At 60.2% G+C, this 227,699-nt stretch carries 215 protein-coding genes and 6 tRNA genes (2 of these 221 running past the window's edge); 106 read left to right on the forward strand and 115 right to left on the reverse strand.

Translation table 11 applies throughout. From position 1 onward, the window contains the following. The 6 genes in view from ACR0KX_RS07705 to iscR are tightly spaced (at most 49 nt apart) and all read right to left on the reverse strand, a layout consistent with a single transcriptional unit that may run on beyond the window. Positions 1–1,018, reverse strand: partial view of a SufB/SufD family protein gene (locus ACR0KX_RS07705; RefSeq protein ID WP_170621817.1) — the 5' portion only. 263 nt of this gene lie to the left of the window's left edge; the window shows 1,018 of its 1,281 coding nt (coding positions 1–1,018); the start codon lies at positions 1,016–1,018; its stop codon lies off the left edge, out of view. Continuing rightward, positions 1,018–1,773, reverse strand: a complete 756-nt coding sequence (gene sufC, locus ACR0KX_RS07710) for a Fe-S cluster assembly ATPase SufC (protein ID WP_170518681.1) — start codon at positions 1,771–1,773, stop codon at positions 1,018–1,020. The genes ACR0KX_RS07705 and sufC overlap by 1 nt, the downstream gene beginning before the upstream one ends. 49 nt (positions 1,774–1,822) lie before the next feature. Next, entirely contained in the window at positions 1,823–2,026 is a 204-nt protein-coding gene (locus ACR0KX_RS07715) for a hypothetical protein (protein ID WP_170450615.1), read from the reverse strand. Further along, positions 2,026–3,546 (reverse strand): Fe-S cluster assembly protein SufB, encoded by a 1,521-nt coding sequence (gene sufB / locus ACR0KX_RS07720; protein ID WP_170518684.1) that lies wholly within the window; start codon positions 3,544–3,546, stop codon positions 2,026–2,028. The genes ACR0KX_RS07715 and sufB overlap by 1 nt, the downstream gene beginning before the upstream one ends. Before the next feature lie 18 nt (positions 3,547–3,564). Continuing rightward, entirely contained in the window at positions 3,565–4,608 is a 1,044-nt protein-coding gene (locus ACR0KX_RS07725; protein WP_170621818.1) for a cysteine desulfurase family protein, read from the reverse strand. 45 nt (positions 4,609–4,653) lie between these two features. Further along, positions 4,654–5,112, reverse strand: a complete 459-nt coding sequence (gene iscR, locus ACR0KX_RS07730; RefSeq protein ID WP_170450610.1) for a Fe-S cluster assembly transcriptional regulator IscR — start codon at positions 5,110–5,112, stop codon at positions 4,654–4,656. Positions 5,113–5,289: 177 nt separating this feature from the next. Here iscR and ACR0KX_RS07735 point away from each other — a divergent pair, with 177 nt between their 5' ends. The 7 genes from ACR0KX_RS07735 to ACR0KX_RS07765 all read left to right on the forward strand — a co-directional run bounded on the left by ACR0KX_RS07735 (position 5,290) and on the right by ACR0KX_RS07765 (position 11,161). Next, the gene (locus tag ACR0KX_RS07735; protein WP_170450609.1) at positions 5,290–5,943 is read left to right on the forward strand and encodes an alpha/beta hydrolase; all 654 of its coding nucleotides are present in this window, start codon (positions 5,290–5,292) and stop codon (positions 5,941–5,943) included. Continuing rightward, a complete protein-coding gene (locus ACR0KX_RS07740) occupies positions 5,943–6,188 on the forward strand; it encodes a hypothetical protein (protein ID WP_170450608.1) in 246 nt (81 codons plus the stop codon). Before ACR0KX_RS07735 ends, ACR0KX_RS07740 begins: the two co-directional genes overlap by 1 nt. Continuing rightward, positions 6,185–7,348 carry an HD domain-containing protein gene (locus ACR0KX_RS07745; RefSeq protein WP_170621819.1) on the forward strand — a complete coding sequence of 388 codons (1,164 nt, stop codon included), beginning with the start codon at positions 6,185–6,187 and terminating at the stop codon, positions 7,346–7,348. The genes ACR0KX_RS07740 and ACR0KX_RS07745 overlap by 4 nt, the downstream gene beginning before the upstream one ends. Before the next feature lie 190 nt (positions 7,349–7,538). After that, positions 7,539–7,712, forward strand: a complete 174-nt coding sequence (locus tag ACR0KX_RS07750; RefSeq protein WP_480708212.1) for a hypothetical protein — start codon at positions 7,539–7,541, stop codon at positions 7,710–7,712. Between the two features lie 16 nt (positions 7,713–7,728). Further along, positions 7,729–8,064 (forward strand): SMR family transporter, encoded by a 336-nt coding sequence (locus ACR0KX_RS07755; RefSeq protein ID WP_170621820.1) that lies wholly within the window; start codon positions 7,729–7,731, stop codon positions 8,062–8,064. 76 nt (positions 8,065–8,140) lie between these two features. Continuing rightward, the gene (gene typA / locus ACR0KX_RS07760; protein ID WP_170621821.1) at positions 8,141–9,958 is read left to right on the forward strand and encodes a translational GTPase TypA; all 1,818 of its coding nucleotides are present in this window, start codon (positions 8,141–8,143) and stop codon (positions 9,956–9,958) included. Positions 9,959–10,420: 462 nt separating this feature from the next. Then, a complete protein-coding gene (locus ACR0KX_RS07765) occupies positions 10,421–11,161 on the forward strand; it encodes a hypothetical protein (protein WP_170621822.1) in 741 nt (246 codons plus the stop codon). Between the two features lie 77 nt (positions 11,162–11,238). Here ACR0KX_RS07765 and ACR0KX_RS07770 read toward each other — a convergent pair whose 3' ends face one another. The 4 genes from ACR0KX_RS07770 to recA form a co-directional block, all read right to left on the reverse strand. After that, positions 11,239–11,862 (reverse strand): transglutaminase-like cysteine peptidase, encoded by a 624-nt coding sequence (locus tag ACR0KX_RS07770; protein ID WP_170621823.1) that lies wholly within the window; start codon positions 11,860–11,862, stop codon positions 11,239–11,241. Between the two features lie 372 nt (positions 11,863–12,234). Then, positions 12,235–12,522, reverse strand: coding sequence for a DUF1330 domain-containing protein (locus ACR0KX_RS07775; RefSeq protein WP_170450596.1), 288 nt, complete (start codon positions 12,520–12,522; stop codon positions 12,235–12,237). Between the two features lies 1 nt (position 12,523). Beyond that, positions 12,524–15,196 (reverse strand): alanine--tRNA ligase, encoded by a 2,673-nt coding sequence (gene alaS / locus ACR0KX_RS07780; protein WP_170621824.1) that lies wholly within the window; start codon positions 15,194–15,196, stop codon positions 12,524–12,526. A gap of 177 nt (positions 15,197–15,373) precedes the next feature. Continuing rightward, positions 15,374–16,441, reverse strand: a complete 1,068-nt coding sequence (recA, locus tag ACR0KX_RS07785; protein ID WP_170621825.1) for a recombinase RecA — start codon at positions 16,439–16,441, stop codon at positions 15,374–15,376. A 192-nt stretch (positions 16,442–16,633) separates the two neighbouring features. On the opposite strand from recA, the gene ACR0KX_RS07790 reads away from it, so the two are divergent. Then, positions 16,634–17,227: a sulfotransferase family 2 domain-containing protein gene (locus tag ACR0KX_RS07790; protein WP_170621826.1), complete on the forward strand. Its 594-nt coding sequence runs from the start codon at positions 16,634–16,636 to the stop codon at positions 17,225–17,227. A gap of 88 nt (positions 17,228–17,315) precedes the next feature. Here ACR0KX_RS07790 and ACR0KX_RS07795 read toward each other — a convergent pair whose 3' ends face one another. The 3 genes from ACR0KX_RS07795 to guaB all read right to left on the reverse strand — a co-directional run bounded on the left by ACR0KX_RS07795 (position 17,316) and on the right by guaB (position 22,407). Next, the gene (locus ACR0KX_RS07795) at positions 17,316–19,607 is read right to left on the reverse strand and encodes an ATP-binding protein (protein WP_170621827.1); all 2,292 of its coding nucleotides are present in this window, start codon (positions 19,605–19,607) and stop codon (positions 17,316–17,318) included. 111 nt (positions 19,608–19,718) lie between these two features. Continuing rightward, positions 19,719–20,876, reverse strand: a complete 1,158-nt coding sequence (locus ACR0KX_RS07800; RefSeq protein WP_170621828.1) for an RsmB/NOP family class I SAM-dependent RNA methyltransferase — start codon at positions 20,874–20,876, stop codon at positions 19,719–19,721. An 82-nt stretch (positions 20,877–20,958) separates the two neighbouring features. Next, a complete protein-coding gene (gene guaB / locus ACR0KX_RS07805) occupies positions 20,959–22,407 on the reverse strand; it encodes an IMP dehydrogenase (RefSeq protein WP_170450584.1) in 1,449 nt (482 codons plus the stop codon). A gap of 215 nt (positions 22,408–22,622) precedes the next feature. Here guaB and ACR0KX_RS07810 point away from each other — a divergent pair, with 215 nt between their 5' ends. Beyond that, on the forward strand, positions 22,623–24,671 hold the full coding sequence (locus tag ACR0KX_RS07810) for an ASKHA domain-containing protein (protein WP_170621829.1): 2,049 nt from the start codon (positions 22,623–22,625) through the stop codon (positions 24,669–24,671). Between the two features lie 103 nt (positions 24,672–24,774). Here ACR0KX_RS07810 and ACR0KX_RS07815 read toward each other — a convergent pair. From ACR0KX_RS07815 to ACR0KX_RS07825, 3 genes are all read right to left on the reverse strand, one after another. Continuing rightward, a tRNA-Gly gene (locus tag ACR0KX_RS07815) sits at positions 24,775–24,848 on the reverse strand. Positions 24,849–24,918: 70 nt separating this feature from the next. Next, positions 24,919–25,746: a polyphosphate kinase 2 family protein gene (locus ACR0KX_RS07820; RefSeq protein ID WP_480581089.1), complete on the reverse strand. Its 828-nt coding sequence runs from the start codon at positions 25,744–25,746 to the stop codon at positions 24,919–24,921. Between the two features lie 132 nt (positions 25,747–25,878). Then, the gene (locus ACR0KX_RS07825; RefSeq protein WP_170621831.1) at positions 25,879–26,256 is read right to left on the reverse strand and encodes a VOC family protein; all 378 of its coding nucleotides are present in this window, start codon (positions 26,254–26,256) and stop codon (positions 25,879–25,881) included. Positions 26,257–26,350: 94 nt separating this feature from the next. Between ACR0KX_RS07825 and ACR0KX_RS07830 the strand changes: the two genes are divergently transcribed. Further along, entirely contained in the window at positions 26,351–26,833 is a 483-nt protein-coding gene (locus tag ACR0KX_RS07830; protein ID WP_480708215.1) for a winged helix-turn-helix transcriptional regulator, read from the forward strand. A 49-nt stretch (positions 26,834–26,882) separates the two neighbouring features. Here the strand turns inward: ACR0KX_RS07830 and ACR0KX_RS07835 are convergent, their stop codons facing one another. From ACR0KX_RS07835 to ACR0KX_RS07850, 4 genes are all read right to left on the reverse strand, one after another. Next, positions 26,883–27,944, reverse strand: coding sequence for a methyltetrahydrofolate cobalamin methyltransferase (locus ACR0KX_RS07835; RefSeq protein ID WP_170450574.1), 1,062 nt, complete (start codon positions 27,942–27,944; stop codon positions 26,883–26,885). Between the two features lie 9 nt (positions 27,945–27,953). Further along, on the reverse strand, positions 27,954–28,880 hold the full coding sequence (locus ACR0KX_RS07840) for a methylenetetrahydrofolate reductase (RefSeq protein ID WP_170450572.1): 927 nt from the start codon (positions 28,878–28,880) through the stop codon (positions 27,954–27,956). A gap of 26 nt (positions 28,881–28,906) precedes the next feature. Continuing rightward, entirely contained in the window at positions 28,907–29,203 is a 297-nt protein-coding gene (locus ACR0KX_RS07845) for a virulence factor (protein WP_170373668.1), read from the reverse strand. A 246-nt stretch (positions 29,204–29,449) separates the two neighbouring features. After that, complete coding sequence (locus tag ACR0KX_RS07850; RefSeq protein ID WP_170621832.1) at positions 29,450–31,336, reverse strand: PhoX family protein; 1,887 nt, start codon at positions 31,334–31,336, stop codon at positions 29,450–29,452. Positions 31,337–31,517: 181 nt separating this feature from the next. Between ACR0KX_RS07850 and ACR0KX_RS07855 the strand changes: the two genes are divergently transcribed. Together ACR0KX_RS07855 and ACR0KX_RS07860 are read left to right on the forward strand one after the other, a co-directional pair. Further along, positions 31,518–32,630, forward strand: a complete 1,113-nt coding sequence (locus ACR0KX_RS07855; protein WP_170518736.1) for a Ppx/GppA phosphatase family protein — start codon at positions 31,518–31,520, stop codon at positions 32,628–32,630. After that, complete coding sequence (locus ACR0KX_RS07860) at positions 32,630–33,346, forward strand: RlmE family RNA methyltransferase (protein WP_170450566.1); 717 nt, start codon at positions 32,630–32,632, stop codon at positions 33,344–33,346. Before ACR0KX_RS07855 ends, ACR0KX_RS07860 begins: the two co-directional genes overlap by 1 nt. A gap of 2 nt (positions 33,347–33,348) precedes the next feature. Here ACR0KX_RS07860 and ACR0KX_RS07865 read toward each other — a convergent pair whose 3' ends face one another. The 3 genes from ACR0KX_RS07865 to ACR0KX_RS07875 all read right to left on the reverse strand — a co-directional run bounded on the left by ACR0KX_RS07865 (position 33,349) and on the right by ACR0KX_RS07875 (position 36,398). Then, positions 33,349–33,537, reverse strand: coding sequence for a hypothetical protein (locus tag ACR0KX_RS07865; RefSeq protein WP_170621833.1), 189 nt, complete (start codon positions 33,535–33,537; stop codon positions 33,349–33,351). A 102-nt stretch (positions 33,538–33,639) separates the two neighbouring features. Beyond that, complete coding sequence (locus ACR0KX_RS07870) at positions 33,640–35,541, reverse strand: cytochrome c3 family protein (protein ID WP_480708217.1); 1,902 nt, start codon at positions 35,539–35,541, stop codon at positions 33,640–33,642. After that, positions 35,538–36,398: a YihY/virulence factor BrkB family protein gene (locus ACR0KX_RS07875; protein ID WP_170518742.1), complete on the reverse strand. Its 861-nt coding sequence runs from the start codon at positions 36,396–36,398 to the stop codon at positions 35,538–35,540. The genes ACR0KX_RS07870 and ACR0KX_RS07875 overlap by 4 nt, the downstream gene beginning before the upstream one ends. A gap of 162 nt (positions 36,399–36,560) precedes the next feature. Between ACR0KX_RS07875 and ACR0KX_RS07880 the strand changes: the two genes are divergently transcribed. Then, positions 36,561–37,631: an AI-2E family transporter gene (locus tag ACR0KX_RS07880; protein ID WP_480708219.1), complete on the forward strand. Its 1,071-nt coding sequence runs from the start codon at positions 36,561–36,563 to the stop codon at positions 37,629–37,631. 2 nt (positions 37,632–37,633) lie between these two features. On the opposite strand, the gene ACR0KX_RS07885 is transcribed toward ACR0KX_RS07880, so the two are convergent. Then, positions 37,634–38,284, reverse strand: coding sequence for a Crp/Fnr family transcriptional regulator (locus ACR0KX_RS07885; RefSeq protein ID WP_480708221.1), 651 nt, complete (start codon positions 38,282–38,284; stop codon positions 37,634–37,636). A gap of 224 nt (positions 38,285–38,508) precedes the next feature. Here ACR0KX_RS07885 and ACR0KX_RS07890 point away from each other — a divergent pair, with 224 nt between their 5' ends. The 3 genes from ACR0KX_RS07890 (at position 38,509) to cls (ending at position 42,597) form a co-directional block, all read left to right on the forward strand. After that, a complete protein-coding gene (locus ACR0KX_RS07890) occupies positions 38,509–40,119 on the forward strand; it encodes an arylsulfatase (RefSeq protein ID WP_170450554.1) in 1,611 nt (536 codons plus the stop codon). Positions 40,120–40,185: 66 nt separating this feature from the next. Further along, positions 40,186–41,160 (forward strand): HAD family hydrolase, encoded by a 975-nt coding sequence (locus ACR0KX_RS07895; RefSeq protein WP_480708224.1) that lies wholly within the window; start codon positions 40,186–40,188, stop codon positions 41,158–41,160. A 24-nt stretch (positions 41,161–41,184) separates the two neighbouring features. Continuing rightward, positions 41,185–42,597 carry a cardiolipin synthase gene (gene cls, locus ACR0KX_RS07900; RefSeq protein ID WP_170621837.1) on the forward strand — a complete coding sequence of 471 codons (1,413 nt, stop codon included), beginning with the start codon at positions 41,185–41,187 and terminating at the stop codon, positions 42,595–42,597. Here the strand turns inward: cls and ACR0KX_RS07905 are convergent. Next, positions 42,594–43,028, reverse strand: a complete 435-nt coding sequence (locus ACR0KX_RS07905; protein WP_170621838.1) for a potassium channel family protein — start codon at positions 43,026–43,028, stop codon at positions 42,594–42,596. The two genes, cls and ACR0KX_RS07905, sit on opposite strands and share 4 nt — an antisense overlap. Before the next feature lie 176 nt (positions 43,029–43,204). Between ACR0KX_RS07905 and ACR0KX_RS07910 the strand changes: the two genes are divergently transcribed. The 3 genes from ACR0KX_RS07910 to ACR0KX_RS07920 are packed head-to-tail and all read left to right on the forward strand — an operon-like array spanning position 43,205 to position 47,293. Then, positions 43,205–43,852 (forward strand): ABC transporter ATP-binding protein, encoded by a 648-nt coding sequence (locus ACR0KX_RS07910; protein ID WP_170621839.1) that lies wholly within the window; start codon positions 43,205–43,207, stop codon positions 43,850–43,852. Next, complete coding sequence (locus tag ACR0KX_RS07915) at positions 43,849–46,263, forward strand: ABC transporter permease (RefSeq protein ID WP_170621840.1); 2,415 nt, start codon at positions 43,849–43,851, stop codon at positions 46,261–46,263. Before ACR0KX_RS07910 ends, ACR0KX_RS07915 begins: the two co-directional genes overlap by 4 nt. Then, the gene (locus ACR0KX_RS07920; RefSeq protein WP_170621841.1) at positions 46,253–47,293 is read left to right on the forward strand and encodes a lipocalin-like domain-containing protein; all 1,041 of its coding nucleotides are present in this window, start codon (positions 46,253–46,255) and stop codon (positions 47,291–47,293) included. Before ACR0KX_RS07915 ends, ACR0KX_RS07920 begins: the two co-directional genes overlap by 11 nt. A 105-nt stretch (positions 47,294–47,398) precedes the next feature. On the opposite strand, the gene ACR0KX_RS07925 is transcribed toward ACR0KX_RS07920, so the two are convergent. The 5 genes from ACR0KX_RS07925 to ACR0KX_RS07945 form a co-directional block, all read right to left on the reverse strand. After that, on the reverse strand, positions 47,399–47,830 hold the full coding sequence (locus tag ACR0KX_RS07925; protein WP_170450539.1) for a universal stress protein: 432 nt from the start codon (positions 47,828–47,830) through the stop codon (positions 47,399–47,401). Beyond that, positions 47,827–50,439 (reverse strand): TRAP transporter permease, encoded by a 2,613-nt coding sequence (locus ACR0KX_RS07930; protein WP_170621842.1) that lies wholly within the window; start codon positions 50,437–50,439, stop codon positions 47,827–47,829. Before ACR0KX_RS07930 ends, ACR0KX_RS07925 begins: the two co-directional genes overlap by 4 nt. Positions 50,440–50,541: 102 nt before the next feature. After that, entirely contained in the window at positions 50,542–51,510 is a 969-nt protein-coding gene (locus ACR0KX_RS07935; protein ID WP_170450535.1) for a TAXI family TRAP transporter solute-binding subunit, read from the reverse strand. A 257-nt stretch (positions 51,511–51,767) separates the two neighbouring features. Then, positions 51,768–52,925 carry an acyltransferase family protein gene (locus tag ACR0KX_RS07940; RefSeq protein WP_170621843.1) on the reverse strand — a complete coding sequence of 386 codons (1,158 nt, stop codon included), beginning with the start codon at positions 52,923–52,925 and terminating at the stop codon, positions 51,768–51,770. Between the two features lie 321 nt (positions 52,926–53,246). Then, a tRNA-Leu gene (locus tag ACR0KX_RS07945) sits at positions 53,247–53,332 on the reverse strand. Positions 53,333–53,477: 145 nt separating this feature from the next. Here ACR0KX_RS07945 and ACR0KX_RS07950 point away from each other — a divergent pair. Then, positions 53,478–54,056 (forward strand): YqaA family protein, encoded by a 579-nt coding sequence (locus ACR0KX_RS07950; protein ID WP_170621844.1) that lies wholly within the window; start codon positions 53,478–53,480, stop codon positions 54,054–54,056. Further along, positions 54,053–54,520, forward strand: a complete 468-nt coding sequence (locus ACR0KX_RS07955) for a disulfide bond formation protein B (protein WP_170621845.1) — start codon at positions 54,053–54,055, stop codon at positions 54,518–54,520. Before ACR0KX_RS07950 ends, ACR0KX_RS07955 begins: the two co-directional genes overlap by 4 nt. On the opposite strand, the gene ACR0KX_RS07960 is transcribed toward ACR0KX_RS07955, so the two are convergent. After that, positions 54,517–55,104, reverse strand: a complete 588-nt coding sequence (locus ACR0KX_RS07960) for an HNH endonuclease (RefSeq protein WP_170450414.1) — start codon at positions 55,102–55,104, stop codon at positions 54,517–54,519. The two genes, ACR0KX_RS07955 and ACR0KX_RS07960, sit on opposite strands and share 4 nt — an antisense overlap. Before the next feature lie 213 nt (positions 55,105–55,317). On the opposite strand from ACR0KX_RS07960, the gene ACR0KX_RS07965 reads away from it, so the two are divergent. Continuing rightward, complete coding sequence (locus ACR0KX_RS07965; RefSeq protein ID WP_170621846.1) at positions 55,318–55,923, forward strand: rRNA large subunit pseudouridine synthase E; 606 nt, start codon at positions 55,318–55,320, stop codon at positions 55,921–55,923. A 32-nt stretch (positions 55,924–55,955) separates the two neighbouring features. Continuing rightward, the gene (locus ACR0KX_RS07970; protein WP_170621847.1) at positions 55,956–56,381 is read left to right on the forward strand and encodes a VOC family protein; all 426 of its coding nucleotides are present in this window, start codon (positions 55,956–55,958) and stop codon (positions 56,379–56,381) included. Between the two features lie 6 nt (positions 56,382–56,387). Here the strand turns inward: ACR0KX_RS07970 and ACR0KX_RS07975 are convergent, their stop codons facing one another. From ACR0KX_RS07975 to ACR0KX_RS07990, 4 genes are read right to left on the reverse strand one after another with little or no spacing between them, the layout of a single operon-like run. Further along, a complete protein-coding gene (locus ACR0KX_RS07975; protein WP_480708227.1) occupies positions 56,388–56,690 on the reverse strand; it encodes a putative quinol monooxygenase in 303 nt (100 codons plus the stop codon). Then, the gene (locus ACR0KX_RS07980; RefSeq protein ID WP_170518780.1) at positions 56,690–57,187 is read right to left on the reverse strand and encodes a GNAT family N-acetyltransferase; all 498 of its coding nucleotides are present in this window, start codon (positions 57,185–57,187) and stop codon (positions 56,690–56,692) included. Before ACR0KX_RS07980 ends, ACR0KX_RS07975 begins: the two co-directional genes overlap by 1 nt. A 2-nt stretch (positions 57,188–57,189) precedes the next feature. Next, positions 57,190–57,855: an alpha/beta fold hydrolase gene (locus tag ACR0KX_RS07985; RefSeq protein WP_170621848.1), complete on the reverse strand. Its 666-nt coding sequence runs from the start codon at positions 57,853–57,855 to the stop codon at positions 57,190–57,192. Continuing rightward, on the reverse strand, positions 57,852–58,484 hold the full coding sequence (locus tag ACR0KX_RS07990) for a DNA-3-methyladenine glycosylase 2 family protein (RefSeq protein WP_170621849.1): 633 nt from the start codon (positions 58,482–58,484) through the stop codon (positions 57,852–57,854). The genes ACR0KX_RS07985 and ACR0KX_RS07990 overlap by 4 nt, the downstream gene beginning before the upstream one ends. A 97-nt stretch (positions 58,485–58,581) precedes the next feature. Here ACR0KX_RS07990 and ACR0KX_RS07995 point away from each other — a divergent pair, with 97 nt between their 5' ends. After that, complete coding sequence (locus ACR0KX_RS07995) at positions 58,582–59,808, forward strand: MFS transporter (protein WP_480708229.1); 1,227 nt, start codon at positions 58,582–58,584, stop codon at positions 59,806–59,808. On the opposite strand, the gene ACR0KX_RS08000 is transcribed toward ACR0KX_RS07995, so the two are convergent. From ACR0KX_RS08000 to cysS, 3 genes are all read right to left on the reverse strand, one after another. Beyond that, on the reverse strand, positions 59,809–60,591 hold the full coding sequence (locus ACR0KX_RS08000) for a squalene/phytoene synthase family protein (protein ID WP_170621850.1): 783 nt from the start codon (positions 60,589–60,591) through the stop codon (positions 59,809–59,811). Further along, on the reverse strand, positions 60,588–62,222 hold the full coding sequence (gene cimA / locus ACR0KX_RS08005) for a citramalate synthase (protein WP_170621851.1): 1,635 nt from the start codon (positions 62,220–62,222) through the stop codon (positions 60,588–60,590). The genes ACR0KX_RS08000 and cimA overlap by 4 nt, the downstream gene beginning before the upstream one ends. A 90-nt stretch (positions 62,223–62,312) precedes the next feature. Further along, entirely contained in the window at positions 62,313–63,710 is a 1,398-nt protein-coding gene (gene cysS / locus ACR0KX_RS08010; protein ID WP_170621852.1) for a cysteine--tRNA ligase, read from the reverse strand. A 207-nt stretch (positions 63,711–63,917) separates the two neighbouring features. Between cysS and ACR0KX_RS08015 the strand changes: the two genes are divergently transcribed. Both ACR0KX_RS08015 and ACR0KX_RS08020 read left to right on the forward strand, forming a co-directional pair. Then, a complete protein-coding gene (locus ACR0KX_RS08015) occupies positions 63,918–64,262 on the forward strand; it encodes an MmcQ/YjbR family DNA-binding protein (RefSeq protein WP_170450396.1) in 345 nt (114 codons plus the stop codon). A gap of 56 nt (positions 64,263–64,318) precedes the next feature. After that, positions 64,319–65,506, forward strand: a complete 1,188-nt coding sequence (locus ACR0KX_RS08020) for a pyridoxal phosphate-dependent aminotransferase (RefSeq protein WP_170621853.1) — start codon at positions 64,319–64,321, stop codon at positions 65,504–65,506. Positions 65,507–65,511: 5 nt separating this feature from the next. Here ACR0KX_RS08020 and ACR0KX_RS08025 read toward each other — a convergent pair whose 3' ends face one another. After that, a complete protein-coding gene (locus ACR0KX_RS08025; RefSeq protein WP_480581036.1) occupies positions 65,512–66,039 on the reverse strand; it encodes an outer membrane protein in 528 nt (175 codons plus the stop codon). Positions 66,040–66,442: 403 nt separating this feature from the next. On the opposite strand from ACR0KX_RS08025, the gene ACR0KX_RS08030 reads away from it, so the two are divergent. Beyond that, positions 66,443–67,987 (forward strand): trimethylamine methyltransferase family protein, encoded by a 1,545-nt coding sequence (locus ACR0KX_RS08030; RefSeq protein WP_480581034.1) that lies wholly within the window; start codon positions 66,443–66,445, stop codon positions 67,985–67,987. Between the two features lie 54 nt (positions 67,988–68,041). On the opposite strand, the gene ACR0KX_RS08035 is transcribed toward ACR0KX_RS08030, so the two are convergent. Together ACR0KX_RS08035 and ACR0KX_RS08040 are read right to left on the reverse strand one after the other, a co-directional pair. Continuing rightward, positions 68,042–68,284 carry an EF-hand domain-containing protein gene (locus ACR0KX_RS08035; RefSeq protein ID WP_170450391.1) on the reverse strand — a complete coding sequence of 81 codons (243 nt, stop codon included), beginning with the start codon at positions 68,282–68,284 and terminating at the stop codon, positions 68,042–68,044. A gap of 541 nt (positions 68,285–68,825) precedes the next feature. Continuing rightward, on the reverse strand, positions 68,826–72,446 hold the full coding sequence (locus tag ACR0KX_RS08040) for a vitamin B12-dependent ribonucleotide reductase (RefSeq protein ID WP_170621855.1): 3,621 nt from the start codon (positions 72,444–72,446) through the stop codon (positions 68,826–68,828). A gap of 531 nt (positions 72,447–72,977) precedes the next feature. Between ACR0KX_RS08040 and ACR0KX_RS08045 the strand changes: the two genes are divergently transcribed. Then, positions 72,978–73,412 carry a hypothetical protein gene (locus ACR0KX_RS08045; protein WP_170450388.1) on the forward strand — a complete coding sequence of 145 codons (435 nt, stop codon included), beginning with the start codon at positions 72,978–72,980 and terminating at the stop codon, positions 73,410–73,412. 11 nt (positions 73,413–73,423) lie between these two features. Here ACR0KX_RS08045 and ACR0KX_RS08050 read toward each other — a convergent pair. The 4 genes from ACR0KX_RS08050 to pdxH form a co-directional block, all read right to left on the reverse strand. Continuing rightward, positions 73,424–73,500, reverse strand: a tRNA-Pro gene (locus ACR0KX_RS08050). A gap of 43 nt (positions 73,501–73,543) precedes the next feature. Beyond that, entirely contained in the window at positions 73,544–74,011 is a 468-nt protein-coding gene (locus ACR0KX_RS08055) for a DUF192 domain-containing protein (RefSeq protein ID WP_480708233.1), read from the reverse strand. 7 nt (positions 74,012–74,018) lie between these two features. Continuing rightward, positions 74,019–74,525, reverse strand: coding sequence for a cold-shock protein (locus ACR0KX_RS08060; protein WP_480626273.1), 507 nt, complete (start codon positions 74,523–74,525; stop codon positions 74,019–74,021). A 142-nt stretch (positions 74,526–74,667) separates the two neighbouring features. Continuing rightward, positions 74,668–75,273 carry a pyridoxamine 5'-phosphate oxidase gene (gene pdxH / locus ACR0KX_RS08065; protein WP_170450383.1) on the reverse strand — a complete coding sequence of 202 codons (606 nt, stop codon included), beginning with the start codon at positions 75,271–75,273 and terminating at the stop codon, positions 74,668–74,670. 135 nt (positions 75,274–75,408) lie between these two features. Here pdxH and fabI point away from each other — a divergent pair, with 135 nt between their 5' ends. The 5 genes from fabI to trpE all read left to right on the forward strand — a co-directional run bounded on the left by fabI (position 75,409) and on the right by trpE (position 81,412). Continuing rightward, positions 75,409–76,215, forward strand: coding sequence for an enoyl-ACP reductase FabI (fabI, locus tag ACR0KX_RS08070; protein WP_170450381.1), 807 nt, complete (start codon positions 75,409–75,411; stop codon positions 76,213–76,215). 4 nt (positions 76,216–76,219) lie between these two features. After that, positions 76,220–76,729 (forward strand): xanthine phosphoribosyltransferase, encoded by a 510-nt coding sequence (gene gpt / locus ACR0KX_RS08075; protein WP_170450379.1) that lies wholly within the window; start codon positions 76,220–76,222, stop codon positions 76,727–76,729. A 64-nt stretch (positions 76,730–76,793) separates the two neighbouring features. Then, a complete protein-coding gene (locus tag ACR0KX_RS08080; RefSeq protein WP_170621856.1) occupies positions 76,794–77,969 on the forward strand; it encodes an aminotransferase in 1,176 nt (391 codons plus the stop codon). Positions 77,970–78,050: 81 nt separating this feature from the next. Continuing rightward, positions 78,051–79,892 carry a peptidyl-prolyl cis-trans isomerase gene (locus tag ACR0KX_RS08085; RefSeq protein ID WP_170621857.1) on the forward strand — a complete coding sequence of 614 codons (1,842 nt, stop codon included), beginning with the start codon at positions 78,051–78,053 and terminating at the stop codon, positions 79,890–79,892. Between the two features lie 11 nt (positions 79,893–79,903). Further along, on the forward strand, positions 79,904–81,412 hold the full coding sequence (gene trpE, locus ACR0KX_RS08090) for an anthranilate synthase component I (RefSeq protein ID WP_170450373.1): 1,509 nt from the start codon (positions 79,904–79,906) through the stop codon (positions 81,410–81,412). Between the two features lie 42 nt (positions 81,413–81,454). Here trpE and ACR0KX_RS08095 read toward each other — a convergent pair whose 3' ends face one another. Then, on the reverse strand, positions 81,455–82,924 hold the full coding sequence (locus tag ACR0KX_RS08095; protein ID WP_480626050.1) for a divergent polysaccharide deacetylase family protein: 1,470 nt from the start codon (positions 82,922–82,924) through the stop codon (positions 81,455–81,457). 160 nt (positions 82,925–83,084) lie between these two features. On the opposite strand from ACR0KX_RS08095, the gene ACR0KX_RS08100 reads away from it, so the two are divergent. The 6 genes from ACR0KX_RS08100 (at position 83,085) to lexA (ending at position 87,910) form a co-directional block, all read left to right on the forward strand. After that, positions 83,085–83,666: an aminodeoxychorismate/anthranilate synthase component II gene (locus ACR0KX_RS08100; protein WP_170450369.1), complete on the forward strand. Its 582-nt coding sequence runs from the start codon at positions 83,085–83,087 to the stop codon at positions 83,664–83,666. Further along, positions 83,663–84,682 (forward strand): anthranilate phosphoribosyltransferase, encoded by a 1,020-nt coding sequence (trpD, locus tag ACR0KX_RS08105; protein WP_170621858.1) that lies wholly within the window; start codon positions 83,663–83,665, stop codon positions 84,680–84,682. Before ACR0KX_RS08100 ends, trpD begins: the two co-directional genes overlap by 4 nt. Beyond that, positions 84,679–85,491 carry an indole-3-glycerol phosphate synthase TrpC gene (trpC, locus tag ACR0KX_RS08110; RefSeq protein ID WP_480708236.1) on the forward strand — a complete coding sequence of 271 codons (813 nt, stop codon included), beginning with the start codon at positions 84,679–84,681 and terminating at the stop codon, positions 85,489–85,491. The genes trpD and trpC overlap by 4 nt, the downstream gene beginning before the upstream one ends. Next, positions 85,491–85,964: a cyclic pyranopterin monophosphate synthase MoaC gene (gene moaC, locus ACR0KX_RS08115; RefSeq protein WP_170450363.1), complete on the forward strand. Its 474-nt coding sequence runs from the start codon at positions 85,491–85,493 to the stop codon at positions 85,962–85,964. The genes trpC and moaC overlap by 1 nt, the downstream gene beginning before the upstream one ends. Further along, on the forward strand, positions 85,961–87,133 hold the full coding sequence (locus tag ACR0KX_RS08120) for a molybdopterin molybdotransferase MoeA (RefSeq protein WP_170621860.1): 1,173 nt from the start codon (positions 85,961–85,963) through the stop codon (positions 87,131–87,133). The genes moaC and ACR0KX_RS08120 overlap by 4 nt, the downstream gene beginning before the upstream one ends. Positions 87,134–87,211: 78 nt before the next feature. After that, positions 87,212–87,910, forward strand: a complete 699-nt coding sequence (lexA, locus tag ACR0KX_RS08125) for a transcriptional repressor LexA (RefSeq protein WP_170450359.1) — start codon at positions 87,212–87,214, stop codon at positions 87,908–87,910. An 8-nt stretch (positions 87,911–87,918) separates the two neighbouring features. Here lexA and ACR0KX_RS08130 read toward each other — a convergent pair whose 3' ends face one another. After that, complete coding sequence (locus tag ACR0KX_RS08130) at positions 87,919–89,955, reverse strand: ComEC/Rec2 family competence protein (protein ID WP_170621861.1); 2,037 nt, start codon at positions 89,953–89,955, stop codon at positions 87,919–87,921. A gap of 78 nt (positions 89,956–90,033) precedes the next feature. On the opposite strand from ACR0KX_RS08130, the gene gltX reads away from it, so the two are divergent. Further along, the gene (gltX, locus tag ACR0KX_RS08135) at positions 90,034–91,434 is read left to right on the forward strand and encodes a glutamate--tRNA ligase (RefSeq protein WP_170450354.1); all 1,401 of its coding nucleotides are present in this window, start codon (positions 90,034–90,036) and stop codon (positions 91,432–91,434) included. Positions 91,435–91,556: 122 nt separating this feature from the next. Next, positions 91,557–92,852, forward strand: coding sequence for a citrate synthase (gene gltA, locus ACR0KX_RS08140; protein ID WP_170450352.1), 1,296 nt, complete (start codon positions 91,557–91,559; stop codon positions 92,850–92,852). 281 nt (positions 92,853–93,133) lie between these two features. On the opposite strand, the gene ACR0KX_RS08145 is transcribed toward gltA, so the two are convergent. After that, positions 93,134–94,201 (reverse strand): PA0069 family radical SAM protein, encoded by a 1,068-nt coding sequence (locus ACR0KX_RS08145; protein WP_170621862.1) that lies wholly within the window; start codon positions 94,199–94,201, stop codon positions 93,134–93,136. A 289-nt stretch (positions 94,202–94,490) separates the two neighbouring features. Between ACR0KX_RS08145 and ACR0KX_RS08150 the strand changes: the two genes are divergently transcribed. Together ACR0KX_RS08150 and ACR0KX_RS08155 are read left to right on the forward strand one after the other, a co-directional pair. Beyond that, entirely contained in the window at positions 94,491–95,189 is a 699-nt protein-coding gene (locus ACR0KX_RS08150; protein ID WP_170450348.1) for a cobalamin B12-binding domain-containing protein, read from the forward strand. Between the two features lie 180 nt (positions 95,190–95,369). Continuing rightward, positions 95,370–96,029: a DUF1638 domain-containing protein gene (locus tag ACR0KX_RS08155; RefSeq protein ID WP_170450346.1), complete on the forward strand. Its 660-nt coding sequence runs from the start codon at positions 95,370–95,372 to the stop codon at positions 96,027–96,029. A gap of 2 nt (positions 96,030–96,031) precedes the next feature. On the opposite strand, the gene ACR0KX_RS08160 is transcribed toward ACR0KX_RS08155, so the two are convergent. Beyond that, on the reverse strand, positions 96,032–96,442 hold the full coding sequence (locus ACR0KX_RS08160; RefSeq protein WP_170450343.1) for a SufE family protein: 411 nt from the start codon (positions 96,440–96,442) through the stop codon (positions 96,032–96,034). 140 nt (positions 96,443–96,582) lie between these two features. On the opposite strand from ACR0KX_RS08160, the gene ACR0KX_RS08165 reads away from it, so the two are divergent. Beyond that, positions 96,583–97,110, forward strand: coding sequence for a hypothetical protein (locus tag ACR0KX_RS08165; RefSeq protein WP_170450341.1), 528 nt, complete (start codon positions 96,583–96,585; stop codon positions 97,108–97,110). Between the two features lie 6 nt (positions 97,111–97,116). On the opposite strand, the gene rnd is transcribed toward ACR0KX_RS08165, so the two are convergent. The 3 genes from rnd to purM all read right to left on the reverse strand — a co-directional run bounded on the left by rnd (position 97,117) and on the right by purM (position 100,028). Then, positions 97,117–98,274, reverse strand: coding sequence for a ribonuclease D (rnd, locus tag ACR0KX_RS08170; RefSeq protein WP_170450339.1), 1,158 nt, complete (start codon positions 98,272–98,274; stop codon positions 97,117–97,119). A gap of 114 nt (positions 98,275–98,388) precedes the next feature. Further along, positions 98,389–98,985, reverse strand: coding sequence for a phosphoribosylglycinamide formyltransferase (gene purN / locus ACR0KX_RS08175; RefSeq protein ID WP_170450337.1), 597 nt, complete (start codon positions 98,983–98,985; stop codon positions 98,389–98,391). Continuing rightward, positions 98,982–100,028 (reverse strand): phosphoribosylformylglycinamidine cyclo-ligase, encoded by a 1,047-nt coding sequence (gene purM / locus ACR0KX_RS08180; protein ID WP_170450335.1) that lies wholly within the window; start codon positions 100,026–100,028, stop codon positions 98,982–98,984. The genes purN and purM overlap by 4 nt, the downstream gene beginning before the upstream one ends. Before the next feature lie 106 nt (positions 100,029–100,134). Here purM and ACR0KX_RS08185 point away from each other — a divergent pair. Then, positions 100,135–100,211 (forward strand) — tRNA-Ile (locus ACR0KX_RS08185). 92 nt (positions 100,212–100,303) lie between these two features. Here ACR0KX_RS08185 and ACR0KX_RS08190 read toward each other — a convergent pair. After that, the gene (locus ACR0KX_RS08190; RefSeq protein ID WP_170621863.1) at positions 100,304–101,623 is read right to left on the reverse strand and encodes an ATP-binding protein; all 1,320 of its coding nucleotides are present in this window, start codon (positions 101,621–101,623) and stop codon (positions 100,304–100,306) included. Positions 101,624–101,667: 44 nt separating this feature from the next. Between ACR0KX_RS08190 and ACR0KX_RS08195 the strand changes: the two genes are divergently transcribed. The 3 genes from ACR0KX_RS08195 (at position 101,668) to ACR0KX_RS08205 (ending at position 102,941) form a co-directional block, all read left to right on the forward strand. Beyond that, positions 101,668–102,582 carry an MBL fold metallo-hydrolase gene (locus ACR0KX_RS08195; RefSeq protein ID WP_170621864.1) on the forward strand — a complete coding sequence of 305 codons (915 nt, stop codon included), beginning with the start codon at positions 101,668–101,670 and terminating at the stop codon, positions 102,580–102,582. A gap of 75 nt (positions 102,583–102,657) precedes the next feature. Beyond that, a tRNA-Asn gene (locus tag ACR0KX_RS08200) sits at positions 102,658–102,732 on the forward strand. 134 nt (positions 102,733–102,866) lie between these two features. Continuing rightward, positions 102,867–102,941 (forward strand) — tRNA-Asn (locus ACR0KX_RS08205). Between the two features lie 21 nt (positions 102,942–102,962). Here ACR0KX_RS08205 and ACR0KX_RS08210 read toward each other — a convergent pair. The 4 genes from ACR0KX_RS08210 to zwf all read right to left on the reverse strand — a co-directional run bounded on the left by ACR0KX_RS08210 (position 102,963) and on the right by zwf (position 108,493). After that, the gene (locus ACR0KX_RS08210; protein ID WP_170450329.1) at positions 102,963–104,582 is read right to left on the reverse strand and encodes a long-chain-fatty-acid--CoA ligase; all 1,620 of its coding nucleotides are present in this window, start codon (positions 104,580–104,582) and stop codon (positions 102,963–102,965) included. Between the two features lie 178 nt (positions 104,583–104,760). Further along, positions 104,761–106,365: a glucose-6-phosphate isomerase gene (gene pgi, locus ACR0KX_RS08215; protein WP_170621865.1), complete on the reverse strand. Its 1,605-nt coding sequence runs from the start codon at positions 106,363–106,365 to the stop codon at positions 104,761–104,763. A 5-nt stretch (positions 106,366–106,370) separates the two neighbouring features. After that, entirely contained in the window at positions 106,371–107,042 is a 672-nt protein-coding gene (pgl, locus tag ACR0KX_RS08220; protein WP_170450325.1) for a 6-phosphogluconolactonase, read from the reverse strand. Next, positions 107,039–108,493, reverse strand: a complete 1,455-nt coding sequence (gene zwf, locus ACR0KX_RS08225; protein ID WP_170450323.1) for a glucose-6-phosphate dehydrogenase — start codon at positions 108,491–108,493, stop codon at positions 107,039–107,041. The genes pgl and zwf overlap by 4 nt, the downstream gene beginning before the upstream one ends. A gap of 173 nt (positions 108,494–108,666) precedes the next feature. Here zwf and ACR0KX_RS08230 point away from each other — a divergent pair, with 173 nt between their 5' ends. Then, positions 108,667–109,620, forward strand: a complete 954-nt coding sequence (locus ACR0KX_RS08230; protein WP_170450321.1) for a radical SAM family protein — start codon at positions 108,667–108,669, stop codon at positions 109,618–109,620. A 156-nt stretch (positions 109,621–109,776) separates the two neighbouring features. Beyond that, positions 109,777–111,258 (forward strand): caspase family protein, encoded by a 1,482-nt coding sequence (locus tag ACR0KX_RS08235; protein ID WP_480708241.1) that lies wholly within the window; start codon positions 109,777–109,779, stop codon positions 111,256–111,258. 4 nt (positions 111,259–111,262) lie between these two features. Here ACR0KX_RS08235 and ACR0KX_RS08240 read toward each other — a convergent pair whose 3' ends face one another. Continuing rightward, positions 111,263–111,532, reverse strand: a complete 270-nt coding sequence (locus ACR0KX_RS08240) for an usg protein (protein ID WP_170450317.1) — start codon at positions 111,530–111,532, stop codon at positions 111,263–111,265. A 223-nt stretch (positions 111,533–111,755) separates the two neighbouring features. Here ACR0KX_RS08240 and gyrA point away from each other — a divergent pair, with 223 nt between their 5' ends. Both gyrA and trhA read left to right on the forward strand, forming a co-directional pair. Then, on the forward strand, positions 111,756–114,449 hold the full coding sequence (gyrA, locus tag ACR0KX_RS08245; protein ID WP_480708396.1) for a DNA gyrase subunit A: 2,694 nt from the start codon (positions 111,756–111,758) through the stop codon (positions 114,447–114,449). A gap of 133 nt (positions 114,450–114,582) precedes the next feature. Next, entirely contained in the window at positions 114,583–115,245 is a 663-nt protein-coding gene (gene trhA, locus ACR0KX_RS08250; protein WP_170450312.1) for a PAQR family membrane homeostasis protein TrhA, read from the forward strand. Here the strand turns inward: trhA and ACR0KX_RS08255 are convergent. The 4 genes from ACR0KX_RS08255 to ACR0KX_RS08270 all read right to left on the reverse strand — a co-directional run bounded on the left by ACR0KX_RS08255 (position 115,242) and on the right by ACR0KX_RS08270 (position 120,028). Continuing rightward, positions 115,242–116,435, reverse strand: a complete 1,194-nt coding sequence (locus ACR0KX_RS08255; RefSeq protein WP_480708243.1) for a DsbA family protein — start codon at positions 116,433–116,435, stop codon at positions 115,242–115,244. The genes trhA and ACR0KX_RS08255 overlap by 4 nt on opposite strands. Before the next feature lie 166 nt (positions 116,436–116,601). Further along, the gene (locus ACR0KX_RS08260) at positions 116,602–118,071 is read right to left on the reverse strand and encodes a carboxypeptidase M32 (protein WP_170450308.1); all 1,470 of its coding nucleotides are present in this window, start codon (positions 118,069–118,071) and stop codon (positions 116,602–116,604) included. Positions 118,072–118,076: 5 nt separating this feature from the next. Then, on the reverse strand, positions 118,077–119,222 hold the full coding sequence (ctaA, locus tag ACR0KX_RS08265; protein ID WP_170621868.1) for a heme A synthase: 1,146 nt from the start codon (positions 119,220–119,222) through the stop codon (positions 118,077–118,079). Positions 119,223–119,284: 62 nt separating this feature from the next. Beyond that, on the reverse strand, positions 119,285–120,028 hold the full coding sequence (locus ACR0KX_RS08270) for an RNA methyltransferase (RefSeq protein WP_170621869.1): 744 nt from the start codon (positions 120,026–120,028) through the stop codon (positions 119,285–119,287). A gap of 162 nt (positions 120,029–120,190) precedes the next feature. On the opposite strand from ACR0KX_RS08270, the gene ACR0KX_RS08275 reads away from it, so the two are divergent. Then, positions 120,191–120,814, forward strand: a complete 624-nt coding sequence (locus tag ACR0KX_RS08275; protein WP_170621870.1) for a thiamine phosphate synthase — start codon at positions 120,191–120,193, stop codon at positions 120,812–120,814. Here ACR0KX_RS08275 and ACR0KX_RS08280 read toward each other — a convergent pair. Next, the gene (locus tag ACR0KX_RS08280; RefSeq protein ID WP_170621871.1) at positions 120,807–121,910 is read right to left on the reverse strand and encodes a HupE/UreJ family protein; all 1,104 of its coding nucleotides are present in this window, start codon (positions 121,908–121,910) and stop codon (positions 120,807–120,809) included. The two genes, ACR0KX_RS08275 and ACR0KX_RS08280, sit on opposite strands and share 8 nt — an antisense overlap. Positions 121,911–122,073: 163 nt before the next feature. On the opposite strand from ACR0KX_RS08280, the gene ACR0KX_RS08285 reads away from it, so the two are divergent. The 3 genes from ACR0KX_RS08285 (at position 122,074) to ACR0KX_RS08295 (ending at position 124,617) form a co-directional block, all read left to right on the forward strand. Next, complete coding sequence (locus ACR0KX_RS08285; RefSeq protein WP_170621872.1) at positions 122,074–122,967, forward strand: PfkB family carbohydrate kinase; 894 nt, start codon at positions 122,074–122,076, stop codon at positions 122,965–122,967. Next, positions 122,964–123,875: a pseudouridine-5'-phosphate glycosidase gene (locus ACR0KX_RS08290; protein ID WP_480708246.1), complete on the forward strand. Its 912-nt coding sequence runs from the start codon at positions 122,964–122,966 to the stop codon at positions 123,873–123,875. The genes ACR0KX_RS08285 and ACR0KX_RS08290 overlap by 4 nt, the downstream gene beginning before the upstream one ends. Before the next feature lie 64 nt (positions 123,876–123,939). Next, entirely contained in the window at positions 123,940–124,617 is a 678-nt protein-coding gene (locus ACR0KX_RS08295; protein ID WP_170450295.1) for a DUF502 domain-containing protein, read from the forward strand. Here ACR0KX_RS08295 and ACR0KX_RS08300 read toward each other — a convergent pair whose 3' ends face one another. The 3 genes from ACR0KX_RS08300 to ACR0KX_RS08310 all read right to left on the reverse strand — a co-directional run bounded on the left by ACR0KX_RS08300 (position 124,618) and on the right by ACR0KX_RS08310 (position 126,836). Next, on the reverse strand, positions 124,618–125,643 hold the full coding sequence (locus ACR0KX_RS08300; RefSeq protein ID WP_480708248.1) for a patatin-like phospholipase family protein: 1,026 nt from the start codon (positions 125,641–125,643) through the stop codon (positions 124,618–124,620). Between the two features lie 64 nt (positions 125,644–125,707). Beyond that, positions 125,708–126,481 (reverse strand): 3-hydroxybutyrate dehydrogenase, encoded by a 774-nt coding sequence (locus ACR0KX_RS08305; RefSeq protein ID WP_170621875.1) that lies wholly within the window; start codon positions 126,479–126,481, stop codon positions 125,708–125,710. A 136-nt stretch (positions 126,482–126,617) separates the two neighbouring features. Then, positions 126,618–126,836: a hypothetical protein gene (locus tag ACR0KX_RS08310; RefSeq protein ID WP_170628320.1), complete on the reverse strand. Its 219-nt coding sequence runs from the start codon at positions 126,834–126,836 to the stop codon at positions 126,618–126,620. On the opposite strand from ACR0KX_RS08310, the gene ACR0KX_RS08315 reads away from it, so the two are divergent. After that, positions 126,781–128,595 (forward strand): extracellular solute-binding protein, encoded by a 1,815-nt coding sequence (locus ACR0KX_RS08315; protein WP_480708250.1) that lies wholly within the window; start codon positions 126,781–126,783, stop codon positions 128,593–128,595. The two genes, ACR0KX_RS08310 and ACR0KX_RS08315, sit on opposite strands and share 56 nt — an antisense overlap. 527 nt (positions 128,596–129,122) lie before the next feature. After that, positions 129,123–129,362, forward strand: a complete 240-nt coding sequence (locus ACR0KX_RS08320; protein WP_170450287.1) for an SPASM domain-containing protein — start codon at positions 129,123–129,125, stop codon at positions 129,360–129,362. On the opposite strand, the gene ACR0KX_RS08325 is transcribed toward ACR0KX_RS08320, so the two are convergent. Next, positions 129,351–129,974: an XRE family transcriptional regulator gene (locus ACR0KX_RS08325; protein ID WP_170450285.1), complete on the reverse strand. Its 624-nt coding sequence runs from the start codon at positions 129,972–129,974 to the stop codon at positions 129,351–129,353. The two genes, ACR0KX_RS08320 and ACR0KX_RS08325, sit on opposite strands and share 12 nt — an antisense overlap. A gap of 64 nt (positions 129,975–130,038) precedes the next feature. On the opposite strand from ACR0KX_RS08325, the gene ACR0KX_RS08330 reads away from it, so the two are divergent. From ACR0KX_RS08330 to ACR0KX_RS08350, 5 genes are all read left to right on the forward strand, one after another. Further along, the gene (locus ACR0KX_RS08330; RefSeq protein ID WP_480708252.1) at positions 130,039–131,556 is read left to right on the forward strand and encodes a class I adenylate-forming enzyme family protein; all 1,518 of its coding nucleotides are present in this window, start codon (positions 130,039–130,041) and stop codon (positions 131,554–131,556) included. After that, the gene (locus ACR0KX_RS08335; RefSeq protein WP_480708254.1) at positions 131,553–132,212 is read left to right on the forward strand and encodes a DsbA family oxidoreductase; all 660 of its coding nucleotides are present in this window, start codon (positions 131,553–131,555) and stop codon (positions 132,210–132,212) included. Before ACR0KX_RS08330 ends, ACR0KX_RS08335 begins: the two co-directional genes overlap by 4 nt. A gap of 75 nt (positions 132,213–132,287) precedes the next feature. After that, the gene (locus ACR0KX_RS08340) at positions 132,288–133,496 is read left to right on the forward strand and encodes a multidrug effflux MFS transporter (RefSeq protein WP_480708256.1); all 1,209 of its coding nucleotides are present in this window, start codon (positions 132,288–132,290) and stop codon (positions 133,494–133,496) included. Positions 133,497–133,557: 61 nt separating this feature from the next. Further along, positions 133,558–135,222 (forward strand): hypothetical protein, encoded by a 1,665-nt coding sequence (locus ACR0KX_RS08345; protein WP_170621879.1) that lies wholly within the window; start codon positions 133,558–133,560, stop codon positions 135,220–135,222. After that, positions 135,219–135,896, forward strand: a complete 678-nt coding sequence (locus ACR0KX_RS08350; protein WP_170450274.1) for an SH3 domain-containing protein — start codon at positions 135,219–135,221, stop codon at positions 135,894–135,896. Before ACR0KX_RS08345 ends, ACR0KX_RS08350 begins: the two co-directional genes overlap by 4 nt. Here ACR0KX_RS08350 and mfd read toward each other — a convergent pair. Together mfd and ACR0KX_RS08360 are read right to left on the reverse strand one after the other, a co-directional pair. Next, complete coding sequence (gene mfd, locus ACR0KX_RS08355; RefSeq protein WP_170621880.1) at positions 135,893–139,348, reverse strand: transcription-repair coupling factor; 3,456 nt, start codon at positions 139,346–139,348, stop codon at positions 135,893–135,895. The two genes, ACR0KX_RS08350 and mfd, sit on opposite strands and share 4 nt — an antisense overlap. Positions 139,349–139,369: 21 nt before the next feature. Then, positions 139,370–139,894 (reverse strand): component of SufBCD complex, encoded by a 525-nt coding sequence (locus ACR0KX_RS08360; protein WP_170621881.1) that lies wholly within the window; start codon positions 139,892–139,894, stop codon positions 139,370–139,372. Between the two features lie 119 nt (positions 139,895–140,013). On the opposite strand from ACR0KX_RS08360, the gene hemB reads away from it, so the two are divergent. The 4 genes from hemB to ACR0KX_RS08380 all read left to right on the forward strand — a co-directional run bounded on the left by hemB (position 140,014) and on the right by ACR0KX_RS08380 (position 144,859). After that, a complete protein-coding gene (hemB, locus tag ACR0KX_RS08365) occupies positions 140,014–141,012 on the forward strand; it encodes a porphobilinogen synthase (protein ID WP_170621882.1) in 999 nt (332 codons plus the stop codon). Positions 141,013–141,155: 143 nt separating this feature from the next. Then, positions 141,156–141,728 carry a YSC84-related protein gene (locus ACR0KX_RS08370; protein WP_170450268.1) on the forward strand — a complete coding sequence of 191 codons (573 nt, stop codon included), beginning with the start codon at positions 141,156–141,158 and terminating at the stop codon, positions 141,726–141,728. 165 nt (positions 141,729–141,893) lie between these two features. After that, positions 141,894–144,356, forward strand: a complete 2,463-nt coding sequence (locus ACR0KX_RS08375; RefSeq protein WP_170621883.1) for a penicillin acylase family protein — start codon at positions 141,894–141,896, stop codon at positions 144,354–144,356. A gap of 107 nt (positions 144,357–144,463) precedes the next feature. After that, positions 144,464–144,859: a nuclear transport factor 2 family protein gene (locus ACR0KX_RS08380; RefSeq protein ID WP_170621884.1), complete on the forward strand. Its 396-nt coding sequence runs from the start codon at positions 144,464–144,466 to the stop codon at positions 144,857–144,859. 1 nt (position 144,860) lies between these two features. On the opposite strand, the gene ACR0KX_RS08385 is transcribed toward ACR0KX_RS08380, so the two are convergent. The 5 genes from ACR0KX_RS08385 to trkA all read right to left on the reverse strand — a co-directional run bounded on the left by ACR0KX_RS08385 (position 144,861) and on the right by trkA (position 149,745). Then, entirely contained in the window at positions 144,861–145,169 is a 309-nt protein-coding gene (locus tag ACR0KX_RS08385; protein WP_170621885.1) for a putative quinol monooxygenase, read from the reverse strand. Between the two features lie 20 nt (positions 145,170–145,189). Further along, positions 145,190–146,461 carry a GTPase HflX gene (hflX, locus tag ACR0KX_RS08390; protein ID WP_170621886.1) on the reverse strand — a complete coding sequence of 424 codons (1,272 nt, stop codon included), beginning with the start codon at positions 146,459–146,461 and terminating at the stop codon, positions 145,190–145,192. Continuing rightward, positions 146,461–146,700, reverse strand: a complete 240-nt coding sequence (hfq, locus tag ACR0KX_RS08395; RefSeq protein ID WP_010440340.1) for an RNA chaperone Hfq — start codon at positions 146,698–146,700, stop codon at positions 146,461–146,463. The genes hflX and hfq overlap by 1 nt, the downstream gene beginning before the upstream one ends. A gap of 130 nt (positions 146,701–146,830) precedes the next feature. Continuing rightward, on the reverse strand, positions 146,831–148,369 hold the full coding sequence (locus ACR0KX_RS08400; protein WP_170450261.1) for a TrkH family potassium uptake protein: 1,539 nt from the start codon (positions 148,367–148,369) through the stop codon (positions 146,831–146,833). Continuing rightward, on the reverse strand, positions 148,369–149,745 hold the full coding sequence (trkA, locus tag ACR0KX_RS08405; protein ID WP_170518960.1) for a Trk system potassium transporter TrkA: 1,377 nt from the start codon (positions 149,743–149,745) through the stop codon (positions 148,369–148,371). The genes ACR0KX_RS08400 and trkA overlap by 1 nt, the downstream gene beginning before the upstream one ends. Positions 149,746–149,841: 96 nt before the next feature. On the opposite strand from trkA, the gene ACR0KX_RS08410 reads away from it, so the two are divergent. Further along, on the forward strand, positions 149,842–150,321 hold the full coding sequence (locus ACR0KX_RS08410) for a hypothetical protein (protein ID WP_170450257.1): 480 nt from the start codon (positions 149,842–149,844) through the stop codon (positions 150,319–150,321). On the opposite strand, the gene ACR0KX_RS08415 is transcribed toward ACR0KX_RS08410, so the two are convergent. The 7 genes from ACR0KX_RS08415 to dusB all read right to left on the reverse strand — a co-directional run bounded on the left by ACR0KX_RS08415 (position 150,313) and on the right by dusB (position 159,353). Then, positions 150,313–151,473, reverse strand: coding sequence for an MFS transporter (locus ACR0KX_RS08415; RefSeq protein ID WP_170621887.1), 1,161 nt, complete (start codon positions 151,471–151,473; stop codon positions 150,313–150,315). The genes ACR0KX_RS08410 and ACR0KX_RS08415 overlap by 9 nt on opposite strands. A 53-nt stretch (positions 151,474–151,526) precedes the next feature. Beyond that, positions 151,527–152,105 (reverse strand): helix-turn-helix domain-containing protein, encoded by a 579-nt coding sequence (locus tag ACR0KX_RS08420; protein ID WP_170450253.1) that lies wholly within the window; start codon positions 152,103–152,105, stop codon positions 151,527–151,529. A 24-nt stretch (positions 152,106–152,129) separates the two neighbouring features. Continuing rightward, entirely contained in the window at positions 152,130–153,539 is a 1,410-nt protein-coding gene (gene ntrX, locus ACR0KX_RS08425; protein WP_170450251.1) for a nitrogen assimilation response regulator NtrX, read from the reverse strand. Beyond that, positions 153,536–155,800, reverse strand: a complete 2,265-nt coding sequence (locus tag ACR0KX_RS08430) for a sensor histidine kinase NtrY-like (RefSeq protein WP_480708260.1) — start codon at positions 155,798–155,800, stop codon at positions 153,536–153,538. The genes ntrX and ACR0KX_RS08430 overlap by 4 nt, the downstream gene beginning before the upstream one ends. Before the next feature lie 123 nt (positions 155,801–155,923). Continuing rightward, positions 155,924–157,291 carry a response regulator gene (locus ACR0KX_RS08435; RefSeq protein WP_480708262.1) on the reverse strand — a complete coding sequence of 456 codons (1,368 nt, stop codon included), beginning with the start codon at positions 157,289–157,291 and terminating at the stop codon, positions 155,924–155,926. Then, the gene (locus tag ACR0KX_RS08440) at positions 157,291–158,373 is read right to left on the reverse strand and encodes an ATP-binding protein (RefSeq protein ID WP_170621889.1); all 1,083 of its coding nucleotides are present in this window, start codon (positions 158,371–158,373) and stop codon (positions 157,291–157,293) included. The genes ACR0KX_RS08435 and ACR0KX_RS08440 overlap by 1 nt, the downstream gene beginning before the upstream one ends. Continuing rightward, a complete protein-coding gene (gene dusB / locus ACR0KX_RS08445) occupies positions 158,370–159,353 on the reverse strand; it encodes a tRNA dihydrouridine synthase DusB (protein ID WP_480708264.1) in 984 nt (327 codons plus the stop codon). Before dusB ends, ACR0KX_RS08440 begins: the two co-directional genes overlap by 4 nt. A gap of 185 nt (positions 159,354–159,538) precedes the next feature. Between dusB and ACR0KX_RS08450 the strand changes: the two genes are divergently transcribed. The 18 genes from ACR0KX_RS08450 (at position 159,539) to ACR0KX_RS08535 (ending at position 177,010) form a co-directional block, all read left to right on the forward strand. Further along, positions 159,539–160,669 (forward strand): bifunctional 2-C-methyl-D-erythritol 4-phosphate cytidylyltransferase/2-C-methyl-D-erythritol 2,4-cyclodiphosphate synthase, encoded by a 1,131-nt coding sequence (locus tag ACR0KX_RS08450; RefSeq protein ID WP_170621891.1) that lies wholly within the window; start codon positions 159,539–159,541, stop codon positions 160,667–160,669. Continuing rightward, positions 160,666–161,163 (forward strand): phosphatidylglycerophosphatase A family protein, encoded by a 498-nt coding sequence (locus tag ACR0KX_RS08455; RefSeq protein ID WP_170518984.1) that lies wholly within the window; start codon positions 160,666–160,668, stop codon positions 161,161–161,163. Before ACR0KX_RS08450 ends, ACR0KX_RS08455 begins: the two co-directional genes overlap by 4 nt. Next, complete coding sequence (locus ACR0KX_RS08460) at positions 161,160–161,627, forward strand: CinA family protein (RefSeq protein ID WP_480708266.1); 468 nt, start codon at positions 161,160–161,162, stop codon at positions 161,625–161,627. Before ACR0KX_RS08455 ends, ACR0KX_RS08460 begins: the two co-directional genes overlap by 4 nt. 207 nt (positions 161,628–161,834) lie before the next feature. Further along, positions 161,835–163,016 carry an ammonium transporter gene (locus tag ACR0KX_RS08465; RefSeq protein ID WP_480708268.1) on the forward strand — a complete coding sequence of 394 codons (1,182 nt, stop codon included), beginning with the start codon at positions 161,835–161,837 and terminating at the stop codon, positions 163,014–163,016. 138 nt (positions 163,017–163,154) lie between these two features. Beyond that, positions 163,155–163,835 (forward strand): orotate phosphoribosyltransferase, encoded by a 681-nt coding sequence (locus tag ACR0KX_RS08470; RefSeq protein ID WP_170621892.1) that lies wholly within the window; start codon positions 163,155–163,157, stop codon positions 163,833–163,835. A gap of 225 nt (positions 163,836–164,060) precedes the next feature. Further along, positions 164,061–165,551, forward strand: coding sequence for a replicative DNA helicase (locus ACR0KX_RS08475; RefSeq protein WP_170621893.1), 1,491 nt, complete (start codon positions 164,061–164,063; stop codon positions 165,549–165,551). Positions 165,552–165,668: 117 nt separating this feature from the next. After that, positions 165,669–166,739: a Hint domain-containing protein gene (locus ACR0KX_RS08480; protein ID WP_480708271.1), complete on the forward strand. Its 1,071-nt coding sequence runs from the start codon at positions 165,669–165,671 to the stop codon at positions 166,737–166,739. 225 nt (positions 166,740–166,964) lie between these two features. Next, positions 166,965–167,999, forward strand: coding sequence for an alanine racemase (alr, locus tag ACR0KX_RS08485; protein ID WP_170621895.1), 1,035 nt, complete (start codon positions 166,965–166,967; stop codon positions 167,997–167,999). Next, entirely contained in the window at positions 167,996–168,778 is a 783-nt protein-coding gene (locus ACR0KX_RS08490) for an MlaE family ABC transporter permease (protein ID WP_170621896.1), read from the forward strand. Before alr ends, ACR0KX_RS08490 begins: the two co-directional genes overlap by 4 nt. After that, positions 168,775–169,521, forward strand: a complete 747-nt coding sequence (locus tag ACR0KX_RS08495) for an ABC transporter ATP-binding protein (protein WP_480708274.1) — start codon at positions 168,775–168,777, stop codon at positions 169,519–169,521. The genes ACR0KX_RS08490 and ACR0KX_RS08495 overlap by 4 nt, the downstream gene beginning before the upstream one ends. A 12-nt stretch (positions 169,522–169,533) precedes the next feature. Then, positions 169,534–170,163 carry a hypothetical protein gene (locus ACR0KX_RS08500; RefSeq protein ID WP_480708276.1) on the forward strand — a complete coding sequence of 210 codons (630 nt, stop codon included), beginning with the start codon at positions 169,534–169,536 and terminating at the stop codon, positions 170,161–170,163. Next, positions 170,160–170,612, forward strand: coding sequence for a paraquat-inducible protein A (locus ACR0KX_RS08505; RefSeq protein WP_480708278.1), 453 nt, complete (start codon positions 170,160–170,162; stop codon positions 170,610–170,612). Before ACR0KX_RS08500 ends, ACR0KX_RS08505 begins: the two co-directional genes overlap by 4 nt. Positions 170,613–170,763: 151 nt before the next feature. Further along, positions 170,764–171,543 (forward strand): kinetochore Spc7 family protein, encoded by a 780-nt coding sequence (locus tag ACR0KX_RS08510; protein WP_480708280.1) that lies wholly within the window; start codon positions 170,764–170,766, stop codon positions 171,541–171,543. 120 nt (positions 171,544–171,663) lie between these two features. After that, positions 171,664–173,028 carry a DNA repair protein RadA gene (radA, locus tag ACR0KX_RS08515; protein ID WP_170519011.1) on the forward strand — a complete coding sequence of 455 codons (1,365 nt, stop codon included), beginning with the start codon at positions 171,664–171,666 and terminating at the stop codon, positions 173,026–173,028. A 40-nt stretch (positions 173,029–173,068) separates the two neighbouring features. Then, positions 173,069–173,659 (forward strand): CvpA family protein, encoded by a 591-nt coding sequence (locus ACR0KX_RS08520; protein WP_170519014.1) that lies wholly within the window; start codon positions 173,069–173,071, stop codon positions 173,657–173,659. A 637-nt stretch (positions 173,660–174,296) separates the two neighbouring features. Then, entirely contained in the window at positions 174,297–175,820 is a 1,524-nt protein-coding gene (purF, locus tag ACR0KX_RS08525; protein WP_170621900.1) for an amidophosphoribosyltransferase, read from the forward strand. Between the two features lie 254 nt (positions 175,821–176,074). Beyond that, entirely contained in the window at positions 176,075–176,323 is a 249-nt protein-coding gene (locus tag ACR0KX_RS08530) for a hypothetical protein (RefSeq protein ID WP_170519017.1), read from the forward strand. A 42-nt stretch (positions 176,324–176,365) separates the two neighbouring features. Continuing rightward, positions 176,366–177,010 carry an SDR family NAD(P)-dependent oxidoreductase gene (locus ACR0KX_RS08535; protein ID WP_170621901.1) on the forward strand — a complete coding sequence of 215 codons (645 nt, stop codon included), beginning with the start codon at positions 176,366–176,368 and terminating at the stop codon, positions 177,008–177,010. A 62-nt stretch (positions 177,011–177,072) separates the two neighbouring features. Here the strand turns inward: ACR0KX_RS08535 and ACR0KX_RS08540 are convergent, their stop codons facing one another. The 4 genes from ACR0KX_RS08540 to ACR0KX_RS08555 form a co-directional block, all read right to left on the reverse strand. Beyond that, complete coding sequence (locus tag ACR0KX_RS08540) at positions 177,073–177,915, reverse strand: ATP-binding protein (RefSeq protein ID WP_170621902.1); 843 nt, start codon at positions 177,913–177,915, stop codon at positions 177,073–177,075. A 117-nt stretch (positions 177,916–178,032) separates the two neighbouring features. After that, the gene (tatC, locus tag ACR0KX_RS08545) at positions 178,033–178,908 is read right to left on the reverse strand and encodes a twin-arginine translocase subunit TatC (RefSeq protein WP_170519024.1); all 876 of its coding nucleotides are present in this window, start codon (positions 178,906–178,908) and stop codon (positions 178,033–178,035) included. A gap of 2 nt (positions 178,909–178,910) precedes the next feature. Next, complete coding sequence (gene tatB / locus ACR0KX_RS08550; RefSeq protein WP_170621903.1) at positions 178,911–179,363, reverse strand: Sec-independent protein translocase protein TatB; 453 nt, start codon at positions 179,361–179,363, stop codon at positions 178,911–178,913. Between the two features lie 6 nt (positions 179,364–179,369). Further along, entirely contained in the window at positions 179,370–179,585 is a 216-nt protein-coding gene (locus tag ACR0KX_RS08555) for a twin-arginine translocase TatA/TatE family subunit (RefSeq protein ID WP_170450201.1), read from the reverse strand. Between the two features lie 218 nt (positions 179,586–179,803). Between ACR0KX_RS08555 and ACR0KX_RS08560 the strand changes: the two genes are divergently transcribed. Together ACR0KX_RS08560 and ACR0KX_RS08565 are read left to right on the forward strand one after the other, a co-directional pair. After that, entirely contained in the window at positions 179,804–180,109 is a 306-nt protein-coding gene (locus tag ACR0KX_RS08560) for a hypothetical protein (RefSeq protein ID WP_170450198.1), read from the forward strand. Positions 180,110–180,130: 21 nt separating this feature from the next. Beyond that, positions 180,131–180,802 carry a helix-turn-helix transcriptional regulator gene (locus tag ACR0KX_RS08565; protein WP_170621904.1) on the forward strand — a complete coding sequence of 224 codons (672 nt, stop codon included), beginning with the start codon at positions 180,131–180,133 and terminating at the stop codon, positions 180,800–180,802. A 64-nt stretch (positions 180,803–180,866) separates the two neighbouring features. Here the strand turns inward: ACR0KX_RS08565 and ACR0KX_RS08570 are convergent, their stop codons facing one another. The 8 genes from ACR0KX_RS08570 to ACR0KX_RS08605 form a co-directional block, all read right to left on the reverse strand. Next, complete coding sequence (locus ACR0KX_RS08570; RefSeq protein ID WP_170621905.1) at positions 180,867–182,045, reverse strand: peptidoglycan DD-metalloendopeptidase family protein; 1,179 nt, start codon at positions 182,043–182,045, stop codon at positions 180,867–180,869. Positions 182,046–182,108: 63 nt separating this feature from the next. Next, positions 182,109–182,759 (reverse strand): protein-L-isoaspartate(D-aspartate) O-methyltransferase, encoded by a 651-nt coding sequence (locus tag ACR0KX_RS08575; protein ID WP_170621906.1) that lies wholly within the window; start codon positions 182,757–182,759, stop codon positions 182,109–182,111. Continuing rightward, complete coding sequence (gene surE, locus ACR0KX_RS08580; protein ID WP_170450190.1) at positions 182,756–183,538, reverse strand: 5'/3'-nucleotidase SurE; 783 nt, start codon at positions 183,536–183,538, stop codon at positions 182,756–182,758. Before surE ends, ACR0KX_RS08575 begins: the two co-directional genes overlap by 4 nt. 112 nt (positions 183,539–183,650) lie before the next feature. Continuing rightward, the gene (locus tag ACR0KX_RS08585) at positions 183,651–184,694 is read right to left on the reverse strand and encodes an ABC transporter ATP-binding protein (protein ID WP_480708397.1); all 1,044 of its coding nucleotides are present in this window, start codon (positions 184,692–184,694) and stop codon (positions 183,651–183,653) included. A 122-nt stretch (positions 184,695–184,816) separates the two neighbouring features. After that, positions 184,817–185,866, reverse strand: coding sequence for a methyltransferase domain-containing protein (locus tag ACR0KX_RS08590; protein WP_170450187.1), 1,050 nt, complete (start codon positions 185,864–185,866; stop codon positions 184,817–184,819). 99 nt (positions 185,867–185,965) lie between these two features. Further along, entirely contained in the window at positions 185,966–187,078 is a 1,113-nt protein-coding gene (locus ACR0KX_RS08595; RefSeq protein WP_170519043.1) for a hypothetical protein, read from the reverse strand. 2 nt (positions 187,079–187,080) lie between these two features. After that, positions 187,081–187,860 (reverse strand): SDR family oxidoreductase, encoded by a 780-nt coding sequence (locus tag ACR0KX_RS08600; RefSeq protein ID WP_170519046.1) that lies wholly within the window; start codon positions 187,858–187,860, stop codon positions 187,081–187,083. Positions 187,861–187,923: 63 nt separating this feature from the next. Next, complete coding sequence (locus ACR0KX_RS08605; RefSeq protein WP_170519048.1) at positions 187,924–188,286, reverse strand: nuclear transport factor 2 family protein; 363 nt, start codon at positions 188,284–188,286, stop codon at positions 187,924–187,926. Between the two features lie 108 nt (positions 188,287–188,394). On the opposite strand from ACR0KX_RS08605, the gene ACR0KX_RS08610 reads away from it, so the two are divergent. Next, complete coding sequence (locus ACR0KX_RS08610) at positions 188,395–189,999, forward strand: peptide chain release factor 3 (protein WP_480708286.1); 1,605 nt, start codon at positions 188,395–188,397, stop codon at positions 189,997–189,999. Positions 190,000–190,005: 6 nt separating this feature from the next. Here ACR0KX_RS08610 and ACR0KX_RS08615 read toward each other — a convergent pair whose 3' ends face one another. Next, positions 190,006–190,776: an amidase gene (locus ACR0KX_RS08615; RefSeq protein ID WP_170621909.1), complete on the reverse strand. Its 771-nt coding sequence runs from the start codon at positions 190,774–190,776 to the stop codon at positions 190,006–190,008. A gap of 99 nt (positions 190,777–190,875) precedes the next feature. Here ACR0KX_RS08615 and ACR0KX_RS08620 point away from each other — a divergent pair, with 99 nt between their 5' ends. Together ACR0KX_RS08620 and ACR0KX_RS08625 are read left to right on the forward strand one after the other, a co-directional pair. Next, the gene (locus ACR0KX_RS08620) at positions 190,876–191,835 is read left to right on the forward strand and encodes a glycosyltransferase family 2 protein (RefSeq protein WP_480708289.1); all 960 of its coding nucleotides are present in this window, start codon (positions 190,876–190,878) and stop codon (positions 191,833–191,835) included. 184 nt (positions 191,836–192,019) lie between these two features. Continuing rightward, positions 192,020–193,378 (forward strand): DEAD/DEAH box helicase, encoded by a 1,359-nt coding sequence (locus ACR0KX_RS08625; RefSeq protein WP_170621910.1) that lies wholly within the window; start codon positions 192,020–192,022, stop codon positions 193,376–193,378. Here the strand turns inward: ACR0KX_RS08625 and ACR0KX_RS08630 are convergent. From ACR0KX_RS08630 to ACR0KX_RS08640, 3 genes are read right to left on the reverse strand one after another with little or no spacing between them, the layout of a single operon-like run. Next, positions 193,375–194,277: an EamA family transporter gene (locus ACR0KX_RS08630; RefSeq protein ID WP_480708291.1), complete on the reverse strand. Its 903-nt coding sequence runs from the start codon at positions 194,275–194,277 to the stop codon at positions 193,375–193,377. The genes ACR0KX_RS08625 and ACR0KX_RS08630 overlap by 4 nt on opposite strands. Before the next feature lie 21 nt (positions 194,278–194,298). Beyond that, entirely contained in the window at positions 194,299–195,201 is a 903-nt protein-coding gene (locus ACR0KX_RS08635) for a fatty acid desaturase (protein ID WP_170621911.1), read from the reverse strand. Further along, on the reverse strand, positions 195,194–195,397 hold the full coding sequence (locus ACR0KX_RS08640; protein ID WP_170621912.1) for a DUF2061 domain-containing protein: 204 nt from the start codon (positions 195,395–195,397) through the stop codon (positions 195,194–195,196). The genes ACR0KX_RS08635 and ACR0KX_RS08640 overlap by 8 nt, the downstream gene beginning before the upstream one ends. Before the next feature lie 108 nt (positions 195,398–195,505). Here ACR0KX_RS08640 and ACR0KX_RS08645 point away from each other — a divergent pair, with 108 nt between their 5' ends. Both ACR0KX_RS08645 and ACR0KX_RS08650 read left to right on the forward strand, forming a co-directional pair. Further along, the gene (locus ACR0KX_RS08645; protein WP_170450166.1) at positions 195,506–196,372 is read left to right on the forward strand and encodes a helix-turn-helix domain-containing protein; all 867 of its coding nucleotides are present in this window, start codon (positions 195,506–195,508) and stop codon (positions 196,370–196,372) included. Between the two features lie 93 nt (positions 196,373–196,465). After that, on the forward strand, positions 196,466–196,648 hold the full coding sequence (locus tag ACR0KX_RS08650; RefSeq protein ID WP_170450164.1) for a hypothetical protein: 183 nt from the start codon (positions 196,466–196,468) through the stop codon (positions 196,646–196,648). Between the two features lie 9 nt (positions 196,649–196,657). Here the strand turns inward: ACR0KX_RS08650 and ACR0KX_RS08655 are convergent, their stop codons facing one another. The 3 genes from ACR0KX_RS08655 to bcoG form a co-directional block, all read right to left on the reverse strand. Then, positions 196,658–197,419, reverse strand: coding sequence for an SDR family oxidoreductase (locus ACR0KX_RS08655; RefSeq protein WP_170621913.1), 762 nt, complete (start codon positions 197,417–197,419; stop codon positions 196,658–196,660). Further along, the gene (locus ACR0KX_RS08660) at positions 197,416–198,897 is read right to left on the reverse strand and encodes a carnitine 3-dehydrogenase (protein ID WP_480708294.1); all 1,482 of its coding nucleotides are present in this window, start codon (positions 198,895–198,897) and stop codon (positions 197,416–197,418) included. Before ACR0KX_RS08660 ends, ACR0KX_RS08655 begins: the two co-directional genes overlap by 4 nt. A 70-nt stretch (positions 198,898–198,967) precedes the next feature. Beyond that, positions 198,968–199,885, reverse strand: coding sequence for a 3-dehydrocarnitine:acetyl-CoA trimethylamine transferase BcoG (gene bcoG, locus ACR0KX_RS08665; protein WP_170450158.1), 918 nt, complete (start codon positions 199,883–199,885; stop codon positions 198,968–198,970). 132 nt (positions 199,886–200,017) lie between these two features. Here bcoG and ACR0KX_RS08670 point away from each other — a divergent pair, with 132 nt between their 5' ends. Next, on the forward strand, positions 200,018–201,004 hold the full coding sequence (locus ACR0KX_RS08670; protein WP_170450156.1) for a GlxA family transcriptional regulator: 987 nt from the start codon (positions 200,018–200,020) through the stop codon (positions 201,002–201,004). A 67-nt stretch (positions 201,005–201,071) separates the two neighbouring features. Here the strand turns inward: ACR0KX_RS08670 and ACR0KX_RS08675 are convergent, their stop codons facing one another. The 3 genes from ACR0KX_RS08675 to ACR0KX_RS08685 are packed head-to-tail and all read right to left on the reverse strand — an operon-like array spanning position 201,072 to position 204,081. Continuing rightward, a complete protein-coding gene (locus tag ACR0KX_RS08675) occupies positions 201,072–202,118 on the reverse strand; it encodes an aldo/keto reductase (protein WP_170450154.1) in 1,047 nt (348 codons plus the stop codon). Positions 202,119–202,152: 34 nt separating this feature from the next. Further along, positions 202,153–202,611 carry a DNA polymerase III subunit chi gene (locus tag ACR0KX_RS08680; RefSeq protein ID WP_170629375.1) on the reverse strand — a complete coding sequence of 153 codons (459 nt, stop codon included), beginning with the start codon at positions 202,609–202,611 and terminating at the stop codon, positions 202,153–202,155. Between the two features lie 3 nt (positions 202,612–202,614). Then, positions 202,615–204,081, reverse strand: a complete 1,467-nt coding sequence (locus ACR0KX_RS08685) for a leucyl aminopeptidase (RefSeq protein ID WP_480708297.1) — start codon at positions 204,079–204,081, stop codon at positions 202,615–202,617. 230 nt (positions 204,082–204,311) lie between these two features. On the opposite strand from ACR0KX_RS08685, the gene lptG reads away from it, so the two are divergent. The 5 genes from lptG to rsmA all read left to right on the forward strand — a co-directional run bounded on the left by lptG (position 204,312) and on the right by rsmA (position 210,710). After that, positions 204,312–205,412, forward strand: coding sequence for an LPS export ABC transporter permease LptG (gene lptG / locus ACR0KX_RS08690; protein ID WP_170453017.1), 1,101 nt, complete (start codon positions 204,312–204,314; stop codon positions 205,410–205,412). Then, entirely contained in the window at positions 205,412–207,577 is a 2,166-nt protein-coding gene (locus tag ACR0KX_RS08695; protein ID WP_170450148.1) for an LPS assembly protein LptD, read from the forward strand. Before lptG ends, ACR0KX_RS08695 begins: the two co-directional genes overlap by 1 nt. Beyond that, complete coding sequence (locus ACR0KX_RS08700; protein ID WP_170621918.1) at positions 207,568–208,821, forward strand: peptidylprolyl isomerase; 1,254 nt, start codon at positions 207,568–207,570, stop codon at positions 208,819–208,821. The genes ACR0KX_RS08695 and ACR0KX_RS08700 overlap by 10 nt, the downstream gene beginning before the upstream one ends. After that, positions 208,818–209,783: a 4-hydroxythreonine-4-phosphate dehydrogenase PdxA gene (gene pdxA / locus ACR0KX_RS08705; RefSeq protein ID WP_170621919.1), complete on the forward strand. Its 966-nt coding sequence runs from the start codon at positions 208,818–208,820 to the stop codon at positions 209,781–209,783. The genes ACR0KX_RS08700 and pdxA overlap by 4 nt, the downstream gene beginning before the upstream one ends. Before the next feature lie 84 nt (positions 209,784–209,867). Beyond that, positions 209,868–210,710 carry a 16S rRNA (adenine(1518)-N(6)/adenine(1519)-N(6))-dimethyltransferase RsmA gene (gene rsmA / locus ACR0KX_RS08710; RefSeq protein WP_170621920.1) on the forward strand — a complete coding sequence of 281 codons (843 nt, stop codon included), beginning with the start codon at positions 209,868–209,870 and terminating at the stop codon, positions 210,708–210,710. Positions 210,711–210,763: 53 nt separating this feature from the next. On the opposite strand, the gene ACR0KX_RS08715 is transcribed toward rsmA, so the two are convergent. The 3 genes from ACR0KX_RS08715 to prfA all read right to left on the reverse strand — a co-directional run bounded on the left by ACR0KX_RS08715 (position 210,764) and on the right by prfA (position 213,487). Next, positions 210,764–211,348, reverse strand: coding sequence for a DUF4167 domain-containing protein (locus ACR0KX_RS08715; protein WP_170621921.1), 585 nt, complete (start codon positions 211,346–211,348; stop codon positions 210,764–210,766). A 241-nt stretch (positions 211,349–211,589) separates the two neighbouring features. Further along, positions 211,590–212,435: a peptide chain release factor N(5)-glutamine methyltransferase gene (prmC, locus tag ACR0KX_RS08720; RefSeq protein WP_480708300.1), complete on the reverse strand. Its 846-nt coding sequence runs from the start codon at positions 212,433–212,435 to the stop codon at positions 211,590–211,592. Beyond that, positions 212,432–213,487, reverse strand: coding sequence for a peptide chain release factor 1 (gene prfA / locus ACR0KX_RS08725; RefSeq protein WP_480708302.1), 1,056 nt, complete (start codon positions 213,485–213,487; stop codon positions 212,432–212,434). The genes prmC and prfA overlap by 4 nt, the downstream gene beginning before the upstream one ends. A gap of 63 nt (positions 213,488–213,550) precedes the next feature. On the opposite strand from prfA, the gene ACR0KX_RS08730 reads away from it, so the two are divergent. Next, entirely contained in the window at positions 213,551–213,838 is a 288-nt protein-coding gene (locus ACR0KX_RS08730; RefSeq protein WP_170450133.1) for a hypothetical protein, read from the forward strand. 15 nt (positions 213,839–213,853) lie between these two features. Here the strand turns inward: ACR0KX_RS08730 and ACR0KX_RS08735 are convergent, their stop codons facing one another. The 4 genes from ACR0KX_RS08735 to ACR0KX_RS08750 all read right to left on the reverse strand — a co-directional run bounded on the left by ACR0KX_RS08735 (position 213,854) and on the right by ACR0KX_RS08750 (position 217,508). After that, positions 213,854–214,252: a DUF1499 domain-containing protein gene (locus ACR0KX_RS08735; protein WP_170621924.1), complete on the reverse strand. Its 399-nt coding sequence runs from the start codon at positions 214,250–214,252 to the stop codon at positions 213,854–213,856. 68 nt (positions 214,253–214,320) lie between these two features. Further along, a complete protein-coding gene (speB, locus tag ACR0KX_RS08740) occupies positions 214,321–215,268 on the reverse strand; it encodes an agmatinase (protein ID WP_170621925.1) in 948 nt (315 codons plus the stop codon). Between the two features lie 89 nt (positions 215,269–215,357). Beyond that, entirely contained in the window at positions 215,358–216,332 is a 975-nt protein-coding gene (gene speB, locus ACR0KX_RS08745; protein WP_170621926.1) for an agmatinase, read from the reverse strand. A gap of 12 nt (positions 216,333–216,344) precedes the next feature. After that, the gene (locus ACR0KX_RS08750; protein ID WP_170621927.1) at positions 216,345–217,508 is read right to left on the reverse strand and encodes a M20 aminoacylase family protein; all 1,164 of its coding nucleotides are present in this window, start codon (positions 217,506–217,508) and stop codon (positions 216,345–216,347) included. A gap of 66 nt (positions 217,509–217,574) precedes the next feature. Here ACR0KX_RS08750 and mazG point away from each other — a divergent pair, with 66 nt between their 5' ends. The 4 genes from mazG to ACR0KX_RS08770 all read left to right on the forward strand — a co-directional run bounded on the left by mazG (position 217,575) and on the right by ACR0KX_RS08770 (position 221,151). Next, on the forward strand, positions 217,575–218,432 hold the full coding sequence (gene mazG, locus ACR0KX_RS08755; RefSeq protein ID WP_170622291.1) for a nucleoside triphosphate pyrophosphohydrolase: 858 nt from the start codon (positions 217,575–217,577) through the stop codon (positions 218,430–218,432). Positions 218,433–218,495: 63 nt separating this feature from the next. Then, the gene (locus tag ACR0KX_RS08760) at positions 218,496–219,437 is read left to right on the forward strand and encodes a nucleoside hydrolase (RefSeq protein ID WP_170621928.1); all 942 of its coding nucleotides are present in this window, start codon (positions 218,496–218,498) and stop codon (positions 219,435–219,437) included. Continuing rightward, positions 219,434–219,883 (forward strand): GNAT family N-acetyltransferase, encoded by a 450-nt coding sequence (locus tag ACR0KX_RS08765; RefSeq protein ID WP_170621929.1) that lies wholly within the window; start codon positions 219,434–219,436, stop codon positions 219,881–219,883. Before ACR0KX_RS08760 ends, ACR0KX_RS08765 begins: the two co-directional genes overlap by 4 nt. Positions 219,884–220,470: 587 nt before the next feature. Then, complete coding sequence (locus ACR0KX_RS08770; protein ID WP_170450119.1) at positions 220,471–221,151, forward strand: hypothetical protein; 681 nt, start codon at positions 220,471–220,473, stop codon at positions 221,149–221,151. A 51-nt stretch (positions 221,152–221,202) separates the two neighbouring features. On the opposite strand, the gene eno is transcribed toward ACR0KX_RS08770, so the two are convergent. The 4 genes from eno to ACR0KX_RS08790 all read right to left on the reverse strand — a co-directional run bounded on the left by eno (position 221,203) and on the right by ACR0KX_RS08790 (position 224,844). Further along, positions 221,203–222,480 carry a phosphopyruvate hydratase gene (gene eno, locus ACR0KX_RS08775; RefSeq protein ID WP_480708305.1) on the reverse strand — a complete coding sequence of 426 codons (1,278 nt, stop codon included), beginning with the start codon at positions 222,478–222,480 and terminating at the stop codon, positions 221,203–221,205. A 124-nt stretch (positions 222,481–222,604) separates the two neighbouring features. Further along, positions 222,605–223,486 carry a DMT family transporter gene (locus ACR0KX_RS08780; RefSeq protein ID WP_480626111.1) on the reverse strand — a complete coding sequence of 294 codons (882 nt, stop codon included), beginning with the start codon at positions 223,484–223,486 and terminating at the stop codon, positions 222,605–222,607. A 137-nt stretch (positions 223,487–223,623) separates the two neighbouring features. After that, entirely contained in the window at positions 223,624–224,037 is a 414-nt protein-coding gene (locus ACR0KX_RS08785) for a Fur family transcriptional regulator (protein ID WP_170450112.1), read from the reverse strand. A gap of 84 nt (positions 224,038–224,121) precedes the next feature. Then, the gene (locus ACR0KX_RS08790; RefSeq protein ID WP_480580848.1) at positions 224,122–224,844 is read right to left on the reverse strand and encodes an endonuclease/exonuclease/phosphatase family protein; all 723 of its coding nucleotides are present in this window, start codon (positions 224,842–224,844) and stop codon (positions 224,122–224,124) included. Positions 224,845–225,032: 188 nt separating this feature from the next. Between ACR0KX_RS08790 and ACR0KX_RS08795 the strand changes: the two genes are divergently transcribed. Next, complete coding sequence (locus tag ACR0KX_RS08795) at positions 225,033–225,950, forward strand: adenylate/guanylate cyclase domain-containing protein (protein WP_170621933.1); 918 nt, start codon at positions 225,033–225,035, stop codon at positions 225,948–225,950. Here the strand turns inward: ACR0KX_RS08795 and ACR0KX_RS08800 are convergent. Continuing rightward, positions 225,926–227,344: a protein adenylyltransferase SelO gene (locus tag ACR0KX_RS08800; protein WP_170621934.1), complete on the reverse strand. Its 1,419-nt coding sequence runs from the start codon at positions 227,342–227,344 to the stop codon at positions 225,926–225,928. The genes ACR0KX_RS08795 and ACR0KX_RS08800 overlap by 25 nt on opposite strands. 85 nt (positions 227,345–227,429) lie before the next feature. Here ACR0KX_RS08800 and ACR0KX_RS08805 point away from each other — a divergent pair, with 85 nt between their 5' ends. Beyond that, positions 227,430–227,699: the 5' portion of a cupin domain-containing protein gene (locus ACR0KX_RS08805; protein WP_170621935.1), read on the forward strand. It continues 150 nt past the right edge of the window; the window shows 270 of its 420 coding nt (coding positions 1–270); the start codon lies at positions 227,430–227,432; its stop codon lies beyond the right edge, outside the window.

A 227,699-nucleotide genomic window follows, 5' to 3' on the forward strand; every position in this document is an offset into this window, starting at 1 on the left:
GCAGCGACTGGCTGATCTGATAACCGTCGGTTTTCTGAGCACCTTCTTTCACAAGGATCTTGCCCTGAAAAACGCCGGTCGCACCGTTGCGCAGCACTTTCTTGAACACCTGACGGCTTTCGCAATTCACCGCGTCATGGGTGATGAAGACGGTGTCATCGTGATGAAAGTCACCATCGCCGACACAGGCCCCCGCCACATGCGCGACGGCGTCATCGCCGGTCAATTCGACAACCTGTTCATTTCGGGTCAGTACACCATTCACGGTCAGGGTGAAGGACTTGTAGACAGACTCGGTGCCCAGACGGGTGAACATATGGGTCGCGGCCCGACGCTCCCAATCCCTGCCCTGCGCGCGGACGTGATGCAGTGTGCCGTTATCGGCAATGTCGATCTCCATGCACTTGTTGAAGCGCGACGCGGCGGGGCCGGTTTCCAGAATGGTCGCCTCGGCACCGCTTTCAACGCGGATTACGTGGTGCAGGATCGCGTCCGATGTCGAGGACTCGTGCCGGTAGATCAGGTTGATCGGCTTGGACGGCTTACCCGTCACATGAATTGCAACCCCGTCCGACGCAAAGGCGGTGTTCAGCGCGGCCAGTGGGCGCTGCACCGGAACCTGTCCGCGGGCTTCCAGAACGCCATACAGGTCTTTGGCCCAATGGATGTCCTTGCAGCAGATGTCCTCCAGACGATCAATGCTCACGCCTTCCTGCGTCAGATCATCCGATTCCTCGGCGCTGAAAACACCGTCGATAAACACGATCTTGAGGCGGTCGAACTCGTGGAACACCAAGGGTTCATCATCCACGAAGACCGCAGCGGGCATGGCCGCAGGCGCGACCAGAGTGTCGGGCCGTGTGTATTTCCAATATTCGTCGCGACGGTTGGGCAGACCCATCTCAAGCACACGGGCCAGCGCATCTTCGCGCGCGGCGCGGGTGCATCCGGCATCCGGCATGGTCAGCGCTGCCAGCCGCGCCTCGGTTGCGGTTTGTTTGACTTCGGGCAAGGCCATCAGTTCACCTCGGCAAGAATGTCGGCATAACCGTTGTTTTCGACCTCAAGCGCCAGTTCCGGGCCACCGGATTTGACGATGCGACCGTTCGCCATGATGTGCACCACATCGGGTTTGATGTGATCCAGCAGGCGCTGATAGTGGGTGATCACAAGGAACCCGCGCCCTTCGTCGCGCAGCGCGTTCACACCTTCGGCCACCAGCTTCATCGCATCCACATCAAGGCCCGAGTCGGTCTCGTCCATGATGCACATCTTGGGTTCCAGCATGGCCATCTGCAGGATCTCGTTGCGCTTTTTCTCACCGCCCGAGAAACCAACGTTCACAGGACGTTTCAGCATGTCCGCGTCGATCTTCAGGGTCTTGGCCTTGGCGCGCACCTCTTTCAGGAAGTCCGCTGCCGACAGTTCCTCTTCCCCGCGTGCCTTTCGCTGAGCGTTTACAGCCGTACGCAGGAAGGTCATGTTGCCGACGCCCGGAATTTCGACCGGGTACTGGAACGCCAGGAACACACCAGCAGCGGCGCGCTCTTCCGGCTCCATCTCCAGCAGGTCTTCACCGTTCAGAGTGGCTGAACCTTCGGTCACTTCGTATCCATCACGGCCCGACAGCACATAGCTGAGCGTGGACTTGCCCGAGCCATTCGGCCCCATGATCGCGTGTACCTTGCCGGCCTCGACCGTCAGGTCCACACCTTTGAGGATCTGCTTGTCTTCTTCTTCAAGCTGTACGTGCAGGTTCTTGATTTCCAGCATGTTTTGTCCTTTTGCATCTCGCAAGGGGCATCGTCGCCCCGATAAATCCCTATCCCAGTACCTTGCGGATCAGCCGTGCAGCAATCCAACCCAGGATTACCCCACCACCAACCGCCCAGACCGGGTTGATGAAAGCCATGTGATTGATGTTCACGTAAGCTACCCCTAGCAGGCCGCCCAAAACCGGTAGCGCATAGCCCAGCCAGGTCAGCACATCATCCTTCTGGATGCCGTTCCGGGGTGACCGCGTCATCAGCCGACAGAGCCTTCCAGTGAAATCGCCACCAGTTGCTGCGCTTCCATGGCAAATTCCATCGGCAGCGCCTGCAACACGTCCTTACAGAACCCGTTCACGACCAGCGCCACGGCCTCTTCCTCGTCCATACCGCGCTGACGGCAGTAGAACAGTTGATCATCATCCACCTTCGACGTCGTCGCCTCATGCTCGACGCGGGACGAGTTGTTCTTGACCTCGATATACGGAACCGTATGCGCGCCGCATTTGTCGCCGATCAGCAAGCTGTCACATTGCGTGTAGTTCCGGCTGTCCTTGGCTTTAGGATGCATCGAGACAAGACCACGGTATGTGTTCTGCGCCTTGCCCGCACTGATGCCCTTGGACACGATGCGCGACTTGGTGTTCTTGCCTAGATGAACCATCTTGGTGCCGGTATCGGCCTGCTGATAATTGTTCGCAATCGCGATCGAATAGAACTCGCCCTGGCTTTCATTGCCGCGCAGGATGCAGGACGGATATTTCCACGTCACAGCCGAGCCGGTTTCGACCTGAGTCCACATCACCTTGGACCGATCACCCCGACAATCGGCGCGTTTGGTTACGAAGTTATAGATGCCGCCCTTGCCGTTCTCGTCCCCGGGGAACCAGTTCTGAACGGTCGAGTATTTCACCTCGGCGTCTTCTTCGACAATGATTTCCACCACAGCTGCGTGCAACTGGGCCGTATCACGCTGTGGCGCCGTACACCCTTCCAGATAAGACACGTACGAGCCCTTGTCGGCGATGATCAGCGTGCGTTCGAACTGACCGGTATTCTCCGCGTTGATGCGGAAATAGGTGCTCAGCTCCATCGGGCAGCGGACACCCGGCGGGATGTAGACGAACGAGCCATCCGAGAACACGGCCGAGTTCAAAGTGGCATAGAAGTTGTCCGACACTGGGACCACGGTGCCCAGATACTTCTTGACCAGCTCAGGATGTTCTTTGATCGCCTCGGAGATCGAACAGAAGATCACTCCGGCCTTTTTCAATTCGGCCTGGAATGTCGTCCCGACCGAAACCGAGTCGAACACTGCGTCCACAGCGACCTTGCGGCCTTCGGCGGGCGCATCTTCGGCACCTTCGACCCCGGCCAGAATCATCTGTTCTTTCAGCGGGATACCCAGCTTTTCGTAAGTCGCCAACAGCTTGGGATCGACGTCATCCAGCGACTTCGGCTTCTCCTCCATCGATTTCGGACGGGCATAGTAATACTGGTTCTGAAAATCGATCGGCGGGTAGTGCACCATGGCCCATTTCGGCTCGTCCATTTTGGTCCAGCGTTCAAAGGCCGACAGACGCCATTCAGTCATCCATTCGGGCTCTTCGTTCTTTTCCGAAATCAACCGCACGATATCCGGATTCACGCCCTTTGGCGCATACTCCATCTCGATATCGGTGTCCCAGCCGTATTTGTAGGTTCCGACCTCGCGTACCGCATCCACGGTTTCCTGGTCGACACCTTCTTTCACCTGGGTCTGGTCCAAAGCGGCCATAACTTACCCTCCGTCAGATCACGCGGCGCGCGCGCGATGCTTTTTCTCTTTCTCAAGCCACGTTTCAGCGAAACGCAGCACATTCTCTTTTGTTGTCAAAGGACCCAGCGAAACGCGGATCGCGCTGCCTGCTGTGACCTCATCAAATCCCATTGCAGTCAACACCGCGCTGGCACGAACCTTGCCGCTGGAGCAGGCAGAGCCCGCGCTGACTGCAAAACCCGACAGGTCCATCTGCATGACCTGCGTCTCGCCCTTCCAGCCGGGGGTCGCGAAACACAGAGTGTTCGGCAGTCGCTTTTGACCTTTCCCGACAAAAATAGGTGATTTAACTCCGGCCTCAAGAGCGTTTTCTAGAATATTTCTAAATTCTTCGACCTGCTCCCAAACACCGTTGGCCAAATCCCGCGCGGCTGCTTCAGCTGCGGCCCCGAACCCCGCAATTCCAATCACATTTTCAGTTCCGGACCGACGCCCCATTTCCTGTCCGCCGCCCTTGATCTGAGCCGCCAGATCAGTGCCGCGTTTCATCACAACCGCGCCAACGCCCTTGGGCCCACCCAGCTTGTGCGCCGAGATCAGCGCCATCTGCACGTCCAGCCAATTGAACGCAACAGGCAATTTGCCAAACGCCTGCGTGGCATCCGTCACGGCCAGACCTGATGGCAAGGACTGCACAATACCGGTTTCGGAATTGGCCAGTTGCAGTGTGGAGCGCGACGGATCTTCCAAGGAAACCAGCCCCGTTGTTGAAACGGGAATATCCTCATCAATCCAAGCTCTTACCGCATCATGTTCAATCGCAGACCCATGCATATCGCGCCCTGCCAGCGTCAAGGCCGCACCCTCGGTCGAGCCTGAAGTGAACACCACATCCGCTCCATCCGCCCCAAAGGCCGATGCGACCTGCGCCCGCGCGCGTTCGATCAGCGCCTTGGCGGCACGCCCTTCTGCATGGACCGAGGACGGGTTCCCGCAGACCTCCATCGCCGCGACCATCGCGTCCCGCGCTTCGGGTCGCAACGGCGTGGTCGCGTTATGATCCAGATAAACGCGATTCATGGATGCATCTTTTTTCGGTTGCCTGTAACGTGAAACACCATCGCCTTACTCATCCACCACAGCGAACAGGCTGGGAACAGCAGGACAAGGCGCCAGATCGTTCTTGATCACATCCGACAGCCGCGTCTGATGCAGGAATACGTAAACATGCGCGCTCAACCCCTCCCACAGACGATTGGTCAGGGATTGCGCGCGACTGCCCGAGGACGCGCCGGATGCACCTGCCCCTTTGGTCATCGCGTCAACGGTTTCGTCAACGGCTGACAGAACCTCGACCACGCGAATGTCCGAGGCCGGGCGCGCCAGTCGATAGCCGCCACCGGGGCCACGGACCGAAGACACAAGCTCGGCCCGGCGCAGTTTGACGAACAATTGCTCAAGATACGGTAATGAGATGTCCTGACGCTCTGAGATCTCGCCCAGCGTCACAAGCTGATCCGAGGGCTGCAGCGCAATGTCAGCCAGCGCAACCATGGCGTAACGACCTTTCGTCGAAAGCTTCATTGACAATCCCTCATGGCAAGATGCGCGCGAAATCATTGACGCCGCCGCCGCCAGTGCGTATCTCCGACGGACAGCGACGGTACGCGCCGCTACATATTAGAACCGTTCTAAGGTGCCCGACGATTATCGTCAAGTATATCCGGGCTCTCGGAAGAAAAAGACAGGACCAAAGCACACATGCCCGAGGTGATTTTTCCCGGACCCGAAGGCCGCCTGGAAGGCCGTTACCACCCGCAAAAGGAAAAAGACGCACCGATCGCCATCGTGTTGCACCCGCACCCACAGTTTGGCGGGACCATGAACAACAAGGTCGTCTACAACCTGCACTATGCGTTCTACAACATGGGTTTCACCGTGTTGCGCTTTAACTTCCGCGGCGTGGGCCGCAGCCAGGGCGAATATGATCAGGGCGTAGGCGAGTTGAGCGATGCGGCCTCGGCTCTGGACTACCTGCAGTCGATGAACAACAACTCGAAACACTGCTGGGTCGCTGGCTTTTCGTTCGGTGCGTGGATCGGGATGCAATTGCTGATGCGCCGGCCCGAAATCACGGGCTTTATCAGCGTGTCGCCCCCGGCGAACATGTATGACTTTTCGTTCCTGGCGCCCTGCCCGTCTTCCGGTCTGATCATCAACGGATCAGCCGACCGCGTTGCCCCTCCGGCGGACACCACATCGCTGGTGAACAAGCTGCATGAACAGAAAGGCATCACCATCACCCATAACGAGGTCGAAGGTGCAGACCATTTCTTCCAGGACCGTCACATGGATACACTGATCACCGATGTCAGCGACTATGTGAAACGCCGCCTGACCGAGACCACGCGCTGATGTCTGACACCATCACCACCCTCGCCGCCAAACTGGCCGAGGATACGATGAAGGTTATGGACGAAACCGGCGACGACCGGTTCTTTGTCGAGGTGGGTGAGGTTCTGGGCGCGGCGTCGCAATCGCTGGAAGAGGCATTTCTGACCGAAATCCGCGTCCGGATGGCGGAACGCAAGGCGCGCACCTTTGTGATCAAGCGTCTCAGCGACCACCGCTCAAAAGTGAAAGCTATCGAAAAGCAATGAGTGATCGTCTGTCGGCCCAAATCGCCTTTCTGAAACAGGCCGACAGGTTGAAAACAGTGGAACGGGCAAACGTCCTGCTGGACCTGTCCCGCTGTGAAAACTCGGCCGAGCATAGCTGGCATCTGGCCCTTTGGGCTTTGGTCATGGAGCCATTGGCCGGACCCGAGGTTTCGATTGACCGGGTGATCCGCATGTTGCTGTTGCATGATCTGGTTGAGATCATCGTGGGCGACCATCCGATCCATCTGCAGACCGACTGGCAGGCCGTCGCCAAGGCTGAACAAGCCGCGGCCTCGGAACTGTTTGGCCTGCTGCCCGCCGATCAGGCGGCGGAGTTTCAAAGCCTCTGGCAGGAGTTCGAGGCCGATCAATCCGCCGACGCCCGTTTTGCAAAAATTCTGGATCGCTCTCAGCCCCTATTTCAGGTGCTCTGCGCGCAGCATCCTCGGGCCGATCATATTAACGTCGTGCAAGATAATCTGGACGGTGGGCGCGCAGCTTACCTGGCGCAGGATTTCCCTTTGGCCTTTGGTCATGCGCGGGCACTGCTGGACGGCGCGGATACGGACTCCAACGCATTTACAACACGCCTGCCCTTCCTGGCCGAGGCTGATCAGTTGAAAACAGTCCTGCGCGCCTCGCGCCTGATGGCGTCCGACCGGTTTGAGAATTCTGCCGAGCATTCCTGGCACATTATGCTCTATGCTTGGGTCTTGGCGGAATATGCCGAGGACGGAGTGTCCGAGGCCCGCGCCCTGCGCATGCTGTTGCTGCACGATATCGTCGAAATCGACGCCGGAGATCACCCGATCCACGGACAAGTGGATCACGCCGCCCAAACCGCCAAAGAGGAGGCGGCAGCAAAACGTCTGTTCGGCCTGCTTCCCGAACCGCAGCAAACGCAATTCGCGGCTCTGTGGCACGAGTTCGAGGCGGCGGAGACGCCGGATGCGCGGTTTGCCAAGGCCGTTGACCGGTTCCAGACCCCGGTGGCCAATCTGGAAACAGGTGGCGGGTCGTGGGTCGATTACAACGTAACCTATGCTCAGCTGGAAACACGGGTACGACCGGCGGTTGAAGGCGGTGCCCCGCAGCTTTGGCAGTGGCTACAGCCGCAACTGTCCGCCTTTTTTCAATCGCACAGCACAGCGGACGCATAGCCATAAATAGGAAAAGGAGCCCAAAGGCCCCTTTTCCCTCTGCTTCGTTCTGATCGGCGCTTAAATTACGCTACCATCCAACTTTTCAACCATATTGGCTGCATCAGTATCGACGGACCCCCCGCCAGCAAGCCACCCAAGCGCTACGATAACAAACGCAGCAAGAATGACGGTTTTTGCAAATAACGTCATGAAACAATACTCAGTAACAAAAAAACCAATACACGGGGGAACTTTACACAAATTCAACTTTACCCATAGTCAGGTATACCTGACCTTCATGTTGTGGGTCAGCGCTGCTTTCCAACTGAATGTGCTTGCCGCAGATCGCAAAGTCGTGGTCAAGCTTGCCTGGGTTTACTGAGACAAAGGTATAGAACATGCCCAAAGCCTACCTGATCCTGCTGCTTGCGGTCTTTGCAGAAACCGTCGGAACAACTGCGTTGCAGGCCAGCCAGCAATTCACGCGGCTTTGGCCGTCGGTTCTGGTCGTTGTCAGCTATGGGTTTGCCTTCTACCTTTTGGGCCTGACCCTGAAATTCATGCCGGTTGGTATCGTCTACGCAATCTGGTCCGGATTGGGGATATTCTTCATCGCAATAATTGGCTTCATTGTCTTTGGACAAAAACTGGACATCTGGGCCGTTCTGGGGCTGACCCTGATCCTGGCCGGAATTCTGATCATTCACCTGTTTTCGAAGACTGCGGGCCATTGAACGCCTGTTAGGGGTGGTAACTTTGCGCGTGCCGCGTTATGCGCGCGGCAACTTCCCGTTCAAAGGCTGACCTCTCATGGACCTGCGCAACATCGCAATCATCGCTCACGTGGACCACGGCAAGACGACCCTGGTGGACGAGCTGCTCAAACAATCCGGCGCGTTCCGGGAAAACCAGGCCGTGGCCGAACGTGCCATGGACAGCAACGATTTGGAACGCGAGCGTGGCATCACCATTCTGGCCAAAGCCACCTCGGTCGAGTGGAAGGGCACGCGCATCAACATCGTTGACACCCCCGGCCACGCGGATTTCGGTGGTGAGGTTGAGCGGATCCTCAGCATGGTGGACGGCGTGGTCCTGCTGGTCGACGCCGCCGAAGGTCCGATGCCGCAAACCAAGTTTGTGACCTCCAAGGCGCTTGCGTTGGGTCTGCGTCCGATCGTGGTGTTGAACAAGGTCGACAAGCCGGATGCCGAGCCCGACCGAGCGCTGGACGAATGCTTTGACCTGTTCGCCAACCTCGGCGCCGATGACGATCAGCTGGATTTCCCGGCCATGTATGCCTCGGGCCGGTCCGGCTGGGCCGATATGGAGCTGGACGGCCCCCGCAAGGACCTGACCGCCCTGTTCGACCTGATCGTGGATCACGTCCCCGCCCCCAAGCAGGCCGAAAAGAAAGACGAACCTTTCCGCATGCTGGCTACCACATTGGGCAGCGACCCGTTCATTGGCCGTATCCTGACCGGGCGCGTTGAAAGCGGCACCCTGAAAGCCGGTGACACCCTCAAGGCGCTCAGCCGCGACGGTACGCTGATTGAAAACTTCCGCGCATCAAAAATTCTGGCCTTCCGCGGTCTGGCGCAGCAGCCCATCGACGTGGCCGAAGCAGGCGACATCGTCACCATCGCCGGGATGAGCAAGGCGACAGTCGCCGACTCGCTGGTCTCGCCGCAAGTGGACGAGGCCCTGCCCGCCCAACCCATCGACCCGCCGACCATTACCGTGACCTTCGGCATCAACGACTCGCCTCTGGCCGGGCGTGACGGCAAAAAGGTGCAGTCCCGCGTCATCCGTGACCGCCTGATGAAAGAGGCCGAATCCAACGTCGCCATCCGCATCACCGACACGCCCGGAGGTGAAGCGTTCGAGGTTGCAGGCCGGGGCGAATTGCAGATGGGCGTTCTGATCGAAAACATGCGCCGTGAAGGGTTCGAACTCAGCATCTCACGCCCGCAGGTTCTGTTCCGCGAAGAAAACGGTCAGCGGCTGGAACCGGTCGAAGAAGTTACCATTGACGTGGATGACGAATACTCAGGCGCTGTGATCGAAAAAATCACCGGCGCGCGCAAAGGTGAGCTGGTCGAAATGCGCCCCGCAGGTGCGGGCAAAACCCGCATTATCGCCCATGTCCCCTCGCGCGGCCTGATCGGTTATCACGGCGAATTCCTGACTGACACGCGCGGCACAGGCGTACTGAACCGGGTGTTCCATGACTGGGCTGCTCACAAAGGCCAGATCCCCGGTCGTCGTGCTGGTGTTCTCATCTCGATGGAAAAAGGTCAGGCCGTCGCTTACGCGCTGTGGAACCTGGAAGAGCGTGGCCGCATGTTTGTTGGCCCTCAGGCAGAAGTGTATCAGGGCATGGTGATCGGCGAGCATTCGCGCGACAACGATCTGGAGGTGAACCCTCTGAAGGGCAAGAAACTGACCAACGTGCGCGCCAGCGGATCTGATGACGCAGTACGCCTGACGCCGCATGTTCAGTTCTCGCTGGAAGAGGCGATTGCCTATATCGACGATGACGAACTGGTCGAGGTAACCCCCAACGCCATTCGTCTGCGCAAGCGCTTTCTGGACCCCCATGAACGCAAGCGCATGGCGAAATCCGCCTAAGTTGTGGCAAATGGTCGATTTCGAAATTGGAAACAATGACACGAGTGTGACATTTTTTCATCCATCCCAAAAATGATGAAAATGGGGAGACCTTCCGTAACGGCAGGTCTAACCCCTGTTTTTCATGGCCGTTCAACTTTTAGTAAAGTTAAAATCAAGTGACTCACCCGTTCCGGCCCTTGTAAATTCGGCCAGAGAAAGGTGTATTCATGACTAAAGTGTGACGTCGTTCATACAACGCACGGTTTCAATAGTGCATAAGATCGACGCAGTAAGTAATGAGTTTCAAGGAGTAGCGCCATGCGCATCAAGTCTCGTTTACTACCCGTTATTTTTGCATCAGCTACACTTCCTTTGCTCGCGGCTGGTCCCGCATTGGCTGATGGGAAATGTACAGTTCGGACCGCCAAACAGTCTGTATCGACGGAAACCCTGTGTGCTTGTACCGTCGTTGAATCCCGTATGCTGCGGTATCTGCAGCGCCGTTCGGATTTCGAAGATATTCTGGCCCGGACGCTTCAGACCTGCCCCGCGTTCGCAGCAGTTCTGACCGACTTCCCGACAGCGTCGATCGGCGCGCCGTCACAGCGTTCCGGCGACGGTCCGGCTGACGAAAACGGCGGTGGGTCCAGTTCTGGCGGAGGATCAAGCTCCGGAGGTGGGTCCAGTTCCGGTGGTGGATCAAGCTCTGGCGGCTCAAGCTCCGGCGGCGTGACGCCTACTGGCGGTTCCAGTGGTGGATCAAGCTCGGGCGGATCAAGTTCCGGTGGCTCCAGCTCCGGCGGATCAAGTTCCGGTGGCTCCAGCTCCGGCGGATCAAGCTCAGGTGGCTCCAGCTCCGGCGGATCGAGCTCGGGCGGCTCCAGCTCCGGTGGGTCCGAAGGTGGCTCCAGCTCTGGTGGTTCAAGCTCGGGTGGCTCCAGTTCCGGTGGTTCTGAAGGTGGCTCCAGCTCGGGCGGATCAAGCTCAGGCGGTTCAAGCTCCGGTGGTTCTGAGGGTGGCTCCAGCTCTGGTGGTTCCAGTTCGGGCGGCTCCAGCTCTGGTGGGTCCGAAGGTGGCTCCAGTTCTGGTGGATCGAGCTCCGGTGGTTCCAGCTCGGGCGGTGGATCTGAAGGCGGCGGAACCGAAGGGGGTGACTCGCCCGAAGGTGGTGGAACCGAAGGCGGCGGCTCGCCTGAAGCCGGTGATCAGGGCACGAACTAAGCTCGGGTTAGAATGCAAAAAAGCCAGCGGTTGTACCTATCGCCGCTGGCTTTTTGCGATGCGTTCTAGGTCTTACGTTAACTGCTACCGTAGACACCAACCCAACGCCGAGGTTGTTTGGGATCCTGCATGCGAAGGAACAGATACTGGGTCGCGGACCAGGGCTTTATTCGATTGGTCAGATTATCCAGAACCAAATCCCCCTGCGCCGAACGGTAGACCAATACAGCATGTGCATTGCGGTGTTTATCGAGGACAGTTGCGATCAGCAGTTTTCTGGGATCGATACCTGCGTTGATCAGATCGCGCTTTTTCAACAAGGCGAAATCCTCGCAATCGCCGCCGCGCGAGGTCGGAAGCGCCCAACGTTCGCGGGTTCTGTACTGCGATTGATCGGTCACTTCGCGAATGGTGGCATTTACGTGGCGATTGATGCGCTGAACAATCTGCATCTCTTGCTGGCTGGTCAGGGACCCGGACCGTTTCGTGGTGCAGGCCCAATCATACTGGCGGCACAACTGACGTGCGCCGGTTGGCGGAGGGGACGCGGACACACTGGTGATGAAAGCCCCTTCCGAGGCCTTGGCAATGGTTGCCCCAAAGAACGTGCCAAAAGTAATGGCAACGACACCCAAAAAGCGCCCCGAACCTGCCGCAGCGCGTCCTAAGATGGACGTGAATTTCCCGCCATTCGATTTCATGCCTGTCCCTCGATCCAAGTCTCTCCGAGCGATTGTCGTCAAACCGGACCATATTCCGTTTTCAGAAACTATCCGTAAACGTGGCCGATTATGCAATCTAGGTCGAAACTGAAGGGGAAAAAGGGCGGAAATTCGTCACTTATTTTGACCATTTCGGGCAAGAAATGGGTTCAGATGGCCACAATTGTGACGGGAAACCTGATCGGACACTCGCCCGAGCAGGCTTAAGTGTATGACATTTATGAAGTAAAACTCACGCTTTTCGCGAGCCTGCTGTTGCCACAATTATGCCATCCGCGCCTTGGCTGATTTTCGCTTACATACGGCCCACTTGCACGCGACGCGCCCAAAACGCACCGCGCCTGGTGATTCTCAGTCGGTGATCTCAACCACCACCAACTCACGTTCGCTGGCATCGCGCGCGTGATCCAGCGCCGTTTGGTAGTCATCCGAATTGTAACAGTCCACCGCCGCTTCGACGGACGGGAACCGGGCGACCACATTCCGTGGCCGCTCTTTCCCTTCTAACTGAACGTAACGGGCGGCGCGGGCGATGAACTCACCGCCATGTTTGGCGATCGCGGGTCCGGCCAGCTCGGCGTATTTTCCATATGATTCGGCGTCGGTCACCGTTACGTGCGAAATCCAGAGTGCGGGCATGTTACGCTCCTAATACCTGTTCGGCGGCCTTGATCGCCGCGTCGGCGTTGGAGGCATCCTTGCCCCCGCCCTGCGCCATATCGGGACGGCCTCCGCCGCCTTTCCCGCCCAGTTCCACAACAGCGGCCTTCACCAGATCCACCGCGGAAACCGTGTCGGTCAGGTCCGACGTCACACCGGCCGCAACGGCGGCCTTGCCACCAGCATCCGCGATCAACAATACCGCGCCCGAGCCAAGACGGGCTTTGTGTTCGTCTATCAGCGCAGGCAGGTCCTTGCCCGATACACCGCTCAGCGCCTGGGCCAGGAACTTGATGCCATTGACCTCGCGCGCCTCGGCCCCGTTGCCCTGCCCCGCGCCGCCAGCCATGGCCAGGTCACGGCGCAGCTGAGCGACCTCGTTTTGAAGCGCCTTGCGTTCGTCCAGCAAGGATTTGACACGGCTGACCACATCATCCGGCTGTGCTTTCAACTCTGTCGCGATCTGGGCCAGACGATGATCCTGCGCCGAAAGATAGCGAAACGCCTCATCCCCGGTCAGCGCTTCGATCCGCCGGACACCGGCGCTGCTGGCGCTGTCGCCCAGAACAACAAAGGTTCCGATGTCGCCGGTTTGGCGCACATGCGTACCGCCGCACAGTTCAATCGACCAGGTCTCACCATCCTGTCCCTTACCGGTCGGCGCCTTGCCCATCGACACAACGCGCACTTCGTCGCCGTATTTCTCACCAAACAGGGCCTGCGCACCCAGCCCCCGCGCGTCATCCGGGGTCATGATCCGGGTCTCGACGGTCGAGTTCTGGCGGATGAAATCATTCACCTCGCGTTCAACCTTTTGGATTTCATCCAGCGTCAGCGCTTTGGAGTGGCTGAAATCGAACCGCAGGCGGTCGGATGCATTCAACGACCCACGCTGCGCCACGTGATCACCCAGTGTTTCGCGCAAGGCCTCGTGCAGCAAATGCGTCGCCGAGTGATTGCCACGGATCGCCGAACGGCGCGCGTGATCAACCTCCAACTCAACCGCGTCGCCCTTGGACAAAGCGCCGTGATCCACGGTTACTTTGTGCGCATAGACCTTCCCGTCTGCGAATTTCTTTGTGTCTTCGACGCGCGAAACATCATCGCGCTCCTCCAGCCGTCGAATTTCACCCGTGTCGCCAACCTGACCGCCGGCCTCGCCGTAAAACGGCGTCTGGTTCACCACGACCCAGCCGCTGTTGCCCTGCTCGATCTTGTCGACCAAAGCGCCATCGACGATCAGCGCGGCAACCTGACCTTCGGCTTTCTCGGTATCGTAACCCAGGAAGTCCGTGGCCCCCGCGCTGTCCAGCACGTCGAACCAAACGGCCTGATCCGCTGCTTCGCCCGAACCCGCCCACGCGGCACGGGCCTTGGCCTTTTGCTCGGCCATGGCGGCGTCGAACCCATCGGTATCGACGGTTCGGCCTTTTTCGCGCAGCGCATCCTGCGTCAGGTCCAGCGGGAACCCATATGTGTCATACAGCTTGAACGCCGCATCGCCGGGCAAAGCCGCACCTTCGGGCAGGCCTGCAACTTCATCATCCAGCAGTTTCAGGCCGCGATCCAATGTCTCTTTGAAACGGGTTTCCTCAAGCAGCAGAGTCTCTTCGATCAGCGGCTGCGCCTGTCCAAGTTCGGAATATTGCGCGCCCATCAATTGCACCAGAGTCGGAACCAGCCGGTGCATAACCGGGTCTTTTGCGCCCAGCAGATGCGCATGGCGCATCGCGCGGCGCATGATCCGGCGCAGCACGTAGCCGCGCCCGTCATTGGATGGGATCACACCATCCGCGATCAGGAACGAGGTCGAGCGCAGGTGATCCGCAATCACCCGGTGGTGCACGTTCTGGTCGCCATAGGGATCAACGCCAGTTGCATCCGCCGACGCCTCGATCAGCGTTTTGAACAGGTCAGTGTCATAGTTGTCATGGCTGCCCTGCAGCAGCGCGCCAATCCGTTCCAGCCCCATACCGGTGTCAATCGACTGCATGTCGAGTTCCACCATCGAGCCGTCCTCGAACTGCTCGTTCTGCATGAAAACGATGTTCCAGATTTCGATGAACCGGTCGCCATCTTCCTCGGCTGATCCCGGTGGCCCGCCCCAGATGTGGTCGCCGTGGTCATAGAAAATCTCGGTGCACGGGCCACAGGGGCCGGTCGGGCCCATTTGCCAGAAATTGTCACTGGTGGCGATGCGGATGATCCGATCCTCAGGCACGCCGACCTTTTTCCAGATCTCGAACGCTTCATCATCGGTGTGATAAACCGTTGTCAACAAACGGTTCTTGTCGATACCGAATTCCTTGGTGATCAGCTCCCACGCGAAAGGAATCGCCTCGGGTTTGAAGTAGTCGCCGAACGAGAAATTCCCTAACATCTCGAAAAACGTATGGTGCCGCGCGGTGTAACCCACATTGTCCAGATCGTTGTGCTTGCCGCCGGCACGCACACATTTCTGCGCCGTGGTGGCGCGCTGGTAGTCGCGGGTTTCAACGCCCGTGAACAGGTTCTTGAACTGCACCATGCCCGAGTTCACGAACATCAGCGTCGGGTCGTTGCGCGGCACCAATGGGCTGGACGCGACCACCTCGTGCCCTTGCTTGGCGAAGTAGTTCAGAAAGGTCGATCGGATATCGTTCAGCGTGGGCATCAGGCTCTCTCAGCGCGAAATCATACTCGTTTGCGCAGGTTTACCGCCGCGTCCGGGGAGTGTCCACAGCATAGCCGTTCCAAACGAAACAAGGCGGCCCCGATGGACCGCCCCGTTCCCAGTATTCTCAGGACCATCGGGGTGCCGGGGGATTTCTGCTGTTCCCGTCAGCGTCCTTTACGCTTCGAGGATGTCGCCATCATCGGCAGCGCCGGGCGGCATGTCGAAATCCAGACCGTGGGCCGCGCGAATCTTATCCTCAATCTCCAGCGCGATGCGGGAATTGTCGCGCAGGTATTGCTTGGCATTCTCGCGCCCCTGCCCGATCCGTTCGTCGCCATAGCTGAACCACGAGCCCGATTTCTCGACCACGCCAGCCTTGACGCCAAGATCCAGCAACTCACCCATCTTGCTGATACCTTCGCCATACATGATGTCGAATTCCACCTGCTTGAACGGCGGTGCCACCTTGTTCTTCACAACCTTCACGCGGGTCTGGTTGCCGACCACCTCGTCGCGGTCCTTGATCGCGCCGATGCGGCGGATGTCCAGACGGACCGAGCTGTAGAACTTCAGCGCATTGCCACCGGTGGTGGTCTCCGGGCTGCCGAACATGACACCGATCTTCATCCGGATCTGGTTGATGAAGATCACCATACAGTTCGAACGACTGATCGAGCCGGTCAGCTTACGCATCGCCTGGCTCATCAGGCGGGCCTGAACGCCCACGTTGCTGTCGCCCATGTCGCCCTCAAGCTCGGATTTCGGCGTCAGCGCCGCCACCGAGTCGACCACGACCATGTTCACAGCCCCCGAACGCACCAGCGTATCGGTAATCTCAAGCGCCTGTTCGCCGGTATCGGGCTGCGAGATCAGCAACTCATCCAGATCGACGCCCAGTTTGCGGGCATATTGCGGGTCCAGCGCATGTTCCGCGTCGACAAAGGCGCAGACACCGCCACGTTTCTGCTGTTCGGCAATACAGTGCAGCGTCAGCGTCGTTTTACCCGAGCTTTCCGGCCCGTAAATCTCGACAATCCGGCCCATCGGCAGACCGCCGATTCCCAGCGCGATGTCCAGACCCAGCGATCCGGTCGAACTTGCGTCGATATCCTGTTTGGCATCCTCGCCCAGCTTCATGATCGAGCCTTTGCCGAACTGCCGTTCGATCTGGGCCAGCGCACTGTCGAGCGCCTTTTGCTTATCCGCGTTTTTCTTGTCGCTCATCGTCAGAAGATCCGCCATTGTCCTGTCGCCTTCCCTTTTGTCACACCCTTTGCCGGGCGGCAATCGCTGCTTTGTTCGCCTCTTGTTCCTTATGGGACCAAAAAGAGAACATTTCAACTAAAACTTACAGAACTTACTTTTGGGCAATTGTGTTAAAGAGTCGTTTACGACACTCTGGCAGCATGGTGAAATACAGTTCGGGGCTGATAAATGCTTGTTTTCTATAAAGAACGCCTTGCGTTTTTATCTGTCCCCAAGACTGGCAGCACGGCTTACCACACCGCGTTGGGTGCGCGGGCCGATCTGGTTGTGACCGGCCCACCCGAGTTGAAACACGCGCCGGTGCGCCGCTTTGATCGGTTTTTTCAGAACATGTATCGAAAGATGTACGACACCGAGATGGTAATCATGGCCGTCGTACGCGAACCGATTGACTGGCTGGGCAGTTGGTACCGCTTTCGCAGCCGCGAGGATCGGATCGGCCATCCCCATTCGACCCGCGATCTGAGCTTTGATGAGTATGTTCGCGCCTATATGCAGAACCCACGCCCCGGGTTTGCGGATGTGGGCAGCCAAAGCCAGTTTTTTCGGACCAGAAACAACGGGGTCGGTGCGACCCATATCTTCAAATACGAACATCAGGACAAGATCCTGAGCTTTTTGCAGGACCGGTTGCAGATGGACATCTCTCTGCCGCGCGAGAATGTATCCCCGCCGGGCGACCTGACCCTGTTAGCCGAGACCGAACGAAAGTTCCGCAGCAAACACGCCGAGGAATTCGCAGCCCATGACGCCGCCCTTTGAAGCAAACCTTAAATCTGAGACGCGAATACCCTTGGGCGCTCGCGGGCCATTCGTGTCGCAGGGTAATTCAGGCTAAAGGTCGCACGCTTTAGGCAAGCTGCTGGTGCACGGCTTCGGTTAGCTGGTTTAGTGAAAACGGCTTGGGCAGGAAGGTCGAGTTGGCGATCTGTGGCCCTGAGTCTCCGAATGCACCTTCGGTGTAGCCCGACACAAAGACCACCCGCGCATCAGGCCGGGATTCTAACGCCTTGCCCACCCAGGTCGGCCCATCCATACCCGGCATGACCACATCGGTGACAAAGACGTCCACGATCAGGTCAGGGTCTTCCAGAAGGCGCAGGGCATCCTCGGCCGATTCCGCCTCGAGCACCGTATAGCCTTTCAGGCGCAAGGCCCGGGTTGCAAAGGCGCGAACCGGCGCTTCGTCTTCCACCAGCAGCACAACCCCTTCGCCCTGACGCGCTGATTGGACGACCGGTGGTGCCTCTTCCACCGCCTTCGGGGCCGAGGCCGAAGTGCAGACCGGCAGAAACACGGTGAAATCGGTTCCCCGCCCCGGCGCGCTGTCGACAAAGATGAAACCGCCGGTCTGCTTGACGATGCCATAGACGGTGGACAGGCCCAGCCCTGTCCCCTCACCCGTTCGTTTGGTCGTATAGAACGGCTCGAACACCTTTTGCAGTTTGTCGGCGGGAATGCCGATGCCGCTGTCGCTGACCTTTACAGTCACGTATTCGCCCGGCGGTACACTCGCACGGTCGCGGCGCAGGGGTTCTGTCAGGGCCAGCACCTCGGTCTCGATCCGAATCTCACCCCCATCCGGCATAGCGTCGCGGGCGTTGACCACAAGGTTCATCAGCACCTGTTCCAATTGGCGTTTATCGGCACGCACGGGTTTCAGCACCGGATCATGGCTGAGGGTCAACTGCACCTTTTCCCCCACAAGCCGGTTCAGCAAATGGATCAGGTCCGAGATCGTGTCGCGCAGGTCCAAAACCTCGGGTCGCAGGGTTTGTTTGCGCGAAAACGCCAGAAGCTGGCTGACCAAGGCTGCGGCGCGGTTGGCGTTCTGGTTGATCTGGACGAGATCGGCATAGTCGGGATCATTGTGGTCATGGCGCAGCAACAGCAAATCGCAATGGCCCGAGATGGCGGTGAGCAAATTGTTGAAATCATGCGCGACGCCACCGGCCAACTGCCCGACGGCCTGCATCTTCTGTCCCTGCACAAACTGGGCCTCAAGGGTCTTAAGCTCGGTCGCGTCGTTCAGAACGGCAATCAGGCAGACCTGCCCGTCATCGATCACCCGCCTCAGCGTCACCTGCACGAAAATCTCTTTGTCATCGCGGGTGAGGCGCAGGAATTCGGACCGCTGCGTGTCTTCTCCAGCCGCGGTCCTTTCCAACCATTCGAGGATCGGATGGCCCAGCCCCTGCATGATGTGGCTAATGTTGGTGTGGTTCAGATGGCTTCCGCCCAGCAGTTTCAGCGCAAGACGGTTGGCTTCCTGAATCGTTCCGTCCGGCAGCAGGCACATGATCGGAACAGGCAGATCGGCAAAGCATGTTCCGACCCCATGGCTTGGTGTCTCGGCCAAAGGCACCAGCGCCAGATTGCGCCCAATACCCGAGCGCGACAGTTGTGTCACGGCGGCAGGCGTCGTGCCGTTTTGTGTTGTGAGTTGCCGAATTCCACCGTCGGACCCAAGGCTATCCGGCAGAAACTGGTCCATTCTTTCGGGCCGAAATCCCAAAAGACGTTCGGCGGCGGCGTTAAGGTCCAGCACCACGCCGTTTCGCCCCTCGGTCAAAACAGGCAGGGACAGATCCGTCCACGGACCGCCGTCATTGAGATGAAACCGCCAGCAAAACAGGCCGTTTCCAAGCCCGAAAACAGAAACCGGGATGGTTGCGTCATGGGTGACAATATCCTCATGCGCGCGCCCCTGAGCCTGCGCCTGCGATTGAAGGCGCAGCAGAATCGCGGCGGGATTGGCAAAGACCGATCGCAAACATCTGGCCAGGCCTGCACCCGGATCGGCTTGAAACCTTTTTTGGGCCTGTGCGTTCGCGATAAGGATGTCGCCATGCGCGTTCGCGATCAGGCATGGACACGAGTCTTGCTGCGCAAAGGCGGCCATGACCGACGCCATCTGTTGCGCCGAGCGATTTGCCAGCATCGTCTTTGCAACGACGCCCAGCACGACGACCAGCAAGGACCCACCCGACGCCCACAAGCCATACATCCAGTCCGAGGATAAAAGACCGGAAATCGGCGCCAAGGTCAGAACAAGCGCTACAACAGCCAAAGAGCCCGCGCGCCACGCGGGCGGTGATTTCTGGTCGGGCGGATCGGGAAAAAACTCGGCAGCGTCGGACATGAACGGTTCGGTCAATTGGGCGTTGGGGTATTTCGACCCCAATTTGGTTAATTCCCGCTTAACGAAAATCGAACAACGGGCTTCTACCCAAGGTTGCTATTCGGTGACGCGCTACCGCGTCAAGTGTGCCGTAAAGAATCCGTCCGTTCCGTGCGCCACTCGCCACGATTTGCGTAGCTGTTCACGCCATTCCGGGTTTGCATTCAGGAACGCGTCAACAACGTCTGCGTTCTCGCTATCCAACATCGAACAGGTCGCGTAAGCCAGTACGCCACCGTCCCGGACCAAAGGCGCAATCGTGACCAGAATATCCGCCTGAATGCGGGTCAGTTCTTGCAATCGCGTCTCGGTGAGCGCCCATTTGCCCGCAGGCGCGCGCCGCCATGAGCCACTGCCTGAACACGGCGCGTCGGCCAGAACGATGTCAAACGGCTGGTGTCGGGCCAACTCGTCTGACGTTACCAACGTCACCTTGGCACCGGCGCGTTCGGCCCGGTTGGGCAGGTCCCGCATCCGCGCGGCATTCACGTCATGCGCAAAGACCTCGACCCCTTGATGCGCGGCCAAGGCCAAAGCCTTCCCGCCACCGCCAGTGCAATAATCCAGAACCCGCTGGCCCGACCGCATGTCCAGCGCCGCGACGACCGCCTGGCTCGCGGCGTCCTGCAGCTCGACCAGACCGTCGAGATAGGCCCGGCTCTGCGCAATCTTGCGCGCGCCTTCGGTTACCTCCAAAGCCGTTGGGCAGATCCCCAGCGGGTGAGCGGTTATGCCGTCGGCCTTCAGGCGTTCCGTGGCAAGGGGCAAGTCGGCCTTCAGAAGGTTTACCCGCAGATGCACCGGAGCCCGGTTTTGCAAAGCCTCAGCCGCCGCTATGGCGTCATCTCCAAGCGAAGCCGAGAACCGAGGCCAGAGCCACTCTGGGATGTCAAAACGTTCCGCATCCGTCGTGACCGCGCGCGCAGTCTCGGAGGATTGAACAGGTGCAGGGGCATGTCGATCGCCAGTGAACAGGGTGTCCACATCGCCATCTTTTGCACGGATTGCCCCGATCATAAGCCCGCGCCCGGTGCATGCGCCGCCAAGCGCGGCAAAGGACCGCTTGCAGCGCAGGGCATCAAATACATGATCCCGAACCGCCGCGCGATCTTTTGACCCGGCAAACCGGCTGCGCCGGGCCCAGCCGGTCAAGGCCTTTTCAACCGGCGCGCCATCCAAAATCTGATCCAGAATTTCAATCGAGGCCTGAATGCGGGCTGCAGGTGTCATTGCCTATTCCGTTTCCTGTTACGCGCGGCGCAAATGCAAAACGGCACCCGCTAAAGGGTGCCGTCTGCATCCAAATACCGGATCACATCACCCTGTAGTTGGGGCTTTCACGCGTGATCTGAACGTCATGCACATGGCTTTCCTTCAAACCGGCCCCGGTGATCTTAACGAAATTGCAGTTCTTGCGCATCTCTTCGACCGTGCCACAGCCGGTATAGCCCATGGCCGCCCGCAGACCACCGACCAATTGGTGAACAACCGCGCTGGCCGAGCCTTTGTAGGGCACCTGCCCCTCGATCCCTTCAGGCACCAGCTTGTCATTGGCGGCGTCCTTCTGGAAATACCGGTCCGCAGACCCACGCGCCATCGCGCCCAGGCTGCCCATGCCACGATAGGATTTGAACGAACGGCCCTGATACAAGATCACCTCGCCCGGGCTTTCGTCTGTCCCTGCGATCATCGAACCAACCATGGCGCAGGACGCACCCGCCGCAATCGCCTTGGCAAAATCGCCCGAGAACTTGATGCCGCCATCGGCAATCACCGGAACGTCCCCGGCGGCAGCCGCACAATCCATGATCGCGGTCAGCTGAGGCACGCCAACACCAGCCACCATCCGGGTGGTACAGATCGATCCCGGCCCAATGCCAACCTTGATCGCATCCGCCCCCGCATCGATCAGCGCCTTGGTCGCATCCGCCGTGGCCACGTTGCCTGCGATGATCTGAACCTCATTCGACAGGGTCTTGGCCCGTTTCACCGCATCCAAAACGCCTTGCGAATGGCCATGGGCGGTGTCGACAACAATGATGTCCACACCCGAATCGACCAGCAACTCGGACCGTTCAAATCCGGCATCGCCAACCGAGGTTGCTGCCGCGACGCGCAGACGTCCAAGGGTGTCTTTACAGGCAGTTGGGTTCAGGACCGCCTGTTCGGTGTCTTTCAGCGTCAACAGTCCGGTCAGCTTGCCTTCACCATCGACAACCAGAAGTTTCTCGATCCGGCGAGCGCGCATCAGGCTTTTGGCCTCTTCCAGATCCGCAGGCTCTTGCAGCATCGCCAGATTGTCCGAGGTCATCATCGCGTGGATCGGCGTGTCGTCCGAGGTCGCAAAGCGCATATCGCGGTTTGTCACGATGCCAACAACACGGCCCTGATCGTCCACCACAGGAAAACCGGTGAAATTATACCGCTGCACCAGCGCCTGCGCGTCAGCCAGCGTCTGATCCGCGCGCAGCGTGACCGGGTTGTAGACGATCCCCGATTCGAACCGCTTGACCCGGCGCACTTCGCGGGCCTGTTCCTCGACCGAGAGGTTCTTGTGGATCACCCCGATGCCACCCGCCTGCGCCATCGCAATCGCCATGCGCGCCTCGGTCACCGTGTCCATGGCCGAGCTGAGCAGCGGGATGTTCATGGTGATCTGCCGCGTCACACGCGTGCTGGTATCCGCCGTTGCAGGCAAGACCGAGGATGCCCCCGGCACCAAGAGAACGTCATCAAAGGTAAGCGCCTCACGAATCTGCATCTGTTCACCCCATGCAAAAGCCCGTTTGGCGGTGACCCTATTGCATGGATCAACCCTAAGGAAAAGCCCCTGACCCCAAGTTGTTGCCAAATGTCGGGGAATGCCGCGCCCAAAACGACGCTGGTTGATCAAAACCTGCCGCTGAATGGCCTTTCCCTTTGCGCATAAACTCATATCTTGCGCCGCATACGCGCGAATACAAAGGCAGGCCATTCATGACCACCGACCCTCTTGTCGTCTTCACCCCATCCGGCAAACGCGGGCACTTTCCCGTCGGCACCCCGATTCTGACCGCAGCGCGCCAGTTGGGCGTCGATCTGGATTCGGTCTGCGGCGGGCGCGGTATCTGTTCGAAATGCCAGATCACGCCAAGCTATGGCGAGTTTCCCAAGCATGGCGTCACCGTATCCGAAGACGCGCTAAGCGAATGGAACGCGGTTGAGCAGCGCTACGACGACAAGCGCGGCTTGAAACCCGGTCGGCGTCTGGGCTGTCAGGCATCTGTTCAGGGCGATGTGGTGATCGACGTCCCGCCCGAAAGCCAGGTACACCGCCAGGTCGTCCGCAAGGCCGCCGCCGCGCGCGCCATCACCATGGACCCGGCGACGCGCCTGTATTTTGTGGTGGTCGAAGAGCCCGACATGCATTCCCCCACCGGCGATCTGGAGCGCTTGGAACGCGCCCTGCGCCAGCAGTGGAACATCGACGCCGTGACCGCCGATCTGTCGCTGATGTCCAAGCTGCAACCGGTTCTACGCAAAGGGAAATGGGAGGTCACGGTCGCCGTCCACAAAGGCCACAAGGACACGGTGGGCCGTATCGTCGAGATCTGGCCCGGCCTGCATGAACACGGCCTCTATGGTCTGGCCATCGACCTCGGCTCGACCACAATCGCCGCGCATCTGACCGATCTGGAAACCGGCGAGGTCAAGGCGTCCTCGGGCCTGATGAACCCGCAAATCCGGTTCGGCGAAGACCTGATGAGCCGTGTGTCCTACGCCATGATGAATCCCGGCGGCGATGCCGAGATGACCAGGGCCGTACGCGAGGCGATCAACGACCTGACCACCTCGATCGCCGAGGAGGCCGGGATTGACGCCGCGCTGATTGTCGAGACGGTGTTTGTCTGCAACCCGGTCATGCACCACCTGCTGCTGGGCCTCGATCCGGTCGAGCTGGGACAGGCCCCCTTTGCGCTGGCGACGTCGGAATCCATGTCCCTGCCCGCGCGAGAGATGGACCTCACCGCGATGAACCCGCGCGCGCAGGTCTACATCCTGCCCTGCATCGCGGGCCATGTGGGCGCGGACTGCGCCGCCGTGGCCCTGTCGGAAGAGCCGGGCAAATCCGAGGATCTGGTGCTGATCGTCGACGTGGGCACCAATGCCGAGATTCTGCTGGGCAACACCAGCCGCGTTTTGGCCTGTTCCTCGCCCACCGGGCCTGCGTTCGAGGGCGCTCAGATCAGTTCCGGCCAGCGCGCCGCACCCGGTGCCATCGAACGGATCGAGATTGATCCTGTCACAAAAGAACCCCGGTTCCGCATCATCGGGTCGGACAAGTGGTCCGACGAGGACGGCTTTGACAAGGACATCGGCACCACCGGCATCACCGGCATCTGCGGGTCCGGCATCATCGAAGCCGTTGCCGAGATGCGCATTGCAGGGCTGCTGGACGAAAGCGGCCTGATCGGGTCGGCCGAGCAGACCGGCACCCCCCGCTGCGTGCCCGAAGGCCGCACCCACGCTTACCTTATCCACGACGCCAGCGCCGAGGGCGGCCCGCGCATCACCGTCACCCAAGGCGACATTCGCGCCATCCAGCTTGCCAAATCCGCGCTCTATGCCGGTGCACGTTTGCTGATGGACGAGATGGAGGTCGACCGCGTGGATCGCGTCGTTCTGGCGGGCGCGTTTGGCGCCCATATCTCGACCAAACACGCAATGGTTCTGGGTATGATCCCGGACGCGCCGCTGGACAAGGTCACAAGCGCGGGCAACGCGGCTGGCACCGGTGCGCGGATTGCGCTCTGCAACATCGGATCGCGCGCCGAGATCGAACGGGTCGTGCGCGAGATCACCAAGATCGAAACCGCCATCGAGCCGAAGTTTCAGGACCATTTCGTCGCCGCCAACGCCATCCCGCACAAAATAGACCCGTTCCCGGAACTCGGTCAGGTCGTCACCCTGCCCGCGCCCAGCTTTAACACGGGCGGCGCAGACGCCGATACAGGCGGTGGCCGCCGTCGCCGACGCCGGGGGTAAACCCAAAAAGACCACGGTCGCGATCTGCTTCGAATTTAAGGTCGCGACTCCGCGCGCAAGTGTACCAGCGAACGGCAGTATTTTGGTCCGATGGGGAAAACTCTGGAGCGGGTAGCGGGAATCGAACCCGCGCGTTCAGCTTGGGAAGCTGACAGGCTACCATTACATCATACCCGCCGCGTGGAAGTGGATAGCACCACCGGGAACCGGGGTTCAAGCGGGATTGTCACCCGGCTCGGCTCAAAACTCACTCGGTCCGCGCGCGCAGGCTTTCGATCAGCGTCTCATCGACATCAAGCGCCTCGCACGCGGCATCCAGGGTTTCGCTGTCCAGATGGCGTGGGTTCAGGTCAACATCCTTCGAAAACGCATCAACAATAACCTGCATCGCTTTGATACGTGCATATTTTTTGTTGTTTGCCGGTATCACGTGCCAGGGCGCGTTCTGGGTCGAGGTGCGGGCCAGCATCTCGTCCACTGCCACCTCTGTCTCGGCCCATTTTTCGCGGTTTCGGAAATCTTCGTAGGTCAGTTTCCAACGTTTCAGCGGATTTGTGAGCCGTTCGGTGAATCGCTCCATCTGCTCATCCTGCGAGATGTGGAAGAACAGCTTGATGATCCGTGTGCCGTCGTCAGTCAGCATCCGTTCAAAGGCGTTGATCTCGTCATAAGCCGCGCGCCAGCGATGTTCCGGCGTCAATTTTTCGATCCGTTCGACCAGAACGCGCCCGTACCAACTGCGATCAAAGGCCGAGATTGCGCCCGAGGGCGGCAGACGCTCCCAGAATCGCAACAGGTAGTGGCGGTTCAGATAGTAATTGCGCGGCGCGCCGATGGGCCAGACCTTGAAGCTGCGCGGATCCAGCGCTTGGCTGATCCGGCGGATCGTGCCGCCCTTACCCGCCGCGTCCCAGCCTTCAAAGACGATCACGCCTTTCAGGCCATGAAACAGAAACGCCTGCTGAACGATAGCCAGCTTGGCCTGCAGATCGATCAACTGGTCGAAATAGTCCTTCTTTCCCAACTTGCTGGTCAGATCCGCGTCCGAGAGTTTCGGGGGGTGATGTTTGGACATAGTGACCACCTTTTTACGAGCCGACGCCGTCGTCACTGTTCCCGGAACAGGTCCATATTGCAAGGAAATGCGCGGCTGTTAGGTGTGGTGGTCACTCAGAGGGTATTCCCGACTTACCTCTGAAACACGTGCTTATCCGGCTGTGGTCAAATCCTGCGCCAACATCAGGGCATTGTTGTCCGGGTCGTAGAATGTTGCGGTGCTGACCATGCCTTCAATGGTTTCGGTTTCGCCATCGAACCGCACTCCGGCCTCTTCCAGCGCAGTTCGGGCCGCTGCAATGTCGGCCACGCCGAATACCGGCACGGTGTTGCCCGGCGCTGGTTCTGCCTGCTCACCCAATCCAAGGGTCACGCCTTGGGTCTTGGTTTGCATTTCGCTCCACCCGGCTTCGTCAATGTGGTGGATCAATTCGAAGCCAAGTTTATCGCCATACCATTCCGCGCTTGCATGACGATCACGAACCGAGATTGCGAGCGTAATCGTGTTGTCCAGAGAAATCAGGGCCATTGCGCTTTCCTTATGTCTGAAATTATATTAACTATACTTTATGGACATAGCGACACTTGTCAAGCTGACCTCAAGGGCGTGGTCGTTGAATATTATGGCTGCGCTGCATTCTGGGGTTCCGGGCCGTCAGGCCCCATTGCTTGCCGCGACCAGTGCAAGCCGGACATCCTTTGCCGCCAGTCTGGATCATCTTGTTCAATTGGGACTGTTGGAAAGAAACCCAGGTCACGGTCATCCCCTGCGACCCGAGTTCAGATTGACCGCAGAGGGCGTGAAGGCCGCTGAAATCGCAAGCAGAATTGTGGCAACCGTTCCTGATGAAAGCGAATTCACCTTGCTAAGGCGCAGTTGGTCAGTTCCGATACTGGCCTTGACGGAAACCCCGCAGCGCTTTTCGACCATGAAAACAACGCTGGCCTCGATCACCGATCGCGCCTTGTCATCCGCGCTGCATCAATTGGAAGAGCGTGAGTGGATCCAGCGGGATATCGATCTATCCGCGCGGCCACTCTTCCCCACCTATTGCGCAGTGAACACCGGGGTTGAAATCAACCGGGCCATCGGGCTTCGGCATTGACGAAGGCCGGGCAAATGCCCGGCCTCTGAATTTTGCGATAGCCTTTGGATCAGGCGCGGCGGCGGCGGCCACCTCCACGGCGTCCGCGGCCTTCGCCCTCGGCGCCGGGCGCTTCGGGCGCTTTGTTGAAACGGATCCACTCGCCGCCATGCGGGTCGTTGTTGGTCAGCAGGTTGGCGGCGCGGATGGCTTCCATTTCCTTACCGGCGCGCGGCAGGGTGGAACCCAGACCGAACATCTGCACGAAGGTCTCATCATCCATGCCTTCGGGCAGGATGATACCAGCGGCAGCGACTGCCTCTTTCTTCTCAGCGATCTTTTTCTGCGTCACCGGCAATGCAACCGGGTTCATGATCGCCGAGGTCATGCCAGCACCCATTGCCATCGGCAGGAAGGCGTTGTTGATACCGTGACGGTTCGGCAGACCGAATGAGATGTTGGACGCACCACAAGTGGTGTTCACACCCAGTTCCTCACGCAGACGACGGACCAGAGCGAACACCTGCTGACCAGCTGTTGCCATTGCGCCGATTGGCATGACCAGCGGGTCAACCACGATGTCATGCGCGGGAATGCCGAAATCGGCTGCACGCTCAACGATCTTTTTGGCGACGTCAAAGCGCACATCAGGGTCTTCCGAGATGCCAGTATCGTCGTTCGAAATCGCCACAACCGGCACGTTGTACTTTTTGACCAGCGGCAGAACCAGTTCCAGACGCTCTTCTTCGCCGGTGACCGAGTTCAGCAGCGGACGGCCCTCAGCCGCCTCAAGACCGGCTTCCAAAGCGCCCGGAACCGACGAGTCGATGCACAGCGGCACATCGACCAGCCCCTGCACCAGTTCGACGATCTTGCGCATCAGTGGCGGTTCGGTCTCGTTCGGGTTGGGGTTCGAGTTGTAGACAACGCCCGCGTTGATATCCAACACGGTCGCGCCAGCAGCGACTTGCGCCAGCGCGTCTTTCTCAACGGTCGAGAAATCGCCCGCTTCCAGTTCGGCCGCCAGTTTCTTGCGGCCTGTGGGGTTGATCCGCTCGCCAATCACGCAGAACGGTTCGTCAAAGCCCAGAACGGCAGTTTTTGTTTTTGATTCTACGACTGTACGGGTCATATCCGTTCCTTAGGAGTTTGCAGGCTTTGCCGAAGCGCCGCCGTTATTGATCGCCCAGTTGGCGTTGGTCTTGATCCCGCCCAGCGGGAAGAAGTGGACGTTGGTGATGTTGAAATCCGGGTTGGCCGCTTTGTGGTTGGCCAGTTCGGTGATCACATCGGTCGGTTCATAAGGCAGCAGCAGCTTGGACACGTCCATGGCGCGTTTCTGCAGAACCTTCAGCGAAGGGCCAACACCGCAAGCGATGGCAAACTTGATCAGCGTCTGCAGCTTGGCCGGACCGGCGATACCGATATGGACCGGGATGTCGATCCCCGCCTCTTTCAGGCTGTCGGCCCATGCGATGATAGGCTTGGCATCAAACGCGAATTGTGTGGCCAGGGCCATTTCGGCGTCGGTGGTTTCGCTGAACTTCTGTTTCCAGCGCAGCGCGTCGTCGACGTTTTTGGTCGAGCCGTCCGGGTCGATGTCCTTGTTGCCCTCGGGGTGGCCGGCAACATGCAGGCGCTTGAAACCCGCCTTGTCGAACAGACCGGATTCCAGCAACTGCATCGAGCTGTCAAAATCACCATGCGGATTGGCAACGCCACCTGCCAGCAGCAGCGCTTGCTCGACGCCCGCTTCGCCCTGATACATGGAGATCCAGTTCTCCAGCGTCGCCGCGTCCTTGATGATACGCGCCGGGAAGTGCGGCATGACCGGATAGCCCTCGGCTGCGATACGCTTGGCGGTCTTGACCATGTCTTCGATGGGCGTGCCCTCGATATGGGCGATGTAGACGCGGGTGCCTTCTGGCAGCAGCGCGCGGAAATCTTCGACCTTTTCGGCGGTGCGGGGCATCACCTCGATCGAATAGCCTTGCAAGAAGGCTTCGACGGTCGGATTCACCGGCCCGTTTTCGACCGCATCACGTTTCTTGAAGTTCAGCAAAGCCATTGCGGCCTCCCATAGCTGTCTCGGGCTCATGCCCAACCGTCATTGGCGATCAGCGCTTTGATGCGGTCCTGATCGTATTCCGTTTCCAGACGCACGGCCTGCGCCTCGGCAATCTCGGACGGGTCGCCCTCAACCGCGAAAGGCTCGGCCTTGCGCCATTCGGCCAGATAGGCATCACTGTCCTTGGCGTTCACCTTCATGGCAGCCCGGTCGATGGCTTGCTCGAACCGTTCTTCCAACTGCCGCTTGGCCCCACGACGGCCCTTGCCGACGATGACCTGAGCGGGAATGTCGCGCCAGTAAACGATGGTGACGTCAGGCATTGCTGTGATTCCTCCTAACCCGATGGGGCGGTTCTAAACTTCAATCTGGGCTCGGGTCAGTCGATTTTCGACACCCAACGCTTTCCAAACGACGTTTTTGCCCAGGGTGGTGTACCGGGCTTTTACACAGTGCCCCTGCAATTGCGCATATCATAATCCTCAATTCACTATGAAACCGCTTCATAAAACCAAAAAGCCCCGGACGGGAAACCGCGTCCGGGGCATGTTTTTAAGGGTCCAGAGGGGTTAACCCACCAGCCCGCCATCTTCGCGAGTCACCGCGATGATCGCCGAACGCGGCACTGCATCGCCCCCTTCCGGCCAGTGGCTGTTGCCGTCCTCGCCCGGGTGCTGGATGCCCACGAACATGGTGCGACGATCCGGAGACCAGCTGAGGCCGGTGATTTCGCATTCGTTCGGACCAACCAGGAAGCGACGGATTTCACCGGTGACCGGGTCACCTGCCAGCATCTGGTTGTTGCCCTGCCCTTCGAAATCGCCTTCGTTGCCATAGTTGCCGTCGGTTTGGATCCACAGCAGGCCGTTGCTGTCGAATTTCAGACCATCGGGCGAGTTAAACATATTGTCGGCGTTGACGTTGTCCGAGCCACCATAGGCATCCTGATGCACATTGGGGTTACCCGCCAGAACATATAGATCCCAAGCAAAGCCCGAGGCAGTGTGATCGCCACCGTCCGGGCGCCACCGCACGATCTGGCCGTAGTTGTTGGCCTCGCGCGGGTTGGGACCGTTGACCGAGGTGTCGTCACCCCCGGCATTCGGTTTGACGCCCCGGTTCTTGTTGTTAGTCAGACAGCAATACACCTCGGCCACGTTCGGGTTGGCAGCAACCCATTCCGGGCGGTCCATGGTGGTCGCGCCAACGGCGGAGCCTGCCTGACGGGTGTGGATGCTGATCTCGGCTTGCGAGGCCAGACCCGTTGTCTCGGGCGTCAGATCCAGCCACTCACCGGTGCCGTCGTCATTGAACTTGGCGACCGACAGGGTGCCGTTTTCCAGCAGGGCGTTGGTGTCCACGCCAGCGGCATAGACGCCGTCCGAGACAAAGCGATACAGGAACTCGCCGCGTTCATCATCGCCCATGTACACGACAACACGACCGTCATTGTTAACGACCGCTTCGGCGTTTTCATGCTTGAACCGACCCAAAGCGGTCAGTTTGCGCGGGGTCGAGTTCGGATCGGTCGGGTCGATCTCAACCACATAACCGGCGCGGTTCGGCTCGTTGGGGTTTTTCGACACATCAAAACGGTCGTCGATCTTGGCCCAGCCATAACCCCAGTCACTGGCCGAGACTCCATAGCGCTTGAGTTCGGCGCTGACCTCGTGGTTTTCGTCTTCTGCCGAGAAGTAGCCGTTGAAGTTCTCTTCGCAGGCCAGGTACGTGCCCCACGGGGTCATACCGTTGCCGCAGTTGTTCCAGGTGCCTTTCGAAGTGGTCCCGGTTGGATCAGCAGCGGTTTTCATCAAATCATGAGCAGCGGCAGGGCCGGTGATCGTCATATCAGTCTGCGGCGTGATGCGGCGGTTATACGGGCTGTCCTTGACGATGCCCCATGTACCGTCGGTGTTGGCGATCTCAACCACGGTCACACCATGGGCCATCATGCCCTTGGCGACGTCGTCGTCCGAGGCTGCTTTGGCATCGGGGTTGTTGCCCCACAGAATGTCGCGGTTGGTGTATTCGTTGTTCACCACCAGCAACACGTGCCCGTCGTGATAGAACACGTCCTGACCATCGGTATTGTCGCCAAAGGCGCGCTCCTGACTGGCAGCCGTCCCACGGGTCGCGTGATCAAACTCGGGCGCATCAGACCACAGCGGGTCACCCCAACGCACCATGACTTCGGCCTTGTAGCCTGGCGGTACAATGACATCGTCTGCGGTGGAAACAGGGATCGCCTCGAACGAGAACCGGTCCGCTGCAGCACGCGCGCCAGAAGGAATAAGCGCGCCGCCAACGGCGGTGAAGCTGCCCATGGCCAGAACGCCGCCCAGGAATCCGCGACGCGACAAGGCGCGTTCGACCACGCGATCAAATTCACATTCTTCGGGGCGTGGGTTTACGACCTCATCGTATTCATCAAAGGACAGGGTGCGTTCGTCTTTCATGGCAATCTCCGTATCTGGCTGAAAGCTGGTAGAGAATCCCGTATCGGGGATCCCGCGCGGGGATCGCATTCCAGTATGAACGCTGTGTGACACTCACGTTAAATTCAAAATTGAAATCACTTGCGCGTCGGCGATCCCCCGCCTAGGGTCAAATTAACTCGAAAATCGGAGGGCGTGACGAATGGCGCCCAAGCGTCCCAAAGGTGCGGGCGCGTTCCCGAAGGCGGTCGAAAGCCCCGCGCCGGCAAGACCCGATCCAGATGCGCTGTATGCCGCGCTGGATCTGGGGACAAATAGCTGCCGCATGTTGATAGCCCAACCCAAGGGTAGCGGGTTCCATGTGGTCGACAGTTTCTCCAAATCCGTGCAGTTGGGCGCGGGTCTGGAACGGACCGGGCGGCTGTCCCGGGCCTCGATGTCGCGCACCGTCCAGGCGCTGCGAATCTGTCAGCAAAAGCTGAAACGCAACAAGGTCAAACGCATGCGTTTGGTCGCGACCGAGGCATGCCGTCGGGCCAAAAACTCGCGCGATTTCATACGGCAGGTCAAACGCGAAACCGGCCTGACGCTTGAGATCATCCAGCCCGAGGAAGAGGCGCGTCTGGCCGTCATTTCCTGCGCGCCGCTGGTTTCGACCAAGACCGAGCAATTACTGGTCGTCGACATAGGCGGAGGCTCGACCGAGTTGGTGTGGATCGACATTTCCTCGGTTCCGCGCCGCGACCGTCCGGCGGCAATCATGCGCCTCCACAATGGGTTCCACACTGCCGACAGCCCGTTTCCCGCCGCCAAGGTGGTGGATTGGATCAGCGTTCCCTTGGGCGTCGCCACGCTGCGCGATCAGTTCAACGATGTCGAAGATGACTCGGCCCGTTTCGCCCTGATGAGTTGGTTTTTCGAAGAAAATCTGGCCGATTTTGCCCCCTACAAGGACGAACAGGCCCGCGCCGGGTTTCAGATCGTCGGCACCAGCGGCACTGTGACCACAGTTGCGGCGTCCCATCTGGGGCTGAAACGTTATGACCGGACCAAGGTGGACGGTCTGCGCATGACCAGCGATCAGATTGACAAAGTCATACGCGGGTATTTAGAACTCGGCCCTCACGGGCGCCGCCGCGACCCCCGGATCGGGGATGACCGGCAGGCCCTGATCATGTCCGGCTCGGCCATTTTGCAGGCGCTGCTTAGATGCTGGCCCACCGACCGCCTTTCCGTGGCGGACCGGGGGCTGCGCGAGGGTCTGCTTTATGCGCAGATGAGTGCGGACGGTGTATTGGAAGACGGACCGTTCTGATGGCGAAGACACCGAGTGGCAAAAACACCTCAGGCCGTGGGCAACGCGACCTGAAGGTCAAGGTGAAGACTGCGCGCGGGCGCAAGCTCAGCTCGACCCGCTGGCTCGAGCGGCAGTTGAATGACCCTTATGTGAAACGTGCGCAGGCCGAAGGCTATCGCGGGCGCGCGGCGTTCAAGATATTGGAACTGGACGAGAAATTCCGCTTTCTCGTGCCCGGCGCACGCGTGGTCGATCTGGGCTGCGCCCCGGGTGGCTGGCTGCAAGTGGCCGTCAAACGGGTGAACGCGCTGGGCGAGAAAAGTGGCAAGCGGATCGGAACGGTTCTGGGCGTCGACCTGCAAGAGGTTGAACCCGTGGCCGGAGCCACAGCGCATGTGCTGGATTTCATGGAAGATGATGCCGATCAAAAGGTCAAAGACTGGCTGGGTGGCAAAGCGGATGTGGTGATGTCGGACATGGCCGCAGCCTCTTCGGGGCATAAACAGACCGACCATTTGCGGATCATGGCACTGTGTGAAACCGCTGCCTACTTTGCGTTCGACGTGCTGGAAGAAGGCGGCACGTTTGTTGCCAAGGTTCTGGCCGGAGGGGCCGAGGGCGATTTGCAGAAACTGTTGAAGCAGAAATTCGACAAGGTTGCCAACGTCAAACCACCCGCATCGCGTTCAGACAGTTCCGAAAAATTCGTGGTGGCAACCGGGTTTCGCGGCTGAAGTTAATCTTCCAGCGAGATCTGGCCGGGCAAACGCTGCTCTCTCAGCGATGCGGTTGCGATGCCTTGCAGCATCAGGCCCTCTCCGTGGTTCAGATCAACCGGCTTTTGCTCGCGCAACTGCGCGATCCGCTGGTCAAGCGAGACCCACTTCCCCCGTGGAATGGTCAGTTTCTTTGAATGCTTCGACATATTGCCACCTTTGACTGCACCTTAGGCCGACACGCTCGACCTAAGGGTTAACGTCAGAATTTGCCGGGAAAATGGCGCGATACGGGCAGGCAGATGCCAATGTTATGGCCCGATTTGTCTGGACAATTCTTGCAGGTTTGGGTCATCCGGTATGCGCCCTAGGCCTTCTTTCACTACCTCACGTGCTGCATCCGCCCCCCGGTTGATCTGCGCCAGTTGCACAAGCATCGGCCAGGCCTCGGCCCGTTGCGGATCAAGCGTGACAACCTCGCGAAACGCCCGTTCGGCGGCAGGTGCATTGCGGAAGGTCAAGGCCATGCCGCCCAGCACCATATGGGTCTCGGGGAAATCCAGACGGTTGGCAATTGCGCCCTGCCATTCGGACATCGCCTGCCCGGCCAGGGCCTGCTGATCCGGTGTCAGGGCTTGGGGCGGAATGTTCAGAAACTCTTTCGCCGCCGATATACGCACATTGCGCAACGGATCAGATAAAAGCGGCTCAAGCCGCTGCACCTGATCGACGAGGGATGCCTGTCGCTGCAAGGCGACCGCATTGGCCCGTATTAGCGGGTCGGCATCCGCCAGCAGCGCAACTGTCGCCTCTGCCACGTCTGCAGAGCCAAACGGTTGCAAAAGATAAGCTGCCGTGGCCCGGACGATGCCCGGCTGTGCGGGGTCGAGAGCAATGGCCAGCAACCCTTCGGGGCTGTCTGCCTGCCCCGCCATCGCCGGGGCAAAGGCCGACCCGAAATGCGGGCCGCGATGCGATGAATTCGGAAACCATTCTTCAATCCGGGCGGTTGCCCATGGCTGATCCCTGTCCACATGGCAATCGGTGCAGGCGTCCTGTCCAAGCCCCAAATCCGGGCGCGGCACGCGGAAACTGTGATCGCGGCGACCATCGACGCCCATATAGACACGTTCGATCATATGACAGGTTTTGCATTGCGCACCCACGCTGTCCTTGGGGTGGTGGTGATGCGCAGGCGTGTCGTATTCCTTGCGCGCCAAAGTCGGAAAATCGGGGTTGCCCGCCGGGGAATGGCATTGCGTGCAAACGCCATTGCCATCGGCCCGCAACTCGGCGCTATGGGGTTCGTGGCAGTTCATACAGCCAACGCCCTGCGCGTACATCTTCGATTGCAGGAACGAGCCGTAGACATAAACCTCGTCCAGTATCTGCCCGTCCGGGTGATAGGTTCCGGGCCGCAACAGGGCCAGATTATAGGCATCGTGATAGGGCGTGCCGGGCAGAGGGTTGCCTTGCTCATGCGCCTCGCGCCGGGAATGGCACCCGGCGCATTGCTGGATTTCCGCCTCGGTCTGGCCCCTGCCCCATGACATCAGAAAGCCAGACTCGCTTAGACCTTCTGCAACCGATTTTCCGCCAACCCAGTCGATATGCGCCGAGCCCGGACCATGGCAGGCCTCGCACCCGACACCGATTTCGACCTGACGGGACTGATAGGTTCGGCTTTGCACGTCATAGTTCTTTTCGAATCCTGTGGCGTGGCATTCGGCGCAGCGTGCGTTCCAGTTCTTATACGGCCCGGTCCAATGCAGCCCGTCATCCGGCGGCAGGTCCTGATCGGGATAGAGGTGGAACCAACGCTTGTTTTCGGTGTCCCAGACCACATCAAAGCTTTGCAATCGTCCGGGTTCGGTTTCGAACAGATATTGCTGCAAAGGCTCGATCCCGACGACGGAATGCACGTCATAGCTGGTCGTTGCGCCATCTTTCTCGGTCACATCCGCATAAGGCGTCGCACCACGATAACCGAAGCGGACCGACATGCCGTCATGTTCGAACACCGTGCCGTCAAAATCCGCGACCAGCGCCCCGTCTTCAATCCCGGCCCAGGCCAATGCGTGATGGGATTGGGCCCAGGCGGCTGTTTCCTCGGTATGACAATCTGCGCATTGCTCGGATCCGACGTAAGATGGGGTCTGAGCGTAGGCGATCCCCGATATCAACACGGGAACCGCGAAGGTAAGCCACTTCATGCGCCCTCATCCTCGCTGCGCAGGTCCATCAGCGCGCCGTTATATTCCGCACCAAGGATCAGGATCGCCGCGCAAAGGTACAGGAAGATCAGCGCCGCCATGGCCCCGGCCAGACCGGCATAGGTGGCGCTGTAGCTGGCGAATTGGGCGATATAGATCGAAAAGGCCCAGCCGCCGCTTCCCAACAGCAGCAGGGTCAGCAACACACCTGGAAGGATCTGCATCACCCGGTGGCGCCGCGTCGGCAGAACAAGATGCGCCAACAGAATGGTCGCCACAGGCACGGCCACGGTAAAGGTCCAGCGTAGCCGGTCCACCGAAAGCCAGGTCGAGACATCCACGTCCGTATGCTTGGACACCAGCGTTGTGTAGACGGGCAGCACGACCTCGACCGCGGCGACGATCAGAATGGCGGCCCCGCCCAGAATGACCAGAACGATACACAGCAGCCGCGTCTTCCAGAAGGGCCAGCTGTCATGATCGTGATAGGCCTGATTCATCGCAGCCCGCACCGCCGCCACCCCGTTCGAAGCAAAATACACCGCCAGCAAACCGCCGATCGTGATCACGCCCGAGCTTGACCCCTGAAGAACCGCCCGCAGTTCGGACACAATCGGACCAGCCACATCCTGTGGCCATGCGCCGAAAATCAGGTCGATCAACTCGTCCGTCACATAGCCTTGCGACAACGTCCCTGCCAGCGCCACGGTGAACAGCACAAACGGAAACAACGCCATCATCATCGACATGGCGACATGGCTGCTCATGACAAAGCCGTTTTTCTCGCTGAACCGCCGAAACGCCAGAAACAGCGCTTTGATCAGACGGCCGGATAGAAGAATCGATGGTTGCGACATTCTGAAACCCTAGCCCGCCCGTCGCCCTGGTAGAACCCGGGAAGTCGCAAATCCCGATATATAAATAACTGACTGCATTGCATAAACTTACCCGGCTGTGCAGGATCAGGACAACCCGACCCGCTTTGCATGCGCCCGCCCTATCATAGTTCAGGTTTGTGAATGACCCTTGATCCAAACAGCCCGAAAGATCGCTATCGCCCCAGCCTGTCCGTGGTACGCGACAGCTGTATCATCGCAGCGCTGGTTGTTTTGGGGCTGTATGCCGGATCCGCGTTTCTGATTCCGTTGACGATGGCCCTGTTGATCAATGTTCTGATCATCGCGCTCAGCGACCGGGTCATTGCAGTGACCCGCGCCCCCGTCTGGCTGGCCAATATTGCCGGGGTAACCGTGGTTTTGGCAGGTTTGTTCATGATCATGTATATTCTGGGCAGTCAGGCGACACAGTTCGCCCGCAGCATCAACACATATGAGACCCAGTTCGATGACGCGGTAAACCGCGTCGCGGGGCTGGTGGGCAGTGATGTCACAACCTTCATTCGGGACAATCTGGTCAGTATCGATATGTCTTATCTGGCGCGGCTGTTGTTGGGCAGCGCGACCTCGCTGCTGAATCAGTTCTTTCTGATCAGCCTCTATGTCGCATTCCTGATGGCCGAACGACTGGCCTTTCGCAAGAAAATCCAACTGGCCGCAGGCAACCCCGACACCGGCAAAGAGTTTTCTGCGATGCTGGACGCAATTTCATTTAGCCTGCAGCGCTATGTCGGGGTTAAAACCCTGATCAGCCTGATCACGGCGGGCATCAGTTACACCGTCTTCCGCATCCTCGGACTGGAGTATGCCGAGACTTGGGCGGTTCTGACCTTTGCGCTGAACTTCATCCCTTCAATAGGGTCGATTATTGCCGTGGTCTTCCCGGCCATGATCGCGCTTGTGCAATTCGTAAGCATCGGCCCGTTTCTGGTGGTGGTTCTGGGCTGCGGCACCATCCAGTTCCTGATCGGCAATTTCGTAGACCCGGCGATGCTGGGCCGGTCGCTGAACATGTCCACGTTTCTGGTCGTTCTGGCCCTGATGTTCTGGACCACCGTCTGGGGCCTTATCGGAGCGTTCCTGAGCGTGCCGTTAACCGTTTGCATCCTGATCGTATTCAGCCACATCCCCGCCTTGCGCCCGGTGGCCATCCTGATGTCGCTGGACGGGCGACTAGGGGATGATCAGCCCTGACCTCAGCTTTGGCAAAGCGCGATCAGAGCCGGGCGGTCCTGTAGCTTGAGGCGCCCATAGCCGCCAGCAATCAGGCCCTGTTTGATCAGCCGTTGCAGCGTCCGGTGCAGCGTCGGCGGGGATACGGCGATCATCGCGGCCAGTTCCTCTTGCGAGACCTGTAGCCAGCCATCGGCGTCTGCGGCAACCTCCTCAAGATGCAGCAACCGCAGGATCAGACGCTTTTCCGTACCCGTTACGCCAAGGTTGGCAATGATCCGCAGCGCTTTTTGCATGTTCTCATGCGACAACACATAGAAATCGCGCAGGTATTCCGGGTTTTGCTGCACCATCCTGTCCAGCATGGCCGACGGAAAAAACAAAGCTTCGGTGTGCTTTGTCGCGACCACCCCAACCAGTCGGTGCGCATTGGCAAACAGCGCCAGATCACCGACCCAGAACCCGCGCCCTTCCTGATGCAGAACGAACTCCTGCCCGTCATCCGCGGGGGTGGTCAGCCTAACACCGCCGTCCAACACGCCATGAATGCCGTCTGCCGGATCACCGTGGTTATACAGCGCTTCTCCGGCCTCATACCTGCGGTGTACGGCGCAGGCCATCAACGCCGTTCGGAACCCGGCAGACCGGGTTTGCAGCCAATTTGAATCTTGCAACGGCTTGAGATCAGGTGTGTTTTTTAACATCGGTATATTTGAAAATCATCATGTGATAAGTTTTGGCCCATGCTGTTGGCCTAATTTGGTGCCAAGCGATTCCTGCGCAAGCTGGGCTTGAACAGGACGTTTACAGCTATCCGCAGAGTAGTCGATCCGGCTCTCGACGTTAAAGCACAAAAAATTCTCTCGGGCGGTTCTGCCCGCAAATTCAGGAGCAAGACATGCGACCTTCTATTCAATTGGTGGAACACTGGCGTACTGGGATACGCCGCGCAGCCGTCGGTGCGCTTTCGGTGCTTTTGGCCCTGCCCGCCTGGGCGCAGGATCAAAAGCCAAACATTCTGGTCATCTGGGGTGACGATATCGGTCAATCCAATATCTCGGCCTATACGATGGGCCTGATGGGGTATCGCACACCCAATATCGACCGTGTCGCCAAGGAAGGGATGATCTTTACGGATTACTATGGCGAGCAGTCCTGCACCGCCGGGCGGTCGTCATACATCATGGGGCAATCGGTTTTCCGCACCGGCCTGTCCAAGGTTGGTCTGCCCGGCGCGAAAGAAGGCATGCAGGTCGAAGATCCTACCATTGCCGGCCTTTTGAAAGACCATGGCTATGTCACCGGTCAGTTCGGCAAGAACCATCTGGGTGACCGGGATGAACATCTGCCCACAAACCACGGATTTGATGAGTTTTTCGGCAATCTCTACCACCTGAACGCCGAAGAAGAACCCGAACACGAAGACTATCCCGGTGACGCGATCCTGCCTGACGGACGCACCTTCCGCGAAGCCTATGGTCCGCGCGGCGTAATCCGCTCCTCCGCCGGGGGCGAGATTCAGGACACAGGTCCCCTGACCCGCAAACGGATGGAGACGGTGGACGAGGAAACGCTGGAAGCCGCTGTTGAGTTCATTCGCGAAGCCAACGCCAACGGGACGCCGTTCTATGTCTGGTGGAACGGGACGCGGATGCACTTCCGCACCCATGTGAAAGACGAGATGCGGCAGCAGGCCAATGAGATCTTTGGCGGTCCGGCGGACGAATACACCGCTGGCATGATCGAACATGACATGCATGTTGGCCAGTTGCTTGACCTGTTGGACGAACTGGGCATCGCCGACAACACCATCGTGCATTACTCGACCGACAACGGACCACACTACAACACCTGGCCCGACGCGGCCTCGACCCCGTTCTGGGGTGAGAAGAACACCAACTGGGAAGGCGGCTGGCGCGTGCCTTCGATGGTGCGCTGGCCCGGACAGATCGAGGCCGGTTCCGTCAACAACGAAATCGTGCATCACATGGACTGGCTGCCGACCTACCTGGCCGTTGCCGGTGACCCCGAGATCAAGGACAAGCTGAAAGCAGGCTATTCCTCGCCCGCGATGGGCCGAGACTACAAAGTGCATCTGGATGGCTACAACATCCTGCCCCTGCTGACTGGTGAGACCACAGAAAGCCCCCGTCGCGAGATCTTTTACTTCACCGACGATGGCGATCTGTCGGCGTTGCGCTTTGACGACTGGAAACTGATCTTCCTTGAGCAGAAAGCATGGGCAACCTTCCGTGCGTGGATGGAGCCGTTCACCGAACTGCGCGTGCCGATCATCGTCAACCTGCGCCGCGACCCGTACGAGCGTGGCTATCGCACCTCGAACACCTATTACGACTGGATCCTCGACCGGGCGTATTTCCTGGTGCCGGCGCAGCAATATGTGGGCAACTTCCTGAGCACCTTCCAGGAATTCCCACCACGCCAGAAAGCCGCCAGCTTCAGCCTGGATCAGGTGATGGAAAAGCTCAGCACACCGACAGGCAATTAAGTTCGCTTGCCACTCAGGGGGCCGCCGATGATGGCGGCCCTTCCTTTATTGAACGGAGTAATTCTCATGCTGCGATTGACCGCTGTTGTGTCCGCGCTTGCCCTGCCCCTGATGGCACAGGCTGACCCGCTGCCAAGCTGGCAGGATACCGATGCCCGCACCCGGATTATCAACTTTGTCGAGGGCGTGACCGATCCGGATGGCCCCGCCTATGTCACCCCATCCGACCGGATTGCCGTGTTCGACAATGACGGCACACTTTGGGCAGAACAGCCCGTCTATTTTCAGTTCATTTTTGCCATGGATCGCCTTGCGGACATGGCCGAGCAGGATCCGTCGATCCTGACAACGCCTGCCCTGAAGGCCGCCGCCGAAGGCGATCTGGCCACGATCCTGCAAGGCGGTCATGACGCGCTGATCGAGGTCGTCAATGCCTCGCATTCCGGCACCAGCGTTACCGAGTTTCAGGCCGCCGTGGCCCAATGGCTGGAAACGGCGCGCCACCCGGATACTGACTTGCCTTACGATCAAATGACCTATCAGCCGATGGTCGAGCTGCTGCGTTATCTGCGTGACGAAAGGTTCACCACCTATATCGTCTCCGGCGGCGGCATCCATTTCATGCGGGTCTTTGCCGAAGATGCCTATGGCATTCCCCCTCATCAGGTGTTGGGCACCTACGGCAATACCAGTTTCGACCATGTCGATGGCGTGCCCACCGTGGTCAAGACGCCGGGCATCGCTTTCATTGATGACAAGGAAGGAAAGCCGATCAATATCGAACGCACCATCGGCAAGCGACCGATCCTTGCGGGTGGAAACTCGGACGGGGATTTCGCGATGATGGAGTGGGTTACCGCAGGCGAAGGGCCCAGATTGGGTGTCCTGATTCATCACACGGATGCAGACCGCGAATGGGCTTATGACCGCGAAAGCCCAATTGGCAAGCTGGTCGATGGGTTGGCCAAAGGCCCAGATATGGGATGGGTGATCGTGGATATGGCGCAGGACTGGTCTCGCGTCTACACTGGGGCGAACTAAAAACCACCCGGATCCTGGAACCTTATGTGGACACTGCTTGTTTCGACCGCCGTTTTTGCCCTGTACGTAACGGCGGTCGTGTTTTCCGTTCGCGCCGCGCAGACCGCCCGAACCCCGCAAGGTGCGGTGGGTTGGGTGGTCTTTCTGGTCTCGGCCCCGTTCTTTGCGGTGCCTATGTACCTGTTTCTGGGCCACCACCGGTTTCGCGGCTATCGCATCGCACGACAGGAAAGCGAGCGTGTGGTCGAAGGCATCAAAAGCTTTGCGGATTATTCCAAGCCCGACCCGTCCACGATGTCGATCAACCCCCGCCCGTTCGAGTTTCTGGCGCACCTCCCGGTGTCGCGCGGCAACGGGGCCGAGTTGCTGATCGACGGGCAAGCCACGTTTGATGCGATCTTTGACGCCATCGATGCGGCCAAAAACTACATCCTAATCCAGTTCTACATCGTACGCGCCGATGATCTGGGTCTGAAACTGCAGCAAAAGCTGATCGCTGCCGCAAAACGCGGCGTGCATGTCCGGTTCATGACCGATGCTGTGGGCAGTTACGGGCTGCCGACCGAGTATCTTGAGACCATGCAGACTGCCGGGATCGACGTTGCCAATCCCAAAGATCAGCGCGGGCCGAATTTCCGTTTCCAACTCAACTACCGCAACCACCGCAAGACCGTGGTGATCGACGGCGAGATCGGGTTTATCGGCGGGCATAATGTCGGGGTCGAGTATCTTGGCCAAAGCAAGCATTTTGGCCATTGGCGCGACACGCATATCAAGATGACCGGGCATATCGTCCGGCAGCTGCAACTTATCTTCACCGAGGATTGGCATTGGGCCCGCGACGAAGACCTGATCGACGAAGTGGATTGGGCCGGAACCGAGTCCGAGCAGGATATGAACGCCCTGCTGGTCGCAACCGGGCCCGGAGACGATACCGAAACCGGGGCGATGCTGTTCTTTTCCGCCATCGCCGAGGCGAAGGAACGGCTGTGGATCGCCTCACCCTACTTCGTGCCCGATATCGACATCATGACCGCCCTGCAACACGCGGCGATGCGTGCCGTCGATGTGCGAATCCTGGTACCCGACATGATCGATCACCGCCTGCCCTGGCTGGCCGCTTTCGCCTATTTCGATGAGGTTCGCGACTGCGGCGCGCGGGTGTTTCGTTATACCGACGGGTTCATGCACCAGAAGGTGTTTGTCGTTGATGACACGCTGGCCGCGGTTGGAACAACAAATCTGGACAACCGTTCCTTCCGCCTGAATTTTGAAGCGATGGCCCTGTTCTTCGATCAAAGGGCAACGCAAGCCGTTGAACGGATGCTGCTGGCGGATTTCGAGAACTGCTATGAACTCACCCGGTCTTTGCAACAACAACCGGCCCATATCCGGTTCGGGGCACCGCTGGCCCGGCTGTTTGCGCCCATCCTTTAGGAAAAGAACCGTTCCTGAAACACGCGGGTCATCAGGGCCACCATATAGGCGGTGGACAGGCCAAAGGCCAAAAGCCCCGCGACTGACGCGAACGAGCCGAAAATTCGCAACGCCTCGCCCAAAACGATGTCGCCATAGCCCAGCGTGGTGAATGTGACCAACGAGAAATAAAGGGCCGTGTTCCAGTCGGGCAGTACCTCAAGCAGGACCCAAACAACCGCCCAGATCCAGACCTGAATGGTGTGTGTCAGGACAATGAACACCAAAGCCACTGCAATCGGTGCAGCAGTCGCCAGAAAAAGCCCGCTTTTGGACCATTTCGGCTCCATCCTCATGATGACGATTGTGCACCAGGTCAGCAAAAAGATCTCGACCACAAAGCAGAGCCCCAGAAAGGCACTGCCCCATACAATCTGGTGCAGCAAGCTCATGTTTTTTCACCCTGAATTGCAGCCATGACTCTGTCAGCCAGAATGGCCCGTGCCGCGCCTTGGCACAAGCCCGGTTGGCGGATTTTGCCCCTGCGGCGAAACGCACCGGGGGTCGGTCTGCACTGGACATAGGTCAAAACTGTTGCACATCCTGCTGGGAAAAAGTGGGTCGGTCGATGCTGTTGACAATAGACAAGGTGCAGAAATCCTATCCCGGCGGGCGGCCGGTGCTGCGCGACGTGTCGCTGGAACTGGATCAGGGGCAGACGCTGGCGCTGACCGGAGAAAGCGGCAGCGGCAAATCCACTCTGCTGAACCTCGCAGCCGCTTTGGATCGGTTCGACGGGGGCGAGATCACGCTGAACGGAGCGCGCCTGTCCTCGCTGGATGATGCTGGACGGGCCGACCTGCGCCGCCGTCATGTTTCGTTGGTGTTTCAGCAGTTTAACCTGATCCCGTCGCTGACGGTTGCACAGAACCTCTCGTTCCACGCCCGGCTGGCCGGGTGCCATGATCCCGACTGGAGCGCCCATCTGGCGGACAGGTTGGGATTGTCCGATCTTCTGGATCGCTTCCCCGAGAACCTGTCCGGCGGGCAACAACAACGGGTCGCCATTGGCCGTGCCATGGGTGCGCGCCCGAAACTGTTGCTGGCAGATGAACCCACGGGCAATCTGGATGAAACCGCCAGCGCCACTGTGTTGGACCTGATGCTGTCGCTTGTCGCGGATACAGGCGCGGCGCTGCTGCTGGTCACCCATTCCGCCGAAATTGCTGCGCGGCTAGAACGGCGCGTGCATCTGGCCGGTGGCCGGATCCAATGACGCGACCGGTCATACAAGCGTTGCTGTCCCATTGGCGCGCGCACTGGCTGCAACTTGCGACATTGCTGATCGGGATCGCCTTGGCCACCGGTCTGTGGTCTGCGGTGCAGGCGATCAATGCCGAAGCGCGCGCCAGCTATGCCCGCGCAAACGCACAACTGGCACTTGGTCAGTTCGATGAACTGCGCGATCCCACAGGTCCCATCCCCGTTGCGCGTTATGCCCAACTGCGTCAGGCCGGTTGGCAGGTTGCAGCTGTGCTCGAGGGTACTTTCCGTGTCGGGGGGCGGACAATACGCCTGATGGGCGTGGATATGGTGGCCTACCCGGCCCTGCCCGCCGTGACCGAGACCGAACAGGGCGCCGACCCACCCAACCCAGCGGATATATTGACCGCTCCTGGGCGTCTCATAGTGCATCCCGATCTTGCACCTGTTCTGGAACCGGTGAGCGATCTGCCGCCCATTCTGCTGTCCCGGTCCCTGCCCCCGGATGTCATTCTGACCGACATTGGCGTGGCCGAGACTCTGCTGGGTCAACCCAGTACGATCTCGCGCCTTGTCGTTCTGCCAAACCAGCCGCGCGGGCGGTTGCCACTGTCGGATGTCGCACCGGAACTGCAACAGATCAGCCCGGATTCGCAGGTCGATACCGCGCAACTGACCGACAGCTTCCACCTGAACCTGACCGCCTTTGGACTGCTGTCCTTCGCTGTCGGCCTGTTCATCGTAAATGGCACGGTCGGGCTGGCTTTTGCCCAACGGCGCGGGGTGATCCGAACGTTGCGCGCCCTGGGTGTTTCGATGCGGCGGCTGGTCTGGCTGATCCTGGCCGAGTTGACCCTGCTGGCCTGTATCGGCGGCGCACTGGGGCTGATCCTGGGATTCTTTCTGGCAGGCGCGCTGCTGCCCGACGTGGCCGCAACATTGCGCGGGCTATACGGCGCACCTGTGACGGGACAGTTGACCCTGCAACCCGAATGGGCGCTTGCGGGGCTGGCCATGGCGCTGCTGGGCACCTTGGGGGCCAGCGGTCATGCGTTGTGGCGCTTGGCCCGGATGCCACTGCTTGAAGGACCCGGCGTGCAGGCCTGGAGCAGCTCGGGACAGACACACCGATTGGCTGGGATCATCGGTGTGTGTCTGATTGTCGGCGGTACTCTTTTCTATACCAGCCTCGGTGGCCTGCTTGCCGGGTTTGTCTTGCTCGCCGGATTGTTGACCGGGGCCGCCCTGTTGCTGCCACTGCTTCTGTCCTTCGCCCTATCGGTAGGTGCTAAACAAGCGCGCGGCCCTGTATCGCAATGGATCTGGGCCGATATGCGGGCGCAATTGCCGGGGCTTTCTCTGGCACTGATGGCCCTGCTGCTGGCGCTGGCTGCAAATATCGGCGTTGGCACCATGGTCTCCAGCTTCCGGCTGACCTTCATCGGATGGCTCGATCAACGCCTGACCGCCGAAATTTATGTAACCGCCAAGGACGACCAGCAAGCCAGCGAGATGGCCGAATGGCTGGCCCCTCAGGTCAATGCACTCCTGCCGATCCGCAGTGTCGAGTTGCCTCACACCACCGGGCCTTTGTTCTTGTATGGGGTCGTAGACGATCCGGTCTACCGGGATAACTGGCCATTGATTGCCCGATCCAATGGCGATTGGAACAGGGTGATGGCGGGTGAGGCCATTTTGATCAACGAGCAACTGGCCCGCCGCGCGCAGCTTTGGCCGGGGGATGTTTTGACGATCGCGCCGGACCATCAAATGCCAATCGCGGGCGTCTATTCCGACTATGGCAACCCCACCGGTCAGGCGATTGTGTCCATGACCAAACTGGATCAGATCGCGCCGGGGACAGACGCAAGACGCTTTGGTATACGTATGGACCCGGGCGCAGCGACTGAGATGGCGCAATCCCTACGCGCGCGTTTCGATCTGCCGCCCCGAAACGTGGTGCAGCAGGCCGCGATGAAGGCGCAATCGCGGACGATTTTTGAGAAGACCTTTGTCGTGACCTCCGCACTCAACATCCTGACACTTGGGGTCGCCGGGTTCGCCATTTTAACCAGCCTTCTGACCCTATGGACCCAGCGCCTGCCTCAGATCGCGCCGGTTTGGGCCTTGGGTCTGAATCGCGCAGAACTGGCGAAATTCGAGCTGTTGCGCAGTGTTCTACTGGCGGCGTTGACGGCCTGTCTTGCGCTGCCGCTGGGGCTGGTTCTGGCCTGGGTCCTGCTTGCTGTCATTAATGTACAGGCATTCGGCTGGCGCCTGCCGATGTACCTGTTCCCATGGGATTGGCTGTATTTATTCGCACTCACGCTGCTGGCTGCCTTGATCGCAGCCGCCCTGCCCGCACTGCGCCTGTTACGCCTGCCACCGGCAAACTTACTGAGGGTTTTTGCCAATGAACGTTAGAGCCTTAATCCTGGCCCTCCTCTTCTGCCTGCCGGTTTCCGCGTTGGCGCAGGGCTATGCGGGTCTGGGTGGCTCGGCAGATGGGTTCGACGTGCCTCAACCAGACGTTCAGTTCGTCTTTCCCAAAGATCACGGCGCGCATCCCAGCTATCGCATCGAATGGTGGTACCTGACGGCCAACCTGAAGGGGGAAGACGGGCGCGACTATGGCATTCAGTGGACGCTGTTCCGATCTGCCCTAAAGCCCTTTGACACCGACGGCTGGCAAAGCCCGCAAATCTGGATGGGTCACGCAGCAATCACCACGCCCGAGCGCCATTACTTCGCCGAACGCCTGTCCCGCGGTGGCATCGGTCAGGCCGGAGTGTCGGCCCAACCCTTTGCCGCATGGATCGACGAATGGCGCATGAGCGGGCCGGATTTCGACTCGCTGTCGCTGACCGCGAATGGAGCGGATTTCGGCTATACCCTGTCCCTGAACGCTCAAGGTCCGTTGGTCTTTCACGGAGACGGCGGATATTCCGTGAAATCCGCAGACGGTCAGGCGAGCTATTACTACTCCCAACCCTTCTACGCCATCGAAGGCACCCTACATTTGCCGGACGGAGACATCGCCGTCACCGGTCATGCCTGGCTGGATCGCGAGTGGTCGTCGCAGCCCTTGGCCGAGGATCAAAGCGGGTGGGACTGGTTCTCGCTCAGCTTCGATGATGGTGACAAGCTGATGGCGTTTCGCCTGCGCGGAGCACGGGGTGATTTCACGGCGGCCACGTGGATCAATGCGGATGGCAGCAGCCAGACACTGCCTGATGGATCGGCCCAGTTCACACCACTTGAAACCGCACGCGTTGCGGGTCGGGATGTGCCAATTCGATGGAACGTCACCCTGCCTGACCGCGACATAAACGTCGAGGTTTCGGCCCTGATCCCTGACGCCTGGATGACGACGCGATTTGAATATTGGGAAGGCCCTGTCACGGTCTCAGGCAGCCACGCAGGGCGCGGCTACCTTGAGATGACCGGGTATTAAAGCGTGCGACCTTAATTCTGAGACAGGAATACCCTGCCACGCCTACGGCGCTCTCGGGCTATTCCTGTCGCATGATACTTCAGCTCAAAGGTCGCACACTCTGGATCAGCGGACGACGTAGACCGAAACCGCCGCGTGCCGCACTACGCGCGCAGCGTTGGGGCCCAGCAGGTAATCCTTGAAATCCGGCTTGTGCGCCCCTATCACGATCAGGTCCGACCCGGCGCTGTCGGCGGTTTTCAGGATTTCCTGATAGGCCGTACCAGTTGCAACCACATGACGGATCGAGGCATTGCGGTCCGAGCCCAACGCCGAGACGCACAGCGCGGTCAGTTTGTTATGGGCCTCTTCCAATGCCTTGTCGTGGAAGTCGGGCTCGAAAAAGCCCGACACCCAGCTTTCCCCGAAATCGGGCAGAACTGTCACCACATCCAACTGGGCCCCATCCAAATCCGCCAACGCTGCGGCCTGTTTCAGGACCGGGCTGTCCAGATCTCCGTTACTGATATCGACGGCGCAAAGAACTGACTTTGTCATGCGGGCACCTCTTCTTGTCTGGCGGCACGGCCACGTTGCAGGAAGGCGATCAGACCCAGCAAGAGCATCGCCGGAAGGTAGATCAATTGCTTGGGCGGTTGGCTGGACGGCAGGCTGACCGAGGTCAAGCGCACGGCCTCATCCCCGTAATAGTCGAAGATGCCAAGCTCATCCGCGACCGGCGCGCCAAACAGCGGCTCTTCCAGTTTGATCAGCCCGTCTTCGGGGATCAGCAGCAGACCCATCGCCTCGACCCGGGCCGCTCCGCCCTCTTCTTCACCCACAGTGACGACGACCGTCGTGTCGACCATCTCCAACGTGTCGAAATCGGGGCCGGACACGACCAGTCGCACCTCGGACCCTGGTGGCGTCTGCCCGATCGTTTCTTCAAACGCGGCAGGTTCCACCGACTGGAAAGGAGGTGAGATCCGGTCCATGAAGAAATCCGGTCGGAACAGCGCAAAGGCGACAAAGATCAGCGCAACGCTTTCGTAAATCCGGCTGTGAGTCAGAAAATAGCCCATGGTTCCGGCGGTGAAGACCAGAATGGCGATGGTCGCGAAGATGGCGACGATTATGCCTTCGACCCATGTCACATCGATCAGCAGCAAGTCGGTGTTGAAGATGAACACAAACGGCAGCGCCACGGTGCGCAAGCTGTAGAAAAACGCTGTGAAACCGGTCTTGATCGCATCACCACCGGACACGGCAGCCGCCGCGAAACTGGCCAACCCGACCGGAGGCGTCACATCCGCCATGATCCCAAAGTAGAACACGAACAGGTGCACCGCGATCAGCGGCACGATCAGCCCGCTTTGCGCGCCCAGTTCCACAACCACACCGGCCATTAGCGAACTGACAACGATATAGTTCGCCGTGGTCGGCAGGCCCATGCCCAGGATCAGGCTGAGGATACCGACCATGATCAGCATCAGGATCAGGTTGCCGCCCGACAGGAACTCGACCAGATCGGCCATCACTTGGCCCACGCCAGTCAGGGTCACGGTGCCCACGATCACGCCCGCCGTGGCCGTGGCCAAGGCGATCCCGATCATGTTGCGCGCACCATCGATCAGGCCCTGCCACAGATCGGCAACACCATCGATAAAGCGATTGTACACATTGCTTTCACCGCGGAAGATCGCCTTGAGCGGCTTCTGCGTCAGCAGGATCACGAACAGCAAAGCAGTCGCCCAGAAGGCTGACAGGCCCGGCGATTTCTGCTCGATCATCAGGAAATAGACCAGCACGATGATCGGCAGAAGGTAGTGCAGACCGGCCTTGTAGATGTCTGCGATGACGGGCAGTTGCACCTCTTTGGCGTTCGGATCATCCGGTTCAAGATCTGGCACCTGAGCGGCCAGATACAAAAGCGCGACATAGACCGCACAGACAATCAGGCTGAGCACCAGACCGGCCGCCGACGGCACCCATGCGGTCACTGCATCGACCGGGAATTGCGAGCCATAGCAGAGCCCCGCAAAGACGATGAAGAAAGACAACATCCCCACAACGGTCCGCGCCAGATGCACGTCACGGTCGCCCAGCGTAGGCATGTTCCGCTTCACGGCCTCAAGATGCACGATATAGACCAGTGCGATGTAGGAGATCGCCGCAGGCAGGAAGGCGTGGGTGATCACCTCGACATACGAGATGCCCACATATTCCACCATCAGGAAGGCCGCAGCACCCATTACGGGTGGCATGATCTGACCGTTCACGGATGAGGCCACCTCGACCGACCCGGCCTGTTCGCTGCTGAACCCAACGCGCTTCATCAGCGGGATGGTAAATGTACCAGTGGTGACAACGTTGGCGATCGACGAGCCCGAGATCAGACCGGTCGCTGCCGAACCAACAACCGCTGCTTTGGCCGGACCACCGCGCAGGTGGCCGAGCGCGCCAAAGGCCATTTTGATAAAGTAGTTCCCTGCCCCGGCCTTATCCAGCAACGCGCCGAACAGCACGAACAGGAACACGAATTTGGTCGAAACCCCAAGCGCGATGCCAAACACGCCCTCGGACGTGATCCACATATGGCTCATCGCCTTTTTCAGGCTGGCACCCTTCCAGCGGATAACCTCGGGCACCCATTCGGACGAGCCGAAGAACACATAGGCCAGAAAGATCGTCGCGATGATCGCCATTGCGGGGCCAAGCGCACGGCGCGCCGCCTCGAACAGCAACAGCAAACCGCCCAGAGCGACCCATTTGTCCGTATCATCGGCCAAACCGCCCGCATCGACGATCTTTTGATAGAAGAAATAGCCGTACAGCGCCACAAACGCGCCCAGCAGGCCCATGATCCAGTCCTGAACCGGAATATAGTTCCGAGGGCTGGACTTCAGCGCCGGATAGGCCGCAAAGGCCAGAAACATGGCAAAGGCCAGATGGAACTGCCGCGAATTGTTCACGATACTGCCAGGCAATATGTAATTTGCCAGCGGCGAGGCCAGAACCACCTGAAAGATCGACCAGATCGCTGCCACAATGGCCAGGAATATCCCGACATTACCGACCGGGTTGCGCCCACCCGCGTCGGAGGAAGCAACTAATTCCTGTAGCTCTTCTTCGGAAAGCGGACGATTGGATTGTGTGTCGGAACTCATGCAAATGTCTCCCCGTCGCGGCCTTTTGCGGCCTTCTGAATCACCCGTTTGCTACGGGTTTGGGTGGCAGGGTGCCCGTGGGCACCCTGCTTTGGGTCCGGATTACTGAATCCAGCCTTTTTCTTTGTAGTACTTCTCGGCACCCGGATGCAGCGGGGCCGACAGGCCGTCCGCGATCATCTCTTCGGGCTTGAGGTTGGCGAATGCCGGGTGCAGCTTTTTGAAGTCATCGAAGTTCTCGAAGACCGAGCTGACAACCGCATAAACCGCGTCTTCCGACACATCTGCCGAGGTCACGAAGGTTGCGCCGACACCAAAGGTTGCGGTGTCACCGTCCGATCCGCGATACATACCGCCCGGGATGGTCGCGGTCCGGTAGAACGAGTTGTCGTCGACCAGCTTGCTGACCGCGTCACCGCTGACGTTCACCAGAACGGAATCGCAGGCTGTGGTTGCTTCCTGAATCGAACCCGAGGGGTGGCCGACGGTATAGACCATCGCATCGATCTGGTTGTCGCACAGGGCCGCCGACTGTTCAGCCGCCTTCAACTCGGTCGCCAGTTCGAAATCATCGGTGGTCCAGCCCATTTCGCCGAGCAGCACCTCCATAGTGCCGCGCTGACCGGAACCGGGGTTGCCGATATTGACGCGCTTGCCTTTCAGGTCCTCGAAGTTGGTGATGCCGGCATCGGCACGGGCCACAACGGTGAACGGCTCGGGGTGAACCGAGAAGACCGCGCGCAGGTTTTCGAACGGACCAGCCTCTTCGAATTTCGAAGAGCCGTTATAGGCATGGTACTGCCAGTCGGACTGCGCCACACCGAACTCCAGCTCGCCCTCGCGGATGGTGTTGATGTTGTAGACCGATCCGCCGGTCGATTCGACCGAGCAGCGCACGCCATGTTCCTTGCGGCCCTTGTTCACCAGACGGCAGATCGCGCCACCGGTCGGATAGTAAACTCCGGTCACGCCGCCGGTACCGATTGTGATGAACTCTTCGGCATAGGCTGCCGGTGCCATCATCGCCGCGGTGACAAATGCGCCGAGGCTAAGCTTGCTGCTGTTTTTCATGTAAGAACTCCCATTTTTTATTGTGTGAGCGGGAAAGAACAAAAGCCCCGCGAATGCAAGGGACGTGCCGGATCGTCAGATCAGGCCGCCATGCATCCGTGCAACTTTTGAATTTTTCCAATGTCTCCCAACGTTTTCGAGGTTTCATTCAGATACCCGGAATGTCAAGTCCGGCGACCTCCACCGAAGCGCAAAGCTGCATATCTGAAGCTGATCACGGAACTTTCCCCGTATTCAGTGGCCCATCACGCCACCCATCAAGACTGCGCCCTATTCAGGTCCCGGGGCAATCGTTTGGGGACGTAGAATATTGATCGGAAGTCCTTGTGCCAGAACTCGATAAAACGGTAGCTGATGACAGACACAGCACCGAGCACGGAAAGATACACCAGAACCATCGGGCCGAACGCCCAGCTTTGATCACCCCAAAAGACGTTAAACGCATGAAGAATTTGCCAGTGCCAGATGTAAATACTGAAACACATCATACCCACAAGTTGCAGTGCCCGCATCTCCAGAAGGTCCGTCGCAGAGGGAGCGCTTCTTCCGTCTACCAACGACAAGATGACAAACACGGTTCCTAAGGCGATAGACAGGTTTGCAAAAGTCTGGGCAATTGGCATCACATCACCGACATACCGCGCCAGCGACAAAACCAAGGCGAGATAAATTAGAAGGCAGCCTAAGAAAAAGAATACTCTTAAGCGATTGATCGAAAGAGACTGGCCGGAATCCAACTTTACCCACCAATGCGCCGCCAGCATACCAAAGCAGAAATCTGACAGCCGTCCGGGCAAAGTATCCGAAAAATCGTTCAAGTACTTCCCTTCAACTTGGAAGTTTGCCGCGCTAAAGGCATGAAATCCGATCGATAACGCAGCTAACACCAGCAGTGTCGTAACCGGTCCATTGCGTCGGACTAAAATTAGGATTAGCGGAAAAAGGATTGAAAACCATATCTCTATTCCCAGCGACCAAAGCGGTGGGTTCATCGGTGGGAAGAAAAGTAGTGGGCTTGGGACGGCGGCAAACAGATAAAATACTGTATGAGATAAAATCCGCATTAAGGGTTCGCCGAGGAATAGAACCAGGCATACAAGCACGTTCACATAGTAAAGCGGAAGCAATCTCCACCCACGCTTTTTTAAGAATTTCACGGAATCGAAGGGTGCAGCGTTTTCTTGCGCCAAAGGCAGGTAAAGAACGAAACCGGACAACACAAAGAAAATGTTTACGCCCAGCCAGCCATTATGCAGAAACGGCTGTAACAGGAAATAGTTGGCCGCCGAGGTGTCCTCATAGGACAACGGGGAAATCAGTGGTTGCAAAATATGGTGAGCTAACACCATTACAATCGCAATTCCTCTTAACCCATTGATGTAACCGATTTTCTCTGCGCCAATTTTTTCAGCCACCAAAAACCTCACTAACCAAACACAACTGTCTGGTTCTCAAAATTTCGACCAGCACGGTACAAGATTAGCAGCAACTCATTTTTGGTGTAAGCCTTAACTAATAACTCCGCATATGACACAAACAGGCGTGGTGCAGACTATAGGCGGATTGATCCCTTGGGTAGCCCCTGCTTTCGTCGTCAAACTGTGGCGTCACCTTGTATGTCAGCATTCGATCAAGAACGGGCTGAAGTAATTCTCAAAATCCAAATCTACTGGAAGAAATCCCAAGAGCTTATGCCTCTGCAGCCGCAAACCAAAGTCACAGTTTCAAATGATCTGTGGTGCCCAAGGAGAGACTCGAACTCTCACGCCCGTGAAGGCGGGGGATTTTGAATCCCCTGCGTCTACCATTCCGCCACTTGGGCCACGGACACTGGATTAGCGTCCAGAGCGGGGAAGGTCCAGAGGCAAAAATCAACCTTCGGACCGATTGTTTGCACCCCAGCGGTTGACGGGTCCACGGGTGCGTGATTTGGCTGGCACGGTCAAAGACCGGGATTTGAGTAAACCATGTTACGATCGCTTTACGACTGGACCATTCGACTGGCCGAACATCCTCGGGCGCTTTGGGCGCTGGCGATTGTTGCCTTTGTCGAAAGCTCATTTTTTCCGATCCCGCCTGATGTGCTTATGATCCCGATGATTCTGGCCCGCCCCTCGCGCGCCTGGCTGATTGCCGGCGTTGCTCTGGTGGCCTCGGTTTTGGGCGGTCTGCTGGGCTATGCGATCGGAGCCTTTGCCTATGAAAGCATCGGCCAACCCATTCTGGAGGCGATGGGCAAAGCCCACGCAATGGAAGAGTTCAACACCCGCTTCAACGATTTCGGCTTCTGGGCTGTGCTGGCAGCGGGGGTGACGCCCTTCCCTTACAAGGTCATCACCATTATGTCGGGCTGGACGGGCATGCCGCTTGGAACCTTCGTCGCGACCTCGATTCTGGCGCGCGCGTTGCGGTTCTTTCTGGTGGCAGGCCTTCTTTGGAAATTTGGCGAGCCGATCCGGGACTTCATTGAAAAGCGTCTGGGCCTGATGTTCACGCTGTTCATCATCCTGCTGTTCGGCGGCTTTCTTGCGGTGCGATACCTATGACGAAACGCGCAACCTATGTGGTGCTGGCGGCCGGCGGATCAGCTGCCCTGTTGCTGGGGGCCTGGGCCTTTCAGTATGTCGGTGGGTTGGCACCGTGCAAAATGTGCATCTGGCAGCGCTACCCCCATAGTGCCGCCATTGTGATCGGCGCATTGGCGTTGGCCCTGCCAACTGTTCGCTTGCTGCCCCTGGCCGGTGCCTTGGCCGCGCTGACAACCGCTGCCATCGGTCTTTTTCATGCGGGCGTCGAGCAAGGCTGGTGGGAAGGCCCGACCAGCTGCACCTCGGGCGATATTGGGGGGCTGTCGGCGCAAGAGCTGATGGATCAGATCATGTCCGCCCCGCTGGTGCGCTGTGATGACATCCCATGGCAGATGCTGGGCCTGTCCATGGCCGGATGGAACGCGGTAATCTCGGCGGTGCTGGTTCTGTTCTGGCTCGCCGCCTGGCGCGCGAAGGCTTAGATCTCGTCCAGTTCGGCATCCCAGTACAGGAAATCGATCCAGCTTTCGTGCAGGTGGTTCGGCGGAAACTTTCGCCCGATATTGCGCAGCGCTTCGGCATCGGGCTGACGCGGCGGTTTGCGCAGGGTCATGCCTGCCTGGCGCAGAGATTTGGACCCTTTGCGCAGGTTGCACGGACTGCACGCCGCAACCACATTCTGCCAGCTTGTCACCCCACCCGCAGCGCGCGGCACCACATGGTCAAACGTCAGGTTGTCGCGACTGCCACAATACTGACAGCGGAACTCATCCCTCAGAAATAAATTAAAGCGCGTGAAGGCCACGCGCTTTCTGGGTTTTACATAGTCTTTCAAAACAACGACCGAGGGTATTCGGATCTCGGTGCTCGGGCTTCGGACGACTTCGTCGTATTCGGCCACGATGTCCACCCTGTCCAGCCAGGCAGCCTTGATCGCCTCTTGCCAGGGCCACAGCGACAGCGGGTAATAGGACAAGGGGCGGTAATCGGCATTCAAAACCAGCGCCGGGTGATGCTTGAGCGTCCCCGGCTCTCTTACAAATTCGGTCCTGAAGTCTCCGTCCATAACAGAATCGCTCCTCGCTCTCAGCTGCCCGTTTGTGACACCAGAGCGGGGAGCACCCGCCCCGGCCTTAAGATAACTATATATCGTGGTAAATCTCTGACAAGCCCTGAGTTTCCACAATATCTCGAAGACTGGGTAAGCCTGTTCCGTAACAGGCACATGACAGTTATCCACAGGTTGCACACAGCATGTTTTGCAGGCTATGGCGGAGGCATGTCGTGGTTCATTCGATTCAACAAACCTTTTGACGTGCTGCCGCAGTTCACCGATCGCGGCAGCGCCGAGTCGCCACGTCGAACACTGTCCGATTTCATCGATCTGCCGGGGGTCTACCCGGCAGGGCGGCTGGATCGGGACAGCGAGGGGTTGATGCTGTTGACCGATCATGGGCGGCTTCAGGCGCAGATCTCGGACCCCAAGCACAAGATGGCCAAGACCTATTGGGTTCAGGTCGAAGGCGAGCCCGATGCAGCCGCACTGAAGGCGCTGCGCGATGGGGTCGAATTGAAAGACGGCCTGACCCGCCCTGCCAAAGCGCGTGAGATGGACGAGCCGGATGGCCTTTGGCCCCGCACGCCACCGATCCGCGAACGCAAGTCCGTGCCGGACAGTTGGATCGAACTGACGATCCGCGAAGGCAAGAACCGGCAGGTGCGCCGGATGACGGCGGCGGTTGGGCTGCCGACCTTGCGCCTGATACGCTATCGCATCGGCGACTGGACGCTGGATGATCTGGAGCCCGGCCAATGGGACAGCCTGCCCCTGCCCGACCTCAACACAGCCCCGCAGCGCAAACGCGACCGCCGCACGCGGCGGTGACACGGGCGGCTCATCTCTGCTAAAATGCGGGTATGAAACTCACGCCGGACATACCTGCCCCATCGGCCATTCTGGAGGCCGCGCTTTACGTCGACGATCTGGACGCGGCAGAACAGTTTTATGGTGAGGTTCTGGGGCTCGAGCGCATTCAGCGGATCAGCGACCGGCATGTGTTCTACCGCGTCGGCGGGTCCGTCCTGTTGCTGTTCAACCCGGATCAGACCGAGCAACCGCCCCTGAACCCGGACCTCCCCGTTCCGCCGCATGGCGCGTGGGGTCCGGGGCATGTCTGCCTTGTGCTGACCCGCGATGAAATCTCCGCCATGCGCAAGCACCTGTTGGACTGGAACGTCCCCATCGACGCCGAGTTCGATTGGCCCAGCGGTGCGCGATCCCTCTATATCCGCGACCCGGCGGGCAATTCGGTGGAGTTTGCCGAAGGTCACTTGTGGGGTTGAACCCAATTAACCAAGCGGCTGCTTCTGCCCACCTATAATCGTGTAGAGTTCGCGAGAGGTCAGGCCAACCTCACCCAAGGCCGCGCGGAACACGGCCATATGCGGTGTCGCAAAATGTGCCTCTAACGCGGCCTGATCCTGCCATTCCTCGTAGACGCGGAAGCGGTTGGGGTGTCCCAGCACCTGACTGAATTCATAGACCAAACAGCCGGGCTCTTTCACGGTTTCTGCAACCATCGCCTGAGCGGCCTCGCGGGCCTGTTCAACCCCGGCCTCGTTCACTTCGACAATTCCTGTGACAACCAGCATTACGCTCCCTTCCTCAGATCATAACGTTTCGAGATTCGATTGACCGGGGTACCGTCGCGCAGCGGTACGCCGTACGCGACCGAGTAGTCCCGGAAACCCATTTTTTCGTAATACCTTAGGCCAAGAAGGTTATCCGCCCGGATCGTGGCATTGATCGCAGAAAACCCCAGCGCGCGGGCCGTCTTCTCCGTCTCGTCAAACAAGGTCCGGCCCGCGCCGCGCAGCACCGGGTTGCGGCGGGTGAAGGTTGCGATATCGGCGCATTCATCGGGCAACGCGTCATAGGTGCCCAACCACTGAAACCCGGCAACCCCGCCTTGGTCGTCCAAGGCAACATGGCAACAGATCTTATCAGCGCCATTCAGATAGCTTTGCGCGAACAATGCCTCTGAAAACGGGATTTCAAATGCGGTCGTACCACCCGCCGCGATGATGTGGTTGAGGATGCGGCAGGCCTCGGCCACATCCTCGGGCATCATCGGGCGGATGGCGATCATCGCTACAGGCTCAGCTTGTCGCGCATGAAGGCCAAGGCGACACTCAGACCGTCGGGTGCGATACCATGGCCCGTGCCCTTCATCACATGAGCATAGATTTCTTTGAAATCAGCATCTTGCAGCGCTTCCGCAGCCTGGGGCAGTGATTGCGGTGGGACCACATCGTCGGCATCGCCATGGACCAGCAGGATCGGCATTCGGCTGACGGTTTCGTCGGCCAGCAGTTCAGGCTCCAGCAACCGACCCGAAAACGCCACGATCCCGGCAACCGGGTCTTCGCGGCGGGGGGCCACATGCAGGCTCATCATCGTGCCCTGGCTGAAACCGAACAGAACGACCTGCTCGGGCAGCACGTCTTCGTCGACCATCAGCGCGTCGAGAAAAGCGTTGAAATCCTCGACCGCCATTTCCATCCCACGACGCGCCTCTTCTTCGGACGAGCCATCGATCCAAGGGATCGGGAACCATTGAAAGCCGTTCGGCATTCCCGGGATCTGCTCGGGCGCGTCGGGGGCCACGAACAGCGTATCCGGCAGGTGTTCACCCAGCGGGTCGGCAAGGCCCAGCAGATCGGCCCCGTTGGCCCCATAGCCGTGCACGAACACGACGACCGAGCGTATATCGCCCGAAACCGGCTCTTTCCTGAGCGCGTTCAAAACCCGAGTCATCTGATCCCTTCTCTTTTCTTGGCCACCCGGTAATAGGCCCACAAAACCCGAGCCGCAACCGAGCGCCAGGGCGACCAGGCCTCGGCCATCAGACGAAGCTCTTTGTCGGTCGGGCGTTTGGGCAGATCGTAGAGAACGCGCGCGGCTTCCTGAAGGGCCAGATCGCCCGGCGCGATGACGTCCGCGCGCCCCAGTGAAAACATGGCGTATATCTCGGCGGTCCAAACGCCAATGCCCGGAACTTGCGTCAGCGTGGCAATGACATCTGCATCAGGGACGTCTCGTAACGCTTTGTAATCAATACGTGCCTCGGCCAGGGCACGGGCGTATCGGATTTTCTGACGGCTCAACCCAACGGCCCGCAAATCATCATCCGTGGCCCACATGATCTTGCGCGGTCCGGTCAGTTTTGCGTCCTGCATCCGCTTCCAAATCGCATTGGCCGAGGCCACGCTGACCTGCTGGCTGACAATTGCGCTGAGCAGTTGGGCAAAGCCGTCGGGCTTACGCCGCAGGGGCAAAGGACCGGTCTGCTCCATCGCATAAGCCATGCGCGGGCAGGCATTGGCCAACCACTCGGCCCCTTCCGTCACGCAGTCGGGGGTTTCAATGATGCGTCCTACGGCCATGGGATCTCTGCTTTGTGACACGCATCGCACGTTAGGGGCCACAGCCGCATATGCAAGCCGCTTGTGTGTCAGCGTTTTCACCGATACGCATTGGCGCATGACGATGACCACAGCCACCCCGGACGACTCGCAAGCCAAACGCAATGTTGCTGTTCTGGTCGCCGCGCAATCGATTCTGGGCGCGCAGATGCCGATGATTTTCATCGTTGGTGGCTTGGCCGGGCAATCGCTGGCCAGCAACCCCTGCCTCGCCACCTTGCCCATTTCACTGATTGTATTGGGTTCAATGCTGGCCGCCACGCCGATCTCGGCCATCATGCAGCGTTGGGGCCGCCGCGCGGGCTTTCTGGTCGGCGCAACAGCCGGAGCGTTGGGTGGTCTGGTCGGGGCCTATGGCCTCTATCTCGGCTCGTTCCCGATCTTTCTGCTGGGCAGCCTGCTGACGGGCATCTACATGAGCGCTCACGGGTTTTACCGTTTTGCCGCAGCCGATACCGCCTCGGACGCGTTCCGGCCCAAGGCGATTTCCTATGTCATGGCGGGCGGTCTGGCGGCAGCGCTGATCGGACGGCAAATGGTTATTATGACCTCTGAGGCATATGTCATACCTTTTCTGGGCACTTATTTGGCTGTGATTGCGCTGAATGTCATTGGATCAGCCTTATTCTTCTTTCTGGACATCCCGACGCCGCCAAAACCGACCGCAGAAACCCCCAAGGGGCGATCAAGGTTGGAGTTGTTAAAAACACCGCACATCGCGGTGGCAGTCATTTGTGCGATGGTGTCTTACGCGTTGATGAATCTTGTCATGACATCGACGCCGCTGGCCGTCGTCGGCTGTGGATTTTCGACCAATGATGCTGCGGACGTCGTAATGAGCCACGTGCTGGCCATGTATGTCCCCAGCTTCTTCACCGGCCACCTGATCGCGCGGTTTGGCGTCGAAAAGATCGTGGCCCTGGGCCTTGCCATCCTCGCAGGCGCCGGAGTCGTCGCCCTGCAAGGGGTCGAGCTGGGCAATTTCTTCATCGCCCTGATCTTGTTGGGCATCGGCTGGAACTTTGGCTTTATCGGCGCGACCAGCATGCTCGCCGCCTCGCACGAAGTGCATGAACGAGGCCGGATGCAAGGCCTCAACGACCTGCTGGTGTTCGGAGGCGTGACGATTGCCTCGCTGGCCTCGGGCGGGTTGATGAACTGTTCCGGAGGCTCGCCGGTCGAAGGTTGGACGGCTGTCAACCTCGCCATGATCCCGTTGCTGACACTGGCGGGCGGAGCGCTGCTGTGGCTGGTCCTCAGGCCAGCCGATCCGAAAACAGCCTGATCACCACCGACCCGTCGCAGCGGTCCACATCAGAGACAGCCGCCGCCGCGCCTCACCTTGCGCCAAAGCACCCGCCGCGACACGATCCGGGCGTGTGATCACCCGTTTCAAAGTCCATTCGGCCTGCCATCCGACATAAAGCGCCGGACGGGCGTCTGCCGATACCGCATCGCGGTTAGATCGGGCCCGCGTTAGACGCACCAAAGCTGCCTCTGCCAGCGTTTTCACCCCATCGGGCGTGCCATCGAGTAAAGGAATGCGCCCGCGCGCCTCAAGCTCGGGGATCGCGCGGAACCAGTTCGCAACGCCTACGCCATAGCCGAAATCGCGCAGCACACCCTCATCCGCAGCCCCAAGGGCCTGTGCCGCGGCCACCAGCAGCGAACCGGAACTGTGATTGATATAGGCGTCAAAGTGGTCCTGATCCTCGAACGGGTCGCGATAGATGTCCCACCGCCGCACCGCCACATATTCGTCGAGCATCCCGGCCAGATGGGGCGACAGGACCCGAGACAAAGGCGTCACAACCTCGTGCCGCCGCACGGTCGGACCCTGCGCAATCTCCTGCAAGGCATCGCGCCACCATTGCAGGCGCATCTCGGCAATCATCGGCTCTTGCGTGACCCAGGGCGCGCGCGCGACCTCGACATTCAGCGCGTAGATCGGAAACAGAACCGCCCGCGCCGGGACAGGAGCGGCCATTGCCGCCAGAAACCGATCAGGATCGGCTTTGTGCACCAAAGCGGCACAGGCTTTGACATCCTCGTCAAACGTCGCCGTCACTCTGCCGCCGCCTGCTGAGGGTCACAGTCCCGCACCAGCTTCCACTGGATCGCGTCCAACAGCGCCTCGAAGGACGCGTCGACTATGTTCGCGCTGACCCCAACGGTGGACCACCGCCGCCCCTGCCCGTCTTCGCTGTCGATGATGACGCGCGTGACGGCCTCGGTCCCGCCTTGGGTGATCCGCACTTTGAAGTCGACCAGCCGCATATCCGCCAATACCTGCGAATATTGCCCCAGATCCTTGGCCAGCGCCTTGGCCAGCGCGTTCACCGGCCCCCGGTCACTGCCTTGCTCGTCCAGAGACTCGCTGACCGACAGTTTCTTTTCGCCATCTACTTTCACCACAACCACGGCCTCGGACAGGCTGACCATGTTGTTGTACTTGTTCTTGCGCCGCTCGACGGTGACCTTGTAGCGCTTTACCTCGAAGAACTCGCGCAACTGCCCCAGTTCATCCCGAGCCAGCAGTTCGAAACTGGCCTGCGCGGTGTCATAGGAATAACCCTCGGCCTCGCGCTGTTTGATCCGCTCAAGAATGCGCCCCAAAGCCGGGTCGCCCTTTTCAACGGTCAGACCAGCCTCGGTCAGGCGCTTGCGCAGGTTCGACTGCCCGGCCTGGTTCGACATCGGGATGATCCGCGCATTGCCAACCGTTGCCGGGTCGACATGTTCATAAGTCGAGGGATCCTTGAGAATCGCGCTGGCATGCAACCCGGCCTTATGCGCAAAGGCAGACGCGCCCACATAGGCCGACTGCTTGCTGGGCACCCGGTTCAGGATGTCGTCCAGCATCCGGCTGATCCGCGTCAGACCGGCCAGAGCGTCAAGGCTGACGCCGACCTCGAATTGCGAGGCGTAAGGCTCTTTCAGCAACAAGGTCGGGATCAGTGCCGTCAGGTTCGCATTGCCACAACGCTCTCCAAGCCCGTTTAGCGTGCCCTGAATCTGGCGCGCCCCCGCATCGACCGCGGCCAGAGAACAGGCCACCGCATTCTCGGTATCGTTATGGGTGTGAATGCCCAACCGATCCCCCGGTAGCCCCGCAGCAATCAGGTCGGACACAATGCGCCCAACTTCGGCAGGCAAAGCGCCGCCATTGGTGTCACACAGCACAACCCAGCGCGCGCCAGCCTCCAGCGCGGCACGGCACACCTCGGTCGCATAGCCGGGGTTGTCCTTGTAGCCGTCAAAGAAATGCTCGGCATCGAACAGCGCCTCGCGCCCCTGAGCGACCAGATGCGCGACCGAGGCGCGGACGTTCTCGACATTCTCCTCCAGCGAAATCCCAAGCGCGTGGGTCACGTGGTAATCATGCGACTTGCCGACCAGACAAACCGCCTGCGTGCCCGCATTCATCACCGCCGCCAGCACGTCGTCGTTCTCGGTCGATCGACCCGAGCGCTTGGTCATCCCAAATGCGGTCAACCGGGCCGAGGTCTTTGGTGCGACCTCAAAAAACGCGCTGTCGGTCGGGTTCGCGCCGGGCCAGCCGCCTTCGATATAATCGACCCCCAACTCATCCAGCGCCTGCGCGATCTGCACCTTCTCAGCGGTCGAGAACTGCACCCCCTGCGTCTGCTGCCCGTCGCGCAGGGTCGTGTCGTAGAGGTAGAGGCGTTCCTTGGTCATTATTCTGGCTCTTTGGCTTGTTCGGGCGGTGCCCGACCGAGGGTGGATGCGAAGCGCCCGCCCGTGGGGGCGGTCGGGCGGTACGCTTTGTTAGATGCTCTCCAGTTTCGATGGATCAAATTCCGAACCGGGAACCAACTCAACGGCTTCTTTGCTCATGCGCACCTCAAGACCAGCGGCGATGAATAGGGATTTCAACCGGTCAACCTCGGCAAAATCCTTGCTGGCCATGGCCGCCGCGCGCGCCGAGGCGAGCAGTTCTTCATAGGCGGAAAAGTCCATCGCCTCCGAAGTTGCCCACGCGCCCAGATCATCCATCAACAGACCAAGCAACTGCGCACTCGCCAGCAAGGCCGGCGCGTCGCCTTCCGATGCCAGACGATGCAACTCGGTGATGGCACCCGCTGTATTCAGATCATCCGCAAGTGCTGCGACCACCGAGGGTGCCGCGCTGGCGGCGGGCTCGATGCCCGCTGTCAGCGCCCGCCACTTGCGCAGCGTTGCTTCGGCCTCACGCGCTTTCTTCTCGGTCCAGTCCATCGGCTTGCGATAATGGGTCTGCAGGAACACAAAGCGGATCACCTCACCCGGCACGCCCTGTTCCAACAGGTCATGCACGGTGAAGAAATTGCCCAGCGACTTGGACATTTTCTTACCTTCGACCTGCAGCATCTCATTGTGCATCCAGACCCGAGCGAACTCACCCTCGGGGTGCGCGCAGCAGCTTTGCGCGATCTCGTTTTCATGGTGCGGGAACATCAGATCGTTGCCGCCACCATGGATGTCAAAACTGTCGCCCAGCAACTCATAGCTCATGGCCGAGCATTCTATATGCCAGCCCGGACGACCCCTGCCCCAGGGCGACTCCCACCCCGGCAGCTCATCGGTCGAGGGCTTCCACAGCACGAAATCCATCGGATTTTTCTTGTAAGGCGCAACCTCGACCCGTGCGCCCGCGATCATGTCATCGACCGACCGGCCCGACAGCTTGCCATAGTTGTCCTTCCACGAGTCCACCGCGAACAGCACATGACCTTCGGCCGCATAGGCGTGGCCTTTGGCGATCAGGTCTTCGATCATCTCGATCATCTGAGGGATAAACTCAGTTGCGCGTGGCATCTGGTTCGGTTCCAGCGTCCCAAGCGCGCCCATATCGTGCAGATACCACCCGATGGTCTCATCCGAGCGTTCGTGGACCAACTGCTCCAGAGACCCTTCGGCCCCGGCCTGTTTGCGCTTCAGCGCGGTCACGTTGATCTTATCGTCTACGTCGGTGAAATTGCGCACGTAAGTCACATGATCCGAGCCATAGACATGACGCAACACCCGATACAGCGTGTCGAACACCACCACCGGCCGCGCGTTGCCCAGATGGGCCCGGTCATAGACGGTGGGTCCACAGACATACATCCGCACGTTTTCGGCATCGATCGGAACGAAATCTTCCTTCGTCCGCGTCCGTGTGTTGTGCAGCTTGATTGTCGTCATCACTCGGGCTCCTAAAGCTTGCGCGTTGGCGCGGGCTTAGCAACTTGTCTCAGAGATGAAAACGAAAGAAACCGGCCCGCTTGATAAATCAGCAGGTAATGCAGCAGATAATGATGCAGTTCATCCGGTTCATGGCGCTTGGCATAACACGCGTCACGCGCCAAGCCAAGGCTTGAGTTTGCGGACCTTCCCCTGCACTCTGCGACCATGAGCCGGGATTTCGTCAACTCCGTATGCCGCGACCTGCCGGGGGCCGAATGGTCGGACCCCTGGGGCGGCGGCCATGACGCCTGGAAGGTGGGCGGCAAGATGTTTGCCTGCATCGGCACCGCAAATGACGGTGTCTCGGTCAAGACACCGGACATCGAAACGGCGCAGATGCTGATCGATGCGGGTGTCGGGGTAAAGGCTCCGTATTTTCACCGCAGTTGGGTGCGCCTGCCCTTTGATGCGGATAAGGAAGAGATGCGGCATCGGTTGGCCGCTTCGTACGATCTGGTGCGCGCATCGCTCACCAAGAAACTTCAGGCCACCCTGCCCGCGCGAAGCTGATTGACTTTCGCTGACGGCTCTGCCCCATTCAGCGTCAAGACAAACAGGGGCATTGCATGAAACTGTCAAATCGCATCACGCATCTTACCGGCGGCGGCAGCGACGGGTGGGACGTGTTCTACCGCGCGCGTCGCATGATCAGCGAGGGTCACGCTGTAACCGAACTGACGATTGGCGAGCATGACATCCGCACCGATGCCTCGATCCTGCAAGCCATGGATCTTTCGGCGCGGTCCGGCCATACCGGCTATGCCATGGTGCCTGGCACCGATCTTTTGCGCGACACGGTGGCAGCACGGGTTCAGATGCGGACCGGCGTGCCCACGTCCCGCAACAACGTGCTGATCACCCCCGGCGGACAAGCCGCCCTGTTCGCGGCGCATACCGCAGTCTGTGATCCGGGGGATTTGGGTCTTTACCTTGATCCCTACTACGCGACCTACCCCGGCACGATCCGCGGTGCCGGAGCCATTGCGCGCGCCGTTCAAACGTCGGCCGACAATGCCTTTCAGCCCCGCGCTGAAGATATTGATGCGGTCGCAGATGGGGCCGTGTCCTTGCTGATCAACTCACCCAACAATCCCACTGGCGTTGTCTATTCCCGCGAAACGATTGAAAACATTTCCGAATTATGCACCCGCCGCGACCTGTGGCTGATCTCGGACGAGGTCTATGATACGCAGATTTGGGAAGGTGAGCACATTTCGCCCCGCGCCCTGCCCGGCATGGTCGAGCGGACGCTGGTCGTTGGCTCGATGTCAAAATCTCATGCCATGACCGGCTCGCGCTGCGGTTGGATCGTGGGCCCGGAAGAGGTGATTTCACATCTGATCAATCTGGCAACACATACCACTTACGGGGTGCCCGGTTTCGTTCAGGACGCGGCCAGTTTTGCCCTGAATGCGGGAACCGAGTTAGAGGCTGAAATCGCCGCCCCTTTCCGCCGTCGCCGCGCGCTGGCCAAAGAGATTTTGGCCCGGCAGCAAACAGTTGGCCTCGTCCCCGCACAAGGCGCGATGTACCTGATGCTGGACGTGCGCGCGACCGGGCTGAGTGGTGAAGAGTTTGCGAATGCCCTGCTGGATCAACACGCGATTGCCGTGATGCCGGGTGAAAGTTTTGGACGCGCTGCTGCTGGTCACATTCGTGTTGCCATGACGGTGGATGACGACCGATTTGCTTCGGCCTTGCAGATCCTATGTGAGTGTGCGGCCAATCTGGCGGATCAACGGGCGGCAGAGTAACCGGCCTAGAACCGGAAGGTTGTGCGCAGATTGAAAACGTTCGACCCAAGGCCCCCTTCGGACCGGGTCACATCGTCAAAGTTCTGGCGCAATGCCTCACCGCTGATGATAAAATTCTCGCCAATCGGATAGGCCACGCCAATCCCATAGACAGCCGCCGTATCGCTGTCGGCTGAGGTCTCTGCGCGGGCGGCGCCGACAACAACATATCCCAAGGCGCCACCAAAATCGTAACCACCGCGCAGCTTGACGCTGGTCATGCTGTCCAGACTTCCCTGATCCTGACTCAGGTTCAGGGACAAACGGTTATATTCCAGTTCGCCGCCCAACACGAAATTGCCAAAATCCTGATCGTACCCGATATGCGCCCCAAAGACGGTGTTGTCGCCGCTGGACCCAGCCGGGCCATCCGCCTCGGCGTATCCGAAACTGAAACCGGCATAGGCCCCGGTCCAGTCCTGCGCAAAGGCGGGACCGACACTGGCGATTGTCATCCAGACAATCAGGGCCGAAAGCGATTTCATCTCCGTCATCAGGACACGCTCAATCCAAAATAAGCGGCAACAGGCTTCACATAACAGGTGGTCTACAGGGACCGAAATTCAATTCACTTCACGAGTTATTCAGCAATAAGTTAATAAACTATAACAGATTTCTTCCCTGACGGGAGAAAATCTGACTCTGACACCTATCTCGCGAGGCCCGCTTCGAAACCTGCCGGTTTTTTACCACCGCGTCGCAAACGGGACAGATCGCGTCGCCCTTCGCTGCAACTATTGCGATCACGAATAGCGGGGTTCCATGCCGAACGAAATTTGGAAAATACGTCTGATCAGCCGCACCATCGGTGCGGATCGCGGACGTGCGGCGCGCGGGCGTCCGCAGCTGTCTTGATCCTTCACACTCAAGACTGATTCCAAAGACCGGACCCCTGACATGAATGACCAACCCCGTAACACCTCTCGCAGCGGTGGGCGCTCTGCGCGCCGCGCAGCCCGTGCCTCGGCGCTGCCCGAGCATCTGCGCCCGATCCGCCCCGGCATGGAGGGTGGAACATACAAGCCCCTGACCCAGGCGCAGATCGAGAAAATTCACAACGCCGCGCTGCAAGCCCTTGAAACCATTGGCCTTGCCGACGCCCCGCAAAGCGGGATCGACTATCTGGTTGGTGCAGGATGTACGCTGGGCGATGATGGGCGCATCCGTTTTCCCCGCGCGTTGGTCGAAGATACGATCGCCAAGGCAAACCGTTCGATCACCCTATATAGCCGCGACGGGCAGCACGATCTGGATCTGACCGGGACCAAGGTCCACTATGGCACCGCCGGGGCCGCTGTCAGCATGGTTGACGTCCATGGCCGCGAATACCGCGATTCAACCGTGCAGGATCTGCATGACGCGGCGCGGATTTGCCAGCAGCTCGACAACATCCACTTTGTCCAGCGTCCGATGGTGTGTCGCGACATTCTCGACAACATGGAAATGGACTACAACACGGTTTATGCTGCCTGTTCAGGAACTTACAAGCATATCGGCACCTCGTTTACCGAGCCGTCGCACGTGGCCCCGGCCATGGAGATGCTGCACATGATTGCAGGTGGCGAGGACAAGTGGCGCGAGCGGCCTTTTGTTTCCAATTCGAACTGCTTTGTCGTTCCTCCAATGAAATTCGCCACCGAAAGCTGCGAAGTGATGGAGGAGTGCATCAAGGCCGGAATGCCGGTTTTGTTGCTGTCCGCAGGCATGGCCGGGGCCACCGCGCCTTCGACCATCGCCGGCGCCATCACTCAGGCAACGGCAGAATGTCTTGCCGGTTTGGTTTATGTAAACGCCGTAAAGCCAGGCGCACCCGCGATTTTTGGCACCTGGCCTTTCGGTCTGGACCTGCGGACCGGTGCCATGTCCATTGGGTCCGGAGAGCAGGCACTGCTAAGTGCAGGCTGCGCCCAGATGCATCAGTTCTACGACCTGCCGGGCGGCGCTGCTGCGGGTGCTTCGGATTCAAAAATGCCCGACATGCAGGCCGGGTGGGAGCAGATGTGCTCGAACGTCATGGCCGGATTGTCCGGGCTGAACATGGTGTATGAATCCGCCGGTATGCACGCCTCGCTGCTGGGTTTCTGTTTCGAAAGCCTTATCCTCAGCGACGATCTGATCGGACAGGCGCAGCGCTGTGTTCGCGGGATCGAGGTCAATGACGAAACGCTCGCTCTGGACCAGATTGCTCAGGTCTGCATGGGCGGCCCCGGGCATTATCTTGGAACCGACGCCACGCTTAGCCGGATGCAGGTCGATTACGTCTATCCCACCTTCGGGGATCGGACGTCGCCAAAAGAATGGGCTGAACTGGGCAAGCCGGATTTGCTGGACAAGGCCACCGCGCGGAAGGAAGAAATCCTCGGGATGCCTTCGCCTGCCCGCTTTGATCCGCTTCTGGATGCGGAACTGCGCAGCAAGTTTAACATTCACTTGCCCGCGTAACATATTGAAAACAGGCGGTCCGATGGAGGTCGGACCGCCTTTTGTCATGCCGGATTACCCGTTGTTGGGCAGCAATCCGGCCTCTTGCGCGATTGCGACTTCGTCCTGATCCAACGCGCCGTCGCCGTTGGCATCCATGGCCGAGAAGGTATCGGCGTCCACCTCGGGCACGACGGCCTGCACTTCGTCGATGGTCAGCACGCCATCCCCGTTCGTGTCCGCCGCCGATTGCGCCAATGCCAGCGCGGGCAGCCCGAGTGCGATTGCCGAAATAACGGCCAGATTTTGCGGTTTCATGTTAGTGCCTCCTGAGTGAGTTTTTCGTGTTTGCGTCCGGACAGGTCTTACAAACACCTTCAACCCGGTTCTGGTCACCCCATTGACCTGAACTGCGGGATTTCGCGCCATTCTTTGCGACTTTCCCCGAGTCGGGTCCGCAATCCCTTGCTGGACGAAACGCGCAACCCGCCAGTCGGCGATTCTTGCCCGACGAAATGCAGCCGATCCGGCAAGGGCTTGCTGATAAGAGGCGACTCGGCGCAACAAAAAAGAAAGGGGGCCGAAGCCCCCTGTCAGTTTCGCCTTCCAGGCTCATTTCGTTGACCGCCCGGTATTTTTTGCCTGCGGCCTGGACTGCGCATGGGGCGAGCGCACCCGCCCCGTGAAAGAGTGGGAGGGAGCAAATATTCCGCCCCACCCTGTTTGCGGCCAACACGGGCATGTCGGCCAAGTGGAGAAAGGTCTTTGGTAAGTCTTGCGACCATTCTCCGTATTCGTCGGGGTCGGTACCTGTGGCAGCTATCCGACCCCTGCGCCCCGGGGTGCCGGGGCGCTGAACTCAGCTACACCCGCTTGTCGCGCCGCAGGTGTTGCACTTCATGCAGGTGCCGTTGCGCACCAGCGTGTAGTTTCCGCATTCGCCGCACGGGTCGCCCTCGTAGCCTTGCATCTTGGCTTTGGTGCGGGCGTCCATGCCGGTTGCCACGGCTGTTTCCGCGACCGGGGTATCGAAGGCCGCTGCAGTTTCCGCCATGCCGTTCAGTTCGGCCTGACCCGCGTTGAACACCGCCAGATCCTGCGGCAAACGCTTGCGCAGATACCCGGTCGAGCTGATTTGTTTCAGCACTTCCAGAGACTTAGACGCAGCACTGTCGCTGATTTCCGAGACGTTTGAGACGCCCTCTTCCTCACCGCGCCCCAGATCGTCAAAGCTTGCGCCTTCAGGTTTCACATGGGCCAGATCGGTGCGGTCCAGATAGGACACGGCCAGTTCGCGGAAGATGTAATCCAGGATCGAGGTCGCATTCTTGATCGAGTCGTTGCCCTGCACCATCCCCGCCGGTTCGAACTTGGTGAAGGTGAAGGCGTCGACGAATTCCTCCAGCGGCACGCCGTATTGCAGACCAACCGAGACCGCGATGGCAAAGTTGTTCATCATCGCCCGGAAGCCAGCGCCTTCCTTGTGCATATCGATGAAAATCTCGCCCAGTTTGCCGTCTTCGAACTCGCCGGTGCGCAGATAGACTTTGTGGCCACCCACGATCGCCTTCTGGGTATAGCCCTTGCGGCGATGCGGCAGTTTCTCGCGATGGCTGCGGATCATTTCCTTGACTACAACCTTCTCGATCACCTTCTCGGCCAGAACGACGGCTTTTTCCTGCGTCGATCCGCTTTCCAGCACCTCTGCCGCCTCGTCGTCATCCTCGACCAGCGCCGCCGCCAGAGGCTGCGACAGTTTCGAGCCGTCACGATAGAGCGCGTTGGCTTTTACACCCAGCGACCAACTGAGTTCGTATGCCTTCTGGCAATCCTCGATGGTCGCGTCATTCGGCATGTTGATCGTTTTCGAGATCGCACCCGAGATGAAGCTTTGCGCCGCGGCCATCATGGTGATGTGGCTATCAACCCCAAGGAAACGCTTGCCTTTCTTGCCGCACGGGTTGGCGCAGTCGAAGATCGAATAGTGTTCCTCTTTCAGGTGCGGCGCGCCTTCCAGCGTCATGGTTCCGCAAACGTGGTCGTTGGCCGCGTCGATATCTGCTTTGGTAAAGCCCAGATGGCGCAGCAGGTCAAAGGTCGGGTCGTTCAGCTTGGTCGCCGGGATGCCCAAAACGCCGGTGCAGAAGTCCTCACCCAGTGTCCACTGGTTGAAGACGAACCGGATGTCGAACGCGCTTTCCAGCGCGGCGTCCACCTTGGCCAACTCATTGGGGCCAAAACCATGACCGGTCAGCGAGGTGTGGTTGATCCCCGGCGCGTTGCCGATGGTGCCGTGACCAACCGCGTAGCCCACAATCTCTTCGATCTGAGACGAGGAATAGCCCAGCTTTTCCAGCGCCGAGGGCACCGAGCGGTTGATGATCTTGAAGTAACCGCCGCCCGCGAGCTTTTTGAATTTGACCAGCGCAAAGTCCGGCTCGATCCCGGTGGTGTCGCAATCCATCACCAGACCGATGGTCCCGGTCGGCGCGATCACAGTGGCCTGCGCGTTGCGATAGCCGTTCTTCTCACCAAGGCTCAGCGCCTCGTCCCAGGCGGACATGGCCAGATCGACCAGACGTTTATCGGGGCAGTTGCCGTGGTCCAGAGGCACCGGCTTGACCGCCAGTTTCTCATAGCCATCCGTCACACCCTGCGACGCACGGCGGTGGTTACGGATGACGCGCAGCATGTGATCAGCGTTGCGCTCATAGCCCTTGAACGGACCCAGTTCGCCTGCAATCTCGGCCGAGGTCGCGTAGGCCACGCCGGTCATGATCGCGGTCAGCGCACCACAGATCGCCCGGCCTTCGTCCGAGTCATAGCTGTAGCCCATGTTCATCAGCAAACCGCCGATATTGGCGTAACCCAGGCCCAGTGTGCGGAAGTCATAAGACAGTTGCGCGATTTCCTTCGACGGGAACTGCGCCATGGTTACCGAGATTTCCAGCGTCAGGGTCCACAGACGCGAGGCGTGCATATAATCCTCCGCCTGGAACTCACCGTCTTTCAGGAAGGTCAGCAGGTTCATCGAGGCCAGGTTACAAGCCGTGTCATCCAGGAACATATATTCCGAACACGGGTTCGAGCCGCGAATCTCACCATCTTCGGGGCAAGTGTGCCACTCGTTAACGGTGTCGTGGAACTGGATGCCCGGATCAGCACAGGCCCATGCGGCGTGGCCGACCTTTTCCCACAGATCACGCGCTTTCACGGTTCGGGCGACCTTGCCGTCGGTGCGGTTGATCAACTCCCAATCGGCGTCTTTTTCAACGGCGGTCAGGAACGCGTTGGTCACGCGGATCGAGTTGTTCGAGTTCTGGCCCGAGACCGAGCTATAGGCTTCGGAATCCCAGTCGGTGTCGTAGGTCGGGAACTCGATACTGTCGTGGCCCTGCTTGGCGTAATCCAGCACGCGCTTGATATAAGTCTCGGGGATCGCGACCTTTTTAGCCTCACGCACCGCCTTTTTCAGGGCGTCGTTTGCGTTCGGATCATAGGCGTCATCGGCAGCCCCGTCCCAGGACCGGATGGCCTCGAAAATGCCGTTCAGCATCTTCTCGTGCATCTTCGATCCGGCAACGATCGAGGCCACTTTCTGCTCTTCGATCACCTTCCATTCGATAAACTGCTCGATATCCGGGTGATCCGCATCGACGATCACCATCTTCGCTGCCCGACGGGTTGTCCCGCCTGATTTGATCGCACCCGCAGCGCGGTCGCCGATCTTGAGGAAGCCCATCAAGCCCGAGGATTTGCCGCCACCCGACAGCGCCTCGCCTTCGGCCCGCAGATGGCTGAAGTTGGTGCCGGTGCCCGAGCCGTATTTAAACAAGCGCGCTTCACGCACCCACAGATCCATGATGCCGCCTTCGTTCACCAGATCATCATCGACGGACTGGATGAAGCAGGCATGCGGCTGCGGGTGTTCATAAGCGGATTTCGATTTGGTCAGCTTGCCGGTTTTGTAATCGACATAATGGTGCCCCTGCGCCGGGCCATCGATGCCATAGGCCCAGTGCAGACCGGTGTTGAACCACTGCGGCGAGTTCGGCGCGGCACGCTGGGTCGCCAGCATATAGCGCATCTCGTCGAAATACGCGCGCGCATCCTCTTCATCCGAGAAATAGCCGCCCTTCCAGCCCCAATAGGCCCACGCGCCTGCCAGACGGTCGAACACTTGCTTCGAGGACGTCTCACCATCAAATTCAGCGCCATCGGCAGGAACCGAGCGCCACAGGAATTCGGGGACGTCTTTCTCTTTTACTTTCTTCAGCTTGGACGGAACACCGGCCTTGCGGAAGTATTTCTGCGCAATGACGTCGCTGGCCACCTGGCTCCAGCTTGACGGAACTTCGATGTTGTCCAACCGAAAAACGATGGTTCCGTCGGGGTTCCGGATCTCTGATGTTGCAGACACGAAATCAAGATCTGCGTATGCGTCCTGCCCCGGTTTGGTGAATTTTCTTTCAATTTTCATGTCCGCTGCCTTCGAATTAATGACCGTCTACCCAGCGTCAGACCCATGAAATACCGGGCCCACCACCATGCCGAACCTGACAGACGCAGAAGATCAGGCGTTGCCCGTGGCAACACATAACCGTCTTAGCGGTTGCACATTTCTTTGGTGTGCGTTCCGTCCCTCGCCCGCGCCGTCCCCGGATTTCATACCAGATGTAGTGGCGTCTTGTTCGGCTCATACAATCTGACGTATCTCACCATAGATCGTCAACGGCATTTTTGGGTCATTTTTGAAATCTTTTGTGTTGACCCGATCCCCGACAAAGGCCTCGGGACCCGGTGCTGCGATTCCTCCACAGAATGATCCACGGCGAAATTCCGCCGAACCCAAATCTCTCAAAATGGAATTGTTGTTTTTACCAGCACAGTTATCAGCGTTTGATCAACCAACGCCCGACTGGCTAGGTTGAAACAGAATCATCCCGCGCCTTTGCAATCCGGCAAATCCGGCGCGTGACAAAAACGCAAATGATTGAGGGCTTACAAGAAGATGCAGCCGTTTCGCTTTCTCCCGGCACTGGCCCTGATCGTGGCCTGCACACAACAAGATGTGCCCGATGCGTCACGCAGCGCGCAGTTCGAAACCTACCCCACGCGCCTGTTCGAAACCTTCGAAGCCAGCTGTTCCGGCCCCGGCGAAACCTTTCAAAAACTCGGGGATCGCGGTTTTGCGTGCAGCGAGTTTTTGCCGCCCGAAGCGACCGCGTTCCTGATTCTGAACTACGACGGGGATCCTCAGGACCTGCCCAAAAGCATCATGCGGCTGATCCCGACCAAAACCTCGGGCGGCTACAGGGTCGATGCGTCCTTGGTATTTGAAGTGCCGCAGAAAAACGGATCAAAAGTTGAGGTTCCGGTGGAAAGCGAAGAATTGGACAAGACGATGAGCACGCTTTACCGCGCGTTGGGTGGCTCGCCGACCTGAACGGAAGAAAGTGGTCGGGGCGGCAGGATTCGAACCTACGACCCCCTGTACCCAAAACAGGTGCGCTACCAGACTGCGCCACGCCCCGGACCGTGCGCCTTCCTAACGATGCCGATCTGATTTGAAAAGCCCTAACAGGGCCAAATTGCGGGGCCCTGCGAAAAAATTTCGTGCCGCATCTGGGTTCCCGCCTCGATCCCGTATCGTGCGGACAAACCGGCGTTGATTTCCAACACCGCAAACACGGCATCGCCCCCTTCAATCGGGGTCAAATCGCCCGGAATGGCCCCTTGATGCACGCGCGTCACGGCTCCGGTCTTGTCCAGAAAGATGATGTCGAGCGGTATCAGAGTATTCTTCATCCAGAACACAACCGGCTGCGGCGGATCGAACACGAACAACATGCCCGACCGGTTCGCAAGGTGTTCGCGGAACATAAGGCCGCGGGATCGTTCTTGCGGGGTAACGGCAAGCTCGACGTCGAACCGAATCTGCGCCTGATCGTTTTTCAATTCGACTCGGTCAGGCCGGCATTCGGCAAACACGTTTCCGGCCCACATCGTAAGGATCACGGCAGGAACGGTAAGGCAGCGCATCATGAAAGGGTCAGTCGTCCAGCGCGGCTTCCCAGGCAAGGACCTGTGCCGCCATGCGCCCGCGCTTGCCATCGATCACCCGCATGGCCAGCGCCTCGCCCGGCTGCAGATCCGCAAGGCCCGAGCGGCGCAGAACCTCGATATGCAGGAACACATCTTCGCCGCGACCAAAGACATTGGCAAAACCAAAGCCCTTGCCCTTGTCGAACCATTTGACCCGCGCCGCCACCAGCGGGGCGTCAGAGATCACGTCAGGATCAAGTTCGGCAAAATCAGCCAGCAGCATCGAGTCCGTGCGTGCAGGCGGATCAACACTGATCACCTCGACCGCCTGAACGCCGCGATCGGTGCGATGGGTCATGATCTCGATCCCTGCCCCGTCCGCGACCGAGCTTTGACCGAAATTGCGCAACACGTTCACGTGCAACAGAATATCCGGACCGCCTTCGTCAGACACAACAAATCCGTATCCCTTTGCGGGATCGAACCATTTTACGTGTCCCCGGACGCGATACATGTTGTTCAGATCTTCTGGCACTGTTTTCCCATCGCGAATTTTAGCAGTTCGTTAAGGGTTTGTTGTTTATGGGAATGACCCACAATTTCAAGCTGAAAAAGTCGTTTATTTTCTGACTGTTGCATTTCGCGACACGTGAACGTCATGGATTCAACCTTTCCACATGCCACGCCGAATCCGGCTTTTCCCGTTGCCACCTGAATCTGTCGTGCAGACGAAACGCCCCGTCAGCCCAGAATTCGATTTCGGTTGGCGCTAATCTGTACCCTCCCCAAAACGGTGGCCTTGCTGGATTAGGACCGTGCTTTGCCGTCACCTTGGCGACCTCGGCCATCAGCGCGGCCCGACTGCTGAGCGGTTGTGATTGCCGCGATGCCCAAGCCCCCAACCGGCTTTTCAGTGACCTGGATGCATAATATTCATCCGCTTTCGGCCCATCTTCGCGGGTGATTGTACCACGAACTCGGATCTGACGCCGCAATGATTTCCAGTGCATGACAAAAGCGGCCTTCCCTGCACCGTCCAACTCGGACGCCTTTTTGCTTTCATAGTTTGTGTAGAAAACAAAACCATTCGGTTCAATATCTTTCAACAGAACCATGCGCGAGTTGGGCATGCCATCCGCATCGACAGTTGCCAGGGCAATTGCATTGGGGTCGTTTGATTCAGTCTTTTCAGCCTCGCCTAACCACCGAGCCGCTATTTCAAACGGATCGGAGCCAGCAAAGATGCCATCACGCTCGGTCATTTCCATCCCCTGGAAAGTATTGTCCCCGAACCTAAGGCGAGAACCTGCTGCGGGCAAGGGTGCACGGCCTTGATGCAGCGCACCCAATGGCATAAACCAACGCAACACATCGCGAAGACAGGCGGAGAACCAAACATGTCAAATCAGTTGATGGCCGGAAAACGCGGCCTCATCATGGGACTGGCCAATGACAAATCAATCGCATGGGGAATCGCCCGCGCCTTGTCCGACGCCGGGGCCGAGCTGGCCTTTTCCTATCAGGGCGATGCTCTGAAAAAGCGCGTCGATCCATTGGCGGCTCAGTTGGGAAGCGAGGTTGTCCTGCCCTGCGACGTAAGTGACGAAGCATCGATCGATGCGCTGTTCACCGCGCTGGAAGAAAAATGGGGCAAGCTGGATTTCGTCGTTCATGCCATCGGATTTTCCGACAAGAACGAATTGCGCGGTCGCTATGTCGACACCAGCCGGGCGAATTTCAAACTGACCATGGATGTGTCGGTTTATTCCTTTACCGCTGTGATGCAACGGGCCGAAAAGATGATGTCCGAAGGCGGCAGCGCGATCACGCTGACCTATTACGGCGCAGAACAGGTGATGCCACACTATAACGTGATGGGCGTGGCCAAAGCGGCGCTTGAGGCATCGGTCAAATACCTGGCCGAAGATCTGGGCAAGGACGGCATCCGCGTGAACTCGATCTCGGCCGGTCCGATCAAGACGCTGGCCGCCAGCGGCATCGGCGACTTCCGCTATATCATGAAGTGGAACGAGTATAACTCGCCCCTGCGCCGCAACGTGACCATCGACGATGTGGGCAATTCGGCGCTGTATCTGCTGTCGAACCTGTCCGGCGGTGTGACCGGGGAAAACCTGCACGTGGATTCGGGTTATCACATTGTCGGCATGAAGGCCGTCGATGCCCCGGACGTCGAGAAAGGCTAAAGACATGAGCGCCAAGGACCGCCTGCCCCACGAAAAGGGATTTCACATCAGCTGGGATCAGATCCACCGCGATTCGCGCGCTTTGGCGTGGCGGCTGGACGGGCAAGGCCCCGATGACGGCGCATGGCGCGCGGTTGTTGCGATCACCCGTGGCGGCATGGCCCCGGCAATGATCGTCAGCCGCGAGCTTGATATTCGCACCGTCGATACAATCAGCGTCCGCTCGTACCACCATCAGGAACAGGGCGAGGCCGAAGTTCTGAAAGCCCCAGATGCGGCGCTTATGGGAGATGGCGAAGGTGTTCTGATCATCGACGATCTGGTCGACAGCGGCAAAACCTTGGAACTGGTACGCGCCATGTATCCCAAGGCGCATTTCGCCACCGTTTACGCCAAGCCCAAAGGCCGCCCAATGGTGGACACGTTCATCACCGAGGTCAGCCAGGACACCTGGATTTTCTTCCCGTGGGATATGGCCCTGCAATATGTCGAGCCCTATCGCGGCACCGACTGATCCCTTCTTCTGTTTAAAAATACCTCGGAGCGCGAGGCAGAGCCTCGCAAAAGATCGGCACGCCATGACCCAGACCCGCACCAGCGCCACCTTCCCACCCCCGGTGATGGAGGCGCGGCGTTGGCTGGACGGCGTCACATTTCCCGATGATCACCCTCTGATCAATGTCAGCCAGGCCGCGCCGGTGGATCCTCCGCCGCTGGCCCTGCGGCAGGCCATGGCCGACTTCACGGTGCAGCAGGACAGCGCGCATCTCTACGGACCCGTTTTGGGCAATGACGATCTGCGCACCGAACTGGCCAACCAGATCGGAGATCATTACGACGCCACTGTGATGCCGGAACAGGTTGCGATCACCTCGGGCTGCAATCAGGCCTTCTCAGCCGTCATCTCGGCCATCACCGATCAGGGGGATGAGGTGATCCTGCCAACCCCCTGGTATTTCAACCACAAAATGTGGCTGGACATGGCAGGCGTGCAAGCTATCGATCTGCCCACCGGTGAGGATCTGCTGCCCGACCCGGATCAGGCGCGCGCTCTGATCACCGACAAGACGCGCGCGATTTCCCTGGTCACGCCCAACAATCCCGGCGGGGTCGAGTACCCGGCTGATCTGGTCCGCGCCTTCTATGATCTGGCGCGCGAGGCTGGCATCTACCTTCTGGTCGACGAAACCTATCGCGATTTCGACAGCCGCAATGGCCCGCCGCATGAGTTGTTCCAACAGACCGGCTGGGACGAGACGCTGGTGCATCTCTATTCCTTCTCGAAAGCCTACCGCCTGACCGGGCACAGAGTTGGCGCCATTGCGACCAGCGCGGCCTTGCTGGCCGAGATCGAGAAATTTCTGGACACCGTTGCGATTTGCCCCGGCCAGATCGGCCAGTTTGCGGCCCTATGGGGGATGCAGAACCTGAACCAGTGGCTGGCAGGTGAGCGCGACGAAATCCTCGACCGCCGCGCTGCCATCGCTGAGGGGATGCAGGCACTGACGGCAAAAGGCTGGCGGCTTTTGGGGCTGGGCGCTTATTTCGCCTATCTCGAACATCCGTTCGACATGCCCTCGGATGAATTGGCCCGTCGTCTGGTCCCCGAAGCAGGTATTCTGCTGTTGCCGGGCACCATGTTCATGCCCGCAGGCGACCCTGCCGGGGAACGGCAGGTCCGTGTGGCTTTTGCCAATCTGGACCGGGCCGGAATCGGCCGGTTGTTCGATCGTTTGCAGGCGCTTTCCTTCTAAGCTTGCCCCCCGGCGGCACGCGTCGTATTCAGGGCCCCGACCAACAGGGCAGAGACCTGCCAAAAACACCAAGAGGGCATTATGGCTGCAGGCAAGAACAGTCTTTCAAAAACCTTTGTCTGGATACTGATGGGCCTTCTGTTCGTAGGTCTCGCAGGCTTTGGCGCAACCAATCTCAGCGGTACGGTGCGGACCGTGGCGCAAGTGGGCGACGAAAGCGTCTCGGTCGAGGCTTATGTGCGCGAGCTTCAGCGCGAAATCCGCGCCGTCGAGGCGCAGACCGGTCAGCCGCTGCAAATGTCTCAGGCCCGTGAATTTGGGCTGGACCAACTGGCCCTGTCGCGCCTGACTGCGCTGGCCGCTTTGGACAACGAGGTCGCTCAGCTTGGCATCTCGATCGGGGATGAAAACCTGCAGGAAGAGATCGTGTCGATCCCGGCCTTTCAGGGCGTGAACGGCACGTTTGACCGCGAAGCCTATCGGTTCCAGCTGGAACAGATCGGCATGACCGATACCGAGTTCGAAGACGATCTGCGCAAGGAGTCCTCGCGCACGATCATTCAAGCCGCTGTGACTGGTGGCGTGAAGATGCCCGCAACCCTGACCGAAACCATGGTCGACTATATCGGCGCGCGCCGCAGCTTTACCGTGGCCACGCTTGGCGTTGACACGCTGACCACGCCGGTCGCCGAGCCGAGCGAAGATCAGGTTCAGTCTTACTACGATGAGAACACGGATCAGTTCACCCTGCCTCGTACCAAAAGCCTGACCTATGCCATCCTGTCGCCCGAGATGCTGGTGGACACGGTCGAGGTTGACGAGGACACGCTGCGCCGCCTCTACGATCAGCGCGCGGACGAGTTCCAGCAACCCGAACGCCGTCTGGTCGAGCGTCTGAACTTCCCCAGCGAAGAAGCCGCAAATGATGCCAAGGCGCAGCTTGAAGTCGGCGGTACGACTTTCGAACAACTGGTTCGCGACCGCGAGTTGGAGCTGAGCGATATTGATCTGGGCGACGTCACACGCGATGATCTGGGCGAAGCCGCCGATGCGGTGTTTGCCGCCGAACTGGACGCGGTTGTCGGCCCGTTGCCGTCGGTCTTCGGCCCTGCCCTGTTCCGCATCAACGGATCACTGGCCGCAAACAACACTCCGTTTGAAGACGCCGAACCGGCCCTGCGCGAAGAAATCGCCTCGGACCGCGCCCGCCGTCTGATCGAGGCGCAGTCGGAAGACATCAACGACATGCTGGCCGGTGGTGCGACACTAGAAGAACTGGTTGCCGAGACCGAGATGGAATTGGGCCAGATCAACTGGACCGGCGACAGCGACGAAAGCGTTGCCGCCTATGACGGGTTCCGCACCGCCGCCGAAGCCGTGCGCGAAGGCGACTTCCCCGAGATCGGCTTTCTTGAGGACGGCTCGATCTTTGCCCTGCGATTGGATGAAGAACTGCCGCCGCGCCCTGAACCGCTGGACAGCGCGCGTGATCGCGTCGCCGCTGCTTGGACTGCTGCAGAAACCAACAAGGCACTGCTGGATCAGGCGGCCTCGGTCCTGGTGGAATTGGCTACCGACGGCGATTTCACTGCAACCGGCTTGCCGTTCCGCGTCGAAAACGCCCTGACCCGCACCGCGTTTCTGGACGATGTGCCGCCCAGCTTCATGGCCGAAGTGTTCGAAATGGAACCAGGTGAGCTGCGCGTGATCAGCGGCAACGAAGCGGCCATGATCGTGCGTCTGGATGAGATTCTGCCCCCGGCCGAGACCGACGAACTGCGTCAGGTGCAGGAAGCACTGACCGCTCAACTGGATCAGGCACTGGCCCAGAATATCTTTGACGCCTATGTGCGCGATGCGCAAACACGGGCCCGCCCTGTGGTCGATCAGCAAGCCCTGAACGCCGTGCAGGCAAGCTATTAAACGAGACCAAGATGGCATTGACCCCCGATTTCGATAGTTTCGCCCGCGCCTATGAAGCGGGCGAAAACCAGGTCGTCTACACTCGGCTCGCCGCTGACCTGGATACGCCGGTCTCGCTGATGCTGAAACTGACCGGCGCGCAGAAAGACGCGTTCATGCTGGAATCCGTCACTGGCGGAGAGGTGCGCGGGCGCTATTCGATCATCGGGATGAAGCCGGATCTGATCTGGCGCTGCCAGGGTGAAGTGTCTGAACTGAACCGCTCGGCGCGATTCGATGCCGAGGCGTTTACGCCTCAGGACGGCAACCCGATGGACAACCTGCGCGCGTTGCTAGCGGAAAGCCGTATCGCCCTGCCCGACGATCTGCCGCAGGCCGCCGCCGGGCTGTTCGGCTATCTGGGTTACGACATGGTGCGTCTGGTCGAATATCTGCCGGACGTGAACCCCGACCCGCTGGGTCTGCCGGACGCCATCATGCTGCGCCCGTCGGTCATCGCGGTGCTGGACGGTGTGAAGGGCGAGGTCACCGTTGTCTCGCCCGCCTGGGTCAGTGAGGGGCAATCCGCCAAGGCCGCCTATGCCCAAGCGGCTGAGCGTGTGATGGACGCGGTCCGCGATCTGGAACGCGCCATGCCTGCCGAGACCCGCGATCTGGGGGACGCGTCCGAGGTTGCGCCGCCCGTGTCGAACTTCACCAAATCCGGCTATATGGAAGCCGTTGAAAAGGCCAAGGAATACATTCGCGCGGGCGACATTTTTCAGGTCGTCCCGGCGCAGCGCTGGACGCAGGATTTTCCCCAGCCGCCCTTTGCGCTTTATCGCTCGCTGCGCCGCACCAACCCCTCGCCCTTCATGTTTTACTTCAACTTCGGCGGCTTTCAGGTTGTGGGCGCAAGCCCGGAGATTCTGGTGCGCGTCTTCGGCGACGAAGTCACCATTCGCCCCATCGCAGGCACCCGCCCACGCGGCGCGACGCCCGAAGAAGACAAGGCAAACGAGGTCGATCTGCTGGCTGACAAGAAAGAACTGGCAGAGCATCTGATGCTGCTGGATCTGGGCCGCAACGATACAGGCCGCGTTGCCAAGATCGGCACCGTACGTCCAACCGAAGAGTTCATCATCGAACGCTACAGCCACGTGATGCACATCGTCTCGAACGTGGTTGGCGAACTGGCCGAGGACAAAGACGCGCTGGATGCCTTCTTTGCCGGGATGCCTGCGGGGACCGTCTCGGGCGCGCCCAAGGTCCGCGCGATGGAGATCATCGACGAGCTGGAGCCGGAAAAGCGCGGCGTCTATGGCGGCGGTGTCGGCTATTTCAGCGCGGGCGGCGATATGGATATGTGCATCGCCCTGCGCACAGCGATCGTGAAGGATCAGAAGCTTTATATTCAGGCCGGTGGCGGCGTTGTTTACGACAGCGACCCAGAGGCTGAGTATATGGAGACAGTCCACAAATCCAATGCGATCCGACGGGCTGCGGCAGATTCTGCCCGGTTCACCGGCAGCGGCAACTAATAAGAAAAGGCGGCGATCCCGGATCAGCCGCCTTTCTTTATCTTACTGCACTTCGCGCATCATGACGGCCGAGATCGGGGCCATCGCAACCCGATTGCCGCGATCTTCCAATCCCCAAAGCAACAGGGCCGAGATCGTCTCGGGCCGCACGCGACCCAGCATCACAACCGTGCCTTCCTGTCCGGCGCGGAACACGGCCTGGTCCAGGAACCGACGCATGATCTTGGGGTCCTGACGCGCCCCGTCGATATCGCGGAACACCACGCCCGACGGCACACCGTTGCGGGCCGCGATCTTCTGGACCGTGTTCAACCCGTTATCCTGCGTGATCAGCCCCCGGCCCGTCACACCCGCAATCTCGGCCACCTGATCGGCCAGTTTGCGATTGCCCTGAATGCCGGTATCGACCCCTTCCAGAATACCCACGGTTTCCGGCAGCGCTTCAAGCCACACGGCCATCGAAACCTCGGCATCCTGTGCGCTGGCCGCCTCATGCAGATCAACCAAGGCCATCACCTCGAACCCGGCGGCTCGGTGGCGGGCCATCTTCTCGGCTGCATTCGGGTCGGACGGGCTGACGGCGAAGCTGATCGGATAGGGAAAATCCTGCAGCGCCTCGGCTCCAAATGCGTCCTCGTCATCGATCAGAATGATCGACATCAGCGGTTTGGCCTCGGGGTTATCGAACGACGCGGCGTACGCCTCGATGGGCTTTCCGACCGCGATGGCAATCGATCCATCCGTACCTGCCGCGTCCGTGCTTGGTGTATCCGTCGCTGGCGGATCGTCCCGTTCAGTCAGGGGAACAACGCGTTTACCAATGATTGAGCTGGTGCTGGTCTCACCCTCCCCCCCGATCTGAGGCAGCGCTGCAAGACGCGGCAAGGTCCGGGGCAAAACATCCTCATCGCCTTCAACGGCAATCGGGCTGTTTTCAAACGGGTTCTCTTCGGTGTCCTCGTTGGACGTGCCCGGCAATTGCGCCGGTTCTGGCTGGGGTTCCAGTCCAGCCACATCTTCGTTTGCAGGCGGCGCGGGTGTCTCATCGATCACCAGCGGTTGGCTATCGTCCTGAGGGGCCTGCGGCGCTGCCCCCGGCAGTTGTGGCGCGGCGGGCGGATCCGTCAGCACCGCGACGTCCTCGGACACCGCAGGATCAGGCTGTTCGGCCTGTTGCGCCGGATCCGTGATCACAGGTTGGGCATCTGCCTCGGCCTCAAGACCTGACAGATCGGCTGCGTCCTCTTCTTGGTACTCGGCAACATTTGGCGCAGCGGGGGGCACTTCGACCAGATCCGCATCCGATCCGGTCTCGGCCACACCTTCCGGGGCCTCGGATGTCGCCACGTCTTCGGGTTGCGGCGCTTCGGTCGTGACCGCGGTTCGCTGAGCCAACGGCGCCTGCAACGACAGTACCGTGCCCAGAATCAAAACAACGACCGCGCCCGCGACCATTCCCCCGATAAATCCGCCCATGACCAGTGCCTTTCGCCTGTTTACTGCTTTGCCCATCCCGACGCCGTCTGCTGCGACGCTTGGCCTGATGACGCGCCGGGAACGGGATGTCCTCTTGACGCTGCCGCACAAGCCTGAGCATGTATGTCCCGACATTATACCGTGGCCGGGGGCTGCATCGCCAGCCTGAAATGCCCAAGCGAAGATAAGTGCCCAAATGCTGCTGCTGATCGACAACTACGACTCGTTTACCTACAACCTGGTGCATTATCTGGGCGAACTTGGGGCCGAAATGGTCATTCGCCGCAACGATGCGCTGGATGTGCAGGAAGCCATGGCGATGAACCCCGCCGGCATCCTGCTCAGCCCCGGCCCCTGCGACCCGGATCAGGCCGGGATTTGCCTGGCCCTGACCGAAGCCGCTGCCGAGACAAAGACACCCCTTATGGGTGTGTGTCTGGGCCATCAGACTATCGGACAGGTCTTTGGCGGTAGGGTCGTGCGCTGCCATGAGATCGTGCACGGCAAGATGGGCACGATGAAACATACCGGCAAAGGCGTCTTTGCCGGACTGCCCTCACCCTTTGAAGCGACCCGCTACCATTCCCTGATCGTCGAGCGTGAGACGCTGCCGGACTGCCTTGAGATCACGGCGGAACTGGAAGACGGCACCATAATGGGGCTGCAACACAAGGAACTGCCCATTCACGGCGTCCAGTTCCACCCGGAATCCATCGCATCCGAGCATGGCCACGCCCTGCTCAAGAACTTCCTGCAAGAACTGAAAGTCCCCGCATGAGCGACGCATTGAAACCACTGATCGGCGCGTCGGCTGATCGGCCTTTGACCCGTGCCGAGGCGGAACAGGCCTTTGGCATTCTGTTCGACGGCGAAGCCACCCCCAGCCAGATTGGCGGGCTACTGATGGCGATGCGCACGCGGGGCGAAACCGTGGACGAATACGCCGCCGCCGCCGCTGTGATGCGCGCCAAGTGCAACGCCGTGACCGCACCTGCGGGTGCAATGGACATCGTGGGCACCGGCGGTGACGGCAAGGGAACCCTGAACATCTCGACCGCGACGGCCTTTGTCGTGGCGGGGGCCGGTGTCACCGTGGCCAAGCACGGCAACCGGAATCTCAGTTCCAAATCCGGCGCGGCGGATGCGTTGGGCCAGATGGGAATCAACGTGCTGGTTGGCCCACAAGTGGTTGAAAAGGCGCTGAATGAGGCCGGTATCTGCTTCATGATGGCCCCAATGCACCACCCGGCCATTGCCCATGTCATGCCCTCGCGGCAAGAGCTTGGGACGCGCACGATCTTCAACATTCTCGGGCCGCTGACCAACCCGGCGGGCGTCAAGCGCCAGTTGACCGGCGCGTTCTCGCGCGAATTGATCCGACCGATGGCAGAGACGCTGGGTCTGTTGGGTTCCGACCGTGCATGGCTGGTCCATGGCTCGGACGGCACCGATGAGTTGACCATTACCGGCGTCAGCTGGGTTGCCGCGTTGGAAGACGATACCGTCAAAGAGGTTGAACTGCACCCGGAAGACGCGGGCCTGCCTGTGCACCCGTTCGAGGACATCATCGGCGGCACGCCCGAGGAAAACGCCACCGCTTTTCGCGCCTTGCTGGAGGGCGCGCCGTCGGCCTATCGCGACGCCGTTCTCCTGAATTCGGCAGCCGCTCTGGTCGTGGCCGAGGCGGCCTCGGACCTGCGCGAAGGCGTTGAAAAGGCTGCCGAAAGCATCGACAGTGGCAAAGCAAAAGAGAAAATAACCGCCCTGGCGCGGATCACACAGGAAGCCGCATGACCGAGACTGTTCTGGACAAAATCAAAGCCTACAAGCTGGAAGAGATCGCAGCGGACAAGGCGCAAAAATCGCTGGACGAGTTGGAAAGCGAGGCGCGCGAAGCGCCCGAGGTTCGCGGCTTTGCTGCAGCGCTGCACGATGCGTCCCGCACCGGGTATGGACTGATTGCCGAGGTCAAAAAGGCCAGCCCCTCGAAAGGTCTGATCCGTCCGGATTTTGATCCACCGGTTCTGGCGAAAGCCTATGAAGATGGCGGCGCGGCCTGTTTGTCGGTGCTGACGGACACGCCAAGCTTTCAGGGCGCCAAAGACTATCTGACCGCAGCCCGTGCCGCCACCAACCTGCCCGCCCTGCGCAAGGATTTCATGTATGACCCCTATCAGGTCGTCGAAGCGCGCGCATTGGGGGCAGATTGTATCCTGATCATCATGGCCTCGGTCGAGGATGCTCAGGCCGCCGAACTGGAACAAACCGCTTGTGACTGGGGCATGGACGTTCTGATCGAGGTTCATGACGCGGCCGAGTTGGAGCGCGCGACGCAGTTGAAAAGCCCTCTGATCGGGATAAATAACCGCAATCTCAAGACGTTCGAGACCACTCTTGATACGACCCGGCGGTTGTCGAAGCTGGTTCCAGGAGACCGGACGATCGTCTGCGAAAGCGGTCTGGGCGCGCCCGAGGATTTGGCCGATATCGCCCGTTACGGCGCGCGGTGTTTCCTGATCGGCGAAAGCCTGATGCGTCAGGACGACGTGACCGCCGCGACCCGGCACATCCTGTCAAACCCGCTGATCCCCGGAGCGATGTGATGCCGCTCACCCATTTCGATGCGCAAGGTCAGGCCCATATGGTCGATGTCTCGGATAAAGAGGTGACGGACCGTGTGGCGGTGGCCGCAGGGCACATCAAGATGGCGCAAGAAACCTTTGATTTGATTTCAGAAGGTCGCGCCAAGAAGGGCGATGTTCTGGGCGTTGCGCGACTGGCCGGAATCATGGGGGCCAAGAAAACGCCTGACCTGATCCCCCTTTGCCACCCTTTGCCGGTGACCAAGGTTGCCGTGGAGCTGACGCTGGACCCTGATCTGCCGGGCGTTCAGATCGAAGCCACCGTAAAGACCTCGGGCCAGACCGGGGTTGAGATGGAGGCGCTGACGGCCGTCTCGACCGCCGCGCTGACGGTCTATGACATGACCAAAGCCGTGGACAAGGCGATGGAGATCGGCGGTATTCGGGTCCTTTTGAAAGATGGCGGAAAATCGGGGCGTTACGAAGCGCAATGATCACCGTTGAAGACGCCCGCGCCCTGCTGTTCGATCTGGTTGCTCCGCTGCCGGTCGAGCATGTGCCACTGGCCCAATCCGCAGGCCGGGTCCTGGTCGAAGACGTCGCAGCGACGCGCGACCAGCCGCCCTTTGCGGCCTCTTCCATGGATGGATACGCGGTCAAAGCGGCTGAGGTTGAACTGCATGCCATGTTCAAAGTCGTAGGGGAATCCGCTGCGGGCAATCGCTTCGATGGACGTGTCGGGCCGGGTCAGGCTGTGCGCATTTTCACCGGCGCGCCGGTGCCGGAAGGTGCTGATTTCATTGCTATTCAGGAAGATGTGGATCGCCGGGGCGACCTGATCACCATAACCGACGCCCCCGGCCCCAAAACCAACATCCGGCCCGCCGGGGTGGATTTTGCCAAGGGTACCAAAATCACCGCCCCGCGTCTGATCCGCCCCGAAGATGCCGCCCTGATGGCCGCCATGAACATCGCAATGGTACCGGTGACGCGGAAACCTCAGGTCGCGCTGATTTCGACCGGTGATGAGTTGGTCATGCCCGGCGAAACGCCCGGCCCTGACCAGATCATCGCCTCGAATACGTTCGGACTGAAAGCCTTGCTGGAAGGGCTTGGCGCACATGTCCGCGTCCTGCCCATCGCGCAGGATACGGTATCGTCGCTTGAAACCGCCTTTGGTCTGGCCGAGGGCGCTGATCTGGTGGTGACAATCGGCGGCGCGTCGGTCGGCGACTATGATCTGGTGTCCGACGTGTCCCAGGCGCTGGGGATGGAACGGTCGTTCTACAAGATCAGAATGCGGCCCGGAAAACCCCTGATGGCCGGACGGATGGGCGATACGGCCATGGTCGGTCTGCCCGGAAATCCCGTCAGCGCAATGGTTTGCGGCTATTTGTTCCTGGCTCCGATGGTGCGGCGCATGTTGGGTCTGGATTCGGTTGTGACACCGTTCAGGACCGCCACCCTGGTCGAGCCGCTGTCGCCGAACGGCCCGCGCGAGCACTATATGCGCGCAATCCTCGACGAGAACGGCATCCGCGCCTGTGCCGATCAGGACAGTTCTCTGCTGAGCGTTCTGGCACAGGCCAACGCCTTGTTGGTGCGCCCGCCCGACGATCCCGCGCTGCCTGCGGGGGCAAAGGTGCGCTACCTGCCGATATAGAACATCGTCAAATTCGTTGACACAAAACGTGAACATGCGTAGAACAAAAGAAAACGCATGAGCGACGAGGTGTGAGCGATGCTGACCAAGAAGCAATTGGATTTGCTGGAATTCATCCACAAACGCGTGCAGGCGGACGGTGTTCCGCCCAGCTTTGACGAAATGAAGGCCGCGCTGGACCTGCGTTCGAAATCCGGCATTCATCGGTTGATCACGGCATTGGAAGAGCGTGGATTTATCCGCCGTCTGGCCCACCGTGCCCGCGCGATCGAGATTGTGAAATTGCCCGAAAGCCTTGGCGGACAACCCACGGCGGGGTTCAGCCCGCGCGTGATCGATGGTGACAAGCCTGAAGGCCAACGCCCGGCAAACTTTGAACCTGTTGCGGTGGACGCTATGGAACTGCCCGTTATGGGCCGGATCGCCGCTGGTGTGCCGATTGAGGCGATCAGCCACGTCTCGCATCGTGTGGCGGTACCCGGCCCCATGGTCTCGGGTCAGGGTTCGCATTACGCGCTTGAGGTAAAGGGCGACTCGATGATCGATGCCGGGATCAATGATGGCGACGTCGTCGTGATCCGCGAGACATCGACCGCTGACAACGGCGACATCGTTGTTGCACTGGTCGAGGATCAGGAGGCCACCTTGAAGCGTTTCTTCCGCCGTGGTCAGGCCATCGCGCTTGAGGCCGCGAACCCGGCTTATGAAACGCGGGTGCTGCCCGAAGACAAAATCAAGGTTCAGGGTCGTCTGGTCGGGTTGATCCGCACCTACTGATCCCACCTTTAACGCCTGTCCCCGGAGGGTTTCGGGGACCACAGGCGATGCCCGGTCAGATCCGCGCTGGTGACCAGCTTTCCATCAGTGATGGAGAGGCTTCCGGTCTCATACAGCCGCTCGGGGTCAAAAACGCTGCAATCTCCGTCCATGTCCAGATTTATTGCTGAAACAACGATCTGATTCTCATGGCACTCCGTGAATTCCTGCGCGGCCCTTTTGCCGGTGACATGGATGACCTCTTTGTCCTGCAAGGCAATCCGCTGGATAAGGCCGGACTGCCCCGGCCAACGACCGGCAGCGTGCCCCTGATCCTGCCCGTCCCCGTCATTCTCTAACCAAACAGTCGCAACAAAACCGCTGCCTTTTTCTTTGCTCAGCGCCCTGCCCTGTTCAGTGATGACGCCCACCAACCCTCCGGACTCGGCGATCAGCACCTCGGGGCGATGGCCAGACGTCCAGAACAGAAAGGCAAGGGCGACGGGGGCAAGGCCGATCCACCGCGCCCGGCCCTGCCACAGGGCAATCCAAAGCGCGCCCAGGGCCATCACCGGCAGCACGAACCAGGGCGGGCTGACAACGTAACCTTGCGCGCCCTCAAGGCCCGAGACCCAGTCCGCGATCATCAAGATCCATCGCAGGCCAATGCCCATGATCTGAATGGCAATCGCCTCCAACCCAAACGGGGCCAACAAGGCCGCAACCACGGCAAAGGGCACCACAACCGACCCCATCACCGGAACCGACAGAAGGTTCGCCAGCAGGCCATAATGCGACATGGTGTTGAAATGTGCCGCGCCGATTGGCGCAGTGGCAAGACCGGCGATTGCAGATGACATGAGAACGCCGGCTATCGGCTGCACCCATTTGGGGCCGGGCATCGGGCCGAAGTCGCGCAATGCGCCAAAGACGGCCACAAGGGCCGTGGTTGCCGCAAATGACATCTGAAAACCGGGGCTCAGCAGGGTTTCGGGGCGCAAGGCCAGCACGATCAACGCCGCCACGGCCACCGCCCGCAACGAGATGGCACGGCGGTCGATCAGAACCGCCCCCAACATGACGGTGACCATGACAAAGGCACGTTCGGTCGCCACGTTACCGCCCGAGAGCATCAGGTAGATCACCGCAGCGACCAGCGCACATCCCGCAGCCAGTTTGCGAACCGGAACGCGCAGGGCCAAGGCCGGGATCGCGGACAGCCCGATCCGGCAGGCCACAAAGACAAACCCGGTCAACAGCCCCATATGCAAGCCCGAGATCGCAAGTAGATGCGCGAGATTCGAGGCCCGTAACGCCCCAAGCGCCGCTTGCCCCATACTGCTGCGGTCTCCGGTGGTGACGGCGGCGGCAAAGCCGCCAACCTCACCCGGCAAGATCTCACGCACCCGCTCGGAAATCTTCATGCGGATCGCGGTAATCCGAACCCCGTCCATCGCGTCCTGCGGCGGGGCAATGGTCATGACCGGAACGCGGGTGTATCCAACCGCGCCAAGGCGTTGAAACCAGGCGTGGCGGCGGAAATCGAAACCGCCGGGCTCGACCGGGCCTTGCGGCGGCGACAAATGGGCGGTGGTCATGATCCGCTGCCCCGGCGCAATGGGATCGATCTGAGAATGTACGGAAAGACGGATGCGCTGCGGTCGCCGATCATGCGGCACGTCCCCTACCCGCACCTGATCCAGCGTCAGTCGCAGCGCATCCGAGGCAGACCGGTCCATGGCGACGACCCTCCCCTCGATGGGGCCGTAATACCGCCATGACAAAACCGGTTCCGCCACCATATGGGCGCGGGCACCTGCCAGCAGAAAGCCGACAGCAACCAGCGCCCCCCCGATTGCCAACGATCCCCATCCGGCCGGTAAAAAGCGGCACAGGCCGATCAGCACCAAACCGGTGGTCGCAAAGCCCAGATAGATCGGCCAGCCCGGTTCGAACCGCAATCCGAAATAGAGGCCAATCCCAAGCGCCAGACATACCGGAGACCATGGAAACAGGAACCCCGTCTGGTTCAGCAGCGCCGCCTGGGCCCGTGCAAGAACACGCATGGTTGCCCCCGTCCTTCGGGCTCGTTAGACAAGCGCCACACTATGCCCGTCGCGGTTACCAAAAGGTTAATCAAAATAATGTCCGATCAGGTCGTCACCCGTTTTGCACCCTCACCCACCGGTTTTCTGCACATCGGCGGTGCACGCACAGCGCTGTTCAACTGGCTTTATGCGCGCGGGCGCGGCGGCAAGTTCCTGCTGCGAATCGAAGACACGGACCGCGAGCGGTCGACCCCCGAGGCCACCGCGGCGATTCTACAAGGCATGGAGTGGCTTGGGCTGGATCACGACGGCGACGTGATTTCTCAGTTCGAAGGGGCCGCACGACACGCCGAGGTTGCGCATCAGCTATTGGCTGAGGGCAAGGCTTATAAGTGTTTCTCGTCTCAGGATGAAATCGCCGCATTCCGCGAACAGGCACGGGCCGAGGGGAAATCGACCCTGTTCCGCAGCCCCTGGCGCGATGCGCCCCCTGAAACCCACCCCGATGCGCCTTTTGTGATCCGCATCAAGGCGCCGCAGGACGGCGCGACCGTGATCCGGGATCAGGTTCAGGGCGATGTGACCATCCGCAACGATCAGCTAGACGATATGATCCTTCTGCGCTCGGACGGGACACCGGTTTATATGCTGGCGGTTGTGGTTGATGACCACGATATGGGCGTCACCCATGTGATCCGCGGCGACGATCACCTGAACAACGCCGCCCGCCAGATGATGATCTACGAGGCGATGGGCTGGGACGTTCCAGTCTGGGCGCACATTCCGCTGATTCACGGGCCTGACGGCAAGAAACTGTCCAAACGCCACGGCGCTTTGGGCGCGCAGGAATATCAGGCGATGGGCTATCCCGCCGCCGGTATGCGCAACTATCTGGCACGTCTGGGTTGGAGCCACGGTGACGATGAATTCTTCACCGACGCACAGGCGAAAGAGTGGTTCGATCTGGATGGAATCGGCAAAAGCCCGGCGCGTTTCGACTTGAAAAAGCTGGAAAACCTGTGCGGTCAGCACATCGCAATCTCGGATGATGCTGCGCTGCGGCAAGAAATTGAAGATTACCTCGCGGCAGCAGAGCTGCCCGCTCTCACACAGACACAATCGGGTGATCTGGAACGTGCGATGTATTGCCTCAAGGATCGCGCGCGCACTTTCCCGGAACTGCTTGAAAAAGCGCATTTTGTACTGACCGAGCGTCCGATTGCCCCGGATGAGAAAGCCGCAAAAGCGTTGGCATCAGTATCCGATGGTATACTGAATGAATTGACGCCGCAGTTGCAAAATGCTAGCTGGTCCCGGAACGAGCTGGAAGAGACGTTGAATTCCTTTGCCGAAGCAAGGGAGGTCAAGTTCGGCAAGCTGGCAGGCCCGCTTAGGGCTGTATTGGCTGGTCGGGCCGTCACACCTTCGGTTTTTGACATGATGCTTGTGCTGGGACGCGATGAAACCCTGGCGCGGCTTTCTGAGGCAGCGAAATAAACCCAAGCTTCATAAACGGGTAACGCTGCTCCGCTAACACCCGGACTGCGCGCTTGCGCGCGGTCATTGCCCGCAGGTTTCGGCAACGATCTGGCCTGCGCACGAATGAAGAAGGGACAACCATGACTGATAGCAACAAAACAGCCACTCTGACCGTGCATGGAAAAGAGTATGAGTTGCCGGTTCACTCGCCGACCGCTGGGCCTGACGTTGTCGATATCCGCAAACTGTACGGTCAGGCGGGTGTGTTCACCTATGACCCCGGCTTTACCTCGACCGCAAGCTGCGACAGCACCATCACCTATATCGATGGCGAAAAGGGCGAGCTGCTGCACCGGGGCTATCCGATCGATCAACTGGCCGAGAAATCCCACTTCCTGGAAGTGTGCTATCTGCTGCTGTACGGAGAGTTGCCGAGCGCCAAGGATCTTGAAACCTTCGAGACCACGATCACCCGTCACACCATGCTGCACGAGCAGATGCAGTATTTCTATCGCGGCTTCCGCCGGGACGCGCACCCGATGGCGATCATGGTGGGCGTGGTTGGCGCGATGTCGGCCTTCTATCACGATTCGACCGACATCTCGGACCCGCATCAGCGCGAGGTCGCCTCGCACCGTCTGATCGCCAAGATGCCCACCATCGCGGCCTGGGCCTTCAAGTACCACACCGGTCAGCCTTTCGTTTATCCGCGCAATGATCTGGACTATGCGTCGAACTTCCTGCGCATGTGCTTCAGCGTTCCAGCCGAAGAGTATGAGGTGAACCCGATCCTCAGCCGTGCAATGGACCGCATCTTTACCCTGCACGCGGATCACGAACAGAACGCCTCGACCTCGACCGTGCGTCTGGCGTCGTCGTCCGGTGCAAACCCGTTTGCCTGTATCGCCGCCGGCATCGCCTGCCTGTGGGGTCCGGCCCATGGCGGTGCGAACCAAGCCTGTCTAGAGATGCTGGAAGAGATCGGCACCGTTGACCGTATCCCTGAATACATCGCCCGCGCCAAGGACAAGAACGACCCGTTCCGCCTGATGGGCTTTGGCCACCGCGTCTACAAGAACTTCGACCCGCGCGCCAAGGTGATGAAGCAGTCGGCTGACGAAGTGCTGGATCTACTGGGCATCGAAGACAATCCGAAGCTGCAGGTCGCCAAGGAACTTGAGCGTGAGGCGCTGGAAGATCCGTATTTCGCCGAGAAGAAACTGTTCCCGAACGTGGACTTCTATTCGGGCATCATCCTCGAGGCGATGGGCTTCCCCACCTCGATGTTCACCCCTATTTTTGCCCTGTCACGCACCGTTGGCTGGGTCAGCCAGTGGAAAGAGATGATTGCCGATCCACAGAACAAGATCGGCCGTCCGCGTCAGTTGTATCTGGGCGAGACCAACCGCGACTACGTGGATATCGAAAACCGCTAAGGCGGCATGACACAAGAAAGACCCCGCGATTTGCGGGGTTTTTTTTGAGCGGTCAAATGTGGATCCGGCCGGCAACGGTAAACCTCGTCGTGCCGCCGCTTCGAATTCTTCTAGCGTCGCCAATGCTCTTTTTCTTGACCAATGCCTCTGTTTGCGGGTTTCGGTCAGGGCTTTGATCCTTGCCGCAAGTGAACCAGCGACCCAGCCAATTGGTCCACAAGAGGCCTGATAAGATGGCGCCAGCAGCCTTTTGGCCCAGAAATGACTATGCCCGGTCCATCTCAAAACAGGCTCAGCTGGTCCCCGGCCTGCGGCGGGGTCGAGAACAGATCGCAGCGCAGAGCGTCGGATTTGATTGCCAGCCCAAGGCGCTTGCAGGTTTTCGTAAAACGCTGCGCAATGACCTGCGCATACTCCCCCTCGCCCCGCATTCTGTGACCCCAACGGGGATCGTAATCCCGACCTCCGTGCATGTCGCGCAGGCGGGACATCACCTTACCCGCGCGCGCGGGTTCATGCTGGGCCAGCCATTCTTGCCATAGTCTCGAGACCTCTCTGGGCAAGCGCAGCATGATCCAACTTGCGGTGTCTGCACCGGCGTCCCGGCCTGCCTCCAGCAACTGTTCCAATTCGTGATCGGTCAGCCCCGGAACCAGCGGAGATGTCATCACGCGCACCGGCACCCCGGCTTGCGTCAATCTGCGGATCATCTGCAACCGTCGGTTTGGTGACGGGGCCCGAGGTTCCATCCGACGCGACAAATCCCCATCCAGCGTCGTCAGCGATATACCGACCCGCGCCAGTCCCAACTCGGCCATTGGGGCCAGAATATCCAGATCCCGCTCGATCAGTGCGCCTTTGGTGACAATGGCAACCGGGTGGTTGAAATCCTGCAAAACCTGCAAGCATTCCCTTGTTATCAAACGGGTTTTCTCTATGGGCTGGTAGGGGTCTGTGTTGGTCCCCAAAGCGATAGTCGCCACGCGGTAGGACCGCGACGACAGTTCTTTGCGCAGAACATCCGCCGCGTTCGGACGGGCAACCAAACGCGTTTCAAAGTCCAGCCCTGCGGACAGACCCAAATAAGCGTGGCTGGGTCTGGCAAAACAGTACACGCAACCATGTTCGCACCCGCGATATGGGTTAATCGATCGATCAAAGGGCAAATCCGGAGAGCGGTTATAGGTGATCACACTCCGCGCGACCTCATCCCGAACCTCGGTACGCAGGGGTGGCAGGTCTTCGTCCGCCGACCAGCCATCATCGGTTGCGACAGTGGCATAGCGTTCAAACCGACCAGCGTCGTTTGATGCGGTTCCCCGCCCCCGGATTGTGAAATGATCGGCCACTTGTTCGCTCTTTGTTCCTATTGGCAAAGTAACCAAAGACCGCCGCTACGGCAAGTGCCACGCGGCTTTCCGGCCAAAAAACAGAATCCAAGGGATTTCGCCTAACGACCTGAACCATATGCAGAATGATCTTGCGAAGAATTCAGTCGCAGATTGCGAATTTCTATCCTATAGGTCGGTCCCGAAACCACTGAGGTCGTAATCGTCACAGTCAAACTGCGACGTTTTAGCCAAAACGGAACAAATGCCACCATGGACCTGTGGTCCAAACAGCTCAGGGAATCGCCCCATGTCTGATGAAGAAGACATCATCCTGTCCGAACTGAACGACGACGAACTTGTCGAACAGATGTTCGACGACCTTTACGATGGCCTGAAGGAAGAAATCGAAGAAGGTGTGAACATCCTGCTGGAACGCGGATGGATGCCTTATGACGTTCTGACCAAAGCGCTGGTCGGTGGCATGACCATCGTCGGCCATGACTTCCGCGACGGTATCCTGTTCGTGCCCGAGGTTCTGCTGGCCGCCAACGCCATGAAAGGCGGCATGGCTATCCTCAAGCCTCTGCTGGCGCAAACCGGTGCCCCGCGCGTAGGCAAGATGGTGATCGGAACCGTGAAGGGCGACATCCACGACATCGGCAAGAACCTTGTCTCGATGATGATGGAAGGCGCGGGTTTCGAGGTTGTCGATCTGGGCATCAACAACCCGGTCGAAAACTACCTGGAAGCGCTGGAAAACGAACAGCCCGACATTCTGGGCATGTCCGCCCTGCTTACCACCACCATGCCTTACATGAAGGTGGTGATTGACACGATGGTCGAGCAAGGCGTGCGCGACGACTACATCGTTCTGGTCGGCGGCGCACCTTTGAACGAGGAATTCGGCAAGGCCATCGGTGCCGACGCCTATTGCCGGGACGCCGCCGTTGCGGTGGAGACAGCGAAAGAATTCGTATCGCGCAAGCACAACCAACTGGCAGGCTGACCCGTCAGACATATCTGATTGAAAGGCCGCCCTCACCGGGGGCGGCTTTTTTGTTGGATTGTCACAAGTGAAGCGGTCAGGAACCAAGGCGTCGGCGACCTGACACAGGATGTCGGTGCAAGGCTTGCCCAAAACCGTCATTCGTCCTTTTCTGAACACAGCGCAGCAGAAAGCACAGCCATGCCGAACGACACCCTGCCCGACGATACAAGCCTGACCAATCAGGGATACTCCACCGATGCGTCCGGAAGCATCCTGTTGATCGCCTGCGGAGCCTTGGCGCGCGAGATCCTGGATCTGAAAAAACGCAATGGCTGGGATCACATGGCGCTCACCTGTCTTCCGGCAATTCTGCACATTCATCCGGAACGGATCACGCAGGCGGTCGAGGACGCCGTGGCCAAACACCGCGATCATTACGACCAGATCTTTGTGGTCTACGCCGATTGCGGCACCGGTGGACTGCTGCAACAAGCCTGCGAGCGTCTGGGGGTTGAGATGGTCAAAGGCCCCCATTGCTACTCGTTTTTCGAAGGCAATCAAACCTTCGCCGACCACGGCGATGATGAAACGACGGCTTTCTATCTGACGGATTTTCTGGCCCGGCAGTTCGATGCCTTTGTATGGAAACCGCTAGGGTTGGACCGTCACCCGGAACTGCGGGACATGTATTTCGGCAATTACACAAAGCTCGTATATCAGGCCCAGACCGATGACCCTGCCCTGACCGAACGCGCCCGCGCCTGTGCCGACAAGATGGGTCTGGAATTTGAACGCCGCCTCACCGGATACGGCGATCTTGAGGTCACCCTGAAAAACTGGGCCAAGCGACCGGGTTAGAGTCAGGCGTTCTCTTGCGCGACGTCGCGGATACGTTCGATCATGGCACGCAAACCGTTTGAACGCTGCGCTGACAGGTGGTCGTTCAGCCCAAGCCGCGCCAGTTCACCGCCTGCGTCCACCTTGGGAACCTCGGCCACGGGCAAACCGTTATACAGCGACCGAAGAACCGCAATCAGCCCGCGCACGATCAACGCGTCGCTATCGCCGTCAAACCGGAACACGCCGTTTTCGATCATCGGGTGCAGCCACACCTGACTGGCGCAACCGTCCACCTTGGTCGCCGGAACCTTAAGCGCATCGTCAAGCGGGTCCATCGCCTTGCCCTGCTCGATCACATGGCGGTACCGGTCTTCCCAGTCCTCCAGAAACTCAAAATCCTCGACGATGTCTTCAAAGGCGGGCGTTGCCATTGTGCGGCGGTCCTTCCGTTGCATTCACAATTGTGACCTAAGGCGGCGATGCACGGCTGTCCAGCCCCTGCCGTGGCTTTTCAAGGGGCGGAAATTGCGCTAACCCATTGACTGAAATACAGCCAAAGAACCGTGGGTCCATGCAAAAATCATTGTCCATCCTTGTCGTCGTCGCACTGACCCTGACCGCCTGTAACAGTTGGCGCGAGTCGCGCGTGAACCCGTCGAACTGGTTTGGCTCCAGCACCCCGGCCCCGGTCGAGACAGCTCCGGCAAATGACGCCGATGCGTTGATTCCCGAACAACGCGGCGGTCGCGGTCTGTTTGCGCGCCCTGAAGAGGTCGATACCAGCGTTCCTATCGCCAAGATCGATGAATTGCGGATCGATGCCATACCGTCAGGCGCAATCGTATACGCCTCGGGTACTGCAATCCGTCAGGGCGCATATGAGGCGCGGCTTGTACCTGTGGAATCAGAAGAAAACCGGAAGAACGGCGTTTTGGAATTTGTGTTTCGCGTGAACTACCCGACCTATCAGACCGCTCAAGGGTCTGAGAGGACGCGCATGGTGTCCGACGCGATCAATGTCACCAAGCAAGACCTAGAGGGCATCCGCGTGGTCCGGGTGGTCGGACAGCAAAACGCTCTGGAATCGCGGCGGCGTTAAGGGCGTTTACAGTGAAACGACCTTGACGGCCTGACCTTTGGCGGCCAGTGCAATCTTGCCCTCGCACAGCTTCAAAGCATCCTCGCCGAACACTTCGAACCGCCAGCCTGACATGGCAGGCAATTCGCGCTCGCCCGCTGCGATCTGATCCAGTTCGGAACTGGTCGCGATCAGCTTGGCGGCCACGCCCGAACTTTCGGTTTTCGATTTCAGCAGCACGCGCAGCAAATCCGCCAGCGCCGGGTTGACCTTCAGCTTGTCGCGCGAGGTATCGACCTTGGGCATCTGGTCCGGCGGGCAGTTCACGCCACGCTTCACGGCAGTCAGAATACCATCGGCAATCGCACCCTTACGCGCCTCGCGCAGCAACAGGCGCGATCCGCCCAGTTCCGACGGGTTTTTGGGTTTGGTCGAGGCAAGCTCGATCAGCGCATCATCCTTGAACACCCGGTTGCGTGGTACGTTGTTTTCCTGCGCGTACGCTTCACGGAATTGTGCCAGTTCCCGCACGACGGCGAGGAACTTGGCCGAGTTGGTGCGGGTTTTCACCCGTTTCCACGCATCCTCGGGTCGGATGTCATAGGTTCCCGGCTGCGTCAGCGTGCGCAATTCCTCGGATACCCAATGGCTGCGCTTGGTCTTTTGAAGCTCGGCCGCAAGATGTTCGTAAATCCGGCGCAGATGGGTTACATCGGCCAGGGCGTAGGTCTTTTGCGCATCCGTCAACGGGCGCTTGGACCAGTCGGTGAACCGGGATGTCTTGTCCACGCCCTGCTTGCAAATCTTGCGCACCAGTGTCTCATAGCCGACCTGCTCACCAAAACCGCAGACCATCGCGGCGACCTGGGTGTCGAACAGAGGGGTCGGGAATACATTGGCCTCGACCCAGAAGATCTCAAGATCCTGCCGGGCCGCGTGGAACACCTTGACCACATCTTCGTTTTTGAACAACTCGAGCAGAGGCTCCAGCGACAGGCCATCCGCCAGCGGGTCGACCAGAACGGCGCTGTCCTCATCCTCGGACGGGACGGCCAGCTGCACCAGGCACAGTTTCGAATAATAGGTCCGCTCGCGCAGAAACTCGGTGTCTACCGTGACATAGGGGTATCCGGCAGCAGCCGAGCAGAATTCGGCCAGCTCTTGCGTCGTCGTCAGGGTTTTCATGCGCCGTACTATTCTTGCTCTTGTTCTTTGTGTGACTGCCCGTTTTTCCGCGTCCCGAGCGATACAGGCGACCATAAGACGATTTTTACGCGCGTGTAAATCACCCAAGGGCGATCAGGGCAGCATAAGAACGGACCTGTTGCCTTCTGCGTAACGGCGCAGCACCGCCGGGTAGAGTTGATGCTCCCACACCAGAACCTTTGCGGCCAGATCCTCGGGCGTATCCTCGGGCGAAATCTTTACCCGCGCCTGACCCAAAATCGGACCATCATCCAGCGCCGCCGTCACCTCGTGCACGGTGCAGCCATGTTCTGAGTCACCCGCCTCAATGGCCCGTGCATGGGTATGAAGGCCCTTGTACTTGGGCAACAGAGACGGGTGGATGTTCAGCATCCGGCCCTGAAAGCGCGAGACGAAATCGCCGGTCAGAACCCGCATGAACCCGGCCAGACAGACGATATCCGGCTGTGCCTCTTCCAGCGGTTTCAGCAGCTCAGCCTCAAACGCGGCGCGGTCGCCTTTGAACGGGCGATGATCGACGGCTGCGGTCGCGATCCCGCGATCCCGGGCCTTGACCAGACCGCCTGCCTGCGCGTCATTCGACAGAACCAGACAGGGCCGCGCGGGGTGATCGCCGGCCATGCTGTCGACCAGCGACACCATGTTCGACCCGCCCCCGGAAATCAGGATGGCGACGCGCTTGTGGCTCACAGCAGCTTGCCTGAATAGGCCACACCCGCAGTGTCTGTGACCGTGCCGATGCGCGAGACAGTCTCGCCTGCGTCGGTCAGCAGCGCCGACAGCGCATCTGCCTGATCGGCGTCACAGACAACGATCATGCCGATACCACAGTTGAAGGTCTTCAGCATCTCGGCCTCGGCAATCCCGCCAGTTTCAGCCATCCAGCCAAAGACCGGCGGCAACTCCCACGCATCCAAATCGATCTGCGCACCCAGTCCTTCGGGCAGAACACGCGGCAGGTTCTCGGTCAGGCCACCACCGGTGATATGCGCCAGCGCATGCACGCCCCCTGCCCGGATCGCCGCCAGCGCGGGCTTTACATACAGCCGCGTCGGCGTCAGCAGCGCCTCACCCAACGAGCCGCCGCCAAAGGGCGAGTCAGCGTCCCAGCCCAACCCCGAAATCTCAACCAGCTTGCGCACCAGAGAATAACCGTTGGAATGCACCCCGTTCGAGGCCAGCCCCAGCAGCACATCGCCCGCCTGCACCCCATCCGGCAGGTCCGCCCCGCGCTCCATCGCGCCGACCGAGAAGCCGGCCAGATCAAAATCGCCATCGGGGTACATACCCGGCATCTCCGCCGTCTCACCACCGATCAGGGCACAGCCCGATTGGGCGCATCCTTCGGCAATGCCCTCGATGATCCGCGCAGCGGTATCGGTGTCCAGCTTGCCGGTGGCGAAATAATCGAGGAAGAACAAGGGCTCAGCGCCCTGACAGATCAGATCGTTGACACACATGGCCACCAGATCAATGCCCACGCCATCCACGACGCCGGTATCGATCGCGATCCGCAGCTTGGTGCCGACACCATCGGTCGCCCCGACCAGTATGGGGTCTTCATACCCGGCCGCCTTGAGGTCAAACAGGGCTCCGAACCCGCCCAGCCCGCTCATCACGCCGGGGCGGTTGGTCCGCTTGGCGGCGGGCTTGATCCGGTCGACCAGAGCGTTGCCTGCATCAATGTCAACGCCTGCATCGGCATAGGTGATTCCGTTCTTGCCCGCTGTCATGGTAGGTCCCTTACGAATGCTTTGCGGGCGGGTTAGTCGATTGTGCGCATCTATGCAACGGTCAGGCTTGACGCGGGCGTTCACCGTGGTACTCAAAGCCTCAGGCGGGCCTGTAGCTCAATTGGTTAGAGCAGAGCGCTCATAACGCTTTGGTTGCGGGTTCAAGTCCTGCCGGGCCTACCAGAAAACCGGGTTTTCTTACGGAATCAGGTCTTAGATTCCTCGTTCCGCATTCGAATTGATCCGACACGGCGTTGCCCAAATGTCTGCCGCATCTACCGCCCAATGATAATATCGGCGCACAATCCGCCCAGTCGCTCGCTTTTGCCCAACCTTAGCACTCCGCCATGCGCGCGGGCGACGTCGGCGACGATGGCAAGGCCAAGGCCGACGCCGCTGCCTTGGTTCTGGTTGCGCGCAGGATCAAGGCGGGTGAAAGGCTTGACCGCTTCGGTCCGCATCTCCGAAGGGATGCCCGGGCCGTCATCTTCGACCCGGATGCGCAGGGTTTTTGGCGTGACCGACAGGCTTATGTCAGCGCGATTGCCATAGCGGACGGCGTTCCCGATCAGGTTTTCGACCGCGCGTCGAATGGCCATGGGGCGCAGCATGACGGTGCCCTGCCCGTCAACGTCAACCAGTTCAGCCTGATAACCGGCCCGTTTGGCATCCTCGACGATCTGGCGCACAAGCGCCTTGGGCTCGACCTCTTCCGGAGAACCTTCGGCAGCGCCGCGGGAAAAATCCAGAAAAGCATCCAGCAAAGACTGCATCTCGGTGACGTCTTGCTGCAGCGGCGCGGCCTCATCCTCGGGCAGCATCGACAAGCCAAGCTTCAGGCGGGTCAAGGGGGTCCGCAGGTCGTGGCTGACGCCGGACAGCATAAGCGTCCGCTGCTCCATCTGGCGTTCAATGCGGGCGCGCATGTCCAGAAAAGCGTTTCCGGCTGCACGTACTTCAATCGCCCCGCCCGGGTTGTAAGGTACAACGCGCCCGCGTCCGAACGCCTGTGCTGCATCAGCCAGCCGCGTAATCGGCCGCAACTGGTTGCGCATGTAAAGAAATGAGATCGACGTCATGACAATCGCAAAGAACAGCATGGTCACGATCAACTGGTGCGGTGCCGTCGGGGCCAGCCGCCTGCGGTCGAACACAAGTTCGAGCGTCCCCAGATGCGTATCCAGATATAGCCGGGCGTCCGGGCCGTTGGGCAGCGCCACGGCATCCAGATCCGGCAAAAGGGCGTGCAGATTGGCCTCGACCTGCGGCGCAATGAAATCATACCAACGCCGCGTTCCGATATTCGGCTCTTCATTGATGCCAAGGAATCGCGCGCTGATTTCAAGCGCAACCAGATCTGGACGCACGGCAGCGATGGCCTGTTGCTGTGTCTCGACATCACTCATCGCGCTTGTGATCAGATCAACTTCGCGCGCGGCGGCACGGACCATTTGCGCGGTCACGTCCTCAAGATGCCGTTGCAGGAACGCATTCCCGACCACCAGCAACAGGACGATCACCGGCACAACCAGAATCAACGCCGCCCGGGCGTAAAGACTGTGTGGCAGATAGGGTTTGAGCCATTGCGAAGACATGCGCTAAACCTAGCGGGCTGCCCGGGTAAGAGGAAGAGGACAGAATGCAGGCCCGAGACGATTTCAACCCGCCCGCCGGGATTGCCACGCAGTTGCAACCGGGGGTGCGGCGCATTCTGGCCCCCAACCCTTCGCCCATGACCTATCGGGGCACCAATACCTATCTGCTGGGGCAGCGGGATATCGCAATCATTGATCCCGGCCCTTTGTCGGACGCGCATCTAAATGCGATTCTGGAGGCTTTGGAACCGGGCCAGAAGATCAGTCATATCTTTGTGACGCACAGCCATCTGGATCACTCACCGCTGGCGGCACCACTGGCTGCACGCACCGGAGCGCAGATCTACGCCTTTGGGGGGCCCGAGGCCGGGCGCAGCGCGGTCATGTCCCAACTGGCCCAAAACGGTCTGGCCGGAGGCGGTGAAGGCATCGATACGCAGTTTCGCCCGGACATCGAAGTCGCCGATGGAGAGGTGATTGAGGGAGAGGATTGGCAGCTTGAGGTGATCCACACGCCGGGACATCTGGGCAACCACATCGCATTGGCCTGGGGCCAGACCTGTTTCACCGCAGATCACGTGATGGGCTGGGCCAGTTCGCTGGTGTCACCACCTGACGGAGACCTGACCGATTTCATGACCGCCTGTTACCGGCTTCAGGAACGCGAATGGGCGGTCTTCCACGCCGGGCACGGAGCGCCCATCACCGACCCGTCCGGGCGGTTGGAGTGGCTGATTCAGCACCGCCTTGGACGCGAGGCGCAAATCCTGTCGGCGCTGGAAGACCGCCCCGGCACGGCCCGAGACTTGGCCGAGCGTATTTACACAGAAACTCCCAAATCCCTTCTGCCCGCAGCGGAACGCAATGTGTTTGCCCATCTGGTTGATCTGGTTGGAAAATCCAAGGCAACCCATAGCGGCGCCTTGTCCGCAGACGCCGTTTTTGCCCGGCAGGATTGAGCCCGAAAAAATTTTACGAAACGCACGCTTCCCCACTGGACGAGGAAAATCCGGGTTGTTATACGCGCCCTCAGTTCCGGCGTAGCTCAGCGGTAGAGCAGTTGACTGTTAATCAATTGGTCGTAGGTTCGATCCCTACCGCCGGAGCCAAAATCTTCCCCCTCAAAATCATGCTTCTATTGGGCGCAATCACCAATGAATTGCGGCCAGAGTTGCCCTGTCAAAAAAACTTGCCTGTACCCTCTGGACGACGCGAAATCTGGTTGTTATACGGCGCGGACCGTTCCGGCGTAGCTCAGCGGTAGAGCAGTTGACTGTTAATCAATTGGTCGTAGGTTCGATCCCTACCGCCGGAGCCATTCACCCTCACACGCGCAAGATCATCCCGCCAGGGCGTCCTTGTAATCCGCGCGCAGGTTGCGTTTCAGCACTTTGCCGGTTGCGTTCAGTGGCAAAGCATCAACGAAAACAACCTTGTCCGGGATTTGCCATTTGGCGATTTTTCCATCGAAGAAGGCCAGCAGTTCCTGTTCGCTTGGGTCCTGCCCTTCGGCTTTCACAGCCACCAACAAGGGGCGTTCGTCCCATTTCGGATGCGGTACACCTACAACGGCAGCGGTGGCGAGCTTTGGATGGGCAACGGCGATGTTTTCCAGTTCCACCGAACTGATCCATTCGCCACCGGATTTGATGATGTCCTTGGACCGGTCCCGAATCGTCATGTAGCCGTCCGGGTCCAGGGTCGCCACATCGCCGGTGGCGAACCAGCCATCCTGCAACAACTCCTGATCCTGCATCTGGAAATAGCTGTCCAGAACCCAGTGGCCGCGCACCATCAGATCACCTTGGGTTTCGCCGTCATGGGGCAGATCATTGCCATCGTCATCAACGATTTTCAGTTCCACCCCGAACGGCGGACGGCCCTGATTCTCGCGTATTTTGCGCTGTTCTTCGATGGGCAGGTCCAGATGCTTGGCAAGCGGCGTATTGGTTGTGCCCAGCGGGCTCATCTCGCTCATCCCCCAGGCGTGAATCGTGTCAACGCCATAGGTGTCGCGGAACGTGTCGATCATCGATGGCGGGCACGCCGCGCCGCCAATCACGGTGCGTTGCAGACTGGTCAGCTGGCTGCCCGATTGCGCCGCATGGGCCAGCAATCCCTGCCAGATCGTGGGAACGCCCATAGCCAGCGTCACGCCGTAGGTGTCGATGAGGTTAACCAGCGCCTCGCCATGCAAATCCGGGCCGGGCAACGCCATTCTGGACCCCGACATCGCACAGGCATAGGGCGAGCCCCAGGCATTCACATGGAACATCGGCACAACCGGCATCACCACATCGCGGGCCGAAAACCCGATGCAATCGCGGGTGTTTGACCCAAAACTGTGCAGCAAAGTCGAACGATGGGAATACAAGACACCCTTGGGGTTCCCCGTCGTGCCCGAGGTGTAACACAGGCTCGACGCCATGTTTTCATCGAAACTGGGCCAGACAAAATCCGCATCGCCGGTCTCGATCAGTTCATCATAGAACTCCACCCCATCGATCTGGGACAGCGCCTCGTCATTACGTGGTCCCATCAGGACAAAGTGCCGGACCTCGGTCAGCGCGGATTTCAGAGCCGCGACCAGAGGGATAAAGGTGGCATCAAAAAACAGAACCCGGTCCTGCGCGTGGTTTATGATATAGGACAGTTGCTCGGGGAACAGACGCGGATTGACCGTGTGGCACACATATCCCGCGCCCGAAGTGCCATAGTAGATCTCAAGATGTCGCCGGTTGTTCCAGGCCAACGTGCCGATCCTGTCCTGAGGCTCTAATCCCAGCTTGGTCAGCGCGGATGCCAGTTTGCGCGCATTGCCGGCGACCTCGGCCCAGTTCGTGTGCGTCACGGTGCCATCGGTTTCGACCGAGTAGATTTCGGTCTGCCCGTGATAACGTTCGGCGTGATCAATCAGCGACGAGATCAGCAAAGGCTGCGTCATCATCTGTCCCAGCATGGACATCCTCCCCATTCTCGGCGCGACCATGTGCGGCCATCGCCTTGTCCTCGACACCTGGGGGTGTGGCCCCGCGCGTCAATTCAGACTTATCCTCAGGGGGAACCCTGCCAAGCATTTAATTGTCTGACAATTAAAAAATGCAACCCGCCCGCAGGGCAAGCTGCGTTAAATGGCGTTAATCGCGGTGCCGTAGAGCATATACAACCAATGCCGCGGTCGATCCATCCTTACCCGCCGCGCTTTCATCGCCGTCCACAATCGGCCCCAGCGAGGTGGCGAGTTCCTTGCCCAGTTCCACGCCCCACTGATCGAACGAATTGCTGCCCAGCAGCACGCCTTCGACAAACACGCGATGTTCATAAAGGGCAATGATCTGGCCCAGCACAAACGGAGTCAGCTTGGGATAGATCAGCGTGGTCGAGGGGCGGTTTCCGGGGAACACGCGGTGGCGGGCCTGGCGGTCCTGTTCGGCCCCTTCAAAGCCTTTTTCTGCCATCCGGGCGCGGGCCTCGTCCAGTGACCGGCCACGCATCAGCGCCTCGGACTGGGCCAGACAATTGGCCAGCAACAGGCGGTGATGATGGGCCAGTTCCGGCTCGTGCCCTTCGGCGGCAACCATGAACTCGCAGGGGATGACGTCGGTGCCTTGATGGATCAGCTGGTAAAACGCGTGCTGGCCGTTTGTGCCGGGTTCGCCCCAGACAACCGGGCCAGAGGGAACGGTCAGGTCCGATCCATCCATCGCTACCGATTTGCCATTCGATTCCATCTCAAGCTGTTGGAAATAGGCGGGAAGGCGCAGCAAACGCTGGTCATAGGGCAGAACCGCGCGGCTGGCATAGCCCAACACCTGACGGTGCCAGATGCCGACAAGTGCCAGCAGAACCGGCATATTCTCACCCCATTCGGCCGAGCGGAAATGCAGGTCCATCGCCTGCCCGCCCCGCAGAAACGCATCAAACGCGTTCGACCCCACGGCGATCATCACCGGCAGACCTACCGGTCCCCAGACCGAGTAGCGCCCACCGACCCAATCGGCAAAGCCAAAGACTCGTTCTGCCGGGATGCCAAATTCCTGTGTCTTGTCCAACGCGCTGGAGACCGCTGCGAATTGCTTGGTCGGGTCACCGCCGCCGTCGCTCATCCACGCCCGTGCGGTGCGGGCGTTGGTCATGGTCTCGATCGTCGTGAAGGTCTTTGAGGCGACGATGATCAGCGTTCGCATCGGGTCCAGCTGTCGCAGCGTATCCGCAATATGCGCCCCGTCTACGTTCGAGACATAGTGAACGCGCGGGCCGTCGTGATACGGCGACAGCGCATGGGTCGCCATCACCGGGCCAAGGTCCGAGCCGCCGATGCCGATATTCACCACATCCGTAAAACTGCCCCCCACGCCCGAGATCGCACCACCGCGCACCTCTTCGGCAAAGACCCGCATCCGGTGCAGAGTATCCAGCACGTCAGGCATGACGTCCTGCCCATCGACCTGCACCGCCCCCCCATCCAGATTGCGCAGCGCCGTATGCAGCACCGCGCGCCCTTCGGTTTCATTGATCTTTTGACCCGAGAACATCGCCTCGCGCCGCGCGGCCAGGTCGGCTTCGTCACACAGGCGGATCAGCCCTGCGCGCACCTCCGCGTCGATCAGGGTTTTTGAATAGTCAAACACCATGTCACCGGTTGAGGCGGAAAAGCCCTGCGCCCGGTTCGGGTCAGCGTCGAACAAATCCAGAATACGCCCAGCCTTGCCTGCCAGCGATTTCAGGTGATCCAGTTTCATAACAGTCACTCCGCCCAATGTACGGTCATGCCACTCAGAACAGCGGCGATCGGCGCATCCTCGGGGGGCAAAGACATGGCGCGTTCCAGCGCATCGCGTTTGGCCGCGCCAAAGATAATTAGGTGTTTGGACAGTGCCCCGTCCAGAACCGGCGCGGTTAGCGTGATGCGCGGTTCCGGCTGAACCTCGGTCCGGGCCACGGCAAGCGTTGGCGCGTGGCTGTCCAGCGCAGCGGCCAGCCCCTCCATTCCCGGAAACAGCGAGGCCGTGTGCATGTCTTCGCCCATACCCAGAACCAAAACCGAAAGCGGCAGAACCGGCGCGATCAGGGACTCGATTTCCGGCAGAGCAGCCTCTGGCTCGGCCCCCGGAACATAAAGCGGGATGTACTGCGCGACCGAGGCGCGGTTGGTCAGCAGCCGCTCGCGGATCAGACGCTCGTTCGAACGGTCGCTATCAGCGGGCACGCAACGCTCATCGGTGGCCATGACGCGCACGCGATCCCATGCCAGATCGGCGGCACAAAGCACGTCGAACACCGGACCTGGCGTGGTGCCACCGGGCACTGCCAGTGCAACCGTTTCATTGTGCAGCAGCGCCGCCTCAAGCTCTCCGGCCAAGGCGTTCGCGACGTCTATAGCCAGCATATCGCGGTCGGCATAGTCCTGAATTTTCATGGCTTTATTCCTTGCCAGAGGCGACCGTCTCGTTTCATCAGCAGCTCGGCGTCGCCGGGGCCTGTGCTGCCGCTGTCATAAGGTTTGGGCACATCGCCGCGCGCCTGCCAACCGGCGATGATCGGGTCGGTCCAGGCCCATGCGGCCTCGACCTCGTCGCCGCGCATGAACAGGGTCTGATTGCCCCGGATCACGTCCATCACCAATCGCTCGTATGCATCGGGCGGATCCTGATTTTCGGGCCCCAGCGCTTCGGCGAAACTCATGTCCAAGGGCACGTCGATCAGACGCATTCCACCCGGTCCCGGTTCCTTGATCGTCACCTTCAGCGTGATGCCTTCGTTCGGCTGCAGCCGGATGGACAGCGCATTCGCGTGCCGCCCCGCAGCCTCACCAAAGATCGAATGCGGCGCGTCCTTGAACTGCACATTGATGACCGAGGACCGCGCGACCAGCCGCTTGCCGGTACGCAGATAAAACGGCGTTCCCGCCCACCGCCAGTTGCTGACATGAGCTTTCAGGGCCACATAGCTTTCAGTGGTCGAGCGTGGGTGGCCCACGACCTCACGATAGCCCGGCCCGTCCGGACCGGCCGCGAACTGACCCCGGACGATGTGATGCGGTTCGACCGGATCAAGCGCGCGGATCACTTTCAGCTTTTCATCCCGCACGGCGTCGGGATCAAACTTGGCTGGCGGCTCCATCGCGATCAGGCAGAGCAGCTGCATCAGGTGGTTCTGCACCATATCCCGCATGGCACCGGCGCGCTCATAATACTCCTCGCGCCCATCCACGCCGACAGTTTCCGCGACGGTGATCTGGATGTGATCGACATACTGGCTGTTCCACAACGGCTCGAACAGCATGTTGCCAAAGCGCACGGCCATCAGGTTCTGGACCGTCTCTTTACCCAGATAGTGATCGATCCGGTAAATCTGCCCCTCGTCAAAATGCGCCGCCAACGTGGCGTTGAGCGTTCGCGCGCTTTCCAGATCATGACCAAAGGGTTTTTCGACCACAATCCGGGTCTGCGCCGTGACCAAGCCATGCGATCTGATCTGTTCCGCTAACGGACCAAACAGGCGCGGCCCGACCGAGAAATAAAAGGCCCGAACACGATCATCCGTCAGTCTGGTCGACAGATCGCCCCACCCGTCCGCCGACATCGCATCCAGCGCAACATAATCGACGCGCTGCAAAAATCCGCGCAATGCATCCGAATCTGCCGCCCGTCTGGGCGCGTTCAGCCTTAGCGAACCGGCCACCATTTCGCGAAACCCATCCGGGGTCAGGTCGCTGCGGGCTGCGCCGATGATTCTGGCATCACCGGGCCATTGCCCGGCGCAAAACCTGCGAAACAAAGCAGGCAGAATCTTGCGCTGCGCCAGATCGCCGGTGCCGCCGAAAATGACCAGATCAAATGGGTCAACAGGTATGACGCGAGAAACCATGGCCCGTCCTTACCCTGCCCCTGTCGGCATGTCCAATGTTAGCGCAATCACATCGAGGTTTTTTGAGATTTCTTCTCATTCATCAAAACTCTGTCAGAACAGCCCCAAGCCCTTACCAACAGGACAATAAACAGCTAAGTCAGTCAAACCACTTCAAAGAACCGGATGCGGGAATGAAAGACAATGCCCCCCAGCTTGCCAATATCGGCAAGTTTCAAGACAGATTGGTGACGGCAGACGGGCAGACCCGCGCCTCGGTTGCGCTGACAAATCCGCAAACCTTGTGGTTCAATACCGGCACCTTGTGCAATATCGAATGTGTAAACTGCTACATCGAAAGCAGCCCCACAAATGATGCGCTGGTCTATATCGCTGCGGCTGAAGTGACCGACTATCTGGACCAGATCGAACAGCGCAACTGGCCCATCCGCGAAATCGGCTTCACGGGCGGCGAGCCGTTCATGAACCCCGAGATGATCGAGATGACTCGCGCCGCACTGGAACGCGGGTACGAGGTTTTGATCCTGACCAACGCCATGCTGCCGATGATGCGCCGCAAAATGCGCGAAGGGTTGCTGAACTTGCAGCGCGATTACAACGACAAGCTGACCCTGCGCATCTCCGTCGATCACTACCGCCCCGAACTGCATGATGAGGAACGCGGCAAGGGAAGTTTCGCCAAGACCGTGACGGGGATGGAGTGGCTACGCGACAACGGCTTCAACATGGCTGTTGCTGGGCGCACCGTCTGGGGCGACAGCGACGCGGATAGCCGCGCCGGATACGCTGCGTTTTTCGAAAAACACGGCTTTGACATCGACGCCACGAACCCCGGCCAGACCGTGCTGTTCCCGGAAATGGACGAAACCGTCGAAGTCCCAGAAATCACGACCGCCTGCTGGGGTATCCTGAACAAATCCCCCGACGCCGTGATGTGCGCCAGCGCGCGAATGGTCGTCAAACGCAAAGGCGCCGAACGCCCTGCTGTGCTGGCCTGCACCCTTCTGCCTTACGCCCCCGAGTTCGAAATGGGCACAACCCTGGCCGAGGCTGAGGCGGATGTGTATCTGAACCACCCCCATTGCGCCAAATTCTGCGTTCTGGGCGGGGCCAGTTGCTCGGGCTGATCCGACAAAAACAAAAAGTAATGTAAGTCACTGAGCCTTTGCGCCCTTTTTCTGTATAGAAGGAAAAGGGTCATTTGCTGTTGGGCTGTTGTGATGTTCAGATTTCTTGTTTTTGCTTTTGCACTTTGCGCCGCGCCGCTTTGCGCGCAAGAAAGGTTGGCCTTGGTTATCGGCAATGACCAATACCAATCTGTCACCGACCTTCAGAAAGCTGTGGCCGATGCCCGCGCTGTCTCGGACAAGTTGCAGGGTGCAGGTTTTGAGACCATCGAGGGGCTGAACCTCGACCGGCGCGGCATGAACCAGAGGATCTCCGAATTCACCTCTCGCCTGGATCCGGGCGATACGGCGTTTGTGTTCTTTGCCGGGCATGGGGTGGAAATTGACGGCGAAAACTACCTGCTGCCCACAGATATCGTCGCGCCCCTGTCGGGTGAGACCGATTTCGTGAAATCCGAATCCATCGCCCTTTCGGATCTGCTGGACCGCGTACGCTCAACCGGTGCGCGCACCTCGATCGCCATCATCGACGCCTGCCGCGACAACCCGTTTGAAACCGTCGCCGGGCGCAGTGTCGGACGGACGCGTGGGCTGGGCCGCATCAACGCACCCGAAGGCATGTTCGTGATCTTTTCAGCCGGGGCCGGACAGATGGCGCTGGACCGGCTGAGCGATAATGAACCAGCCGAGAATTCAGTCTTCACCCGTGCCTTGTTGCCACGCCTATCGCAGCCGGGTCTGGAATTGCGCAGCATGGTGGCCGACCTGCGGCGCGAAGTGCGGGACTTGTCCAGCAGCGTTCAGCACACCCAAATTCCGGCCTATTACGATGAATTGCTTGGGGAATTCTATTTCACCCCCGCCGTAAGCACCGCACAGCCACAAAGCCCATCGGCGCGCCCAAGCGACGACATGCGCGCCGATCTTGAGCTTGCGCGCTCGCTTGGAACGGTGACTGCGCTGGACAGTTTCCTTGAGAAATATGCTGATCAGTCCGAGACTTATGCCTACGAGGTCGCCCTGCAACTGCGCGACGGGTTGGTCTCGGCCGATACATCAGCGGATGTTGAGCGCACCTCTGCCCCGCCCGCGCCTACGGTTTCAGACTCGCAAGAGGTCATGCGCGCAACACAGGCCGCATTGAATGCGCTGGGATGCAGTGCTGGTGGCGCGGATGGAGTTGCAGGCCCTCGGACCCGTCAGGCCTTTGCCCGGTATCGGTCGGCCAGTGGCTCAAATCTGGGTGCTGATGATCTGGGAACCAGCCATGCGTTGGAAGAGTTGCAAGGCAAATCCGGCACCATCTGCAAAGCCACGGCACCCGCCCCAAAACCTGCCGATACCGGCTTGTCCATGGCCGGGACGTGGCAATTCAAGGCAACCTGCGCTTTGGTTGTCAAAGTGACAGGCACGACGCGCTACACACATGCGGGCGGCAATAAATATACCGGGCGCCTGACCGACTCACTGGGTCAAACCGCCAATACGGTGATATTCGTGAACGAGGGTCAGATCAGCGGGACGGACTATTTCCCCGGTATCACCGTCAAATGGCGCGGGCGTCTGGCCGAAGATGGCAACAGCTTTACCGCCTCAGGCTCGACCGGCTGTTCCGTATACGCCTGGCGTGCGGGATAAGCCGTTAATTCACGCGAAACTCACCCACCATGTTGCGCCATTCGCCAGGCGCGATCATCTTGCGATGGGTGAACTTGACCGAGTGCAGCGGACCTTCGATCTCACGCTGCCAAAAATCGATGAATTCAAACAGTTTCGGGTGATCCGGGGCCAGATCGTATTCCTGCCAGATAAACGTGTTCAGGACGTGGATATAGTCGGGCATGTGATAGAAAAACTCTGCCGTCGTCAGCCCGTATCCCTTTAGCATCAATTCCGTTTCGCTCTGCTCCATTCAGACCTCCAATTCCGTGCAAGGTCTCTTCAAAGTAACACCGAAACTGCCTAATACTTGGATAACAAGATGTTACTTGAGTGTTACTTCGGAATTTCCGGGCAAGATTCGTTGCTTGCTTGCACCTTATGTGCCGGGTCTGATAGGATGTAACCACAAAATATAGAGTCTGCACTAAGGACGAGCAGTTTACGTGAGCGATACGCCAGAAATCCCTGAAAACATGGACGAAACCCCGCCCGAGCGCCCAGTGTATGACGGCCCGACGGTCTCTATCGAATCCGAGATGCGCACGTCCTACTTGGACTATGCCATGTCGGTCATCGTTTCCCGCGCGATCCCCGATCTGCGCGACGGGCTGAAACCGGTGCATCGGCGGATTTTGTACGCCATGCACGAAACCGGGAACACCCATGACAAGGCGTATCGCAAATCGGCCCGTCCGGTTGGCGACGTGATGGGTAAATACCACCCGCACGGGGACTCAGCTATCTATGACGCGCTGGTGCGGATGGCGCAGGATTTCTCGATGTCTTTGCCGCTGCTGGATGGTCAGGGCAACTTTGGCTCGATGGACGGCGATAACCCGGCGGCGATGCGTTATACCGAAGTTCGGATGGACAAGCCCGCCGCCTCGCTGCTGGCCGATATCGAAAAAGACACGGTCGATTTTCAGGACAACTATGACGGCAAGGACCGCGAACCAACCGTCCTGCCCGCCCGTTTCCCCAACATGCTGGTCAATGGTGCCGGTGGTATCGCCGTGGGTATGGCAACCAACATCCCGCCGCATAACCTGGGCGAGGTGGTCGATGCCACGCTGGCGCTGATCGACGATCCGGACCTGACATCCGAGCAACTGATCGAATACGTCCCCGGCCCCGATTTTCCGACTGGCGGCGTGATGCTGGGCCGGTCCGGTGCCCGCAAGGCATATCTTGAGGGGCGCGGCAGCGTCATCATCCGCGCCAAGACCCGCACCGAGGAAATCCGCAAGGATCGCTATGCCATCATCGTGGACGAAATCCCCTATCAGGTGAACAAGGCCGCGATGATCGAAAAGATCGCCGAGGCCGTGCGCGAGAAGCGGATCGAAGGCGTGGCCCACGTTCAGGACGAATCCGACCGCAACGGCGTGCGCGTCGTGGTCGAGCTGAAGCGCGATGCAACACCAGAGGTGGTGCTGAACCAGCTTTACCGCTTTTCACCAATGCAGACCTCGTTCGGCTGCAACATGCTGGCCCTGAACGGTGGCCGCCCCGAGCAACTGACCCTGCGCCGGTTCCTGACCTCGTTCATCGACTTCCGCGAGGATGTTGTCGCCCGCCGCACCGCCTACGACCTGCGCAAGGCGCGGGAACGCAGCCATATCCTGTGTGGTCTGGCTGTGGCTGTGTCAAACGTGGATGAAGTGGTCGCCACCATCCGCTCGTCGGCTGATGCCGCCGAGGCGCGCGAAAAACTGATGACCCGCCGTTGGCCAGCCTCCGAGATCGAAGGCTATCTGCGCCTGATCGACGATCCTCTGTCCAAGATGAACGACGACGGCACCTATAACCTGACCGAAGTTCAGGCCCGCGCCATCCTCGACCTGCGCCTGCAGCGCCTGACCCAACTGGGCGTCAAAGAGGTCACGGACGAGCTGGAAGAACTGGCCGCCAAGATCAAGGAATACCTGGATATTCTGTCCTCGCGCGAGCGCATTATGTCGATCATCGGTGATGAGCTGCGCAGTGTGCGTGAGCAATTCGCCGTACCCCGCCGCACCGAGATTGTCGACTGGTCCGGCGATATGGAAGATGAGGACCTGATCGAGCGTGAGGATATGGTCGTCACCGTCACCTCGGGCGGTTACATCAAGCGCACGCCGCTGGCCGATTTCCGCGCGCAAAAGCGTGGCGGCAAGGGCCTGTCGGGGATGCAGACCAAGGAAGAGGATGTGGTCACCAACCTCTTCGTGGCGAACACCCATACGCAGCTGCTGTTCTTCACCACCGAAGGCATGGTCTACAAGCTCAAGACCTGGCGTCTGCCGCAGTCCAGCCGGACAGGTAAGGGCAAGGCGATCGTCAACATCCTGCCGATCCCGACCGGGGTTTCCATCGCGGCGATCATGCCGGTGGATGTGCCGGATGAGGAATGGGAAAACCTGCAAATCGTCTTTGCCACCAGCGCCGGAGACGTACGCCGCAACCGTCTGTCGGACTTCACCAATGTCCGCCGCAACGGCAAGATCGCGATGAAACTGCCAGAGGATGTGGAACTGGTAAACGCGCGCATCTGTTCGGAAGATGAAGACGTGATGCTGGTCACCAATTCGGGCCGCGCGATCCGCTTCCGCACCACCGATGTGCGGGTCTTCAACTCGCGCGAATCTACCGGTGTGCGTGGTATCAAGCTGACCAATGGTGACCGCGTGGTCTCGATGTCCGTAATCCGCCATTTCGAGGCTGACCCGGATGAACGCGCCGCTTACCTCAAGATGCGCCGCGCCGTGGCGGGTATCGCGGACGATGGCGAGACCGATGAGGACGAAGCAGCCCCCGGCGTGATCACGCAGGAACGCTATGCCGAGATGTCGGCGGCCGAGAACCTGATCCTGACCATCACCACCGGCGGCGCAGGCAAGCTGAGCTCCAGCCACGACTACCCGGTGCGTGGACGTGGCGGCATGGGCGTGGCGGCGATGGACAAGGCTATGCGCGGCGGCGAACTGGTGGCGTCCTTCCCGGTCGAAATCGACGATCAGATCATGCTGGCGACCTCCAAGGGCCAATCGATCCGGGTTCCGGTCGATGGCATTTCCTTCCGCTCGCGCAGCTCGGGTGGCGTGCGGGTATTCAACACCGGCAAGGGGGAAGAGGTTGTCTCGGTCGCCTGGATTGCAGACCAAGGGGATGAGGAAACCGAGGAGTAACCCTCACATTTTCCAACACTTATGAAACAAAGCGCCCGTTCTTGCGGGCGTTTTGCCGTTCTGGATCACGTTATCGGCAAGCGCCCGTTTGGCGCGCTTGCCCGAGGCCAATCCGAGGCCTAGCTTTCTTAACATGTGGTCCTTTGCCCATATCCGCCCCGCCTACAGCCGCGCCGAGCGCGTAAGCGATGGTGTGATCCATGTGCTTGGCGTGTCGTCCGCCCTGATCGCCGTGCCGATGCTGATCATCCTGACGATCTACTACCGATCGGACCCAGTGGCCGTTCTGGGCGCGTCGATCTATGGCGTGACGCTTGTTTTGATGCTGACCTTCTCAGCGCTTTACAACATGATCGAACACGACGATTGGAGCGCGTTCCTGCGCCGCCTCGACCATTCGGGTATTTACGTCAAAATCGCTGGCACCTACACGCCGTTCCTGCTGTTGTCGGGTACGCAACCAACGGGGCTGCTGATCGGGCTTTGGTTTTCGGCAACCCTGGGATCGGCGCTGAAGATGTTCGACCCGAACCGATTCCGCTGGTTCGGATTGGCGCTTTATTTGCTCATGGGCTGGGCCGCCGTCTGGGCCGGTCAATCGATGCTGGCCGAACTATCGCCCACAGTCATCACCCTGATGATCGCCGGAGGGCTGGTCTACACCGCGGGCGTCGCATTCTACCTGCTGGATTGGTTGCCGTTCCACAACACGATCTGGCATGTGTTTGTTCTGGTCGGCAGCGTCCTGTTCTTTGCCGCCGTTGCCGCGCGGATCGAATTGGTTCAGGTGGTTTAGCTTCCACCCGTGCCCGACCGTTGAGCCCTCAGCAAATCCTCGACAGCCCATAACCGATCCTGCCCCCAAATCGCCTGACCGGCTACGTAGAAACTGGGAACGCCCCACAGACCAATCTCTTGCAGTCTGCTTTGGTTTTTCTCAACCCGGTCGCGCCATGTTTGAGTGGCCAGAGCCTGACGCGCGGCCCCCCAATCAAGACCACTGGCGCCCGCAATTCGCGCCATACCCTTGTCGGAGGCTGCGTCCACTCCCTCGGACCAGACCAGACGCATGAAGGTCGAGCAGTAGGTCGCCAACCGATCATGATCCTCGGCGTAGTCAAACAAGGCGTACCCGCGTTCGACGCCAGACCCCAAAGGATCACAAATTCGACCAAACGGAATCTTCATTCTGCGCGCTTCCCGCGCACAATCGCCAAGGATGTAGCCGGACTTGAGCTTGGGTACCGGCAGCCCCCGCATCAGCATCGGCAGAACGGGGCGCAGGATCAGGCGAGCGTTATAGCGGTTGGCAAGATCAACAACGCGGTCAAAAGCCAGATAGGAATATGGGCTGCGGAATGAGAAAAAGAACTCCAGCTCCATACTGCCCTGAACGTTCGGCGGCTGCGCATTTTCTTTCAAGGGCTCTACCGAAGCATCTCCCTGACGTAGCTTTAGCTGCGCAAGCCGGTCCTCCAGATAGTGCAGCCGATCAACGCCCCAATACCATTCGCCGCCATAGTAAAACGTTCCACCCAAGTAATGTCCCATCGCGGCGAGTTTTTGGTCGCCGACCTCCATCGCCTGCCCGGGATCCACGCCACCGTCGTCGGGCATAGTCTCCCTGCCCCAAACGCCTGCGGTGATAGCACGCAGGCGTTCTGCGGCGTCAGGTTTTCCTAAAGCATCTGCAAGAAGCCGCTTTGCGGTTTCCACCTTCTTTGCCGCCGGTTCCTGCGGCGCATCCAGCCCGATCCGGCGGGCCAGACGCCCTGCATCCATCAGGGCGTTTTGCCTATGTTCCATGGGCGCGGGGATCGCATCCGAATGTGGGCCAGAGATCAAATGAATGCACAGTTTAACGCGATAGCGCTCCTGAAATTCGGGCAGGATCTGCGCGGTCAGATAGCAATAGGGATCGGCGACATCATGAAAATAATGCGCCTCATGATCTGCACCACGCAGCTTGCGCCGAAGCTCTGCCATGCCTCTGCGTGCCGATTGCAGATTGCCGCTGGTTATGGCGGCAGCCAAGTGGGATTTAATCTGTGTTTTCATGCAGAACCGGCGATCAAAGTGGCTTGGACATGTCCAGTTTACGCACCACAGCGCCAAACGCCACGCTGTCACACAACAACGTGACGGCAGATCGTCAAAGCCCGTACAGCGCCACGAATTTCTGTTCCAGATAAGCCAACAAGGGCTCCGGCCCCGGTTCGACCCCACTGGCGCGCTGTATGATCTCGCGCGGGGCGAAAAGCCCCCCGAATTGTTGTACGTTTTCGCGCAGCCAAGTGGTCGCGCCCGAGGTGTCCCCTTCGGCCAGTTGACCATCCAGCCCCGGCACCGCGTTGCGCAGGGCCTGATACAGGCACCCGGCATAAACGTTGCCCAGCGAGTAGGTCGGGAAATAACCGAACAGGCCAACCGACCAATGGACGTCCTGCAGGCAGCCGTTCGAAGGTTTGTCGACGGCATAACCGAAATCGGCCTTGAAGCGGTCATTCCAGGCAGCTTCCAGATCGTTGACCTGAAGGTCTCCGGCCATCAGCGCGCGCTCCAGGTCGAAGCGCAGCATGATGTGCAGGTTGTACTGCACCTCATCCGCTTCGGTGCGGATATAGCCGTTATGGACGCGGTTCACCGTGGCGTAGAAGGTATCGGCATCCGCAATCCCGAAATCCCCGAACGCATCGCGCATTTGGGTGTAGAGCCATCCGGTAAACGCACGCGACCGGCCAAGCTGGTTTTCATAGATCCGGCTTTGGCTTTCATGCACGCCCATCGACACGCCGCTTCCCAATGGGGTCAGCGCATAGGCCGGGTCGATCCCTTGCTCGTAGGCGGCGTGGCCGACCTCATGAATGGTCGAGTAGAAGCAGTTGAACGGGTCCGTTTTGCTGGTGCGTGTGGTGATCCGCACATCCGATCCGCTGCCCGAGCTGAACGGGTGTACGGCCTTGTCCACCCTGCCCCGGTTCAGGTCGTATCCAAACGCCAGCGCAAGGGTCTGCGATAGGCGCATCTGGGCCGCCTCGTCAAACGTACCGGCCAGCGCCTGCGGCGCGGGCTTGTCCAGAACTGCCGCGCGCAGCGCCACCAGACGCGGGCGCATCTGATCGAAAATCGCCGCGATCTGCGCGCCGGTTGTGTAAGGCTCGTAATCCTCGACCATCGCGTCGTAGATGTCGCCGCCCTGCGCGAGCGCCGCACCTTCTTCGCGTTTCAGGGCCACGACCTCTTCCAGAACCGGAAGGAAGGCCGACACGTCCTCATCCGCGCGCGCCTGTGCCCATTTTCCCTGCGCTGCCGAAGTGACGCGGGCGATGGCTTTCGCCAGATCGGCGGGCACTTTGACGGTACGCTCATAAGACCGGCGGATTTCGCGCAGTTGTGCCTGACCTGCCGTGTCCAAAGCTTCGGCTTGCTCCAGCCATTCGGCCACACGCGGGTCGGACCGTCGGGCATGCAGAACCGCCTCGATTGCGGCCATTTCCTCGGCTCGTTGGGGCGCGGCCCCGCGCGGCATCACCGTTTCCTGATCCCAGCCCAGGCGGCCAGCGATCTGTCCAAGGGCCGAGGTTTCGCGTTGAAAGGCCATCAGGTCGTCAAAGGCAGTCATCGGGCTCAGGCTCCACGAATTGAGGTTGCAATGGGATAGCCGCTCAGGAAGCGGGCGCGCAGGATCAGGGTCCAGACCACGACGGCCATGAACTGGTGGAAGATCGCGATCTGCCATGGCGCGGCATACAGCACGGTGATGACACCGACCACGACCTGTAGCGACAGCGCCGCAAAGGCCGCGTTGAAGGCAAAGCGGGTCTGTGGATGGGCACTGGTCTGGCCGCGCCGCCAGACGATGATCGCGAAGATGAACAGCAGATACCCGGCGCAGCGATGGATGAACTGCACCAATCCGGGGCTTTCAAAGAAATTGCGCCACAGGGGGTCTATTGCCGTTGCATCCGGTGGCAGAAGCTGCCCGCCGATCAGCGGCCAATCGGTGAAAGACCGCCCGGCATCGATCCCGGCGACCAGCGCGCCAATGAGTATTTGCAAAAAGGTGAAATGCAGTAGGCCGGTCGACAGCGAGAACAGTTTCACCTCTTTCGCGCGGCGGGCCTGCATCAGATCGCGTTCCTCGCGCCCGAGCTCAAAGATGTACCAGGCCAGGAAACCCAGGATCACAAAGGCCAGTCCCAGATGCACCGCGAGGCGATAGCTGGCGACGGCGGTCATCCCCTCGCCCTGCGTGACTCCCGAGGCGACCATCCACCAGCCCACCGCGCCCTGAACACCACCCAAAGCGCCGGGGATCAGCAACTTGCCGGTCCAGCCGGTCGGGATTTTGCGGGCGACAAGGAAGCCGAAGAAGCCAAGCGCCCAGACCAGACCAATCAGGCGACCCAACTGGCGATGGCCCCACTCCCACCAATAGATGAACTGAAAATCGCTCAGCTCCATCCACTGGTTCTGGATGCGCCATTGGTCGATCTGTTTGTATTTGTCGAATTCCGCCTGCCAGTCGGCCTCGGTCATCGGCGGGATCGCCCCGGTGATCGGACGCCATTCGGTGATCGACAAGCCGCTGTCGGTCAAACGGGTCAACCCGCCGACAGCGATCATCACAACGACCAAGGCGAACAGGATCATCAGCCAGGCGCGGATCGCCTTGCGCGCGCCGCCGCGTCCCTTGTCGATCATACCGGGCTGCACGGCTTTTTGTTTTTCGCTGTCTGAGACGTCTTCGAAGATGCTGCGCTTGGCGCTCATGCTGTCCTCATGTGTCCTGGATTTCGTCGCAAGCTAGGGCCACTGACAGGCGAGGTCCAGCCTCAGCCCTTATCTTTCCAGCGGACCATCTGCCGCATGATCCCATGCAACATCTGCACATCGGCCCGTGTCATGCGCATCCGCGACCACAGGTTGCGCAGGTTGGTCTTCATGCCGTCGGCCTTTTCGGGCGGATAGAAGAACCCAGCCTCCTCCAGCCGATCCTCATAATGCTCGACCAGTTTCTCGACCTCGATGCCGGTGGCCCAGTCGCCCTTGCCCAAATCGGTGGCTTCATGCACCACATCGCCGGTCTGGCGCATCCACTCATAAGCGGTCAGCAAGACACATTGCCCAAGGTTCAGCGAGGCATATTCCGGGTTCACTGGGACCGAGATAATGGCGTTTGCCTTGGCGATATCTTCATTCTCAAGCCCGGCCCGTTCGGGGCCGAACAAAACGGCGACCTTTTCACCGGCCGCCACCTTCTGGGCCGCGATCTGCATGGCGCGTTCCGGGCTGTAGACCGGTTTGGTCAACCCGCGCTGCCGCGCCGTGGTGGCGAATACGAATGTATTGTCGGCCAGCGCGCCTGCCAGATCATCGAACAGCTGCGCCTCGTCCAGCAGCCGCCCGGCCCCGCTGGACATCGCCACCGCCTTGGGGTTCGGCCACCCGTCACGCGGGGCCACGATCCGCATCCGGTCCAGCCCGAAATTCCACATCGCCCGCGCGGCGGCGCCGATGTTTTCACCCATCTGCGGGCGCACAAGCACGAAGGAAGGCTGGGATCTGTCACTGGGCATGGCTGTCTCCGAAAAACTCCGCCCGCTCTAATCCGCCAGCTTTGACAGAGCAACCCGATCCTCTTCTTCTGTTCCCAAATACCCGCTCGGCAGGCATAAAAGTTTGCTTCCCCGCCGCAATCCGCTAAACCGCGCCAAAGACTGAAAGCGAAGGACGCGCCAATGGACACCCCCGAGCAGCCGCAGATTTATCTGATCACACCGCCGACCATCACGCTCAGCACCTATCCGGACCAGCTGGCGCGGGTGCTGGACGGAGCCGAGATCGCATGCATTCGTCTGGCGCTGGCCGGCAATGACGAGGACACCATCGCCCGCGCTGCCGATGCCTGCCGCGAGGTTGCCCATGCGCGCGACGTGGCCATCGTAATCTCGAACCACGTGCTGCTGGCGCAACGGCTGGGGCTGGACGGGGTACATCTGGATGATGCCGCCCGGTCCGTGCGCGCGGCCCGCAAGGAACTGGGCGCGGACGCGATTGTCGGCAGTTTCTGCGGGGCGTCCAGCCATGATGGAATGACCGCTGGTGAGGCTGGTGTCGATTACGTCGCCTTTGGCCCGGTCGGCACGTCGTCGCTGGGCGATGGTACGCTGGCCGAAAAGGACCTGTTCCAGTGGTGGTCCGAGATGATCGAAGTTCCCGTTGTGGCCGAGGGCGGCTTGACCCCCGACCTGATCCGCGACCTGTCGCCCTGCACCGATTTCTTCGGCATCGGTGATGAAATCTGGTCAGCCGAGGATCCGTTGGCCGCGCTGAACGCGCTATTGGCCCACATGCCTAGCTAAGCATCCACGGCGCGACCATCCAATAGACCCCGACACCTGCAATCAGGATCGAGGCCAGAACCGATACCCGGCCTCGCATCCGATGCGACCCGCCAGAGATCAGGGCAGCACCGGCATAGCCTGCCGCCGCAACCGCGCTGAGCGCAGCCACCGCACCCCCTGCAAATCCCAGGATGGCGGGTGGCAGGTGGTCGGGCGGTACGCCAATCGCGATCACGGAGGCGCTGAGAACGTTGCCCAGAAGCAAACCGGCAGCAAAAACCGCCAGTAATCGAAAGACATGAAGACGCCTCAGGATCAGGTTCCAGAGCGCCAGAATGACGATGGCGGATGTGAGCGTCAGAGAGGCTACAAATGGCGACACCCCCAACGCCCCGTAAACCGAAAGCGCCAGTCCGAAGACCAATCCGATCGACAGGAACACCATCTGGGCGATTGCTGCGCGCAGTGTCAGGGACAGAAAAACCAAGGCCAGAACCAGCGCGATCTCTTGCAGACCGTTGGGCAGAATGCGCGAAAACCCTTTGGGGAAGAACACCTGCACCGCCTGTTCGGGGCTGAGGGCCGCGCCGCCTTGCAATGGGATCGAAGGACTGGATTCTCCGGCAATGAGATAACCGGTGTAAGGGGCGGCCACCTGTTGCTGTTTCAAAACAACCGGCCCATGACCTTCAGGCCATGTCAGGCGCAGATTGGACGCCCCATTCGGCAAGGGCGCTGTCAGCAACAGCCGTGAAATCCGGGGGGCTGCGGTATCGCCGACAACGGGGATGCGCACCCCTTCATAGGCCAGAACGACCGGGCCACCGGCCTCAACCTGCAAGCGCGCCTTCCAGTCGGTGACAAACGCGCGGACCTCGGGCTCCAACTCGGACGAGACCCTTTGGCGTAGCGCCCGGTAGCCAGCATTGTCGGTCAGGTCAGGATGGGTTTCAGGATCAATCCCCGCCAGAAACATCTCGGCGTTTAGGGTGATTTCAAGAAACAGGCTGTCTGCCTTGGTCCAGAACTCGACAATCGTCGGCGGCGGGGTCTGGGCTTGGACGGGCATCGCCAACAGCATCAGACCCATCATCAGGCGGAAAAAGCCGCTCATGCGCAACGCTCTGCAATGGAAATCAAATCACAAATCATACCTGGCCGAGTTTCCCGCCGAACGCATCAGATCGCAAGCCTGAACGCGCAGAGCAGGCGGTTTATCTGTGTTGGCGTTAACGTTCGGACTTGCAAGGCCCCCGGTGCTGCGGCATGACAGCGGCATGACTCAGAACAGCGACATCCTGTGTATCGGTTCGGTCCTATGGGACGTGATCGGACGGTCGGCCAGCGCCATGCGGCAGGGATCGGACGTGCCGGGCCGGATCACCCGTCTGCCCGGTGGCGTTGCCATGAACATCGCCATGACGCTGGTACGCTTTGGCATGACCCCGACCCTGCTGACCGCCATTGGCCGCGACCCCGAGGGGGACGAGTTGGTCAATTCCTGCGCGCGCCTAGGCATGGTGACAGAACATATCTACCGCTCGCAGGACCTGCCCACCGACCGCTACATGGCCGTCGAAGGGGCCAACGGGTTGATCGCCGCCATTGCCGATGCACACTCGCTTGAGGCTGCGGGGGCCAAGATCCTGCGCCCCCTGATGCATGGTCCGCTGGGATACGAAAACACGCCCTTCGAAGGCCCGATTGCGCTGGACGGCAACCTGACGCTGAACCTGCTGGAAGAGATCGCGCAAAGTCCGGCCTTTGGCAAAGCCGACCTGCGGGTCGCCCCCGCCTCGCCCGGCAAGGCCGAGCGCCTGTTGCCCTTCCTGAAACACGCCCGCGCGACGCTGTATGTCAATCTGGAGGAGGCCGGTCTGCTCTGCCAACGCGAGTTCGCCGATTCCGAATCCGCCGCCAAGGGCCTGCTGGACCGGGGGGCGCTGCGCGTGCTGGTGACAGACGGGGGTAACTCGGCCACCGTCGGCTCGTCGTCGGGCGTTCTAACCCAAACCCCGCCCTCGGTTCTCGTAACCCGCGTCACCGGCGCAGGTGACACCTTCATGGCCGCCCATATCGCCTCAGAAGCGGGCGGTGCCGACGAACAGACAGCCCTGACCCGCGCGCTGAACGCCGCCGCAACTTACGTTTCCGGAGAAACTCCCCTGTGATCGACATCCACTACTCAGCCGAGGTCCGCGCCACCAAAGACGCAGGCCAGCCCATCGTGGCGCTGGAAAGCACCATCATCACCCATGGCATGCCCTACCCGCAAAATGTCGAGGTCGCAGCCCAGGTGGAACAGGACATCCGCGATGCCGGGGCCGTTCCGGCCACCATGGCGGTGATCGAAGGCGTGCTGCATGTGGGGCTTGAACCCGATCAGTTGCAATCTTTGGGTCAGGCGCAGGGCGTCGCCAAACTCTCTCGCGCCGATATGGCCGCCTGCATCGCGACCGAGGGCACCGGAGCCACCACCGTCGCCGCCACGATGATCGCCGCACAGTATGCGGGGATCGAGGTGTTTGCCACCGGTGGCATTGGCGGCGTGCATCAGGGTGCCGAAACCTCGTTCGACATTTCCGCCGACCTGCATGAACTGGGGCAGACGCCGGTTACAGTGGTGGCTGCAGGGGCCAAGGCCATTCTGGATCTGGCCAAAACGCTGGAAGTTCTGGAAACTCTGGGCGTCCCGGTGATCGCCTACGGGCAGGACGAATTCCCCGCCTTCTGGTCTGCGAAATCCCCCTACGCTGCGCCCCTGCGGATGGACAGCGCCGAAGCCATCGCCAAAGCCCACGCCACCCGCCGTGCGCTGGGTTTGCCCGGTGGCCAACTGGTCGCCAACCCGATCCCCGCAGCCGACCAGATCCCGGCTGACGAGCTGGCCCCGATCATCTCCGCCGCGCAGGCCGATGCCGAAACCCACCGGATCACCGGCAAGGCCGTGACGCCCTATCTGCTGCAACGGATCTTTGAAAAGACCAAGGGCCGCTCGCTGACCGCCAATATCGCATTGGTCCGCAACAACGCCCGGTTGGCGGCGAACATCGCTAAAGCGCTGGCAAACGGTGTGTAATTCCGCCCTATTGCACGGGCGCGTTGGACTGCTTAACTAAATCCGCAAATCACCCGGACCTGTAATGAATACACCGTTTGACGAAGAACCCCACCGCCGCCCCGGCCTGTTTTCGCGCCTGCGCGCGTCGTTCCTGACGGGGATCGTCGTCATTGCTCCGGTCTGGTTGACCGTTTGGCTGATCTGGTCCGTTGTCGGCTGGATCGACAGCGCCGTTCTGCCGCTGGTGCCACAGCAATTCCGGCCCGAACAATATGTGGGCATCAACCTGCGCGGCGTCGGCGTTATCATCTTCCTGGTGTTCACCGTACTGGTAGGCTGGGTGGCCAAGGGTATTCTGGGCCGGTCCTTCATCTCGTTCACCGAAAGTCTGGTGAACCGGATGCCCATCGTGCGGTCGATCTATTCCGGCATCAAACAGATCTCGGAAACGGTCTTTGCTCAGACCGAGCGGTCTTTCGAAAAAGCCTGCCTGGTGCAATACCCGCGCCGTGGCATCTGGGCCATCGGCTTCGTGTCGACGACCGCGAAGGGAGAAGTCAGCACCCGCGCGGAAACGGGTGGCGATCTGCTGAGCGTGTTTATCCCGACCACACCCAACCCGACCTCGGGCTTTTTGCTGTTCTTTCCAGCCGAAGACGTCATCCTGCTGGACATGAGCATCGAAGACGCCGCGAAACTGGTGATCTCGGCCGGTCTGGTCTATCCCAACGAAAAAGACCCGACCCAGCCGCCCGAGTGATCAGCCGAACATCGCGGGCAGATCAACCGTACTGTTCTGGCCCAAGTCCGATTTGTGGCGCTTTAAGAACCCGTCGGCAGCGTCACGACCCGCTTGTTTCAGCTTATGCAGGATCACTGGGTTGGGCACCGTCTTGGTGGCCACCGACAGGCTGTTCATCAGCTCGTTATCCGCAATCATATGCACCAGAACGCGGCTCATCTCTCCGGCCTTCAGCTTGCCCTCTTCCAACAATCGCTGAACGAAATTGATCGCCCGCAACTCGCGGAACAGGGATGAGTTAAAGCTGATCTCATTAATCCGGTTCTGAATCTGCTGCGGCGTCACCGGCAATTCATCCCGCTCCAGCGGGTTGATATTCACGATCACCACATCATCCGGCAAATCATCGCCAAACAACGGGTACAAGGCCGGGTTGCCGGTATAGCCCCCATCCCAATAGGCTTCGGTCCGCTCCGTCTCGGGGTCGTAAATCTCAACCGCCTTGAACAGCGTCGGCAAACAGGCCGAGGCGAGGATCGCATCGGTCGAAATCTCCTCCCCGGTGAACACCCGGATCTTGCCGCTGCGCACGCAGGTTGCGCAGACAAACAGGCGCGGCCCCTGATCGGCGCAGATTTCCTTGAAATTGAACCGGTCCACAACGGGTTCCAGCGGGTTCGTATAGAACGGCCCGTAGGCATAGGGCGACACCATCCGCGACCACGCATCGCCAATGGAATACGGCAGCGAGTACTCCATGGCCTGCGCAATGCTTGCAGGCTCCAACCCGCGAAACCAGTTGGCCAGCCGCATGTCGCCTATGGCCCCCATTCGTTTCCAAAGCTCATCCAAACGCGCCCGCGCGCCGTCTCGGCCCGAATGCACCATGCCGGATTTGAACGCCGCCCCGTTCAGCGCCCCGGCCGAGGTTCCGGTGATCGCCGCAACCTCAATATCTTCCTCATCCAGAAACCGGTCGAGCACGCCCCAGGTAAACGCCCCATGCGCCCCACCGCCCTGCAATGCCAGGTTGATCTGTTTCAAGTCCCCGCCCCTTCTTCTGTTCAAAAATACCTCGGGGGTATGGGGGCAGAGCCCCCATGAAAACTCACAAAGCCGTCCAGCCCCCATCGACCGAGATCGTCGTGCCGGTGATCTGCGCCGCCGCGTCCGAGCACAGGAACTGCACGGTTCCGCCCAATTGCTCAACCGTGGCGAACTCTTTCGACGGCTGCCGCTCCAGCAGAATGTTCTTCACCACATCCTCGCGGCTCATGTTGTATTCCTTCATCGTGTCAGGAATCTGCGCCTCGACCAGCGGAGTCAGCACGTAACCAGGACAGATCGCATTGCAGGTGATCGGCTCTTGCGCGGTTTCCAGCGCTACGGTTTTGGTCATCCCGACAACCCCATGCTTGGCCGCAACATAAGCCGCCTTGAAGGGCGACGCCGTCAGCCCGTGCGCCGAGGCGATATTGACGATCCGCCCCCAGCCCGCTGCGCGCATCATTGGCAAGGCCGCCGCTGTGGTGTGAAAGGCCGAGTTCATGTTGATCGCAATAATCGCATCCCATTTCTCGACCGGAAACTGATCGATTGGCGACACATGCTGAATACCCGCGTTGTTCACCAGAATATCGCAGGTCCCGGCCTGTTCGATCAGCGCCCGGCATTCATCACCCTTCGACATGTCCGCCTTGATGTAGCGCGCATTGGTGCCGGTCTGCTTGGCGATCTCGGCGGCCAAGGTGTGATCTTCATCCCGGTCGGTGAACGAGTTCAGAACCACATCCGCCCCGGCCTTGGCCAGTTCGCGCGCGACGCCCAGCCCGATCCCCGAGTTTGATCCTGTAATGATTGCTGTTTTGCCCGACAGGCTCATGACCGTTCTCCCTTAGCATCAAATTGGGCACAGCATGCCATGCTGCACCTGCAAAGAAAACGGGGAAAGACGCCGCTAAAGCACCGCGGCGAGACCGCGCCAACCGACCAAAAAAAACGCCCGCACGAAGCGGGCGTTAAGTTATTGAGGCAGGTTTCATACAGGCAAGAAACCTATCGAGCAGTGAGACCTTTATAAGCAATTCTGTGCCTTCATCCAAGCTAAAAGTTTGAAAATAAGAAAAATCATCGGTACGGTGATCCCCAACAAAATAAGGCCAGAGCAGGATTGTTTCCAAAATGCGCCCGGATTTCCTAAGCCCTCTTCGTCCATTCGCAGCGGGAATCGCCTGCATTTTGGCGACCTCTTTCGCCCATGCAGATTCGGCCCATGGCATAGCTATGTATGGCGACCCGGCCCTACCACCGGATTTTGTGTCGCTGCCCTACGCCAATCCGGATGCGCCGAAAGGTGGCAGGGTCGTTTTTGGAAACACGGGCGGCTTTAACAGCTTGAACCCGTTTGTGCAAAAAGGCACCTCGCCCTGGCAGCTTAGATTTTGGACGCATGAGAGCCTGATGGGCCGGTCCTGGGACGAACCTTTCACTCTTTACGGGCTGTTAGCCGAATCAGTTGAGACTGCACCAGACCGGTCCTGGGTCGAATTTACACTGCGGGAAGAGGCTGAATTTTCAGACGGAAGCCCAGTAACTGTCGAAGATGTGATCTGGTCCTACCAGACCCTCGGGACCGAGGGGCATCTGCGTTATCGCGGTCTGTGGGGAAAAATCGACAGCATCGAACAGACCGGCCCGCGTTCTGTCCGGATCACCTTTAACGAACCGAATCGGGAACTTGCGCTGATCGCCGGTCTGCGTCCGATCCTGCAAAAGGCGCAGTGGGAAGGTCGCAGCTTTGCCGACGCCCAACTGCATGATGTGCCAATCGGCAGCGGCCCCTATGTGATCGACGACTATGAGGCCGGGCGATACGTCAACCTGAAGCGGAACCCAGATTACTGGGGCAACGATGTCCCGTTCCGCCGGGGCACGATGAACCTGGATGATATGCGGATCGAATTCTATGGCGACGCCACGGTACTGTTCGAAGCGTTCAAAGCCGGGGAACTGTCCGCCGTCCGCGAGTTCAATGCCGACAAATGGGCCACCCAGTACAACTTCCCCGCCATCCAGCGCGGCGATGTGATCAAGACAGAAATCCCGCACGGCAAGCCCTCGGGCATGACCGGGTTTGTGATGAACACGCGGAAAGCCCCCTTTGACGACTGGCGCGTGCGCGAGGCGCTGACGCTGGCGTTCAACTTTGAATTCATCAACGACACAATCACCGGTGGCGCGCAGCCCCGGATCACCTCGTATTTCTCGGGCTCGGATCTGGCTATGCAGCCCGGCCCGGCAACCGGCAAGGTCAAAGAGCTGCTGGAGCCTTTTGCCTCGGACCTGACCCCCGGCACCCTGGAAGGTTATGCGCTGCCCCAAGGGGATGGCTCGGCCCGCAACCGCGCCAATATCCGCAAAGCGACAAAACTGCTGGCCGAGGCAGGATGGACCATTCAGGGCGGCGTGTTGCAAAACCAGAACGGCGAGGCATTCCGCATGACCGTTTTGCTGCAACAGGGCGACGCCGAGATGGAAACTGCCGTCGAAATCTATGCCCGCGCGTTGGAGCGTTTGGGCATTCAGGTCATGACAGAACAGGTCGACAGCGCACAGTATACCGGTCGCACGTCCGAGTTGGATTTCGACGTGACCCCGTTCCGCCGCGCCTTGTCCCTGTCACCGGGGAATGAGCAGCGCCTGTATTGGGGCAGTGAAAACGCCGATACGCCGGGCACGCGCAACCTGATGGGCGTCGCCTCACCCGCCGTGGACGGGATGATCGACGCGATGCTGGCCTCGGAATCGCGCGAAGATTTCGTCGCCGCCACCCGTGCGCTGGATCGTGTTCTGACCGCCGGCCGCTATGTTATCCCGATCTGGAGCTTTGATGTCGGCCGCATCGCGCATGTCAGTGCGCTGAAGTTCCCCGAGACGCTTCCGATCTATGGCGACGGCCCTCAGTACATGCCCGAAGTCTGGTGGTACGAAGAGTAACGGTCCGGCGTGATCCTTTTGCTGACAGCTAACTGACCCAAGGATGTCGGGTGCAGATCAATCCCCGGCTGTTCAATCCGGCGATCAATCGACCGGGTTCGGCAAAAATTGGCACATGCGGGACCAACCCCCAAATCTGGTATGTTGCGCGAAGCCCTCGGCTATATTCCGCGCAACCAACAAATCTTAGCGAAAGATCAAATTGACGCCTCAAAACGCTTTACTATGCGCAATTTACCGATATACCTTGTAGTTAGTCAGATCAGATCCACACTGCGATTTAATTGTTATTTTACGGACACCTATCGCGTGTCGCTCAGGTCCTGACACAGAACAAACGGACCAGCCGCCACTCACACTGAACTGCAGGTCCGATCGCCCGTTGCGGGATGTCCGCAGCGGGCATTTTTGTTCGGTACTGCCCCAAATCAGACTGCGACATTTTGTCATGTCCGAGGTCACGCCAACACATACGTACGCTGTCTGTGGGGGAGAGCAGTCCTAAGCAAACCAAGGGAAGCTCGCACATGTTGAACTGGACAGATCTGACGCAGGACCTGGGCGCGACCTATGCCCGTGCCAAACGACGATTTCCAAACCTGAGGGATCAGGACATGGATCGCGTGTGGAACAACCGTGAACAGTTCGAGGCCTACCTGGCCGAGCGTCATCATCTGACCGTGAACGAAGCCCGGGAAGAGGTTGAGGATTTTCTGTTCACGGAACGCCTGAACCACGAACTGTCCCACGCTCATCTAGTTAAGTGACGTCACCCACAGGATCGTTGCGTCTTCGTCGCTGACAGACACCACGTTATGCCCCATACTGCCATCGTAATAAGCGCTGTCGCCGCGACGCATTTCGACGGGTTCGTAGAACTCGGTATACAGGCGAACAACGCCGGTCAGCACGTATAGAAACTCTTCCCCGTCATGGCGCACCCAGCCGTCGAACTCATCCATTGACCGCGCCCGCACGCGCGCGCGGTAGGGCAACATCTGCTTCTTGGTCAACGTCTCGGCCAGCAATTCGTGCTCGTATGTCACCGTGGCATGCGCGGTTCCGTCGCCCATACGCGTGACGGCCATCCGCCCGATCACCTGATCCCGCTGCGGCGGGGTGAAAAGCTGCGGCACCGAAATTTCCAACCCGGTGGCCAGTTTCTTCAACGCGTCATAGGTGGGCGACATCTGCCCGTTTTCAATTTTGCTAAGCGTTGAACGCGCCAGACCCGCCTGTGTTGCCGCCTGTTCCAGCGTCCAGTTGCGCGCCTTGCGCAGCTCGCGCACCCGCGCGCCAAGATCCAGCGGCTCGAGTTCAGTCTCGACGCCAGACTCGCGGGCGATGCGGATTAGGGATTTGGGATCTTGGTCGCTCATGGCCTTTCTATAGAACTAGCCAGCCGTGCTTGCAACGCGACAAGCGCCGCGCTAGCCAGACAGCATGTTGTCGATCTTTGATCAGGGGCCGCCCGCCCCCTGCCCTGAACCGTTCAATCTGGCCGCGCATGTTCTGCGCAAGGCGGACCAAGTGCCGGATAAAACCGCCCTGTCCGTTCTCGGCCAGAATGGAACGGATGACTGGAGCTACAGCCGACTGAAACGCGCCATTCTGGGCACGGGCACCGGGTTGTTGCAGGCCGGGTTGAAACCCGGTGACATTGCACTGATGCGCTTGGGAAACACGGTGGATTTCCCCATCGCCTATCTTGGGGTGATTGCCGTTGGGATCGTACCGGTCCCAACATCGTCGCAACTGACCGAACCGGAAACGGCCCGCATGATCGCCGATCTGGACCCCGCCGTCATCCTGCGAGACCCGTCCGTGGCCTGCGCCCCGCATCCGCATCAGATCGACCTGCCTGCGCTGACCGCCATGCGTGACCTGCCCCCTGCTGCGTTTGATCTGGGCGATCCCCAGCGACTGGCCTATGTGGTCTACACCTCGGGCACCTCGGGCAAGGCGCGCGCTGTGGCCCACGCCCACCGCGCGATCTGGGCACGGCAGATGATGGTGGATGGCTGGTACGGGCTTACCCAGAACGACCGCCTGTGCCATGCCGGGGCGTTCAACTGGACCTACACGCTGGGCACCGGCCTGATGGACCCGTGGACAATTGGCGCGACCGCCCTGATCCCCGAGCCGGACACCGACATCTCAGCACTGCCCCAGCTTCTGCGCCACAGCCGCGCAACTATTTTTGCGGCTGCTCCGGGCGTGGTTCGCAAGATGCTGCAAGCAGCCGACAAGATCGATCTGCCTGACCTTCGCCATGGGCTTTGCGCGGGCGAAAAGCTGTCGCGGTCTTTGCACGCGCAGTGGCAAACGACCACCGGGACCGAGCTGTATGAAGCCTATGGTATGTCCGAATGCTCGACCTTCATCTCGTCCAGCCCGGCGCATCCGGCACGCGGCGAGGCGCTGGGGCAACCTCAGCCGGGTCGCCGCGTGGCGATCCTTGGACCGGACGGGCCAGTCCCTCAGGGACAGGACGGCACTATCGCCATCCATCGCTCGGACCCCGGCCTGATGCTGACCTATCTGAACGCCCCGGACGAGGTCGCGGACCGGATGCAGGGCGATTGGTTCCTGACCGGCGATCAGGGTGCCATGGCCGTAGATGGGCAGATCACCTATCTGGGCCGCGACGACGACATGATGAACGCAGGCGGCTATCGCGTCTCACCGGTCGAGGTTGAATCGGCGCTGTCCCACTATCCCGGTATCACCCAGGTCGGCGCGGCTGCGGTTGAGGTCAAACCAGACACATTTGTGATCGCCGCCTTCTACACAGGCCCCCAAAGACTGGACGACGCGGCCCTGCACGCCTATGTCCAAGCCAATCTGGCACGCTACAAACAACCGCGCGCCTTTGTTCACCTTCCCGAGTTGCCGACCGGCGGCAACGGCAAACTCCTGCGCCGCGCATTGCCGGCCTATTTCAAGGCGACCTCCGAATGACCCAGACCGTCAAGCTTGATATCCTGTCCGACCCGATCTGCCCGTGGTGCTATATCGGCAAGACCCATCTGGACAAGGCGCTGGCCAAGGTGCCGGATCATCCTTTTGTCATCGAATGGCACCCGTTCCAACTGAACCCCGAGATGCCGGACGCCGGGATGGATCGGCGCGAATACCTTGAGCGTAAGTTCGGCGGCAAAGAAGGCGCGGTGCGCGCCTATGCGCCTGTGGTCGAACATGCCGAAAACGCCGGTCTGACGATTGATTTCGAAGGGATGAAGCGCACCCCCAACACGCTGGACGCCCACCGCCTGATCCACTGGGCCGGGATCGAGGGCAAACAGAACGCCGTCGTCGATGCCTTGTTCGACGCCTATTTCGTTCAGGCGCGCGACATTGGCGACCCCGAGGTCCTGTCCGACATCGCCGACAGCGCAGGTATGGACGCCGCCGTGGTGCTGAAATTGTTGAAATCAGACGCCGACCGCGAGGATATCCGCACGCGAGACACCCATTCACGCGAAATGGGTGTAAACTCGGTGCCCACCTATATCGTTGCCAATCAACACGCCGTTCCCGGCGCGCAACCCCCTGAAATGTGGGAAAAAGTGATTGCCGAAATCATGTCTCAACTTGAGGCTTCCTCTGCAGAATAGCACATAGGTCTGTGCAAAATTCCGGTCTGGCGCAACCTGATCTGCCGTGATAGCGCGAACAGGTAAGGAGTGCCCATGGCCAATCGCATGTCCCGAGGGGAATTCATTGCGCTGATCGCAATGATGTTCTCGACCATCGCCTTTTCGATCGACTCGATGCTGCCCGCCCTGCCCGAGATCGGCGCGCAGCTCAGCCCCGATGACATCAACCGCGCGCAGCTGATCCTGACATCCTTTGTGCTGGGCATGGGGATTGGGACGTTCTTCACCGGCCCTTTGTCGGATGCCTTTGGGCGCAAGCCGGTCATCTACGGCGGCGTGGTGCTGTATATCGTGGCTTCGGTCGTGGCATGGGCCAGTTCCTCGCTGGAACTGGTTCTGGCGGCCCGCGTGGTTCAGGGCCTTGGCGCGGCAGGTCCGCGCGTTGTGGCGATGGCGATTATCCGAGATCTATATTCGGGGCGCATCATGGCGCGGATCATCTCGATTGCGATGATGATCTTTACGCTGGTGCCCGCAGCCGCCCCGATGATGGGCGCTGGCGTGATCGCCCTGTTCGGATGGCGCGGCATCTTTGTCTCGTTCATCCTGTTTGCCCTGATTACAGTCACATGGATGGGCACCCGCCTGCCCGAGTCTCTGCCGGAAGAAAACCGCCGCCCCTTCCGCCTGCCACTGATGGTTGCTGCTACGAAAGAGATGTTTGCCCACCCCACGGTGCGCCTGTCGATCATGGTTCAGACCCTGTGCATGGGCATCCTGTTCACCATGCTGACCATGGTGCAGCCCGTCTATGACGTGGTGCATGACCGCGCGGATAGCTTTCCGTTCTGGTTTGGGTTTGTGGCCCTGATCTCGGGCTCGGCCAGTCTGCTGAACGCGGCCCTCGTGGTGCGCGTTGGGATGCGCCGCATGGTGACATGGGCGCTGGGGGGCCAGATCCTGATCACCGCCGTTGTGATTACGCTGAGTGCTATGCCAATGTCGCCCAACGCCTCGTTCGCGCTGTTTGTGGTGTGGCAGACCACGATTTTCTTCATGGCGGGCGTCACTTTGGGCAATCTGAACGCCATCGCGATGGAGCCGATGGGACATATCGCAGGCATGGCCGCATCAGTCATCGGATCGGTTGCCACGGTGCTGGCCGCTGGCATCGCAGCGCCGGTCGGGCTGCTGTTCGATGGCTCGATCACGCCTTTGACAACGGGCATCCTGACCATGTGCATCGTCGCCTTTGGGCTGATGGTTCACATGGGCCGGATCGAAAACCGCCTGCCCGCCTGACCCTGTGCAGACGCCATAATTCGCGCTAACCTGCCCTCGACATTCCGGGGGAGGTTATTTGATGAGCTATGATTACGATTTGGGCACCTATTCCTGCCCCGTCACCACATCATCGACCGAGACCCAGCTTTGGTTCGACCGGGGTCTGGCCTGGACCTATGGCTATAACCATGGCGAGGCTGTGGTCTGTTTCCAGAAAGCGGTTGAGCATGACCCGGCCTGCGCCATGGCCCATTGGGGCGTCGCTTATGCCGCCGGTCCGAACTACAACCTGCCATGGGAATTGCAGGATGACCGGGGGCGGCAAAAGGCCCTTGGCATAGCCTATGACGCCGCGCAGAAGGCGCTGGCGCTGACGGACACATGCACTGATGTCGAAAAGACGCTGATCAACGCCCTACCTGCGCGTTACCCGCAACGGAACCCGGTCGAGGATATGCATCGATGGGATTTCGACTTTGCCGACGCCATGCGCGCAGCCTTCGCCGCCCAGCCCGGACATCTGGACCTGCGCACAATCTATGTCGAATCCCTGCTAAACCTGACCCCTTGGAAAATGTGGGACCTGAGCACCGGCAAACCCGCCGACGGGGCCGCCACGCTTGAGGCGCAAGAGGTGCTGGAATGGGCGATGGAGAACGACCCCGCCGCCATGTCTCATCCCGGCCTGCTGCATCTGTACGTTCATCTGATGGAAATGTCGCCGACCCCGGAAAAAGCGCTGAAAGCAGGCGACGTGCTGCGCACGCTGGTCCCCGATGCCGGGCATTTAGTGCACATGCCGACCCATATCGATGTGCTTTGCGGGCACTATCAGAATGTGGTGCACTGGAACGAAAAAGCCTCGGTCGCTGATCTGAAGTATTATGAGCGCGAGGGCGCGTTCAACATCTACACCGGCTATCGCCAGCACAATTATCACTTCACCATCTATGGCGCGCTGTTTCTGGGCCAGATGGAACCCGCACTGCGCGCCAATCAGGGGCTTTGGGACACCACGCCCGAGGAAATGCTGCGCGTAGAAAGCCCGCCCATGGCGGATTTCTTCGAAAGCTACATGTCGATGGGCCCTCATATCCTGATCCGCTTTGGCCGCTGGGAAGAGGCCAAGGCGCTGGAGTTGCCCGAAGACCCCGACCTGTTCCGCACGCTAACGGCAACCACCCATTACGCCCGCGCCATCGCCCATGCCGCAACCGGCGATGTGGCGCAGGCCGAGGCCGAGGAACAGCTGTTCCTCAGCGCCAAAGCCTGCGTGCCCGAGGCGCGGCGGCTGCACAACAACCGCGTCATCGATCTGCTGGAGGTCGCAACCGAGATGCTGCGCGGCGAGATTGAGTACCGCAAAGGCAATTTCGAGATTGCCTTCGCCCATCTGCGCCGCTCGGTCGAGTTGGACGACACCCTGCCCTATGATGAGCCGTGGGGCTGGATGCAGCCCACGCGCCACGCCCTTGGGGCCTTGCTGTTCGAACAGGGCCATGTGGCCGAGGCCGAAGCGGTTTATCGCGAGGATTTGGGTCTGGGCGGCGACCTCAGCCGCGCCTCGATCCACCCGGACAATGTCTGGAGCCTGAAGGGCCTGCATGACTGCCTGAAAGCACGTGGCGAGACGGTCGAGATCAAACAGATCAAACAACGGCTTGACCTTGCGCTGGCGCGGGCCGACGGTGCCGTCGGCGCATCCTGTTTCTGCGCCCAAGCCGCGATGAGAGCTGCCGAATGAAATCACTGAAACTTGCGCTGGCCGCGCTGATCTGTGGGCCGGTCTGGGCGGATCGCCAAAGTTTCACCCCCGTGGATCAGGCGGGCAGTGACCCGTCTCTGGTGGCGTTTCGCGACAACCTGCTGGCCAAAGTCGCCGCTCGCGATACCGAGGCCGTGATCGCCGCCGCCTGCCCCGATATCTATATCAGTCACGGCACCGAAAGCGGCCCCGAAGCGTTTCGGCAAAGCCTGACCGTACCGCCCGAAACGCTGGCCGAGGATACACGCCACCAGGCCGACGCGCTGCGCGAAGCCTATTGGACTGCGTTGGAAGACACTTTGTCCCAGCCCGGCTATTTCGATGATCAGGGCGAATTCTGGATGCCGCATCAATGGCAGATCTCTCTGCCCGCCGCGCTGGATCCGTTTCTGGCCTATTTCGTGACCGGAGACCGGGTCACCCTGCGCCGGTCCGCAGCGCGCAGTGGCGGTATTTTGGACTTCATCAGCCACGAGGTCGTTCTGGTGCCCGAATATCAGGACGGCGCCGAATACCAACTGGTCCGCCTGACTGATGGCACACTCGGCTATATGCACAGCGATTTCCTGTGGTCCATGGTGGGCTACCGCGCCGCACTGGTGAAATCCGACGCGGGCGACTGGCAGCTTTGTACCTTTGTGACCGGGGATTAGGCTTTCGCCTTTTTCTTCTCGGCCACAACCTTTTCCGCCAGATCGCGGGCAATGGCAAAAGCGCCCTTGATCTTGTCGCTGTCCTTCTTCCAGTCGCGGCGCACGACGATCTTGTTGTCCTTGACCTTGGCAAGGCCGCGCTGGTTCTGGATGAACTCCACCAGCCCCTGAGGCGAGGCAAACTTGTCATTGTGGAACTGGATCGTAGCACCCTTCGGCCCGCCATCCAGCTTGGCAATCCCCGCCCGTTTGCACATCGCCTTGATGCGCACTACCAGCATCAGGGTGTTCACCTCTTTCGGCAAAGCACCGAAGCGGTCGATCAGTTCCGCGGCAAAGCCTTCCAACTCGACCTTGGTCGAGAGCGACGACAGACGTCGATAGAGGCCAAGACGCACGTCCAGATCGGGCACGTACTCCTCGGGGATCAGAACCGGGACGCCCAGATTGATCTGCGGGGCCCACTGGTCGTCGGCATCCGACAGCCCCTCCATCTCACCGGCCTTGATCTTGGCAATCGCCTCTTCCAACATCGATTGGTAGAGTTCATAGCCCACGTCGCGCATCTGACCGGATTGTTCCTCGCCCAGCAGGTTGCCCGCGCCGCGAATGTCGAGGTCTTGGCTGGCCAGCGTGAACCCTGCCCCCAGCGTGTCCAGCGAGCCCAAAACCCGCAGCCGTTTTTCGGCCGTCGCGGTCGGTTTCTGGCGCGGCTTGGTGGTCAGGTAAGCATAGGCGCGGGTTTTTGAGCGCCCGACCCGCCCCCGGATCTGATAGAGCTGCGCCAGACCGAACATATCCGCCCGGTGCACAACCATTGTGTTCGCAGTCGGAATATCCAACCCGCTTTCGACAATCGTCGTCGCCAGCAGCACGTCGTATTTGCCGTCATAAAACGCGTTCATCCGGTCGTCGAGCTCACCCGCCGCCATCTGGCCATGCGCGACGACATAAGACAGTTCGGGCAGCTGGTCTTTGAGGAATTCTTCGATCTCGGGCAGATCCGAGATGCGGGGAACGACGTAAAAGCTCTGCCCGCCGCGATAGTGTTCGCGCAGCAGCGCCTCGCGAATGGTGACTGCGTCGAATTCGCTGACATAGGTGCGGATGGCCAGACGGTCGATGGGCGGAGTGCCGATGATCGACAGATCGCGCACGCCGGTCAGGCTCAATTGCAATGTCCGGGGGATCGGAGTGGCGGTCAGCGTCAACACGTGAATGTCCGAGCGCAGTTGCTTCAGGCGTTCCTTGTGGCCGACACCGAAATGCTGTTCTTCGTCGATGATCAGCAGGCCGAGATTCTGGAACCGCACCCCTTTGGCCAGCAAGGCATGGGTGCCGATCACGATATCCACCGTGCCGCGCGCCAACCCGTCGCGGGTCTGTTGCGCCTCTTTGGCCGAGACAAAGCGCGACAATTGCCGCACTTCCAGCGGGAAGCCCCGGAACCGCTCCTTGAACGACGCCGCGTGCTGACGGGCCAGCAAGGTGGTCGGCGCAACCACCGCCACCTGCACGCCCGACATGGCGGCGACAAATGCCGCGCGCATGGCGACCTCGGTCTTGCCGAAACCCACATCGCCACAGATCAGGCGATCCATCGGCGCGCCGGAATGCATGTCCTCCATCACCTCGGAAATCGCGCGCAGCTGGTCGTCGGTTTCCTGATAGGGGAATCGCGCGCTGAACTCCTCCCACGCGTGAGGGGGCGGGTCCATGACCGGAGCCTTGCGCAAGGCGCGTTCAGCCGCGATGCGGATCAGCTTGTCCGCCATCTCGCGGATGCGCTCTTTCAGCTTGGCCTTCTTGGCCTGCCAAGCGCCGCCGCCCAGACGGTCCAGCAGCCCTTCATCGTGGCCGTATTTTGACAGAAGTTCGATGTTTTCGACCGGCAGGTACAGCTTGGACTGTTCGGCATATTCCAGCAGCAGGCATTCATGGGCGGCCCCTGCGGCGGTGACCACCTCCATGCCCATGTAACGGCCAATGCCGTGATCGACATGAACCACCAGATCACCGGGGGACAGCGATTGGGTCTCGGTCAGGAAATTCTCGGCCTTGCGACGTTTCTTGGGCTGGCGGATCAGGCGGTCGCCCAGCACGTCCTGCTCGGCGATCACCGTCAGATCGGGGGTTTCGAACCCGTGTTCCAACGCCCAGATCGCCAGATGTAACCCCCGTTTTCCGACACGGGTGCCGTCGGTGACGGGGATGGCTTCGGCCAGCCCCTCATCCTCGATCAACCCGGTCAGACGTTCGCGCGCGCCCTCGGAATACGAGGCGATCAGGACCGGACGTTTGGACAGCTTGTCGGTGATGTGACCCGCCAGCGCGCCAAACAGGCTGATGCTTTCCTGCTGCCGTTCGGGCGCAAAGTTGCGCCCGATCCGCCCGCCTGCATCGATCACGCCGGGACCGCTGGCCTGCGGCAGCGGGCTGAACTGCATCACCCGCCGGTCGCCCACGGCCTGTTCCCAAGCCGCGTCATCCATATACAGCAATCCGGGCGGCGTCGGCTTGTAGACGGTATCCATGCGCGAGCGGTTTTCCAGCGCCAGACGACGGGTTTCGTACTGATCGGCAATCGTATCCCAACGTGCCAGCCGTGTCGGTGTCACCTGATCATCAACGGTGATTGTCGCATCCGGCAGATAATCGAACAGCGTTTCAAGCTTTTCGTGGAAGAACGGTATCCAGTGTTCCACACCTTGGTGTTTTCGGCCTGCGCTGACTGCCTCATACAGCGGATCATCAGTTCCGGCAGCGCCGAATTCGATGCGATAGTTCTGGCGGAACCTCGTGATCGCAGCCTCGTCCAGAATGACCTCGGAAACCGGAGCGAGTTCAACCACCTCCAGCTTCTCGGTCGTGCGTTGGGACACTGGATCAAACCGACGCGCGCCGTCCAGCACATCACCGAACAGGTCCAGCCGGACAGGCCCGGATTCACCCGGCGGGAAAATGTCGATGATGCCACCCCGGATCGCGTAATCGCCCGGTTCCATCACCGTGGGGCTTTGGGTGAACCCCATGCGCACCAGAAACTTGCGCAGCGCGTCCTCATCCACGCGATGGTTCACACGGGCGGTGAATGCAGCTTCGCGCAGCACATCGCGCGCCGGCACCCGCTGGGTCGCGGCGTTTAGCGTGGTCAGCAGCACGAACCGCTCGGGCATCTGGTGCACCAAAGCCGCCAATGTCGCCACTCGCGCCGCGGCGATATCGGCATTGGGCGACACCCTGTCGTAAGGAAGGCAATCCCAACCGGGGAACACAAAGACCGGCATGTCCGGGGCAAAGAAGGCCAATGCGGCGCGCATCGCCTCCATCCGTTTGTCATCCCGCGCGACGTGACAGACCGGCCCACCCGAACGCGCGATCTCGTTCAGGACAAGCTGCGCGTCAAACCCTTCCGGGGCGCCGCCGACTGTCACGTGGTTCGGAGCCTTCATCGCCTTGCCTTTCAGATTTCGCTATCCCAGAACGCCAATCGAGAGGTTCTGATACATGCCCCAGAGGGAAGTGACCAGTATCGAGATCATGCCTATGATCTGGGTGTAAAGCCGACACCGAGACAAGGCTTTTGCCACCCTTTCCAGCGTCAGTTCATGTTGGCGCAAGCGACGGGCGTGGACAATGTTCAGAACCGTGACGATGGTCATCGGGAACATCAGCAAAAACAGGGCCTGCGCAAACTCGACGCCATAGTAAAACCCAAGCGTTGCCAATCCGGTGAATACAAAACAGGCCAGCGCCAGAAGGACTGCGCCCGATACTTCCACCAGATACAGCAAACGGTTGGAATTGATCCGCACGATGTCCAGCAGATCAAGCTCGACCTGCCCGCCGATCCGGCGCGCCCGCACGACCAGGTCGTAAGGCACCCCCATCACCCAATGGCTGGCCGAAGACCACATCACCGCCAGAACGATCCAGAACCACAGATTCGAAAAGCTGCGCATGTCGATGAGTTCGAAGATCGAGGTGTACCAGTCCAAACCCAGCCCTTTATTCAAAATCCTCAGGGGGTTCTATCGCAGCGGCGCGTCCATTGGTACCCTTGAGCCTTAGGCGAATTCATGCCACCCAATGCCGCAATGTTCAAGGAGCACGCGCCATGAAACCGACCATCGCCCCCTACCCCATGACCCGTTTTCGCCGGGCCCGGCAGTCCGAGGCAATTCGGGGCTTGGTGCGTGAGAATACGCTGACCACGGACGATCTGATCTGGCCGGTTTTCGTGCGGGACGGCGAAGGTGTGGAAGAACCGGTGCCTTCGATGCCCGGCGTCATGCGCCGCTCGGTCGATCTGATTGCCAAGGCAGCGGTTGAGGCTCAGGCCCTTGGAATCCCGGCGATTTGCATCTTTCCTTACACCGATCCGACACTGAAAACGGAAGACTGTGCCGAAGCCTGGAACCCCAACAACCTGTCGAATCGTGCAATCCGCGCGATCAAGGCGGCTGCGCCAGAGATCGCGATCATGACCGACGTGGCGCTGGACCCTTACAATATCAACGGCCATGATGGATACGTGGTGGATGGCGAGATCGTGAATGACCGGACCGTTGAAGCCTTGGTCAAGATGACCCTTGCACAGGCCGAGGCCGGCGCGGACATCATTGGACCGTCGGACATGATGGATGGCCGCATCGGGGCGATGCGTTCGGCGCTGGAAGGCGCAGGGCACCATAACGTGATGATCCTCAGCTATGCCGCCAAATACGCCAGCGCATTTTATGGTCCGTTCCGCGATGCGGTTGGAGCATCGGGCGCGCTGACCGGCGACAAGAAAACCTACCAGATGGACCCCGCGAACTCGAACGAAGCCCTGCGCCTGATCGAACGCGACCTGACCGAGGGCGCGGACATGGTGATGATCAAACCCGGCATGCCCTATCTGGATATCTGCCGCCGGGTGAAAGACACGTTCGGCGCGCCGACCTATGCCTATCAGGTCTCGGGTGAATACGCGATGATCCAGGCAGCGGCGCAGAATGGCTGGATCGATGGCGACAAGGTCATGCTGGAAAGCCTGCTGGCCTTCAAACGCGCCGGGTGCGACGGTATCCTGACCTATTTCGCCCCCAAGGTTGCACAGATACTGCAGGGCTAAAACCCCGGATTGTCGCGATATTTCGCCTATTGATACGCAGGCGCGCAAAGCTTTCCCGTGACATATACGGGCAATCGGCGTATTCTTGCACACAAGATCGGGATCACCCGACATATCAGGCACCTTTACAAGAGACAGGACATATGAGCAGTTCCCAATCCCCCCGACTGAGCCGTCGCGGCTTTGCTTTTGGCATGGCTGGGCTGACCTTGACCGCCGCATGCGGCAACGGCGTTGGCAATTCGAACGCAGCCACGATTGATGCACGCGTCGCCGCAACGCTGACCGAGATGTACAGCCGCTATCCAAACACGGTTGAAATTGCCAACAAAGCCAATGGCTTGCTGGTGATGCCCCTGATCACGGAAGCCGGGTTTGTTTTTGGTGGCGGCTACGGGCGCGGCGCGTTGCAGATCAACGGTGCTACGGTTGATTATTACTCGGCCGTCAAAGGCAGCGCGGGCCTTCAGATCGGCGCGCAGCAATACGCCCACGTGCTGTTCTTCATGACCGAGGACGCACTGAACGATTTCCGCCGCTCCAGCGGTTGGACCGCCGGGGCTGACATTGGCTACGTGGTCAGCGATCAGGGCGATTCATTGTCGACCGACACAACCACGCTGCGCACACCGGTTCTGGCCGCTGTCTTCGGACAAGCGGGCCTCCAGATCGGTGCCACGGTCGAAGGCACCAAATACACCCGGATCATTCCGTAAGTTTCGAACACCACACCCCTCTGGCAAGCCCCGTCGCATTCCGGTGCGGCGGGGCACTTATTTTCGGTACGTCAGGGCAGGTTCCTGCCGCGTTCCTCTTTCGGTTGCTGGCCCCATCCATTAGTCTTTGCGCAAACGATAATCGAACGGGATTGAGGGGCATTTATGGGTCTTGTTTTTCGCTGGCTGGTGCGTATCGCCTCGGGTCTGATCCTGTTGGTGCTTGCCGCGATCGGGCTGGTCTATTTTCTGGCCAGCCAGTCCCTGCCCGAATACGATCAAACCCTTGAGGTTCAAGGCTTAACCGCCCCGGTTGAAATCATTCGCGACACTGCAAACGTCCCGCATATCATTGGCGAAACCGACCCGGATGTGTTCTACGGTCTGGGCTATGCCCATGCACAGGATCGCCTGTGGCAGATGACCGTCATGCGCCGCACTGCGCAGGGTCGTTTGTCCGAGGTTTTTGGTGCTCGGACGGTGCCAATCGATAAGCTGTTGCGCCGGCTCGACCTCTATGGTTTGGCCCATCGGTCGGTTGACGCGCAGGACGATTACACAAAGGCCGCGTTGCGCGCCTATGCCGCTGGCGTCAACGCCCGCCTGACACAGATCAACGAAGAGGCTTTGGGCCGTGGCGCGCCCGAGATGTTTCTGTTCAACGCCCCCGTGTCGCCCTGGCAACCGGGTGACAGCCTTGCGGTGATCAAGCTGATGGGGCTGCAATTGTCGGGCCATTTGCAGGATGAGGTTCTGCGCGCGCGCACGTCGCTGATGCTGAACGACCCTGCGCGCCTTTCGGACATTCTGCCAGACGTCCCCGGCCCCGGAATTGCTGCCCTGCCGGAATATGCCGCGCTGTTCCACGGTCTGCCCCGCTATGCAGCCGGAACAGACATGCCGGACACGCCCCTGTCACCTTTCCCCAAACGCGGGCTTGCGGGTGCGTCGAACGCGTGGGCCGCAGCACCCACACGGTCTGCCAGCGGTGGAACGCTTTTGGCCAATGACCCGCATCTGGGCTTCACCGCGCCCGGTGTGTGGTATCTGGCGCATCTCGGGCTGGCCAATGGCGGCGTGATCGGCGCGACGATCCCAGGTATTCCCGCTGTCATGAGCGGGCGCAGCGACCGGCTGGGCTGGGGCCTGACATCCTCGTATTTGGACGATCAGGACCTGCATATCGAGCAGTTGAACCCCGACAATCCCGAAGAATACCTGACCCCAGACGGCTACAAGGAATTCCGCACCCGCCCCTCGATCATCGAGATCAAGGATGAAGCCCCCATTACCCTGACCCTGCGCTGGACCGAGAATGGTCCGGTTCTGCCCGGCAGCCATTACGATCTGGAAACGATCACGCCACCCGGTCATGTGGTTTCCCTGTCCTGGACCGCGCTCAGCCCGAACGACACGTCGATGAGCGCGTCGATGGGTTTGATGAACGTGAACACCGTGCGGGAAGCTCTTGAGGTTGGAGAGAAATTTATCGCTCCGTCGCAAAACCTTTCACTGGTCGATGGGGACACGATCGGCATGAAACTGATCGGCGCCATGCCGCAACGCAACCTGCGAAACCAGAGCAAGGGCCGTATCCCGACTCCCGGCTGGATTGACGCTAACCGCTGGCAGGGCCGCCTGCCTTATGCCAACAACCCCGAATTCGTGGCCCCCATAGGCGGCCTGCTAGGCAACACCAACAACAAGATCATCGACCGCCCCTTTCCCAACCATGTCTCGTACGAATGGGGCGACACCCAGCGCGTTCATCGCTGGGAACGCCTGATGCAATCGCGAGAGGTCCACACCCGCGACAGCTTTATCGAGGCGCAGCTTGACACTGTCAGCTTCACCGCCCGGTCGCTGCTGCCGCTGATCGGGGCTGATCTGTGGTTTACCGGCGCGTCAGCCCCCGAAGGCACACCCGAGCGCCAACGCGAGATCGCCTTGTCTCTGCTGGCAGAATGGAACGGCGAGATGAACGAGCATCTGCCCGAACCCCTGATCTACGCCGCCTGGCTGCGCGCGTTGCAGATCCGCCTGATCGCGGATGAACTTGGCCCGCTGGCCAGCGAGTTCAAGCATGTGGAACCCTTGTTCATCGAACGGGTTTATCGCGACATCGATGGTGCCTCGGTCTGGTGCGACGTCCGCCAAAGCGCGCCGGTGGAAACCTGCACCGACATGGCCCGGCTGGCGCTGGATGACGCGCTGATCTGGATCTCCGAGAATTACGGCTCGGCCCTGGAATCGCTGCGTTGGGGCGACGCGCATCAGGCCACGCATGATCATCCGGTTCTGGGACAGGTCCCGGTCCTGCGCTATTTCGTGAACATCCGGCAATCGACCAGCGGCGGTGACAACACGCTGCTGCGCGGGCGCACCTCGGGCGAAGGGCCGGATCCGTTCCAGAATGTCCACGGCGCGGGTTATCGCGGCGTTTATGATTTCGCTGACCCCGACAGCTCGGTCTTTATCACGGCCACCGGTCAGTCAGGGCATTTCCTGTCGCGCTACTATGACGATCAGGCCCAACTGTGGCGGCGCGGAGAATATATCCCCATGTCACTCGACATCGATCTGGCGCGGGCCGCCGCCGTTGGTGTGACCACTCTGATTCCGCGATAATCCGCCGGGTCGGCGAGTCCCCGCCCTATGCTGCAAGGCACCGTGGCACCCCTGCCCGGTTTCGCCTACCATCCCCCTACCGACTATGTGGGACCAAGGGGGCGATCATGGCCAGTATTCGGGATGTCCTGAACAACCTCGCGCGCGACTACGCCATTGCCTGGAGTTCCGGTAATGCCGATGCTGTCGCTAGCTATTTTGCGCCGGACTGTCAGATGACCATCAACGGCGGCACGCCGCTGGAAGGTCGCGAGGCAATAGCCACGATGGCGCGCGATCTGTACGCGGAACTCCCCGATCTGGACCTGCGCTGCGATATGCTGCGATGGGCCGGAACCCACGCCCTGTTCGTTTGGACGCTGGAGGGCAACCACGCGCAAACCGGCAACCCGGTCGTGACCCGCGGGTGGGAGGAATGGGAGTTAGACGCCAACCACAAGGTGCGATCCTCATCCTGGTGGTTTGACCTGGCCGAGTATCAAAGGCAGGTCGGTAGGAGCTGATTTAGCCCCGCCTGTCGCCTGCGGTTTCAATCACATAATGCCGGGCGATCCCCTGCGTAACACTGAACCAATCGGACGCGCGCGTGCGGGCCTGATGCGCGTCAAACGCCGGTTGATCGACAAACACCTCGGAAACGTTGAACCGACCCGGCTGGTCCTGATCTTCATCAACCTCGAAAGACACGCAGCCGGGTTCTGCTCGCGTCAGCGCGATATGATCTGGCAATGCCGTGCGCACATCGTTCAGCCGATCTGCAGGGAAATCCAGATACCCGTTCAGGAATATGCGTTTGTCTGGCGTGTCAGACATGATTGGACCTTTTGATCATACTATAACGAAGAGTATTGAGCCGCCTGTTTGTCGGTCCAAAGTACGGTGATTTCGAAACCATCCTCGGTCTGTTCTTCGGATCGGACCACATCCTGCCGGAACAGCCAGGCGCGTTTGTTGCCCTCGGAAAACCCAAGGGACAGAGTGACCTGATGGCGGACGCCCTGCAGTTTCGTGGCGATTTCCGCCAGCAGCGGGTCAATCCCATCCCCCGTCACGGCCGAGATCGCAAAGATCGCAGGATCCCGGTCCGCGCGGGCCAGTGTCGCCTCGCGTTCATCAAGGTCCAGCAGGTCGGTTTTGTTCCAGACCTCCAACATCGGGCGTTCATCATCGACCCCCAATGAGGTCAGAATGGCCTGCACATCCTCGGCCTGCGCCTGCGATTCCTCATGGCTGATGTCGCGCACATGCACGATCAGATCGGCGCCCAGCACCTCTTCCAGCGTGGCGCGGAAGGCAGCGACCAGTTCGGTGGGCAGGTTCGAGATAAAGCCCACCGTGTCCGACAGGATCACCTCGGGGCCATCAGGCAGAACAACGCGGCGCATGGTTGGGTCCAGCGTGGCAAACAGCATGTCCTTGGCCATGACTTCGGCCCCGGTCAAGCGGTTGAACAGCGTGGATTTGCCTGCGTTGGTGTAACCCACAAGCGCCACAATCGGATACGGCACCTTGGCCCGCGCCGCACGGTGCAGCGTGCGCGTCTTGACCACCTTCTGCAACTGACGCCGCAGACGGACCAGTTGTTCATCAATCGCGCGTCGGTCGGCCTCGATCTGCGTTTCACCCGGACCACCGACAAAGCCCAATCCGCCGCGCTGACGTTCCAGGTGGGTCCAGGCCCGCACCAGCCGCGTCCGCTGATAGCTGAGCGCTGCCATTTCGACCTGCAACACACCTTCTCGGGTGCGAGCACGATCACTGAAAATCTCCAGAATCAATCCGGTCCGGTCGAGGATTTTGACCTTCCACGCCTTTTCCAGGTTGCGCTGCTGGACCGGGGTCACCGGACCGTCGATCAGCACCAGCTCGACCTCGGCGTCATGCAGCCGTTCGGCCAGCTCCTCGATCTTGCCGCTGCCGAACAGCAATCCGGGCTGGGCGCGTTGCAGGCGCACAATCTCGGACCCGACCACATCCAGATCGGGCAATGCGGCAGCCAGTGCCACCGCTTCTTCCAGCGCCGGTTCGGGGACACGGCGCTGTTCATCTGACTTGATTTCAGGATGCAGCACCCAGGCCCGGGTGCGCCTCCGTTCATGTTCCATCAAGAGGCGTCTTCGCCCTCATACAGGCTGATCGGCTGCGATGGCATGATCGTCGAAATCGCGTGTTTGTAGACCAGTTGCGACTGTCCGTCGCGGCGCAGCAGCACGCAGAAATTGTCGAACCAGGTGATCACACCCTGCAATTTTACACCATTGATCAGGAAAATCGTGACCGGGACTTTTGCTTTCCGTACATTGTTCAGGAACGCGTCCTGAAGATTCTGTCTGTCCGAAGCCATATTTTGTTATCTCGCCGTTGTTCTTGCTACGCGCTGCGGACCAACGCGCTCCCTCTGGCAGAGTATGGAGTGCTGCGCCCAGATATTCCAGATGAAAAATCAGGCAGTAATGCCAAGACTTAACATTGGCCTAATCCCGCCACAGCGATGGGGTGATCAGGGCGATGATTGCCAGCGTCTCGAGCCGCCCAATCACCATTGCGGCGCACAGCGTCAGTTTGGCCCCACCCGACAGGTCGATCAGCCGGATCGGGACATCCGTGGCCAGCTCGATCAGCGGGCCGGTCGTGCTGAGCGCTGCAACGCTAAGGACCATCGCCTGTTCGAACCCCGACCCCATCATGGCCAGCAGCAGGTTGAACACCGCAAGCGTCAGGGCAAACAGCATCAGGAAGATCCAGGCGATAAACGCGCCGTCGCTTTGGATGCGCCGATTACCGCCATCGGCCCCGCTGACCGAGGAGGGGTGGATCAGCCGGTCAATTTCGCGCGCGCCATTCAGGTACAACGCAAAGACCCGCAACAATTTCACGCCGCCTGCCGTGGTGGCGACGCCGCCGCCGACCAGCGCAAGGCCCATCAGAATCAGACCGGGCGTTCCCAGCCCCGAAAGCTGTTGCGCATCATTCCAGTTGGCGCTTTCAAACCCGGCAGTTGTCAGAAAGGACAGGCCAGTGAACAGCATGCCCCAGATGACATGCAGCGCCTGCAAGGGCTGAAGTTGCCCGCCAATTTCGTTAACCCCGGCCCAAACGCGGAAAAACAGCAGAGCAGCAACCGCGAGTACGATCAGCAGGCCGATCCGAAACTCGGGGTCTTTGTCCAGCCGCGAAAAGCCGCTTGTCGCCGTATCCGCCGAGAATGTCAGGCGGGACAAGGCAAAGAACAGGAACAGAAGCAAAATTGCCTCACCGGTGATCCCGGCCTGTGCCCCCTCAAGCCCGCCGACCGGCGAAATGCCCGAGGTCGCCATGACCGACATCGCGTGACAGATGGCGGTCAGGCCTTGCTCTCCGGCGATCAGCAGCAGGATACAGATCACGGCCGTCAAACCGGCATAGACCGGGGTTAGCGTGCGTGTCACCCGGATCAGGCGGCCGCGTGGGTCAACCGTCTCACTTTGGGCCACGCCCGAGACGGGGCGCCCCGGCTGGCCCTTTGCGGTCACTTCGAACCCGCCCAGTGACAGGGGGGCCAGGATCGCCGCCGCCGAAATCCACATCAGCAGACCGCCCATCCAGCCCACCATCGCCCGCCACAAATGCAGCGGCGCGCTCAGTCGATCAGGGTTGGGAAACAGATCCGCACCTGTTGTGGTCAGGGCGCTGACCATGTCGAAATAGGCGTTCAGAAACGTGGTGTTGCCAAGCGCCTCGTGAAACGGGATGGCCAGAAAGAGCGGCAGGACCGTGAAACACCCCAACAGCACCGCCAGCTGCCCCAAAGTGCCCCGCCGCGGCACCCGGTTTGAGGATGCAAGGGAAATGGTCGCCACCAGAAACAGCCCCAAAAGACCGGAATACAGAAAAGCGCGCGAGGTATCGTGATCATCCAGCACCAGCGCAAAGACCGCCGGCACCCACATCGAGATCGAAACGCATCCCCAGATCAGCAAAAACAGCGGCAACCGCCGCAATAGCCCGACCTGTTGTGGTTTCACACGCGCCATCAGAAGAAATCGATCGAGACCTGCATCAGCCGCTCAACCTCGGGCACGTCCTTGGCCATGGCAAAAATCGCAACAACGTCCTTTTCGTCGATCCGCAGGCTGCCCGTGGGGCGCAATACATCATCCCCTTTGCGGACGGCCCCCACCAAAACACCTTCGGGAAAGTCGATATCACGCAGTCTTTGACCGGCCATGGGCGAGGTTGACAGAACCTCGGCCTCGATCACCTCGGCCTCGGCATCGCCAATCGAATAGACCTGCCGCACGCGCCCATGGCGGATATGACGCAGGATCGAACTGACCGTCGTGGCGCGCGGGTTGATATAGGCGTCAATGCCCAGCGGACCCATCAGGGCGACCATGCTGGGGTCGTTGATCAAGGCAATCGCCAGCGCGCAGCCTTCGGCCTTGGCCCGCACGGCGGCCAGCATGTTGGTACGATCATCATCCGTGACCGCCAGCATCGCATCGGCGCGGTCAATGCCTGCCTCACTCAGCAACGCGGAATCCAAGCCGTCGCCGTGCAATACAATTGTCCGCTCTAGCGCTTCGGCAGCTTTTTCGGCGCATTGGCGATCCCGCTCGATAATCTTCGCCCTGACCCGACCCTCGCGTTCTTCCAGCGTGCGGGCGACCTCAAGGCCCACATTGCCGCCGCCCACAAGCACCACACGGTCCTGTCGTTTTTGCGACTTGCCGAACACCTCCATCGTGCGGTCGACGTCATTTACGCTTGTGAAGACATAGCATTCGTCGCCCACAAACAGTTGGTCCTCGGATTCAGGAGCAAACAAGGTGCCCTCGCGCCGGACCCCGACAACAATCGAACTGAGGGTCGAAAACAGGTCGGTCAACTGGCGCAACGGGGTGTTCACGATGGGGCAATCCTCATCCACTCGAATGCCCAGAAGCTGCGCCTTACCATCCATGAACAGTTCGGTGTCAAAGGCCGCCGGGGCCGACAATCGGCGCATGGCGGCGGCGGCAACCTCACGTTCAGGGCTGATGACCACGTCAATGGGCAAGTGATCGCGGCGGAACAGGTCGGAATGGATCGCCTGCAAATAGGATTTCGACCGCAAACGCGCGATCTTGCGCTGGATCGAGAACACCGAATGCGCCATCTGACAGGTGACCATATTCACCTCGTCCGAGTGGGTCGCGGCGATGATCATATCCGCATCCCGCGCCCCGGCCCGGTCCAGAACATCCGGATAGCTGGCAAAGCCTGCGATGCCCTGCACGTCCAGCGTTTCGGTCGCGCGGCGCACCAGATCAGGGTTGTTGTCCACCACGGTGACGTCGTTAAGCTCGCCCGAAAGGTGCCGTGCAATCTGCCAGCCAACCTGACCCGCACCGCAAATGATGACCTTCATGTTCCTGGCCCTTCTGCCTGAAATCTTTGAATGACAGATGGCCCGATAGGGGTCAATTGAATTGTCTTAACTGTTGGTCTGGGGCAAGATAAGCACATGAAAACACTTGTTGCCCTGTTGGTTCCCCTGATGGCGCTTGGCGCCTGTGGCCCCCTGTCTTTGTATTACCGCGAGGGTGAAAGCGTCTCGCGCATGCAGACGGAAACGACCCAGTGTCAGGTTCAGGCCCTCAAGGATGCGCCGGTTGCCAACCAGATCCGGCAAAGCCCGCCGGTCTATTGGCCCGGTCGGACCTATTGCGACGGGCGCGGCAGGTGCTATCGCTCACCCGGATGGTGGGAGCCGGGAAATGTCTATACGGTGGACGTCAACAAACCCCTACGCAACAAGGTCGAGGCGCAGTGCATGGCGCAAAAGGGCTATCGCCCGGTCAGCCTGCCGCCCTGCAAATCGGGCGTGAAATCCAGCGTGCCACTTGCCCGCACAACCACCCTGCCCCCGCTGACCACGCAATCCTGTTTTGTAAAGTTCGATGACGGATCATTCCAGATCATCTCGCCCGGTCAATCAGGTTGAACCTTGCGCCGCGCGTCGGCGGGACAAGGCCAGATGCGCAAAAATGGCTAATGCGTAGATACCAATCACGGTGATCAGCATTCCGGCCTCATCAACCCGCCACAGAACGCCCAGCAAAACCGGCGTGCCCAGCAGGTTGCCCGCATTCCCCATCTGCGCCATGGCCCCGTAGCTGAGCGCCTGCGTCTCGGCGGTTTGGTTCAGGATCGGCACGGCGGCAAAACTGCCCCCTTGCACAAGACCCAGAACCGCAAACAGCAGGACGCAGACAATTTCCAGCGGCAGGCCGAGGAAACCGCCAGCAATGGACAGTATACCCAGCCCAAACCCCAGATTAATCACGGCAACACACGGCATCACGTTCAGCAGAAATGGCACGGCCACCCAGCTGAGCACGATCCCCGCCAGCGGCATCAGCCCGGCAATCTGACCGCTTGTCTCTTCGGGCAGACGGCCCGGCAGGATGGCAAGCAAGGACACAAAGGTCAGCGTGTAAAAGAACCATCCGACGGCTGGCGCGGACACGAAAGGCGACCGGTAGGTGCGCAGATGGACATGCAGCACCTCGCTCCACCGCCACGGCACTGTTGGCGAGGCGGGTTGCACGGGCAACCGAGTTATCAGGATCAACGCCGCGACCCCGATCATCAGAAAACCGTGCAGCAGGAAGAACGCAGTCAGCCCAAACCGCTCGATCAAAGGCAGCCCGAGCCACGCATTCAGCGCAAAGGCTACGCCAAAGAAAGTGCTCCACAGCACCATGGCCATGTTCCGCGCCTTGCCGCTGGTGATCTGCGCGATCAGCGTTGGGGCGGCGACGACGATTGCCAGATGCGACAGACCCTCGACAAACCGGCTGGCCAACATGACGTAAAACCCGGGCCATGTTGCCTGAAACACTGAAATCGCACCCCCAAGACACAGGCCGAAAGTCAGCAGCTTCAAAGGCCCCACCCGACCCACGATTGCCCCGGACACGGCCCCCAGCACGGCACCGAGCAGGCTGATGATCGACAGCAGCCATCCCAACGTATCCGCGTGATCGGGATACAGCTGCAAAAGCTGGGGGAAAGGCACCGCGATCTTGGCAAACTGCGTCGCCGCGCCCAGCCCGGCCAGCCAGAGCAGAAGGACCTGAAATGCTTGTCTCATACGCCGCTTCTACAGCGCCCAGTCAGACCACGGAACGCATAAATTATGCGGCCCTAATGTCTGGATCCACTGACAAGGCGCACCGGTGTTCCGTCCGACAGATACAGACGTTCCCAGATGATCTCTCCGGCGCTGATGCGAATGCGGTCATGGACGGCCTCAGACGTCTGAAACGCCTTTGGCGCAGGCGTGTGCATGTCCCACCAGCCGTCGGCGTCCAGTTCGGCCTCGGCCTGCTGAATTTCCTCGGTTGCGAATTGCCAGAGTGATACGCCCAGCAGAGCGTTTTGGCTGGTCTTCCAATCCCGTGCCCGGCTGGCGGAATAGGCAAGGCATTTATGGCTGGCCTCTTCGACCAGATGCAGACAGTCGGACGAGGTCATGACCAGCCGCCGCAAGGCGCTGTCATCCGCACGTGCAGGCCCTAGCGCGGCAAACACAGCCTGCTGAGTGTCCGGCGGCGGGGTTTGCCCGCCCCGCTCCCACCTTGAGACGGTCGCCTGATCCACCTGCAGCAACTCGGCCAGATGAGATTGTTTGTACCCGACCGACCGGCGCAACCGTTTCAGGCGTTTGCCAAAGCCGGGGTACCCGCGTGTTTCAAGCCTGTTCCCTGATGTCAGAACGCTCATGGCCAGCACAGCCTTTCCGGTACATCACTCCGCCGGTTCCGGCTCATCGATTTGCGCCACGCGCGCACCGGATTTGTTCGAGGTCACAACCCCCAGCGATTTCAGCTTGCGGTGCAGCGCGCTGCGCTCCATCCCAACAAAGCTGGCGGTGCGGCTGATATTGCCGCCGAAGCGATTGATCTGGGTCAGCAGATATTCACGCTCGAACGCTTCACGCGCTTCACGCAAAGGCAAGGTCGCCAGCGCACCGGACAGGACAACACGGCCCGACTCTTCGGCCTTATCCTCGTCGCTCGGCAATTCACGAGCCTCAATCGGCCCGGTGCCATCGCCCAAAATTAGCACCCGTTCGATCAGGTTCTTCAACTGGCGCACATTGCCCGGCCAAGTCATGGTTTGCAGCAGCGCCACGGCCTCTTCCGACAATTCGCGGATCGGCAGACCTTGGGTTTCGTTGCACATTTCGATGAAGTGCTGGGCCAGAACCGGAATATCCTCGCGCCGGTCTTCCAGCGACGGCACCGCAATCGGCACCACGTTCAGGCGGTGATACAATTCCTCCCGGAAGCGTTCGGCTGCGATCTCGTCGTCCAGATCCTTGTTCGTCGAGGAGATCACGCGCAAATCGACCCGCACCTTGTCGCTGCCGCCAACCCGCTGGAATTGCTGATCGACCAGCACCCGCAGGATTTTCGACTGCGTGCCCAGCGGCATATCGGCGACCTCATCAAAGTAGATCACACCGCCATGGGCTTCTTCCAGCAAGCCCGATTCCACCCCGCGTTCCGAGGATTCGCGGCCAAACAGAACCTCTTCGACCCGCTCCGGCTCGATCCCGGCGCAGTTGACGGTCACAAACGGCGCGTTGGCGCGGTTGGAATGGGCGTGGATATAGCGCGCGGCGATCTCCTTGCCCGACCCGGCCGGACCGCTCAGCATCACGCGACCGTTCGACTTGGTGACCTTGTCCAATTGGCCCTGCATCGCCCGGAACGAGGCCGATTTGCCGATCATGTCCGAATTGCTGACCTCTTTGCGTTTCAGCGAGGCATTCTCGCGGCGCAGGCGCGAGGTTTCCATCGCGCGGCGGATCACCACCATCAGTTGGTCGATGTTAAAGGGCTTCTCGATAAAGTCATACGCGCCCTGCTTGATCGCGGCGACCGCGATCTCGATATTGCCGTGACCCGAAATGATCACCACCGGCACATCCGGGTTGTCGCGTTTGACCGCCTTCAGAATATCGATGCCGTCCATCCGACTGTCTTTCAGCCAGATATCCAGGATCAACAGCCCTGGCGGTTCGGCATTGATCGACGACATGCACTCGTCCGAGTTTGCCGCCAGCCGTGTGGAATAGCCTTCGTCCTCCAGAATGTCGGACACCAGCTCGCGAATATCGCGTTCGTCATCTACGATCAGAATGTCGCTCATCTTTGGCCTGCTTTCAGTTTGTTGGTTTTAATCGCCTGCTTCTGTGGCGCTGAATTGGTGGGCAGATTCGCCCCCGGCAAACGGATCACGGCCATCGCGCCAAAATGGTCCTGTCCGTCGAATACGGGCGCGTCTTCAAGCGTCAGCGCTCCGCCATGTTCCTCGATAATTTTCTTGACGATGGGCAGGCCCAGCCCGGTCCCTTCGTCGCGTGTGGTCACATAAGGTTCAAACAACCGCGCCCGGTCTTCGGGCAGACCGATACCGTTGTCCGCAATGGTGATGATCGTACCCGCGTCATCGTCGGAAACGGCCACCTTGATCTGTGGCTTCAGGTTTTCAGGCGCACCTTTTTCCTTCAAGGTATCAATGGCTTCGCCTGCGTTCTTGATCAGGTTTGTGAGCGCCTGATTGAGCATGGTCGCATCCAGATCCGCCGCGATTGGTTGATCTGGCAAATCCGCATCGATCTGCACGGTTGGCTGCCCGGCCTGCTGCAGCAACACAGCCTCGCGCACCAAGGCGACAACGTCTTCCTCACGCCGTTCCGGCTCGGGCATGCGTGCGAATTTCGAAAACTCGTCCACAATCCGCCGCAAGTCATTGGTCTGGCGCACAATAACGTCGGTCATCGACTCGAGGCTATCGCAATCCTCTTCGTCCAGCTTGCGCGAGAATTTGCGTTTGATCCGCTCGGCGCTCAGCTGGATCGGGGTCAGCGGGTTCTTGATCTCGTGCGCAATCCGCCGGGCCACGTCGCCCCACGCCGCCATCCGCTGGGCGCTGACCAGATCGGTGACGTCATCAAAGGCCACAACATAGCCTTCTAATCCGCCATCCTCACCGCGCCGTGTGGCCATGCGGACCAGAAGGTTCTCCAACTGCCCCTTGCGGGTCACTTTTATTTCGCCCTGCACAGCCTCTTGCCCGCTGTCCTTCAAGCTCTCGAACAGAGGCAAAAACTCAGGCACCGCAATACCGATGGCCAGATGCTGTTCGCCACGAGACCAGTCCAGCAACCGTTCGGCTGAACGGTTGACGAAGGTCACGCACCCATCCGGGTCTACCCCGACAACGCCCGATGTCACCGAGCTTAGCACCGAGTCGAACAGGCGGCGGCGGCTTTCGATCTGACGTGTGTTCTCCAGCAACGTGTCACGCTGGCCCTTCAACTGTCGGGTCATCTGGTTGAAATACCGCCCCAGCATGGCGATTTCGTCGTCGCTGGCCTCTTCGATCACCTGAACGCTCAGGTCTCCCGCGCCGACGCGCTGCGCGGCGGTTGTCAGACGTCCCACGGGGCGCGAGAGACGCTCGGCAAACCACATGCCCAGGGACATGGCTGCAAGGATCAGGATCAGCGCAAATCCTAGATACAAAAGGCCAAATTCGAACAGCACCCGTCCCCGTTCGCTTTCGAGCTGTTGGTAGAACTGCGCCGTTTCCTTGGTATCGTCCAGCAGGGTCAGCAACTGGCCGTCCACTTCGCGACTGACATAGAGGTAGCGGTCCAGAAAGGCCTGCAAGGGCACCAGCGCGCGGAATTCGTTGTTTTCCCAATCGGCGATGATCAAAAGGCCATTATCCGTTGCCTCGATCATCTGCTCGGGCGTCGGGGCCTCGTAATTGAACAGATAAGACCGATCCCCGCGCGAGCGGATCTCACCACTGCCATCGATCACATAGGCCTCGCGCAGGCCGCGCTGGATCTGGGATTGCCCCTGCGCCAGAACCTCGCGCAGTTCTGCGTCCGAGATGTAGAAATCGCGCGAGCGGGCATTGTCGAGATAAAGCGCCAGAACAGCGGCGTCCTGTGTCAGCCCTTGGCGGTGTTCAAGCTCATACGCTTCGGCTGCGGTCAGGGATGAGCCTACTACCTGCCGCACACGGTCCGAGAACCAGCCCTCAAGGCCGATATTCACCGTCAGCCCTGCAAAAATCGCCACGGTGACTGTGGGCACCAGCGCCAGCAGCGTAAAGGCCCCGATCAGACGCAAATGCAGGCGAGAGCCTGCCGATTTCGCCCGTCGAGCCGCGATCAGGCTGCCCAACTGGCTCAGCACAAGGGCCGCCACAACCAGCACGTAAACCAGATCTGCAAGAAGAATCAGACGCAATGTCGGGGCGGTCGCCCCCAGATCAAACGGACCAATGACAAGATAGGTTGCAAGCGCCAAGGCAGGTCCTAGAAGAACCAGCCCCAAGGTGCCGAAATTGCGCAGTTTTCGGGATTTTCGCCATCGACTAATCGATGGGATCATCCCGCTCTGTGCTCGGGTTGCCACCGTCTGCCCTCATTCTGATGTGTCGCTTGCGCGACGAACCGCCATATGTCGTGGTCATTGCCCAGGCGATACCCGGATGCCACGCTTTGTGTGGCGATATTACATCAGTTTGCGACGGCGTGTCACCTGAATATCGAGGTCTGTAATCTTTTTCCGCAGCGTATTGCGGTTGATTCCCAGCAAATCCGCGCATTTCGCCTGATTTCCACCGGTCGCTTCCAGCGCGATTTCGATCAGCGGTGCCTCAACTTCGCGCAGGATACGCTGGTACAGGCCCGGAGGCGGTAGCATGTTGCCGTGCAGGTCGAAATACCGCCGCAGATGCCGTTCAACGGACGTGGACAGCTTCTCGCGCTCGCCCCCGCCCAGAACCGGTTCGGCCTCGGGCTGGCTGCCCAGTACCATTTCGACCTCAGCCTTTGAAATCTCATCCGCGCGGCTGGTCAGGCTCAGGCGTCGTATCGCGTTTTCCAACTGCCGCACGTTGCCGGGCCAGGAATAACGCCGGACCAGCTCGACCGCATCAGCGCTGAGCCAGCGCTTGGTGCCGCTGTCACGTTCTTCGCGGGCCAGAAAGTGCTCGGCCAGCAGGGTGATGTCATCGACCCGCTCGCGCAGGGCTGGCACATGGATCGTTGCGCCGCACAGGCGATAATACAGGTCCTGCCGAATGCGACCGCTTTCCATTCCGTCCGTCAGGTCCAACTGGCTGGTGGCCATAAAGCGCGGCACGTGATCGCCCGGCGTGTCCATCATCCGAACGATCCGGGCCTGAATCTCGTCATCGATATCGGCAATCTCATCGATCAGCAGCGTGCCGCCGCGCACGCGGGCCATGACGCGCGCGGGGCCTTCAAGGTCACGCAGGTCGGCCGCCGTTGCGGTCACAAAGGGCAAGGTACGCCGGTCCGAGAAATCGTGAATAGCGCGCGCAATCAGGGACTTACCGGTTCCACTTTCACCAGAAATCATCACCGAAAGATCGGTATTCATCACCCGCGCGACCAAACGATAAAGCGACTGCATGACCGGGGTGCGCCCGACCAGAGGCAACTCATCCGGGCGGTCGCTTTGTTCGGTTTCAGGCTCGGTATGCAGGCGCTGTTTCTGCTCTAACGCGCGCGCGGTGCGCTTCATCAGATCGGGCAGATCGAACGGCTTGGGCAGGTAATCATAGGCATCCGCCTCGGCCGCCTGAATCGCCGTCATGATGGTGTTCTGGGCCGAGATCACGATGACCGGCAATCCGGGCCGGTCCTGAGCGATTTTCGGCAACATTTCCAGACCGTTCCCGTCCGGCATGACCACGTCCGAGATCACAACATCCCCCTTGCCCTCGCCCACCCAGCGCATCAGCGTGGTCAGCGAGGATGTGGCGTGCACCTTGCATCCGGCCCGCGTCAGGGCCTGGGTCAGAACGGTGCGGATCGTGCGGTCGTCATCTGCGACCAGAACGGTGCCATCCATCAGGTGCTCTCCTTCGATATGCTCTCTGCCGGTGCGCGGCGCAGCGACAGTTTAAAGACGGTGCGTCCCGGAACGGATTCGGCTGAAATCCAGCCGTCATGGTCCGAGATGATCTTGCTGACCAATGCCAACCCCAGTCCGGTTCCGTTTTCCTTGCCGGACACGAACGGGTCGAAGATATCGCTGCGGATTTTCTCTGGCAGGCCCGGCCCGTCATCGATGATTTCGATCTGCAGGGGCAGCGAATGGCCCGAACCATCACTGCGGCGCAGCCGGAACGAATGTTCGAAATAGGTGCGCAGGCGAATTGTGCCGCCGTCCGGCCCTGCGGCCTCGGAGGCGTTCTTCAGCAGGTTCAGAACCACTTGCAGGATCTGGTCGGGATCCCCAAAGGCCAGCGGCAGGGACGGATCGTAATCCTCGATTATGGTCATGTCCGCACCGAACCCCAGCAAGGCCGAGCGGCGGGCGCGGTCCAGAACATCGTGAATATTGACCGGTTTGAAGTCAGGTTGCTGCAGGTTTCCAAACTGCTCAACCTGTTCCAGCAACTTCACGATCCGGCGGCTTTCTGCGACGATAAGATCTGTAAGTTCAAGATCTTGCGGCGGGATATTCATGCTGAGAAGTTGTGCCGCCCCGGTGATACCGGCCAGAGGGTTCTTGATCTCGTGCGCCAGCATCTCGGCCATGCCAATCGCTGATTGGGCGGCGGATTTGACGGTATTGCCACGGGTCATGCGCCCGGCCAGTTCGCGCGGGGAAATGATCATGATCATCGATCCCGGATGCCCGACCAAGGGCGCGATTTGCAGCGCGCATTGCAACGGCGCGCGGTTGCCCGAGCCTGCATCCACATCATTGACGAACAAGGGCGTGCCGTGCTGGCGGGCGCGCAGGAACGCCACTTCCAGCGGGGCATCCACGGCGATCTGATCCCAGACCGGCTCACCAATCACCGCTTTGCGCGAGGCATTCAGAAACCCCTCGCCCGAGGAATTCACGTCGGCAATCCGATCCTCGGCATCAATGATAAAGGCCGGAACCGGCAGCGAGTTCCAGATGCTTTGATCCGAGGTCATGCCGCCACCTCTGCCGTGCCGTTCAAGGCATCGCTTAGCAGGCGCAGGACCTCGTCTGAATCGCGTGAGGTCAGAACCGCCCGGCGCAACGGTGCGGGTGTTCCGGCCTCATCCATGTACCAGCCAAGATGTTTGCGCGCGACGCGCAGGCCCAGATCGGCGCCATAGAAACCCAGCATCGCCTGATAATGCGCGCGAACCATGTCGACCAGATCAGTGCCGTCCGGGATTACAGGGGCATCGGTGCCGTAAACCTCATGGCAGATCTGCGCCAGCAGCCAGGGTTTTCCCTGCGCCCCGCGCCCGACCATGACACCGTCAGCACCGGAATGGTTCAGCGCCGCGTGCGCCGCTTTGGTATCGACAATGTCGCCATTTGCGATGACGGGGATCGAGACCGCCTCTTTCACCGCGCGGATCGCCCGCCAATCGGCCCGACCCTTATAGAACTGACAGCGCGTGCGACCGTGGATCGTAACCATCTGAATGCCAGCCCCTTCGGCCCGGCGCGCCACATCCGGCGCGTTCAGCAGCGCATCATCCCAGCCCAACCGTGTTTTCAGGGTGACGGGCACGTCCACGGCCTCGACCACCGCCTCGATCAGCGTCAGCGCGTGATCGGGCGTTTTCAGCAGGGCCGAGCCGGAATAGCCGTTTGTAACCTTCTTGGCCGGGCAGCCCATGTTGATGTCGATCACCCGCGCGCCGCGGTCCGCGACCTGACGGGCGGCCTCGGCCATCCAATGCGCCTCGCGCCCGGCAAGCTGGACGGCGGTGTTTTCCACATCCGCAGACAATTCGGCCCGTTCGCGCACGCCCGGTTTGGCCTGCACCATCTCCTGACTGGCGACCATTTCGCTGACGACCAATCCGGCCCCAAAGCGCATCACCAGATCGCGAAAGGGCCGGTCCGTGATTCCGGCCATTGGGGCCAGTAACACCGGCGGGTTCAGGGTTTTGTCAGCAAGATGCAGGGTCAACGTGCCTAATCCTTGAGCATTTGGGGTTTTGATATCGAATTCCGCGCATATGAACAACAAAACGGCGGGTCACAAGCCTGCAAAATCATCACTTGCCTATTTTTTAATCACGTTAACGCGGGTGATTGCCTCTGCATTCACCGCCCCCTAAACAATGGCGAGAACCACGGAAGGCCGAGCCCCAAATGACAACCGCCGCCATCATCGTCGCCGCCGGACGCGGAACCCGCGCCGGAGGGGGTGCGCCGAAGCAATGGCGCACGCTGGGCGATCGCACAGTGGCAGACTGGACCATCGCCAGGTTTCGCGGTCAGGTCGATCAGATCGTTCTGGTGCTTTCGCCCGACGACGACGCGGCGTGGGCGGCATATCGAACCAGTGGCCTGACCCTGACCGCAGGCGGCAATGACCGGTCCGAATCCGTGCGCAACGGGTTGGCGGCGTTGGCGGACCAAGGCGTCACCCGCGTTCTGATCCACGATGTCGCCCGCCCCTGCGTGGCGGAAAACACTATTCGAAACGTGTTGGAGGCTCTGACCTCGGCCAAGGCCGCTGCACCGGGTCTGGCGGTCACGGACGCGCTTTGGACCGGGGCGGATGGTTCGGTTACTGGCACGCAGGACCGCACGGGCCTGTTTGCGGCGCAAACCCCGCAGGGGTTTGATTACGAGGCGATCACCGAAGCACATGCCGCCCATCCCGGCGGCGCAGCGGATGATGTCGAGGTCGCGCGCGCCGCAGGGCTGGACGTGACCATCGTGCCGGGCGACCCGGATAATATCAAAATCACACGACCCGAGGATTTTGCCCGGGCAGAACGCATATTGGGGCTGGATATGGATGTAAGGCTGGGCAACGGCTATGACGTGCACCGCTTTGGCGAGGGGGATCACGTAATCCTGTGCGGCGTGAAAATCCCGCATGAGCGTGGGTTGCAGGGCCATTCGGATGCGGATGTGGGCATGCACGCGGTGACGGATGCGATCTATGGCGCACTGGCGCAGGGCGACATCGGGCAGCATTTTCCGCCATCTGACCCGCAGTGGAAGGGGGCCGACAGCGAGATCTTTCTGCGCCACGCCGTCGAACTGGCCGGGCAAATGGGCTATCGCATCTCGAACGCCGATTGCACGCTGGTCTGCGAATACCCCAAGATCGGACCCCATGCGCAGGCGATGCGGGAAGAGATGTCCAGAATCATGGGTTTGCAGGTCGGTCAGGTCTCGGTCAAGGCCACCACATCCGAGCGTCTGGGCTTTACCGGGCGCAGTGAGGGCATCGCCGCTTTGGCCACCGCCTGTCTGGTGAAGGCATGAACGCCGCGCGCCTGATCGGAACCGTCTGTGGCGTGGGCCACCTGCGTCCGGCTCCGGGGACCTGGGGATCGCTGGCCGCCCTGCCCCTGGCCTGGCTGTTGCACACATTGGGTGGCTTTCCGCTGCTGGCCATTGCCACCGTTGCGACCTTTATCGCAGGCGTGTGGGCAACGCGCGTGATGACCGCTGGTCAGGACGATCACGACCCGTCGGAAATCGTGATTGATGAGGTCGCGGGCCAGTTCATCGCGCTCTGGGCCGTGTCCTATCCGGCCTGGGCGCACGGGATTGAGATCACGGCGCTCTGGCCCGGTTGGATTGCGGGTTTCCTGCTGTTCAGGTTGTTCGACATCACCAAACCCGGCCCCGTCGGCTGGGCCGACCGGCGCAATGACGCGATGGGCGTGATGCTAGACGATGTGATCGCCGGGGTGTTCGCTGCGATTGGCGTCGCGGTTCTGGCCGGTATCGCACATGGGGTTCTGGGGCTGTGACCGCCGCCGCCCTGCTTGATCTGGCAAAGGCACGCGGCGTCATGATCGCCACGGCCGAAAGCTGCACCGGAGGTATGGTGGCCGCCGCCCTGACCGATATTCCCGGCAGTTCCGCCGTGGTCGAACGCGGGTTTGTGACCTACACCAACCAAGCCAAGCAGGACTTGCTGGGTGTGCGCCCTGACACTCTGGACGCCTACGGCGCGGTGTCCGAAGAGGTCGCCCGCGAAATGGCCGAAGGCGCGCTGCGCAACTCGCAGGCGCAATTGGCCGTATCGGTCACCGGCATCGCAGGCCCCGGCGGATCCGAGTTCAAGCCCGAGGGGCGCGTGTGCTTTGGGCTGGCCGGTGACGGGCTGGAAACCTGCACCGAAACCGTCGAATTCGGTGCTTTGGGACGGGACCATGTGCGCAAAGCGGCGCGGGATCATGCGCTGGCCCTGCTGCGTCAGGCCTTTTCCTAAACCGCCCGTTTTTCGGGCATTCACCCGCAACTGATGCAAAAACTGTCATCAGTTGAACAAAAGACGCCAAATTAGGCGCAAATTTCCACCCCTGCCTCTTTTTTCCTCACCCCGCCTCCGCTTCAACGCCCCGCACAATCACTCACACGGCTCCGACCTGCCCCGATGGGCGTCCCGGAGCATCCGCAGGGAAAAGGAGACCGGCCCATGAACGGAGCCGACACAGCCTGGATCATCGTTGCAACCGCACTGGTCCTGTTTATGACATTACCGGGGCTTGCCCTGTTCTATGGCGGCCTTGTGCGCGCCCGCAACGTGCTGAGCGTTTTCATGCACTGTTTCAGCATCGCCTGCCTGATGAGCGTCCTTTGGCTGGTCGCGGGGTATACCATCGCCTTCGGCCCCGGCGAAAGCGGGCTGTGGGGCGGCTTGGGCAAAGCGTTCCTGAACGGCGTCGATGTGGACAGCCTTGCAGGCACCCTGCCCGAGATCCTGTTCTTCGCCTTTCAGATGACCTTTGCCATCATCACCCCCGCGCTGATCGTCGGCGCTTATGTGGAACGCGTGGGCTTTGGCTTTGTCCTGACGTTCTCGGCGCTGTGGATGTTGCTGTGCTACGCGCCGGTGGTGCACTGGATCTGGGGCGGCGGGATGCTGGCCGATGGTGGAATTCTGGGTGAGATCGGCGTGCGCGACTTTGCGGGCGGCATCGTTGTCCACGAAACCGCCGGTCTGGCCGCGCTGATCATCGCTGTCATCCTCGGCCCCCGCCGCAACCGCACGACACCGCCGCACAATCCGGGCTTTGTCATGGTCGGTGCCGCGATGCTGTGGGTCGGCTGGTTCGGCTTCAACGGCGGCTCGCAACTGGCCGCTGACGGAGGGGCCGCGATGGCCATGACCGTCACACATCTGTCCGCGGCCACCGCCTCGCTAACTTGGGCGCTGTGGGAGAAAATCCGCTTTGGCAAAGCCTCGATGGTCGGTCTGGTGACTGGCACCATCGCGGGTCTGGCCTCGATCACGCCGGCCTCGGGCTTTGTCGGCCCGGTTCAGGCGCTGATCATCGGCGCTGTGGCAGGCATCCTGTGCCAGGAGGCGGTGTTCGTGATCCGCAACAAGCTGAATATCGACGACACGCTGGACGTGTTCGCGGTGCATGGGGTGGGCGGCATCTTTGGCACCCTGATGATTGCACTGTTCGGTCTGGGCACCTGGACCGCGCAACTGGGCGGGCTGGTGATCGTGGGTGTCTTTACGTCAGTTGTCACGATTGTACTGGTCAAGGTGGTTGCACTGATCACCCCACTTCGCGTAGACGCCGAGACCGAAACAAACGGGCTCGATCTGTCGGTACACGGCGAGCGGGCCTATGACATGAGCAGCTAAGCCCACCTTGGCATGCTCTGCCCGTAAGGGCCTAAGCGGACCTCTTGGGGGTCCGCTTTTCTTTTTTCACCCCCTCGACTCCGGCCAAAGGGTCAGGCTATCAGCCCGCAACGTGTTTTCAGCCCAGAGGTTTGCACCATGATCCCCAGCTCATTCCCCGATAGCACCGAAATCGCCCGCCTGACCGCGCGCATGCTGCTGGAGATCAAGGCCGTGCATTTCAATTCGCGCGAGCCGTTCACGCTGGCCTCTGGCCTGCCCAGCCCGACCTATATCGACTGCCGCAAGCTGATCTCATACCCCCGCATCCGCTCGACCCTGATGGATTTCCTGACCGTCACCGTGATGCGCGAGGCTGGGTTCGAGGCGTTCGACAATATCGCAGGCGGCGAGACGGCGGGCATCCCCTTTGCTGCAATGGTGGCCGAGCGTATGGCTCTGCCGATGACCTATGTGCGGAAGAAACCCAAAGGCTACGGCCGCAACGCCCGCATCGAAGGCGCGATGAGTGAAGGGGAACGCGTGCTGCTGGTCGAGGACCTGACCACCGATGGTGGCAGCAAACTGTCCTTTGTCGATGCGATCCGCGAAACCGGCGCGACCTGCGGGCATACGGCGGTCATTTTCTACTACGGAATTTTCCGTGAGACCGAAAAGACGCTGGGCGATCATGGCGTGAAGCTGCACAGCCTTTGCACATGGTGGGACGTTCTGGCCGAGGCCAAGGCGCAAAAGGCCTTTGACGAAGAGACCCTTAGCGGCGTCGAAGCCTTCCTGAACGACCCGCGCGGCTGGCAAGAGGCCAATAAACCAACGTAAACCTCTTGTGGAAGGATTGGGGATAACCCCGGAAGAATCGGCCAGTTCGCCACGATATCTGGTGACTTTTCCCGCAATTCCTACATAATAAGCTACGCATACACAGGCATCCAAGCTGTCTGGAAAGTTATCCCTAGGCTTTACCCTAAGTTAGCCACAGGTATTTCCAGATAGCTTGCGACAGTATTTCGCGTGTAAAACCTCGGAACGGGCAGCGGGGACAAAATGAACGAGATCAGCAGTATCGAGCAGGCAGCGGCACAGATTCAGAACGCCGAAACCATGCCGCATTCCATTGAGGCCGAACAGCAGCTTCTGGGTGCAATCCTGACCAATAACGACCTCTATGACCGGGTCGCCTCGATCATTGGGGCCGAGCATTTCTATGATCCGGTCCATGCCCGCATCTATGAGGTCGCGGCCAACCGCATCGCCAAGAATGCGCTGGCCTCGCCCGTGACGCTGAAATCCTTCATGGCCGAGGATGAGGGCCTGAAGGAACTGGGCGGACCGGCCTATCTGGTCAAACTGGCAGGTGCGTCGATCAGCGCCTTTGCGGTGCATGACTACGCCCAGATGATCTATGACCTCGCCATCCGGCGCGAGCTGATCCGGCTGGGCCGGGACATCTCGGACAAGGCGGCGCGGGTTGATGTGTCCAGCGAGCCGAAAGAACAGATCGTCGAGGCCGAGCAACAGCTCTATCAGCTATCCGAGCAGGGCCAGACCGAACAGGGGTTTCAATCCTTCCTCAAGGCGGTCACAGAAGCCGTCAACGTCACCAACGAGGCTTACCAGCGCGGTGGCGGCATGGCGGGGATTTCCACCGGTCTGGCCGATCTCGACAAGCAATTGGGCGGGTTGCACCCATCCGACCTGATCATTCTGGCGGGGCGTCCGTCGATGGGGAAAACATCGTTGGCGACCAACGTGGCGTTCAACGTGGCCAAAGCCTACAAACGCGGGCTGAAACCCGATGGGTCCGAGGGCGCGATTGACGGCGGCGTGGTGGGTTTCTTCTCGCTTGAAATGAGCGCCGAGCAGCTTGCAGGCCGGGTTCTGGCCGAGGCATCCGAAATCTCAAGCCACAAGATCCGTCAGGGCGACATGACCGAGGCCGAGTTCCGCCGTTTCGTGGACGCAGCCAAGGAACTGGAAGCCTGCCCGCTGTTCATCGACGACACCCCTGCCCTGCCCATTTCTCAGCTTGCTGCCCGCGCACGGCGGTTGAAGCGGACGCATGGTCTGGACCTGCTGGTGATCGATTATCTGCAATTGTGCCGCGGCATGGCCGAAAATCGCGTCAACGAGATTGCCGAGATTTCGATGGGCATGAAAGCCATCGCCAAAGAGTTGAACATCCCGGTGATCGCCCTGTCCCAGCTGTCGCGTCAGGTCGAAAACCGCGATGACAAACGCCCGCAACTGTCCGACCTGAGGGAATCGGGCTCGATCGAACAGGATGCCGATGTGGTGATGTTCGTGTTCCGCGAAGAATATTACAAGGAACGCGAAAAGCCCGGCGATCACGAGCTGGAAAAGATGGAAGAGTGGAAGCAGGCCATGGAACGCCTGCACGGCAAGGCCGAGGTTATCGTCGGCAAGCAGCGCCACGGCCCCATCGGCACGGTCGAACTGTCCTTCGAGGCGCAGTTCACGCGCTTTGGCAATCTGGTCAAACCCTGGCAACAGGGCGGCGAGATCGAAGGGTACTAAGCCACGCTGGTGCCGGGCACCCCTGTCCCACGGGGAGAATGCCGTTGCCTCTCACCTGTACGGCAGGCTGGGTATGGGGCTAGATATAGGCCATGCTCTGAAAAGGACGCGCGGAATTTGCCAGCCATCATCTCGGAAATTCGCTATCGCAACGGTCCGGGCTTCAACAACCCGGATGACGACTTCATCGAAATCCGGGTGCCCACGGGCCAGAGTGTCTCGGGCCTGACGGTCGAGGTGTATAACCCCAACGGCACAGTGCGCAGCACAACGTCGGTCGATAGCGGCACCATGACCACCGTCGGCGGGTTCGACTATTACGTTTTGAACGCGCGCATCAATCGCTTTGGCGCGGTATCCCTTGATGACAATGGCACCGTTCTGGGGTTCGTGTCATTCGACGGCGACGTCACGGCCACCGAAGGGGCCGCCGATGGTCTGACCGCAAACCGCATTGGCAACGACAGCGATCCGGACCTGACAAATTCAACGCAGTCTGTCACATCGACCGATGGCATCAACTACGTCGTCAACGACAACCCCAGCCCAGGCGCGCCCTGTTTTGCGACCGGCACTCTGATCCTGACCGACAGCGGGCAGATTGCCGTCGAAAACCTGAAACCCGGCGACCGGGTCCTGACGGCAACCGGGGCGTATCTGCCTCTGCGGCTGAATCTCTCCCGCGCTCTGCGACAGTCCGAGCTGATCTCGCAACCCGAGCTGCGCCCGATCCGTATCGTGGCCGGAGCCTTGGGCCAAAGCTTGCCGGGGCGCGATCTGCTGGTTTCGCGTCAACATCGCATGCTGGTGCGGTCGCCGATTGCCGGGCGGATGTTTGGAACGCAGGACGTGCTGATCTCGGCAATCCGGCTGACCGACCTGCCCGGTATTTTCATCGACAACAGCATCACTCAGGTCACCTATCACCATCTGGTGTTTGATTGTCATGTTGTTCTGTTTGCCGAAGGCGCGCCCAGCGAAAGCCTGTTCACCGGCCCGCAGGCCGTGTTTGCCGTCACGCCAGAGGCGCGGACTGAATTGCTGGCCTTGTTCCCCGCGCTGAACGCTGCTGAGGCACAAACCGGCAAGCCTGCCTGTTTCATTCCCAGCGGTAAGCAGCAGCGCAAACTGGTGGCGCGGCATCTGAGTAACGAAAAACCGCTGCTGTCGCCGCCTGCGCAGGGATAGGCTTGACCCGAAGCGGGTCAACGATAATTGGCTTCAGCCGCGTTTGACGCCAGATGTCACATAATCCAAACCCCTTTCAAACAATGGTGTTTTTGCAGAAGATTACGCTCGACAGCCGCGCGGACCGTTTGTACTCAGCCAGATGCTGCCTATGTCGCAGCGTATCTTGTCGGGAAAAGCCCGATACCCCCTTGACCTGCCACGACGCAATGGCATGAACGACGCATGAGTACAGCACGACTAACAATCAATCTTCAGGCCGTTGCCAGCAACTGGCGGGCGCTGGATGCAAAGACCAATGTTGAAACCGGCGCCGTGGTCAAGGCCGACGCCTATGGGTTGGGGGCCGGACCCGTCAGCGGCGCGCTGGCCGAGGAAGGCGTGCGCAAGTTTTTCGTCGCCGTCGCCGAGGAAGGCGTCGCCGTGCGTGAGGCTGTTGGCCCCGGGCCGATGGTAGCCGTGTTTTCCGGCCATATGGAGGGTGACACCGATCTGCTGCGCGATCACGATCTGACGCCGCTGATCAACTCGGCCGAGCAGTTCCAGCGCCATATGCAGGCCCTGCCCGATCACCCGTTCGGCATCCAGCTTGACAGCGGCATGAACCGTCTGGGGCTGGAACCCGCCGACTGGGCCGAGCTGCGCCCCATGGCCGAGGCGCTGAACCCGGTGGTCGTGATGTCCCACCTCGCCTGTTCGGACGAGCCCGATCATCCGATGAACCAGCAGCAGTTGAAAACCTTCCGCGAGATGACGGACGGTGTCACCGCGCCGCGCTCGCTTGCGGCGACGGGCGGGACATTGCTGGGGCCCGAGTTCCATTTCGACTTCTGCCGTCCGGGCGTCGGCCTGTACGGTGGCATGCCCTTTGCCGGGGCCAAGCCGGTGGTCACGGTTGATCTGCCGGTCATTCAGGTCCGCGCCGTGGAAGTCGGAGAATCCGTAGGCTATGGCAACAGCTGGACTGCCCGGCGTCCATCGCGCATCGCCACAGTGGCGGCGGGATATGCGGACGGACTGCACCGCGCGATTGGCGGCGGCATTGATACGTTTTCGGGCGATCAGCCCTGCCCGGTCGTGGGCCGTATCTCGATGGATCTGATCACCGTCGATGTCACCGACCTGCCGCAGGACCCCGAACGCCTGCGCATCCTGAACGGCCATCAGACGGTGGATGATCTGGCCGAGGCCGCAGGGACGATCGGTTATGAAATTCTGACGTCACTGGGCCGCAGGTACTCGCGGGGTTACGTGGAATGAACCCCATTCTGATGCTTGGCGGATTGGGCCGCGCGGTCCTGAACATGCTGGCTGCGTTCGGACGCGTCGCCTTATTCGCGCTGGACGCGGTGTCGCATATCTTTCGACCGCCCTTCTACCCGCGCGAATTCGCCATGGCATTGCTGAATATCGGCTGGCTGTCCCTGCCCGTGGTAGGCCTGACCGCAATCTTCACCGGTGGCGCGCTGGCCCTACAGATCTATTCCGGCGGCGCACGTTTCAATGCCGAGGCCGTGGTCCCCCAGATCGTCGCCATCGGCATGGTGCGGGAACTTGGCCCCGTACTGGTCGGCCTGATGATCGCCGCGCGCGTGACTTCGTCCATCGCCGCAGAAATCGCGACCATGAAAGTGACCGAACAGATTGACGCTTTGGTCACGCTGTCCACCCACCCGATGAAATACCTGACCGCCCCTCGCGTGCTGGCGGCGGTGATCACCGTTCCTGCTTTGGTCGCGGTGGGCGATGTGATCGGCATCATGGGCGGCTATACGGTTGCCACGCAAAACCTGGGCTTCAACCCAGCGACCTATCTGAAAAACACGGTGGATTTCCTTGAGACGCGCGACATCGTTTCATCACTGGTCAAGGGGGCCGCCTTCGGCATGATCGCGGCCATCATGGGCTGCTATTACGGCATGTCCTCGGGCCGCGGCGCGCAAGGCGTGGGCCGCGCCACCAAAGGCTCGGTCGAGGCCGCCGCCGTGCTGATCCTGGCCGCCAACTTCGTTCTCACGGGGGTGTTCTTCTCGCTATGATCCGGATGGAGAACGTACACAAAGCCTTTGGCGACAACCACGTCCTGCAGGGCATGAACCTTGAGATTCCCAAGGGCACCTCGATGGTCATCATCGGTGGCTCGGGTACTGGCAAATCGGTGGCGCTGAAATGCATCCTCGGCCTGATAAAACCCGACAGCGGCATGATCTATGTGGACGGCAAAGACGCCACAAAGGGTGACCGAGATGCCTTTCTGGCCCGGTTCGGGATGCTGTTTCAGGGCGCGGCGCTGTTTGACTCGCTACCCGTCTGGCAGAACGTCGCCTTCCGCCTGCTGCGCGGGCCGCTGAAACGCCCGCCAGAATACGCCCGCGAGATTGCCATCGAGAAACTGCGCCGCGTGGGCCTGAAATCCAACGTGGCCGACCGTTTCCCGTCGGAACTGTCCGGCGGGATGCAGAAACGCGTCGGCCTCGCCCGCGCCATCGCCGCCGAGCCCGAGATCATCTTTTTCGACGAGCCCACCACCGGGTTGGACCCGATCATGTCCGGCGTCATCAACGACCTGATCCGGGAAATCGTGACTGAAATGGGCGCAACGGCCATGACCATCACCCACGACATGAGCTCCGTCCGCGCGATTGCCGACAACGTGGCGATGCTGCATGACGGGGTGATCCAGTGGACCGGGCCTGTGGGCCAGATGGACGCCTCGGGCGATCCGTATCTGGAGCAGTTCATCAGCGGGAGTGCAGAAGGGCCGATTGAGGCGGTGCGGTAGGAGATACTAGGCATGAATGAGCTAATTAGCGAACTATCATTTTGTGTAGAGTCAGAACGAACAAATACGAGGTTGCTCCACAGAGTTAAAGCATTTGCCACCTCTCTGGAAGATGGACCACGAGCAGCAATAGAAAATCTGGACGATGCATACGATGCGAGTGTTGATGACGGTCAGTATCATGTCGCGCTCAAGGAAATGGAAAGAGTGCTTGGCTACCTCGAAGGCTTAAATGAAAGCTTCCAGCAGCCTCAAGAAAGCCATCTAGACGCGGAACTAGCTCCGCGATTCAGTTTGAAGAAAGAAGACAAACAGCGAGTTTTGGAACTATGCTCAGAGATGAGGAAAATTGTCTTAGCAACCGAGATTTTTGATCAACCTCACAAACGCCGCCTGCTCAACCGCATTGCGGGAATCGAGCACCAAGTTGAACAACCCGACGGGCTGCTGGATATAGTTAGAGCTGGGGTATCTGACGTTGGAGAGACGCTAGGGAAATTTGGAAAAGATATCGAACCTCTAACTAAGCGCATGAAGGAAGTATCGCAAATCGCGCGTGCCGGATCGAAGGAGTATGATCAGATTCCGGCACCCGACGAAGTAAAACGTCTCCCCGCCCCAGATGAAGAATCTGAGGAATGACCCTCCGCCTCGCCACCCTCTCGCTCCTGATCCTCTACCCCATCGCGTGGTTCGCCCCGCTGATGCGCGCCGGTCTCCTCCCCATCTTTGGCCTCAGCGAGATCAGCGTCATCACCGGCCTCCAGTCGCTTTGGAAATCCGACGTCTTCCTCGCGCTGGTCGTCACAATCTTCGCCCTCGTCGCGCCTTACGTCAAAACCATCGGCACCGCGCTGATCCAATGGGACCTGATGGATGCTCGGCTACAACCCGCACTGAACATCCTCGGCAAACTGGCAATGGCCGACATCTTCCTGATCGCGCTTTATATCACGCTGGCCAAGGGCATCTCATACGCCACCATCGAAACCGCTTGGGGCCTGTACCTGTTCACCGCCTGCATTCTGGCCTCTCTGGCGCTCGGCTATATTACCGAGATGACATCCAGTTCACGAAATCCTCAGACCTAATTGATTGAAAACATTAATCTGAGTATCATTTTAGTATTCGAGCAGCAAAGTTTTTTGTCGTTTACGGGTCCGCAGCGGATCACCTTGCGTGTTTGATCTTTCCCTCCGCTTCGGCCCGGTGTGTACCGGTTTGAAAAGGAGAAGGACTATCATGGCCGCGCTCCATAACATTACATTGCAATTTCAGAATGCCGTTTTAAGACTGACTTTTTTCCTGATTTGCGCCGCAGCGCTTGGCGCAGTTGTCGCTACATCGCTGTCCGCGCTCGGCGTCTGGCCGTGGTTGTCGATGCAGGCCGGATTTGTCGGCGGCCCCATCGATGCGGGCGTCTATATCCAGATCGGGTTGACCTGCCTGATTCTCATGCTGGCCTTCTATTTGCCCTCAAACGCGCGGATGATGGCGCTGGAAAACGCGCACCGGAAGTTCTCGCTGAACATGGAGGACATCGCCCATGCCTATCAGGTGGCCCATGCCGCAGACCGCAGCGGGGCGTTTGCGCTGGCCTCGGAATTCGACGCGGTGAAGGAACGGATGGCCTTTCTGCGGGATCACCCCGACCTTCAAGCGCTGGAACCTGAAGTTCTGGAAACCGCGGCCCAGATGAGCCAGGTCAGTCAGGAACTGGCCGAAACCTATGGCGAGGATCGTGTCAGACGCGCCCGCACCTTCCTGCAACAGCGGCAGGAAGAGGTTGAGTTGTTTCAGAAGCGGATTGAGGATGCGCAGACCATCCTGCACGAGCTCAGCCAATGGACCCGCGATATCGAAATCGAGGAATCCATCGCCAAATCCCAACTAAGCCGCCTGCGGGACGAGTTGTTCGAGTTGCTGCCGGAACTTTCCGCCCAATTGCAATCCCCCCCTGATGACAGCGATCCAAGCGCGTCCAGCGTCATCGCAATGTCCCCCCCTCGGGCGGCGGAATAGGCGCGTCAGCGCCCGCTGCGGGGGATGGCCCGTCGGGCCTGAGCCCGCAGCGTGCCACCGGCGGGGATGAAAGCCCGCAAGGGCTTGAAGAACCGCCCATCCTCGGGCACCAAAGGCCACATGGCAAAGACGACTTCCTTCTCCTGCTCGGCCTGTGGTGCCACGCATACAAGATGGTCCGGCCGCTGCGACGCCTGCGGCGAATGGAACACAATCACCCAGGACGTGCCGCTTTCGGCGGGTCCGGCCAAGAAATCCCTCGGCGGCAAGCGGGGCACGTCCATCGCACTCACGGACTTGTCGACCGAGGAGACACCGCCACCCCGTACACTCAGCGGGGTGGACGAGTTGGACCGGGTGCTGGGCGGCGGCCTGGTCCCCGCATCGGCCCTGCTGGTCGGCGGAGATCCCGGCATCGGCAAATCCACCCTTCTGCTGCAAGCCGCCGCGCGGTTCGCCCGCGCGGGCGTCAAAACCATCTATGTCTCGGGCGAGGAAGCCAGCGCGCAGGTCCGAATGCGCGCCCGCCGTTTGGGGCTGGAAGATGCGCCCGTCCAACTGGCCGCCGAGACCAACCTGCGCGACATCCTTACAACGCTTGAGGCCGAGAAACCGGGCCTCGCCATTATCGACTCGATTCAGACAATGTGGGCCGACAATGTGGACAGCGCACCGGGTTCGGTGTCACAAGTCCGGGCTGCCGCGCATGAATTGACCACGTTTGCGAAACGACATGGCGTATCGATCATCATGGTCGGTCACGTCACCAAAGAAGGTCAGATCGCGGGCCCTCGAGTCGTGGAACACATGGTTGATACGGTTCTCTATTTCGAGGGCGAGCGCGGCCACCAGTTCCGCATCCTGCGCGCGGTCAAGAACCGCTTTGGCCCCGCTGATGAGATCGGCGTCTTCGAGATGACCGGAAAAGGGCTGGCGCAGGTTACAAACCCGTCGGCCCTGTTCCTGTCGGAACGCGGCACGCCCAGCCCCGGTTCCGCCGTGTTTGCAGGCATTGAAGGCACCCGCCCCGTTCTGGTGGAATTGCAGGCGCTTGTAGCCCCCTCGCCCCATTCGCAGGCGCGCCGCACGGTTGTGGGCTGGGACAGCGGGCGTCTGGCGATGATCCTTGCCGTGCTCGAGGCGCGATGCGGCGTTCCGTTCACTGGCCTGGACGTCTATCTGAATGTCGCCGGAGGCCTGAAAATCGGCGAACCCGCCGCCGATCTGGCCGTTGCCGCCGCGTTGCTGAGTGCGCGCGAAGACACTGCCCTGCCCGCAGACACGGTGGTTTTCGGAGAAATCTCTCTATCCGGGGCACTTAGACCGGCCCCGCAGACCGAAAACAGGTTGAAAGAAGCCCAAAAACTTGGTTTCACGTCGGCTATCGCTCCGGCAGGCGGCAAAACCGGTACTGTGGCAGGTCTGACACTCACCCGGCCCTCTGATTTGGTTGGGTTTGTTGGCGAAACCTTCGGAGCAGGTTAAAGTCGCGCCGCGAGGGGCAGAAAAAGAACAGGCGAGGGCCATGGAAGGTTTTACAATAATTGACGGGGTTGTGGCCCTGATCATCGTGCTGTCAGGTCTGCTGGCCTATTCGCGCGGTTTCATGCGCGAGGTTCTGGCCATCGCAGGCTGGGTCGCGGCGGCAGTCCTTGCATTCATCTTTGCGCCGCAGGCCGTGCCGTTGGTCAAAGAAATCCCCGTTGTCGGAGACTTCCTGCGCGACAGTTGCGAATTGTCGGTGATCACAGGGTTCGCTGCCGTTTTCGCCATCGCCCTGATCGTGGTCAGCATCTTCACACCGCTGTTCTCGTCACTGGTGCAGCGTTCCGCTCTGGGCGGGTTGGATCAGGCGCTTGGCTTCTTCTTCGGCATCGCGCGCGGCATCCTGCTGGTTGCCATCGCCTTCTTTGTCTACGACACGGTCATGACCGGCCAGTCCTATACAATCGTGGACGAAAGCCGCTCGGCCAAGGTATTCGAACAGTTCAGTTCGCAGATCGAAGAGCAGAACCCCGAGGCCGCTCTGGGCTGGGTCACTGCGCAGTATGAAGAGCTGGTAGCAAGCTGCACCTCGAACGGTTCGGCCCCTGCTGCTGAAAGCACCGGCAACTGATTGCTGCTTTACCAGTCTACGGAAAGCCCGGCACTGCCCGGGCTTTTTTGTGTCAAGCTAAACGAAGCCCTCGCCACCGCATACAGTGCATCGGATTGTCTTTAGCCCGAAACAGCCGTCGCAGCGGCTGGTGATCGGCTTGCCGTGAATATCGCGGCTTTTGATGACCTCGCCCGAGCCGTTGCAGATCTGACAGGGTGCCCGCCCCATGCCGCGACATCGATGGCACCGCCGCTTGGGTGTTTCATCCTTCTTCGATGGTGCCCTGTTTTGCCACATAGAAGCCCCCTGCCCGCTATATCCCCTGGTTTTCGCGCCCTTTCCGCCATGTCAGCATAAATGAAATCATATGTCATCAGCCTTGGCCCCGGATCACGGTTGCACAAATCCCACCTGCGGCATTGTGTATTTGTGATCCTTTGATGACAGGCGCGTTCTAAGGCATTATGTGGGGGCCAACCCGCCACGGAATCGGAGCTGCCGGTCTTGTTCTTTGTGTTTTCATCTGCGTGCGCCGCATCGATGATTGGCCATCTGGCTTTGGAAACACACCCAATCCCGCGTCTGGCGCAGGCCATCCGATCCCACATGCCGGTCAAACCTCTCGTCACAACGTCATAGAAATTGGAGCCCGTACATGTGTGGGATTTTGGGGATCGCAAGCCGGACACATGATGTGTTTGCGGAAATCTATGACGGGCTGCTGATGCTGCAGCACCGGGGTCAGGATGCCTCGGGGATCGTCACGTATAATGGTGAGTTTTTTCGCGAGAAAAAGGCCAACGGTCTGGTCAAGGACGTCTTCAACGCAACGGACGCTGAAACCCTGCTGGGCAAGGTTGGCATGGGCCATGTGCGCTATCCGACGGCAGGTTCCCTCAGCGCGGCTGAGGCGCAGCCATTCTTTGTGAACGCGCCCTACGGGATCTATCTGGTCCATAACGGCAACATCACCAACACCGCCGAGCAGCGTGAGAAGGTGACCGGCAAATACAGCCGCCACCTGCGCACCACGTCGGATTCCGAGATTCTGCTGAACGTGCTGGCTGACAAGGTGGCGGATGCGATCAAGGTCAACGGCAATGTCGAACCTATCCGCAACATCTTCGCGGGCGTGAAGATGACGATGGAGCGGGTGCAGGGTGCCTACTCCGTCATCTGCCTGATTGCAGGAGTCGGGATGCTGGCCTTCCGCGATCCGTACGGCATTCGCCCTCTGTCGGTGGCGGTGCGCGAAACCGACGGGGACGGCAATGACTATGCTTTTGCCTCCGAGGATGTGGCCTTCGGCATCAACGGGTTCAAGAAACTGCGCGACCTGGGCGCGGGTGAAGCAATCCTGATCGATCTGGACGGCAACATGCACGAATTCCAGGCGGTCGAAGGCAAGTTGACACCCTGTATCTTCGAGTATGTCTATCTGGCCCGTCCGGATTCACTGCTGGATGGCGTGTCGGTCTACAAAACCCAGATGCGCATGGGCCAAACGCTGGCCAAGCAGATTCAGGATTCCGGGCTTGAGATTGACCGGATCATCCCGGTTCCCGACAGCGCCCGCCCCGTGGCGCTTGAGGCTGCCAAGATCACCGGCATTCCCTATCGCGAAGGTCTGGTGAAGAACCGCTATGTCGGTCGGACATTCATCATGCCCGGTCAGGAGGAACGCCAGAAATCCGTCCGCCGCAAGCTGAACGCCATTCCGCTTGAGTTCAAGGATCACAATGTCCTGCTGATCGACGACTCGATTGTGCGCGGCAATACCATCAAGAAGATCGTGCAGATGTGCCGCGAGGCCGGGGCCAAAAAGGTCTATATCGCCAGCGCGTCGCCTCCGGTGAAATATCCCAATGTCTACGGCATCGACATGCCCACCAAGCATGAGCTGATCGCCAACGGCAAAGAAATCGAAGAAATCCGCGAGGAACTGGGCGCGGATGCCCTGTTCTATCAGCATCTCGACGATCTGGTCTGGGCGGCTAAGGAAGGCAACCCCGAGATCGAGGCCTTCGATTGTTCCTGCTTTGACGGCGATTACATTACCGGCAGCGTCAGCGACGACTACCTCGACAGTCTGGAAAACAGCAGCCGGGTCAGCAAAAAGCGCGAAGACATGCAGGTCGTTGGTGGGTCGTGGAACGGGGCCAAGCTGGCCTCGGGCTGAGGTCAGAAGGCGAATCAAGCTGAGGGGTTCAGGTCCGGGTTTTGGGCGGTTTGGGTCGGTGCAAAATCGATCACGAAAAGTTGCCGCCACATCCCCAAGTTGAACCCTTTGGATTTGCAAAGGCTTCGGCGGCGCGGTGTTTTGCACCGAAATCTGCGACGCGGCGGCAGTCTTTTGTTCCCTTTTGGCCTTTGTTAACCAACGTTCTGCTACCACTCACCAAAGGGGTCCGGGCCCTGCCCTGACCGCAGTTCATGTCCAACGCCACCGTCAAAAGCGCGGCCACCCAAAAGGGCGCGCTGAAGAAAAACTCTGTGTCTGTTCTTGGGATCTTTGGCCCCAAAAGCGATTTGCGCGCGCTGATGCGTATGGCGTCGGGTCGTGTCAAAGAGGTCAAGACCGGCAGCCGGGTCGGCTCGGGCACCATTGTTGCCATCGATGAACATGGGATCATGCTGCGACAAAGCGGCCAGACCCGGCGGATCGCGATTCCGGGGGGCTAACCCCCTCTTGACGCCCTGCGCGATGGGGTTCAAACCGCTGCTATGACCGATCAGACCAAAATTGCCCTCATCACCGGGGCCTCACGCGGGTTGGGCGCAGCCCTTGCCGAAGCGCTGGCCCCCGACTATCACATCGTCGCCGTTGCCCGCACCACCGGCGGGCTGGAAGAACTGGACGACCGGATCAAGACAAAGGGTGGATCCGCTACCCTTGCCCCCATGGACATCACCGATCCTAACGCCATGGCAACCCTGTGTCGGGGCATTCACGATCGCTGGGGCAAGGTGGATCTTTGGTTGCACACGGCCGTTCATACCTCGGCCCTGACGCCGGCGCATTTCGTTGATCCGAAAGAGTGGACGAAGGCGATGAACACAAACGCCAATGCCACCTCGGTCTTGATCCCTTATGTAACTCCTTTGCTGGGTGAAGCCGGTCACGCGGTGTTCTTTGACGACCCCAAGGCGGGTGAGAAATTCTATGGCATCTATGGGGCCACAAAGGCCGCACAGATGGCACTGGCGCGCAGTTGGCAGGTCGAGACCGAACGCACCGGCCCTCGGGTTTCCATTGTGGAACCTGCGCCGATGCCGACGGCCGTGCGCGCTCGGTTCCATCCCGGCGAAGATCGGGATGTGTTGACCAACACGGCAGATGAGGCGGCGCGGATTTTGGCACTGCTATAGGGGAATGGCCCGTTCCGGGCCATGCCTCCGGCGGGGATATTTTTAGCCAGATGAAGCTGGGATCAGGCGATATGAACGCCGTTGCGCCCGGCGAGATCGACGAAGAATTGCCAGGCGACGCGGCCCGAGCGCGCGCCTCGGGTGGCCTGCCATTCGATGGCTTCGGCGCGCAGGGTTTCTGGGTCGACTGAAACCCCGTAGGCACCGCAGTAGCGGTCGATCATGGCAAGGTATTCGTCCTGATCGCAGGGGTGGAACCCGAGCCACAGGCCAAACCGGTCGGAGAGCGAGACCTTTTCCTCGACCGCTTCGGACGGGTTAATGGCGCTGGAGCGTTCGTTCTCGATCATGTCCCGCGGCATCAGGTGGCGGCGGTTGGAGGTGGCGTAGAAAACCACATTCTCGGGGCGGCCCTCGATACCCCCATCCAGCACGGCCTTGAGCGATTTGTAGTGCTGGTCGTCATGGCTGAAGGACAGGTCATCGCAGAACAGGATAAACCGATGCGGCGCGGCCCGCAGGTGGTTCAGCAGGCGCGCGACCGAGCCCATATCCTCGCGCTGCAATTCCACCAGTTTCAGGTTTGGGTGATCTGCCTGCAGCGTGCCATGCACCGCTTTCACCAAGCTGGATTTTCCCATTCCCCGCGCCCCCCAAAGCAAGGCGTTATTGGCCTTATACCCGTCGGCAAACCGGCGCGTATTGTCCAGCAATGTGTCGCGTGAGCGGTTGATGCCCACAAGCAGATCCAGATCGACCCGGTTGACTTGCGTCACCGGCTCCAGCCGGTCCGGCTCGACATGCCAGACAAAGGCCGGGGCCTGGTTGAAATCCGGGGCGGCCAATGGGGCGGGTGCCATGCGATTCAGCGCGTCGGCGATACGGTTCAGGGCTTGATCGTCCATCGGGGCCTCCGGGTCAGGGTCTGGCGGTTTCAAACCATGATCCGCCCGCCACAACAAGAGCCGGCAATGAAAAAGGCGCGCCAACCGGGGCGCGCCTTTATCCGGGATCAGGGAAGGTTACTTGCCTTCTTCTTCCTGAATGATCTCTTCATCCGCTTCGGCTTCGTCATCATAATAGCCATCGGCACGCAGTTGTTCCTCGCGCTTTTTCTCGACACGGGCGACGAGGAAGATCGACACTTCGTAAAGGCCATAGACGACCACGAACAAGATGACCTGAGTGATCACGTCGGGTGGCGTCACCAGCGCGGCCAGAACCAGAATCCCCACGACCGCGTATTTGCGCACTGCACCTAACCCTTCGGCGCTGACCAATCCGGCTTTGCCCATCAGGGTCAACAGGACCGGCAGTTGGAAGCACAACCCAAAGGCCACAATGAATTTGATCGTCAGGTTCAGGTATTCCTGTGCCGAGCCCTGGAACACGACGCTTAGCGGAGCAGCAGTTGCACCATCGACCACAGCCTCACCTTCCGCGCCAAACTGCTGGAAGCCAAGGAAGAAATCGTAAGCCAAAGGCGTGACAACATAGAAGGCAAAGCTAGCACCCAGCAGGAACATGAAGGGTGACGCGACCATAAAGGGCAGAAACGCGTTCTTTTCCGACCGATACAGCCCCGGTGCCACGAACCGCCACATCTGCATTCCGATATAAGGGAAAGCCAGAATGAACCCGCCCAGCAGCGAAACCTTGATGGCGACAAAGAAGCCTTCCTGCGGTGAGATGAAGATCAGCCCGCAATCCTGCCCACGTTCGTTCAGCACCTCACACAGCGGGTGCGTCAGGAAGTTGAAAAGCGGCGTTGCCACGGTGAAGCAGATGATCATCCCGACCAGAAACGCCACAACGCAATGAATGAGCCGCGTACGCAGTTCCGCCAGATGCTCGATCAACGGGGCCGAGCTGTCTTCGATTTCGTCGGTCTTGCTCATGTCTAGTTCTCGGAATTCAGCGCCGCTTCGGCCTCTTCCGCCTTGGCCAGCGCATCAGCGGCTTCCTTGGCCTTGCGCTCGGCCGTGGCGCGGGCGCTCGTGGCCTGAACCTTCTTGGCTTGTTCGGCCCGCTCGGCCGCCAGTTTCCCGGTTGCGCTGTCGGGATCGTATTTGGTTGGGTCGATGCTTTTGGCCATGTCCTGCGCCGCCTGTTTCACACCATCCATGGCCGTGTTCACAGGGTTCGTCGCAGCATTAAGACCCTTCTTGATCTCGTTCACACCCGCCTGATCCGCCGCTTCGTTCATGGCGCTGCTGAATTCGCGCGCCATGCCCCGCGCCTTGCCGACAAAGCGCCCGACATTGCGAAACAGCACCGGCAGGTCCTTGGGCCCCACCACGATCAGCGCAACGATGCCGATGACCAGAAGCTCGGTCCAGCCCAGATCAAACATCTGCGCTTAGACCTTGTCTTTCTCGGTTTCGGGCGTGACATCCTTGGCCAGCTCGGACGCGTCCTGTTCGATCTCTTCCGAACCGTCCTTGACGCCTTTCTTGAACGCGGTGATGCCCTTGCCGACTTCACCCATCAACGAGCTGATCTTGCCGCGACCAAACAGCACCAGCACCACAACCGCAATCAGCAGAAGACCGGGAAGGCCGATATTGTTGAGCATGTCTCTTCTCCTTTGCTTGGGCGCCGTGCGCCCGGAATATGATCTGAGCCTGTGTTTACGCCGCAAACCTGCCCGTCAAAAGGGAACTGGCCCCAATTGGTGCTCAAATTTGATGTGATCGGATGGATTCATGGGGCTCGCATTTCTCAACTGACAGGTTTATGTCAGTTGTAAGGGACTAGGCAGAGGTCATCGAAACCTGGTCAACGGAGAATCAAATGACCCATGTTGCGGAAATCGTCACCTTCAGCCTCGCCAATGGCACCACGGCGGAAGAGTTCGTGAAACTCAGCCAGGCGTCCGAGGCATTTGTCCGGTCGGCCCCCGGCTTTGCCCATCGTCAGCTGAGCCAGGGCGAGGATGGCCGGTGGACCGACTATGTCGTCTGGACCGATATGAATGCCGCGCAAGATGCCGCTGCGCAATTCATGCAGCAGGATTGCGCCGCCGCCATGATGGCGGTGATCAATCCCGACAGCGTCCAGATGCGCCATGAGACTGTGCTATGGAACATGACCGCGTAACCCCGGTTAGATCGGCGTGTCATGCGCCGCACTGACCGTCTGTTCGACATCATACAGATCCTGCGCGACGGCAAACTGCACCGCGCGCAGGACATCGCGGATCGGCTCGAGGTGTCAGTCCGCACCATCTACCGCGACATGGATACGCTGGTCGCCTCGGGCGTTCCGGTCGAGGGCGAGCGCGGCGTGGGCTACATGGTGCGCGAGCAGATCACCCTGCCCCCGCTGAACCTGACACCCTCCGAACTCGAAGCCCTAAACCTCGGCATGGCCATCGTGGCCGAGGCTGCAGACTCGGACCTCAAATCAGCCGCCGAGTCGCTGGCGGAAAAGATCGACGCGGTTCTGCCCACGCAGGTCGTAGCCGAAGCGGATGCCTGGAAATTCGCGGTCTACCCCTTTGCTGACGCCGCGCGCGGACTGGCCCATATGGCCCCGATCCGCGCCGCCATCAAAGCACGACAGAAACTGCACCTCGTCTATCGCCGCATCGACGGCACCCTGACCGACCGCATCATCCGCCCGCTGCACATGGAATACTGGGGCCGAGTCTGGACCCTTACAGCATGGTGCGAACTACGCGAAGGCTTTCGCGTCTTCCGCATCGACCTGATCGAATCCATCACGCCCCAACCGGAACTCTTCACAGATGAACCCGGCAAACGCCTGAGCGACTACGACCCAAACGCGTAATCCCGGCTTCATCTGGCCAAAAATACCTCCGCCGGAGGCATGGCCCGGAACGGGCCATTCAACGTCACTTCAGATATGGCTCGGGATCAACCGACTCGAACCCCTTACGCACTTCGAAATGCACATAGGCGTTGTCGCCGCCCCGCAGTGCCGCAATCTTCTGCCCGCGCCGGACCCGATCGCCTTTCTTGACGGCAATATTATCTACATTGGCATAGACCGTCAGCAGGTCATTGTTGTGCTTGACCACGATGATCGGCACCTGATCCGCATCTGCTGTGATGGCCGCAACAGTCCCCGCCTCAGCCGCCTGAACGGATGTACCCGGCGCGGCAGCGATATCGATGCCTTCGTTTTTGCCCTTCTCATAGGTCCGGATGATCTTGCCGGATACCGGCAGTGACAGCGCCGATGTGCCCGTATTGCTGGGGGCTTCGGCAGTAACGTCCGGAGCTTCGGGCGACTCGGTCAGCGGTGCGACCTGTTCATCCGGCAGCGGCTGCGTAGCGCTTGGGGGTGTCGGAGTGGGCGAGCCCTGCCCCGGTTGCGTCACGTTGGTTGCCTCAGCCGCCGGGGCCGCCGCAGCCGCGCGCGGCGCAGGCTGGTTCTTGACAGGGATCAACAGGTACTGACCTTCGCGGATCGCAAAATCCGGACCCAACCCGTTCCATTCTGCCAGCGATTCAACCGGAACCTGATAAAGGCGCGATACCGTATAAGCTGTTTCGCCCCGTTTGACCTTGTGCTGGATCGGTTCAGGCCCAGCGGGCACTGGGGCCGGGGCTGACGCGGTTCTGGCCGGTTCCAGCGTTGTAGTCTGAACCGAGCCCGTCTCGGGCGCCTGATCAATGGCCGAGCCCGCGATTGACGCGATATCGACACCGCTGGATGCCCCGACCGAGCGCGGCAGAGCCAAGACCTCGCCCTCGCGCAGCTTGTCTGTTGTCTGCAACCCATTGAACCGCGATAGCTCGCCTTCGGGCAGGCCCACACGCGCGGCCACGTCGCGGACGGTATCGCCCCGGCGGGCCACGGCGACCTGATAGTTCGGATAGGTGATCACACCACGCGCATCCGGTGCCGGACGGCTGGCCGTGGCGCTTTGCGCGGCACCGGTGGTCGAAAACCCGCCGATCTGCCCCCGCAGGTCATAATCCAGCGGCCCTTCGCACCCGGCAAGAATTGCCAAGGCAGCGACCCCGGTAACACAGCGGCGCATTGCCGATTTGGAAACTGCTCTCATCACGTCGATCCTCAACACCTGCCCCTGTTCTCCGGGGTTTTGGCGACAAAACTCTAAGACCTGTTATGCCTCGTCCTTTCCCAGCCCCTCAAGCAGGGGCACGAAACGAACGGACGTCAATTCGTCGTAATCCAGTCCATCCTCGGTGCGCGTCACCTTGATCAGCTGCTGCACTGCATCCGACTGTCCTACGGGTAGCACCATGATACCCCCGATTTTAAGCTGCGCCAAGAGCGGGCCCGGAGGATCCTCGGCCGCCGCTGTCACGATGATACGATCAAAGGGCGCTTGTTCCGGCAGACCAAACGAGCCGTCAGACAACATCGCGGTCACATTGGTCAGTCTCATATCGCGAAACAACTGACCGGTTTCGTTGACCAGCCGGCGGTGCCGCTCGACCGTATAAACCCGGCGTGCGAGTTTCGACAGGATAGCCGCCTGATAGCCCGATCCGGTGCCGACCTCCAGAACCGTGTCCCGGGGGCGTACCTCCAGCGCCTGCGTCATCAGCCCAACGACCGAGGGCTGGCTGATCGTCTGCCCGCAGGCGATAGGCAGCGGCATGTCCTCATAGGCGCGGTCCGCGAACAGACCGGTCACAAAGCGGCCCCGATCCACCTGCTCCATCGCCGCCAGCACGCGCGCATCTGTCACGCCCCGTTTGCGTAGGGCAAACAGGAACTGCATCACGGTTTCGGGGTCCAGTCCGCTCATTCGATCGACTTCAACGCCCCTAGCGCATCATGCGCCGTCAGATCGGCCCGCATCGGCGTGACCGAAATATACCCGGCCAGATTGACCGCGGCATCCGTGCCGGGCGCGGTCGGGTTGTGCTGATACCCGCCCTTGATCCACAGAAACCGCCGCCCCGAAGGTGAGCTGTGCGGCTCGACCGAGAACCGCGTGTCGCGGCGAAAGCCCTGCGGCGCGACGCGGATGCCCAGAACCTCATCCGCCGGAACCGGTGGGAAGTTAACGTTATAAAACAGACGGTAATCGCTTTGTTCAGTGGGAGTCGCGTCCAGAATGCGCCGTACCAGATCGGCCCCAAAGCGTGCCGCCGCCTCAAACGGATCACCCAGCCCCAGATTGCGCGGCCCGAAATACTGCGACAAGGCGATGGCTGGAACGCCTTGCAGCGCCGCCTCCATCGCGCCGCCAATGGTACCGGAATAAAGCGTATTCTCGGCCGAATTGTTGCCCCGGTTCACCCCTGACAGCACCAGATCGGGCGGCGTGCCCTGCATCACATCATGCAGCCCCGCCAGTACGCAATCCGCCGGGGAGCCTTCGGCAGCGAACCGACGCTCATCAAGCTTAGCCACCATCATCGGATGCGTGTAGCTGATGCAATGCCCAACACCTGATTGCTCAAACGCCGGGGCCACAACCCAGACTTCGCCATCCGGCCCGGCCAGATCCTTTGCAATCGCCTCAAGCGTGATCAAACCCGGCGCGTTGATCCCGTCATCATTGGTCAAAAGAATACGCATGTGCCCGATCATCCCCACGTTTCGCCCTTGATAGACCCGCCCTTGCATTGCGGCAAGCAAAGCGCGCACGCAATCTGAGGCTTTCGCGCACCACTTTAGCGGAAATTGCAGCTTAGACCGGAAAAACGAAGCAGCGGTCGCGGCGGATCGTCAACCACATGACGCGCCCAGAGTTGGGCACAAACACATTTGGCACCGTCACTTTCAGGATCGAGCCGTCGTGGTCCATACGAAACTCGACCAGGCTTTCATTGCCCAGAAAGCGCGCACGCTCGACGGTGCCACGCGCTGCAACTCCGTCGGTGACGGTGGGCGATGGCCCCTTGCCGTTGCGGTCGAAATCCAGCTTTATGTGTTGTGGGCGAAAGACAATCTCGACATCGGTGCCATCCGGGATGCCGGGGGCTAGGAACTGACCGAAAGGCGTTTCCGCCAAGGCTCCGTTAACTTCCGCTCGCAAGACATTGACATCGCTAAAGAAGGCAACCGCAGCCTTATCTGCTGGCCGTGTGTAGACATTGTAGGGCGCACCTTGCTGCACGATCTTGCCACGGCGCATCAGAGCAATCTCGTCGGCCATACGCATGGCTTCCTCAGGCTCATGTGTGACCAGCAAAACAGCGGCATCTTCTTCCTTTAGGATTGCCAGCGTCTCATCCCGAATACCGTCACGCAGACGATTGTCGAGGCCCGAGAACGGCTCGTCCATCAGCATGATCCGGGGGCGTGGGGCCAAAGCGCGGGCCAAAGCGACCCGTTGCTGTTCGCCCCCCGACAATTGATGCGGAAACCCATCGATGAAACGCATCAGGTCGACTTTGTGCAGCAACTCCTCAACCCGGGCGCGTTTTTCGTCTTTGCTGCCCTTCAGGCCGAAGGCGACGTTTTGGGCCACGCTCAGATGCGGGAACAGGGCAAAATCCTGAAACATTAGCCCGATCTCACGCCGTTCGGGCGGCACCCGGAACACCGTGTCGCAGATCAGCTTGCCATCGACATAGATTTCGCCCGAGTCCTGCATCTCGACCCCGGCAATCATGCGCAAGGTGGTGGATTTGCCGCAACCCGACGGCCCCAGCAGGCACGTCACCTGCCCAGCCTGAATGGTCAGCGACACGTCATCGACAACGACCCGCCCTTCAAACCGGCGGACCATATTGCGAATTTCCAGACGTGGAGGAGTTGCGTCTTCTGTCACCAAGGGACCCCGTTGCCTTTCCCGATCAAAAGCATCGGGCTTGGGCGGGGATAGCAACCCCGCCCCGCAGGTTCAAGGGATCAGCAGCACCCGCCCGACGATGCAGCCTCGCCAACCGCTTCAAATGGGCTTTCGCCGCCGCAGCCGTCGAAGATCCCATAATGGGTCGAGAAATCGCCGATAAAGTCAAAATGACGCGCAAATCGCGTGTCTTTCAGCATCATCCAGGTATTGCCGCAAACTGGAAAGACCTTGCCTGTTTCAATCGCGTGATGATCATCCAACTCGAACAGATGCGGCGCGTTGGGGATGGTGCCCTTGTAGATCACGGCCTGCCCGTAATCCTCGCAGGCCGGTTCCAGTTCGGGCAGTTTGAACAGCCGATAGGTGGCCGACAGGAAGTTCAGCGGTGCAACCCGCTGCTCCAGCACCGGGTTTTCGATGGTCAGCGGGCGATGGGTGACGCGGCGCGCATCACCAAAGCCTGCTTTGCGCGAGATCGACAGGAAATCGTTCCAATACAGCGCGCCCGACAGGCATTCGCCATACAGAACCTCATCCTCGGCCATCGCCTGCGGGATACGGCGGTCGGCGTAGACGTCCGAGAAATACATCTCGCCGCCTTCTTTCAGCAAACGATGCGCGCCCCGCAGAACGGCCTCTTTGTCGGTTGCCAGGTTGATGACGCAGTTCGAAACAATGATGTCGAAGGAACCGGGCTCCAGGTCTAGCTCGTCAAGTTTTTCGATATAGCCGTGGTGAAATTCGACATTGCTAGCCGCGTATCCAAATGCCTCGGCGTGATAATCCTGATGCGCGCGGGCCACATCCAGCTGTTCGGGTGTCATGTCCACACCAACCACCCGGCCCGTTTCGCCCACCATCGCGGACAGGGCATAGACGTCCCGACCCGCGCCGCAACCCAGATCGAGGATGCTCATCCCTTCCAGATCCAGCGGCGCGATCAGGCCGCAGCCGTAGTAGCGGGTCAGCACCTCATCGTGCAGTTTGGACAGGATACGCTTGAGGTGATCCGGCATGTCATCCGGTGTGCAGCAGGCATTGGTTTGCAGATCCGCACTGCTTTGCAGCACTTCGCCATAATAGTTCTGCACCGATTCATGCTTCATCTCAGCTTTCCTTTCGCAAACAGCTGCACCGCAGCTAGTGCACGGCTGCGCCCGGTGCAATCCGGCATGTGGGGTTTTGACGAAAGCGTGAGGGGGGATTTAACCCAACAGATCGAAATCGATCCCCGCCCGCACCCTGCCATTGACCTGAACCTCAAGCCGGTGCGCGCCGGGCACCAGCTTGAACGTCGTGGCATCTCCCTTCAGCTTGTGCCGCTTGTCCAGTCGCAGCTTTCCATCTTTCAGAACGGCTTGTTTCAACTTGTGCACCTTGGCCGAGGTTTTTCCACCAGGGCGTTGAAAGTGAATGATATAATCCACAAGCACAGGCTGCCCATCCGGGCCTTTCAGATCCACCGAGAACTCCAGTGCCTCGCCAATCCGGGCCTGCGTGTTGAGGTCAATCGTCACTGCCACGTCGGCGTCAGGATCATAGCCCAGCATCGCCATCGCCCCCGGATGACCAGCCTTAACAAGGCCCCGTAGCGTGTGCGATGTCATCCAAGCCAGTTCATCCGCGTCCTGCGCGCCCGCATCCCGCCACTGTTGCAGCCGCGCCAGCACCTGATCAGGCTGTTTCTTGGAAACATCATTCAAATGGTTTGCGACCGAGCGGGTGACATAGCGTGTCGGATCGCTGTGCAATCGGTCCAGCAAAGGCAATGGATCGTCCAATTCCAGCCCGATGGCCTGCCCCCATGGCAGACGCGGACGGGTGCCTTCGCTGACCAACCGACGCACGTGATAGCTGTCATGCGCGCACCAGTCCTGCATCCGGGCCAGAACCTGATCGGGCCAGCGGTTCAGAAACGGGCGGATCGCCCACTCCATCGAAAAGCGCTGCGTGATCTCGGCCAGCAGGTCCAGCGACTGATCAGGGTATTCCAACCCAACCGACACAACCCACTCACCCAAAGGGGCAAAGATGAAATCGCCGAAATCATCATCGGTTTTTTTCGGATCCAAAGGCGGAGGCAGCGCGCGCAGGATTACGGGCGCGACCTGCGGCAGTTCACCCGGAACAACCTCTTGCAGGCAATCCGCGATCCACGTCATCCGCTCCTTCAACTCAAGCTCAAGCAGGCGCGACATGACCCGAGCGTGAAATGCATCCGCGTCAAAGGATGCATCGGCTTTGGCGAACAACCCCGCTAGGTAACGGGTTTTTTCATCGTTAAACAGCTGGTCTTTCAGCGAAAACCCTTGCGCCATGGCTACATCGTCAAATTGGTTGCGCCACCGTCCAGCAGGATATTCTGCCCGACGATGAACCCGGCATGTTGCGAACACAGGAAGGCACAGGCGGCCCCGAATTCGGCCCGCGTCCCATACCGGCGCGCGGGGATCGTGGCCGCGCGGGCAGCACGCGCTTCATCCATCGAAATCCCTTGCTGCGCCGCCACGCCGCTGTCGAGCGAATCCGCCCTGTCCGTCGCGTGAATGCCGGGCAGCAGGTTGTTGATGGTCACCCCGTTTGGCGCGACCTGCCGGGCCGTCCCGGCAACATACCCTGTCAGACCGGTGCGTGCGGCATTCGACAGGCCAAGCACCGCAATCGGCGCACGCACGGATTGCGAGGTGATGTTGACCACCCTGCCCCAGCCCTTGTCCATCATCCCCGGCAACAGCGCTTTCATGAAGGCAATCGGTGTCAGCATGTTGGCGTCCAGCGCCTTGATGAAATCTTCGCGGTCCCAGTCTGACCACATTCCCGGCGGTGGCCCGCCTGCGTTATTCACCAGAATATCCACGCCCTGCGCGGCCTCGATCACCTGCGCCTGCCCCTGGGCCGAGGTCACATCGCAGGCCACCGTCTGAACATCCACGCCGTGGTCCGAACGAAGGCGGGCCGCTTCGGCCTCCAACGCCTCGGCCCCGCGGGCGTTCATCACCAAATCAACGCCTGCTTCGGCCAAGGCTTCGGCGCACCCAAGACCCAATCCCTTGCTGCTGGCGCAGACCAGCGCGCGTTTGCCGCGAATTCCAAGATCCATTCTGATCCTCCCTGTCTTGCCTTATCTTGCACCGGCCTGACCGGAAGGACCAGAAGAGCTTTGTCAGTAGAAAAACTCCTCGCGCACGATTTTTCCGTCCGCGACGTGGTAAATCGCCACCTCGCGCGTATCAAAGCTTTCGCCGCTATCTTTCACTGTGCCCTGAACCTCGAAGATCACGGCAAAGCGGTCGTCGCCATGTAGAAACGGCCCACCGACCGTTGCGCCAGAGACGTCGTGCGCGTTTTCCCACCAATCGTGCTTGCCGCGAATACCTTCGAGGCCCTGGGTTTCCCGGCCCATACCCGACATGTCCTGCGCCTCGACCGAAACTGCGTCAGGTGCGTAAAGATTGCTCAGGTTTTCCTTGGCCCGGTTCTCGCGGCATCCCGCGACCAGTTCTTCGGCGATTTCTTTCAAATTCATTGGTCCACTCCATTTTTTGTTCACTATATGTTCTTTTTGTCACAACCCGCCGATTCGAACCACCCCTTTGTCTTGCCTCGGCAGGATTCCCCGCCTATACGCGCGGCTATGCTTGATACCTCGAACCAACCCTCTCTGCCGCCCGAGATCGCCCGGCGCAGAACTTTCGCCATCATCTCGCACCCGGATGCGGGCAAGACGACACTGACCGAAAAGTTCCTTCTGTACGGGGGCGCCATTCAGATGGCCGGTCAGGTGCGCGCCAAGGGCGAGGCGCGGCGCACCCGGTCTGACTTCATGCAGATGGAGAAGGATCGCGGCATCTCGGTCTCTGCATCGGCCATGTCCTTCGACTATGGTGATTTCCGGTTCAATCTGGTGGACACACCCGGTCACAGCGATTTCTCGGAAGATACCTATCGCACGCTGACCGCCGTCGATGCTGCTGTGATGGTGATCGACGGTGCAAAAGGTGTGGAAAGCCAGACGCAGAAACTGTTCGAGGTCTGCCGCCTGCGCGATCTGCCGATCCTGACCTTCTGTAACAAGATGGACCGCGAAAGCCGCGATACGTTCGAGATCATCGATGAAATTCAAGAAATGCTGGCCATCGACGTCACACCCGCTGCGTGGCCCATCGGCGTGGGCCGCGATTTCATCGGCTGCTATGATATGCTGCGCGACCGGCTGGAGCTAATGGACCGCGCAGACCGCAACAAGGTGGCGGAAAGCATTCAGATCGACGGGCTGGACGACCCCAAACTGGCCGAACACGTGCCTGAACACCTGCTAGAAAAACTGCTGGAAGAGGTTGAGATGGTACGCGAATTGCTGCCCAAGCTCGACCCGCAGGCGGTGCTTGAGGGGCATATGACCCCGATCTGGTTCGGCTCGGCGATCAATTCCTTCGGCGTTAAGGAATTGATGGAAGGTATCGGCGCATACGGCCCGCAGCCGCAGGTGCAGTCGGCCGAACCCCGCCAGATCGCACCAGATGAGAAAAAGGTCGCAGGCTTTGTCTTCAAGGTGCAGGCCAATATGGACCCCAAGCACCGCGACCGGGTGGCCTTTGTCCGCATGGCCTCAGGCCATTTCAAACGCGGCATGAAGCTGACCCATGTGCGGTCGAAAAAACCGATGGCGATTTCGAACCCCGTGCTGTTCCTCGCCTCGGACCGGGAACTGGCTGAAGAGGCTTGGGCCGGCGATATCATCGGCATTCCCAACCACGGTCAGTTGCGCATCGGTGACACCCTGACCGAGGGTGAGGCGCTGCGTGTGACTGGCATCCCGTCCTTCGCGCCGGAACTGCTGCAGGGTGTCCGCGCGGGCGATCCGATGAAGGCCAAGCATCTGGAAAAAGCCCTGATGCAATTTGCCGAGGAAGGCGCGGCCAAGGTGTTCAAACCCTCGATCGGGTCAGGCTTTATCGTCGGCGTTGTCGGCGCGCTGCAATTCGAAGTGCTCGCCAGCCGGATTGAGATGGAATACGGCCTGCCCGTGCGATTCGAGGCGTCGCAATTCACCTCGGCCCGTTGGGTCAGCGGTGACAAACCCGAGGTCGAAAAGTTCGTCAACGCCAACAAGCAGCACATCGCCCATGATCATGACGGCGACATCGTCTATCTGACGCGTTTGCAATGGGACATCGACCGGGTCGTGCGCGACTATCCGGCGCTGAACCTGACGGCCACCAAAGAGATGATGGTCTGACCAAGGCTAGGGGTTTATCGCCTTGAGATACGTGGAAAAAACGTAGCCGATATACCCTTGCCTAGTGCGAACGCGCCACCACTCGCCATCGACACCCAGTCGCTCCACTGTTGTACGTTCGGGCAGCGCCCCGATTTTTTCACCGCCGGGTGTGCGGCGCAAATTCAGTGTTGAAGGCGCGACACCCGTCACACGGTATCTTGGGGCCTTCGCGTCTTCGGGCATCGCGTCCGCAGCAATCAACGGGCCATCATCCAGCGCGGCGGCGACGCTGGACCGCAGCAACTGTCCGACTTCTTCATACCCCTTGACCGACAGGTCAAAGGCCAGCCGCACAATGTCCCATTTGCCGTTTTGCGGGACGTTCAGATTGGGCTCGACCTCGGCATGGGTCAGGATCTTGGTGGGCGTGACCAATATGTTATATTTCTCGGCCAGATCCGCCACGACCAGCATTCCCTGATCCCACTGGGTTCGCGTCATGGGATAGTTGCCGGGATCGAAAGGCGACCGTTCAGCCCCGAGCATGCAGCACAGCGACACACCAATCGCGCCCGTGTTGGCACCGCGTGTGTGCCGCGCATAGTTCGAGCTCATGGGGCGTGCATTTTCGGCAATCGACTTATTTCCGCGCACAAGGGTGCCGTCGGATTCGACTAGAATGTGATAGCTGTTCTTATCATTGGCAATGGCGCTATGCGCTCCGGCCGTCCAATGAAGATGGATGCGCTCCATATTGACATCGGGCATCCATGACGCGGGAACAACACGAGGCATTGTAATCTCCTCAATAACAAATGTAAGAACTCTTAAAGTGGCGCTATCGTATCACATTTCGGCACAGGCTCAAAAACAGACCCCGCCACAATGACTTGCATGGCTTCAGACCAAGACAATCACACGCACGTTCCCACCTGGGGTATCGTGTCTATGGTGCGGGGGTCTGCCGAGGACATCCTTGGCTTTGTCGCGCACCATCTGGAGCTTGGGGCGGACCAACTATACATCTACCTTGACGAACCCAACCGGCGCGCCTTTCGGGCACTTCGCGCGCATCCAAAGGTTCAGGTGCGGCTTTGTGACGACGCGTTCTGGGCGAAACGAAAACGCACCCGGCCGGAAAAGCACCAGATCCGTCAAACCGTGCACGCCACCCATATCTACAAGCGTACCAATCTGGACTGGCTGGCCCATATCGATGTGGATGAGTTCCTGTGGACGTCCGAGCCGATTGCGGATGTTCTGCGCTCGGTTCCGGCAGACATTCCCGGTTTTCGGGTGCGCCCGATCGAGGCGCTGGCCGGGGGCGACGACCTGTACAAAGCGCACATCCCTAAGGGGCCAGGCCGCGAGGCGCTGGTGCAGGACCTCTACCCCACCTATGGCGGGTTTGTGCTGGGCGGGTTTCTAAGCCACGTGCAGGGCAAGCTGTTCGTGCGGGCCGGATTGCCGAACCTGAGCTTTCGAATCCACAACCTGTTCCAGAACAAGAAACTGCTGCCCTGCAAAACCGAACTGCCCCAGCTTGAGCTGTGCCACCGCCACGCACCGGACTGGGACCATTGGATCGGTCACTATGATTTCCGAATGAATCGAGGCTCTTACCAGCCAGGAATGTCGCCCAATGTACCGCGTTACAAGGGCGGTCTGAGCAAAAACGAACTGCTCAGCTGGATCGAGGCCGAGCAAGGCATGGACGGGCTGCGGGCCTTCTACGCGGAGATGAGCGGTCAGGACCCGGATGTGCGTGCGCGGCTGGAACAACACGGGCTGATCCGGCACCGGCCCTTGAACCTGCCCGACAAGATCGCGAAACACTTTCCCGGAAGGGCCTGAATTGTTGCGCAAAATCCCGATTTGACGCAACCGCGCAACGTCAGACTGGTCTTCATTTGACCCTGACCTACCTTTTTGTTATGTCCGCGCCCAAAGCCGAAACGCGCCTGTTGCGCGTGGCCATCCGGGCCCGGCAGATTTTGATGCGCGGGCCAGGTCAAGTGTCCGCTTGAACCGGACATACATGACAAAGTTTAACGAACTGAACCTGAACCCGAAGGTCCTCAAAGCCATTGAGGAAGCCGGATACGAAACCCCCACTCCGATCCAGGAAGGCGCGATACCGCCTGCGCTTGAAGGCAAGGACGTTTTGGGCATTGCGCAAACCGGCACAGGTAAAACCGCCAGCTTCACGCTGCCGATGATCACCTTGCTGGCTCGCGGCCGCGCCCGCGCGCGGATGCCGCGTTCGCTGGTGCTGTGCCCGACGCGCGAGTTGGCCGCGCAGGTGGCCGAGAATTTCGACACGTACTCAAAGCACCTGAAACTGACCAAAGCGCTGTTGATCGGCGGCGTCAGCTTCAAGGAACAAGAGGCGCTGATCGACCGTGGCGTCGACGTTCTGATCGCCACGCCGGGTCGTCTTTTGGACCATTTCGAGCGCGGCAAGCTGCTGCTGACGGGCGTTCAGATCATGGTGGTGGACGAAGCCGACCGGATGCTGGACATGGGCTTTATTCCAGACATCGAGCGCATCTTCTCGCTGACGCCTTTCACCCGTCAAACCCTGTTCTTCTCGGCCACCATGGCGTCCGAGATCGAACGCATCACCGACACGTTCCTGTCCGCCCCCGCCCGGATCGAAGTTGCCCGTCAGGCCACCGCCTCCGAGACCATCGAACAGGGCGTCGTCATGTTCAAAGGTGGGCGTCGGGATCGCGAGGCCAGTGGAAAGCGCAAGGTTCTGCGCGCGCTGATCGATGCCGAGGGTGAGAAATGCACCAACGCGATCATCTTCTGCAACCGCAAGACGGATGTGGACATCTGCGCCAAGTCGCTGAAGAAATACGGCTATAACGCCGCCGCCATCCATGGCGATCTGGATCAGTCCCAGCGGATGAAAACGCTGGACGGGTTCCGCGATGGCTCATTGCGTTTGCTGGTGGCATCTGACGTGGCCGCGCGCGGGTTGGACATTCCATCGGTCAGCCATGTGTTCAACTTCGACGTGCCCGGCCATGCCGAGGATTACGTGCACCGTATCGGCCGTACCGGTCGCGCGGGCCGCGAAGGCAAGGCTGTTACAATCTGCTCGGGCCGTGATGAGAAGGCGCTGGATGCGATTGAGAAGCTGATCCAGAAGGACATTCCGCGCATCGACAACCCGGTAAAGGACGAGCCGAAGCCGGACACGCCCAAGCCCGAGAAAAAGGCTAAGCCCGCCGACGAGAAAAAGCGCGACCGCAAGAAGGATGAGCGCAAGCAGGACCAGCCCGCCAAGGGCCGTGGTCGCCGGGACGATACTGGCCCAGCGGTTGTCGGCATGGGTGATCATCTGCCCAGCTTCATCGCGCTGAGCTTCGACGAACGCCGCGCCAGCTAGATCGTCAGCAACAGCGTCAGTATCGAGACGCCCAACAAACCCATCCCGGCGATTTCGCGCCGGGTGATCGTCTCGCGGAAGAACAGGATCGAGGCCAATAGGCTGAGTATCAGCTCAACCTGCCCCAGCGCTTTGACATAGGCCGCGTTTTGCAAGGTGAAGGCCAGAAACCAGCAGAACGACCCACCGAGGCTGGTCAGCCCGACGAAAACGCCGGTGGATCGGGTTTCCCAGACCGCACGCAACTCGGCCCGGTCGCGCCACAGTAGCCACAGGCCCATGCCGAGAAACTGGAACGTGACCACAGCCGCCAAGGTCACTAAGGCGCGGAACCAGGCGTCAATATCCCCGAGTTCCAAAGACGCACCGCGATAGCTGACGGCTGAGAAGGCAAACAGAACGCCAGAGCCAAGCCCCAGCTGCGACGCGCGGTTGGTCAGATGACGCCACCACGCCCCGTCCCCGCCCGGTGTTTTGGACAACAAGAGAACCGCCAGCAATCCCAACAGGATCGCGCCAAGCGCCCCGGCTGAGACCTTATCCCCAAGGATCAGAAACCCGACAATTGCGGTCTGGATGACCTCGGTCTTCTTAAAGGTAATCCCCACCGCAAAATTGCGCTGTTTGAACAGGGCGACCACACAGACCGTCGCCAATATCTGTGCTGTTCCACCGATGGCAACAAACAGCCAGAACTGCGCCGTCAGCGGTGGCATCGCCGCACCGGTCACCCACAGCGCTACGGCCAGCCCCAAAACCGCCAGCGGCATTGAATAGGCAAACCGCGCAAAGGTTGCACCAGCCGCAGACAGTTTCACGCTGCTCAGCGATTTTTGCAGCATGAACCGCACCGTCTGGAACGAGGCGGCTGCGATGGTGACGGGAATCCACAGGCTCATGGCTTCCCTTCTGTCGCGAAATCAGGGCTTTGGCCAGAGCGGATGGGCCACCGGGTCTTTCGCCTGCCAGAAATACTCTTTGAATATCTGTGCGTAAGACCGATAGACATACGCCTCGTTGCACGCCTGATACCGCTCTTTCCCGGCCCGATAGAGCGCAGGCAGCTGATACCAAGGCGCGGATGGGTTCATGTGATGAACAACGTGCAAGTTGTTGTTCAAAAACAGAAAGGACAACAACCCTCGATCTTCGATTATCACGGTCCGGGCGCGCGATTTCTCATGCGCGCGGTGTTCCAGGAAGGTGCGGATTTTGACCAGCCCCAAACCGATATAGGCCGACAGGAGAAATCCCCAGACCGGCATGGCCGACTGCGCAACAACCCACAAAACCACTGCGACGCCCGGAATATGCAGCGCCCAGGCCAGCAGAACCGCGCGATCCCCCCGGATCATCCCCTGCCATTCGTCCCGAACAAACATCACCTGCCCAATAGCCGGGCCCAGCACGATCCGGCCCAGAAGCGTGTTGTTGATTGCGAACAGCCGCTTCTTCCACCCGGATAATTGCGCCCAGATTTTGGGGTCCAAGTAATTCGTCTCGGGGTCGTCATAAGGATCGGTCAGGTTGGCATCCTGATGATGCGCAAGATGCAGATCGCGGAAGCGATTGAACGGGATGAACAGTGTCAGGGGCAAGGCCAACAGCGCCTCGTTCAACCATTTGGCGCGGAAAGGATGGCCGTGCAGCGCCTCATGCGTCAGCGAAGAATGCAAGGCCCCAACCAACCCCATCGCCGGAATCGCCAGCCATAACGACCAGGCGGCCAACCAAAACAGCACCGCAAGCCAAGTGGCATAGCACGCGACGATCAGCGCAAACGTGCCCCATTCGGGCGTCTTCGGCGTCGTTGGCTCACCCATGGCGGCCCCACGAAATCCCGGCCCAAATGCGCTCGTAGAGCACATAAAGCGTCAAACCAATGGCCGTATTGACCAGCGCCAGCGCACCACCAATGGCCGCCGATCCGGTTGCGACAAGACCGACCAAAGTCATGACCGCCAACCCAACAGCATTCCAAATGATTGCTTTCACGACCGATCTTCGTCGCGTTTCCATTCCGGACCCCAGTTTTTTTGTTCTCACAAAAGTGTTACTTACTTGTCCGGGCGTTGGGAATTCTGAATATGATTAACAAAATTCATCACCTGTGATATTTTCAAACATATGGATGAAAAACTCGACAAACGCGTCCGCGCTGCGCAGTTTCGCCTGCGACTGACCCGCGCGATGGAGGACCGCCATGTCAGCCAAAGCGCTCTGGCCCGCAGTATCGGGGTAGACCGGTCCACGGTGTCTCAACTACTGGCCGATGAAGGCGCGCGCTTGCCCAATGCGCATGTGATCGGCGGCTGTGCTTCGGCGCTTGGGGTTTCAGCGGATTGGCTGCTGAGCCTGTCGAACCGCCCCGAAAGCGCGGCGGAACTACTGGCCAGTTCCCTGACCATGACCGAAGCCCCCCGCGCACTGGTGGATGAGCGGATTTTTCAATGGCATCAAGAGGCTGCGGGCTACAAAATCCGCTATGTGCCGGCTACTCTACCCGACATGCTCAAGACCCGCGCGGTGCTGGAATGGGAATACGCCCCGCATCTGGGTCGCACGGCAGATCAGGCCATCGGTGCCTCCGAGGATCGTCTGTCCTGGATGCGCAGCGCGCAGTCAGACTATGAAATCGCCATGCCGCTGTTTGAAATGCGCAGCTTTGCGCAGGCCGAGGGATACTATCAGGGCCTGCCGCTTTCTGTCCGCCTGGAACAAATCGACCACCTGCTGAGCCTCTGTGAACAGCTCTACCCACGTTTGCGCATCTATCTGTTCGACGCAAAACGCCTGTATTCCGCGCCGGTCACAATCTTCGGCCCGCTGCTGTGTGTTTTCTATGCTGGCGGTCACTATATGGCCTTCCGGGACCGCGACCGGATCGAGGTTTTCACCCGCCACTTCGACACATTGATCCGCGAGGCGGATATGACAGCGCGCCATTTTCCAGAACATCTGCGCCAGTTGCGCGCCCAGATTGCCGACGGCTGAGGGCTAAAGGGAATCCCCCAATCGTGCGATTTGGCGGGTCGTGTAGTATAGTGACCGCGCGAACCCTCAGACATTCCATGGAGGATGACAGGAATGGACGCATTACAGACTGCCCAATATGCACGCGCATTGTACACGGCCCATGGCGACCAGGCCGAGGCGGAAGCCGCTAAAAAGATGCGCGAATGTGAGGCCGCCGGAAACACGCAGGAAGCCAAAGACTGGCAGGCCGTGCGCAGCACAATCCGCCAGATCCGCGGCCCGAATCAAGGCTGACAAAGCAGATCAGAGTTTCGGGTCAGGATTGACCGTGTGACCATCCACCGCGATGACCTGCCCCGAAACCAGCCGCGCCGCGTCCGAGGCCAGAAAGACCGCCATTTCAGCAATATCATGCGCCTCGACAAAGCGCCCCATTGAGGTGCCCGAGGCATAGCCCGCATAGACCTGATCCCGTGTCATGCCCTTTGCGGCGGCTTCGCGCTGCAGGACGCCTTCCATGCGCGGGCCTTCAACAGCGCCCGGACAAATCACGTTGCAGCGCACGCCATGGGGCCCAAGTTCCATCGCCAACGTCTTGCCCAGCCCGATCACACCCCATTTGGCAGCCGCATAAGGCGCGCGGTTCGGATAGCCATATTGCCCGGCCGTGGATGATGTGATGATCACCGCACCGCGCCCGTCACGTTTCAGCATCGGTACTGCGTATTTTGAACACAGAAACGCGCCTTCAAGATTGACGGAAAGGCAGTTTTTCCAATCCGTTAAAGACACATCCTCAACCAGTGCGGTTGGCCCGGCCACACCTGCATTGGCGCACAGAACGTCCAACCCGCCCCAGGCCTGTTCCAGTTGCGAGAAAACCTCGGCGACATGCGCCTCGTCCGACACATCTGCCTTGGATGACTGCCAATGGTCCGGGCAACCCTGCAAAGCGTCCTCGTCGACATCCACCACCCAAACCTGCGCCCCTGCGGCATCAAACGCCTCGGCCATCGCCCGCCCGACGCCCGAGGCGCCTGCGGTGATCAACACCCGCTGCGTCATGCGGGTTTTCGGATCGCGGCACCCGCTCCTTCCGGATACGGCAAATCAGCCTGCGCGCTGGTAATCCGGGCCATGGCGGCTTCGATCTCGGGCGACGGCGGGCTTGGGCGGCGGGTCTGCAGGCTGACATGCAGCAGGAAACTCTCACCCGTGGCCAAAAGCGTGTCGCCTTCATACATGCTGTGGAACAGGTGCAGCTTCTTGCCCTGCCCCAACAGCATTTGCGTGCGCACCTCGATCTTCGCGCCTGCATGTGCCTCATCATGATAGCGGATGTGGTTTTCGGCGGTGAAATAGCTGCCACCCGAGGCGATATAGTCCGCATCACAGCCGATGATTTCCATGAACCGGTCGGTTGCAGCGGCAAACGCCTCCAGATACTTCGCCTCGTTCATGTGGCCGTTGTAATCTGTCCAATCCAACGGCACCGCACGCGACAGGGTCAGGATTGGCTGGCTCAGATCCGCCTGATCCAGCGTCGGCAACGCGCCCGGTTTCAGAAGCGCGTCATGCCGGTTCAACACCGCCCCCGCGCCGTAATCCTGCGCCTTCAGCGCCCGCATCATGCCTACAAGGTTGTTGTCCCGAATACGCTCAAGTTCCCGGATCGAATGCATCCCGGATTGCGCATCCGACTGATCCGCGATCATGTCGACCAGTTCATCAGTGAACTCGGGCACATCCATCAGCTTGGTCCACGGCCACTTCAAAGCGGGCCCGAACTGCGCCATGAAATGCCGCATCCCGGCCTCACCACCGGCCACGCGATAAGTCTCGAACAACCCCATCTGGGCCCAGCGAATGCCAAAGCCCATGCGGATGGCCTCATCCACCTCTTCGGTCGTGGCGATCCCGTCCTTGACCAGCCACAGCGCCTCGCGCCAAACCGCCTCCAGAAAGCGGTCCGCGATATGCGCGTCGATCTCTTTCTTGATGTGCAGGGGGAAGAATCCAACCGATTTCAACAGCTCCTGCGCCCGTTCCACCATCTCGGGCGGGTTCTTGGCGGTCGGCACCAACTCGATCAATGGCAGCAGATAGACCGGGTTGAACGGATGCGTCACCACAATCTGCTCGGGCCGCAGCGCGCCTTCCTGCAATTCCGACGGCTTGAACCCGCTGGTCGAGGAGCCAATGATCGCGTCCGGATCGCACGCCTCCTGCAACCCTTTGTAAACCTTCAGCTTCAAATCCAGACGTTCCGGCACGCTCTCCTGAATCCAGATCGCGTCCCGAACGGCGTCCCCAATGTCGTCGTGAAAGGTCAACGCCCCCTCGGGCGGCAAAGGTACATCGCTCAACCCCGGCAAAGACCGCCGCGCATTGTCCAGAACCTCGCCAATCTTGCGCTCGGCTTCCGGGTCCGGGTCGAATACCCGCACATCCCAGCCATTGAGCAGAAACCGGGCAGCCCATCCGCCGCCGATCACACCGCCCCCTATGATTGCCGCTGTTTTTGCTCGTTGTTCTTTGTCCACGATCCGCCTCTTCATCTGGCCAGAAATATCCCGGGGGTTTGGGGGCTGGCCCCCAATTTCCCCGCAGGTGTCACTTCGCAACCGGTGCCCGCTTCACCAGGCCCAGCTTCTCGCGCACCTCCTGCGGTCCGATCACCCGCGCGCCCATGTTCTCGATGATGGTGCCCGCGCGTTCGACCAACTGCCAGTTCTCAGCCAAGACGCCCTTGTCCAGCCACAGATTGTCCTCAAGCCCGACACGCACATTGCCTCCTGCCAGCACCGTTGCCGCCACATAGGCCATTTGGTTCCGCCCCAGCGAAAAGGCACTGAACGTCCAGTCATCCGGTACATTATTCACCATCGCCATGAACGTGTTCAGATCATCCGGTGCCCCCCACGGAACCCCCATGCACAGTTGCACCAGCGCATTCGGTTCCAGAATCCCTTCCTTCACCAACTGCTTGGCAAACCAAAGATGGCCGGTGTCAAAGGCCTCGACCTCAGGCTTCACGCCCATATCGGTCATCATCTGCCCCATCGCCCGAAGCGCACCGGGGGTGTTGGTCATGACATAGTCAGCCTCGGCAAAGTTCATCGTGCCGCAGTCCAGAGTACAAATCTCCGGCAGACATTCGGCAATATGCGCCACGCGCTCCGAGGCCCCGATCATGTCGGTTCCGGCTTCATTCACCGGGAACGGGCTCTCGACCCCGCCAAACACGATGTCCCCGCCCATACCCGCCGTCAGGTTCAAGACCACATCCACGTCGGCGTCACGGATACGGTCCGTCACCTCGCGATACAGATCCAGCCGACGGCTGGGTGCGCCGGTCTCAGGGTCGCGCACATGGCAATGCACCACCGCCGCACCGGCCTTGGCGGCAGCAATTGCGCTATCGGCAATCTGTTGCGGCGAGCGTGGCACATGCGGGCTGCGATCCTGCGTTCCACCCGAGCCGGTAACAGCGCAGGTAATGAAGACATCGCGGTTCATTTCCAGAGGCATGGTGTTTTCCCCAAGTTATACCCGGTTTCGCCCTGAGTTTTCCCCAGGCTTCTCCCCGGCAATCGATTTGCGTTCACCCCCGACTCTGACGCAGCCTTGGGGAAACACTTGCCAGAATGCGAATCGAACTTGATGAAATCCGCAAAAAACATACTCCAGCCCGAACATCGCGCCCTGAAAACGGCGGTGTTGGTGCTGGATGAATGCAACACGCTCAGCTTCGCCTCGGCGGTTGATCCGATGCGCGCCGCCAACCGTCTGGCGGACCGCCCGGCTTTTGACTGGGACTACGTGACCGCCACAGCGGAACCCGCGATGCTGACCAGCGCGCTGAGCGTCCCCGGCATCCCCTTGGCGCGGCTGCAAAGCTGCGACCTGATGATCGTCGTGGCCGGGTTCCAACTGGCCCGCCACGCCACCCCCAGCCTGCTGGCCGGTCTGCGCCGTATTGCCAGCACGGGTGCCACAATGGCCGGCATTGACGGCGGCCCCTGGTTGCTGGCCGAGGCTGGTCTGCTGGATGGCCACGCGGCCACAACCCACTGGGAAGACCTCGACAACTTCGCGGCCCGCTTCCCCGAGGTAGATGTCCGCCCCGACCGCTTCACAGTATCCGAAAACCGCCTGACATCCGGCGGCGCGATCCCGGCGGTCGAGATGATGTTGCACATCATCGCCGCGCGTCACGGCGCAGGCTTTGCCGCGCGCGTCTCGGGCCTGTTCCTGTACGAAGGCGCGCCGGAACCCACCAAACCGCAAAGCCGCACGGGTGCTCCGCTCCGCCATACTGCGCTGACAGCCAAAGCGAACAGCCTGATGGAATCGGCGCTCGACGACCCCCTGCCGCTCGCCTATATCGCCGACCGTCTGGGCACCAGCCCGCGCACGCTGCAACAGCAGTTCCGCCTGCGCCTCAACACCACGCCGCAAGACCACTACCTGCAACTGCGCCTGGCCGAGGCCCGCCGCCTTGTCACCGACACCGACATGCCACTGATGGATGTGGCACTTGCGACAGGCTTCACCTCACAATCCAGCTTCGCCCGCGCCTTCCGCACCGCCCATGGCCAATCGGCCCGCGACCTGAGGCAAGAGCGCGCGCACCCCACCCATCACTGACCGGATCCGCTTCATCTGGCCAAAAATACCTCGGGGGAGTCGCCAAAGGCGACGGGGGCAGAGCCCCCTAAAACGGCATCGGATGCGCGCGATGCGCATGTCCAATGTCCTTCAGAACCTCAGCGGAAAGCTGCAGGTCTGTCCCGGCGATGATATGTTCCAACTGCGCCACCGAAGTCGCACCGAAAATGGCCGACATCATGAAGGGCCGCGTCCGGCACCATGCCAGCGCCATATGGGTGGGGTCCAGACCATGCGCCGAGGCAACCTCGAGATAGGCTGCCACCGCATCAAACACCCGGTCCGACTTGCGCCCGCCCATCTCGGCCGAGATCGACATGCGCGATCCTTCGGGCACCGCGCCGCCCTGATACTTGCCGGTCAAAAACCCCGCCGCCAAAGGTGAAAACGCCATCAGGCCCACGTCTTCATGAACGCTCAGCTCGGCCATGTCGGTGTCGAAATGCCGGCACAGCAGCGAATACTCATTCTGCACCGACGCGACCCGAGGCGCGCCCATCTGTTCGGACAGGCGCAGCCACTGCGCGATGCCCCAGGCGCTTTCATTCGACAGGCCGAAGGCGCGGATGTTGCCCTTATCGACCTGCGTCTGCAGGGCCTCAAGGCACTCCTGCATGTTCTCCAGAACCTCGTTGGTGTTGTGACCCGACGGGGAATAATTCCAGTTCTGCCGGAACATGTAGCTGCCGCGATTGGGCCAGTGAAACTGATAAAGGTCGATATATTCAGTCTGCAACCGCCGCAGAGAGCCTTCGATTGCCTCAGGGATGGTCTGCGCCGAAATCGGCGCGCCGTCGCGCACGTAAGACATGCCCGACCCCGAATGCTTGGTGGCCAGAACATAGTCGCCCCGGCGCGCCGCGTTGGCCGCGTTCCAGTTGCCCAGGATCTCCTCGGTTCGCCCGATGGTTTCCTTCGAGACCGGATTCACCGGATACATCTCGGCGGCATCGACGAAATTGATCCCTGCCCCCAGCGCCAGATCCATCTGCGCGTGCGCATCCGCCTCGGACGTCTGCGTCCCGAAGGTCATCGTTCCCAGACACAGATCAGAGACCATGATGCCGGTACGACCCAATGGCTTCATTTCCATCCGTCACCCTCCTGAAATTTGCGACAGCCGCGCGTTACGCCTCGGCTTTCTTTTCCCAACGGCCCGATTCTTCGGACCAGTACTGTGCCGAACACCCCGCGCCGGTCAGGGCTTTCCACTGTCCGCGCGCTTGGTTAACGGCCTGTTCGTCATTGCCATCAAACAGGATGCAGACGCGGTCAAGTGCTGCAACCTCATCCGGTTCCACCGCAGCCCCGTCCACCGACATAACGCATGTGGCGTCATTTGCCGCCTGCATGTCCGAGGTCAGCAGGATCGGCTGCATCGCATCATGTGGCCCGCCTGCGCGGCCATGGGGCAGGAACGCTTCCTCGGGCCCCAGCCACAGCTTTTCATCCAGCCAGTCCAGCCGGGCGGGATCGGTGCCCCGCACGGCAATCCGCCACCCGGCCTGCCGCGCTTTGTCCAGCAGCACCGGCAAAGTGTGCTCCAGCGGCCTCTGGGTCAGGTGGTAGAAATAGACGGCCCCCATGGTTTACTCGAAATTGTCCTGCACAAAGCGGCTGAGCGCACGGACCCCCCAGCCAGTGGCCCCCTTGGGCGCGTAGGAGGTCTCGGACGCGACCGAGGCCACCCCGGCAATGTCCAAATGAATCCACGGCGTGTCATCCTTGACGAACCGTTGCAGAAACTGTGCCGCCGTGATCGAGCCTGCGGGCCGTCCGCCCACATTCTTCATATCGGCAATGCGGGATTTCAATTGCTTGTCATACGCCTCACCCAGCGGCATCCGCCATGCGCCCTCATCCTCGGCCCGCGCCGATTTCAGGAAGGCATCGCAGAACGTGTCATTGTTCGAGAAGACACCGGCATTTTCGTGCCCAAGCCCGATGATGATCGCACCAGTCAGGGTCGCCAGATCGATCATGCCCACCGGTTCGAACCGCTCCTGCGCGTACCACATCACGTCGCACAGCACCAAGCGCCCCTCGGCATCGGTGTTGATGATCTCGACCGTGTCGCCCTTCATCGATTTGACCACATCGCCGGGACGTGTGGCGTTGCCCGAGGGCATGTTCTCGACCAGACCAACAAGCCCCACAACATTGGCCTTGGCCTTGCGTTTGGCCAGCGCCCGCATGGTGCCCGCAACAACACCCGCGCCGCCCATATCCATGGTCATGTCTTCCATGCCACCAGCCGGTTTCAGCGAGATACCACCGGTATCAAACACCACGCCCTTGCCGACCAGCGCCAGAGGCGCATCGTCCTTGTCACCGCCATTCCACTGCATGACGACCACTTTCGACGGGCTGTCCGAGCCCTGCCCGACGCTCAGCAATGTGCGCATGCCCAGTTCGGCTAGCTTGTCCTCGTCCAGCACTTCGACCTCAAGACCCAGCTCGGCCATCTCGGCCAAACGATCCGCGAATTCGGTGGTGGTCAGCACATTTGCGGGCTCGTTGGTCAGGTCGCGGGTCATCCGCACACCGTCGGCGACCGCATACATCGGCGCAAAGGCGGCTTCGACTTCGTCCGGTTTCTGGTGACTGATCGTGACCGTGCCCGGCGCGTCGCTTTCCTTGGTTTTGTGCGCGTCAAAATCATAGCAACGCAGGGCAAAGCCCAACGCCAGATCCTCGGTGCGGGCAAGATTTCCGGCCATGACCAGCAAAGGTTGATTGTCCGACAGCTTGGCCAGCTTTGCCCCGGCCTTTCGCGCTTCATCTGCATCAGGGCGGCGCGGCAGGATCAGGATATCCAGCGCCTCGGCCGCCATTCCGCTTGGCCAGGCCAGCGACACCACATCCCCGACATTCACCTTTTCAAACCGGTCGCTTTCCAGCAGCCGCGCCACGGCCCCGCGCGTCAGGCGATTGGCGCGTTTGGCCGCCGGGCTCAGCTTTCGGTCCGCGGGAATGACGACGACGACACGCCCCTCGGCCTGTGCCATCGCGTCCACGTCGAAGGCCTGAAACTGGATGGGGACTAGACTGCTCATTGCGCGCTCCTCAAAATCTGTTCCCCAAGACCTAGCCCGCGTCGCCCGGCTTGACCAGATAGCAGTTTTCCCCGACCACCAATTGCATTAAAGTCCTGAAAAAATATTCGGCAGGCTCGAGGGGAGACGACAGTGGCACTAAACGGCAGGCACACGCCGTCGCGCATGACCATATGCGGGACAGGCCTTGGCCAGACTGCCTGTGATGCAAGCCCAGCGGGGCTGTGCCCGTGATACTGGACCGCTACTTCGCCCGCCGCTTTTTGCAAAGCTTTCTGGTCATCGGCGGCATCTTTCTGACCCTGATGATTCTGATCGACCTGATCGAACAGGTACGTCGGTTCAACGAGGTTGACCTTTCCTTTGGCCGCTTGTTGCAACTGACCTTGTTGAACACGCCCGCCGCGATCAGCGAAATGCTGCCCCTGCTGGTGATCCTGGCCACTATCGCGCTGTTCGTGGGGCTGGCGCGCACCTCTGAACTTGTGGTGACGCGGGCCACGGGTCGGTCCGGCATCCGGGCGCTGGTGGCCCCTGTCCTGCTGGCGCTGATCATCGGTGCGCTTGCCGTGACCTTGCTGAATCCGATCGCGGCAGCCACCTCCGAGGAATATCAGCGCCTGTCCGATTCCTACCGCAACAACGGCAGTTCCGCCCTGTCGATCAGCAGCGAAGGCCTGTGGCTGCGTCAAAGCACCGACACAGGTCAGGCCGTGATACACGCCCGAGGCACGTCGAACGGGGATGAGTTGCGCCTGCGTGATGTCACCATCGTCTCGTTCGATCCGGACGGCAAACCGACCCAACAGATCGTTGCAGACCGTGCCAGGCTGATCGATGGAAGCTGGGTTCTGATGCAGGCCAAGGTCTGGAACTTTGAGGACGGCCAGAACCCTGAACTGAACGCGGTCGAGCATGACCGGCTGGACCTGCCCACCTCGCTGACCCGTCAGCGCATTCTGGACACTTTGGGCCAACAGGACTCCGTTTCTGTGTACGACCTGCCGCAGCTTATCAAAGATCTGCGCGAGGCCGGATTCTCGACCAAACAGTACGAGGTCTGGCTGCAAGTCCAACTGGCGCGCCCCTTCTTTCTGGTGTCGATGGTTCTGATCGGCGCCGCATTTACCATGCGCCACGTGCGTTTCGGTGGAACCGGTGTGGCGGTTCTGACGGCGGTTCTGTTGGGCTTTGCCATCTATTTCGTACGCAATTTTGCGCAAATTCTTGGGGAAAACGGTCAATTGCCCATCTACGTCGCTGCCTGGGCCCCGCCCGTTGCCGCCATATTCCTGTCACTTGGCCTGTTGCTGCATGCGGAGGACGGGTAATGCCGCGCATCGTATCTGCGCTGCTGGCAGGTGTCCTGGTCTTTGCAGCCCCGACCACCGCGTTGAAGGCGCAAACCGCGCCTGGACCCGCGCCTGCGGATGGAGCGGCGCAGCAGGAACAGCCCGCCTTGCTGGTGGCCGACAAAATCTTCATCACGCCCGAGCGAAAGCTGGTCGCCGAAGGCAATGTCGAGGCGTTTCAGGGCGATGTGAAACTGACCGCCCAACGGGTCACTTTCGATCAGGAAACCGGGCAGCTTGTCCTTGAAGGTCCGATCCGCATCGATCAGGCCGGACAGACCACGCTGCTGGCGGATTCGGGCGAGTTGGATGAAGGTATTCAAAACGGCCTGCTGATCGGCGCTCGGATGGTGTTTGACCAGCAGGTGCAGATCGCCTCGGTTCAGGCCAATCGGGCGGCCGGGCGCTATACGCAGTTCAGCAAGGTCTCGGCCACGTCGTGCCATGTCTGCGCAAATGGCAGACCGCCTCTGTGGCAGATCAGGGCGCGCAGGGTAATCCACGACCAGCTCGAACGACAGTTGTATTTCGAAGGCGCACAGCTTCGGGTGCTGGATTTCCCGGTGTTTTATTTCCCCTATCTGCGCCTGCCGGATCCGACACTTGACCGGGCAACCGGGTTTCTGGTGCCGTCGATCCGCAGCACCTCGCAACTGGGAACCGGCGTGCAGGTGCCGTATTTCTTCAAAATCGGCGATCATAAGGACCTGACGCTGACGCCTTATGTGTCGGCCCAGACCAAAACGCTGGGATATCGCTATCGTCAGGCCTTCAAGAACGGCCGCATTCAGATCGAAGGCGCGTTTACCCGCGATGATGTGCAACCGGATCAGGATCGCGGCTATTTGTTCGCCAACGGTTTCTTCAACCTCAAGAACGACTACCGGCTGAGCTTCAATCTGCGCACCACATCCGATGACGCCTATCTTGCCGATTACGGCCTGCCGGATTTCGACCGCCTGCGCAGCGAAATCGCGCTGACCCGGATCAAACGCGACACCGCGTTCCGCACCAGTTTCATCCATTACAAGACCCTGCGCGACAGCGAGGATCAGGATGAGATCCCCTCGCGTGTGTTCGATCTGAACTATGAAAGGCGCTATTTCCCCAACGCCATCGGCGGTGAAGTACGGCTGGGATTCATTACTCACGCCCACGAACGCACCAGCGACGAGGATATTGTTGGCCGTGACATTGCGCGTGCAACCTTTGACGCGGAATGGTTGCGCAGCTGGACCTTTGCCACAGGGCTTCGGGCCGACGTGCAGCTGGGCACATCGGTGGATACGTTCGACATCCGCAATGACAGCGCGTTCCCGGATCAGGTCACACGTGCAACGCCACGCGCGGCACTGACCCTGCGCTATCCGATGACCCGCCGGGAACAATCCGGCGCGACCCAGTTTCTGGAACCGATCGCACAGTTCGGCTGGACCGATGTGTCCGATACCGATGTACCCAACGACGAAAGCACGTTTCAGGAATTCGATCAGGGCAACCTGCTGTCCCTGTCCCGCTTCCCGGCAGAAGACCAGCGCGAGGATGGGGCCACCGCCGTCTTTGGCGTGAACTGGGCGCGGTACAAGGCGAACGGCTGGCAGGCGCTGGCCACCGTGGGTCAGGTCTTTCGCAGCGAAGCCGACCCGAATTTCAACCTGACCTCGGGCCTACAGGGCACAACCTCTGATCTGCTGCTGGCCGGTCAGATCAATACAGCCAACGGTTGGTCGCTGGCCGGGCGTGGGCTGATCGATGGTGATTTTAGCTTTACCAAGGCCGAGCTGCGCGGCGGCTGGACCGGTGAAGGCAGTGCGATCACCGGCAGCTATGTCTGGCAAGAGGCGGATCCCGCTGAAAATCTGGATGACGAGATTTCGGAAATCTGGCTGCGCGGGCGCTACCGGGTTGACGAAAACTGGCTGACCCGCGCCTCGGCCCGCTATGATCTGGCTGCCTCGGAACCCATTCGTCTGGGGCTGGGCGTGACTTATCAGAACGAGTGCGTGCAGGTTAACATGTCCGTAAGCAGGCGCTTTACATCGACAACAACTATTGAGCCTTCGACCGAATTCGGGTTTACCCTTTCGCTGACAGGATATGCCGTTGAAGGCGGCGGAAAGACATACAAGAGAAAATGCAGTTGATTACAGGTTTCGTCAGGTTTCTCCGTTCCGGTTGCTCCAAACCGGTTACTTCGGCATTGGCAGCAGCCATCTTGGCCTTGTCCGCCCCTCAGTCGGGGGCCCAAAGCCTGTTCTCACCCGCGATCCGCGTCAATCAGGACATCGTCACCTGGTACGAGCTGGAACAGCGTATCCAGTTCCTGAACGTTCTGGGCATCCCCGGCGGCACCGAGGCCGAGGTCCGGCAGGCCCTGATCGATGAACGTCTGCGCAAACAAGCCATGCGTGAGGCCGGGATTCAAGCCGCCCCCGAAGACGTGCAGGTCGGCATCGACGAATTCGCCGCGCGCGGCCAACTCAGCACTGATCAGTTCCTGCAATTGCTGGGCGACGCGGGCGTCGACCCCGAAACGGTACGCGATTTCGTGGCCGATCAGTTGGCCTGGCGCGATTATATCAGCGCGCGTTTTCTGTCTCAGGCCCGCCCCACCGAAGACGAGATCAACCGCGCCCTAGGTCAGGGCGGCGGCGGTGGCCTTCAGGTCCTGCTGTCCGAGATCATCATTCCGGTGAACCAGCAAACCCTGGCACAAACCGAGTTGTTGGCCGAAGAAATTTCGCGCCTGCAAGGGTTTGACGCGTTTTCCTCAGCCGCCGCGCAATACTCGGCAGCTGCCACCCGCAACGATGGCGGACGGCTGGACTGGCTGAACATCACCAACCTGCCACCTGCGCTGCAACCCTTGATTCTGGGACTGGAAAACGGTGAGATCACCGAGCCCGTGGGCCTGCCCAACGCCATCGCGCTGTTCCAGATGCGCGGTATTCGCGAGGTCTCGACCGGCGCGCCCCGATATTCGAAAATCGACTACGCGGTCTACTACCTGCCCGGCGGGCGCAGCGGTGACACGCTGGCCCAGGCTACCCGTCTGCGCGAAGATATTGACACGTGCGACGACCTGTACGGCATCGCCAAGGACCAACCCGCCGAGGTGCTGGAACGGATCGAGGCCGCGCCATCGGAAATCCCGCAGGATGTTGCCGTGGAACTGGCCAAGCTGGACCGCAACGAGGTGTCTACGGCGCTGACCCGCAACAATGGGCAAACGCTGATGTTCCTGATGCTGTGCAACCGCACCCGCGATCTGGGTGAAGATACCTCGCGCGTTGATGTCGCCAACGCCCTGACCCAGCAACGCCTGCAAGCCTTTGCCGAAAGCCTGCTGGAACAGCTGCGCGCCGACGCATCCGTAACCGAGCAATGACAACCCCCATCGCGCTCAGCTGCGGTGATCCGGCGGGCATTGGCCCTGAAATCGCCGCCAAGGCATGGGCTGAACTGCGCGGCACCTGCCCGTTTTTCTATATCGGCGACGCATCTCACCTGCCCGCCGGCACACCAACCCAACACATCGCCGACCCGGCCGAAGCTGTTCAGATCAGCCCAAACGCGCTGCCCGTTCTGCATCTGGACTTCCCGGCCCAAAACACACCCGGACAGCCCGACCCCGCCAACGCCCCCAGCGTGATCGACGCGATCGAACGTGGCGTGGCGCTAGTGCAATCTGGCGGGGCCTCGGCGCTTTGCACCGCGCCGATCCACAAAAAGGCCCTGATCGACGGGGCCGGGTTTGCCTATCCGGGCCATACCGAGTTTCTGGCCGCACTGGCGGGGCGACAGCGCGTTGTGATGATGCTGGCCAGCGCGCAGTTGCGGGTTGTTCCCGCCACCATTCACATCCCCCTGTCACGGGTGCCACAGGAACTGACGCCCGATCTGCTGACCGAAACAATCGCGCTGACCGCCGACGGGCTGCGCCGCCAGTTCGGCATCGCGCATCCAAGGATCGCTATTGCGGGGCTGAATCCCCATGCCGGTGAAGGCGGCAAGATGGGCACCGAAGAGTTGGATTGGATCGCGCCCCTGATCGCCGGTCTGGACAGCAAGGATTGCTCCGTCACCGGCCCGCATCCGGCAGACACGCTGTTCCACGCCGCCGCCCGCGCCCGCTATGACGCGGCCATCGCCATGTATCACGACCAGGCCCTGATCCCGATCAAGACGCTGGATTTCGACCAAGGCGTCAACGTGACCCTCGGCCTGCCCTTCATCCGAACATCCCCCGACCACGGCACCGCGCTGGACATTGCCGGGCAAGGCATCGCCAACCCCACCAGCCTGATCGAGGCCCTGAAACTCGCCCAACAGATGGCACAAACCCCTTGATCCTTCACCTGGCTGAAAATATCCCCGCCGGAGGCAAAAAATCTCTGGCGCTCCCCCATCAACCCGCGCCACGATAACCGGATCATGAGCGCTATCGACACCCTTCCCCCTCTGCGCGAGGTCATCGCGACCCACCAGCTGTCGGCCCGCAAATCGCTGGGCCAGAATTTTCTGCTGGACCTCAACCTGACCGCCAAGATCGCGCGTCAGGCCGGGGATCTGAGCCAATGCGACGTTCTGGAAATCGGCCCCGGCCCCGGCGGCCTGACGCGCGGGCTGCTTTCGGAAGGTGCGCGCAAGGTTGTGGCAGTGGAAAAGGACACCCGCTGCATCGCCGCCCTGAACGACATCGCCGCGGCGTATCCGGGCCAGCTTAAGGTGATCAACGGCGACGCGCTGGAAATCAACCCGCTGGAACATCTGACGCCACCGATCCGCGTCGCCGCCAACCTGCCCTATAACGTGGGCACCGAGCTTCTGGTCCGCTGGCTGACCCCGCCCGAATGGCCGCCCTTCTGGCAAAGCCTGACCCTGATGTTCCAGCGCGAGGTCGCCGAGCGCATCGTCGCCCAACCCGGCAGCAAAGCTTATGGCCGCCTTGCCATTCTCGCCCAATGGCGGGCCGAGGCGCGCATCGCCATGTCACTGCCCCCCGGCGCGTTTACGCCCCCGCCCAAAGTCTCCAGCGCCGTGGTCCACCTGACCGCCCTGCCCGAGCCGCGCTATCCGGCCGATGCAGCCACGCTGTCGCGTGTTGTGGCCGCCGCCTTCAACCAACGCCGCAAGATGCTGCGCGCCTCGCTGAAAGGCGTGGCCCCCGACATCGAAGACCGCCTGATCGCAGCAGGGATCAAGCCCACAGAACGCGCCGAACAAGTCCCGCTTGAGGGTTTTTGTGCGCTGGCGCGCCAAATTACGAACCGCTGAACAAAAAAAGCCCCGGACAATGTCCGGGGCTTTTTGAAATCGTCTATCGGGATTTACTCAGCCGCTTCCGGAGTATCCCCATCCGTTTTGGGCGCACCCTCTGACGCAGGCGCAGCCTTGGGCTTGCGCGCTCGCGGCTTACGGGCGGGTTTTTCTTTTTTCTCGGGCGCTTCAGCCGTTTGGGCGTCGCCTTTGTTTTCCGGTGTTTCGACCAACCCGCTTTCAGGCGCCGACGCCTCGGGCGAGAAATCCATCACATCGGGTTGCGGTGCCTCGGCCGGGTCGGCCTGACGGGCGGCTTCGCGTTCCTGCCGTTCGGCGCGTTCGCGGTCACGCTCGGCCTGACGCTCGCGGTTCTGGCGCTCCTGCTCTTCGCGGCGGGCTTCGATCTCGCGCTGTGCCTCGCTCAGCATCCGCAGATAATGCTCCGCGTGCTGCTGAAAGTTCTCGGCTGCGACACGGTCGTTTGACAACTGAGCGTCGCGGGCAAGCTGGTTGTATTTGTCAATGATCTGCTGCGGCGTGCCACGCACCTTGCCCTCGGGGCCCGAGCTGTCAAAAACACGGTTTACGACGTTACCGCCGGAAGGACGATTGCGGTTGTTCTTGGCCCGCGAGCGGGATTTGGAAGATCTCATCTTACTTTACGTCAGCCTTGTCATTCGCTGTCGACCAACCCGTGTTCTGCACTGCTCTGCGGCGTTTGCCATGACGGGAAGTCAACTTTTTTGGGCTTGGCGTCAGGGGTGCGCTGCAACAGCGTCAACCTCGCCGACTAATCCTGAGTAAACATGTCCTGCCCCGGCAGACAAGAGGATTCTCGGATATTTCGCAGCTTTTTTACCTAAACCGGCGTTTTTCGACCTCATACTGTTGATTTCAAGCAGGCAGACGCGCGCCCACGACGCGGTCACGCCCCTCCAAATCCGGGATCACGCGGATATCTGCTAGACCAGAGGCGTCGAACAGCGCGGCAACCTGCGCGGCCTGTGTAGGGCCGATTTCAACCAGAATGCGGCCGCCGGGCAGCAGAAAATCCGGCGCATCGGCGGCCAGATGGCGATAGGCGTTAAGCCCGTCGCCCTCATCGGTCAGGGCCATCCGGGGTTCATGCTCGCGCACTTCCGGGGACAGATCGGGCATTTCCGTCAGCGCAATGTATGGCGGGTTCGAGACGATCAGGTCGAACTTGCCCTCGACTACCTCGAACCAGTCCGAGCGCAGCACTTCGGCGCGCGCTTGCACATTATGCTGCACCGCATTGGCGCTGGTTTGCAGGCAGGCGGCCTCGCTCAGATCCACGCCCACCCCGCTTGCGCTGGTGCGTTCAGCCAGCAATGTGATCAGTATACAGCCCGAGCCGACACCAAGATCCAGCACATGGTCGAACGGCTCGCTCAGCGCGGCTTCGATCAGCGCTTCGGTCTCGGGGCGCGGGTCCAGAACGTCGCGGCTGACATGGAACCGGCGACCATAGAATTCACGCTCACCCAGAAGATGCGAGACTGGCACCCGGATGGCGCGCAGCGAGATCAACTGGTCGTAGCGTTCGGCAATGTCGGGCGGCAGTTCTTCGGGCGCGATCAGAGTGACCCGACTGGCTTCAATCCGCGCCGCATGGGCCAGCAGAACACGGGCGTCCCGCGCCGGATCTTCCACGCCCGCAGCCCGCAGGCGCGCCGTGGCGGCCACCATGGCCTGTGCCGCTGTTTGCACCCCGGTCATTGCGCCATCTCGGCCAGCAGCCGGGCCTGATCATCGGCGGTCAGTGCGTCGATCACTTCATCCAGATCGCCCTGCATCACCTGATCCAGCTTATAGAGCGTCAGGTTGATGCGGTGATCCGTCATGCGGCCTTGCGGGAAGTTATAGGTTCTGATCCGTTCCGACCGGTCGCCCGACCCCACCTGACTGGCCCGATCGGCCGAGCGTTCGCTGTCGATCCGCTGCCGCTCCAGATCATAAAGCCGCGTTTTCAGCACCTGCATCGCGATCTCGCGGTTGCGGTGCTGCGACTTCTCGGAACTGGTCACCACAAGGCCTGTCGGCAAGTGGGTGATCCGCACCGCCGAGTCGGTCGTGTTCACGTGCTGCCCACCCGCACCGGAACTGCGCATCGTGTCGATGCGGATGTCATTTGCGTCGATCTGGATGTCCACATCTTCAGCCTCGGGTAGAACCGCCACCGTCGCTGCCGAGGTGTGAATACGCCCGCCGCTTTCGGTTTCAGGCACGCGCTGCACCCGATGCACACCGGATTCGTATTTCATCCGGGCAAAGACATTGTCGCCCTTGATGTGGGCCACAACTTCTTTGACGCCCCCCAGATCCGAGGCCTGTTCCTCGATAATCTCGAACCGCCAGCCGCGACTTTCCGCATAGCGCTGGTACATGCGCAGCAGGTCCCCCGCAAACAACGCGGCCTCGTCCCCGCCGGTGCCGGGTCGGATTTCCAGCATCGCCGGGCGGGCGTCCGCCTCGTCCTTGGGCAGCAAGGCCAGTTGCAGCGCATGTTCGGCTTGCGGAATCTGCGCCTGCAATTCCGGGATTTCTTCCTCGGCCAGTTCCTTCATATCCGGGTCGGACAGCATCGCCTCGGCCTCGGACAGATCGGCAACCAGCTGACGCCACGCCATGATCTGGACAACCACCGGCTTGAGGTCCGAATACTCCTTAGCCAAAGCCGCAATGTCCCCGCCCGAGGCACCATCAGCCATGGCCGCTTCGAGGTATTGGAATCGCTGGGTTATCTGCTCAAGGCGTTCTTCGGGGATCATCCCGGCGGTGTCTCTTAATCCGGGGCTTTGGTCAAGGGCTAGCCTTGTGCTAAGATTCTGCCCATGAAACGGTTTGTTCTTGGATTACTGCTGTGTGCCTCGCCTGTTATGGCGGATGTGACCGGCCCGAATGGCAAGGTTCAGGACTGTTATTGCACCGACAAAACCGGCACGCGCGTTGAACTGGGTGAGATGATCTGCCTGCAGGTCGATGGCCGCATGTTCATGGCGCAATGCCAGATGTCACTGAATGTGCCCATGTGGCGCGAGGTGCAGGAAGGGTGCTTGTCGTCTGGTTTGCCGTCCGACTGGCCGGATCTGGAACCTGCGCCCGACACCGCCGCGTCCTAAGCGACACCTGCGGCGTCACATCTGCCCCAACCACCCATCAACCCGCGCCTTGTTCACTCCAAAATCCTTGCGGCCAAAGCGCAAACGCCCGTGAATGCGCAGGACATCCCCATCCTGCTGTACCGTCGTGTAGTCCGGGAAGCCGATCACCTTGGTGCGGGTGATGTAGGTGATCATCCCGTCCCCAACCGATCCGGCCAGAACCGTGGTGCGCGGTGCCGCCCTTGCAATCGCATCCAGACGCGCCAGGCCATCCGGACCCGCCTCAACCACGCGCAAAACGCCGCCCTGCAAGTCACGATCCGCATCGGCCTGAGGGGCCACGTGCCAGCGCTTTGGGTCTGACGGTGCCAATCGGATATACGCCGCCATCCCAACGGCCAGAAAAAGAAGCAAACCAAGGGCTATCTTCATCACCTACCTCAACCTTTTCCCGTCAGCCTATCCCGATCCGCCACCGGAACAAGGTGCCCCGTACGGCTTTACCGCGACGTCACGCCGGGCAGGATGCACAACAGCTCGAACAGCAGGTTCGCCGCCGTCAGCGCCGTGTTGCCCGACGGGTCGTAAGGCGGAGAGACCTCGACCAGATCACAGCCCACCACATTCACCCCCTGCAAGGCGTGGATCAGTTGCAACGCCTGCGGGGTGGTCAATCCACCGATCTCGGGCGTTCCGGTGCCGGGGGCGTAGGCGGGATCGAGACTGTCGATGTCATAGGTGATGTAAACCGGGTGATCCTCGACCGTCTTGCGGATCTGCGAGCCGATCTGGGTCAGGTTTTGTTGCCACAACTCCCACGCCGGAAACTGGCGAAAGCCCCAGTCTTTGGCCTCGGTAAAGTCGGTGGCGGCGTAGCCCGAGCCGCGAATGCCGATCTGAAAAGTTTTGTCGGGGACGATCAGCCCCTCTTCATAGGCGCGACGGAAGACGGTGCCGTGGGTTTCCTTCTCACCAAACATCTCATCGTTCACATCCGCATGGGCATCCACATGGACCAGGGCCACCGGCCCGTGTTTCGCCGCAATCGCCCGCAGGATCGGCAAAGTGATCGAGTGATCCCCGCCCATCGCCACCGGGATCACGTTCTTCGCCAGAATACCGTCATAGCTGTCCTTGATGATCTTCAGGCTTTCGGACAGCGAGAAGGTGTTGATTGCAAGATCGCCAATATCGGCAGTCTGCAAACTGTCGAACGGGGCGGCAGATGTGGCCATGTTATAGGGCCGGATCATCGCGCTTTCGCTGCGGATCTGCTTGGGACCAAACCGGGTGCCTGAGCGCCACGAGGTGCCGATATCCATCGGGATCCCCAACAGCGCAATATCCAGCCCCGCCAGCGAGGTCGCCTGCGGCAGACGCATAAAGGTGTTCGGCCCGGAAAACCGCGCCAGATCATTGCCGCTGATCGGTTGATTATACTCAGTCATGCGCGTTTGGTTCCCACTCCATCAGATCACGTCCCTCAGCACATACCGGATGTATGGCTAACCATTGGTTAACGCCCGAGGGGTCGCGTTTACGTTTTGCCAGCCATCAGGCGTTTCCACCCCAGCAGGCAGATGATCTGCGTGGCCACATGCGCCCCGGCAATCGCCGTCGCACCGGATGTATCGAAAGGCGGCGACACCTCGACCACATCCCCGCCTTTGATGTTGATCCCGGCAATGTCGCGCAGGATGATCTGCGTCTGGATTGAGCTCAGGCCACCCCAGACCGGTGTTCCCGTGCCGGGGGCAAAGGCCGGGTCCAGACCGTCAATATCAAAGCTCAGGTAGACGGGATTGTCGCCCAGAATGCCCTTGATCTTCTGGGCCACGGCGGCGGGGCCGGATTCGTAAACCTCGCGCGCGTCGATGATGTTGACGCCCAGAGTGTCCTCGTTATGGGTGCGGATCCCCACCTGGACCGAGCGTTTGGGGTCCACGATCCCTGATTTCACCGCCTTGTAGAACATCGTCCCGTGATCCACGCGCGACATATCATCATCGGCCCATGTGTCGGTATGCGCATCGAATTGCAGCAGGGACATCGGCCCGAATTTCTCGGCATAGGCTTTGAGGATCGGAAAGCTGATATAGTGATCCCCGCCCAGCGTGACCGAGGCCACGTCGGCGGCCAGGATAGTCCGGATATGATCGGTCAGCGTGTCCGGAAAGGCCGGGATATTGGCATAGTCATAGGCCATGTCGCCATAATCAACGATGGCCAGTTCGCTGAGCGCATCAAACGGCCAGCCATACGGCGCATCGGGCGATTGCAGGGCGCTGGCTTCGCGGATTGCGCGGGGGCCCAGACGTGTGCCGGGGCGGTTGGTCACGGCCTGATCGAACGGCACCCCGGTCACAGCGATGTCCACGCCCTTCAGCTCTTTGGTGTAAAGCCGCCGCAGGAACGAGGTCGCGCCGCCGAAGGTGTTCTCATAGGACAACCCTTTGAGATCGGGGTTGGTAAAGGCCTCGTCTACCTGATGCTTAGCGTCTTCCAGTGCCATACCTGCCCCCCATCAGCCCAGCGGCTGGGCCTTTTCGACGATCCGCGCGAAGAACGATGCGCCCACCGGTGCAATCTCGTCATTGAAGTTGTATTTCGGGTGATGCAGGCCCGCGCCCTCGCCCTGCCCCAAGAACAGATACGCACCGGGGCGTTTCTGCAGCATGTACGAGAAATCCTCGGCCCCCATCTCACGCCCGGTATTTGCGATGACCCGGTCTGGCCCGGCAACGTCCCGTGCAACCTCGGCCGCAAAACCCGCCTTGTCGGCATCATTGATCGTCGCGGGATAGCTGACGACATAATCCAGCCGCGCCTCGACTCCGTACGAGGCCGCCTGCCCCTGCACGATCTGCTCCATCCGCTGCATCACCATTTTCTGAACGGCAGGGTCGAAGGTGCGGACGGTGCCGTTGATATAGGCCGTATCGGGGATCACGTTGTTGACCGTCCCGGTATGGATTTGCGTGACCGAAACGACCAGATCGTCCAAGGCATAGTGATTGCGGCTGACAATCGTCTGAATCGCCTGCGCAATGGCGCAGGCGGCCATGACCGGGTCGCGGGTCTCATGCGGCATCGCACCGTGGCCACCGACGCCCTGGATATGCACCTCGAACGTATCGACCGCTGCCATGATCGGACCGGGCGTGGTGTAGAACGCGCCTTCGGCAAAGCCCGGCGCGTTGTGCAGCGCGTAGACCTGAGCGATGTCGAACTGCTCCATGATGCCTTCCTGAACCATGACATTGGCCCCGCCACCCTCTTCCTCGGCGGGCTGGAAAATCAGCGCAACGCGGCCGCGGAAGTTTCGCGTCTCGGCCAGATAGCGCGCGGCGCCCAGCAGCATCGTGGTGTGCCCGTCATGGCCGCAGGCGTGCATCTTGCCGGGGTGTTTCGAGGCGTAGTCTACGCCCGTCTCCTCGGTAATTGGCAGCGCATCCATATCGGCGCGCAGGCCAATGGTCGGCCCGTCGCCCTGCCCGTTGATGATCGCGACCATCCCGGTTTTCGCAATACCTTCGTGCAGTTCATCCACCCCGAACTCGCGCAACCGTTCGGCCACAAAGGCGGCGGTTTCAAAGCACTCGAACTCCAGTTCGGGGATCGTGTGCAAATGCTGGCGCCATGCGGCCATATCGGCTGAGTAGTCGGCAATTCGGTTGACGACGGGCATCTGGGGTGGACTCCTGATCGGGACTGCGGAATGGATGCATCTGACACCGGAACGAAAGGGTTCGCAATGGCCGAAAATCCTCTGATCCACGACAGCGATGCGGGTATCGAACGTTTGCTGGAAATCATGCGTCGCCTGCGCGACCCGGAATCAGGCTGTCCGTGGGACATCGAACAGGATTTTTCGACGATTGCCCCCTATACCATCGAAGAGGCCTATGAGGTTGCCGACGCCATCGAACGTGAGGCCTATGATGAGCTGCAAGGAGAGCTGGGCGATCTGCTGTTCCAGTCCGTCTTTCACGCCCAGATGGCCGAAGAAGCCGGGCATTTCACCTTTCAGGACGTGGTGCGCACCATGTCGGACAAGATGGTCGACCGCCATCCGCATGTGTTCGGCGACGAATCCCGCGACAAATCGGCTGAACAGCAGACGCGCGACTGGGAAACCATCAAAGCGGCTGAGCGTGCGGGAAAGGAACAGAAAGGCGCGCTGGACGGTGTCGCCGCCAACCTGCCTGCCCTGTTGCGCGCGCATAAGCTGCAAAAACGCGCCGCCCGCGTGGGGTTCGACTGGCCCGATGCCAGCCACGTACTGGCCAAGATCACCGAAGAGGCCGCCGAACTGGAAGAGGCGCGCAACAGCAAAGACGCCGATGCGCTTGAGGATGAGTTCGGCGATCTGCTGTTCGTGATGGTCAATCTGGGCCGTCATCTGGGCATCGAGCCCGAAGCCGCCCTGCGCCGCACCAACGCCAAGTTCACCCGCCGGTTCGAACAGGTTGAGGCGCGCCTCGCCGCCCGTGGCAAAACGCCGTCGCAAAGCGATCTGGCCGAGATGGATGCGCTGTGGGATGAGGTCAAGATCGAGGAACACCGCGCCAACGGCAAACTCCCGCCTGTGGACGCACCGACCGGGGCCTGAAACCGCTGGACAAGTGCGGTGACACTTGCGAGTGTCCGCGCTTCAAGACCCCGGAGGCACAGCATGGCACCGCGCAAGATCATCATCGACACCGACCCGGGACAGGACGATGCCGTCGCCATCCTGCTGGCGCTGGCCAGCCCCGAAGAGATCCAGGTTCTGGGCATCACCGCCGTCGCCGGAAACGTCCCGCTGGCGCTGACCGCCAAGAACGCGCGCATCGTGTGTGAACTGGCCGGGCACACGCATATCCCGGTCTATGCCGGGTGCGACCGCCCGCTGAACCGCCCTCTGATCACCGCCGAGCATGTGCATGGAAAAACCGGGCTGGATGGCCCTGTATTGCCGGACCCGGTGATGCCGCTGGCCGAGGGCCACGCGGTCGATTTCATCATCGACACCCTGCGCGCGCAGGAACCGGCAACGGTTACGCTGTGTCCGCTGGGACCGCTGACAAACATCGCCTCGGCGTTCCAGAAGGCGCCTGACATCATCGACCGGGTGCAGGAAATCGTGCTGATGGGCGGCGCCTATTTTGAGGTCGGCAACATCACTCCGGCTGCGGAATTCAACATTTACGTCGACCCGGAAGCTGCTGAAATTGTGTTCAAATCCGGCGCTCATATCGTGGTCATGCCGCTGGACGTAACCCATGACGCCCTGGTCACGCCCCATCGCAACGATGCGTTCCGGGCGCTGGACAGCAAGGTTGGCCATGCGGTTGCCGAAATGACCGATTTCTTCGAACGCTTTGACAAGGAAAAATACGGCTCGGAAGGCGCACCGCTGCACGACCCTTGCGTGACGGCCTATCTGATCCGGCCAGACCTGTTCTCGGGCCGCCACATCAATGTTGAGATCGAAACCCAGTCAGAGCTGACGCTGGGCATGACCGTTGCCGACTGGTGGCGGGTCACGGATCGTGCGCCGAACGCGATGTTCATGGGTGATGTCGACGCCGAAGGATTTTTCGACTTGCTGACAGAAAGGCTGGCCCGCCTATGAGCGCCGCACTGAGACTTGCCCGCCCCGAGGATCTGGATCGCCTGATGGGTCTGGTCACTGCTTTCCACACCGAAGCACAGATCGCGCAGGATGCCGACCAACGACGCGAGGCGTTGCTGCCTTTGTTGGAAGGTATCCCGCATGGCTGCATCTATCTGATCGGTCCGGGCCGCGCGCCATTGGGCTATATCATCCTAACCTTCGGCTGGTCGGTCGAGTTCGGCGGCATGGACGGCTTTGTCGACGAGATCTACATCCGCCCTGCCGTCCGGGGCCGTGGCATCGCAACCGAAGTGCTGTTGGACCTGCCCAAAGCGCTGGCCGAGGCTGGGCTGACTGCGCTGCATCTGGAAGTCGATCGCACCAATGAAACGGCGCAAAAACTGTATATGCGCACGGGCTTCAAACCGCGTGAGCGTTACATGTTGATGAGCAAGCCGCTCTAGCGGGATTCCCCACGGAAAATCAGGCCCGGATTGTACATCTCTTGAACCGGGTCATCCTGAGAGATCTCTGCCCCCGTAATCGGATAGGTTCCGGGCTCGGTGCAGGCAGATAGAACGCCAGCAGAAATCACTGAAAGAATAAGAAGGAATCTTGAAGCAGACATCGCGTCCCCCTTTCTGTAATATGTTAAGGATTACCGCGATTATTGTACCCCATATAGGAACAAGTTCACATATGAGCATGTTATTGTCAGTTTTTTCGCATCAAAATGGTGAAAAATCAGACGTTTTTCACTTGCCAAGGCTCTTTGCCGCCACCTCGTTCCCACCCAACCGGTGCTGCCGGTTTCACCTGAAATTTGGATTTTAACAGGCAGCCCTGATAAGCTGTTGTGCATGCGCTTCGGCTGCTCGGTGCGCTTTTGATGATGTCATGCCCACACCTGTGCAAGCACATTATCCATTTCAATTCGTGTGGCGGCAAAATCTGAAGCCATCCATGCGGTTTTTGGGAAGCCAAAGTAAGACTTGGAACGAATCTCGCTTTGGTGTCCTGTATCCGCATTTAGATTAAGAGGTAAGTTAATATGAAATCAGTCTATTTTTCTCTTACGGCGCTGTGCCTGGCGGCCTTGGTAGGATGCGGCGAAACCGTTCCTATCGCAGATGAAACCGGCGGTCGTGAACTGAAACCCCCGCGTGAAGGTATCCGTGTCGGATCTTTGTACTACGTTCGCGAAAACCCCACCAACGACCTGACCCGCCCTGCCAACCTGGAAAGCCTGTGTTTCTTTGACTTGCCTTTGTCCGATGTGACGCTTGAAGCGGACCAGCGCGTCGCTGATATCGACCTTCTGAAAAAGCTCGAAGCGTCCGGTGAGTTGGGTGGGATAGAGACCAAATTCGCTTCGGCTGGGCTGAATGGCGGCATTGATCGCTACTATTCCTACAAGCTGACCAATGCCAGGAAGTCATCCGTGACACTGCAGGACGCATCCCGGTTGTTCAATGAACAGGGCGACGGGCCCAAATGCAGTGGCTGGCGGGAAAATGTCGGGCAGTTTGACTGGGCGGCCTATCAGATTCAGTCGGTGATTTCCGGGGACATCGTCTTTGCGCGCAAGTCGACCTCGAACGCGTCAGGCGATCTGTCGGCGGCCCTTGAAGTGCTGGAACCCGAGCTGGTTGCCGAACTCAGCAAGGAAAACTCGGCGGGTGTGACGGGAACCGGGCTGGTCGTCAGCTTTGTTCCGATCAGCCGACAGTAATGTGGCCGACCCCGTCGCGGTTTGCGCCGCCACGGGGTCAACCCTGTTCGTTCAGCGTTTCAGGATCGACGCGCCTGCGTATTCCGCGACCTCACCCAGCGATTCCTCGATGCGGATCAACTGGTTGTACTTGGCCAACCGGTCCGAGCGTGCCAGCGAGCCGGTCTTGATCTGACCGCAATTGGTTGCCACCGCCAAATCGGCAATGGTGGCGTCCTCGGTCTCGCCCGAGCGGTGCGACATCACGTTGGTATAGCGCGCGCGATGGGCCATATCTACGGCACGCAGCGTCTCGGTCAGCGACCCGATCTGGTTGACCTTGACCAGCATCGAGTTGGCACAACCACGCTCGATCCCTTCGGCCAGACGCGCGGGGTTGGTCACGAACAGGTCGTCGCCCACCAGTTGCACCTTGTCCCCGATGGCGTCGGTCAGGGCTTTCCAGCCGTCCCAGTCATCCTCGGACATACCGTCTTCGATCGAGATGATCGGATAGTCGTTGACCAATGCGGCCAGATAGGCCGCGTTTTCGTCGGATGACAGCGAGATCCCCTCGCCCGCCAGAACATACTTGCCGTCCTTGAAGTACTCGGTCGCCGCACAATCCAGCGCCAGGTGGATTTCCTCGCCCGGCTTGTAGCCTGCCTTTTCGATGGACTTCAGGATGAAATCCAGCGCCTCGCGGGTCGACGCGATATTCGGGGCAAAACCGCCCTCGTCACCGACACCTGTTGCCAGACCGGCGGTTGACAGTTCTTTCTTCAGCGTGTGGAAGACCTCGGACCCCATGCGCACGGCTTCGCGGATATTCGCGGCCGAGGTCGGCATGATCATGAATTCCTGAATGTCGATCGGGTTGTCGGCGTGCTCACCGCCGTTGATGATGTTCATCATCGGCACCGGCAGAACACGGGCCGAGGTGCCGCCGACATAGCGGTACAAAGGTTGCGTGGTGAAATCTGCCGCCGCCTTGGCGGTTGCCAGCGAGACACCCAGAATGGCGTTGGCCCCCAGACGGCCTTTGTTCTCGGTCCCGTCCAATTCGATCATCGCCTGATCGATGGCGACCTGTTCGGTGGCGTCAAAGCCAACCAGTTCCTCGGCAATCTCACCGTTGACCGCGGCAACAGCTTCCAGCACGCCCTTGCCCAGATAACGCGCTTTGTCGCCGTCGCGCTTTTCCACTGCCTCGTAGGCGCCGGTCGATGCGCCCGAAGGCACGGCAGCGCGGCCCATGGTGCCGTCTTCCAGAATCACGTCCACCTCAACGGTCGGATTGCCCCGGCTGTCCAGAATTTCGCGTGCGTGGATGTCGATGATGGTGCTCATTAGGCCCGTCCCTGTGGCTGCGTTCAGTTGCACGCCTCTTAGCATCACAGGGCAAAAAGTAAACCGCTCATGTTATCGCTAACACGACTCTGGGCAAATGTTTGCGCCAACCTGCGACGATCCGTCAGGCGGCGACAGCCAATGCGCGCGCCAGCCTGCGTTCACGGATGAATGTATACATGCCCGATCCGATGATCAGCGTGGCACCGGCCAGCGTCATCGTATCCGGGCGCTCGCCGAACATGAGCATCCCTGCCGCAATCGAGAAGATCAGGCGGGTATAGCGAAATGGTGTCAGGGCCGAGGCTTCGCCGATCCGCATTGCGGTGACGATGCTGTAATAAGCCAGAACGCCGAACCCGACCGCACCGACAAACGGCCAGATTTGCGCGGACCCCATCGGGGCCACCGGCTGCGCGTTCAGAACCATCAGGGTCAACCCGGCCAATGCCACCGCGACATAGGCCTGCAAGGCCACGACGGATGAGGCAATCCGCGCGTCCAGCCGCCGCGTGATCAGGTCTCGCGCAGCGATGGCAATGACGCTGAGCACGACGAACAGTGTTTCCGGCTGAAACCCGTCCAATCCGGGCCGAATGATCATCAGGACACCGATGAAACCCAGACCGATAGCGCTCCACCGTCGCCAGCCGACCTGTTCGCCCAGAAACAGTGCCGCGCCCATCGTCACCGCCAAAGGCATCGCCTGAAACACAGCCGCCACGGTCGACAGATCAACCAGGGACAGCGCGGTCAGGAAAGCCACGGCCCCAACCCCTTCGCACGCCGCGCGGATCAGCGGCAGGGGTTGCCATGCTTCTGTGTTGAAGATGCGTTTGCGTGTTGCCACAGCCATCAGGGCAAACAGCACCGCACAGGCCAGACCCAGCATTACCATGATCTGACCGGTCGGTACCGTCGCCGACATGTGCTTGATGAACATATCCTCAAGCGAGAACGCCGCCATCGCGCCGACGACCAGCAAAATGCCGTGCACGTTGTTCATGATCACATCCGTTGAAACCAGCGGCCCGAATTACCGCTCTTTGACTCACCCAAATCGTAAGACGCCCGTTCAGACAAGCCTTAACCGCCCGGAATATATGATATCCCGTGCGGCTGACCTTCGCGATTGGTGATGAGTCAGTCTTTGTCCAGCGGAACGCCGTACAGTTCCAACCGGTGGCCTTTGAGCTTGTAGCCCAGTTTCGCAGCGATCTTTTCCTGCAGCGCCTCGATTTCGGGGTCGACGAATTCGATCACCTCACCCGACTGCATATCGATCAGATGGTCGTGGTGGTCGCGCTCGGCATCCTCGTAGCGGGCGCGCCCGTCGCCGAATTCCAGACGGTCGAGTATCCCGGCCTCTTCAAACAGCTTTACCGTGCGATAGACCGTGGCAATCGATATCCCCGCATCGATGGCCGAGGCGCGTGCATACAGTTCCTCGACATCGGGGTGGTCTGCGCTCTGCTCAAGCACCTGCGCAATGGTGCGCCGCTGGCCAGTCATGCGCAGGCCCTTGGCCTCGCACCGCGCGATGATCGTGTCGGACATGCTGCCCCTCAGAAGTTACTTGGGGTGCTGTCTTAAACCGTCTCAGCGCCCAGCGCCACAGGGATTCGACGCCCAAGGCGCAGATCATCCGGCGCGCTGCAAATCCGCCCAGATCGGCAGATGGTCCGAGGCGATATGGGCGGGCCGGTCCAGATGTGCGCCGTGGTTCAGCGCCTCGATCCCCTGCCCCAGCGCAATCCGATCCAACGCGCCCAACGGTTGCGCCGCCGGAAAGCTGGCCACAGGTGGTAGAAACCGCATCTCGGGCGCCAATGTGTCCAGCACAGGCTGGCGCGACCATTCGTTGAAATCCCCGGCCCAGACAGTGGGCATCTGGTCCAGATCGTCGTCGAAGCGCCGGATATGCGTGATCTGTTGCCGCCTGGATGCGGGCAGCAGCCCCAGATGCATTCCCATCACACGCAGCGGTCCGATCTGCGTATCAAACTCGACCCGTACAGCGCCACGCGGCTCAAACCCCGGCAGGTCGTGGTGGCCGGTCTGACGGACCGAGATCTGATCCCCGCGCCAGATCACAGCATTGCCATGCCAGCCCAGACTGCCGGCCCCGCCCAGATCGACGATCTGCCATCCGGCCTCATCCAGCATGAAATGCGGCAAAGCGGCCGGGCGCGGCGGCAAGCGCTTATCCGCCTCTTGCAGAACGACAATATCGGCCTGCATGCCGTTCAGAACCTGCATGATCCGCTGCGGTTGACGCCGAAAATCCAGCCCGACACATTTCTGAATGTTGTAGCTGGCAAGGCGCAGGGTCGGTGGTTTTTGGAAGTCGTTTTTGATGTTCACTGCCCCCGACAAGCGCCCCGCCCCGAGATTGTCACAAAACGACCGGGATTAACCCGCATTTGTGGTGTTCTGCGCGTCTTGCGACTTGCAATACCGGGGGCGTATATTCAATGGTCTAAGATTATTAGATTAAGTCAGTGTACACAAAATTCTGCGGGGTTAAACTGCCGCAAAAAGGAACCGCGCTATTGGACGTTGAATCCACATTCGCCACGATGATCATTGCCGATATCGTGGGCAGCACGCCGCTTTACAAAGCTGTAGGCGATGATGAGGCCCAGCGACTGATCCAGCTTGAGATCGACCGGCTTCGCTCGGTTCTGCTGGAGTTCGGCGGCGTACCGGTTGGGCAGAAGGGCGACGATGTTCTCAGCTATTTCGAAGACCCAAGCGCCGCGTACCAGGCCGCGCTCAAGCTGATTGAACCTTCGACCCACACGCCTCTGTCCGTACATATCGGTGTGCATTGCGGCCCCATCGTGATCGGCCAGCGCGGGATATACGGCGAGGCCGTCAACGTCACCGCCCGGTTTGCGACTGCAGCCAATCCGGGTGAGGCCTGTTTCAGTCAGGGCGTTGCGGTGTTGCTGCCAAATGAATTGCGGCGAACTCTGATCCCCTTGGGCCAGCTGAGCCTAAAGGGCCTTAACGAGCCGCAGACTGCTTATTCACTGATCCATCCGGACTCGGATTCGATCATGCAGACAAGGCTGCCCCAGAACTTTGGCCGGTCCGAGGAAAACTGGCAGCCGCGCGAAGGGCTGACGCTGATCCTGCGCCATGAAGACCGGGTCTGGCGGTGTCTGGGCAATGGCGAGTTCAATATCGGCCGCTCTCCGGATTGCCATGTGGTTCTGTCGCAACCCTGGATTTCGCGCCTTCACGCCGTGCTTGCAATGAAGGCGGGCAAACTGATCCTGACCGATCGCAGCACGTCGGGCACCTATGTGAAATCCGAGTCGGGGCGTGAAATCCAGCTAAAACGCGAATCCGTCATGCTGGCCGATAGCGGCCTGATTTCTCCGACCCTGCCCATCGAAATGTCCGAGACCTGTTTGCAGTTCGAACTGCTGGGCCGCAATCAGGTGCCGCAGAACGTGGCGTGAACCACCTCGCCTTGCGTCGGTGGGCGCGTCAGGTCGGCCTCATCCGGCTGGTCGTCATAGGGCCGCGACAACACCGTATCGAGACGCTGGAACAAAGTGTAATCCCCCTGCACCGCCGCTTCGATCATCTGCTCGATCCGATGATTGCGTGGAATGAAGGCGGGGTTTGCCGCGTTCATGACCGTTTGCGGCTCCGGCTCGCGCTGCAACCGCGCGGTCCAGCCCTCGGCCCAACTGTCAAAGGCCTGCGGGTCGGTGAATTGATCCCGCGCCGCCTGACCGCTGAGCGCGCGGAACGTGTTGGTGAAATCCGCCTGTTGTTCGGCCATGCGTTTTAGCAGATCGGAAATCAACTCCAGATCCCCAGCTTCGGCGCTTGAAATCCCGATCTTGGCGCGAAAGCGGGTCAGCCAATGATCCTGAATCTGCTCGGGCATCGCATGGACAATCTCGGTCGCCTCTTCCACCGCGGCCTCTTTGTCCTCCATCTGCTGGATCAGAGCGGTCGCCAGCTGCGCAAGATTCCACACAGCTATGTCGGGCTGGTTGGAATAGGCATAGCGCCCCATCCGGTCAATCGAACTGAACACCGTGTTCGGGTGATAGGTGTCCATGAACGCACAGGGCCCGTAATCGATGGTTTCCCCGGCAATCGAGCAATTGTCGGTGTTCATCACCCCATGGATGAACCCGACGCTCATCCAATGCGCAATCAGCCGCGCCTGCACATCGCGCACCGCGCGCAACAAGCCCATCGGCCCATCGGCCTCGTGATAGTGGCGCTCGATGGCGTATTCCGTCAGGCGTCGCAAACTGTCGAACTGCCCCCGCGCCGCGAAGACCTGAAACGTCCCCACGCGCAAATGGCTGCGCGCCACGCGCGTCAGAACGGCTCCCGGCAGTGGGGTTTCGCGAAACACCTGCTCGCCCGTCTCGACCGCGGCCAGCGCGCGTGTGGTCGGCACGCCCAGCGCGTGCATCGCCTCGGACACGACATATTCGCGCAATACCGGCCCCAACCACGCACGCCCGTCCCCCCGCCGGGAAAACGGCGTGGGACCAGAGCCTTTCAACTGAATATCCCGCCGCACCCCATCGGCCCCGATGGTCTCACCCAGTAAAACCGCGCGCCCATCGCCCAGTTGCGGGTTGTAGGTGCCGAATTGATGCCCGGAATAAAGCTGTGCCAAAGGCTCGGCCCCGTGTGGCAGGCTGTTGCCTGCAAAAGCCTCGGCCATTTCCTGCACATCCCCGGGTGAGATCTGCAGCAACCGGGCCAGATCGGTGTTGAACACAATCAACCGAGGGGCACTTACCGGAACCGGTGCCTGCCGCGCAAAAAACGCATCCGGGAGGCGGGCATAAGAATTGTCGAACGGGATCGTCAGGGTCATGCGCCAAACATATGACCTGAACCGACAATTGCCATAGCGGATCACCTGCACCCGTGCATAATCACCTCAAACCCCCGAGGATACCATGACCGCACAAGAGATCATCGACCACCTGAACCTGCAACGCCATCCGGAAGGTGGCTGGTTCAAAGAAACCTGGCGCGCCGAAAACGCGGGCCGCGCAACGGGCACCTGCATCTACTTCCTGCTGAAAGAAGGTGAGAGCAGCCATTGGCACCGCGTCGATGCGACCGAGATCTGGCTCTATCACTCCGGCGCGCCACTGGTGCTGTCGCTCAGCGAAAGTGATCAGGGCCCGGCAACCGATCACCTTCTGACCCCAGATCTGAACGCA

The sequence above is a fragment of the Ruegeria sp. BG5 genome, assembly GCF_056538425.1.

Bases quoted from the DNA above. Each gene is read 5' to 3' on its own strand.
- sufC (WP_170518681.1), bottom strand. From the start codon at position 1,773: ATGCTGGAAATCAAGAACCTGCACGTACAGCTTGAAGAAGAAGACAAG.
- ACR0KX_RS07715 (WP_170450615.1), bottom strand. From the start codon at position 2,026: ATGACGCGGTCACCCCGGAACGGCATCCAGAAGGATGATGTGCTGACC.
- sufB (WP_170518684.1), bottom strand. From the start codon at position 3,546: ATGGCCGCTTTGGACCAGACCCAGGTGAAAGAAGGTGTCGACCAGGAA.
- ACR0KX_RS07725 (WP_170621818.1), bottom strand. From the start codon at position 4,608: ATGAATCGCGTTTATCTGGATCATAACGCGACCACGCCGTTGCGACCC.
- iscR (WP_170450610.1), bottom strand. From the start codon at position 5,112: ATGAAGCTTTCGACGAAAGGTCGTTACGCCATGGTTGCGCTGGCTGAC.
- ACR0KX_RS07735 (WP_170450609.1), top strand. From the start codon at position 5,290: ATGCCCGAGGTGATTTTTCCCGGACCCGAAGGCCGCCTGGAAGGCCGT.
- ACR0KX_RS07740 (WP_170450608.1), top strand. From the start codon at position 5,943: ATGTCTGACACCATCACCACCCTCGCCGCCAAACTGGCCGAGGATACG.
- ACR0KX_RS07745 (WP_170621819.1), top strand. From the start codon at position 6,185: ATGAGTGATCGTCTGTCGGCCCAAATCGCCTTTCTGAAACAGGCCGAC.
- ACR0KX_RS07750 (WP_480708212.1), top strand. From the start codon at position 7,539: ATGAAACAATACTCAGTAACAAAAAAACCAATACACGGGGGAACTTTA.
- ACR0KX_RS07755 (WP_170621820.1), top strand. From the start codon at position 7,729: ATGCCCAAAGCCTACCTGATCCTGCTGCTTGCGGTCTTTGCAGAAACC.
- typA (WP_170621821.1), top strand. From the start codon at position 8,141: ATGGACCTGCGCAACATCGCAATCATCGCTCACGTGGACCACGGCAAG.
- ACR0KX_RS07765 (WP_170621822.1), top strand. From the start codon at position 10,421: ATGCTGCGGTATCTGCAGCGCCGTTCGGATTTCGAAGATATTCTGGCC.
- ACR0KX_RS07770 (WP_170621823.1), bottom strand. From the start codon at position 11,862: ATGAAATCGAATGGCGGGAAATTCACGTCCATCTTAGGACGCGCTGCG.
- ACR0KX_RS07775 (WP_170450596.1), bottom strand. From the start codon at position 12,522: ATGCCCGCACTCTGGATTTCGCACGTAACGGTGACCGACGCCGAATCA.
- alaS (WP_170621824.1), bottom strand. From the start codon at position 15,196: ATGCCCACGCTGAACGATATCCGATCGACCTTTCTGAACTACTTCGCC.
- recA (WP_170621825.1), bottom strand. From the start codon at position 16,441: ATGGCGGATCTTCTGACGATGAGCGACAAGAAAAACGCGGATAAGCAA.
- ACR0KX_RS07790 (WP_170621826.1), top strand. From the start codon at position 16,634: ATGCTTGTTTTCTATAAAGAACGCCTTGCGTTTTTATCTGTCCCCAAG.
- ACR0KX_RS07795 (WP_170621827.1), bottom strand. From the start codon at position 19,607: ATGTCCGACGCTGCCGAGTTTTTTCCCGATCCGCCCGACCAGAAATCA.
- ACR0KX_RS07800 (WP_170621828.1), bottom strand. From the start codon at position 20,876: ATGACACCTGCAGCCCGCATTCAGGCCTCGATTGAAATTCTGGATCAG.
- guaB (WP_170450584.1), bottom strand. From the start codon at position 22,407: ATGCAGATTCGTGAGGCGCTTACCTTTGATGACGTTCTCTTGGTGCCG.
- ACR0KX_RS07810 (WP_170621829.1), top strand. From the start codon at position 22,623: ATGACCACCGACCCTCTTGTCGTCTTCACCCCATCCGGCAAACGCGGG.
- ACR0KX_RS07820 (WP_480581089.1), bottom strand. From the start codon at position 25,746: ATGTCCAAACATCACCCCCCGAAACTCTCGGACGCGGATCTGACCAGC.
- ACR0KX_RS07825 (WP_170621831.1), bottom strand. From the start codon at position 26,256: ATGGCCCTGATTTCTCTGGACAACACGATTACGCTCGCAATCTCGGTT.
- ACR0KX_RS07830 (WP_480708215.1), top strand. From the start codon at position 26,351: ATGGCTGCGCTGCATTCTGGGGTTCCGGGCCGTCAGGCCCCATTGCTT.
- ACR0KX_RS07835 (WP_170450574.1), bottom strand. From the start codon at position 27,944: ATGACCCGTACAGTCGTAGAATCAAAAACAAAAACTGCCGTTCTGGGC.
- ACR0KX_RS07840 (WP_170450572.1), bottom strand. From the start codon at position 28,880: ATGGCTTTGCTGAACTTCAAGAAACGTGATGCGGTCGAAAACGGGCCG.
- ACR0KX_RS07845 (WP_170373668.1), bottom strand. From the start codon at position 29,203: ATGCCTGACGTCACCATCGTTTACTGGCGCGACATTCCCGCTCAGGTC.
- ACR0KX_RS07850 (WP_170621832.1), bottom strand. From the start codon at position 31,336: ATGAAAGACGAACGCACCCTGTCCTTTGATGAATACGATGAGGTCGTA.
- ACR0KX_RS07855 (WP_170518736.1), top strand. From the start codon at position 31,518: ATGGCGCCCAAGCGTCCCAAAGGTGCGGGCGCGTTCCCGAAGGCGGTC.
- ACR0KX_RS07860 (WP_170450566.1), top strand. From the start codon at position 32,630: ATGGCGAAGACACCGAGTGGCAAAAACACCTCAGGCCGTGGGCAACGC.
- ACR0KX_RS07865 (WP_170621833.1), bottom strand. From the start codon at position 33,537: ATGTCGAAGCATTCAAAGAAACTGACCATTCCACGGGGGAAGTGGGTC.
- ACR0KX_RS07870 (WP_480708217.1), bottom strand. From the start codon at position 35,541: ATGAAGTGGCTTACCTTCGCGGTTCCCGTGTTGATATCGGGGATCGCC.
- ACR0KX_RS07875 (WP_170518742.1), bottom strand. From the start codon at position 36,398: ATGTCGCAACCATCGATTCTTCTATCCGGCCGTCTGATCAAAGCGCTG.
- ACR0KX_RS07880 (WP_480708219.1), top strand. From the start codon at position 36,561: ATGACCCTTGATCCAAACAGCCCGAAAGATCGCTATCGCCCCAGCCTG.
- ACR0KX_RS07890 (WP_170450554.1), top strand. From the start codon at position 38,509: ATGCGACCTTCTATTCAATTGGTGGAACACTGGCGTACTGGGATACGC.
- ACR0KX_RS07895 (WP_480708224.1), top strand. From the start codon at position 40,186: ATGCTGCGATTGACCGCTGTTGTGTCCGCGCTTGCCCTGCCCCTGATG.
- cls (WP_170621837.1), top strand. From the start codon at position 41,185: ATGTGGACACTGCTTGTTTCGACCGCCGTTTTTGCCCTGTACGTAACG.
- ACR0KX_RS07905 (WP_170621838.1), bottom strand. From the start codon at position 43,028: ATGAGCTTGCTGCACCAGATTGTATGGGGCAGTGCCTTTCTGGGGCTC.
- ACR0KX_RS07910 (WP_170621839.1), top strand. From the start codon at position 43,205: ATGCTGTTGACAATAGACAAGGTGCAGAAATCCTATCCCGGCGGGCGG.
- ACR0KX_RS07915 (WP_170621840.1), top strand. From the start codon at position 43,849: ATGACGCGACCGGTCATACAAGCGTTGCTGTCCCATTGGCGCGCGCAC.
- ACR0KX_RS07920 (WP_170621841.1), top strand. From the start codon at position 46,253: ATGAACGTTAGAGCCTTAATCCTGGCCCTCCTCTTCTGCCTGCCGGTT.
- ACR0KX_RS07925 (WP_170450539.1), bottom strand. From the start codon at position 47,830: ATGACAAAGTCAGTTCTTTGCGCCGTCGATATCAGTAACGGAGATCTG.
- ACR0KX_RS07930 (WP_170621842.1), bottom strand. From the start codon at position 50,439: ATGAGTTCCGACACACAATCCAATCGTCCGCTTTCCGAAGAAGAGCTA.
- ACR0KX_RS07935 (WP_170450535.1), bottom strand. From the start codon at position 51,510: ATGAAAAACAGCAGCAAGCTTAGCCTCGGCGCATTTGTCACCGCGGCG.
- ACR0KX_RS07950 (WP_170621844.1), top strand. From the start codon at position 53,478: ATGTTACGATCGCTTTACGACTGGACCATTCGACTGGCCGAACATCCT.
- ACR0KX_RS07955 (WP_170621845.1), top strand. From the start codon at position 54,053: ATGACGAAACGCGCAACCTATGTGGTGCTGGCGGCCGGCGGATCAGCT.
- ACR0KX_RS07960 (WP_170450414.1), bottom strand. From the start codon at position 55,104: ATGGACGGAGACTTCAGGACCGAATTTGTAAGAGAGCCGGGGACGCTC.
- ACR0KX_RS07965 (WP_170621846.1), top strand. From the start codon at position 55,318: ATGTCGTGGTTCATTCGATTCAACAAACCTTTTGACGTGCTGCCGCAG.
- ACR0KX_RS07970 (WP_170621847.1), top strand. From the start codon at position 55,956: ATGAAACTCACGCCGGACATACCTGCCCCATCGGCCATTCTGGAGGCC.
- ACR0KX_RS07975 (WP_480708227.1), bottom strand. From the start codon at position 56,690: ATGCTGGTTGTCACAGGAATTGTCGAAGTGAACGAGGCCGGGGTTGAA.
- ACR0KX_RS07980 (WP_170518780.1), bottom strand. From the start codon at position 57,187: ATGATCGCCATCCGCCCGATGATGCCCGAGGATGTGGCCGAGGCCTGC.
- ACR0KX_RS07985 (WP_170621848.1), bottom strand. From the start codon at position 57,855: ATGACTCGGGTTTTGAACGCGCTCAGGAAAGAGCCGGTTTCGGGCGAT.
- ACR0KX_RS07990 (WP_170621849.1), bottom strand. From the start codon at position 58,484: ATGGCCGTAGGACGCATCATTGAAACCCCCGACTGCGTGACGGAAGGG.
- ACR0KX_RS07995 (WP_480708229.1), top strand. From the start codon at position 58,582: ATGACGATGACCACAGCCACCCCGGACGACTCGCAAGCCAAACGCAAT.
- cimA (WP_170621851.1), bottom strand. From the start codon at position 62,222: ATGACCAAGGAACGCCTCTACCTCTACGACACGACCCTGCGCGACGGG.
- cysS (WP_170621852.1), bottom strand. From the start codon at position 63,710: ATGACGACAATCAAGCTGCACAACACACGGACGCGGACGAAGGAAGAT.
- ACR0KX_RS08015 (WP_170450396.1), top strand. From the start codon at position 63,918: ATGAGCCGGGATTTCGTCAACTCCGTATGCCGCGACCTGCCGGGGGCC.
- ACR0KX_RS08020 (WP_170621853.1), top strand. From the start codon at position 64,319: ATGAAACTGTCAAATCGCATCACGCATCTTACCGGCGGCGGCAGCGAC.
- ACR0KX_RS08025 (WP_480581036.1), bottom strand. From the start codon at position 66,039: ATGACGGAGATGAAATCGCTTTCGGCCCTGATTGTCTGGATGACAATC.
- ACR0KX_RS08030 (WP_480581034.1), top strand. From the start codon at position 66,443: ATGAATGACCAACCCCGTAACACCTCTCGCAGCGGTGGGCGCTCTGCG.
- ACR0KX_RS08035 (WP_170450391.1), bottom strand. From the start codon at position 68,284: ATGAAACCGCAAAATCTGGCCGTTATTTCGGCAATCGCACTCGGGCTG.
- ACR0KX_RS08040 (WP_170621855.1), bottom strand. From the start codon at position 72,446: ATGAAAATTGAAAGAAAATTCACCAAACCGGGGCAGGACGCATACGCA.
- ACR0KX_RS08045 (WP_170450388.1), top strand. From the start codon at position 72,978: ATGCAGCCGTTTCGCTTTCTCCCGGCACTGGCCCTGATCGTGGCCTGC.
- ACR0KX_RS08055 (WP_480708233.1), bottom strand. From the start codon at position 74,011: ATGATGCGCTGCCTTACCGTTCCTGCCGTGATCCTTACGATGTGGGCC.
- ACR0KX_RS08060 (WP_480626273.1), bottom strand. From the start codon at position 74,525: ATGTATCGCGTCCGGGGACACGTAAAATGGTTCGATCCCGCAAAGGGA.
- pdxH (WP_170450383.1), bottom strand. From the start codon at position 75,273: ATGACCGAGCGTGATGGCATCTTTGCTGGCTCCGATCCGTTTGAAATA.
- fabI (WP_170450381.1), top strand. From the start codon at position 75,409: ATGTCAAATCAGTTGATGGCCGGAAAACGCGGCCTCATCATGGGACTG.
- gpt (WP_170450379.1), top strand. From the start codon at position 76,220: ATGAGCGCCAAGGACCGCCTGCCCCACGAAAAGGGATTTCACATCAGC.
- ACR0KX_RS08080 (WP_170621856.1), top strand. From the start codon at position 76,794: ATGACCCAGACCCGCACCAGCGCCACCTTCCCACCCCCGGTGATGGAG.
- ACR0KX_RS08085 (WP_170621857.1), top strand. From the start codon at position 78,051: ATGGCTGCAGGCAAGAACAGTCTTTCAAAAACCTTTGTCTGGATACTG.
- trpE (WP_170450373.1), top strand. From the start codon at position 79,904: ATGGCATTGACCCCCGATTTCGATAGTTTCGCCCGCGCCTATGAAGCG.
- ACR0KX_RS08095 (WP_480626050.1), bottom strand. From the start codon at position 82,924: ATGGGCAAAGCAGTAAACAGGCGAAAGGCACTGGTCATGGGCGGATTT.
- ACR0KX_RS08100 (WP_170450369.1), top strand. From the start codon at position 83,085: ATGCTGCTGCTGATCGACAACTACGACTCGTTTACCTACAACCTGGTG.
- trpD (WP_170621858.1), top strand. From the start codon at position 83,663: ATGAGCGACGCATTGAAACCACTGATCGGCGCGTCGGCTGATCGGCCT.
- trpC (WP_480708236.1), top strand. From the start codon at position 84,679: ATGACCGAGACTGTTCTGGACAAAATCAAAGCCTACAAGCTGGAAGAG.
- moaC (WP_170450363.1), top strand. From the start codon at position 85,491: ATGCCGCTCACCCATTTCGATGCGCAAGGTCAGGCCCATATGGTCGAT.
- ACR0KX_RS08120 (WP_170621860.1), top strand. From the start codon at position 85,961: ATGATCACCGTTGAAGACGCCCGCGCCCTGCTGTTCGATCTGGTTGCT.
- lexA (WP_170450359.1), top strand. From the start codon at position 87,212: ATGCTGACCAAGAAGCAATTGGATTTGCTGGAATTCATCCACAAACGC.
- ACR0KX_RS08130 (WP_170621861.1), bottom strand. From the start codon at position 89,955: ATGCGTGTTCTTGCACGGGCCCAGGCGGCGCTGCTGAACCAGACGGGG.
- gltX (WP_170450354.1), top strand. From the start codon at position 90,034: ATGTCCGATCAGGTCGTCACCCGTTTTGCACCCTCACCCACCGGTTTT.
- gltA (WP_170450352.1), top strand. From the start codon at position 91,557: ATGACTGATAGCAACAAAACAGCCACTCTGACCGTGCATGGAAAAGAG.
- ACR0KX_RS08150 (WP_170450348.1), top strand. From the start codon at position 94,491: ATGTCTGATGAAGAAGACATCATCCTGTCCGAACTGAACGACGACGAA.
- ACR0KX_RS08155 (WP_170450346.1), top strand. From the start codon at position 95,370: ATGCCGAACGACACCCTGCCCGACGATACAAGCCTGACCAATCAGGGA.
- ACR0KX_RS08160 (WP_170450343.1), bottom strand. From the start codon at position 96,442: ATGGCAACGCCCGCCTTTGAAGACATCGTCGAGGATTTTGAGTTTCTG.
- ACR0KX_RS08165 (WP_170450341.1), top strand. From the start codon at position 96,583: ATGCAAAAATCATTGTCCATCCTTGTCGTCGTCGCACTGACCCTGACC.
- rnd (WP_170450339.1), bottom strand. From the start codon at position 98,274: ATGAAAACCCTGACGACGACGCAAGAGCTGGCCGAATTCTGCTCGGCT.
- purM (WP_170450335.1), bottom strand. From the start codon at position 100,028: ATGACAGCGGGCAAGAACGGAATCACCTATGCCGATGCAGGCGTTGAC.
- ACR0KX_RS08190 (WP_170621863.1), bottom strand. From the start codon at position 101,623: ATGTCTTCGCAATGGCTCAAACCCTATCTGCCACACAGTCTTTACGCC.
- ACR0KX_RS08195 (WP_170621864.1), top strand. From the start codon at position 101,668: ATGCAGGCCCGAGACGATTTCAACCCGCCCGCCGGGATTGCCACGCAG.
- ACR0KX_RS08210 (WP_170450329.1), bottom strand. From the start codon at position 104,582: ATGCTGGGACAGATGATGACGCAGCCTTTGCTGATCTCGTCGCTGATT.
- pgi (WP_170621865.1), bottom strand. From the start codon at position 106,365: ATGAAACTGGATCACCTGAAATCGCTGGCAGGCAAGGCTGGGCGTATT.
- pgl (WP_170450325.1), bottom strand. From the start codon at position 107,042: ATGAAAATTCAGGACTATGCCGACCGCGATATGCTGGCTATAGACGTC.
- zwf (WP_170450323.1), bottom strand. From the start codon at position 108,493: ATGGTTTCTCGCGTCATACCTGTTGACCCATTTGATCTGGTCATTTTC.
- ACR0KX_RS08230 (WP_170450321.1), top strand. From the start codon at position 108,667: ATGAAAGACAATGCCCCCCAGCTTGCCAATATCGGCAAGTTTCAAGAC.
- ACR0KX_RS08240 (WP_170450317.1), bottom strand. From the start codon at position 111,532: ATGGAGCAGAGCGAAACGGAATTGATGCTAAAGGGATACGGGCTGACG.
- gyrA (WP_480708396.1), top strand. From the start codon at position 111,756: ATGGACGAAACCCCGCCCGAGCGCCCAGTGTATGACGGCCCGACGGTC.
- trhA (WP_170450312.1), top strand. From the start codon at position 114,583: ATGTGGTCCTTTGCCCATATCCGCCCCGCCTACAGCCGCGCCGAGCGC.
- ACR0KX_RS08255 (WP_480708243.1), bottom strand. From the start codon at position 116,435: ATGGCAGAGCTTCGGCGCAAGCTGCGTGGTGCAGATCATGAGGCGCAT.
- ACR0KX_RS08260 (WP_170450308.1), bottom strand. From the start codon at position 118,071: ATGACTGCCTTTGACGACCTGATGGCCTTTCAACGCGAAACCTCGGCC.
- ctaA (WP_170621868.1), bottom strand. From the start codon at position 119,222: ATGAGCGCCAAGCGCAGCATCTTCGAAGACGTCTCAGACAGCGAAAAA.
- ACR0KX_RS08270 (WP_170621869.1), bottom strand. From the start codon at position 120,028: ATGCCCAGTGACAGATCCCAGCCTTCCTTCGTGCTTGTGCGCCCGCAG.
- ACR0KX_RS08275 (WP_170621870.1), top strand. From the start codon at position 120,191: ATGGACACCCCCGAGCAGCCGCAGATTTATCTGATCACACCGCCGACC.
- ACR0KX_RS08280 (WP_170621871.1), bottom strand. From the start codon at position 121,910: ATGAGCGGCTTTTTCCGCCTGATGATGGGTCTGATGCTGTTGGCGATG.
- ACR0KX_RS08285 (WP_170621872.1), top strand. From the start codon at position 122,074: ATGACTCAGAACAGCGACATCCTGTGTATCGGTTCGGTCCTATGGGAC.
- ACR0KX_RS08295 (WP_170450295.1), top strand. From the start codon at position 123,940: ATGAATACACCGTTTGACGAAGAACCCCACCGCCGCCCCGGCCTGTTT.
- ACR0KX_RS08305 (WP_170621875.1), bottom strand. From the start codon at position 126,481: ATGAGCCTGTCGGGCAAAACAGCAATCATTACAGGATCAAACTCGGGG.
- ACR0KX_RS08315 (WP_480708250.1), top strand. From the start codon at position 126,781: ATGCGCCCGGATTTCCTAAGCCCTCTTCGTCCATTCGCAGCGGGAATC.
- ACR0KX_RS08310 (WP_170628320.1), bottom strand. From the start codon at position 126,836: ATGCAGGCGATTCCCGCTGCGAATGGACGAAGAGGGCTTAGGAAATCC.
- ACR0KX_RS08320 (WP_170450287.1), top strand. From the start codon at position 129,123: ATGTTGAACTGGACAGATCTGACGCAGGACCTGGGCGCGACCTATGCC.
- ACR0KX_RS08325 (WP_170450285.1), bottom strand. From the start codon at position 129,974: ATGAGCGACCAAGATCCCAAATCCCTAATCCGCATCGCCCGCGAGTCT.
- ACR0KX_RS08330 (WP_480708252.1), top strand. From the start codon at position 130,039: ATGTTGTCGATCTTTGATCAGGGGCCGCCCGCCCCCTGCCCTGAACCG.
- ACR0KX_RS08335 (WP_480708254.1), top strand. From the start codon at position 131,553: ATGACCCAGACCGTCAAGCTTGATATCCTGTCCGACCCGATCTGCCCG.
- ACR0KX_RS08340 (WP_480708256.1), top strand. From the start codon at position 132,288: ATGGCCAATCGCATGTCCCGAGGGGAATTCATTGCGCTGATCGCAATG.
- ACR0KX_RS08345 (WP_170621879.1), top strand. From the start codon at position 133,558: ATGAGCTATGATTACGATTTGGGCACCTATTCCTGCCCCGTCACCACA.
- ACR0KX_RS08350 (WP_170450274.1), top strand. From the start codon at position 135,219: ATGAAATCACTGAAACTTGCGCTGGCCGCGCTGATCTGTGGGCCGGTC.
- mfd (WP_170621880.1), bottom strand. From the start codon at position 139,348: ATGAAGGCTCCGAACCACGTGACAGTCGGCGGCGCCCCGGAAGGGTTT.
- hemB (WP_170621882.1), top strand. From the start codon at position 140,014: ATGAAACCGACCATCGCCCCCTACCCCATGACCCGTTTTCGCCGGGCC.
- ACR0KX_RS08370 (WP_170450268.1), top strand. From the start codon at position 141,156: ATGAGCAGTTCCCAATCCCCCCGACTGAGCCGTCGCGGCTTTGCTTTT.
- ACR0KX_RS08375 (WP_170621883.1), top strand. From the start codon at position 141,894: ATGGGTCTTGTTTTTCGCTGGCTGGTGCGTATCGCCTCGGGTCTGATC.
- ACR0KX_RS08380 (WP_170621884.1), top strand. From the start codon at position 144,464: ATGGCCAGTATTCGGGATGTCCTGAACAACCTCGCGCGCGACTACGCC.
- ACR0KX_RS08385 (WP_170621885.1), bottom strand. From the start codon at position 145,169: ATGTCTGACACGCCAGACAAACGCATATTCCTGAACGGGTATCTGGAT.
- hflX (WP_170621886.1), bottom strand. From the start codon at position 146,461: ATGGAACATGAACGGAGGCGCACCCGGGCCTGGGTGCTGCATCCTGAA.
- hfq (WP_010440340.1), bottom strand. From the start codon at position 146,700: ATGGCTTCGGACAGACAGAATCTTCAGGACGCGTTCCTGAACAATGTA.
- ACR0KX_RS08400 (WP_170450261.1), bottom strand. From the start codon at position 148,369: ATGGCGCGTGTGAAACCACAACAGGTCGGGCTATTGCGGCGGTTGCCG.
- trkA (WP_170518960.1), bottom strand. From the start codon at position 149,745: ATGAAGGTCATCATTTGCGGTGCGGGTCAGGTTGGCTGGCAGATTGCA.
- ACR0KX_RS08410 (WP_170450257.1), top strand. From the start codon at position 149,842: ATGAAAACACTTGTTGCCCTGTTGGTTCCCCTGATGGCGCTTGGCGCC.
- ACR0KX_RS08415 (WP_170621887.1), bottom strand. From the start codon at position 151,473: ATGAGACAAGCATTTCAGGTCCTTCTGCTCTGGCTGGCCGGGCTGGGC.
- ACR0KX_RS08420 (WP_170450253.1), bottom strand. From the start codon at position 152,105: ATGAGCGTTCTGACATCAGGGAACAGGCTTGAAACACGCGGGTACCCC.
- ntrX (WP_170450251.1), bottom strand. From the start codon at position 153,539: ATGAGCGACATTCTGATCGTAGATGACGAACGCGATATTCGCGAGCTG.
- ACR0KX_RS08430 (WP_480708260.1), bottom strand. From the start codon at position 155,800: ATGATCCCATCGATTAGTCGATGGCGAAAATCCCGAAAACTGCGCAAT.
- ACR0KX_RS08435 (WP_480708262.1), bottom strand. From the start codon at position 157,291: ATGGATGGCACCGTTCTGGTCGCAGATGACGACCGCACGATCCGCACC.
- ACR0KX_RS08440 (WP_170621889.1), bottom strand. From the start codon at position 158,373: ATGACCTCGGATCAAAGCATCTGGAACTCGCTGCCGGTTCCGGCCTTT.
- ACR0KX_RS08450 (WP_170621891.1), top strand. From the start codon at position 159,539: ATGACAACCGCCGCCATCATCGTCGCCGCCGGACGCGGAACCCGCGCC.
- ACR0KX_RS08455 (WP_170518984.1), top strand. From the start codon at position 160,666: ATGAACGCCGCGCGCCTGATCGGAACCGTCTGTGGCGTGGGCCACCTG.
- ACR0KX_RS08465 (WP_480708268.1), top strand. From the start codon at position 161,835: ATGAACGGAGCCGACACAGCCTGGATCATCGTTGCAACCGCACTGGTC.
- ACR0KX_RS08470 (WP_170621892.1), top strand. From the start codon at position 163,155: ATGATCCCCAGCTCATTCCCCGATAGCACCGAAATCGCCCGCCTGACC.
- ACR0KX_RS08475 (WP_170621893.1), top strand. From the start codon at position 164,061: ATGAACGAGATCAGCAGTATCGAGCAGGCAGCGGCACAGATTCAGAAC.
- alr (WP_170621895.1), top strand. From the start codon at position 166,965: ATGAGTACAGCACGACTAACAATCAATCTTCAGGCCGTTGCCAGCAAC.
- ACR0KX_RS08490 (WP_170621896.1), top strand. From the start codon at position 167,996: ATGAACCCCATTCTGATGCTTGGCGGATTGGGCCGCGCGGTCCTGAAC.
- ACR0KX_RS08495 (WP_480708274.1), top strand. From the start codon at position 168,775: ATGATCCGGATGGAGAACGTACACAAAGCCTTTGGCGACAACCACGTC.
- ACR0KX_RS08500 (WP_480708276.1), top strand. From the start codon at position 169,534: ATGAATGAGCTAATTAGCGAACTATCATTTTGTGTAGAGTCAGAACGA.
- ACR0KX_RS08505 (WP_480708278.1), top strand. From the start codon at position 170,160: ATGACCCTCCGCCTCGCCACCCTCTCGCTCCTGATCCTCTACCCCATC.
- ACR0KX_RS08510 (WP_480708280.1), top strand. From the start codon at position 170,764: ATGGCCGCGCTCCATAACATTACATTGCAATTTCAGAATGCCGTTTTA.
- radA (WP_170519011.1), top strand. From the start codon at position 171,664: ATGGCAAAGACGACTTCCTTCTCCTGCTCGGCCTGTGGTGCCACGCAT.
- ACR0KX_RS08520 (WP_170519014.1), top strand. From the start codon at position 173,069: ATGGAAGGTTTTACAATAATTGACGGGGTTGTGGCCCTGATCATCGTG.
- purF (WP_170621900.1), top strand. From the start codon at position 174,297: ATGTGTGGGATTTTGGGGATCGCAAGCCGGACACATGATGTGTTTGCG.
- ACR0KX_RS08530 (WP_170519017.1), top strand. From the start codon at position 176,075: ATGTCCAACGCCACCGTCAAAAGCGCGGCCACCCAAAAGGGCGCGCTG.
- ACR0KX_RS08535 (WP_170621901.1), top strand. From the start codon at position 176,366: ATGACCGATCAGACCAAAATTGCCCTCATCACCGGGGCCTCACGCGGG.
- ACR0KX_RS08540 (WP_170621902.1), bottom strand. From the start codon at position 177,915: ATGGACGATCAAGCCCTGAACCGTATCGCCGACGCGCTGAATCGCATG.
- tatC (WP_170519024.1), bottom strand. From the start codon at position 178,908: ATGAGCAAGACCGACGAAATCGAAGACAGCTCGGCCCCGTTGATCGAG.
- tatB (WP_170621903.1), bottom strand. From the start codon at position 179,363: ATGTTTGATCTGGGCTGGACCGAGCTTCTGGTCATCGGCATCGTTGCG.
- ACR0KX_RS08555 (WP_170450201.1), bottom strand. From the start codon at position 179,585: ATGCTCAACAATATCGGCCTTCCCGGTCTTCTGCTGATTGCGGTTGTG.
- ACR0KX_RS08560 (WP_170450198.1), top strand. From the start codon at position 179,804: ATGACCCATGTTGCGGAAATCGTCACCTTCAGCCTCGCCAATGGCACC.
- ACR0KX_RS08565 (WP_170621904.1), top strand. From the start codon at position 180,131: ATGCGCCGCACTGACCGTCTGTTCGACATCATACAGATCCTGCGCGAC.
- ACR0KX_RS08570 (WP_170621905.1), bottom strand. From the start codon at position 182,045: ATGAGAGCAGTTTCCAAATCGGCAATGCGCCGCTGTGTTACCGGGGTC.
- ACR0KX_RS08575 (WP_170621906.1), bottom strand. From the start codon at position 182,759: ATGAGCGGACTGGACCCCGAAACCGTGATGCAGTTCCTGTTTGCCCTA.
- surE (WP_170450190.1), bottom strand. From the start codon at position 183,538: ATGCGTATTCTTTTGACCAATGATGACGGGATCAACGCGCCGGGTTTG.
- ACR0KX_RS08585 (WP_480708397.1), bottom strand. From the start codon at position 184,694: ATGGTCCGCCGGTTTGAAGGGCGGGTCGTTGTCGATGACGTGTCGCTG.
- ACR0KX_RS08590 (WP_170450187.1), bottom strand. From the start codon at position 185,866: ATGAAGCATGAATCGGTGCAGAACTATTATGGCGAAGTGCTGCAAAGC.
- ACR0KX_RS08595 (WP_170519043.1), bottom strand. From the start codon at position 187,078: ATGGCGCAAGGGTTTTCGCTGAAAGACCAGCTGTTTAACGATGAAAAA.
- ACR0KX_RS08600 (WP_170519046.1), bottom strand. From the start codon at position 187,860: ATGGATCTTGGAATTCGCGGCAAACGCGCGCTGGTCTGCGCCAGCAGC.
- ACR0KX_RS08605 (WP_170519048.1), bottom strand. From the start codon at position 188,286: ATGAATTTGAAAGAAATCGCCGAAGAACTGGTCGCGGGATGCCGCGAG.
- ACR0KX_RS08610 (WP_480708286.1), top strand. From the start codon at position 188,395: ATGCTTGATACCTCGAACCAACCCTCTCTGCCGCCCGAGATCGCCCGG.
- ACR0KX_RS08615 (WP_170621909.1), bottom strand. From the start codon at position 190,776: ATGCCTCGTGTTGTTCCCGCGTCATGGATGCCCGATGTCAATATGGAG.
- ACR0KX_RS08620 (WP_480708289.1), top strand. From the start codon at position 190,876: ATGGCTTCAGACCAAGACAATCACACGCACGTTCCCACCTGGGGTATC.
- ACR0KX_RS08625 (WP_170621910.1), top strand. From the start codon at position 192,020: ATGACAAAGTTTAACGAACTGAACCTGAACCCGAAGGTCCTCAAAGCC.
- ACR0KX_RS08630 (WP_480708291.1), bottom strand. From the start codon at position 194,277: ATGAGCCTGTGGATTCCCGTCACCATCGCAGCCGCCTCGTTCCAGACG.
- ACR0KX_RS08635 (WP_170621911.1), bottom strand. From the start codon at position 195,201: ATGGGTGAGCCAACGACGCCGAAGACGCCCGAATGGGGCACGTTTGCG.
- ACR0KX_RS08640 (WP_170621912.1), bottom strand. From the start codon at position 195,397: ATGGAAACGCGACGAAGATCGGTCGTGAAAGCAATCATTTGGAATGCT.
- ACR0KX_RS08645 (WP_170450166.1), top strand. From the start codon at position 195,506: ATGGATGAAAAACTCGACAAACGCGTCCGCGCTGCGCAGTTTCGCCTG.
- ACR0KX_RS08650 (WP_170450164.1), top strand. From the start codon at position 196,466: ATGGACGCATTACAGACTGCCCAATATGCACGCGCATTGTACACGGCC.
- ACR0KX_RS08655 (WP_170621913.1), bottom strand. From the start codon at position 197,419: ATGACGCAGCGGGTGTTGATCACCGCAGGCGCCTCGGGCGTCGGGCGG.
- bcoG (WP_170450158.1), bottom strand. From the start codon at position 199,885: ATGCCTCTGGAAATGAACCGCGATGTCTTCATTACCTGCGCTGTTACC.
- ACR0KX_RS08670 (WP_170450156.1), top strand. From the start codon at position 200,018: ATGAAATCCGCAAAAAACATACTCCAGCCCGAACATCGCGCCCTGAAA.
- ACR0KX_RS08675 (WP_170450154.1), bottom strand. From the start codon at position 202,118: ATGGAAATGAAGCCATTGGGTCGTACCGGCATCATGGTCTCTGATCTG.
- ACR0KX_RS08680 (WP_170629375.1), bottom strand. From the start codon at position 202,611: ATGGGGGCCGTCTATTTCTACCACCTGACCCAGAGGCCGCTGGAGCAC.
- ACR0KX_RS08685 (WP_480708297.1), bottom strand. From the start codon at position 204,081: ATGAGCAGTCTAGTCCCCATCCAGTTTCAGGCCTTCGACGTGGACGCG.
- ACR0KX_RS08695 (WP_170450148.1), top strand. From the start codon at position 205,412: ATGCCGCGCATCGTATCTGCGCTGCTGGCAGGTGTCCTGGTCTTTGCA.
- ACR0KX_RS08700 (WP_170621918.1), top strand. From the start codon at position 207,568: ATGCAGTTGATTACAGGTTTCGTCAGGTTTCTCCGTTCCGGTTGCTCC.
- pdxA (WP_170621919.1), top strand. From the start codon at position 208,818: ATGACAACCCCCATCGCGCTCAGCTGCGGTGATCCGGCGGGCATTGGC.
- rsmA (WP_170621920.1), top strand. From the start codon at position 209,868: ATGAGCGCTATCGACACCCTTCCCCCTCTGCGCGAGGTCATCGCGACC.
- ACR0KX_RS08715 (WP_170621921.1), bottom strand. From the start codon at position 211,348: ATGAGATCTTCCAAATCCCGCTCGCGGGCCAAGAACAACCGCAATCGT.
- prmC (WP_480708300.1), bottom strand. From the start codon at position 212,435: ATGACCGGGGTGCAAACAGCGGCACAGGCCATGGTGGCCGCCACGGCG.
- prfA (WP_480708302.1), bottom strand. From the start codon at position 213,487: ATGATCCCCGAAGAACGCCTTGAGCAGATAACCCAGCGATTCCAATAC.
- ACR0KX_RS08730 (WP_170450133.1), top strand. From the start codon at position 213,551: ATGAAACGGTTTGTTCTTGGATTACTGCTGTGTGCCTCGCCTGTTATG.
- ACR0KX_RS08735 (WP_170621924.1), bottom strand. From the start codon at position 214,252: ATGAAGATAGCCCTTGGTTTGCTTCTTTTTCTGGCCGTTGGGATGGCG.
- speB (WP_170621925.1), bottom strand. From the start codon at position 215,268: ATGACTGAGTATAATCAACCGATCAGCGGCAATGATCTGGCGCGGTTT.
- speB (WP_170621926.1), bottom strand. From the start codon at position 216,332: ATGGCACTGGAAGACGCTAAGCATCAGGTAGACGAGGCCTTTACCAAC.
- ACR0KX_RS08750 (WP_170621927.1), bottom strand. From the start codon at position 217,508: ATGCCCGTCGTCAACCGAATTGCCGACTACTCAGCCGATATGGCCGCA.
- mazG (WP_170622291.1), top strand. From the start codon at position 217,575: ATGGCCGAAAATCCTCTGATCCACGACAGCGATGCGGGTATCGAACGT.
- ACR0KX_RS08760 (WP_170621928.1), top strand. From the start codon at position 218,496: ATGGCACCGCGCAAGATCATCATCGACACCGACCCGGGACAGGACGAT.
- ACR0KX_RS08765 (WP_170621929.1), top strand. From the start codon at position 219,434: ATGAGCGCCGCACTGAGACTTGCCCGCCCCGAGGATCTGGATCGCCTG.
- ACR0KX_RS08770 (WP_170450119.1), top strand. From the start codon at position 220,471: ATGAAATCAGTCTATTTTTCTCTTACGGCGCTGTGCCTGGCGGCCTTG.
- eno (WP_480708305.1), bottom strand. From the start codon at position 222,480: ATGAGCACCATCATCGACATCCACGCACGCGAAATTCTGGACAGCCGG.
- ACR0KX_RS08780 (WP_480626111.1), bottom strand. From the start codon at position 223,486: ATGAACAACGTGCACGGCATTTTGCTGGTCGTCGGCGCGATGGCGGCG.
- ACR0KX_RS08785 (WP_170450112.1), bottom strand. From the start codon at position 224,037: ATGTCCGACACGATCATCGCGCGGTGCGAGGCCAAGGGCCTGCGCATG.
- ACR0KX_RS08800 (WP_170621934.1), bottom strand. From the start codon at position 227,344: ATGACCCTGACGATCCCGTTCGACAATTCTTATGCCCGCCTCCCGGAT.